The organism is Pseudomonas fildesensis (assembly GCF_001050345.1).
GTDB lineage: Bacteria > Pseudomonadota > Gammaproteobacteria > Pseudomonadales > Pseudomonadaceae > Aquipseudomonas > Aquipseudomonas fildesensis.
The window spans coordinates 114,435-345,120 of the sequence record NZ_LFMW01000002.1 but is presented as its reverse complement, the minus strand read 5'-3'; the positions used below and the strand labels follow the sequence as shown (position 1 = coordinate 345,120).

Genomic DNA, 230,686 nt, shown 5'->3' with positions numbered 1-230,686 from the left:
TTTACCGCTTCGTCGTGGCCGTGGTAGGCCGAGAGCATCAGCAGGGTGTCGCCATTGTGGTTACGCAGGTTGGGCGGCAAACCCTTCGCCAGCAGCGCGGCGAGCATGGCAGCGTCGCCTTTGCGGGCGACGTCGAAGACCTGCTCGGCAAATTCGGCGGCTTCGTCTTCGGTCATTTGTTTGGCTTGGTCTGACATGTGGGGGCTCCTTGTGTGGTGCGGCTTCTAGACTGAAGAGTAGGTGCCCAGTGTCACGACGGAGTTCCCCACTGTCATGGCTTTTTTGTCAAAAGCATTCATAGCCAGAATCAATAACGGAACTGCCCCCCCTGTATCTGCGCCAGCAATTGCCCAGTGACCGGTACATAACTGTCTGAGCCCGGCAGCCAGGCGAACACCGGATCGCTGCCCGCCTTGTCCGGGTCGAACGCCTCCTCCTTGAGCCGCACTTTCTGGTACTTGAAGGTGCCGGTGGTTTCCATTTTCACCTTGATCCGCAGGAACAGCGGCACTGCATAGTGCGGCAACTGGCCGTGGGCGAACTGCAGCAGCTCGCGCATATCCAGCGCGGCCAGGGATTCACTCGGGGTGATGGCGACCATGCCGGCGCGGCCGTTGGTGTTTTCGATCTCGACACCATAGGCCACCACTTCGGCGATCTGTGGGTGTTGCAGCAGGATGTTCTCGACTTCGGTGGTGGAAACGTTTTCGCCTTTCCAGCGATAGGTATCCCCCAGGCGATCGACAAATTGCGCATGGCCAAAGCCGATGCTGCGCAGCAAGTCGCCGGTATTGAAGTAGCGGTCGCCCTTTTCGAAGACATCGGTGAGCACCACCTTGCGGTTCTTTTCCGGGTCGGTGTAGCCGTCGAAGGGCGCCTTGTCATCGATTCTGGCCAGCAACAGGCCCTGCCCGCCCGTTTGCACTTTGCGCATGAACCCATCACTGCCACGGAACGGCTCACCGCTGTCGTGTACGTAGTCCACCAGTGCCCAGTGCTGCAGGCAAAAGCCGATGGTGTTGTCGAAATTCAGCACGTTGGTGAAGCCGATATTGCCATCGCTGGCGGCGTACAGTTCGCAGACATGCTCGACGCCATAGCGTTGCTTGAACTGCGCCCAGACGCCTGGACGCAGGCCATTGCCGACCATCTTGGTCACCTGGTTATCGCAGTCCTGTGCGCTGGGTGGCTGGTCGAGCAGGTAGCGGCACAGCTCACCGACATAACCGAGGGTGGTTGCCTTGAACTTGCGCGCGTCGTCCCAGAACTGGCTGGCGCTGAATTTGCGGCGAATGGCGAACCCCGACGCGCCGACAATCGCCGAGCCCCAGCACACACACAGGCCGGTGGCGTGGTACAGCGGCAGGGTGCAATACAAGACGTCGGCCGGGCCCATGTCCAGCGCGATGCTGCCGAAGCTGACGGCAGTTTTAGTCCAGCGGCCGTGCTTCATGATGCCGGCCTTGGGCAGCCCCGTGGTGCCGGAGGTGTAGATATAGAAGCAGGGGTCGTTGAAGAAGATCTGCGCGGTGCTGGCGGGGTTGTCGACCGAGCACTCGGCGCTGGCTGCCATCAGGTCGATATAGCCGTCAGGCACAGCGCTGCCCTGCTGATCGGCGACGAACCAGGTTCGGTCAGCCTGGATGTGCACCTGATCGCGCACCGCCGTGTAGGCGGCCACCAATTCCGCACCCACCACGATCGCCACCGGGTTGACCAGGTTCAGGCTGTGCACCAGCGCCGCCTGGGTTTGCGAGGTGTTGAGCATGGCGCAGATGCCGCCCAGCTTGGCCACGGCCAGCACGTTCAAGAGCAATTCGGGGCGGTTTTCGATAAACAGCGCCACCACGTCGCCCTTGCCGATGCCCTGGGCGTGCAAGTGGTGGGCGATACGGTTGGCGCGCTGGTTGGCGTCTTGGTAGCTGAGCACGCTGTCGCCGTACAACAACGCGGCGCCGTGAGGGTTGCGCAGGACGGCTTGCTCGAAGTGCCAGCCCAGGCCGCAAGGCTGCGCGGGATCGGTGACATTCGCGGCACGCATGCCGCGCACGACGCGTGGCAGGGCTCGCACGATGGTGGGCACCTTCCGAAGCAGCATGCCCCAGGTGATCATGTCGTTTTGCTGTTGGCTCATGGAGGAACGTCCTTTTTCTTATTCTTCGTCTGATCCAGAAACACCGGCGTTCCTGTAGGCAGTAGGCCAAATGTCTTGCAGGAAAATACGCCAGCCCTTCTTTAGCTGTACATGTGGGATTTGAAAAGTTTTGTATCCCGGACCGGCGACCGTTGGAAAAGGGAATTTAGCGACGCGTGAGCAGTCTTTATCAGTAACGGCACGCCACTCCACACAGCTTGAGTAGCGCAAAATGCAGGATGCATGATGGCCATTCATGCAATTTGCACGAAAGCGAAAAACTTGAATTTTTACAAGATACTGATTTATAACGATATTTTTATAAATCACTAGATGGCACAATCACTGCACCTATCACTCCATGCTTGCCAACTTGAGCCAACGGAGCTGATAGACATGAGCCTGATCCAAGATAAATTCGCCTCAGTATTCTCCCAATACGACGTCACCACCCAGCCACGTCCCGACGGCGGCATCCTGTTGACCCTGCGCAACAGCGAAGGCAAACAGGTCAAGCGCTCGATCTCCTACCAGCAGTTGCACACTGCCGATCAACTGACCTGGGTGATCAGTGCCATTCGCCGCGATCTGGCCGAACAAGCCAGCGACCTGCCACAAATTTCGATGCTGCAAAGCCAGAACCGCTTTGCCCTGCCGACTTACCATTCGGCTTAATTGCAGACATAGAAAGGGCCGCGACGCTGAATGGCGTCGCGGCCCTTTTTTATGCTCAATACAGGCGCTGCCGAACGGCTTCGTTCATTGCTTGTACGCGGTTGGTGACTTGCAACTTGCCATAGATATTACGCAAATGAAATTTCACGGTAGCTTCGGAACTGGCGCGAATCTGGCTGATTTCCCACACTGTCTTGCCTTCCGAGGCCCAGCGCAGAATTTCCAGTTCCGCTGGGGTCAGGGGCTTGCCGGACAACGTCAGGCGCCTCCTGATGGCAGTGGGCAAGCTGGATGACGGCTGACACGACTCCTCTGAGCCACTCATTGCTTCTCTCCTTTTTATTGGCTGATGCTCCATCGCCATTCGGATTCCTCCTATTGACAGGCGATATAAACATTGAAGTTGGAGAGAGATTTACATAACGAACGGAATTAAAGAGAAAGTCGGGAAAAAACAGCCAGATCTCACATTCAAATAGGGTTTTTCCCACAGCATTATTCAACATGCAGGGGTTGAACTACTCCTGCGTTGCGACTAGTCGTCCAGGCCAGGAAAACGAACCGCAATGTCATCACCGGTCAATTCGGGCACCGCGTTCGCAGTTTTGTTAAATAAGCGCAAGGTCACGCAGTGCGGGTTCTCACCCATATCGAACCAATGCGGCACGCCGGCCGGGATCACCAGCAAGTCATTCTTCTCACAGCGTACGCTGTAGACGTAATCGCCAATGTGCAGCGTGAACAGGCCCTGACCGGCGATGAAGAAGCGTACTTCGTCTTCACTGTAACGGCGTTCATCGCGAAACTGTGCGCGCAATTCGACGTGCTGCGGGTGGTGGCCGGTGACACTCAGTACCTGCGTAAAACCGTAGCCGAGGGCGTCGATCTGCGGCTGATAAGCGGCGATCATTTCAGCCTCGCTGGCGCCCTTCTCGATTGGGCTTGGCTGCCAGCGTTCGAACCGGACAGCGTGCTCAGCCAGTGTCGACGCGATGTCGTCGAAGTGGGTCAGGACCTTGTTCGGGGTATCCGGTGTGGCGATGTGGTAGACGGCGACATAACTCATTGGACGGTTCCTTGGTTCTGCTCTTGCAATCGAAGGCCGATGATAACGGCCGCAGCCAATGCGGCGACGCTGGCGATGCTGAAGGTCAGGGTCGGCCCCAGCAGGTTCCAGCTGTAGCCGGAGTAAAGGGCGCCGAGTGCGCCGCCGGTGCCGGCCAGAGCAGCGTACAAAGCTTGGCCCTGACCTTGTTGACGGTCGCCGAAGCTGCGTTGCACAAAGGCAATCGCCGCCGCGTGAAAGCTGCCAAAAGTCGCGGCGTGCATCACCTGCGCCAATAGCAGCACCCAGAGAAACTCGGCAAACGAGCCCAGCAGCAACCAGCGCAAGGCTGCCAGCACAAAACTGGCCATCAGCACACGGCGTACCGAAAAGCGCGTGAGGATGCGGCTCATGCCCAGGAACATCAGCACTTCCGCCACCACCCCCACGGCCCAGAGCATACCGATCACGCCACGGCTGTAGCCCAGGTGTTCGAGGTGCAGGGTGAGGAAGGTGTAATACGGGCCATGGCTCATTTGCATGAGCGCCACACAGGCATAAAACGCCAGTACGCCGGGGCTGCGCAGTTGTTTCAGGAAACCTTCCCCGGCCAGGCGATTGCCCGTGACTGCGGGCTGCGCGTTCGGTACCCACAGGCTGGCGCCGATGATGCCGGCCATGATCACTACAACCACCACCGGGTAGATGTCCAGGCTCAGCCAGTCGAACAGGCGCCCCATGATCACCACGGTGAGAATAAAACCGATGGAGCCCCAGAGGCGGATCTGGCTGTAGCGCGACGTCTGTTTTTGCAGATGAGCCAGGGTGATCACTTCAAACTGCGGCAACACCGCGTGCCAGAAGAACGCATGCAAGGCCATGACCAGGGCCAGCCAGGCGTAGCTCTTGCTGACAAAAATCAGCGAGAAACTGACCAGCGTGCACACCGCGCCAAACCGCACGATGGCCAGGCGCCGGCCGGTGTAGTCCCCGAGCCAGCCCCACAGGTTGGGCGCCACGCAGCGCATCAGCATGGGGATAGCGACCAGTTCGCCGATTCGCGCGCTGGAGAACCCCAGGTGATCGAAGTACAGCGCCAGGAACGGCGCCGTCGCCCCCAGCAGGGCGAAGTAGAACAGGTAGAAGCTGGAGAGACGCCAGTACGGGAGGGCTGTCACGGTCAGACCGTCACAGCTGGCCCAGCACCGGCGTACTCACACGCACATCGGCGTTTTGCCCACGGTTGCGCAGCAGATGGTCCATCAACACGATGGCCATCATCGCCTCGGCAATCGGCGTGGCACGGATGCCGACGCACGGGTCATGGCGGCCCTTGGTGATCACGTCCACCGGGGTGCCGTGTACATCGATCGAACGGCCCGGCGTAGTGATGCTCGACGTGGCCTTGAGCGCCAGGTGCGCCACGATAGGCTGGCCCGAGGAAATCCCGCCGAGAATGCCGCCGGCGTTGTTGCTGAGGAAACCTTCCGGCGTCATCTCGTCGCGGTGTTCGGTGCCGCGCTGTGACACGCAGGCAAACCCGGCACCGATTTCAACCCCCTTCACCGCGTTGATGCTCATCAGCGCGTGGGCCAGTTCGGCGTCCAGACGGTCGAAAATCGGCTCGCCGAGGCCCGGTTTTACACCTTCTGCAACCACCGTGATCCTGGCGCCGACGGAATCCTGGTCGCGGCGCAACTGGTCCATGTAGGCTTCCAGTTCCGGCACTTTGTCCGGGTCGGGGCTGAAGAAAGCGTTGTCGTCCACGCTGTCCCAGGTCTTGAACGGGATTTCGATGGGGCCCAGCTGGCTCATATAGCCGCGAATCACAATGCCCTGGGTCGCCAGGTATTTCTTGGCGATGGCACCGGCAGCCACGCGCATGGCCGTTTCGCGGGCCGAACTGCGGCCACCACCACGGTAGTCGCGCTCGCCGTATTTGTGATGGTAGGTGTAGTCGGCGTGGGCCGGGCGGAACAAGTCCTTGATGGCCGAGTAGTCCTTGGACTTCTGGTCGGTGTTACGAATCAGCAGGCCAATGGAGCAGCCGGTGGTGCGCCCCTCGAACACGCCGGAGAGGATCTCGACTTCGTCGGGCTCCTGACGCTGGGTGGTGTGGCGACTGGTGCCGGGCTTGCGGCGGTCGAGGTCACGCTGCAGGTCTTCCAGGGACAGCTCGAGGCCGGGCGGGCAGCCGTCGACAATGGCGACCAACGCCGGGCCATGGCTTTCGCCCGCGGTGGTGACAGTGAACAGCTTGCCGAAGGTATTGCCGGACATGCAGGGCGCTCCGTGAAATCAGTTGTAATCACTCAGAGGTGATAACCAAGCGCGCCAGTATACGCGGGCCAACCGACTAGTTCATCCTCGAAACCTTACCGGTAGACGTTGGTCCAACCGGCACCTCCCTGATGATGGCGCGATGATGCTGCGAGTTTTGCTGTTCACCCTCACCCTGTTGACCACCCTGGCGCACGCCGCCGCCCCTGTTGTCCTGCAACGGCCCATCAGCCTGGACACCGGCAGCGGCGAGCTGTTTGGCTCGCTATTGTTGCCGCAGTCGGACAAACCGGTGCCGGTGGTGCTGATCATCGCCGGCTCCGGGCCCACCGACCGCAATGGCAACAGCGCCGACGGCGCGCGCAACGACAGCCTCAAGCGCCTGGCCTGGGTGCTGGCCCGGCATAACATCGCCAGCGTGCGCTACGACAAACGCGGCGTCGCGGCCAGCCTGGCCGCCACCCCCGACGAACGCAACCTGACCCTCGACGCCTACGTCGCCGACGCTGTGGCCTGGGGCAAGCTGCTCAAGGCCGATAGACGCATGGGCCCGCTGATCGTGCTGGGTCACAGCGAAGGCGCATTGGTTGCCGCCCTCGCCGCGCCGCAACTTGACCCGGCCGCGGTCATTTCCCTGTCCGGCAGTGCGCGCCCAGTCGATCAGGTGATCCGCCAGCAACTCGCCGACCACCTGCCCCCTGCCCTGTTGCTGCGTAGCAATGAAATCCTCGATCACCTCAAGGCCGGCCAGGTGGACGCCGATGTGCCGGGCCCGCTGGAAGGCATTTTCCGACCCAGCGTGCAGCCTTATCTGATCAGCCTGTTTCGCGCCGATCCTTCGGCCGCCTTTGCCAAACTACGGATGCCGGCGCTGATCATCCAGGGCACCAACGATATCCAGGTCGGTGTTGGTGACGCCCATCAACTGAAAAAGGCCAAGCCCGATGCCGAGTTGACGGTGATCGAAGGCATGAACCACGTGATGCGCATCGTTCCCAACAACGTGAAGCAGCAATTGGCCTCCTACAACGATCCGCAATTGCCCCTCGCCGCCGAGCTGGGCAGCCGCCTGGTGCGCTTTATCGACGGACTTCAACCCCGTTAAGCGACTATTGGCCTCCAGTCTTGGAAAACCCGGCCGATAAGCCCAGGGTCGACAGTAAAAAGACTGTCGACTGGCTGGGCTTGGACAGGATCGCGCCGCATGACTATCACCGAAGCAATACCGGAACCCACCGCCGAGACCCCGGCTGAAAACATCGAGGCCGTGCAAGCGGCGGCTCTGCCGTGGGCGGACGTTCAGGCTGAACATTTCAAGATGCTGCGCCTGGCACCGCTGGCAATCGATCGCGCCACCGGCGGGCGGCCGTTGCGGTTCGTGCAGTTCGGGTATGCCGAGCGCCATGACCCACATCACAGCCTGTTGCGCATGGTCATCCAGTTGCCGGGCCAACGGGTGCGCCGCGAGCAGAATCATCTGGATATCTGGGTCGATCACGATAAACACCGCGTGCACTTCGGCCCGGGCAACAGCCTGGAAATCGAGCCTGCAAACCGCGGTATCGGCCGTTTCCTCGTGGCCCAGGCGGCTGCGTGGGCGAAAAAGAAGTGGTCACACTACCGCGTCGACGGCGTCGAACTGGCCAACAAGGACGCACTCAACGAAGCCACACGCCTGCGCCGTGACCATTTCCTGCGTATCCAGGGTTTTGATGTGGCGTATGCCGACGTGCAGCATTTGAAAGGCAACGTGCAGCCGGGCAAGGTCAGCGATGTGCTGGACAGCTGGAATACCGAGAAAGTGCAGTTCGTGGAAATTCTCGAAGCCGCGCAGATGCTGCAACAGGCCGAGCACAACCTCGCGGAGCATGAAGTGAAGCTGCGCAAGGAAGAGGAAAAGGTCACCAAGTTCAAGCGCGAGGACAGCGGGTTGCGCTTTACCATCACCTGCCTGGTGGCGTTTACGGTGTTTCAGGCGGGGTTGTTGATCTGGATTGCCACCCACCGGTAACAGATCGTTCCCACGCTCTGCGTGGGAATGCGGCCTTGGACGCTCTGCGTCCGCTTGTGACGCAGAGCGTCACGGTATGCATTCCCACGCGGGGCGTGGGAACGATCGTAGCCGGGCTCGTACGGGTTTTGCGTCAGACGTGGGCGGCAAACACCGCCTGATGCGCCCGGCACTGCTCCGCCGTCAGCATGAACACGCCATGCCCGCCGCGCTGGAACTCCAGCCAGGCAAAGTCCACTTCCGGGTACAGCGCCTCGAGATGCACCTGGCTGTTGCCCACTTCGACAATCAGCAAGCCCTTCTCGGTCAGGTGGTCCGCCGCCTCGGCCAGCATGCGCCGAACCAGGTTCAAGCCGTCATCACCGCACGCCAGGCCCAGCTCCGGCTCGTGCTGGTATTCGTCAGGCATGTCGGCGAAATCTTCGGCATCCACATACGGCGGGTTCGACACGATCAAATCGAAACGCTGGCCCGGCAGGCCGTCGAAGCCGTCGCCCTGAACGGTGTACACACGCTCGTCGACGCCATGCCGCTCGATGTTCTGGTTGGCCACTTCCAACGCTTCGAAGGACAAGTCGCCCAGCACCACTTCGGCGTCCTGGAACTCGTAGGCGCAGGCGATGCCGATGCAACCGGAGCCGGTGCACAGGTCGAGAATGCGCGCCGGCGGCTGGGCCAGCCACGGTTCAAAGCGGTTTTCGATCAGTTCGCCAATCGGTGAGCGCGGGATCAGCACCCGCTCGTCGACGATGAACGACATGCCGCAGAACCAAGCCTCCTTCAACAGGTAAGCAGTGGGTACGCGCTCGTGTATACGGCGATGCAGCAAACGCTGCACGTGAGAGATTTCCTCTTCTTCCAGATTGCAATCCAGGTAGCTGTCGGCAATTTCCCAAGGCAGGTGCAAGGCGCCGAGCACCAATTGCCGGGCTTCGTCCCAGGCATTGTCGGTGCCATGGCCAAAAAACAGGTCTTCCCCATGGAAACGGCTGACAGCCCAACGGATGTGGTCGCGCAAGGTGCGCAGGCGGGAAGTGATCACGGGGGCAAGCTCCTGGAAAAAACGACTGGCGATTCTAACAGCCTTCGCCTGTACGAACGATGTACGAAAAACCCCTGCCGTACATCGGATTTCATCCAATTTGCCATCATTGGGTTAAACAAGCCCACCTCTTGACATGGCTGCACGTCAACAACGGCGTACCTTACGATAGTAGCGATTCACAGAACCGCTCAGCCAGTGGACAATGTCACAAAAGCCCCCCTCACAGGAGCCCCAGAATGTCCGTTCCAAAGACGATGTTTCAACTCAGCGGTCGTGGTTACGCGGCAGCCAACCTTGGCCATGCGACCCTCGTGATCATCGACGCCCAGAAGGAATACCTCAGCGGCCCCCTCGCCCTCAAGGGTATGGACGCGGCTGTCGACAATATCAAGCAACTCACTGCCGCGGCACGCAACGCCGGACGCCCGATTGTGCATGTGCGCCACCTGGGCACCGTAGGCGGCCTGTTTGACCCCCAGGGCGAGCGCGGCGAATTCATCCCAGGCCTGGAACCTGCCGGTGACGAAACCATCATCGGCAAGCTGCTGCCCAGCGCGTTCCACGGCACCGGCCTGGAAAAACACCTGCAGGACCTCGGCTCGCTTGACCTGATTGTCTGCGGCTTCATGAGCCACTCCAGCGTCAGCACCACGGTGCGCGCCGCCAAGAACCTGGGCTTTCGCTGCACCCTGGTGGAAGACGCCTGCGCCACCCGTGACCTGCCTTACAAGGGCGGCATCCTGAGCGCCGAGAACGTGCAACAGACCGAAATGGCCATCATGGCCGACAACTTCGCGACCCTCGCGCTGACCAAAGATCTGATCTGATCTGATCTGATCTGATCGCCTCTGATGAGCGGCACGGCGTGTTTATTGCCCCGCTCATCCGCAAATGCCTGTCATTTGCCGCAATTGCCTCTGGCACAGGAACAACCTGTGTATCTTCCGGTCGAAGGGCCGATACCCTGGAGGAAAGGTCGGAATGAAGATATCCGATGGTTTTGACGCTCGTCGCTTGCGCCCCAAGGGCCCAAGCAATTGGCGTCTGCGCCTGGTGGCCGGCTTTGCCGCGCTGCTGGCGATAGTAGGCGTGCTGCTGGCGGTCGCCGGTGGCGCCGGCTTGTCGGGGCACTCCCCGGCATTGGGCGAACTGAATGCCAGCCCCGGCGGCTCGGCGATTTTGCTGGTGATCGGCCTGTTTGTGGTGTGGTTCGGCGTGTGGTTGTGGCGTCGCAGCCGTCGGCGGATGCGTCAGCCGTTGTCGCTGAACATCGCTTCACACCTGATGAAAAAGCACGACTGATGGCGCTTGGATAGCGTTTCCTGCGCCCTGGCCGCCGCGATTTAGGTAAACTGCCCGCCCTTCGCGGAGGCTGACATGCAAGACGACGATTTTTCCCTGTTCAAGAACGAGCTGCGCGGCGTCAAGCCGATCAAGCACGACCGTGCCGAAACCGGCAAACCCAAGGCTGACCGGGCGCAGATCGCCAAGCTGCGCCAGGCCGCGACCGTGCGTACCGATGCGACGACGGTGGATGGCCTGTCGGACCAGTTCGTGATCGACGTCGGCCCGGAGGACGAGCTGATGTGGGCACGCGACGGGGTACAGGAAAGCCAGATGCGCAAGCTCAAGGTCGGCCAGATTCCGTTCGAAGGCAGCCTCGACCTGCACGGCATGAACGTGGAAAAAGCCCGCGAAACCCTCTGGGCCTTCCTCGCCGAAGCCACCAAATTCGAAATCCGCTGCGTGCGCGTCACCCACGGCAAGGCCGTGCGCCTGGACGGCAAGCGGCCGATGATCAAGAGCCACGTCAACACCTGGCTGCGCCAGCATGCCCAGGTGCTTGGCTTTACGTCGTGCCAGGCCCGCCACGGCGGTGCCGGCGCGGTGTATGTGATGCTCAAGCGCACCATGATGGAAGGACGCGACGAGTAACAAGTGCCATCGTCAGGCTTGCAGCGATGTGTCCGCCACCGTAACCTTGCGCTTTGCGAAAATCCCACAGGTAGTTTCATGTCCCTGGAACAGAATTACACCGAGATCCTCGGCCAACTCGGCGAGGACGTCTCCCGCGAGGGCCTGCTCGACACGCCAAAACGTGCCGCCAAGGCGATGCAGTACCTTTGCCGCGGTTATGAACAGACGCTGGAAGAGGTCACCAACGGTGCCTTGTTCAGCTCCGACAACAGCGAAATGGTGCTGGTCAAGGACATCGAGCTGTACTCGTTGTGCGAACACCACCTGCTGCCGTTTATCGGCAAGGCCCATGTCGCGTATATCCCGAGCGGCAAAGTGCTGGGCCTGTCGAAGGTCGCACGGATTGTCGATATGTACGCGCGCCGCCTGCAGATCCAGGAAAACCTCAGCCGCCAGATCGCTGATGCGGTCCAGCAGGTCACCGGTGCACTGGGTGTTGCGGTGGTGATCGAAGCCAAGCACATGTGCATGATGATGCGCGGTGTGGAGAAACAGAATTCGTCGATGATCACCTCGGTGATGTTGGGTGAGTTCCGCGAAAACGCGGCCACCCGCAGCGAATTTCTCAGCCTGATCAAGTAACAGGCTGCGTAGGAAAAGGCCGGCGTTCATCGCCGGTTTTTTTTCGCCTTCAAAAATCAGGTAAGCTGCGGCCCCTTCTGTCATGGGCAAGAGGTTTCAGCCATGTTCGTCAAAGCACTTCGAGTGGGCCTCGGCCACGTCATCATCGCGGGCGACCTCCTTACCCGCCCGCGCAAAAAGCAGCGCCCGGCCGAACAACAGGCACAGGTGAACGCAGCGGCCAAGGATTTGACCCTGTATCAATTCCACGCCTGCCCGTTCTGCGTGAAGACCCGTCGTACCTTGCATCGCCTGAATGTGCCGGTGGCGCTTAAGGATGCGAAGAACAACGAACAGGACCGCCAGACCCTGCTGGAGCAAGGCGGCAAGATCAAGGTGCCGTGCCTGCGTATTGAAGAGAATGGCCAGACCACCTGGATGTACGATTCCAAGGTGATCATCGATTACCTGGACAAGCGCTTCACCGCGGTCTGACAGACAACGCAAACCTTATGTGTAGGGGCTTTCTGTGGCGAGCGAGCTTGCTCGCGCTAGAGTGCGAAGCGCTCCCAAGGTTTGGGGCCGTTGCGCGGCCCATCGGGAGCAAGTCGAATCGTCGCAACGCCCCTCCCACATTCAGGATATTGCGATGTCCAGGTCCAGCAGCGCGGAGCCCAGGCATTTGCCATGGGCGTCCAGCGCCAGCGAACGGGTGACACCGCCGCGCAAGATCCCAGGCAATACAAAGTTCAGCGCCTGCACATTGGGCAATTCATAACGCCGCACTGGCGCAGCGCCCGGCTCCAAAAGGCCAGCGAAGAACTCCGCTACGCGCTCAGCCGTGAGCTGCTCGCACAGCAGCGGATAATCCTCGGCGCGATAGGCAATGATCGAGATGTTCGAGGTGTCGCCCTTATCCCCGGTGCGGGAATGGGCCAGCGTGTGCAGTTTCATGCTTCTATCCTCGGATTGACCGCGCTGCGCGCCAGCAGCAACGACGCCACAGCCACCACCTGACGCACGCTTTTGCTGGCACCGCCGCCGCCGGACGGGCCGTTGGTGTAGAGGGTTTCCACTTCATTGCCGACCCGCACCGCCTCGCTGCGGGCTTCACAGCGAGCGGCCACGCGCAGGCGCACTTCCCAGGGTTCGACACTGCTACGGGGGCCATGCAATGAGTCCATGCCGATCAATTCGGCGCGCACGTCCTGCATCTTCACGCCCATCAGTTCCAGACGCTTGAGCACCACATCGCGGGCCAATTGTGCCCGTGCGACAGCACCCGGGCCGCCGTAGGACATCTGCCCCTCGCCGATCCAACCGTCCAGGTAACCGACGCTGACCTTCAACTGCTCCGGCCGCGCACGTCCCGCTGCGCCTTGAGCACGCACGCGATCAACACCCTCCTCGACAAACCCCACCCGGGAAAAGTCGGCGGTCACGTCCGGCGTCAAATAGGCCGCCGGGTCGTGAACTTCGTAGATCAGTTGCTCGCTACACGTGGCGCGGCTGACGCGTCCACCTGAGCCTGCAACTTTGGTGATCACCGCTTCGCCATCGGCATCGATCTCGGCCAACGGAAAACCCAGGCGTGCCAGGTTATCCACATCCTTGAAACCCGGATCGGCGAAATAGCCACCGCTGACCTGCCCCGCGCATTCGAGCAAATGCCCGACCAGCGTGCCACGCCCCAGGCGCGGCCAATCGTCGGGCGCCCAGCCGAACTCGAACATCTGCGGCGCCAGAAACAGCGAAGGGTCCGCCACACGCCCGGTGATCACCACATCGGCATCGGCGCGCAAGGCGTCCAGAATGCCGTCGACGCCCAGGTAGGCATTCGCGGAAATCAGCCGCGCGCCCAGCGAGCCGACAGTCTGACCGTTATCCAACACCTGCTCGGGGCGCAAGACGTCCAGCACATCGTCGCCCACCACGGCCACGACCTTGAGGTTCAGGCCCAGCTCACTGGCGATGCGGCGCACTTCAATGGCCGCCGACACCCGGTTGGCCGCGCCCATGTTCGTGATCACCCGCAGGCGACGGCGACCGTCATGCTGGCCGACAAAGGGCAAAACCCGGCGCATACGCTCACTCAGCAGCGGGTCATAACCGCCCTGCGGATCGCTGATTCGCGCCTGTTGCGCCAGGGCGATGGTGCGTTCGGCCAGGCATTCGAAGACCAGATAATCCAGGTCACCCTGTTCGGCCAGTTCCACAGCGGGTTCGATACGGTCGCCGGAGTAGCCGGCACCGGAACCGATGCGCAAGGTTTTCATCTTAAAACACTCCCAGGAGCAACGCGGTCAGGGTCATCAACACCGACGCGGCAAACAGAAAAGGGATGGTGAAGCGCTGGTGATCGGCCAGCTCGATCTTGCACAGGCCCACCAGCAGGAAGGTCGCGGGGGTCAGCGGGCTGACCGGGAAACCGGTGGTGTGCACGCCAAGCAGCGAGGCCTGGGCCACTTGCAGCGGGTCGACGCCCAGCGCTTTGCCGACCTCGGCGATCACCGGCATCACGCCGAAATAGTAGGAATCGGGATCAAACAGCATGCTCAACGGCATGGAAATGAAGCCCACCACCGCCGGGATCAGCTTGCCGTGGCCGGCCGGAATCTGCGCCACCGCCACTTCGGCAATCGCCTTGAGCATCCCGGTGCCTTGCATGATGCCGGTGAACACCCCAGCGGCGAGCAGGATGCTGGCCATGGTCAGGGCGGTTTTGGCATGGGCGTCGATGCGAGCGCGCTGGGCGTCGACATTCGGGTAGTTGATGCACAGCGCCACCACGGTGCCGAGCATGAACATCACCACCGGGTCGACCCAGCCTGCAATCATCACCACCATCACCAGCACGGTGAGCATCAGGTTGACCCAGAACAAACGCGGGCGACGCAGCTTGATGTCTTCGTCGCTGAGTACCCGTTGCGGCATGGCATCCACCGTCGAACCGGCGCCCAGGCCCAGGCGTTTCTCTTCACGGTGGCCCAGCCACCAGGCGCAGGCAAATACAAAGACAAGGCCGACAATCTGCACCGGGATCAGCGGCTGGAACAGGTCCGCCACCGGCACATGCAACGCCGCCGACGAGCGCAGCACCGGGCCGGTCCACGGCAGGAAGTTAACTCCGGCCGCCATCGCGCAGACACAGGCGAGGATGCGTTTATCGATGCCCAACCGCGTATACAGCGGCAGCATCGCCGGTACCGTGACCAGAAAAGTCACCGCGCCGGAGCCGTCCAGGTGCACCAGCAGCGCAAGGGTCGCGGTACCGACGACAATCCGCGTAGGACGCGTCCCTACCGTACGCAGGATGCGATCAATGATGGGGTCGAGCATGCCAGCATCGGTCATGATCCCGAAAAACAGGATCGCAAACACAAACATGCCCACCACGGGGGCGACGTTCTTGATACCGGTAATGATGAAGGCACTGGTTTGCAGGCCGAACCCGCCGAGCAACGCGGCGATGATCGGCAAGGCGATCAGGGCCACCAGGGGCGAGAGGCGTTTGCTCATGACGGCAGCGAGCAGGCACAGGATGGTAATGACACCCAGGGTAGCGAGCATGGGTTACTCCAGAGCGGCCTTGTTGGCCGGTTATTGTTTTCCCTGGAGTATTGGAACCGCGTTAGTCTTTGTAAATTGGAATATTCAGCCGCTGACGTTCGGAAAAACAAAATGAAGCCGCCCCGATGAAAAACAGCATTCAGCACATTCAAGCGTTCCTCGCAGTAGCCCGCACCGGCAGTTTCACCAAGGCCGCCAACGAACTGCATCTGTCGCCGTCGGCACTCACCGTACAAGTTCAGCAACTGGAAGAATGGCTGGGCGTCATCCTGTTCGACCGTAGCCCGCGCCATGTGAGCATCACCGCTGCCGGCCAGGATGCCCGCGGCCCCATGGAAAAACTGCTGCTGGACCTGGACAACATCGTCACCGGCTCGCGCGACCTTGCTGCCCTGCGCCGGGGCGTGGTCACCATCGCCGCCCTGCCCTCGGTGTGCGCCGGCACCCTGCCCCCGGCGTTGCGCGTATTTCGCGAGCGCTTTGCCGGGGTGGAAGTGCGCCTGCATGATCTGGTAGCCCATCGCATTCATGCCGAGGTGCGTGCCGGCGAGGTAGATTTCGGCATTGGCGTACGCGCGCGACTAAGCCACGGCCTGGAGTTTGTGCCGGTATTGAATGATCGATTGTGTGCATTTGTGCCGCAGGACCATCCCCTCGCCCTCCACCCTCGGCTGACGCTGGAACAACTGGCGGACCAACCGATCATCCTCACCGGGCGCGACAGCAGTGTGCGTGAGCAGGTGGATGCGTTGTTTGATGAGACGCGGCTGACGATGAACGCGGGGATGGAGGCCAACTACATGTCGACGGTGTTGGCGTTGGTGCGCCAGGGTTTGGGCATCAGTGTGTTGCCGGAGTCGGCGGCAGACAGCCTGGAGGGGTTGAAGCGCATCCACATTGACCATCCTGGAGTAAACCGGGAGATCGGGTTGATCAGTCGTAGCGGCATGGGCCTGAGCCCGGCGGCGCAGCGGTGTTTCGACCTGCTGAATGATGAATTATCTGACACAACATCGAGCTAAATGTGGGAGGGGGCTTGCTCCCGATGGCAGCGGTTCAGTCATGGAGTCGGTGACTGACAACTGCGCTATCGGGGGCAAGCCCCCTCCCACATTTTTGACCGCGTCAATCAGTCAATCATCGGCACGTGCTTGGGTTGGCTGGCCACGCGCTTCAACCACGCCTGCACGGCCGGGTAAGGCGTCAGGTCAAACCCACCTTCATGGGCCACATGGGTGTAGGCATACAACGCAATATCGGCAATCGAATACTGCTCGCCCACCAGGTACGGCGTGGCCTGCAACTGACGTTCCATCACCCGCAAGGCCTTGTAACCGCCCTTGTGGCTGGTCTTGTATTCCTCCAGGCGATCTTCCGGCATGTTCAGGTAAAACTGGATAAACCGCGCCACCGCAATGTACGGCTCGTGGCTGTACTGCTCGAAAAACTGCCACTGCAACACTTGCGTACGCAGGCGTGGCTCGGTCGGCAAAAACTCGCTGCCATCGGCGAGGAAGTTGAGGATCGCATTGGACTCCCACAGGCAGGTGCCGTCTTCAAGCTCCAGGACCGGGATCTTGCCGTTGGGGTTCTTGGCCAGGAATTCAGGGGTTTCTGTGTCGCCCTTAAGGATGTCCACATCTATCCACTGATACGGAATGCCCAGCAGGTTGAGCATCAATTTGACCTTGTAGCAGTTGCCCGACTTGTAATCGCCATAAACCTTGTACATGGGGCTCCCCTTATGCCGCTTGCGCGTGCTGTGCTTGACGGACCACCGCAGCCAGGCGTTTGAGACCTTCGTCCAAACGGGCCGGGTCGATATGGCTGAAATTGAGCCGCAGCGATCCCAGGTGCTGGTCCGGCTCGGAAAAGAACGGTTCACCGGGCATGAACGCGACGTTCTGGTCGAGCGCTGGTGCCAACAAGGTGCGGGTATCGAGCGGTAGTTTCAAGGTCAGCCAGAAGAATAATCCGCCCTGGGGCACTTGCCAGTCGGCCAGGTCGCTGAAGTGGCGCGCCAATGAGGCCTGGAAAGCATCGCGGCGCTCGCGGTAAAAACTGCGCAGTTCCACCAGGTGCTGCTGGTATTTTTGCGTACCGATCCACTGCATCGCCTGCCATTGGCCGACCCGGTTGGTGTGCAGGTCTGCCGACTGTTTGAGCTTGAGGAGGTGTGGGAACAGGTCCGGGCTGGCGATCAGGTAGCCCACGCGCAGGCCGGGCAGCAGGGTCTTGGACACGGTGCCGGTGTAGATCCAGCTGGCCTTTTTCAGGCGGCCGACGATGGGCTGTGCACTGCCGCCGTCGAAGGTCAGTTCACGGTAGGGTTCGTCTTCGATCAGGGTCACGCCAAACTCATCCAGCAACACGGCCACGGCTGTGCGCTTGGCTTCGCTGTAGCGCACGGCCGAAGGATTCTGGAACGTCGGGATCAGGTAGATGAACGCCGGGCGATGGCGTTCCAGGTTGGCGCGCAGGCTGGTCAGGTCAGGTCCATCAGCCTCCAGTTGCACGGTGAGGCAATCGGCGCCGAATAGCTGGAAGATCTGCAGCGCAGCCAGGTAGGTCGGGCCTTCCAGCAAAACCTGAGTGCCCTTGTCGATGTACAGTTTGGCCGCCAGGTCCAGGGTTTGCTGGGAACCGCTGACCACCAGCACTTGGCTGGCCTGGCACGGCACGCCCAGCGCGCGGGCCTCGGCGGCGAGCAGTTCACGCAACTGCGGCTCACCTTCGCTCATGCCGTATTGGCCGATGTTCAATGGCATATCATCCCAGTTCAACGCGGGCAACATGGCTTCGGCCGGCAGGCCACCGGCGAACGACATCACTTCCGGACGCTGGGCTGCCGCGAGGATTTCGCGGATCAAGGAGCTTTTGAGGCGCGTAACACGTTCAGAGAAGGCCATGGAGGTCACCGCTAGCGAAGGCTGTGGGAAATACGTCAAACTGGTTGACTGAAATTACGACAGCTTGAGTGAATACGTCAATATGCTTGACCTTAAAAACCAAAGCAGCCAGCAAGCCGCCATGGAAGCGTTCTTCTTCGGCTACCAGGCCTTCACCGCCAAGGCTGACGATATGCTCGAACGTCGTGGACTGAGCCGGGTGCACCAGCGCATCGTGTTTTTTATCGCGCGCTACCCCGCCTTGAGCGTGAAGGAGCTGCTGGAATTGCTGGGGGTGAGCAAGCAGGCGCTGAACATGCCGCTGCGCCAATTGCAGGAAATGCACTGGGTGGACAGCGTCGCGTCGGAGGCTGACAAGCGTAAGCGTCTGCTCGAATTGACCGAAGAAGGCCGGCGTTTCGAACAGTCACTGCGCCGCGAACAGGTGAAGCTGTTGCAGCGCGCGTTCAGCGAGGCAGGTGAAGAAGCGGTCGCGGGTTGGCTGGCGGTCAACCAGGCGCTCGCCGGTCAGCCTTGATCCCTGTGGTGAGCGGGCCTGTTGTGGTTGACGGGTTTGTTGTGGCGAGCGGGCTTACTGTGGCGAGAGGGCTTGCCCCGCGTTGGGCTGCGCAGCAGCCCCAAAACCTGCAACCTATGTATCTCAGGTGTACCGAGGCGTCTGGATTGGGAGCGCTTCGCACTCCAACGCGGGGCAAGCCCGCTCGCCACAGTAAGCCCGCTAGCCACAAGAAGGCCACCCACCACAGAAAAGCCTGTCATTTGCCTTTCATCCCTTTCGCACACAAAATAGAAAACATTATTTGCTTTATTTGTATACAAAAGCATAATTCGCTTCGTGCGAGTTCCTGACCTATTGGTCAACAAAACTCGCCAGTACCTCAAAGCGCTGTTGCCCACTTATGTGACCGGCGCTGGAAATAACAATAAAACTCTTGAGGAGTACTCGCTGTGGATAGCCGCAAATCCGAAGCCCCGACGCTGGACCTTGCCCCATCACACAATGGCTGGCTGGAACGCCTGTTCAAACTGCGCTTGCATGGCACCACAGTGAAGACCGAGCTGATCGCCGGCCTCACCACCTTCATCACCATGGCCTACATTATCTTCGTCAACCCGAACATCATGGCCGACGCCGGCATTGATCACGGTGCGGCGTTTGTCGCCACCTGCATCGCCGCTGCGCTCGGTTGCCTGTTGATGGGCCTTTACGCCAACTGGCCTGTAGGCCTGGCGCCGGGCATGGGCTTGAATGCGTTTTTCACCTACACAGTGGTCGGCACCATGGGCTACACCTGGGAAACCGCGCTCGGTGCGGTGTTTATCTCGGGCGTGCTGTTCATGATTCTGACGTTGTCGCGCATCCGTGAATGGCTGCTCAACAGTATTCCGGTCAGCCTGCGCCATGCGATGGGCGCCGGTGTCGGCCTGTTCCTCGGGGTGATCGGCCTGAAAACCGCCGGCATTATCGTCGACAGCCCGGCCACGCTGATCAAGCTCGGTTCCCTGCACGAGCCGGCGCCCCTGTTGGCGGCCATCTGCTTCCTGCTGATCGCGATCCTCAGTTATCACCGAGTGTTCGGCGCAATCCTCATCAGTATCATCGCGGTGACCCTGGCCGGTTGGGGCCTCGGACTGGTGCACTACAACGGCATTCTCTCGACCCCGCCGAGCCTGGCGCCGACCTGGATGGCAATGGACGTGATGGGTGTGTTCAATATCAGTATGATCAGCGTGGTGTTTGCCTTCCTGTTTGTGCACATGTTCGACACCGCCGGCACGCTGATGGGCGTCGCGCAACGGGCCGGATTGGTGAATGCCGACGGCAAGATCGACAACCTGTCCCGCGCCTTGAAGGCCGACAGTGCGTCCAGTGTGTTTGGCGCTATGGTCGGCGTGCCGCCCGTCACCAGTTACGTGGAAAGTGCCGCCGGCGTGGCGGCCGGTGGTCGCACCGGGCTGACGGCCGTCACCGTGGGTGTGCTGTTTGTCGCTGCGATGTTTTTCGCGCCGCTGGCTGGCATGATTCCCGCTTATGCCACTGCCGGTGCGCTGATCTATGTGGCGATGCTGATGATGAGCGGCATGGCCCACATCAACTGGGACGACGCCACCGACAGCATTCCGGCGATTGTCACGGCGATCATGATGCCGCTGACGTTTTCCGTCGCCGACGGGATCGCGCTGGGCTTTATCACGTACGTCGCGCTCAAGGCCGGCACTGGTAAACACAAGGAAATTTCCGTCAGCCTGTGGGTGCTTTGCGCGATTTTCATCGCCAAATTCGCCTTCCTGTAGGCCAACACGCAGCACCCCGCCTCACCACGTCGGGTGGGGCTTTTGTACGAATGGAGGAATGCAATGAGTCTGGAAACCTGGCTGCTGTTCAGCGGCGCTGCGCTGGTGGTGATCCTGATCCCCGGCCCCCTGTCGTTGCTGATGATCAGCAACAGCCTCAACTACGGCCTGCGCCGCTCTTATCCGGCATTTCTCGGCGGCGTGCTTGCCTCGATCTGCCTGTTGAGTGCCTCGGCATTAGGACTGGGCGCATTGCTGCTGGCCTCGGAGCAGGTGTTCAGCGCCCTGAAGGTCGTCGGTGCGCTGTACCTGTTCTACCTCGCCTGGCAGAGCTGGCAGCAATCGCGCCAACCGGCACAGGGCGCGGTGGTGCCTGAGGCCATCGCCAAACCGCGTTTTCGCGCTTTATTTGGCCGCGCGTTTCTGCTGGGCGCCAGCAACCCCAAGGACATCCTGTTCTTTGCCGCCTTCCTGCCGCAGTTTCTCAGCAGCGAGCAGCCGTTCCTGCCCCAACTGCTGATCATGATCGCCACCTGGGCCGTACTCGACTTGCTGTGCAAGCTGACCTACGGCCTGGGTGCCCATGGCGCGGCGCGGTACCTGCGTAGCGGCAAGGGCCAGAGCTGGTTCAACCGCGTCAGTGCCGGGCTATTCGGCGGCGCCGGTGTCCTGTCGTTGATCAACGTCAGGACGGGTTCAATTTGACAAAGTAAACGCTGGGCTGGACCGTCCCCTTGGTGGGCCATTGGATGCCTGCCATGATCCGAACCAGACGCTGCTGCTCCATTGCACGCTTGACTCCCGCAAGTGGTAACGAATCCGGATACTTGTTGATAGCGGTTTTAAACCACTTATCCGTCAGCTTGGTTCTCAACTGGGTACTCCCGCTGCCAAGCCACTGGAGGGATAGGTAGTACAGCCGATTTGAATTGGAAAGCGGATGGGTTGCGACCAACTCAAGCATGGGGTAGTGGCCGCGCATAACTTGCAGTTCCTGGACGTTGAACCCCTGCTGTTCCAGCACGCGTTTGATTGCCAAGTGCTGCGCAACGTTTTGCTGAGTCGCGACTTGGCGGCCGCGGGATCGCAGCGCGGGATCCAATCCAGCCACCTGGAAGTCGACCCGAGTGAAGCCAGGTGCCTTGCCGTCGAAGCCGATGTTTATGTATCCGCCCACCCTTTCGGTGGGCCGTAACATTCTCAGCAAGTCATCCGTCTGCCCGACCCCGCTGGGGGTTTGGACCAACCAATTATCCAGCGTGGCACGGCTATTGAGCAGGTGAGTAGCCGTTACCGAGCGGGAAGAGTCTGCCATTTCAATCAGCCTTGCGGCTGCCATTTTTTGGCTGTGGGTGGTCATGGTGGGAAACGCCCTACCGACAGACTGCTCCAGGGGCCTGTCGAACAAAGGCCTATGGAGAACCCACTCGCCCGCAGGGTGGCGCGATACCGGAATGGGCTGCTCCCCAAGCGCAGTGCTTGTCCAACGTTCGACATCAACGCGTGCGAGTGAAACCAGCGGCTCATCTTTGGTGATAAACGCGATGCCGCTCCATGGCGCATTGTCACCTTGGGGAAGCAACCTGTAGTACCCGACCCCCGATGCTGTCGGAGTGTCATATCTCGCCCCGACATAGAGGGTGTCGTAGGGAAACCCCGGAGGTTCCATGTGCACATGAAACGTCCCGATAGCCGAGGAGCCGGAGGCCTGCCCGTTGGGGACCCGAGCCCTCCAATCGAACCAGTAGGTGCCCTGTGCAGGTGACTGATAAATACTGTTTTCGGTAGCGGCACGCACCGTGGGTGGCCGCCAGTCCGGCGGTGGCGGCACTGGCGCACGCCACGGGTTGAGCACTCCCGAACTCGTCCCAGCCACCGGTTGAGGCGCATCCGCGCCCAGTAACCACTCCCTGGGCTGGTGAATGTTCAAAATCAGTTCGTCTTGCCCCGGCGTTTGCTTGTTTTTCAGGCGAAACGACTGCTCGTTGCTGCGCCTGTAAACCGGGTAATGATGCGTGTCATCCGCCACAAATAGCTCGCCATTTTTCACATAGACACCTTTCTCACCCGGCCCTTTCAACGCCACAGCCCCCTCAGGCACCGTCTTGATTTTGAAACGTTCCAAGGCTTTGAGTTGAGTCGCGGGAGACGGCGCCACGCTGGAAAGCCCGCCGTGCGCGGTCATACGCAAGTGGTGTATCCGTCTCAACGCCGCCCTCGGAGACGGCCGTGTAACGCCGCCCGCTGCACGGCCCGCCTTCTTGGGGCCGGGTATAAAGTTAGATAACAGATCGATAACCAAAAAGGCGGCCATAAAGCCCACATCGAGCGCATCGTGGGGATCGCCAAAGCGGTGATAACTCCGTGCCATCCGCAGCAGCTCATAGAAGTCATTAAACATCCCGAATACCGGATAAAAAAACCCCACCAACGCCCGTGTGCGGGTATCGCTCTGCTCACTCAGGCGACGGATTCGATAGTTCTGCAGCGCCTCGCCGGAATGACTGGAAGCTTGAGTCCGGCGTTGCAGATCAAGCACGCTGGCGCGGTACAGCAATGCCTGGGGGTTACTGTGGGAGGTGGGGACAACAGCCAGCCAGTGCTTCGGATCACTGGCGATCTGCTCAAGGGTTTGTTCTTCAATCTCATCCAGCGACGCCGTCGGCTCCAAATGCTTGATGCGGAATGAGCGAACAAACCCGATGCCCCACCAGATCCCTTTCGCTATAAAAAAATGACGCGATAGTTCACGCACATTGAATACTTGGCCACGTCTATCGACGCTGTCCGGATGATGGGTGATTGCCTCAAATGCCCAACCGGGTGCGACCTGCAGCGCCAGCGCCTTGACGTTTTCGGGCGATGCGCCGATACGATTCAGTTCATCCTGAGCCCTTTGCAGGCTGTTGTATTCGGTGAGGGTCAAGGCGTGCGGAGCATCGGGCCAATAAACCACACACAGCCCGGTGGGCTTGTCATGCACAACCACGATCCCTGCGATGTAACGATCGTGCTGCATCGTGTGCCCCACCAGATGAACCACATGCAGTTGCAATTCATGCTGGTTTTTCAACAGATCTTGTGGCGTTCGTGCCGCCATTGCGGTGTTGAACAGGCTTAGTGCATTCGCCGACAGCCCCCGTTGAATCGCCGAGAACAGATGATGCGCAAAGCCTGCTTGCAGCTTGCGATTCAATAACTCGGGAATACGTCCCTCGCTGAGCATGTGGTGGGTGTCAATACGCGGATAAAAGACCTTGTTGATCAATGCGTCGTACTGGCCACCGATATCCAGCGATGACGCCATTCGGATCAGGTAATCGGCATTCAGCTGCTGTTTCAAGTCGGGTTGCAGATAGTGGGCGCGATCGAGTCGCCACTGAGTCCAGGGCGCCAGTGGGTCCAGGTTATGCAGCGCCAGTTCCAGCAGACTGAAGGTCGTACGCACCGAGGTCGGCGTATACACTATGTTGCGATCACCCACAGCACAGCCGCTTGTCCACCCACAGAAAGAGCCGCGTACATCATCGGGCATATCAATCAAGGGTTGGTCGATATCAAACTGTGGGGAGATGCCGTCCTCGCTCAAACGGGCAATCAAGGCGCGGCGGGCGAACGTGTTCAGGTCCGGCAGGCGTTGTTCAAGCCGGCTTTTAAATGCATAGGCGTTGCTCAGGTGCAGACGCTGCAAGCGCTTGAAGTTTTTACGCTGGGCACGCGTTGCACCCGTCAACCATGCCGGCAGTTTTTTCGCTTGCGACGCGACCTTGCGCAGCAACTCAATATTGGCCTGAGCCTGGCTCAGTGCACTATTGGCCGGAACCTTCAGTTGCTCTTCCAGCTCAACCATCAGCAGCGCTCGGCTCAACTCGACATCCGTGACCTCACTGAAAATACGCGTGATGTCCTCGGTGCTTTTGTGCAAGCGATCGCAGCAGCCAAGCAATTTCTTCAGCGAAGCCAGTGCAGGCTTGCCATCGAGGGGTACGTAGCGCACTGCCAACGTTTCACCCACCGCATGTGCGCGTAAGTCATTACGTTTATCGCGCTCGACATACCCCCACAACACGGAGTCGTCGCGACTGCTCAGGCTCGCCTTGAGGCTTCGGGTTAATGCGTCCAGCCCGGAAAAAGCCATCACTCCGCCATCCAACCCGAAAGCGTACAACACCACCGGGAGCTGGCGCGCCGGAACCCGCACCGCCGCTGCCGTGGTCACCATCCACACGTTATGGAGCGGGTAGAAGGCGTCCGGCTCGCTGCCCACCGCGATCGACAGCACCTGGGTTTGACTGCCCGGGCGTTTGGTTGCCAAAGGCTGGTCGACCACTTCGATAATCAGGTCCCGATGAGCCGTGCTTAGCAGCTTGAGCCGGTGTTGCAACTGAACCTCACAGCGCAGGGCCTCGGTTTGGGCATTCATGAACAGGGAGCCTCGCCTGAGAGTCCCCACTCCACCGGGGCGCTCAGCCCAAAAATCCAGATTGAGCAACCGTGGCTGCGCACCCTGCATCAACGTATTCAACGCCTGGGTCTGGACCTTGAGTTGGCTCACCAGCGACACGACCTCCTGATACGCTGGCGTCTGCGCACTGGCATCATCCGGGTTCAACAGCGCGACTAGGCCCTTTTCGTAGCGCTGGATCTGCCACTCTGCGGTGCGCAGCGCCAGACCGGACGCCGTACTGGCAAAGATTATTTCTTCGCTGCGTCGCTGCTGGTCCCACTTGAGCAATTGATCGCCTATGACGCCGAGACGAGCGCTACCGACCAATTGCTGCCTGGCGCCCTCCACATGCGCGAGAAAAGAGGCCGCATCCAGCGGTTGAGGCCGAGGTCGCGTTTCAGAAAACACGTGCTCGAAATAAACCTTCACGGCACAGCCCAGCTCGTTGCTCCATTGCCCGGTCAACAGCGCCTGGGCGCCTTGCTCCAGCGCATCGTCCATCACCTCTAGGCCACAAACAAAGCCGGTCGCCGGGGACAGGTCCGCGGGCCGGTATAATTCCTTGCGACGACTTAACGGCAAGCACTGCCAGAGGTCGTGGAACAGGGATCTGTTCAACTCCAGCAGGGTGCATTGAAGGGCGGAGAAGGACGGTGCCTCGTAAAAGTTGCGGACCACACCCGGCAGGTAAATCACATGAGGCGCATCGCTGGGGTCGCCCTCACGATAAAGATGCAATGCACCGGGGATCGCTACCGCAGACGTACCCGGCCACATCAACTGACCCACTTGCACGCTGGCCCAATCTCCGCCTGCGCGCTGGCGGGCCTGCGCGGTCGGGGCATCGATCAGGGCTTGAACCATGGCCATTCCCGCACTCGTCAACTCCCCCAGTTGCCGAGCCAAAAAGGCTCGGTCAGCGAATAACCCCTTGTGCAACTCTACCCAGCGCTCCCGGTGCGTAAGCCAGGAACCCTGCGCCAGGGTGTCCCAATAGTCGGTTACCGCGCGCGCCAGGCGTTCAAAGAGTGTCATCGCGATAACGCGCCGCAATACGTCCAACGGCGTATAGGGCAACCGACGACTCGGGTCTCCCTTGACGCTCAGGGCAGTGAATTGATTAACGTTGATCTCAACCGAAGGTCGCACCAGCAACAACAACGCCCGGTCGGTCAAACTGTCGACTTTGCGGGGAACGCCTGGCGACTCGGGCTCAGTGAACAAAAGGCTGTCCGGATCAATCTCAAACGCTGTGCGCAGTTCGGCGCGAATAACCTTCAAGACCTTGGGCGAGCGCCCTATCAGGCGTGCAAGCTCCTGAGTCGACTCGGTACACCGCCAGTCGGCAAGGCCGATCTGATTGATCAGGCGGCTGGGATGGGTATAGGCGTTAATCCGCTGTATCAACGGGTCACACATGGCCCGTGACTCTACTTCAGTGGCGACGTCCGGTTCGAAGGGGTCGAACGCGGCATTGCCAGGGCGTGGCGCGTGCGGATGATCTGGGGGCGAGGTCATGGTGTTTTCTTCTACATGAGGAAAATACCCAGCCTAAACACCTCAGATATTCAAAAGGCGCTAGATAGTTGAACGCACACCCACCCCAAAAAAAAGCCCGCTGTGTGGGCGGGCAAAAAACCAACGAAGAGCTTTGGGGGTATGAAGCGAGGTGACGACTCAACTGCCGCGATAGGTGGAATAGCTGTAAGGCGAAATCAGTAGTGGGACATGGTAGTGATCCTGTTCGGCGCAGATACCAAAGCGCAGTACCACCACGTCGAGGAAAGCCGGCTCTGGCAGCTGCACGCCACGGGCGCGGTAGTAGTCGCCGGCGCTGAATTGCAGTTGGTACACGCCGCTGCGGTAGTCGTCGCCTTGCAGCATCGGCGCATCGCAACGGCCATCGCTATTAGTCACGGCGGTAGCCACCAGGTCCAGTTGCGCGCCTTCGACGCGGTACAACTCGACCTTTATGTTACTGCCGGGGCAGCCGTGTGCGGCGTCCAAAACGTGTGTGGTCAAACGTCCCATGGCGTCTACGCGCCTCCTGAAGTCAGTAGAAGAGAAACCTGCACTTTTTCAGGGCATCGAAAAAGCCGGTGATGATTGATTAAGACACTTTTTAAAAAAATTGTACACAATAAATTCAACAGGACAATTGGATGCCAGCTACAGCGTTTCTGTAGGAGCGAGCTTGCTCGCGAAAATCGTCAACGCTGACGCAGCGCGTCCGGCTTACCGTGGCGCTCTCGGGTTTTTCGCGAGCAAGCTCGCTCCTACAACAGACGAGTGTTTATTTTGATTTAGCTGACCAGTCAGGCAGGTTTCTTGCAATGGCTTACAAGCAGACCGTTTAGAAAAAATGCAGAAATCCAGGCTTACAAACTCAATGATAAGTTGTATACAATCACTCATCGCTACTCCGACGAACAAGAAGGAAGACTGCAGTGAGCGCTGACTACCCACGCGACCTGATCGGTTACGGCAGTAACCCTCCTCACCCCCACTGGCCGGGCAAGGCACGCATCGCGCTGTCTTTCGTACTCAACTACGAAGAAGGCAGCGAGCGCAATATCTTGCACGGCGACAAAGAGTCCGAAGCCTTCCTTTCGGAAATGGTCTCGGCCCAACCGCTGCAGGGCGAGCGCAACATGAGCATGGAGTCGCTGTACGAATACGGCAGCCGTGCCGGCGTGTGGCGCATCCTCAAGCTGTTCAAAGAATTCGACATACCGCTGACCATCTTCGCCGTAGCCATGGCCGCCCAGCGCCACCCGGATGTGATCCGCGCGATGGTCGCCGCCGGCCATGAAATCTGCAGCCACGGTTACCGCTGGATCGACTACCAATACATGGACGAGGCTCAGGAGCGCGAGCACATGCTCGAAGCCATCCGCATCCTCACCGAACTGACCGGCGAACGCCCGTTGGGCTGGTACACCGGGCGCACCGGGCCCAATACCCGGCGGCTGGTGATGGAGGAAGGCGGCTTCCTCTACGACTGCGACACTTACGACGACGACCTGCCCTACTGGGAACCCAACAACCCCACCGGCAAGCCGCACCTGGTGATCCCCTACACCCTCGACACCAACGACATGCGCTTCACCCAGGTGCAGGGTTTCAACAAGGGCGACGACTTTTTCGAATACCTCAAGGATGCCTTTGACGTGCTGTATGCCGAAGGCGCCGACGCACCGAAAATGCTCTCCATCGGCCTGCATTGCCGCCTGATCGGCCGCCCTGCACGCCTGGCGGCCTTGAAGCGTTTTATCGAGTACGCCAAAGGGCACGAGCAGGTGTGGTTTACGCGTCGCGTCGACATTGCACGTCACTGGCACGAAACCCACCCGTACACGGGAGCGGCGAAATGACCTCCTTCCAGACCCTGAAGCCGTCGACGTTGAGCCGCGATGAATTCATCCAGGCCTTCGCCGATATCTACGAACACTCGCCATGGGTGGCCGAAAAGGCCTTCGACCTGGGCCAGGACAGCTCGATCGATGAGATCGAAACCTTGCACCAGCGCATGAGCGATATCCTGTTGAGCGCCGATCATGCCAGTCAGCTTCTGCTGGTCGTCGCTCACCCGGACCTAGCAGGCCGTGCGGCCGTCCAGGGCCAGCTTACCGCAGCCAGCACTGGAGAACAGGCTGGCGCGGGGATTCACCAATGCTCGAGCGACGAGTTTTCGCGCTTCACCGAGCTGAACGAGGCTTACAAAGCCAAGTTCAAGTTTCCCTTCATCATGGCGGTAAAAGGCAGCAACCGGCACCAGATCCTGGCCGCGTTCGAAACGCGCATTCACCACTCGGTGGAGACCGAGTTCAAATGCGCACTGGCCGAGATCAACAAGATCGCGTTGTTCCGACTACTGACCCTCTGAATGACCATCCCCAGCCACTCTATCTAAGGCAGACAAGAAGAATGAAAGCGCAACCCGTACCTTTCGAGAAGTTCGTCAACCTGGCCGACGCCCGTCTGGGCACCAAGATTCTCTCGGTGACCGATGACTGGTTCGCTGACGCCAACCGCCTGTTCCAGCCGACCCCGGCCGTGTGGAAGGAGGGCGTTTTCGATGACAACGGCAAGTGGATGGACGGCTGGGAGTCACGCCGCAAGCGCTTCGAAGGCTACGACAGCGCGGTAATCCGCCTGGGCGTACCGGGCCGAATCAAAGGCGTGGACATCGACACTTCATTCTTCACCGGCAACTACCCGCCGTCGGCCTCGCTGGAAGCCTGCTTCCTGGCTTCAGGCGATCCAGATGAAAATACCCAGTGGGTGGAAGTACTGTCGGCCGTCGAGCTGCAAGGCAACAGCCACCACTACCACGAGATCAGCAACGACCAGGCGTTCAGCCACTTGCGTTTCAACATCTACCCGGATGGCGGCGTGGCCCGTCTGCGCGTGTACGGCGTGCCGTTCCGCGACTGGTCTTCGGTGGGCGACAACGAACAGGTCGACCTGGCTGCGGCCCTTAACGGCGGCCGTGCGCTGGCCTGCTCCGACGAGCACTTCGGCCGCATGAGCAACATCCTCAACCCGGGCCGTGGCATCAACATGGGCGATGGCTGGGAAACCGCACGTCGTCGTACGCCGGGCAATGACTGGGTCATCGTCGCGCTGGGTCATCCTGGCGAGATCGAGAAGATCATCGTCGACACCCTGCACTTCAAGGGCAACTACCCGGACACCTGCTCGATCCAGGGCGCCTTCGTGAAAGGCGGCACCGACAACCAGATCGAGACCCAATCGCTGTTCTGGCGCGAACTGCTGCCGGCGCAGAAACTGGAAATGCACGCCGAACACACCTTCGCCGAGCAGATCAAGGCACTGGGCCCGATCACCCACATCCGCCTGAACGTGTTCCCGGACGGTGGTGTGAGCCGCCTGCGGGTGTTGGGCAAGGTCGCGAAGTAAGCGCTGAACCCTGTGGCGAGGGAGCTTGCTCCCGTTGGAGTGCGAAGCGCTCCCAAGATTTTAGGGCCGCTACGCAGCCCAACGGGAGCAAGCTCCCTCGCCACAAAAAGCAGAACCAACAACACAGAACTCGGATAAGAGACAGCCATGCGCACACTGATGATCGAACCCCTGACCAAAGAAGCCTTCGCCCCTTTCGGAGACGTTATCGAAACCGATGGCAGCGATCACTTCATGATCAACAACGGGTCGACCATGCGCTTTCACAAGCTGGCAACGGTAGAAACCGCACAGCCTGAAGACAACGCGATCATCAGCATCTTCCGCGCCGACGCGCAGGACATGCCGCTGACCGTGTGCATGCTGGAGAGACACCCGCTGGGCAGCCAGGCCTTCATACCGCTGCTCGGCAACCCCTTTCTGATCGTGGTCGCGCCACTTGGCGATGAACCTGTATCAGGCTTGGTCCGCGCCTTCGTCACCAACGGCAGGCAGGGCATTAATTACCATCGCGGCGTCTGGCACCACCCGGTGCTGACGATCGAAAAGCGGGATGACTTCCTGGTGGTTGATCGCAGTGGCACAGGCAATAACTGCGATGAGCATTTTTTCAAAGAGGATGAGCGGTTGATCCTCGCCCCCCACCAATAAGAGAAGGCCGGATCACCCGACAACAAGGGTGACAGGCGAGAGGTAAAGACTGTGGAAGCACATCTGTTGGAATGGCTGAACCTTAGCGTGCGCTGGGTTCACATGATCACTGGCGTCGCCTGGATCGGCGCTTCGTTTTACTTCGTCTGGCTGGAAAACAACCTTAATCGCGTCAACCCCAAGAACGGCCTGGCCGGTGACTTGTGGGCGATCCACGGTGGCGGTATCTACCACCTGGAAAAATACAAACTGGCCCCGCCGACCATGCCGGACAACCTGCACTGGTTCAAATGGGAAGCCTATTTCACCTGGATGTCGGGCGTCGCGCTGCTGTGCGTGGTGTTCTACCTCAACCCGACGCTGTACCTGCTCGCCCCCGGCAGCAGCCTCAGCGGCACCGAAGGCGTATTGCTGGGCATCGGCTCACTGTTCGCCGGCTGGTTCATCTACTCCTTCCTCTGCGACTCGGCCCTGGGCAAGCGCCCTGCCCTGCTCGGGTTGATCCTGTTTGTGCTGTTGATCGCGGCGGCTTACGGCTTCAGCAAAGTGTTCAGCGGCCGTGGTGCTTACCTGCATGTGGGTGCAGTGATCGGCACCATCATGGTCGGTAACGTGTTCCGCATCATCATGCCGGCCCAGCGTGCGCTGGTGGCAGCAATCGCGGAAAACCGCACGCCCGATCCGGCCCTGCCGGCCAAGGGTTTGCTGCGTTCGCGGCACAACAACTACTTCACCTTGCCGGTGCTGTTCATCATGATCAGCAACCACTTCCCGAGCACCTACGGCAGCCAATACAACTGGCTGATCCTGGCCGGGATCGCGGTGGCAGCGGTGCTCGTGCGGCATTACTTCAACACCCGGCATAACAGCCAGAAGTATGCGTGGACCTTGCCGGTAGGCGCGTTGGCGATGATCTCTCTGGCGTATGTCACCGGGCCCAAGCCTGTTGCGGAAGTGGCCAAGGCTCCCGCTGCCATCGAGTACCAGCCGTTGCCGGAAACAGCGCTGGGCGGTGGTTTGAAACCGGCTGCTCCCGCCGCGGCACCTGCGGCTGCCCAGGCCACCACCGACTTCGGGCAGGTGCACAGCGTGATCGAACAACGCTGCACCGTGTGTCATTCGGCCAAGCCGACCAGCCCGCTGTTCAGCACCGCACCGGCTGGTGTGATGTTCGATACGCCGACGCAGATCCAGCAGCAGGCGGCGCGCATTCAGGCGCAGGCCGTGGCGAGCCAGATCATGCCGCTGGGCAACATCACCCAAATGACCCAGCAGGAGCGGGATTTGATTGGGACCTGGATCAATCAGGGGGCGCGTACCAATTAACTGATTCACAGCGTTCCAATGTGGGAGGGAGCAAGCCCCCTCCCACATTGGGCCTGTAGTGTTTTGAAGATTGAGTTCCAGCCGGCAACTGAATGCCAAACAACACAAAAATAAAAAAGATCCGAGGTGGTGCATGTCCGAGTTAGTCGAACCGCAGATTCCTGCCGCACCCGCCATGGTGCGGCTGCCCCTCTTGCAACTGATTCTGGTAGGCCTGCAACACGTCTTGCTGATGTACGGCGGCGCCGTCGCCGTGCCCCTGATCATTGGCCAGGCCGCCGGCCTGAGCCGCGAAGAAATCGCCTTTCTGATCAACGCCGATCTGCTCGTAGCCGGCATCGCTACCCTGGTGCAGTCGTTCGGCATCGGCCCGGTGGGCATTCGCATGCCGGTCATGATGGGCGCCAGTTTCGCCGCCGTCGGCAGTATGGTCGCCATGGCCGGCATGCCCGGTATCGGTTTGCAGGGCATCTTCGGCGCGACCATCGCCGCCGGGTTCTTCGGCATGCTGATCGCGCCGTTCATGTCCAAGGTTGTGCGCTTTTTTCCGCCCTTGGTGACCGGCACCGTGATCACCGCCATCGGCCTGTCGCTGTTTCCGGTCGCAGTGAATTGGGCCGGTGGTGGCAGCGCCGCTGCAAGCTTCGGCTCGCCGATTTACCTGGCCATTGCCGCGCTGGTGCTGGCGACCATCTTGCTGATCAACCGCTTCATGCAAGGCTTCTGGGTGAATATCTCGGTGCTGATCGGCATGGCGCTGGGTTACAGCCTGTGCGGCATGATCGGCATGGTCGACCTCAGCGGCCTGGCCCAGGCGCCATGGGTGCAGGTAGTCACGCCGCTGCATTTCGGCATGCCCACGTTCGAGTTGGCGCCGATTTTGTCGATGTGCCTGGTAGTGGTGATCATCTTTGTCGAATCGACCGGCATGTTTCTCGCGCTGGGCAAGATCACCGGCCAGGAGGTCACACCAAAGATGCTGCGCCGAGGCTTGCTGTGTGATGCCGGCGCGTCGTTCTTCGCCGGTTTTTTCAACACCTTTACCCACTCCTCGTTCGCGCAGAATATCGGCTTGGTGCAAATGACCGGCGTGCGTTGCCGCTCGGTGACGATCATGGCCGGCGCCTTCCTGATTGTGCTCAGCCTGTTACCCAAGGCGGCGTTCCTGGTGGCGTCGATTCCACCGGCGGTACTGGGGGGCGCGGCGATTGCGATGTTCGGCATGGTCGCGGCCACGGGTATCAAGATCCTCCAGGAAGCCGACATCGCCGACCGCCGCAACCAGTTGCTGGTGGCGGTGAGCATCGGCATGGGCCTGATCCCGGTGGTGCGCCCGGAGTTCTTCGCGCAACTGCCACTGTGGATGAGCCCGATTACCCACAGCGGAATTGCCATGGCCACCCTCAGCGCGCTGTCGCTGAACGTACTGTTCAACATTCTCGGTGGTTCCGAACGACCCGCAGTCGCCCATACACATTGATTCCTTTGTTAGTAAAACAATAACAACAAACAAGGAACGTCCACATGCTCACCCTTCACCAGGGGCCGGCCACACGCCGTGCCCCATTCTCGCCCTACGCGCTCTGTTACAGCGCACTTGAGCCCAGGCCTGGGAGCCAGTATTCTCCGCGCCCGCTCGAATCGACTCAAAAAAAAACAGCGAATGTAAAAGCTGACTGCAAGGCCAACTTACCCAGGCCTCATGTCTGCTGCCGAAGTGCGCAAACGTCCTCTGAATTCGACTGCATCCACTGCAGCCGACGGGGATTTTTTGGCTTTTTAAACACATTGGCGCAGCTCTTGCTAAAAGCATTAAAGCTGACCGAACAGACGATTTTTGCAGCGAACCAAAAGGCGCCACACCAGAGCGCCTGCGTAGAAGAAAAACCATAAAACTTTAACTCGGGAGCAACCGAATGAAACCTATGTTCAAAGGCCTGATGCTGGCGGGATCCCTGCTGGCCGGTGGCCAAGCCGTGGCCGGTGATTTGTTGCAGTGGCAGAACAACAGCCTGACTTACTTGTGGGGCAAGAGCTTTACCGTCAACCCGCAGATCCAGCAAACCGTGACGTTTGAACATGCCGACGCGTGGAAGTACGGCGACAACTTCTTCTTCCTCGACCGCATCTTTTATAACGGCAAGGAAGACGGCAACGCCGGCCCGAGTACTTACTACGGCGAGTTCAGCCCGCGGCTGTCGTTCGGCAAGATTCTGGACAAGGACCTGTCATTCGGCCCGATCAAGGATGTGCTGCTGGCCTTCACTTATGAGTTCGGCGAAGGCGATAACGAGTCGTACCTGGTGGGCCCGGCCTTCGACTTGAACATCCCCGGTTTCGACTACTTCCAGCTGAACTTCTACCAGCGCCAGACCGAAGGCAATCGCCCGGGTGACGGTGTGTGGCAGATCACCCCGGTATGGTCGTACACCATTCCCGTGGGCAACTCCGATGTGTTGATCGACGGTTTTATGGATTGGGTGGTCGATAACGACAAGAACGCCCGTGGCACTTACCACGCCAACCTGCACTTCAACCCGCAGGTTAAATATGACCTGGGCAAGGCGCTGCACTGGGGCGACAAGCAGCTGTATGTCGGCTTTGAATACGACTACTGGAAGAACAAGTACGGGATCGAAGATTCCGGCGCGTTCAAGACCACGCAGGACACGGCGAGCTTCCTGGTCAAATATCACTTCTAAGCGTTCGCACTCCCCACTGCTGGAGCGAGGCGGACGGCTAGTCCTTGCTCGCGAAGAACCTGAGCGCGCCGCGTTTATTCAGGATTAATGCGGCGCCCTTGCGTTCTTCGCGACGTCCGCCTCGCTCCTACAGTTGGTTTATGCCAAGCCTAAGAACCGCTTGAGCTCTTCGCGCTTGGCCAGCGCATCCTTCCTGCCCAACTCAATCAACTCGCTGCAATACCCCGCCTCGAACAGCAAGTAACTCAACACCCCCGCCCCGCTCGTCTTGGTCGCCCCTGGCCCACGCAAAAACAAGCGCAACGCCGCTGGCAATTCCTGCCGATGCCGGGCCGCGATTTCATCGATCGGCTGGCTCGGTGCGATCACCAACACTTCCACCGGCGCCAACCCCCGCGCCGCGCTGTCGGCGGGTTGGTAATGGCTGAACTGGTTCAGACGCTCCAGCAGCTCGATATCACTTTCCAGGCTGTCGATGAAGGTGCTGTTGAGCATATGCCCGCCGATCTGCGCCAAGGTCGGCTCCTGGCCCGTATAGGTGCGCTGTATCGCCGGTTCGTTGCCCCGTGGGTTGCCGCTGACGCCGACCACCAGCACGCGCGTGGCCCCCAGGTGCAACGCCGGGCTGATGGGCGCGGATTGGCGTACGGCGCCGTCGCCGAAATACTCCTGGTCGAGTTTGACCGGGGCAAACAACAAGGGGATCGCCGAACTGGCCAGCAAGTGCTCGACGCTCAGTTGCGTGGGTACACCGATACGACGATGGCGCAACCAGGGATCGATGGTGCCGCCGCCTTGATAGAAGGTCACCGCTTGCCCGGACTCGTAACCGAAGGCCGTCACCGCCACGGCATGTAGATGCTTGTGCCGGATGGCCTCGTCGATACCGGCCAGGTTCAAGCGGTCCTGCAGCAAGTCGCGCAACGGCACGCTATTGAGCAAGGCCACAGGCACTTGGGCGCCGATGCCGAGCAGGCTGTGAATAAAGAAGCGGCTCGCCTGGCGGATAACTCCAGGCCAGTCACTGCGCAGCACCAGATGGCTGCGAAAGCCCTGCCAGAAGGCGGTAAGACGTTGGATAGCTGCGGTGAAGTCCATGGCGCCACTGGCCAGGCTTACCGCATTGATCGCGCCGGCCGACGTGCCGACAATCACCGGAAAAGGATTGGGTGCCCCCGGTGGTAACAGCTCGGCAATCGCCGCCAACACACCCACCTGATACGCCGCTCGCGCCCCGCCGCCGGAAAGAATCAAGCCTGTAACCGGTTCAGCTGGGTGCATTGCGTCACTCCATATGGGGGGCAGAGGTCGGTGTTATCGACGGCGCTTTTCGTAAATTTTGGGTTCGCCCGCCGGCCGGCTTTTGAAGCGGCGGTGAGTCCACAGGTATTGCTCGGGGCATTCACGCACCGAGGCTTCGACCCACTGATTGATGCGCAGGCAGTCGATCTCGTCGGATTCGCCGGGGAAGTCAGTCAGCGGCGGATGGATCACCAAGCGGTAGCCGCTACCATCGGCCAGGCGCTCCTGAGTGAACGGCACCACCAGCGCTTTGCCCAGGCGAGCGAACTTGCTGGTTGCGGTCACGGTGGCAGCCTGAATACCGAACAACGGCACGAAGATACTTTGCTTGGCGCCGTAGTCCTGGTCCGGCGCGTACCAGATCGCCCGGCCGGCACGCAGCAACTTGAGCATGCCGCGCACGTCTTCACGTTCAACTGCGAGGGAGTCGAGGTTGTGGCGCTCGCGGCCACGGCGCTGGATGTAGTCGAACAGCGGGTTGCCATGCTCGCGGTACATGCCATCAATGGTGTGTTTCTGCCCGAGCAGCGCCGCACCGATTTCCAGGGTGGTGAAATGCAGGGCCATGAGGATCACGCCCTTGCCGTCCAGCTGCGCCTGCTTGAGGTGCTCAAGCCCTTCGACATGGGCCAGGCGGGCCAGGCGCTGACGCGACCACCACCAGCTCATGGCCATCTCAAAGAAGGCGATTCCGGTGGAGGCGAAATTTTCCTTGAGCAAATGTTTGCGCTCTTTGGCGGACTTTTCCGGGAAGCACAGTTCCAGGTTAACCGCGGCAATGCGGCGACGTTCGCCGGCGACACGGTACATGCCCGCACCCAGCAGGCGACCAATCACCAGCAGCGCGCGGTACGGCAGTTGCGTAACCAGCCACAGCAGGCCGAGTCCCAGCCATAACAGCCAAAAACGCGGGTGAAAAAATACAGCACGAAAACGCGGGCGATCCATTACAGATTCCGGTAAAGACAGGGTCGCGCATTCTACAACGGTTCGACTCGGCTTGCGGCCAGTGGATGTTCTCGCTATAAGTCTCGACACTTTTCGTGACAAGCCGTTTTTGCCGACCATGAGCCAAACCGAACCGCTAGACCAAGATCCCGTGTTCCAGCTGAAAGGCAGCATGCTCGCCATCACCGTGCTGGAACTGGCCCGCAACGACCTCGACGCCCTGGATCGCCAGCTCGCCGCCAAGGTCGCCCTGGCGCCGAATTTCTTCAACAATGCCCCGCTGGTACTGGCCTTGGACAAACTGCCCGCCGGCCAAGGCGCCGTTGACCTACCCGGCCTGATGCGCGTCTGCCGCTCCCATGGCCTGCGCACGTTGGCGATTCGCGCCAGCCGTATCGAAGACATTGCTGCGGCCATCGCCATTGAACTGCCAGTACTGCCGCCGTCCGGCGCGCGTGAGCGTCCGCTGGAACCTTTGGTCGGCGAAGTGAAGAAAAAACCGGAAAAACCGCCGGAGCCGAAGATCAAGCCTACAAAGATCATCACCTCACCCGTACGCGGCGGGCAGCAAATTTACGCCGAAGGTGGCGACTTGGTGGTGATCTCTTCGGTCAGCCCGGGGGCGGAACTTCTCGCCGATGGCAACATCCATGTATACGGCCCGATGCGCGGCCGTGCCCTCGCCGGCATCAAGGGTGATACCAAGGCCCGTATTTTTTGCCAGCAGTTGAGCGCTGAGCTTGTGTCCATCGCAGGCCAGTACAAGGTTTCGGAAGATTTGCGCCGTGATCCGCTGTGGGGGGCCGGGGTGCAGGTCAGCCTGTCGGGCGATGTGTTGAACATCACACGTCTTTAACGGATACTGCCGCATTTTCCAAGCATCTCTAGGCTCTGATAGCACAGCGAAACCGGCAAGACTTGCGTAGGAATAATTGAAAGTTGGCGTTTCCCCTACGGAAACCACATCTTTTTCCTACAACAGCTGCCCCCCTGTGGCGAGTTCCAAGAGATGTTTTTCAGGGACTGAAAGGTCCTTTTTCCTTAGGGGTGAAACACCTTGGCCAAGATTCTCGTGGTTACATCCGGCAAGGGTGGTGTGGGTAAGACCACCACCAGCGCCGCTATCGGTACCGGCCTCGCTCTGCGCGGCCACAAGACAGTTATCGTCGACTTCGACGTCGGTTTGCGTAACCTCGACCTGATCATGGGCTGCGAACGCCGCGTGGTGTACGACTTCGTCAACGTGGTGAACGGCGAAGCCAACCTGCAACAGGCCCTGATCAAGGACAAGCGCCTTGAGAACCTGTATGTACTGGCCGCCAGCCAGACCCGCGACAAAGAAGCGTTGACCAAGGAAGGCGTAGGTAAAGTCCTCGCTGAACTGAAAGAAACCTTCGAGTACGTGGTGTGCGACTCCCCGGCCGGCATCGAGACCGGTGCTCACTTGGCGATGTACTTCGCCGACGAAGCCATCGTGGTGACCAACCCGGAAGTGTCTTCGGTACGTGACTCGGACCGCATGCTCGGCCTGCTGGCCAGCAAGTCCAAGCGCGCCGAAGACGGCCAGGAGCCGATCAAGGAACACCTGCTGTTGACCCGCTACAACCCGGAGCGCGTCAGCAAAGGCGAAATGCTCGGTGTTGAAGACGTCAAGGACATCCTGGCCGTGACCCTGCTGGGCGTGATTCCAGAATCGCAAGCCGTACTGAAAGCCTCAAACCAAGGCGTTCCGGTGATTCTCGACGACCAGAGCGATGCCGGCCAGGCATACAGCGATGCCGTCGATCGTTTGCTGGGCAAGACCGTGGAACATCGCTTCCTCGATGTACAGAAGAAGGGATTCTTCGAGCGTATCTTTGGAGGCAACTAAACAATGAAATTTCTCGACTTCTTTCGCGCCAACAAAAAGCCAAGTACCGCGTCGGTAGCGAAAGAGCGTCTACAGATCATCGTGGCGCACGAACGCGGCCAACGCAGCACGCCGGACTACCTGCCAGCCTTGCAGAAGGAATTGGTCGAGGTGATCCGCAAGTACGTCAATATCGGCAACGATGACGTGCATGTCGCTCTGGAAAATGACGGCAGTTGCTCGATTCTGGAACTCAATATCACCCTGCCTGATCGTTGATCGAAAAGGCGGCTGCCACGGCGGCACGTTTACCCGCGACAATCGATTTATCGGTTGCCACGGGTAAACGTGTCGCCGTTGGCGTTTGTTACGAGGCTGTTTAATGCCGTTGTCCAACATCCACATCCTCTATCAGGACGACGCTGTCCTGGTGGTGAACAAGCCGACCCTGCTGCTCTCGGTGCCTGGCCGCGCCGACGATAACAAGGACTGCCTGATCACACGCCTGCAGGAAAACGGCTACCCCGAAGCGCGCATCGTCCATCGCCTGGACTGGGAAACCTCAGGGATCATCCTGCTCGCGCGGGACGCCGACACACACCGCGAACTGTCCCGCCAGTTTCACGATCGTGAAACCGAAAAGGCCTACACCGCCTTGGCGTGGGGCCAACCGGAACTGGACAGCGGCAGCATCGACCTGCCCCTGCGCTACGACCCGCCGACCAAGCCGCGCCATGTGGTCGACCACGAATTCGGCAAGCACGCGCTGACCTTCTGGAAGGTGCTGGAACGCTGCGCCGACTGGTGCCGCGTGGAACTGACACCGATCACCGGGCGTTCGCACCAGCTGCGCGTGCACATGCTGTCGATCGGCCATCCGTTGCTGGGCGATGGTTTGTACGCCCATGAACAGGCCCTGGCCGCGTGGCCGCGCCTGTGCCTGCATGCGAGCATGTTGAGCTTCACCCATCCGCAAAGCGGCAAGCGTTTGCGCTTCGAGTGCCCTGCACCGTTCTGACCGACAAAACCGGGTACCTGCAGGAGCGAGCTTGCTCGCAAAAATCGCCAACGATTACGCGGGCATCCTGAATGCACACGGCGTTCTCAGGTTTTTCGCGAGCAAGCTCGCTCCTAGAATGAATCGGTCGGGCCAATACGGTAAACTCCGCGCATTGCTGTCTGGAGCTATTTATGCGCGAAGCGTTGAATCAAGGCCTGATCGACTTCCTCAAGGCCTCCCCTACTCCTTTCCATGCCACTGCCGCCCTCGCGCAGCGCTTGGAAGCGGCCGGTTACCAGCGTCTCGACGAGCGCGAAACCTGGACCACCGAAGCCAACGGGCGCTACTACGTCACCCGTAACGATTCCTCGATCATCGCCTTCAAGCTCGGCCGTCACTCGCCGCTGCAGGGCGGGATTCGCCTGGTCGGCGCCCACACCGACAGCCCTTGCCTGCGGGTCAAGCCCCAGCCCGAGCTGCAACGCCAGGGCTTCTGGCAGTTGGGCGTGGAAGTCTACGGCGGCGCGTTGCTGGCGCCGTGGTTCGACCGCGACTTGTCCCTCGCCGGCCGCGTCACCTTCCGCCGCGACGGCAAGGTCGAAAGCCAGCTGATCGACTTCAAGCTGCCCATCGCCATCATTCCCAACCTGGCCATTCACCTGAACCGTGAAGCCAACCAGGGTTGGGCGATCAATGCCCAGACCGAGTTGCCGCCGATCCTCGCGCAATTTGCCGGTGACGAACGCGTGGACTTCCGCGCCGTGCTCACCGAACAACTGGCACGCGAGCACGGGCTGAACGCCGACGTGGTGCTTGACTACGAGCTGAGCTTCTACGACACCCAGAGCGCAGCGGTGATTGGCCTGAACGGCGACTTCATCGCCGGCGCTCGCCTGGACAACCTGCTGTCGTGCTACGCCGGCCTGCAAGCCTTGCTCACCAGCGAGACCGAAGAAACCTGCGTGCTGGTGTGCAACGACCACGAAGAAGTCGGTTCCTGCTCGGCCTGTGGTGCTGACGGTCCGATGCTGGAACAGACCCTGCGCCGCCTGCTGCCGGAAGGTGATGAGTTCGTACGCACTATTCAGAAATCGCTGCTGGTGTCTGCGGACAACGCCCACGGCGTGCATCCGAATTACGCGGAAAAACACGACGCCAACCACGGCCCGAAACTCAACGCAGGCCCGGTCATCAAGGTCAACAGCAACCAGCGCTACGCCACCAACAGTGAAACCGCCGGGTTCTTCCGCCACCTGTGCATGGCCCAGGAAGTGCCGGTGCAGAGCTTCGTGGTGCGCAGCGACATGGGTTGCGGCTCGACCATCGGCCCGATTACCGCCAGCCACCTGGGCGTGCGCACCGTGGACATCGGCCTGCCGACGTTCGCCATGCACTCCATCCGTGAACTGTGCGGCAGCCATGACCTGGCCCATTTGGTCAAAGTGTTGGGCGCGTTCTACGCGAGTCGCGATTTGCCTTAGGAAGGTGTTCTGTAGGAGCTGACAAGCCAGCTCCTACAGAAAATTCCGCAGCTGACACATATCAACTCCACCTCCCGCAATCCGGCCTAGACTTGTCAGTCTTCCCACTTCGACAAGGCCGTCGCACCATGATCTCCATGTCCTCGTTCCACGCCATGCTTATCCCCATCATCATCGGCATGATCCTGCTGGCTGTGGGCTTCAACTTTCGCGACAAACCCGTCGGTGTGTTCGGCATGTGGGTCGGCATGCTGCTGATCCTGGGCACCGTGGTTTACAAGATCCTCGCCAAACTGGCGGAATGACAAATGCACTCGCATTGGGCATAGCGGCCTCGTACACTCGGTCAACTCGTCGTTTTCAAGGTTGACCGCCTCGTGCTTTCCCGTCTGTTTGCCCTGCCCTGCTACCTGCTGATTACCCTGCTCACGCTGCTACCGCTCACGCCTGCCCAAGCCGTTGGTTTGCCCGGGCTGTTGGGCAGTTCCAGCAAGACCCAACCCCAGGCCGAACTCCCTTTGGGGCAGTCGCTGGACGAGGTGATCAAGACCCTGGAAAACGACCAGCAGCGCACCCAACTGCTGAGCGACCTGAAAAAACTGCGCCAGGCCACGCAAAAGGCCCAACCGGTCGCCGAACAGGGCGTGCTCGGGTTGATCGGCAGTACGCTGTCAGGCCTTGAGCAGCAGTTCTCCGGCGCCGACAGCCCGCTCGGGCGCTGGTCCAACGAGTTCGACCAGGCCAAGGACGAACTCAGCGCGTTGATGCTGCCGGCCAGCGAATGGCTGCCAATCATTTTCGGTTTTGCCTTGATCCTCGCGGTGTGGAGCCTGTTGGCCGCTGCGCTGATCTGGCTCAGCCACCGCGTGCGTGAGCGCTTTGGCCTGCCTGAGGAACTGCCGCAACACCCGCGCACCTGGGACATGTTGCGCTTCGCCCTGCGCAAACTCGGGCCATGGCTGATCGCGCTGGTGATCACGGTTTACCTGAGCTATGCGCTGCCCTCGTCCCTGGGCAAATCCCTGGCGATGGTGCTGGCCTACGCACTGGTGGTCGGCACCTGTTTCTCGGCGATCTGCGTGATTGCTTTTTCCGTGCTCGACGGGCCCCATCGCCACCGCGCGCTGTATATTCTGCGCCGCCAGGCCTTCCGCCCGCTGTGGTGGATTGGCAGTTTCGCCGCCTTTGGTGAAGCCTTGAGCGATCCACGGCTGGTGGAAGCCCTGGGTCAGCACCTGGCCCACACGGCAGCGACCATCGCCAATGTGATGGCCGCACTGTCCACCGGCGTGTTTATCCTGCGTTTCCGGCGCCCGATCGCGCACCTCATCCGCAACCAGCCACTGTCGCGCCGCCTGACCCGCCGCGCCCTCAGCGACACAATCGAAATCATCGGCACCTTCTGGTACATCCCGGCCCTGCTGTTGGTCGGCATCTCGCTGTTCGCCACCTTCGTGTCCGCCGGCGACACCAGCACGGCGTTGCGCCAGTCACTGCTGTGCACGGTGTTGCTGGTGCTCTGCATGGTGATCAATGGGCTGGTACGCCGCCACGCGCTCAAGCCGCAACGCGGGCACAAGCGTCATGCGCTGTATTCCGAGCGGCTGAAAAGCTTCGTCTACACCCTGGCCCACCTGGTGGTGTGGCTGGTGTTTATCGAACTGGGGCTGCGTGTCTGGGGCCTGTCGTTGATTCGCTTTACCGAAGGCGACGGCCATGAAATCAGCGTCAAGCTGTTCGGCCTCGGCGGTACGCTGCTGTTCGCCTGGCTGATCTGGATTCTCAGCGACACCGCGATTCACCACGCCCTCACCCGCTCACGCAAAGGCCTGGCCAACGCGCGCGCGCAGACCATGATGCCGTTGATCCGCAACGTACTGTTTGTGACCATCTTTATCATCGCCGCCATCGTCGCCCTGGCGAACATGGGCATGAACGTCACGCCGCTGCTCGCCGGTGCCGGTGTGATCGGCCTGGCCATCGGTTTTGGTGCGCAGTCACTGGTGGCAGATTTGATCACCGGCCTGTTCATCATCATCGAAGACTCCCTGGCTATCGATGACTACGTGGACGTCGGCGGCCACCTCGGCACCGTCGAAGGCCTGACCATCCGCACTGTGCGCCTGCGGGACATCGACGGTATCGTGCACACCATCCCGTTCAGCGAGATCAAGAGCATCAAGAACTACTCGCGGGAGTTCGGCTACGCGATCTTCCGGGTGGCGATTCCCTACAACATGGAAATCGACGACGCCATCAAGTTGATGCGCGACGTCGGCCAGAAAGTGCGCAACGACCCGCTGCAGCGCCGCAATATCTGGTCACCGCTGGAGATCCAGGGCGTGGAAAGTTTTGAGTCGGGCAGCGCGATCCTGCGCGCGCGCTTCAAGACTGCGCCGATCAAGCAATGGGAAGTGTCGCGGGCGTTCAACCTGTCGCTCAAGCGTCAACTGGATGAAGCCGGGCTGGACCTGGCCACGCCGCGTTTGAGTGTGCAGGTGGTGACGGGGGCTTCGGGCGGGTTGGCGAAAGAGAAGAACGCCTAAGGTCTGTCTGTGGCTGCAGAAGGGCTTATTGTAGCGAGCGGGCTTGCCCCGCGTTGGGCTGCGAAGCAGCCCCAGTGAAGATGAATGCGGTGTGTCAGCAATTGCTCAGTGGCAGGTTTTGGGGCTGCTTCGCAGCCCAACGCGGGGCAAGCCCGCTCGCCACAACAGGCACGCTCGCCACAGGGGGTTGTGTCAGGCCAGGGCGGCACTGTCCATCTTCTGGCGCAGGCTCAATGGGCGCATATCGGTCCAGACTTCTTCGATGTAGGCCAGGCACTCTTTCTTCATGCCGCTCTTGCCCACGGTGCGCCAGCCTTCCGGCACAGCCTTGTAGTCGGGCCAGATGGAGTACTGTTCTTCATGGTTGACCACTACCTGAAACAGGATGTCGTCGCGGTCAAATACTGAGGTCATTGCTGTTCTCCGTCGCTCAAAGGCTGGCTGCGCACCACGCGCAGCGCTGATATCTGTAGAAACGTACCAAGGCACTGAAAAATTAGAGGCTGGCGACCGCTGCAGCCAGGGCGCGCCCGAAAATCTCGGCCACGCGATCCACTTCAGCACCGGTGATCACCAGCGGGGGCAGGAAGCGCACCACACTGCCATGCCGGCCGCCCAGTTCCAGGATCAAACCGCGCTTGAGGCATTCGCGCTGCACCAGCGGTGCCAGTTGGCGGTGCACCGGCGGGTGGCCCTGGATATCAAGAGCACCGTCCGGGTCCACCAGTTCCACGCCGAGCATCAGCCCACGACCGCGAATATCCCCCAAGTGCGGATAGTCACGCTGCAGGATGCGCAGGTGTTCGCCGAGGCGCTCGCCCATGGCTGTCGCATGGCCGGCCAGGTCGTGCTCCGTGAGGTAGCGCATCACCGCCGAACCTGTCGCCATCGCCATTTGATTGCCCCGGAAAGTCCCGGCATGGGCGCCCGGCAGCCAGGTGTCGAGCCAGTCGCGATACACCACCACCGCCAGGGGCAGGCTACCGCCGATGGCTTTGGACATGACCACCACATCCGGGATGATCCCCGCGTGCTCAAAAGCAAACATCTTGCCGGTGCGACCGAAACCACTCTGGATTTCATCGACGATCAACGCCACACCCGCCCGCTCGGTAATCCGCCGCAGGCCGCGCAACCAGTCGAGGTCCGCCGGGATTACGCCGCCCTCGCCCTGTACCACTTCGACAATCACCGCCGCTGGCAGCGACACCCCGGCTTCAGGGTCGTTGAGCAGGTTTTCCAGGTAATGCAAATTGACGCGCACACCCTCCGCACCGCCGAGGCCGAATGGGCAGCGATAGTCGTAGGGATACGGCAGAAATTGCACGCCATTGCTCAGCAGCGCGCCCAAAGGCTTCTTCGGCCCCAGGCTGCCCATCAGGCTCAACGCGCCCTGGCTCATGCCGTGATAACCGCCCTGGAACGACAACACCGTACTGCGCCCGGTGGCGGTGCGCACCAGCTTCAACGCGGCTTCCACGGCATCGGTACCGGTGGGGCCGCAAAACTGGATCTTCGCTTCGCGCGCGAGTTCTTTGGGCAACAGGCCGAACAGGTCTTGCACGAACTGGTCCTTGACCGGCGTGGTCAGGTCCAGGGTATGCAGGGGCAGTTCGTCGGCCAGGACCTGCTGGATGGCCGCAATCACCACCGGGTGGTTATGCCCCAGCGCCAGCGTGCCGGCACCGGCCAGGCAGTCGATGAAGCTGCGGCCTTCCACGTCTTCCACGTAAATACCCTTGGCGCGCTTGAGTGCCAGGGGGATACGCCGTGGGTAGCTGCGGGCGTTGGACTCCTGCTGACGCTGGCGGGCAAGCAGTGGGGTTTCGTCGAACTGGTAGAGCGTTTCCGCAGGTGCCGGGCTGATGTGCACGTGGGTGTCTTCGATACGGCTGGTAGCGACTGACATCTCTCGATCCCTCAATACGCTGATGATGGTGACCAAACTGCCGATCCGTTGGCGTCTGGTCCCAAGGGTAGGCGCACGGATATCCTGTTCTGGAAACGCATCAGCTGAGGGGGGATTTAGGCTTGGGTCTTAAAATCTGATGGATGTACCTATGATCGTTCCCACGCATGGGAACGATCAGCATCAGCCGTTACCGCCCCAACGGATATGTACTCAATCCAAAAACCCTCAAATCCCCCGATACTTTTCATTCAACGCATACAAAACCGCACACGTCTCAGCATCCAGAACCCCACAATAATCCCGCGCCCGAAAGTGCATCTGAAACGCCCGGGTCCGCTGCACAAACGCCTGGCGATTCTGCGCCGGCTTATACCCGTAACGCTGAAACGCCCGCTCCACCTCTACCTCCGGCGGCAACCCGACACAAAACCGCCGCTGATACATCGCCCGCGTCGACTCATCAAACCAAGCGCCCACTCCCGCCTCGAACAAAACCCGCCACGGCAACCGGGGCCCCGGATCACTCTTGCGCCAATAGGCCACGTCCGAATGCCCAAGAATATCGGCAGGCCCGATCTGCGGGTACCGCTCAAGAATGTCCCGAACCAGCGCAATCAACACATCAACCTGTTCCTGAACGTACGCAGGAAAGGTAAACACGCCCCCTTCGTCCCGCGCCAGGTTGACGATCTCGACGCCTATTGACCGGCTATTGAGGTTATCCCGCCCGCCCCAGTGACTCGCGCCGGCATGCCACGCGCGCTGGTCCTCGGCCACCAGGCGAAACACGCGCAATTCTTCATACCCTGTGGCGCGATAACCGGGGTCATCCGGATCAGGCAGCAGGTAATGAGCGCTGACGCCGTTTTGGGTCAGGGTCCGCAGGGATGAAGCGAAGGGCGCCGCGGTGTAATGCAGGATCACCTGCCGCACCGCTTCACCGTTACGTTCGTTGAAGTCCCTGGCAGGGAAACTGGTATCGATGACCAACATATGAACCGTCCTTTTCAATACAGGCCGAGTCTTTCGGCCCGTTCAAGCGCAAAAAAATTACTGCCATCCTGAAGGCTTGAACCTCAGGAAGGCGGTAACTATTTGGCACTTGAAAGAAAAGTGATCAGCGCCGCAGCGGCATGCCCAGGTCGACCCGCAGGCCATCCGGCTGGCTGTCGAATTTCAATGAGCAGGAACAGCGCTGCACAATCGCCTGCACGATCGCCAGGCCCAGGCCACAGCCCTCGCTGCTGCCATTACGCCAGAAGCGTTGAGTCAGGTATTGCAGGTCTTCGCTGGAGATTTGCGTGCCATGGTCACGCACGCGGAACACCACCGTGTCGGCAGTGGTGAGCACGTTGAGCTCCACCCGGGTATCGGCCGGGGTGTGGCGCAAAGCGTTGTCCAGCAGGTTGCGCAAGGCCGCGACCGCAAGGCCCACCGGCATTTCTACCGGGGCGCTTGAGAGGTTCTCCGGCAGGATCAGATCGATGCGCTGATTGTCGCCGGCGTGGGCATCCTGGATCGCCAGCCGTGCGACCTGCTCGGCGCTGGACTGCAAGCCGTCATCGAACGACAGGCTGCCCTCGACCCGCGCCAGCAACAGCAATTGCTCCAGGGTGCGATGCAGGCGGTCGGCGCCCTCCTCGGCATGGGCCAGCGACTGGTCGCGGGCCGCGCCGTCGGTCATGCGCGCCACTTGCAGGTGGGTCTTGATCGCCGTCAGTGGGCTGCGCAATTCGTGGGCGGCGTCGCCGGTGAGGCGGCGTTCGCGCTCGATGGTCTTGGCGATGCGCTGCAGCAGTTGGTTCTGGGTGTCGAGCAGCGGTTTGAGTTCGCTGGGCAGCGGGTGGATCTGCAACGGTTCGAGGGAGTCGGCGCTGCGCCGCATCAGCGCGTCGCGCATGCGGTTGAGCGGCAGCAGGCTCTGCCCGATGCCCAGCCACAGCAGGCACAGGCAGCCCAACAGGGCCACGCCCACCGGCACCGAAGCGGCCAGCAGGATCGACAGGTTCAGCGCTTCACGTTCCACCTGGCGGTCGGCGGTGGTGATAAACAGGTCGCCACGGGCCAGGGTAAAGCTGCGCCAGGCGGCGCCGTCGATGGTCTGGTCGCGAAAACCGCTGCGGTGCGACTCCAGGCCCTGTTCCGGGGTGGTGTGGCTGCGCGCCAACACTTCCCCGCGCAAGGAACTGACCTGGCAGGCCATGCCGCCCGGCACATTGAGTTGCTCGGCACTGAAATGCTTGCCTTCGGCGGTGCTTACCAGGCCCGGCATCTGTTCCATCAACCCCGCCACCATGCGTGCCGATGCCACCAGGCGCTGGTCGAGGGAGAACATCATTTGGTTGCGCAAGTCGTTGAGCATCCAGGCCGCCGCCAGGGCCCAGATCAGCACAAAAGCGGCGCCAAGTTTGAACGTCAGGCGCAAGCGCAGGCTTTTCAAGTAGCGTCCTCTCCACCATCCGCAGGGCCCAGCCGATAACCGAGGCCGCGCACGGTCTCGACGATACCATTGCCCAATTTGCGCCGCAGGTGGTGGATATGCACGTTGAGGGCGTTGCTTTCCAGCTCGTCGTTGAAACCGTAGACGCTGTCCTTGAGCTGTTCGCTCGAGAGCACCCGGCCCTTGTTGTGCAGCAGGGCTTGCAACAGCGCCTGTTCACGGCGCGACAGGTCTACCGACTGGCCGCCCAGCAGGGTTTCGCGGCTGCTGGGGTTGTAGGTCAGCCGGCCATGTTCGATCAGGTTGACGCTGCGCCCAGCCACCCGGCGCAGCAGGGTTTGCAGGCGGGCAGCCAATTCGCGCAGGTCGAAGGGTTTGAGCAGGTAGTCGTCGGCACCGGCTTGCAGGCCGTCGACGCGGTTGGTCACCGAGTCCCGCGCAGTGAGGATCAGCACCGGAATTTCCAGGCCCTGGCTGCGCAGTTGTTGCAGCAGCTTGAGGCCGTCTTCGTCGGGCAGGCCGAGGTCGAGCACCATGATCTCGAACTCGGCCGCCTTGAGCATCGCCCGTGCGGCCGCAGCCGTGGCCACGCGCTCGACCGTAAAGCCCTGGGCGCCGAGGCCGGCCACGATGCCGCTGGCGATCAGTTCGTCGTCTTCACAGACCAGTACGTGCATGCTGAACCCTTCATAAAAGATGGGGGTGATTAGAAAAGCGGCGGATTAAGCGCGCATTATGCAGCCAAAGTTCGCAACACCCGATAATCCCTACACTCTAGAATAGCGCCCGGTTAATCATCGGTTAATCAACGCCACACATTGTGTGCCTCACTTGCATCGAACTAAGGCTTGACCATGCGGCATCTGTTTACCTTTCTGCTGGTGTTGTTCGCTGGATTCACCCAGGCCGCGCCGGGTAATCCTTTCGAGACCAAACCCGACTTCCTTCCGGTGAGCAAAGCCTTCACCTTTACCTCCGAACGTCTTGAAAGTGGCGAGACCCAGCTGTATTGGCAAATTGCCGACGGTTATTACCTGTATCAGCAGCGCATGAAGTTCGATGGCCTCGCTGAAAAGCCGGTGCTGCCGCAAGGTGAAGCCCACAGCGACGAGTTCTTCGGCGAGCAGCAAGTGTATCGCCAGGGCCTGGAAGTGAAGATCCCCGCCGGAGCCACCGGCCAAATCAAGCTGGGCTGGCAGGGCTGTGCCGATGCAGGCCTGTGCTATCCGCCGCAATCGATTACCGTGGACCTGGGCGGCAACCCCGCCGTCGCCGCCACCGCGCAAGCCCAGGACCAAAGCCTGGCCAGCGGCCTGCAACAACGCAGCCTGGGTTGGAGCCTGCTGGTGTTCTTTGGCCTCGGCCTGTTGCTGGCCTTTGCCCCGTGTTCGTTGCCGATGTTGCCGATTCTCGCCGGCCTGGTGGGCGGCAGTGGCGCCAGCCCGCGTCGCGGTTTTGCCTTGGCCGCCAGCTATGTCGTGTGCATGGCGCTGGTGTATGCCGCACTCGGCGTGCTCGCCGCCTTGCTCGGCGCCAATCTCGCCGCGCTGCTGCAAACCCCGTGGATCCTGGGCAGTTTCGCCGCGCTGTTTGTGATCCTCGCCCTGCCGATGTTCGGCTTCTTTGAACTGCAACTCCCTGCTTTCCTGCGCGACCGCCTGGACAACGCCAGCCGCCAGCAAAGCGGTGGCAGCCTGGTGGGCGCCGGGGTTCTCGGTGCGCTGTCGGGGCTGTTGGTAGGGCCGTGCATGACGGCGCCCCTGGCCGGCGCCCTGCTGTATATCGCCCAGAGCGGCAACGCGCTGCACGGCGGGCTGATCCTGTTTGCGATGGGCATCGGTATCGGCATCCCGCTGTTGCTGCTGGTTACCGTGGGCAACCGTTTCCTGCCCAAGCCGGGCACCTGGATGAACGTGCTCAAGGGCGTCTTCGGCTTCCTGTTCCTCGGTACTGCCGTGCTGATGATTCGCCCGGTAGTGGGTGAAAGCCTGTGGATCGGCCTGTGGGGCGCCCTGGCGCTGGTGATGGCTTACTGCGGCTGGGCACTCGCCCGTGAGTACGGCCTGACCGCCAAGGTAGTGGGCGCTGGTTCCCTGGTACTGGGCCTGTGGGGCGCGGTGCTGGTGGTGGGCGCGGCGGGTGGCAGCGATGACCTGTGGCAACCGCTGAAGGTCTACAGCGGCTCGCGGGTCGCCGGTGCGCCGACGGCCCACGATGCCTTCATGACCATCAACGACCCCGCCGTGCTGCAAAGCCAGCTCGACAGCGCCAAGGCCCAGGGCCAGTGGGTGCTGGTGGATTACTACGCCGACTGGTGTGTGTCGTGCAAAATCATGGAAAAACAGGTATTCGGCAAACCCGAGGTACTCGACGCCCTGAAAGACGTGCGCCTGCTGCGCCTGGATGTCACCGCCGACAACGCCGCCAGCCGCGAACTGCTCGGCCGCTACAAGGTGCCGGGGCCACCGAGCTTCGTGTGGATCGGCCCTGACGGTGAAGAACGCCGCGCCCAGCGCATCACCGGCGAAGTGGATGCCACCGCCTTCCTGCAACGCTGGACCCAAGCCCGGGACGCCCTCTGATGCTGACCCTGACCATCGGCACCTTCGCCATCGCCCTGAATCACATCCTGCTGATCAGCGCGCTGATTCTCGCCACCCTGGTGGGCTGGCGCGTGGCCAAGCGTGGCGGTGAGAACCCGGAATCGGTGCTGTTCAGCCTGTTCCTGCTGGGCATGCTGGCCGCGCGCGTCAGCTTTGTGCTGATGTACTGGAGTGACTACAGCAACGACCCGCTGCAGATGGTCGACCTGCGCGACGGCGGCTTTCTCGCCTGGCCCGGCGTGATTGCGCTGGTCCTCGGCGCACTGGCCTACGGCTGGCGTCGCCCGGCCCTGCGCAAACCGCTGAGCGCCGGGGTGATCACCGGCCTGGTGTTCTGGGGCCTGACCACCTTGTCCCTGAACCTCTACGACAAGGGTTCGCAACTGCCGGACATCACCTTGCGCAACGCCAATGGCGAAGTGGTCCAACTGGCTGATTACAAGGGCGGCCCGCTGGTGATCAACCTGTGGGCCACCTGGTGCCCGCCGTGCCGCCGGGAAATGCCGGTGCTGGAACGCGCGCAACACCAGCGCCCGGACGTGACCTTCCTGTTCGTCAACCAGGCCGAAAGCATGCAAAGCGTCAGCACTTACCTGGCCACCCAAGGCCTGACCCTGGACAACGTACTGTTCGACGCCAGCGGCCGCCTCGGCCAGGCCGTGGGCTCCATGGCCCTGCCGACCACATTGTTCTATCAAGCCGATGGACGCCTGATCAACAGCCACCTCGGTGAACTGTCCCAGGCCAGCCTGGCCCGTGCCATGGAACCCTTCGACACCGCCCCCGCCACGACGGCCCCTGCAAGGAAACCGACATGCCTCGCCTCCGCCACCTGCTGACCCTGACCCTGTTGTCACTCAGCGCGACAGCCACCCTGGCCCAGGCCGAAGACTGGCCGGCCCCGATCAAACAGATCGAAGCCAAGGGCGCCAAGATCCTCGGCAAATTCGACGCGCCCAGCGGCCTCACCGGTTACGCAGCGCAATACCAGAACCGCGGCATGGCCCTGTACCTGACCGCTGACGGCAAAAGCGTGATCGCCGGTAACCTGTACGACGCCCAGGGCAATGACCTGAGCACCGCGCCGCTGGAAAAACTGGTGTACGCGCCGATGGCCAAGGAAGTCTGGGCCAAGATGGAAAAGAGCAACTGGATCCAGGACGGCGACACCAACGCGCCGCGTACCGTGTACCTGTTCAGCGACCCCAACTGCCCGTACTGCAACATGTTCTGGGAACAGGCACGCCCATGGGTGAAAGCCGGCAAGGTGCAGTTGCGCCACATCATGGTCGGCATCATCCGCGAAGACAGCCCCGGCAAGTCCGCCGCGCTGCTCGCCAGCAAAGACCCGCAAAAAGCCCTGGAAGACCACGAAGCCGCCGGCAAAGGCAGCAAGTTGCGGGCACTGGACAAAATCCCGGCCGAGATCGAGGCCAAGCTCGATGCCAATATGAAGTTGATGGATGAGTTGGAGTTGTCGGCCACGCCAGCGATTTTTTATCTGGATGACAAGGGTGGGTTGCAGCAACAGCAAGGCGCGCCGTCGCCGGACAAGTTGGTTAAGATTCTTGGGGCAAAATAAGTCTTTGGACCGAGTAACCTTAAGTGACCTCTATATATAAGAGTTCACTTAAGATTTCCCAAGCGGGCCGTCCGCAGACACAACTTTACGTTAACAGGTGCCGATCAAGTCAAGACGAGGCACCACGCACCCATACTCTGTCCTGCTCCGGTTGTGCCGCCGAAACTTAATGCTGCACCGCGAAAAATAAAAATCCCAAATCGCCCTGTATTGAAGCATGCCCAATAAAAGACAGAACGTGCCGGTACATCGTAAACCTGTTGAGCAAGACGCGTGAAGGAATACGTATAACTAGGAATCCCCCCAATAGACTCCATCCACGCAATCGACTCGTTACTGGTCATAGGCGTTTCATTAATCACCACCTTATAAACATTAGAAACTTCCACGAGATATTCAACTGAAGTCCCCTCGGCATCAGTGACGGTTATCCGGGATAAGCCATTGGCATTTCCCGTCACCTTGCCGTTTTCTTCGGCCAAGGCAATCGTCTCGGCACTGGATTTATACGTATAAGGAGGAACCCCACCAATGGCGCTGCGTACTCCGGTATTACCGGGTGCATCCACACCCGTTGTCGGCCAGTTTATTTTGAAGGCCAGTCCATTCAGCTCCATAAGCCGGGGATCGATCGACAACGGTAAAATCCCGATATAAAGCGTCAATATCCTGGAAAATCGCAGCGGCTGCGCTCCACTTTTCAAGGTGTAATAGACGGTCACCGACTTGCCCAGGTTCGGCGCAATGTAAGCGGCCGGCACCGGAATCTGAATCGTCTGGCCGTCAGCAGTCACAGGGAAAGGGAATTGCTCGCTCACCCCCTCGTCCGAAGCCGCCCAGTACAAAACGATTTCGTCACCTGCCTTTGCTTCCACAAAAGGAAGCGTCACCAGCGTCCCCATCGGCACATCGTCAGGGTTCAACCAGCCGCCCTCGGCCTTGTCGACAATGGCTTGCGGCATATCCCCCACGAACTCACCGACCAGCAAGGGCAAGTGTTCGGATGCGCGCGGCGGCGTCACATCCGGCACGCCCAGCTCGTAGTACGCAACGACGGCATGCCCCTTGAAGCGCCTGACCTCAGCGCCCGGGATGACAAAAATCATCTCACGGTCAGGTGGAATAACCCCTACCTTTCGGGTCGCTCGATAGTGCACAGGGTTATCGGTATGGGTAGTTGCCATCACCACACTGAGGTCGTAATCGGGCTGCCAGCCCGGCGCGGCTGTAAAACGCACGGTCGCTTGGTTTACATCAGGGTCCAGGTACCCCGCCGGCGCTTCATCCACCTGTGGTGCGGGCCATGCCGGGCGATCACCAATGACCTTCACCTGACGCCGCAGGGACTGGCGTTTGCCCCCTCCCAATCGGGACTCATGCTCATAAAAAATCGTGGCTGTGCCCGAGGCAACGGCCTTCACAATTGCATTGGGCACAAAAAATTCCCGGGACCTGCCCAGTTGGTCCACCAGCCACAGCTCGGTATGAGGCACGCCCATGCCGTCGGCGTCCCACCCGTCAAAGACCATCAACACTGAATCGCCAAGCTCAAAGGCCTTGGTCGAGGGATACATCCATACCGACTGGTCATCATCTTGCAGGATTGCCAGATGTATCTCGTCTTCGGGGTCGCCGTCCTGTCCAAGCCAAGGCCTGTCATGTAGCTTAAAACCCAGCGACACATTCACAAACTCAACCGCTGACCACAGCGCAAAATAGTCAGGGAAGTTACCCACCGCATCTTTCACCTGGAACGCCACCCTGAGCATTTCATCGTCACCGGCTTTGACAATCGTCTGGTAGTCGACGGTGATGATGACGCTATTGCCGACTTCGATTGGCTTGTCCAATCGGTACTCAATGAGTTGGCTACCCCAGGCGAGCAGAATAGTGTCGTACAGGCTCATGTGCTCGTAAGGGTGAATCACGATATCCACGCCTTTGCCCGGACCAACGTTACCGGGATGCACACCGTTGATTTTCACATCATTGGGCAAATCGAAGTTGAGCCCTTGATGGCCGTCAAGGTCAATATTTGGGTCACGGCCGCCCGGCTGGGTATGTTTGACCCGCAGCCGCACAGGCCGGGTACGCTCAACATTGCCGCTGGGACGTGTCACCCGGCAATACACCGAATCTGCCCAACTAGGCAGGATCCATCGGGGGCTCACAGTCAGCGTGATGTAATCAAGGTGCTGGTTGTGCTCCCCGATGAACGCATGGGCCACCGGCACCGAGTCACTGTCCCAGAACAACTGCAGGAAGGTCATCGGAGCCGTACCCGCCGGCAGCTTAACCAACACGTCCAGGTCGTGATTTTTCCACCAGAGGCCCACTCCCCCGTCTACACCGGTATCCCCCGGAATTGACCTGGCGATACTGGGGATCCATACCGGGTCCAAATCGTTTTTAGTGGTCGCTGTGAGCGTTGAATGAGACTTTGGCATGACTTGGTGTCCTTTATAAATGACGTCACGAACAGGCCCAGTTTCAGGATGACAAGGGCGGGTTACAGCAACAGCAAGGCGCGCCGTCGCCGGAGAAGTTGATGAAGTTACTGGGGACGAAGTAAGTCGACCTAAATATCCATAGGCAGGCAGCCTACGGATACGCTCGCCGCTGACCAGACTCAGGTTGGAACCATGCACCATGCACCCAATAAATTATGGGGCCCTATCCCGTACCACCATTCGATATCTGGTCGGTAAACGTGAATGAATACGTAATACTCCCCGTATTTATCTGCGCACCCCCAATTCGCCTCTGTTCTGAGTGGCAGTTTATATACCTTGTTGAGTACAGCGCCCCCGTGCAAAAAGAGAGTTGCCCCATTTATCGACTGCATCCATGTAATGGCATCGTCCCCCCTCATCTTCGTTTCGTTGATAACCAGCCTATAAACGTTCTTCACCGCCACGTTGTAAAATACCGACGCCCCTTTAGCGTCTGTTACACGGATAGTAGCAATACCATTTGTATGCCCCGTAACCTTCCCATCGACGACATCTATGGCGGCGGGGTTGCTGGAAGAGTAGGTGTAAGGCGGTGTCCCCCCGGTGGGTTCGCGAAACCCGGTATTACCGGGGGCGTCCACACCAGTAGTCGGCCAATCGGGCATTTTTACAGCCAAACCGTCGAGAACCATTTCCAGAGGGTCGATCACCAGCGGCAAAACTCCGATAAAAAGCGTCAGCACCTTCGAGAAGCGCAGAGGCTCTCCGTCCCGTTTCAGGGTGTAGTAGACCGTCACCGATTTGCCAAAGTTAGGCGCAATATAGGCGTTCGCCACATGGATGCCGACCGTCTCACCGGCGGCGCCAATCGTGACGGGAAACAGGTGACTGACCCCATCATCAGAAGCCGCCCAATACAGAATGAGTTGATCGCCTTCCTCAGTTTCGGCAAAGGGAAGGGTCGTCAGGGTTCCCGTCGGCACGTCCTCGGGATTCAACCATCCCCCTTCCGCCTTATCGATAATCGCCGCCGGCATATCCCCCACATATGCACCCACCAACAAAGGCAAGCGTTTGGACTCGCGCGGCGCAGGAATCACTCCCGGCTCTGCCAATTCGTAATACACCTCGATCGAGTGCCCTTTGAAGCGCTTGACCTCTCTCCCCGGTACGGTAAAGAGCATCTCGCGGTCAGGTGGAATATTCCCTACCTTGCGGGTCGATCGATAGTGCACAGGGTTATCGGTATGGGTGGTCACCCAAACCACACTCAAATCCTGGTGCGGTTGCCAGCCGGGCGCTGCACTGAAGATTACTGTCGCGTTAAGGACATCGGGGTCCAGATACCCTGCAGGGGCCTCAACCACCTCAGGCACCGGCCATGGAACGGGGTCACCAATTATCCTGACTTGAAGCCGTTTGGACTGACGCACGCCACCGTCCCTGGGCTGATGTTCATAGAAAATTGTGGCCCTGCCCATCGCAACGGCCTCGACCGTGGCATAGGGAACAAAGAACGTGTGGGACCGGCCGAGTCTGTCCACCGACCACAAATCGGTATACGTCACAGCCATGCCATCTGCGTCGACACCGTTAAAGACCAGCAACACCCCATCATGCAGGACAAAGTCGTTGCTGGAGACAAACATCGAGACTCGCTGGTCTCGTCCTTCCAGCATTGCCAAATAGATTTCGTCGTCCGGATCGCTCTCTTCACCCAGCCAAGGCACAGAGTGCGGCGCGAGATCAAGAGACACCCTCACCAACTCGACCTCTGATAGCGGTGCATAAAAATCCGGAAAGTTGCCCACCGCATCCCGCACCTGAAACGCCACCTTCAGCATGTCATCGTCACCGGCTTTGAGAATCGTCAGGTAATCGACCGTGACAACGACGCTCTCACCCACCTCACTTTGCTTTTCCACACGGTATTCAATCAATTCGCTTCCCCAAAAGAGGCGAATGGTGTCGAACAGGCTCATATGCAAGTAAGGGTGAATCAATACATCAACGCCTTTACCGGGCCCTACGTTTCCCGAATGCACCCCGTCCAGCACCACGTCCTCCGGGAGCGAAAAATTCAGCCCTTGATGGCCATCGATGTCCATATTCGGGTCGCGGCCCCCCGGTTGAGTCTGCTTGACCCTCAGCCGAAGGGGGCGGGTCCTGGCGACGTTTTGGCTGGGGCGTGTCACCAGGCAATACACTGGGTCGGCCCATTGCGGACGAATATTGTGGGGCTTCACCGTCAAGGTGATGTATTCAAGGCCCAGGTCGTCCCCCCCATAAACGCATGGGCTACAGGTACTGAGGTGCTCCCCCAGAACAACTGAAAGAGAGTCATGGCTGGTGTATTACCCGGCACTTTTACAAACACATCCAGGCTGTTGTTTACATAATGGATGCCCACTCCTCCGTCGACACCGGTATCCCCCGGAATTGGCTTGGCGATATTGGGGATCCATACCGGGTCCAAATCATTTTTAGTGGGCGCCGTGGGCGTTGAACGAGACTTTGGCATGACTGGGTGTCCTCTATGGCGTCACGAACAGACCTTGCCCCCAACACCAGAGAAGGCCCATACGGTGGCGCACTGAGTATTTCGTGTGCCCTTTGCCCTATCAAACACCTCAGTCACTTGGCTGGCTACTGTCAGAATTAACAGGTAGCGACGGGCGGTACTGCCTGCCAAGCCTTACAACCCCTCCAACTCAGCCATCAAGTCACTCAGCCGATCCACCTTCTGCGCACTGATCTCATTGGCCGCCAACCCCTCGATGTACCCGCCCAACTCAGCCACCGTGCTGCACTCGAACATCGCCCGCAGCGGCACATCCCGCTGCAAGGTCTTCTGTACCCGCGAGGCAATCTGCGTGGCCAGCAACGAGTGGCCGCCCAGCTCGAAGAAGTTGTCCTGTACCCCTACCCGCTCGACTTTAAGCACTTCGGCCCAGATCGCCGCCAAGGTGGTTTCCAGCTCGTTGCGTGGCGCCAGGTAGTCCTGGCTGTGCAACTGGCCAATCTCCAAAGCCGGCAAGGCCTTGCGGTCGAGTTTGCCGTTGGCGTTGAGCGGCAGGCGCTCGAGCCACAGCCAATGCAACGGCACCATGTATTCCGGCAGTTCGGCGCGCAGGCGCAGCTTAATGCGGTCCAGGCGTTCGCCCGGATCAAGCGCGGCATCGGCGGCGACGAGGTAACCCACCAGGTGCTTGCCATTGACGCCTTCCTGCACGCCGACGGCCGCGTCACGCACTTCCGGTTGTTCATGCAGGCGCGCTTCGATTTCACCCAGTTCGATGCGGTAGCCGCGAATCTTTACCTGATGGTCGATACGCCCGACGTATTCCAGCACGCCGTCGCTGCGGCGACGGGCCAGGTCGCCGGTGCGGTACAGCCGCTCGCCTGACGCTCCGAACGGGTTCGGCACAAACACTTGAGCCGTGCGCAACGGATCGCTGACGTAACCGCGACCGACGCCGGTACCGGCCACACACAACTCGCCCACCGCACCTTGCGGCACCAACTCCAGCGCGCCATCCAGCAGGTACAAACGGTTGTTGTCGGTCGGCGTGCCAATGGGCAGGTAAGTGCCGCGGGTCGAGGCCAGATCGACACGGAAGAACGCCACATCGTCCGAGCATTCCGCCGGGCCATAGGCGTTCACCAGGCCAATCTCTGGGTAGCGCAGCAACCATTGGTGCGCCAGTTCCGGCGGCATGGCCTCGCCTGTCGGCAACATCCAGCGCAAGCCGTCGAGGCCGATACGGTCCTGGGCCAGCATGCCCTGAATCAGCGACGGCACGCTTTCCAGCACGGTAATGCCTTGGGCCTGGACATGCTCCAGCAAGCCCTGTGGATCATGGGCGAGGGTGTTCGGCACGATATCTACCCGTGCGCCGAACAGCGGCGCGGCGAGGAATTGCCACACGGAAATATCGAAGCTTTGCGAAGCGGTTTGCGCGATCACATCCGCCGCGCTGAGGTCCAGGTACGGCACCTTGCTCAACTGGTTATTGAGCATGCCACGCTGTTCGACCATCACGCCTTTGGGCAAGCCGGTGGAGCCGGAGGTGTAGATCACGTAGGCGAGGTTGTCCGGGCCACTGTAGATGCCAGGGTTCTCGTCCGACGGCAACAGCGCATCCCACACCAGCAGCTTCGGCCGGGCGCCGCAGGCAAACTCCTCCAGCAACACCAACGCCTGTTCACGGCACGCCTCGCTGCACACCAGCAACGGCGTGCGGCTCAGGTCGATGATGCGGCTCAGGCGCTGGCTCGGCAGGCCGGGGTCCAGCGGCAGGTAACCGGCACCGGCCTTGAAGCTGCCGATGATCATGCCCAGCAAATCAAGATTACGTTCAGCCAGCAACGCCACCGGTTGGTCCGGGCCGACACCCGCTGCAATCAGCGCATGACCCAAACCGTTACTGCGGCGGTTCAGCTCGGCATAGCTCCACTGCTGATCGAGACAACTGGCAGCGATGCGTTGCGGATGCTGCGTCACCTGCGCTTCGAACAGCTCGATGTAGCTGTTCTCCAGCGGGTAGTCGTGCTCGCTCTGATTGCAGCCCTCTACGAGGAAATCACGCTCCTGCTCGCCAATCAGCGGCAGGTCGGCCATGTCGCCATGGAAGCCTTGCACCAGTGCCAGCAACAGGCGCTTGAACTCGCCGAGCATGCCTTGCACGGTGGTTTCGTCGAAGTAGCGCTGGTCGTAGGACAGGTGCAGGCCGAGGTCATCGCCCGGATAACACACGGCGGTCAGCGGGAAGTTGGTGTGGGTGCGGCCGGAGTCCGAAGTGGCATTCAGGCTTTGCGCGCGGTCCAGTACGGAGACCTCCACCGGGGCGTTTTCGAACACGAACAGGCTGTCGAACAGCGGCTGGCCCTTGGGCAGTTCGCTGTGTTCCTGGATCGTCACCAGCGGCAGGTACTCGTACTCACGCAGCTGCATATTGCTGTCGAGCAAACCGCTCAACCACTGGCGCACGCTGCACCGTTGATCGTCCTCGGGCAGTTTCACCCGCAGCGCGATGCTGTTGATAAACAGGCCGACGGTGCGTTGCATCTCGGGCATGTCCACCGGGCGCCCGGCCACGGTGACGCCAAACAGCACGTCACGCTCCCCGCTCAAGCGCCGCAGCACCAAGGCCCATGCGGCCTGGGCGAAGGTGTTGACGGTGAGTTGATGGGCCTGGGCCAGTTCACGCAATTGCGCGCCATCGCGGGCATCGAGGCGGGTGTAGCAATCGCCCACCACCATGCCACCGCTGTGCCCCGCATGTTCGCGCAGGAACGGCCGGTCACTCGGGATCGGTGTCGTGCGCTCGAAACCCTGCAAGTTCTGCTGCCACCACTGGCGCGCCTCATTCAGGTTCTGGCGTTGCAGCCAGGCGATGTAATCGCGGTAGCGCGGCGGCGCGGCCAACTGCGCTTCGCGGCCTTCGCCGAGGGCCATGTAGATGTCGAAAAAGTCATTCATCAACAGCGAGCGGCACCAGGCATCGATAAGGATGTGGTGGTTGCTCATCATGAACCAGTAGCGCGCTTCACCGACGCGGATCAGGCGCAGGTGGAACGGCGCCTGGTTGAGCAAATCGAAACCGGCTTCGCGCTCGCTTTTGAGCAAAGCTTGCAGGCGCGTTTCCTGCTCGCTTTCCGGGTCGCTGCTCCAGTCCAGGTAATCAATCGGCGTGCTGCCCGGTTTGTGGATCACTTGCAGCATGTCTTCGCCAACGTTCCAGCAGAACGACGCGCGCAAGGCCTCATGCCGCGCTATCACCGCTTGCCAGGCCTGGGCGAAACGCTCGGGGTCCAACGCGCTGTTGATGCGGTAGCGGTCCTGCATGTAATAGAGGCCAGTGCCAGGTTCGAGCAGGGTGTGCAGCAACAGGCCTTCCTGCATCGGCGTCAGCGGATAGACGTCTTCGATGGCCTGGGCCGGTACTGGCAAGCTGTCGAGTTGCGCCTGGCTCAGGTGCGCCAGTGGGAAGTCGGACGGCGTGAGGCCGCCGACATCGTCCTTGAGGCAGTGCGCAATCAGGCTTTGCAGTTCGGCGAGGTAAGCCTCGGCCAACTCGCGGATGGTCTGTTGATCGTGGCGTTCGCGGCTGAAGGTCCAGCGCAGCACCAGTTCGCCGCCGTATACCTGGCTGTCGACGCTGAGTTCGTTGGGCAGCGGCGCATCCGGGTCATGGGCAAGACCGGCGGGTTCGTCCAGCGGGTGGAACAGCGCCTCGGCGCCAAAGCTTTGGTCGAATTGGCCGAGGTAGTTGAAGGTGATGTCGGCACTCGGCAGTGCCGCCAGGGTCTGCTGGCACAGCTCGTCTGCGAGGTAGCGCAGCACGCCATAACCGAGGCCCTTATGCGGCACGCCGCGCAATTGTTCCTTGATCGCCTTGATCGAATCGCCCTGCCCTTCCAGCGGGGTCAGTCGCAACGGATAAGCGCTGGTGAACCAACCGACGCTGCGGGTCAGGTCGATCTCATCGAACAGGGGTTCGCGGCCATGGCCTTCCAGTTGGATCAGCGCCGAGGCATGCCCGCTCCAGCGGCACAGCACGCGTGCCAGGGCGGTCAGCAGCAAGTCGTTGACCTGGGTGCGGTAGGCACTTGGCGCCTGCTGCAACAGCTGGCGGGTGTGGTCGCTGCCCAGGCGCACGCTGACCGTCTCGGCATCGCGATTGCGCAGCGCACCTTGGGGGCGCGTCACCGGCAATGTCACGGCCGGGCCGGCCAACTGGTGCTGCCAAACGGTCAACTCTTCGCGCAGGGATTCACTGTGGGCATACGCCTGTAAACGCGCGGCCCAGTCACGCAGGGCGCTGGTCTTGGCCGGCAGGCTGACGGACTGGCCGTCGCTCAGTTGGCGATAGACGTTCTGCAAATCCTCAAGCAACACGCGCCACGACACGCCATCCACCACCAGGTGATGAATCGCGATCAGCAGGCGCTGCTGGCCTTGCGGGCCGTCCACCAACAAGGCGCGCAGCAGCGGGCCGTGTTCCAGGTCGAGGCTGCGCTGGGTCTCGGTGAACAGCGCCGAGCACTGCGCCATATCTCGCACGCGCGCCTGCATCAGCACGCCGCCTTCCGGCACGGCCAAGTGTTCGGCGTGCCAGTGGGCATCGCGCCGGGTGAAGCTCAGGCGCAGGGCGTCGTGGTGCTCGAGCACCGCCAGCAGCGCTTGCTCCAGGCGATGAGGCTCGAGCAGTTGCAGCGGTTTAAGCAGCAACGCCTGGTTCCAGTGCTGACGCTGTGGAATGTCGGTATCGAAGAACCAGTGCTGGATCGGCGTGAGGCCCGAGTTGCCGATGAGCAGGCCTTGCTCCGCCGTGACCTGCTCGGTACGCGTGGCAACGGCGGCCAGGGTTTGCACGGTCTGGTGCTGGAACAGGTCACGCGGGCTGAAATGAATCCCCGCCTGCCGCGCACGACTGACCACCTGGATCGACAGGATGGAGTCGCCGCCCAGCTCAAAAAAGTTATCGTCGAGGCCGACCTGTTGCACGTTCAACACCGCGCACCAGATCGCTGCGAGCGTTTGCTCAAGCTCATTGCGTGGCGCCACGTACTGTTGGCGATTCGCCTCGGGATCGGGTTGCGGCAACGCGCGGCGGTCGAGCTTGCCGTTGGCAGTCAGCGGCATGCTGTCCAGTACGATCAAGTGCGCGGGCACCATGTAGTCGGGCAGTTGCGCCTTGAGGTGAGCCTTCAGCGCTTCGCGCAACTCAGCGTGGTCAGCGTCGCTGGCCAGGTAGGCCACCAACTGCTTTCCACTCGGCGAATCCAGCGCGAGCACCACCGCTTCACGCACGGCCTCGTGCTCCAGCAGGCGGCTTTCGATCTCGCCCAACTCGATGCGGAAACCGCGAATCTTCACTTGATGATCGATGCGCCCCAGGTACTCCACCAGGCCATCGGCGCGTTGGCGCACGAGATCGCCAGTGCGGTACAGACGACCTCCGTTGACAGCGAACGGATCTGCGACAAAACGCTCTGCCGTCATCCCCGGACGCTGGTGATAACCCTGCGCCAGACCGGCCCCGCCGACATACAACTCACCCGTCGCGCCTTGCGGCACCAGGGCCAGGTCGGCGTCGAAAATATAGGCCACACGGTCGCCGATAATGCTGCCGATCGGCACGCTGGCGGCGCCCTCCTCCAGCTGTTCCGGCGCCAGGCTGGCCAGCGGCATTACCACGGTTTCGGTCGGGCCATAGGCGTTGAAAAACACCTGTGGCTGGAACGCCGCGCGGATGCGCTGCAGGTGTTCGCCGGTCAGGGCTTCACCGCCGGTGATGCACATGCGCACCGGCAGGGTCTGGTGCTGGGTCGCCAGCCATTGCGCCAACTGGCTGCCGTAGCTCGGGGTAAAGCCGAGGATATTGATGCGATGGGTGCGAATCAGCGCGCAGATTTCTTGCGCATCCCACTGCCCTTGGGCGCGCAACACCACCTGCGCACCGCTGAGCAACGGCACCAGCAACCGCTCGGTGGCGGCGTCGAAGTTGATCGAATAAAAATGCAGCTCGCAGTCATCCGGGCGCATGCCGAACCGCTGAATCACCGCCTGGCAATGCATGGCGATTTCACCGTGGCACACCACCACGCCTTTCGGTTTGCCGGTGGAGCCTGATGTGTAGATCAGGTAGGCCTGATGCTGCGGCAGGCTGATAAACGGCAGCTCGCCCGCCGGGTAGTTGGCGAGCACCGGCAGGTCATCTTCCAGGCACCAGCACGCCACCGTCGCCGGCAATTCGCCAAGGGCTTCGAACATCGCCGCATCACTGAGCAACAGGCCGATGCCGCTGTCTTCGATCATGTAATGCAGGCGGTCCAGCGGGTATTCCGGGTCCAGCGGCACATAGGCGCCACCGGCCTTGAGGACTGCCAGCAGGCCGATGACCATTTCCAGCGAACGTGGCAATGCCAGGCCGACGCGCACCTGCGGGCCGACGCCACGCTCGCGCAGCATCCAGGCCAGGCGGTTGGCGCGAGCGTCGAGTTCTCGGTAGGAGAGTGTTTCACCGGCAAACGTCAGGGCCGGCGCGTCAGGGCGCGCGCTGGCCTGCTGGCTAAACAGCGGATGAATGCACTGGTCGAGGCGATGCTCGCCGGCTTCCACGCCCAGGCTGTCCTGCAACGCGCGCTGCTCGATGGCCGTGAGCAACGGCAGTTCGCTGAGGCGTTGTTGCGGGTTGGCGATCAACGCTTCAAGCAGGTTGCGCCAATGCTCGGCCATGCGCGCAATGCGCGGTTCATCGAACAGGTCGGTGCTGTAAGTCAGGCAGCAGCCCAGGCGATGGTCGAGGTCGGTGACTTCCAGGTTGAGGTCGAACTTGGTCGCGCGCGCGTCGTTGGCCAGGTACTCGACGGTCATGCCGGCCAGTTGGCGGCTCTGCTGGAACTCCCAGCGCTGCACGTTGCACATCACCTGGAACAGCGGGTTGTACGCCGCGCTGCGCGGGGGTTGCAGCGCTTCCACCAGATGGTCGAAGGGCAGGTCCTGGTGGGACTGGCCTTCAATCACGGTGTGGCGCACCTGCTCGAACAGTTCAGCGACATTCATCTGCCCGCTGAGCTGGCAACGCAGCACCTGGGTGTTAAGGAACGCGCCAATCAGCCCTTCGCTTTCCGGACGAATACGGTTGGCCACGGGGGCGCCGATGCGCAAGTCAGTCTGGCCGCTGTAGCGGTAGAGCAACACGGCCAGGGTGGCGGTCATGGTCATGAACAGGGTGAGGCCGCGTTCGGCATTGAAGGCACGCACGCGGGCGGCCAGGTCGTCGCTCAAGTCGAAGCGATACAGCTCGCCCTGGTGGCTTTGCACCGGTGGCCGTGGACGGTCGCCGGGCAGCTCCAGCAGCGGGTGCTCGTTGCCCAGTTGCGCGGTCCAGTAATCCAGCTGGCGCTGGCGCTCGCCGGATTCCAGCCACTGGCGTTGCCACAGGCTGTAGTCGAGGTACTGCACCGGCAACGGCGCCAGCGGCGATTCACGCTCGTCGATAAAGGCTTCGTACAGCGCGCTGAGTTCACGGGCAAAGATGTCCATGGCCCAGCCTTCGGTGACGATATGGTGCAGAGTCAGCACCAGGTAGTGTTCCTGCTCGCCGGCCTTGACCAGGCACGCACGCAACAGCGGCCCGGTTTCCAGGTTGAACGGCGTGTGGGCCTCGACATCGGCCAGTTGCTGCACCCGTTGCTGGCGCTCGGCGTCGTTTAACGCCGAGAAATCCTGCCAGTCCATGCGCAGGCCCGTCTGCGACGAGACCTTCTGACAGGCCACGCCGTCGACGCTCGGGAAGGTGGTGCGCAGGGTTTCGTGACGCATGATCAAGGCCTGCAACGCCGCCTCGAAACGCCCCACATCCAGTACGCCACGCAAACGCGCCATGCCGCCGACGTTGTATGCCGGGCTGTCCGGCTCCATCTGCCAAAGGAACCACATGCGCTGCTGGGAATAGGACAACGGCACCGGCTGGCGACGGTCGACCTTGGCAATAGCGGTCTGTTGGTTGCGTTGGCCCGCGGCCTGAATCAGGGCGACCTGCTCGGCAAAAGCGCCCAGCTCGCAGGCTTCGAACAAAGTGCGCAACGGCAGCTCGACGTCACACGCCTGGCGGGTGCGGGAGACGATTTGTGTGGCCAGCAACGAATGGCCGCCAAGGGCGAAAAAATCATCGCGCAGGCCGATACGCGGCAGGCCCAGCACTTCACGCCAGATCGCTGCGATTTGCTGTTGCAAAGGTGATTCGGGGTCGACGTGTTCACGGGTTTGCCAGACCGGCTCCGGCAGCGCACGACGGTCGAGTTTGCCGCTGGGGCTCAGGGGCATGGCGTCGAGGCGCATCAATTGCGCGGGCACCATGTACTCCGGCAACTCGGCGGCCAGGGCGGCTTTCACCGCCTCTGCCTCCAGTGCGGTGTGGGCGGTGTAGTAACCAATCAGCTGCGCGTCACGCACCAGCACCACCGCCTGGGCGATACCGTCCAGGGCCAGCAGGCGCGCTTCGATTTCTTCCGGCTCCACACGGAAGCCGCGCAGTTTGACCTGCTGATCAAGGCGGCCGAGGTATTCGAGTACGCCATCAGCGCCCCAGCGCGCGCGGTCACCGGTGCGATACAGGCGTGAGCCCGCCTCGCCCAACGGGTCGGCGACAAAGCGTTCAGCCGTCAGCCCGGCACGGCCAAGGTAACCGCGCGCCAGGCCGATGCCACTGATGCACAGTTCACCCGGCACACCGGCCGGCAGCGGGTTGAGCTGATCGTCCAGTACGCGGCAGATCACATTGCCCAGCGGCCGGCCAATCGGCGAACGCTCGCCATCCTCGGCCGTGCAGTGCCAGTGGGTGACGTTGATCGCGGTTTCGGTCGGGCCATAACGGTTGTGCAGTTGCACCGCCGGCAACTGCGCCAGCACACGGTTACGCAACTCGGCCGGCAAGGCTTCGCCGCCGGAGAACAGGCGACGCAGGCTGGTGCATTCGGCCACCAACGGTTCGTCGATAAACAACTGCAGCAGCGGCGGCACAAAGTGCAGCGTGGTCACGCCGTGCGCCTGTACCAACTGCGCGATGCGGTGCGGGTCGCGATGCTCGCCGGGGCCGGCCAGTACCAGGCGGCAGCCGGTGATCAGCGGCCAGAAGCATTCCCACACCGACACGTCGAAACTGATCGGCGCTTTTTGCATCAGCACGTCGCTGTCGTTCAACTGATACGTGGCCTGCATCCACTGCAACCGCTCGGCCAGCGCCGCATGCGTGTTGCCCACGCCTTTGGGCTGGCCGGTGGAACCGGAGGTGTAGATCACGTAGGCAAGGTTGTCGCCATTCAGGTGCAGGCCCGGTGGCTGGGTCGGCCAGCTGTCGAGGTGCAGGCTGTCCATGGCGATGACGCACACGCCTTCAGCCGCCGGAAATTGCTCGAGCAAGGCGGTCTGGGTCAGCAGCAGGTGTACGCCGCTGTCCTTGAGCATGTAGGCCAGGCGGTCGGCGGGGTAATCCGGGTCGAGCGGCACATAGGCGCCACCGGCCTTGATGATCGCCAGCAGGCCGATCAACAGTTGCGGTGAACGCTCGGCGGCGATGGCCACGCACACGTCGGGGCCGACGCCTTTGTCGCGCAGGTAATGAGCCAGGCGGTTGGCCTGGGTGTGCAGTTGGGCGAAGGTCAGGCTGCCGTCCTGCCAGACCAAAGCGGTGTCGTCCGAGGTCTGTTGGCTGAGCAGTTCGGGCAACCATTGCTGGGCAGGCGCGCACGGTGCTTCGCTCCACGGCTGCTGTTCGTCGACCTGCATCAACGTCAGGTCGCCGAGGGCTTGCCGGGGTTGTTCGCAGACAGCTTGCAGCAGGTTGATGAAGTGCTCGGCCAGACGCTGGATAGTCGCGCTTTCGAACAACTCATCGGCGTAGTCGAAGGCCAGGCTCAGGCGCCCGTTGCGGTCTTCTTCGGTGTGCAGTTGCAGGTCAAACTTGGCCTCGCGGCTGTGCCACGGCAGCTCGTCGGCGAGCATGCCCGGCAGGCGGCGCAAAGCGCTGAGATCACGTTGCTGGTGGTTGAACATCACCTGGAACAGGCCCTGCTCGCGGGCTTGCGGGAAGGCTTCCAGCAGTTGCTCGAACGGCAGGTCCTGATGAGCCTGGGCGCCCAATGCAGTCTGGCGTGTTGCGGCCAACAGTTCGTTGAACGGCAAGCGTCCGTCCAGTTCGGCACGCAGCACCAGGGTGTTGATAAAGAAGCCGATCAGGCCTTGGGTTTCCTGGCGCGGGCGGTTGGCGTTGGGCACGCCGATGCGGATATCGCGCTGGCCGCTGTAGCGGTAAAGCAAGGTCTGGAACGCTGCCAGCAACAGCATGAATGGCGTGGACTCATGGGCCTGGGCGGTCTGGCGAATCGCTTCGCTGAGGCTCACACCCAGACGCACGCTGTGGCGCGAGGCGCTGTTGCGGTGTTGCGCCGCACGCGGGTGATCGGTGGCCAGGCTCAGGGTCGGATGCTCGTCCCCCAACTGCGCCTTCCAGTACGCCAGTTGCCGTTGGCCTTCACCTTCGGCCAGCCATTGGCGCTGCCAGCTGCCGTAATCGGCGTATTGCAGGGCCAGTGGCGGCAGCGCCAGGGTTTGGCCCCGGGAAGCGGCGGCGTACAGGCGCGAGAATTCGTCGATGAGAATAGTCAGCGACCAGCCGTCGGCGATGATGTGGTGCAGCGTCACCAGCAGTTGGTGCTCTTCATCGTCCAGGCGCACGAGGGTCACCCACAGCAGCGGGCCTTTTTCGAGGTCGAACTGGGTGCGTGCTTCATCTTCGCGGATCTGTTGCGCGCGGGCTTCGCGCTCGGCGTGAGGCAGGTCGCTGAGGTCGATGACTTGCAGGTGGAAATCGGTGCCTGCATCCACGCGCTGGAACGCCTGGCCGTCGCGTTCGTAGAAGCGCGTACGCAAGGCTTCGTGACGCTGGATCAATTGCTGGAAGCTTAAGCGCACCGCGTCTTCATCCAGCTCACCGCGCAGGCGCAGGGAGCCGGGAATCGTGTAGGCGCTGCTCTGCGGGTCCAACTGCCAGGTGATCCACAGGCGGTTCTGTGCCAGGGATTGCGGCAGCTCGTCCTGACGCGACAGGGCATGAATCGCGCCTTGGGCGATGCCGCCGTCCTGCTGCAATTGTGCCACGTTGGCGGCGAACGTCGACAGCGTCGGCGCCTCGAACAGCATGCGCAGGTTCAGCTCCAGGCCCAGGGTTTCGCGCAGGCGCGCAACCACTTGGGTGGCGGTGATGGAGTTGCCGCCGAGCAGGAAGAAATGGTCATCCGCAGCGACCGTTGCGACTTCGAGCTGCTCGCACCAGATCGCGGCGATCTGGTTTTGCAGGTCGGTTTCCAACACCGCATCGCTCGCCTGCGCTTGCAGGTCGGGGAACTGCGCATAGCAGTCGAGGCTGCCATCGGCGTGCCGAAGGGCGCACGCCGCTCGCTGCACCTTACCGCTGGAGGTCTTCGGCAACGCGCCGGGGCTGAGCAACACGACCACGCTCGGCGCTTCTTGATAGGCCTCGGCAACGGCCTGGCGGATGGCTTTGATCAACGCTTCGGGCGGTAAGATCTTTTGCACGCTGCGGCTGATTTCCGCTGCGATGCCGATGCCTTCCAGGCCTTGGTCATTCACGGCAAACGCCGCGACGCGACCCTTGCGCACCACTTCCACTTCGCGCTCGATCGTCTGCTCGATGTCCTGGGGATACAGGTTGTGGCCGCGCACGATCAGCAGGTCTTTCAGGCGGCCGGTGATGTACACCTCGCCCTCGCGGATAAAGCCCAGGTCGCCGGTGCGCAGCCAGGTACGGCCGGCGTGTTGCACGAAGGTCTTGGCGGAAGCTTGGGGGTTGCGCCAGTAGCCGTGGGCGATGCTCGGGCCGGTGGCCCAGAGTTCGCCGACGCTGTTGTCGGCCAGTTGGATCAAGGTATGGGGATCGGCAATCAGCACATCGTGGTCCGGCTGGCGGGTGCCGCAACTCATGATCGCGCCGCCCTGCCCCGGTTCGGCACGGTTGGCGGCCAGGGCTTTTTCGTCGACACGCAGCGCCGGGATGCCCTGCCCACGAGTGCCGCCAGCAACAAACAAGGTGGCTTCGGCCAGGCCGTAGGAGGCGAAGAAATTATTCGGGGTGAAACCGCAGGTGGCGAATTTTTCGGCGAAGCGTTCCAGGGTGTCGAGGCGGATCGGTTCGGAGCCGGAATAGGCCACGCGCCATTGGCTCAAGTCGAGGCGCTCCAGGGCAGATTCACTGACCCGTTCGCTGCACAGGCGGTACGCGAAATCCGGGCCGCCGCTGATGGTGCCGCCGTATTCGCTGATCGCTTCCAGCCAGCGCAACGGCCGGCCGAGGAAGTACGCCGGCGACATCAACACGCACGGCACGCCGCTGAAGATCGGTTGTAGCAGGCCACCGATCAGGCCCATGTCGTGGTACAGCGGCAGCCAGCTGACGATCACATCGTCGGGGTTCAGGTCGATGCCGAAGCCGCGCCGGATCAGCACTTCGTTGGCCACCAGGTTGCCGTGGCTGACTTGCACGCCTTTGGGCAGCGCGGTGGAGCCGGAGGTGTATTGCAGGAAGGCGATGTCGTCGGCTTGCAGGTCGGGGGCGATCCAGGTCGAGGCGATCTCGGCAGTGAGGGTATCGACGCTCAATACCGGCGGTGCGTTTTCGATCTGCGCCAGGCCGTCGCCGAGGCTGGCGATGGTCAGCAGCAGGCGCGGCTCGGCATCGGCGATGATCGACAGCAGGCGCTCCTGGTGATGACGACGCGTCGACTCCGGCGGGTAGGCCGGTACCGCGATGACCCCGGCGTACAGGCACCCGAAGAACGCCGCGACATAGTCCGGGCCGCTGGGGAACAACAGCACCGCACGGTCGCCCAGGTCGGCGTTGGCCTGCAAGGCGGCAGCGATGGTGCGGGCGCGCAGGTCCAGGTCACGGTAGCTGAGCACCACGCCGTGCTCGGCAGATTCGGCAAGGAAGCGCAGGGCCACCTGGTCCGGGGTCTGCGTGGCGCGGCGCTGAAGGGACTGGACCAGGGTGCGGGGAAGTTCGAAGGCGTCCATATGGGGTTCCTGCCTGAAATCGGCTTACGGGGAAATCGGGGAATAGAGGGCTTTTTAGCCGGCGACGAGTTGCCGCGCCGTGCCATTGCGCCAGCGCGCGAAGTGTTCGTCGGCGTAGCGCCGCAGGCAGCGCAGCACGGCGCTTTCGTGCTGCACGAGGAAGAAGTGGTGGCCGTCAAACAGGTCGAGGGAGAAGCCGCTGGCGGCATCGATCTGCCAGTCGAGCAACTGGTCGGCACGCACGCTGTCTTGTTTGCCGCCGAACACATGGATCGGCATGCCCAGCGGCTCGCGTGCGCCGTAGGTGAAACTGCCGCACAGCAGGAAATCGGCGCGCAGGATCGGCAGCATCAACTGCATCAACTCGGGGTTGGTCAGCGCGTCTTCGGTGGTGCCCTGCAGATCGCGCAGGCGGGCGATCAGCTGTTCGTCGGTTTTTTCGATGGCGTATTCACTGACGTCGCGGCGCGCTGGCCCGGCGGTGCCGGAAGCGAATAACGCCAGCGGCGCAGGTACATTGCGCGCTTTCAAAGCGTGCGCCAATTCGAACGCCAGCAGCCCGCCGAGGCTGTGACCGAACAAGGCATAAGGGCCGTTCAGGTCGCGACTGATTTCTTCGGCCAACTGCGCCGCCAGGCCCTTGATATCGCGCTGCAAAGGCTCATCCATGCGCCTGCCACGCCCCGGCAATTCCAGCGGACACACCTGCAACCACTCCGGCAGGGCCCGGCGCCAACGTGCGTAGACCATGGCACTGGCCCCCGAATGGGGCAGGCAAAACAGGCGCAGCCGAGTCGTCATGCTCATCGCTCGAGGACGCCAAACTGAAACACGCTGTATGCACGATAGAAACCCATTTCGCCCTCCTGCGGGTGCTGATCCATGGCCGTTTTTAACGTACCTGTCACCCATGAGAACGGACGGAGCGGGCAAATAATTAGTCGCCCGGGACAAGCGAGACGTGGTTCACACCTTACAAGAAGGCATAAGATTACTTCGTCTTCTCATTTGACAATCATTATCATTAAGCATAATTTGTTGCCCGATGTGTAGGAGGCCTCAGCAAGGACGCCCTCCCCAAACCTCTTTAGCGACAAGGTGATTTCCATGACGGAACAAGTATCCACAGGCAGGTGCGACTCACCGCTTCTCCAGGCATTCGTCGACAATCGGCTGATTCTGGTGAAGATCGCGGCGCGCATTACCGGGTGCCGCTCCCGTGCCGAAGACGTAGTGCAGGACGCCTACTTTCGGCTGCAATCGGCGCCGACGATTACGTCATCGTTCAAGGCCCAACTGAGTTATCTGTTCCAGATCGTGCGCAACCTGGCGATCGATCACTACCGTAAGCAGGCCCTGGAGCTCAAATACTCCGGGACGGAAGAGGAAGGCTTGAATGTGGTTATTCACGGCGCTTCACCGGAAACCTCCCACATCAATTTCAACACCCTGGAAAACATCGCCGACGCCCTGACAGAGCTGCCGCAGCGCACCCGTTATGCGTTCGAGATGTATCGCCTGCACGGCGTGCCGCAAAAGGACATCGCCAAGGAATTGGGCGTCTCGCCGACGCTGGTGAACTTCATGATTCGCGACGCGCTGGTGCATTGTCGCAAGGTCTCGGGTAACCACAGCGACACGTTTGCGCGCCGGGTCTGAAAACAGCGCAAGTCCAATGTGGGGGGCTTGCCCCCTCCCACATTGAGATCTCTGTTTTGACGTTAGAGCGCCGGCATTACATCAATGCGATACGGCTCGAAAATCTTCAGCATCTCGCCGTTATCCCGCAAACGCTTGAGCAACTCGGCAAATGCCGACCCGGTGATCGGTGCCTTGGGCCGCAGCAAGGCGTAATGGTGATACACCTGGTCAATGCGTTCCGAGACCATCAACTCCCCCGCCATCTCGGCATTGCGCACCATGAAGTCACTCAAGTACGAGCGGGTTACCAGCGCGATATCCGCACGCCCGCGCGCGACCATCAGCAAGTTGCTGTCATGGGAGTAAGTCAACGTGGCGTTGAAGCGCTCAGCCAAGTACTTGGGGTCGGGATTGAAGTCGGCGAAGGCGTAGTGGTAACCGCTGAACACCGCCAGGCGTTTGCCGGTAAGGTCGGCGAAATAGCTTTGGTCGCGACCGTGCTTACGCTGGGCGACGAAAATTTCCGCGTCTTCCAGGCCCATGTCGACGGTGGTGTGGGCAATTTCCTGCCAACCCCAGTCGGGGTTTTCGAAGATGGCCATGTCGATCCGGCCCTGCTCGAAATCGCGAAAGCGCCGAGGAATGGAGGTGGGGACCAGCACAAACTGATAGTCGGTTTGCGAGGCGTTCAGGGCTTCGACCAATTGCGGCAGCAAACCGGTGTCGGCGCCCTGCTCGGGCCGCACGGTGTAGGGCGGAAAATGCGCGGCGCCGATGCGCACCAATTGCGCAGCCGAAGCCGGCATCCACCCTGCGGTGCCCAGTGCCCATAAAGTAAGTCCTGCAGCCAGCCGCCATGGCGAAAACATTGAGGCACGCACCGTTGAATACTCTGATGGCGATAAGCTAGGCGTTTTTGTCTGGCGAGACAACTTTCCACCGGAAAATTAATAGCTTGCGCCTCAATCGGCCTTCAAAACCATCAATAGAGCTTCTTCGGCCAGTTGTTCGAGGGTCAGGCTGCCCTGCGCGCGAAACCACGTAGTGGTCCACGACAGGGCCCCGGTCAGAAAGCGCCGGGTGATAAACACATCGCCCCTGATATACCCCGCGGCCTTGGCCTCGCCCAGCACCTGCAGCCAGATTTCTTCATACACATCACGCAGGGCCAGCACCTGGGCCTGGCCGTCGGCCGACAGCGAGCGCCATTCGTACACCAGCACCGCCATGGCCTCGCCGCTGCCGCCCATGATCGACTGCAATTCACAGCGAATCAGCGCCAGCACGCGCTCGCGCACGTTGCTCGCCTCCTCCAGCGAAGCGCGCATCATCGCGGTGTTGTAGTGGATGGTTTCTTCCATCACCGCGCGCAGGATCTCGTCCTTGCTCTTGAAGTGATGAAAGATGCTGCCGGACTGGATGCCCACGGCACTCGCCAAGTCACGCACCGTGGTGCGCTCAAAACCCTTGTTGCGAAACAGGTGAGCCGCAGTTTGCAGCAACTTGCCCCGGGCACTGTCGGGGTCGGTCAATTGGCCGGCGTCGACCATGGTGCGCATCACCCGCAGGGCATTGTGCTCATCCATGCTGCTCTCCTTCACTTCTACGGACGTCTTGGCCGGCAATTTAGGCTGTGGCCGCCACCCAAGCAAGCGCTTGGCTAAAACTTGTATCCGCAGTTTACAAACCAAGCGCTTGCTTGGTAGTCTCGTTGCCAGCCATTCGAGGAAGGATTTCTCATGAGCAAGACGGTTCGTATCGGCTGCGCCAGTGCCTTCTGGGGCGACACCTGCACCGCCGCCGCCCAGTTGGTGCACGGCGGCGCGCTGGATTTCCTGGTGTTCGACTACCTGGCGGAAGTCACTATGTCGATCCTCGCCGGTGCGCGAATGAAAGACCCCCACGCCGGCTACGCCACGGATTTCGTCGAGGTGCTCATACCGCTGCTCGCCGATATCCAGCGCCAGGGCATTCGCGTGATCAGCAACGCCGGCGGCATCAACCCCCAGGCCTGCGCCACCGCCCTGCAAGCTGCCTGCGACAAGGCGAAAATCCCCCTGAAAATCGCCGTGCTGCTGGGCGATGACCTGCAATCCCAACTCAAAAAAATGCACGGCATTACCGACATGTTCAACGGTGCGCAACTGCCGCCGATGTGCGTGTCCGCCAACGCTTACCTCGGCGCGCCGGGCATTGCGGCAGCGCTGGAACTGGGCGCCGATATCGTCATCACAGGTCGGGTGGTCGACAGCGCAGTGGTCAGCGCGGCACTGGTGCATGAATTCAACTGGTCGTGGCAGGACTACGATCACCTCGCCCAAGCCGCACTGGCCGGGCACATTATCGAATGCGGCGCACAGTGCACCGGCGGCAACTTCACCGATTGGCGCGACGTGCCGGACTACGAGCACATCGGCTTCCCCATCGTCGAAGTCAGCGCCGACGGCCAGTTCACCGTGAACAAAGTCGACGGCAGCGGCGGGCTGATCAGCGAACTCAGCGTGGCCGAACAACTGCTGTATGAGATCGGCGACCCGCGCGCCTATTTGCTGCCCGACGTGATCTGCGATTTCAGCCAGGTGAAGTTGCAGCAGCAGGGCAAACACAGCGTGCGCCTGCACGGCGCCAAAGGCTTGCCGCCCACCGATCAGTACAAGGTCAGCGCCACTTACCCGGACGGCTTCCGTTGCACGGCCAGTTGCCTGATCGCCGGGATCGACGCCGTGGCCAAGGCCGAGCGGGTCAGCCAGGCGATCATCAACAAGACCTCCGAACTATTCAGCCAACACGGCTGGGCACCCTACACCGAGGTGAATATCGAGCTGCTCGGCAGCGAAGCCACCTACGGCGCTCACGCCCAGCGCAGGGACTGCCGCGAAGTGGTGGTGAAGTTGGCGGTGCGCCACCCGAACAAACAGGCGCTGGTGCTGTTCGCCCGCGAGATTGCCCAGGCGGCCACCGGCATGGCACCGGGGCTGACTGGAATCGTCGGCGGGCGGCCGACGGTGTATCCGCTGATTCGGCTGTTTTCGTTCCTGATCGACAAATCTTGCTGTGCACCGGTCATCGATTTCCAGGGCGAGCAACACGCCATTGAGCTACCCGCCTCGGCCCCGATGCTCACTCCGGCCGCCCCCATCGAGCCACCCAAACCCCAAGGCCGCGCCGATGCCAGCGTGCCTTTGGTGAAACTGGCCGTGGCGCGCTCCGGTGACAAGGGCAACCACAGCAATATCGGGGTGATCGCCCGCCACCCCGAGTACCTGCCGTGGATCGCCGAAGCGCTGACCCCGGAAGTGATCGTCGACTGGATGGGCCACTTACTCGACCCTATCCACGGCCGTGTCGAACGCTGGTATTTACCCGGCAGCCACAGCCTGAATTTCCTGCTGGAAAACGCTCTGGGTGGCGGCGGTATCGCCAGCCTGCGCATCGACCCCCAGGGCAAGGCCTTCGCCCAGCAACTGCTGGAAATCCCCATTGCCGTACCGCAACACATCGCAGATCAACTCATCTGAAGGAGCGTTGCCGTGGCTTTCGACTCGATTTTCAAAGCCGACCTGTTCCAGGGCCACACCGTGATTATCACCGGCGGCGGCAGCGGTATTGGCCGCTGCACCGCCCATGAATTGGCGGCCCTCGGCGCCCACGTCATCCTGGTGGGGCGCAAGCCGGAAAAGCTGCAGGCGGTCGCGGCGGAAATCGCGGAAGACGGCGGCAACGCCGATTGGCAGGCCTGCGATATCCGCGATGAAGAGGCGGTGAAAGCGCTGGTCACCCAGATTATTAACGAGCACGGCCCGATCCACGGCCTGGTCAACAATGCAGGCGGCCAGTACCCGTCACCGCTGGCCTCGATCAATCAAAAGGGCTTTGAAACCGTGCTGCGCACCAACCTGGTCGGCGGTTTCCTGATGGCGCGGGAAGTGTTCAATCAGTCGATGAGCAAGCCTTCTTTGGGAACATCAGGCGGCGCCATCGTCAACATGCTTGCCGACATGTGGGGCGGCATGCCCGGCATGGGCCACTCGGGCGCCGCGCGGTCGGGCATGGACAACTTCACCAAGACTGCCGCAGTCGAGTGGGGCTACGCCGGGGTGCGGGTCAACGCCGTGGCGCCTGGCTGGATTGCCTCCAGCGGCATGGACACCTACGAAGGCGCATTCAAGGCGGTGATCCCCACACTGCGCGAACACGTGCCGCTCAAGCGAATCGGCACCGAATCGGAAGTCAGCGCGGCCATCGTGTTCCTGCTCAGTCCCGCCGCTGCCTTCATCAGCGGCAGCACCCTGCGCATCGACGGTGCCGCCAGCCTGGGCAGCCGCGCCTGGCCGCTGCACAAGGCGCAACCTGCGAGCAAACCGTTCAACGGCTTCCACCGCGCATACCTGCCCGATGTGCTCAAGGCGGAGCAATAACCCATGCCGCTGATTGAAAGCCTGATCGACTCCCACAGCCCGGCCTTCGCGCAAAACCGCGAAGCAATGCTGGCGGCGATTCAACACCTGCGCCAGCTGGAGCAGAACCTGCTGACCAAGGCCCAGGACGCCAAACCAAAATTCGACAAACGCGGGCAACTGCTGCCGCGCGAGCGCCTCAACTTGTTGCTCGACCCTGGCGCGCCGTTCCTCGAACTGGCCAGCCTGGCCGGCTACAAACTGCACGATGACAAGGACGGCAGCGCCGCCGGCGGCGGGTTGATCGCCGGCATCGGCTACGTCAGCGGCGTACGCATGCTGGTCGTGGCGAACAACAGCGCGATCAAGGGCGGGACGATTTCTCCCTCTGGCCTGAAAAAATCCCTGCGCCTGCAACAGATCGCCCTGGAGAACAAACTGCCGGTGGTGACCCTCGCCGAGAGCGGCGGCGCCAACCTCAATTACGCCGCCGAGATTTTCGTCGAAGGCGCGCGCAGTTTTGCCAACCAGGCGCGCATGTCGGCCATGGGCTTGCCGCAGATCACCGTGGTGCACGGCTCGGCCACGGCGGGCGGCGCGTATCAGCCGGGGCTGTCGGACTACGTGGTGGTGGTGCGCGGCAAGGCCAAGCTGTTCCTCGCCGGCCCGCCGCTGCTCAAGGCCGCCACCGGTGAAGTCGCCACCGATGAAGAACTGGGCGGCGCCGAGATGCACGCGCAGGTCGCCGGCACCGCCGAGTACCTGGCGGAAAACGACGCCGATGGCGTGCGCATCGTGCGCGAGATTGTCAGCTTGCTGCCGTGGGACGATCGCCTACCGCTCGCAGTAAAACGTACCTATGCCGAGCCGCTGTACCCCATCGACGAGCTGCTGGGGCTGATCCCTTCTGACCCGAAAAAGCCCTACGACGTACGCGAAATCCTCGCGCGGCTGGCAGACGCTTCCAACTTCCTCGAATTCAAGGGCGAGTTCGACCCGCACACCGTTTGCGGCCACCTGCACATCCAGGGCCGGGCGGTCGGCGTGATCGGCAATAACGGCCCGATCACGCCAAAGGGTGCGAGCAAGGCCGCGCAGTTTATCCAGCTGTGCGACCAGAGCCGCACGCCGCTGCTGTTCCTGCACAACACCACGGGTTTTATGGTCGGCACCGAGTCAGAGCAGCAAGGGGTGATCAAGCACGGCGCGAAGTTGATTCAGGCGGTGGCCAATGCGCGGGTGCCTAAACTGACCGTGGTGGTCGGCGGCTCATACGGCGCCGGCAACTATGCGATGTGCGGGCGTGGCCTCGACCCGCGCTTTATCTTCGCCTGGCCCAACAGCCGCACGGCAGTGATGGGCGGTGCGCAGGCGGGCAAGGTGCTGCGGATCGTCACCGAGGCCAAACAGTTGAAAGACGGCCTGGTGCCCGACCCCAAAATGCTGGACATGCTGGAACAGGTCACCGCGCAGAAGCTCGACAGCCAGTCCACTGCGCTGTATGGCAGCGCCAGTTTGTGGGACGACGGGCTGATAGATCCTCGGGACACCCGAACGCTGTTGGGGTTCTTGCTGGATATCTGTCATGAGGCTGAAGTGCGGCAATTACAGCCCAACACCTTCGGCGTGGCGCGTTTCTAACTGATCGCTCCCACGCTCTGCGTGGGAATGCCGCCCGGGACGCTCGGCGTCCCCAATGGGAGCACAATAAAAAATGATCTTTACCCAGGAACATCAGGAACTGCGCCGCACCGTCCGCGCCTTCGTCGACCGCGAGATCAACCCGTACGTAGACGAGTGGGAAAAGGCCGGCCGCTTCCCCATCCACGACATTTTCCGCAAGGCCGGCGACCTTGGCCTGCTGGGCATTTCCAAACCGGAAAAATTTGGCGGCATGGGCCTGGACTACAGCTACTCGATCGTCGCCGCCGAAGAATTCGGCACCATCCGCTGCGGTGGCATCCCCATGTCCATCGGCGTGCAGACTGACATGTGCACCCCCGCCCTCGCCCGCTTCGGCTCTGATGAACTGCGCGATGAATTCCTGCGCCCGGCCATCAGCGGCGAGCAAGTCGGCTGCATCGGCGTCTCGGAAACCGGTGCCGGTTCCGACGTAGCCGGGCTGAAAACCCAAGCGCGCAAGGACGGCGACGACTACGTGATCAACGGCAGCAAAATGTGGATCACCAACTCGCCCAGCGCCGACTTTATCTGCCTGCTGGCCAACACGTCGGATGACAAGCCGCACATCAACAAGTCGCTGATCATGGTGCCGATGAACACCCCCGGCATCAGCGTCAGCCCGCCCCTGGAAAAACTCGGCATGCACAGCTCGGAGACCGCCCAGGTGTTTTTCGACGGCGTGCGCGTGCCGCAGCGCAACCGCATCGGCCACGAAGGCGCGGGCTTCATGATGCAGATGCTGCAGTTCCAGGAGGAGCGCCTGTTTGGCGCGGCCAATATGATCAAGGGCCTGGAGTACTGCATCGACAGCACCATCGAATACTGCAAGGAGCGCCAAACCTTCGGCAAGGCGCTGATCGACAACCAGGTGATCCACTTTCGCCTGGCCGAACTGGCGACCGAAATCGAATGCCTGCGCGCGTTGGTCTACCAGGCCACGGAGCAATACATCAAAGGCCAGGACGTGACGCGCCTGGCCTCCATGGCCAAGCTCAAGGCCGGGCGCCTGGGCCGCGAAGTCAGCGACAGTTGCCTGCAATATTGGGGTGGCATGGGCTTCATGTGGGACAACCCGGTGGCCCGCGCCTATCGCGATGTACGCCTGGTCTCGATTGGCGGCGGTGCCGACGAAATCATGCTGGGCATCATCTGCAAACTGATGGGCACCCTGCCCGGGAAAAAGTCATGAACACCCTGCTGCTCGAACCGCATAACGGTGTGCTGCACATCACCCTCAATCGCCCCGACAGCCGCAACGCCATGAGCCTGGAGATGGTCAGCGAATTACGCACAGTGCTCGCGCAGTTGGACACGCAGGTGCGCGCCGTGGTGATCAGCGGCGCAGGTGGGCATTTTTGTGCCGGGGCGGATGTGAAGGACATGGTCAAGGCCGGCGGCAAGGACGGGTTGCAGGCGTTGAACCGGGCGTTCGGCACGTTGCTGCAAGCCGTAGAAGCGCTGCCGCAGGTGGTAATCGTGGTGCTGCAAGGCGCGGTGCTGGGCGGTGGGTTCGGGCTGGCGTGTGTGAGTGATGTTGCCATTGCCGATCACCAAGCGCAGTTCGGTTTGCCAGAGACCAGCCTGGGATTGTTGCCGGCGCAGATTGCGCCATTTGTGGTGAAGCGTATTGGCCTGACCCAGGCACGTCGGCTGGCGCTGACGGCAGCGCGGTTTGATGGAGTTGAGGCTGGGCGGCTGGGGGTGGTGCATTTTGTGGAGACCGATTCGCAGGCACTGGCGGAGCGGTTGGATGAGGTGTTGGGCCAGGTGTTGCGCTGTGCGCCGGGGGCGAATGGGCGGACCAAGGCTCTGTTGTTGGCCAGCGTGGATGAGCCGCTGGAGGTTGTACTGGATCGTGGGGCTGCGTGGTTTGCCGAGGCGGTAACTGGGGTCGAGGGGATTGAGGGGACTCAGGCTTTTGTGCAGAAGCGTAAGCCTCGGTGGGCTCGATGAACCGGACTGGTCGTTCCCAGCCCCCGACGCCGATTTCGCCGCCTGTCTTAAGCTCTGCGCAAGGTGACGCAGAGCGTCACGGGATGCATTCCCACGCAGAGCGTGGGAACGATCACAAGGGAACGATCACAACGATCAGAACAAACACCCGATCAGCCAAGGGATAACTCAATGCCGCCGTTCACCAAAATCCTGATCGCCAACCGCGGCGAAATCGCCTGCCGCATCCAGCGCACCGCCCAGGCATTGGGCTACCGAACCGTGGCGGTCTACAGCGACGCCGACGCCAACGCCCTGCACGTCCAAATGTCCGACGAAGCAGTACATATCGGCCCGGCGCCCGTCCAACAGTCCTACCTGAACATCCCGGCCATCCTCGACGCGGCGCAAAAAACCGGCGCAGATGCGATCCACCCCGGCTACGGCTTCCTCTCCGAAAACCCCGACTTCGCTCGCGCCTGCCAACACGCCGGTCTCACCTTCATCGGCCCCAGCCCCGACGCGATCGAACTGATGGGCAGCAAACGCCTCTCCAAACTCGCCATGCTCGACGCCGGCGTCCCCTGCATCGCCGGGTACCAGGGAGCCCAACAAGACGACACCACCCTACAAGCCGAAGCCCAACGCATCGGCTACCCCCTGATGATCAAGGCCAGCGCCGGCGGTGGCGGCCGTGGCATGCGCCTGGTCCACACGCCGGAACACCTGTTGGATAACCTCCAGACCGCACGCTCAGAAGCGAAGAACGCCTTCGGCAGCGACGAACTGATCCTGGAACAAGCCCTGATCGACCCGCGCCACGTCGAAATCCAGCTGTTCGGCGACAGCCACGGCCACCTCATCTACCTCGGCGAGCGCGACTGCTCGATCCAGCGCCGCCATCAAAAAATCATTGAAGAAGCGCCCTGCCCGGTCATGACCCCAGCGCTGCGCCAAGCCATGGGGGACGCCGCGCTCAAGGCCGGACGTGCGGTGAATTACGTCGGCGCCGGCACCGTGGAGTTCCTGCTCGACCGCGACGGCCAGTTCTACTTCCTGGAAATGAACACGCGCCTGCAAGTCGAACACCCGGTCACCGAACTGATTACCGGCCTCGACCTGGTTCACTTGCAACTGCAGGTCGCCGCCGGCCAGCCCCTGCCATTGACGCAAGCCGACGTGACCCTCAGCGGCCACGCCATGGAAGTGCGCCTGTACGCCGAAGACCCGGCCCAGGGCTTTCTGCCGCAAACCGGCGATGTACTGCGCTGGGAGCCGGCGGCCGGCGTACGAATCGACCACGGCGTGTGCGAAGGTCAGAAAATCAGCCCGTTCTATGACCCGATGCTCGGCAAGATCATCGCCCACGGCGCCACCCGCGAAGAAGCACGACGCAAACTGCTGCGCGCGGTGCAAGACACAATACTGCTCGGCGTTGCGACCAATCAGCGCCTGCTCGCCGACCTGCTCACGCATCCCGACTTTATCGAAGGCGATTTCAGCACCGGCTTCATCGCCGAACACTTCAATAAGATTCCACGCGCGACGGCCACTGCCGAACACCTCGCCCTGGCTGCCGCACTGTTTTTTCAACACAGCGCCCATGCACATCGGCAGGACTTGTCCGGATGGCGCAACAACGCCAGCGTTCCCTGGACCTACCGCCTGGGCGTTGACGATGAGCACCACGATGTCGCGGTCAGCGCTCTGCCAGACAACAGCCTGCAGGCCAACGGGCTCGACATCAGCCACCTCACCACCGACGGCCGCTGGGCCACCCTGGTGATCAACGGCATCCGCCGTCGCATCGCCTACCACCTGGAGGGCGACCGCGCCTGGCTTGACGGCCTGACGGTGGTCAACCGCACCCAGCAAGTCGCCAGCCGCCAGGCCGACGCCAGCAGCGGTACGGTCAAGGCGCCGATGGATGGCGCCATTGTCGACGTGCGGGTCAGCGCCGGCGAACGCGTGAGCAAAGGCCAACTGCTGCTGGTGCTGGAAGCGATGAAAATGGAGCATCCGCTGAAGGCCGGCATCGACGGCGTGATCAAGGGTGTGCAGGTGGTGGCGGGCGATCAGGTGCGCAATCGCCAGGTGTTACTGGAGATTGAATAGCCCCTGTTCGGAACTACGCGGCCCGGCTACGCTCTATCCCCATCAGGACGGGAAGACTACGGGAACCTGCGCGATGCCTCATTGGCTGATTATTGACCTTGAAGCCACAACGGATGAAGGCGGCTGGCCCGTGTCGGAGATGGAAGTCATCGAGATCGGCGCGAGCCTGGTCAACCGCCAGGGCCGCGAGCTGGATCATTTCCAGCGCTTTGTGCGGCCGTTGCGGCGGCCGCTGCTGACGCCGTTCTGCCGCAAGCTGACGCACATCACCCAGGCGAATATTGACGGCGCGGCGCCTTTTACCGAGGTGTGGCCGCTGTTTGAGCGTTGGCTCGGCCAGCATCAGGCGCGCCTCGAAGGCTGGGCCAGTTGGGGTGACTACGATCGCCACCAGCTAGAGCTGGAGTGGCAGCGCCATGGGCTGGCGAGCGCGTTGGCGCAGACGACCCATGTGAACCTCAAGCAACGCTTCGCCAAGGCCCGGCGCCTGGACAAGCCCCTGGGGCTCAATGGCGCCCTGCAATTGGCGGGCATGCAGTTCCATGGCCAGCAACATCGGGCGCTGGAAGATGCACGCAACACCGCCCGCCTGCTGCCGCTGATTCTGCCGGTCTAGGCAGCTTCCAAAGGCTTGGGCATACTGACCGACCTTTTTGAGTAATCTGCTCCCCTGTAGGAGCGGGCTTGTTGTGGCGAGGGAGCTTGCTCGCCACAACAAGCCGGCGCCTGCAGGAAACAGAAAGCCTTAACCCACTTTCCGAGGATTCGCCCATGTTTAAAGTCAACGAGTACTTCGACGGCACCGTCAAGTCGATCGCTTTCGGCACCGCAGAAGGTCCGGCGACGATCGGTGTGATGGCCCCGGGTGAATACGAATTCGGCACCGCCCAGCGTGAAATCATGCACGTGGTGTCCGGCGCCCTGAGCGTCAAACTGCCCGACAGCACCGATTGGGAAACCTTCGCCGCCGGCAGCCAGTTCAACGTACCGGCCAACAGCAAGTTCCAGCTGAAAGTCGCCGTTGATACGGCTTACCTGTGCGAATACCGCGGCTAAGCGTTTCTGCGGTCAAAAAAATGCCCGTCTCCTGCGAGACGGGCATTTTTTATGGGCGCATGAATTATTCGAGAACAGTCACCGGCATACCCACTTCCAGTCGGCCCACGCCATCGTTGACCAGGTTCTGGCCGAACATCGCGCCGTTCTCCGTCTTGCGATAAGTATCCAGCGTCGCGAACGGTTCGCGGTCGGCACTGCGCTCACCGGTTTGAGGGTCGATGGTGGTGAGGATACAGCGTGAACAGGCCTTGACCACGCGGAACTCAACGTCGCCGATACGCAGACGCTTCCAGCCGTCCTCGGCAAAGGCGTCACCGCCTTCGATCACCAGGTTGGGGCGAAAACGCAGCATCTCCATCGGGCGGCCGATGCGCGCAGACAGGTCGTCCAGGGAAGCCTGGCCAATCAATAACAGCGGGTAGCCGTCAGCAAAACCGACCTTGTCGTCATCTTTACCGAAGCCCGCTTCGGTAGAACGTGCACGTTCCAGGGGGATCTGCACCAGGCGGGTCGGTTTGCCGATAAACGCACTGACCCAGGCCGCTGCGGCACCGCCGGCGTCCGGCACGCGCAGGGTGTCGCGCCAGATGGTCACGCCGCGCAACTCGGCCTCGCTGCCTGGCAGCGCCACGTCCAGCGGTGCATGGCCGGGCGCGCTCAAGGTCAGGCCACCGGCGCTGTTCCACAGTGCCGACAGTTGGCTCATCTTCGCCACGGCTCGCTGCGTAAGAAAACGCCCGCTGGCTTCGTCCACCAGCATCCAGCGTCGATCCCCGTCCAGCCCGAGTTTATCCAGGCCGATCTGCTGTAAGGGTTCGGCCTTGCCGGACTTCAAGGGGTAACGGTACAACGCGCTGAGACGAAGCATGGGCCTGCATTCCTGAGGGGCAAAGCCGTCACCCTAAGGTCAAGCGGGCACTTCGTCCAGCATCAGTCGCTGGCGCACCACATCCACCAGTTTGTCCGGCTGGAATTTGGAGAGGAAGTTGTCGCAGCCGACCTTCTTCACCATCGAATCGTTGAAGCTGCCCGACAGCGAGGTGTGCAACACCACATAGAGGCTACGTAGGCGCGGGTCGTTGCGGATTTCGGTGGTGAGACGGTAGCCGTCCATCTCGGGCATTTCGGCGTCGGTGAAGATCATCAGCAGCTTGTCGGTCATCACCTCGCCGCTGTCGGCCCAGCCCTTGAGCATGTTCAGCGCCTTGAGGCCATCGCTGGCGATGTGCATCTTCACGCCCAGTTGACCAAGAGTGTCACGCAACTGCGACAGCGCGACATTGGAATCGTCCACCAGCAACACTTCGCGGCCACGGGCGCGTTCCAGCACCGGGTCTTCGAGTTTCTCGCGGGAAACCTTGGCGTTGTACGGCACGATCTCGGCGAGGACTTTTTCCACGTCGATGATTTCCACCAACTGGTCGTCGACCTTGCTGATAGCGGTGAGGTAATGCTGGCGCCCGGCGCTGGCCGGCGGCGGCAGGATCGCCTCCCAGTTCATGTTGACGATACGGTCGACACCGCCCACCAGGAACGCCTGCACCGAACGGTTGTACTCGGTGACGATGATGGTGCTGTTGGGGCCCGGCACCAACGGACGCATGCCGATGGCCTGGGACAGGTCGATCACCGGCAGGGTCTGGCCGCGCAGGTTGACCACGCCGCACACGAAGGGGTGACGCTGGGGCATCAGGGTCAGCTTGGGCAGTTGCAGTACTTCCTGCACCTTGAACACGTTGATCGCGAACAATTGCCGCCCGGCCAAGCGAAACATGAGGATTTCCAGGCGATTCTCACCCACCAGTTGCGTGCGTTGATCTACTGAGTCGAGAATGCCGGCCATTAAAAGCTCCTGGTGCGTAAAAAACTGGTGCGTAGAAAAAGTGTGCGCGAGCTGGGCTTGCGCCTGGGATTGTGCTGCTCCCTTAAGGCTTGTTATCGGCGGCAATCGCCAGACCTTGACCCCCGTAAAATGCCACGTAAATGCATTGATGTCACACTGGCATCATGCTTTACTTCATTGGCCTCTTCATGTGGCATTGCTGCGACCTTGCGCGACATCCAAATCGACGCGAGGTTCCCGCGCGTAAGGGATTCCCCTATGCACAATCAGGTCCAACCTGATATTCGCGATATCTAATAGCCATTAATGTGACGCCATTCTCATTGCATGAATGGAGTCAGGCTTTTGTTTGCCATCGCAAGCCCACGGCCCACGGGCCTTATAGACATGCACGTCACGGCAACCGAAGTAGTGCAAATGATCCCAACTGCAAGGGGCGCGCTCGGCTGTCGCCCGCATTCAAATAAAGGTCCTACTGAAAAATCAGAAGCGACCTACAGACCTCAGTCATATTTCAGCGCTAGTTTTAAGCCATTCACCCTGTGCGCCATCTCATCACCCGACCTTATGTTGCGGAGACTTGCATGATGAACGACGGAAACGAGTGGCACCTTGCACTTCCCGAATTCCTGCTTGAAGCCGAGAAGCTTCTGGCCAAGTCGGAAGAGTGCCTGAGCCACCTGCATATGATCCGCAACGACAGCGACGCCATCGATTGCATGAAAATCAGCCTGACCCGGCTCGCCGAGCAAGCCGATTGCCTGGCCCTGCAGGCGATCAGCGAGTTCTCGCGACATATCCATTACCTGATCGCCAACGCCGAAAACCCACTGCAATTGCATGACCAAGCCCTTGATGCCTTGCACGACTGCCTGACTTTGCTGGCGTGGCAGCTGGAATTGATCGATGCCAAAACGGGGAAACTGGCATTGGACGAAAGTGAACAAACGACATTAATTGCAACGGTCACACTGCAGATCCCGCAAAAGGACTTCAGTTTTAAACCGCAACAACGTTTGCATCACACGTACTGAGACTTTGTCAGGTCGTTTTCAATACGCTAATTGTCTGAAAACGACAGGCACAAATAGCCGATCCAAATCGACTATGAGCAAAAAAAGATATCAGTTAGCCACTAACGAAAATAACGATACAAATTAGCTTAAGCAATATAATTTCCTGTTCTTTGAACGCAGAGATACCGCCCAAGGCCCTTGTGTGGATATTGTTTCATCGAGGTTAGCCGCCAGGCGACCAACGGTAAGAGTGGTGGTACTATGCGCCGCTCGAAGTGACTCAACTTCATAGGTATAACAACGATTCGGCCACGCATTCCAAACTGAGCCCCGTCAGCCGCCGTGACCGGTCTTCCCGCAGCGAACCTTCATTGGCTCCATCCGTTATGTACGCCAGCCTCAAGTCACTCATCGCAAGGTCCGTGTCCCGCAGCAATGCACGCCGTATGGTCCTCGCCCTGTGCCTCGGCTCGTTGCTGGTCAGCCTGTGGGCCTACGCGCGCTCCGAATCACTGCCGCTGGCGGTACTGCTGCTTAACCTGGCCACGCTGGTGGTGGTAGGCCTGCAGCAGTGGAGCTCGCGCAAATCCATCAAATTCCAGCCCCAGGAATTAGCCGACCGTTTGCTGCAAGTCCAGGAAAACGAACGCCACCGCCTCAGCCGCGAACTGCACGACGATATCGGCCAGTTACTCACTGCCGCCAAGCTGCAAAGCGAATGGCTCAAGCGTCGCCTGCCGGATGACCTGCAAGGCCAGTGCACCGTGCTGTGCAACACCCTGAATGAAACCCTGGCGAAAGTGCGCGACGTGTCCGCGATCCTCAACCCGCGCCAGCTCGCCAGCCTGGGCCTCGAAGCCAGCCTGCGTGCGCACCTGCTCAAAACCCTGGAAAACACCCCGGTCCACTGGAGCCTGGAATGCCAGCAACGGCTGACCGGCATCCCTGAAGAAATGGCCGTGGCAGCCTTTCGCATCACCCAGGAGGCGGTCACCAACATGCTTCGCCATGCCCAGGCACGTAATCTGCTGGTGCGCCTGCAACGCTTGCCCCAGGGCCTGTCGCTGTATATCTGCGACGACGGCCTGGGCTTTTCGCCTGCCATCAACCCTGGCCTGGAAGGTCAACGGGGTATGGCGGGCATGTCGGAGCGGATTGATCAGCTGGGGGGCTCTTTGTCCGTCAGCAGCCAGCCAGGCAAAGGGACACGGATCGACGCGCTTTTCCCCTGGGCGCCCCGCGCCCTCGAACGGGCCAGTTCCCCTAAGGTTCTTGAGTGATCTGCAATTTACTTCTGGTGGATGACCACGCACTGATCCGCGCCGGCGTACGCGCGCTGATCCTGGATATTCCCGGCTACGCGGTGATCGGCGAAGCCAGCGATGGCGCGCAGTTGCTGGAGACATTCAGCGCCCTGCAGCCGGACATCGTGCTGCTCGACCTGTCGATGAAACACACCGGCGGCCTGGACGCTTTGCAGCAGCTCAAGGGCGCCTACCCCAAGAGCAAGGTGCTGATCCTGTCGATGCACACCGACCCAGAACTGATCATGCGCGCGCTGGAGTCCGGCGCCCACGGCTACCTGCTCAAGGACACCACGGCCAACGAGCTGGAACACGCCCTGTTGGCCTTGCGCAACAATGAGCGCTACCTGAGCCCGGCGATTGCCCACACCGTGATCACTCAGGCGCTGGTGCGCAGCCAGGGCGCGACCTCCCCCGCCGCCCACAGCCACAACCTCACGGCCCGGCAACTGGAAATCCTGCGCTTGATCGTGCGTGGCAAGTCCACCCGCGAAATCGCCCACGGCCTAGGCTTAAGCATCAAGACCGTGGAAGCGCACCGCTCGCAGATCATGAAGCGCCTGCAGATTTTCGACGTGGCGGGCCTGGTGTTATTCGCTGTGCGCGAGCAGATCATCAGCCTGGACGACTAACGGCGAACCCAGCGGCAGGTGCACCCGCAGCGCCTTGGGCAGCGCCTCGAAGTGCAGGTCATCACCTTCCAGCGGCTCACCGTCCAGGTTGATGTACAAGCCTTGCGCGACCTTGATGTTGACCCACGGCAGGCGCGCACGGACAAACATGGTGTCCAGGCCCCAGCCGTTGTTCATCAGTTCTCGCAAGGTGCCGACCACTTCCTGGGGCGCCGGCAGGATGCTGATGTCCAGCAAGCCGTCGTCGGCCAGTGCGTCAGGGCACAGCACATGCCCGCCGCCGGCCTGGCGACCGTTGCCGATACCGAGTGCAAGCAGCTCGCCTTTCCAGTGGAAATCCGGGCCTTCCAGTTCGCCGTAGGCGGCCTTCAGCTCACTGAAGCGCGACAAGCCGGTGAACAGGTAGGCCGCGCCGCCGAGGACTTTTTTCAGGTCTTCGGAGGTGTTGGCGGTGACCTGGCTGCCAAAACCGCCGGTGGCCATATTGAGGAACATTTGCCCGCCGACCTGGCCAAGGTCAATCGCCCTGGCCGGCACGTCCAGCAGCGCCAGCGCCAGCGCCGGCTCCAACGGCACGCCGGCCGCCTTGGCGAAGTCATTGGCGGTGCCCAGGGGCATCAGCACCAGGCTGGCGTCGGTGTTGGCCAGGGCCATGGCTTCGGCCACATCGCGCAAGGTGCCGTCGCCGCCGCCCGCAATGATATGCGTATATCCGCCGTCCAGCGCCTCGTTGACCAGGCGCTGGGCGTCGCCCCCCTCCCAAGTCACCCGCACCGCCAACTCCCAGCCCAACTCACGCCGGGCCTGCACGGCCGCGCGCACGTCCTCGTTGAGGGCTTGCTTGCCGTGGAGGATCAACAGTGCCTTGTGGGTGGTCATGGGGCGAATCTCCTGGGTTCAAAGGTGCTTGAAGGATGTTGACCCTGGGGGAGGAGAAAAAAGCCGTCGGCTTTGAAAATATTTGGCGGGATAGCTGATGATCGTTCCAACGCTCTGCGTGGGAATGCATCCTGTGACGCTACGCGTCACCTCGCGCAGGACTTGAGACATGTGCCCACGGCGGGACGCGGAGCGTCCGGGGCGGCATTCCCACGCAGAGCGTGGGAACGATCTGAATCTGAAAACTTGCGGCTTGCCGCTTGAAACTCTCAGCTGCTCTTATGCAACTTACTCATCAACTGCGCCTCAGCCTGGGTCAACCCGCAAGACTGCGTCAGCTCATCCACCGTAGCCCCCATCCCCACCAGCTTCGCCGCCTGGGCAAAGGACAGGCTCGAGGGATCACGCTGCTCAAGCTGCACCAACTTGTCCGGTAACGGCGCGAGGATGGCGCGCAGTTCATGCACCTCATCCCCCACCTTCACCGCACTCTGCTGGAAGTGATCGACCCGCTTGACCAATTCCAGAATGCGCCGGTCACGCACGGCATCGCGCTCGGCCTGTTGCAAAGCCGATTCCCGCTGCTGGCGCACGTAGCGCAGCAAAAATGCCAACGTCCCGGCCCACAACAGGGCCAGGACAATCACCACCGCTTCAAGGAACAATCAGATGTTCTCCAGATCCGACCATTCTTCTTCGCTCATCATCTTGTCCAGCTCAACCAGAATCAGCAGTTCGCCGTTCTTGTTGCACACGCCCTGGATGAACTTGGCCGATTCCTCGTTACCCACGTTCGGCGCGGTTTCCACTTCCGATTGGCGCAGGTAAACCACTTCGGCCACGCTGTCGACCATGATCCCAACCACTTGCTTGTCGGCTTCGATGATGACGATACGCGTGTTGTCGTTGACTTCGGTAGGCACCAGGCCAAAGCGCTGGCGGGTGTCGATGACCGTCACCACGTTGCCGCGCAGGTTGATGATGCCCAGCACATAGCTTGGCGCACCCGGTACCGGGGCGATCTCGGTGTAGCGCAGCACTTCCTGCACGCGCATGACGTTGATGCCGTAAGACTCGTTATCCAGTTTGAAGGTAACCCATTGCAGGATCGGATCATCTACCAAACCTTGTGCGGAAGCTGACTTGTTCATACCCATGACCCCTTCAAATGCCGTTTGGACACGGCGTGTGTGCTTCTTTGGCCGCACAACCGCGCGGCCCTTATTGTTCAATCAACTGCGTATATTCAACGGCATCGACTTAACTGCGCCGCTGGCGATCAACTCGGCCAGTTCGGCGACATCGAGCAATGCGCACATGTGTTCGATCACGGTGCCCGCCAACCAGGGGCGCTGGCCCCGCTGGCTGCGCCATTTGATTTCGTTCGGGTCCAGGCGCAACGAGCGGCTGACTTGATGCACCGCCAGCCCCCACTCGTAGCCCTGCACCGAGATTACGTATTGCAAGCCCTGGCGAAAGTCATCGCGGTAGCGGTCGGGCATCACCCAGCGTGCGGTATCCAATACCTTCAAGTTGCCCTGCTGACTCGGCAGGATCCCGAGGAACCATTCCGGTTGCCCGAACAGCGGTGTCAGCTCCTGGCCCTCCAGAGAGTAGATCGAGCCCAGGCACACCAGCGGCACTGCCAGGGTCAACCCGGCGACGTCGAACAGCAGGCATTCGAACGGCTCGGCGGCCCACGCCGGGCGGCCGTCGCCGGTGACCGGCGGCGGGGTGATGCTCGGTGGCAGGTGAACTTCAACCACCGGCTCAACCACCACGGGAGCCACGACAACAGGCGTGATCGGCACCACGACCGGTACGACCTGCGCATCGCGGGCCTGTTCTTCCAGCACGGCGAGCTGAAACTCATCCAGCGTACTTTCGGGTTCGACGGCGGGCTCCAGCACCAGGATCGGTTCCGGCAGCTCCTGCGCGGTCGCATCCTGCAGCAAGGCATCCAGATACGACTCCAGCGCCAGTTGCGGCCGGGTCTTGGTCTTGAGTTCGACGGGACGGTTCATCACGCCACCTGCGCCACGAGTTGCTGCGACAGCAGATGCTTGAGCAGCGCGCGGTACGCCAGCACGCCACGGCTTTTGCCGTCGAACTGCGACGGCGTGAGCCCTGCGCGGCTGGCGTCACGCAGGCGCGTGTCCACCGGGATATAGCCTTGCCAGATGGTGTCCGGGTAGGCATCGCGCAGTACGCGCAAGGTGCCGAGTGAAGCCTGGGTGCGGCGGTCGAACAAGGTCGGCACGATGCTGAACGGCAGCGCCTGTTTGCGCGAGCGGTTGATCATCGCCAGGGTGCTGACCATGCGTTCCAGGCCTTTGACCGCCAGGTGTTCAGTCTGCACCGGGATCACCAACTGCTGGCTGGCCGCCAAGGCGTTGACCATCAGCACGCCGAGCAACGGCGGGCTGTCGATGATCGCGTAGTCGAAGTCCTGCCACAGTTGCGCCAGGGTCTTGGCGATCACCAGGCCCAGGCCGCTCTGCCCCGGCGACTGGCGCTCAAGGGTGGCCAGGGCGGTGCTCGACGGCAGCAGGGAAATGCTTTCATTGCTGGTGGGCAGCAGCAATTGCCCAGGCAAGTCGCTCGGCACGCTGCCCTTGTGCAGGAACAGATCGTAGCAACTGTGCTCCAGCGCATCCGGGTCGTAGCCGAAATAGCTGGTCATGGAACCATGGGGATCCAGGTCCACCACGACCACACGCTTGCCCGCCTCGGCCAGCAAGCCGGCTAAGGCGATGGAGGTGGTGGTCTTGCCGACCCCACCTTTTTGATTGGCAACTGCCCAGACTCTCATTCGGTTGGTTCCTCCCGGTGGGCACTGGCGCGACCGAGACATTGCATAAGGTTATTGAGCCGGTGACGGAGAATTGACGGAGCTTTGACGCACCGGCGGCTTTGCAGGGGCCGGTGCAGTTTGTGTGCCAGCCCGCTTCAACGCCGCGTCCGGTGTAGCGTTGGCGGTGCCAGTACCGGTCAGGCTGCGCCGCACATCCAGGTTGCGCGACACCACCAGCACCACACGGCGATTACGCGCCCGGCCTTCCACCGTGGCGTTATTGGCCACCGGCTGAAACTCGCCATACCCCACCGACGCCAGGCGCCCGGGGTTCACGCCCTGCATCGCGAGCATGCGCACAATGCTAGCCGCCCGGGCCGACGACAGCTCCCAGTTGGTCGGGTACTGCGCGGTGCTGATCGGGAAATTGTCGGTAAAGCCTTCAACATGCACCGGGTTTTCAAACGGTTTGAGGATCGCCGCCACCTTGTCGATGATGGTAAACGCCTGGTCGCTGGGCATCGCATCGGCGCTGGCGAACAGCAGGCTCGAATTGAGCTCGATCTCGACCCACAACTCATTGCCGCGCACAGTCATCTGGTTGGAGCTGATCAGGTCGCCAAACGCGGCGCTGATGTCATCGGCGATGCTTTTCAGCGGGTCACTGGTGCCCCCCACGCCGGCGGCAGTCTCATCACTGTCGTTGACCAGCGGCTTGGCCGGGGTGACGGTCTTGGGCCGCTCTTCGCCGATGGGGATCGGCTTGAGCGAGCGGTCGGCGTCGTTGAACACACCGATCAGCGCCTGGGAAATGACCTTGTACTTGCCTTCGTTGATCGACGAGATGGAATACATCACCACGAAAAACGCGAACAGCAGGGTGATGAAGTCCGCGTAGGACACCAGCCAGCGTTCATGATTAACGTGTTCTTCAGGCTCGCGACGGCGACGGCTCACAAACAATACCTCCCATCATCAATCCATGAAGCCCTGGAGCTTCAATTCGATGGAGCGCGGGTTCTCGCCCTCGGCAATCGATAGGATGCCTTCGAGCAGCATCTCGCGGTAACGCGACTGGCGCATGGCGATCGACTTGAGCTTGCTCGCCACCGGCAACAGGATCAGGTTGGCACTGGCCACACCGTAGATGGTCGCAACGAAGGCCACGGCAATGCCGCTGCCCAGTTGCGACGGATCGGCCAGGTTGCCCATCACGTGGATCAGGCCCATCACCGCACCGATAATGCCGATGGTCGGCGCGTAACCGCCCATGCTTTCAAAAACTTTGGCAGCGTTGATGTCGCGGCTTTCCTGGGTGTAGAAATCCACTTCCAGGATGCTGCGAATCGCTTCTGGTTCGGCGCCGTCCACCAGCAACTGCAGGCCTTTGCGCGAATAGCTGTCGGGCTCGGCGTCGGCCACACCTTCAAGGCCCAGCAGGCCTTCCTTGCGTGCGGTGAGGCTCCAGTTGACCACGCGGTCGATGCCGCCGGCCAGGTCGACACGTGGCGGGAAAATGATCCATATCAGGATCTGCATGGCGCGCTTGAACGAGCTCAACGGCGCCTGCAACAGCGCCGCCCCGACAGTGCCACCGATTACGATCAGCGCCGCCGGGCCGTTGGCCAGGGCACCGAGGTGCCCGCCTTCGAGGTAGTTGCCGCCGATGATCGCGACAAATGCCATGGTGATGCCGATCAGGCTCAGTACATCCATCAGAGGCAAGCCTCCACCAGATGTTTGCCGATGTCGTCGAGGCTGTAGACCGCGTCCGCCAGGTCAGCCTTGACGATGGCCATGGGCATGCCATAGATCACGCAGCTGGCTTCGTCCTGGGCCCAGATGGCGCTGCCGCCCTGCTTGAGCAGGCGCGCGCCTTCACGGCCGTCGGCGCCCATGCCGGTGAGTACCACCGCCAGAACTTTGTCACCGTAGGATTTCGCCGCCGAGCCGAAGGTGATGTCCACACACGGCTTGTAGTTGAGGCGCTCATCGCCCGGCAGGATTTTGATCGCGCCACGGCCGTCGACCATCATCTGCTTGCCGCCAGGCGCCAGCAGTGCCAGCCCAGGGCGCAGGATGTCGCCATCCTCGGCTTCCTTGACGCTGATACGGCAGAGCTTGTCCAAACGTTCGGCGAAGGCCTTGGTGAACGCGGCGGGCATGTGCTGGATCAACACGATCGGCGCCGGGAAATTAGCCGGCAGTTGGGTCAACACCCGCTGCAAGGCGACGGGGCCGCCGGTGGACGTACCAATGGCCACCAGCTTGTAGGCCTTGCGCTTGGGCGCAGGCGAATAGGCGCTCGAAGCTCGGGCAGGCGCAGGCGCAGGCGCCACGGCAGGCCGCGCAACCGGTGCCGGCGCTGGGCGACCAAACGCGGTGGTGGCAGGTACAGCCGGTGCAGCAACCGGAGCAGGTGTCGGCGCAGGCGCGCTGAACAGGCTGCGGCGGTTACTGCGCGAAATGCTGTGCACCTTCTCGCACAGCATCTGCTTGACCTTCTCGGGGTTGCGCGAGATGTCTTCGAAATTCTTCGGCAGGAAGTCCACCGCGCCAGCGTCCAGCGCGTCGAGGGTTACTCGGGCGCCTTCGTGGGTCAGCGAGGAGAACATCAACACCGGGGTCGGGCAGCGTTGCATGATATGGCGCACGGCCGTGATGCCATCCATCATCGGCATCTCGTAGTCCATGGTGATCACGTCCGGCTTCAACGCAATGGCTTGATCAATCGCCTCTTTGCCATTGGTGGCCGTACCGACCACCTGGATCGTTGGATCGGCGGAAAGAATTTCCGAGACGCGGCGGCGGAAGAAACCCGAATCGTCCACCACCAGGACCTTGACTACCATAAACACTCCGTTAGGCGGGGCGGGCATTACCGCCCTGCCCCGCCAGAATCAAATACGCCGAGCGGCGTAACGCTTGAGCATGCTCGGAACATCGAGAATCAGCGCGATCCGACCGTCGCCGGTGATGGTCGCACCCGACATGCCCGGGGTTCCCTGCAGCATTTTGCCCAAAGGCTTGATGACCACTTCTTCCTGGCCCACCAGTTGATCGACGACAAAGCCGATGCGCTGGGTGCCCACGGAGAGAATCACCACATGGCCTTCGCGCTGCTCTTCATGGGCAGCCGATGCCACCAACCAGCGCTTGAGGTAGAACAGGGGCAACGCCTTGTCGCGCACGATCACCACTTCCTGGCCGTCCACCACGTTGGTGCGCGACAGGTCGAGGTGGAAAATTTCGTTGACGTTGACCAGCGGGAAGGCGAAGGCCTGGTTGCCCAGCATCACCATCAGGGTCGGCATGATCGCCAGGGTCAACGGCACCTTGATGACAATCTTGGAGCCCTGGCCCTTGGTCGAGTAGATGTTAATCGAGCCGTTGAGCTGGCTGATCTTGGTCTTCACCACGTCCATGCCCACGCCACGGCCCGACACGTCGGAAATCTCGGTCTTGGTCGAGAAGCCAGGGGCGAAGATCAGGTTGTAGCACTCGGTGTCAGTCAGCCGGTCGGCGGCGTCCTTGTCCATCACGCCACGCTTGACGGCGATATTGCGCAGAATGGCCGGGTCCATGCCTTTGCCGTCATCGGTGATCGACAGCAGGATATGGTCGCCCTCTTGCTCCGCCGCCAGAATCACTTTGCCGCCACGGGACTTGCCCGAGGCTTCGCGCTCTTCCGGGGTTTCCACGCCGTGGTCGACGGCGTTGCGCACCAAGTGGACCAGCGGGTCGGCCAAGGCCTCGACAAGGTTCTTGTCGAGGTCGGTTTCTTCACCCACCAGTTCCAGGTTGATCTCTTTCTTGAGCTGACGTGCCAGGTCGCGAACGAGGCGCGGGAAGCGGCCGAAGACTTTTTTGATCGGCTGCATCCGCGTCTTCATCACGGCGGTTTGCAGGTCTGCGGTGACCACGTCGAGGTTCGACACGGCCTTTTGCATGGCTTCGTCGCCGCTGCTCAGGCCCAGGCGTACCAGGCGGTTACGCACCAGTACCAGCTCGCCGACCATGTTCATGATGTCGTCCAGGCGCGCGGTATCAACCCGCACGGTGGTTTCGGCTTCACTGGCAGGCTTGTCGGCCACGGCAGCAGCCGGGGCACGCGCAGGCGCCGGGGCGGCTGCAGGGGCCGGGGCAGGCTTGGCGGCAGCAGGCGCTGCGGCTTTGGCCGGGGCCGGTGTCGCCGCCACCGGGGCAGCAGTCGCCGTTGCGGCCGGGGCCACGTCGGTGAACTTGCCCTTGCCGTGCAGTTCGTCCAGCAGCGATTCGAATTCGTGATCGGAAATCAGGCCGGCGGCGGCAGGTGCCGCACTGGCTGCAGCAGCAGGCGCCGCCGCTGTCGCGACTGCCGGCAAGGCGTCGGCAGCAAACGTGCCTTTGCCATGCAGCTGGTCGAGCAGCGCTTCGAATTCGTCGTCGGTGATGTCGTTGCTGGCAGCAGCAGCGGGTGCTTGCGGCGCAGCGGCCGGTGGCACGGCGTCGGCCGCGAACTGGCCTTTGCCGTGCAACTGGTCGAGCAGGGATTCGAATTCTGCGTCGGTAATATCTTCACTGGTCGGCGTGGCCGGCGGGGCTACCGCTTGCGGCGCTTCGGCTTGCGCCTTGACTTCATTCAGGGAGTTCAGCAGTTGCTCGAACTCACTGTCAGTGACATCGACCGCAGCTTCAACCACCGGCTCAGGCGCCGCTTCAACCACCGGTGCAGCCGAGGGTTCCGCCAGGCGCGCCAGGGCGGCCAGCAGTTCCGGGGTGGCTGCAGTGATTGGTGCCCGTTCGCGCACTTCGCTGAACATGCCGTTGACCGCATCCAGTGCTTCAAGAATCACGTCCATCAGTTCCGAGTCGACGTGTCGCTCACCCTTGCGCAGGATGTCGAACACGTTCTCGGCGATGTGACAGCACTCCACCAGCTCATGGAGCTGGAGGAAGCCGGCGCCCCCTTTTACAGTGTGAAAACCGCGAAAAATTGCATTGAGCAGGTTCGCATCATCCGGTCGGCTTTCCAGCTCGACCAGCTGTTCGGACAGCTGCTCTAAAATTTCGCCGGCCTCTACAAGGAAATCCTGAAGGATTTCTTCATCGGCGCCGAAGCTCATGGGTGTGCTCCTTAGAAGCCTAAACTGGATAACAGGTCATCTACGTCATCCTGACCTGACATAACGTCTTCACGTTTATCGGCATGAATCTGCGGACCTTCACCCTTGGCGAGATGTTTTTGTGGATCTTTTTCCGAGAGGATCGCTTCGCGGTCATGTTCGATGCCGGCAAAACGATCAACCTGGCCTGCCATAAGCACCAATTTGAGCAAGTTGCTTTCCACTTCGGTGACCAATTGGGTCACACGCTTGATCACCTGACCGGTGAGGTCCTGGTAATCCTGGGCGAGCAGAATGTCGTTGAGGTTGCTGGAAACCATGCGGTTTTCCTGTTCGCTGCGCGACAGGAAACCTTCCACCCGACGGGCCAATTCACGAAACTCCTCAGCCCCCACTTCCCGGCGCATGAAGCGGCCCCAGTCAACGCTGAGGGCCTGGGCTTCATTGGCCATGCCGTTGACCAGGGGCGTGGCGCTTTCGACCAGGTCCATGGTGCGGTTGGCCGCAGCCTCAGTCAGCCTGACCACGTAGGACAGGCGTTCAGTGGCGTCGGTGATTTGTGAAATTTCTTCGGCCTGGGGCATGTGCGGGTCAATCTGGAAATTGACGATCGCACTGTGCAGCTCGCGTGTGAGCTTGCCCACTTCCTGGTACAGGCCGCGGTCACGGGTCTGGTTAAGCTCATGGATCAACTGCACCGCATCGCCGAACTGGCCTTTCTCAAGGCATTCGACCAACTGGTGAGCATGTTTTTTCAGGGTCGACTCAAAGTCTCCCTGCGACGTTTCGTTATGCTCCATAGCTCCCCCGTGGCAGCATCAATGACCGATGCGTTCGAAGATTTTTTCGATCTTCTCTTTCAAGGCCAGTGCAGTGAATGGCTTGACCACGTAACCGTTGACCCCGGCTTGGGCGGCTTCGATGATCTGTTCACGCTTGGCTTCGGCGGTCACCATCAGCACGGGAAGGCTGCGCAGTTTCTCGTCGGCGCGCACGTGGCGCAGTAAGTCGATACCGGTCATGCCCGGCATGTTCCAGTCGGTTACCAGAAAGTCGATGCTCCCGCTGTTGAGGATCGGAATCGCCGTAATGCCGTCATCCGCCTCGACCGTGTTTGTGAACCCAAGGTCACGCAACAGGTTTTTTATGATCCGCCGCATCGTTGAGAAGTCATCAACGATGAGGATTTTCATGTTCTTGTCCAATTCGACCTCCAAGCAGTCTTAAACGCGCCCAGCACCTGGACGCGCCATTTCAATCAACAGGCGTTACACAAAAAGGACTGCCAGGGGCACTACCGAACGAACCAGCGAAAGGCTTTCACCTCTCGCCCAATTGCGCTGCAGTGTCCCCACACTGCCTGTCAGCGCGCGCGCCACTCTCCCAATCGCCCCCGCAAACGAGCCGCGCACTGGCTGTGTAGCTGGCTGACACGTGATTCGCTGACCCCCAGGACCTCACCGATTTCCTTGAGGTTCAGCTCTTCGTCGTAGTACAGCGCCAACACCAGTCGCTCACGCTCCGGCAAATTGGCAATCGCGTCCGCCAACGCGCCCTGGAAACGTTCGTCTTCCAGGTCACGCGACGGCTCGAGATGAGCACTCGCGCCGTCCTCGTGCAGCCCTTCGTGTTCGCCGTCCTGTAAAAGGTCGTCGAAACTGAACAGGCGGCTGCCCAAGGTATCGTTCAAAATCCCGTAATAATCGTCGAGACTCAATTGGAGTTCGGCCGCAACTTCGTGATCTTTAGCGTCGCGACCGGTTTTTGCTTCAATTGCGCGAATTGCGTCACTGACCATTCGCGTATTGCGGTGTACCGAACGCGGCGCCCAATCCCCTTTACGCACTTCATCGAGCATCGCACCACGGATACGGATCCCCGCATACGTCTCGAAACTCGCACCCTTGCTCGCGTCGTATTTGGTCGACACTTCGAGCAGGCCGATCATGCCGGCCTGGATCAAGTCTTCGACCTGAACACTGGCCGGCAGGCGTGCCAGCAGGTGATAGGCGATGCGCTTGACCAGAGGCGCGTAGCGCTCGATCAAATCACCTTGCTTGTCACGTGCCGAATTCTTGTAAAGGTTGTAGCCGCTGGCTGTCATAGCACCGGTCCTGCGCTCGTCTGATGCACTAATCGCTCGACGAAAAACTCCAGATGCCCCCGAGGGTTGGCGGGCAATGGCCAGGTATCGACCTTCTGAGCAATAGCCTTGAACGCCAATGCGCACTTGGAACGAGGGAACGCTTCGTAGACTGCACGCTGCTTTTGCACAGCCTTGCGTACGCACTCGTCATAGGGAACTGCGCCGACGTATTGTAAGGCGACATCGAGGAAGCGATCCGTGACCTTGGTCAACTTGGCGAACAGGTTGCGGCCTTCCTGCGGGCTCTGGGCCATGTTGGCCAGCACGCGGAAGCGGTTCATGCCGTAGTCACGGTTAAGCAGTTTGATCAGGGCGTAGGCGTCGGTGATCGAGGTGGGTTCATCGCAGACCACCAGCAGGACTTCCTGCGCGGCGCGCACGAAGCTGACCACGGACTCGCCGATCCCCGCGGCGGTGTCGATCACCAGCACGTCGAGGTTGTCGCCGATATCGCTGAACGCCTGGATCAGGCCGGCATGCTGCGCCGGGCTCAGGTGCACCATGCTCTGGGTACCCGAGGCGGCCGGCACGATACGAATGCCACCTGGGCCCTGCAGCAGCACATCGCGCAGCTCGCAACGGCCCTCGATCACGTCGGCGAGGGTATGTTTGGGTGTCAGCCCGAGCAGAACGTCGACGTTCGCCAGCCCCAGGTCAGCATCCAGCAGCATGACGCGACGGCCAAGCTCTGCCAGGGCCAGGGATAGATTCACTGACACGTTAGTTTTCCCGACGCCACCTTTGCCGCCGGTCACCGCGATCACCTGTACGGGATGCATGCTGCCCATTTTATTTCTTTACCTTGTCTTGCTTAGACGCAGGCTACATGGCTTGGCCGCGTGAATCGCTTGCAGACCATCGATGTAGGTACATTTCACGGTGTTCAGACTGACTCAACCCACCCGTTTTTTTGCCGGGTTGTGGTAGAGGTCAGCGAACATGTCAGCCATCGCTTCCTCGCTAGGCTCTTCTTGCATTTGCACGCTGACTGCACGGCTGACCAACTGATGACGGCGCGGCAGATGCAAATCATCCGGGATACGCGGCCCGTCGGTCAGGTAGGCGACCGGTAACTCATGACTGATGGCCAGGCTCAACACCTCGCCCAGGCTCGCCGTTTCGTCGAGCTTGGTGAGGATGCAACCGGCCAGGCCGCAGCGCTTGTAACTGTGGTACGCAGCGGTAAGAACCTGTTTCTGGCTGGTGGTTGCAAGCACCAGGTAGTTTTTCGACTTGATGCCACGCCCGGCCAGGCTTTCCAGTTGCATGCGCAATGCCGGGTCGCTGGCTTGCAGGCCGGCGGTATCGATCAGCACCACGCGCTTGCGCAGCAGCGGGTCGAGGGCGTTGGCCAGGGACTGGCCCGGGTCAACGTGGGTGACCGACACATTGAGAATGCGGCCCAGGGTCTTGAGCTGTTCCTGAGCGCCAATGCGGTAGCTGTCCATGCTCACCAGCGCGATATTCTGCGCGCCGTACTTGAGCACATAGCGCGCGGCCAGCTTGGCCAGGGTGGTGGTCTTGCCCATGCCGGCAGGGCCGACCATGGCGATCACACCGCCCTCTTCCAGGGGTTCGATTTCCGGGGTGGCGATCATCCGCGCCAGGTGCGCCAGCAACATGCGCCAGGCCTGGCGAGGCTCTTCGATTTCGGTGGTCAGCGCCAGCAGGTCGCGGGACAACGGGCCGGACAGGCCGATGCGTTGCAGGCGACGCCACAGGTTGGCCTGTTGCGGTTTACTGCCTTGCAGCTGCGTCCACGCAAGCGACCCAAGCTGCACTTCGAGCAATTCGCGCAGGCCATTAAGCTCAAAGCGCATCGAATCGAACACGCGCTGGTCGACTGCGGCCGCCGGGGCTGGCGCTGCAGGACGCGGCGGTTCGATGAAAGTCGGTTCTACCAGGGGCTCGGCAGCGGTCAGCGGCAAGCCGGCGAACAACTGCCGATTAGTGGTGGCATCGCTGTCGCCACGCATGCTCAGCTCAGCCTGGGCCGAGACGATGCGCGAGGCGGTCTTGCGCAGCTCGTCTTCGAGTTCCATGTTCGGCACGCGCGGGGCCAGCGCCGAGGGGGTGTAATCCAGGGCAGCCGTCAGCTCGACACCGCCGGCAATACGGCGGTTACCGATAATTGCAGCGTCGGCACCCAGCTCATCACGAACCAGTTTCATGGCCTGACGCATATCGGCGGCGAAAAAACGCTTTACTTGCATAACCCACTACCTCAGCCGTTGGGCCCTACTGTCGCGACGATAGTCACTTGCTTATTGTCAGGAATTTCCTGGTAAGCCAAAACGTGCAAATTCGGTACTGCCAGACGCCCAAACCGCGACAACATCGCCCGGACGGGGCCTGCCACCAGCAGAATCACCGGTTGGCCCTGCATCTCCTGGCGCTGTGCGGCGTCGATCAACGAACGCTGCAGTTTTTCAGCCATGCTTGGCTCCAGCAGAACGCCCTCTTCCTGGCCTTGTCCTGCCTTCTGAATACTATTGAGCAATATTTGTTCCAACCTTGGTTCCAAGGTGATCACAGGCAGCTCGGAGTCAAGCCCTACAATGCTTTGCACGATTGCGCGCGACAATCCGACACGCACCGCCGCCACCAGCGCGGCAGTATCTTGACTCTTGGCGGCATTGTTGGCGATGGCCTCGGCAATACTGCGAATATCGCGCACCGGCACCTGTTCGGCCAGCAGCGCCTGCAGCACTTTGAGCAGTTGCGACAACGACAGCACGCCCGGCACCAGCTCTTCGGCGAGTTTTGGCGAGGCCTTGGCCAACAACCCCATCAATTGCTGGACTTCTTCGTGGCCGAGCAGCTCGTGGGAGTGCTTGTACAGAATCTGATTGAGGTGGGTAGCGACCACGGTGCTGGCGTCTACCACGGTGTATCCCAGTGACTGTGCCTGGCTGCGCTGGCTGACTTCGATCCAGACCGCATCCAACCCAAAAGCCGGATCTTTGGCGGTTATGCCATTGAGGGTGCCGAACACTTGGCCAGGGTTGATCGCCAACTCGCGGTCCGGGTAGATCTCGGCTTCGGCGAGGATTACGCCCATCAGGGTAAGGCGGTAGGCGCTGGGGGCCAGGTCGAGGTTGTCACGAATGTGCACAGTGGGCATCAGGAAGCCCAGGTCCTGGGACAGCTTCTTGCGCACACCCTTGATCCGCGCGAGCAATTGACCGCCCTGGTTGCGGTCGACCAGCGGAATCAGGCGATAGCCGACTTCCAGGCCGATCATGTCGATGGGCGTCACGTCGTCCCAGCCAAGCTCCTTGGTTTCCTGGCTGCGGGCCGGGGATGGCAGCAATTCCTGCTGACGGGCGACTTCCTGCTGGGCAATCACCTTGACCTGGTTTTGCTTCTTCCAAAACAGGTAGGCACCACCGCCCGCCATGGCCGCCATGCTCAAGAACGACACATGGGGCATGCCTGGCACGATGCCCATCACCGCCATGATGCCCGCCGCCACGGCCAGGGCCTTGGGCGAGGCAAACATCTGCCGGTTGATCTGCTTGCCCATGTCTTCGGAGCCCGACGCACGGGTCACCATGATCGCGGCAGCTGTGGATAACAACAGTGATGGCAATTGCGCCACTAAACCGTCACCGATGGTCAGCAAGGCGTAAACCCGGCCAGCATCGCCAAAGGTCATGCCGTGCTGGAAGATACCGACCGCCATACCGCCGATCAGGTTGATAAACAGAATCAGCAGGCCGGCAATAGCGTCACCACGCACGAATTTGCTGGCACCGTCCATCGAGCCGTAGAACTCAGCTTCCTGGGCCACTTCCAGGCGGCGGGATTTGGCCTGGTTCTGGTCGATCAGGCCAGCGTTGAGGTCGGCGTCGATGGCCATTTGTTTGCCGGGCATGGCGTCGAGGGTAAAGCGCGCGCTCACCTCGGAAATCCGCCCGGCGCCTTTGGTCACCACCACGAAGTTAATGATCATCAGGATCGAAAACACCACGATACCGACCACGTAGTTACCGCCGATCACCACCTCACCGAAGGCCTGGATCACCTTACCGGCGGCGGCATGGCCGTCCTGGCCGTGGAGCATCACCACCCGGGTCGACGCCACGTTGAGCGCCAGCCGCAGCAGCGTCGCCACCAGCAGAATCGTCGGGAACACCGCGAAATCAAGCGGCCGCAGGGCGTAGACGCACACCAGCAGCACGACGATGGACAAGGCAATGTTGAAGGTGAAGAACACGTCCAGCAAGAACGGCGGCATGGGCAACATCATCATTGCCAGCATTACCAGCAACAACAATGGCACACCCAGATTACCCCGCGAGAGGTCAGTCAGGGTGCCACGGGCCGTGCTGAGCATATGAGAGCGATCCACCACCGGTATTCCTCGTTTCCTTGAAGCAAACTTTTGACGCCGGGAGGCGTCCTGGAGGCGGTATTGCAAGAAGCCTTCCAACTTTGCTTTCTCACCTTGATCGTTCCCACCTGTGGCAAAGGAGTTTGCTCCCGCTGCGCTGCGCGGCAGCCCCAAACCCAGGCGACGCGATTTACCTGAAAAACCGCATACACAGGAACTGGGGGGCGCTGCGCGCCCAACGGGAGCAAGCTCCCTCGCCACAAGTGTTCACTGGTAGAGACAAAGAAATTTCCGACACGTATTTGCGGGTGCCGCCAGGAAACCCGATCTCTAGTCTCCGTACACCGCTGCACACTCAGCGGTCGGGCGTCGCGGCGAATGCGCTGAGCTGCGACCTGGCCTTTAATCTGGAAGGTTCACCACGAGAGGCATTGCTGGGCGTTGCGCAGTTGATCGAACTGACACGGTTGCTGGCTGATCGGGTATTCACTGTCTCAGGGCAGGCAAGCCCGTGAGATAACGCCTCGTTCCCACGCTCTGCGTGGGAATGCCTCTTGGGACGCTCTGCGTCCCGCCATACGCGCATGGCTTGAACGTTGCGCGAGAGTGACGCGGAGCGTCACAGGCTGCATTCCCACGCAGAGCGTGGGAACGATCAATCAACGTAGCCGTACCTTTGCGGCCTGCTGCCCCTTGGGTGCCTCCACGACTTCAAACTCCACGGATTGACCTTCCACCAGGGTCTTGTAGCCATCACTTTCAATTGCTGAAAAGTGCACAAACAGATCTGGCTTACCGTCGTCCTGAGTGATGAATCCAAAGCCCTTTTCCGCATTGAACCATTTGACCTTGCCCGTCGCCATTGCCCGACTCCAACTGCTGATTAAGAAAGCGCAGCGTTATCAAACCTTGAAGTCGGGGCAGCCGCTACTGTCAAAGTTGACAGGTAGACGGGGATTACCGACGAGTGGTAGGGATGGATGACGGAGCAATTGTGGCGAGCAGGCTTGTTGTGGCGAGCGGGCTTGTCCCGCGTTGGGGCGCGAAGCGGCCCCATTGGGTTGATGGGTTTTCCAGTTAGAGCCGGGGGGCAGGTTTGGGGGCTGCTGCGCAGCCCAACGCGGGGCAAGCCCGCTCGCCACAACACGCCAGGTCACCACAAAAAGCCCGGTTATCACAGGAAATGCGGCAACCTGTGATCAGGAATCGCGGCGCAAATCCGGCGGAATCGGCAGGTCTTTGAGCGGATCAGGCCGCTTGCCCTTGCCTGCACGGTATTGGCGGATTTGATAGACATACGCCAACACCTGCGCCACGGCCAGGTACAGCCCCGCAGGGATTTCCTGATCGAGGTCGGTGGAGTAGAAGATCGACCGCGCCAGTTCCGGCGACTCCAGCAGCAGGATGTCGTTGGCCACGGCGATTTCGCGGATTTTCAGGGCGGTAAAGTCGCTGCCCTTGGCCAGCAGCATCGGCGCGCCGCCTTTCTCCGGGTCGTACTTGAGCGCCACGGCGTAGTGGGTCGGGTTGGTGATGACCACGTCGGCGTCGGGCACCGAGCTCATCATCTTGCGCTGGGACATCTCGCGCTGCAGTTGGCGAATGCGCTGTTTGACCTCGGGACGACCTTCCTGGTCCTTGTGCTCGTCGCGCACTTCCTGCTTGGTCATCAGCAGTTTCTTGTGGCTTTCCCACAGCTGGATCGGCGCATCCACGGCGGCGATCAGGATCAGCCCGAGCGCCATCCACAGCGAGCTCCAGCCCACCACTTGCACGCTGTGGATGATCGCCGACTCCAGCGGTTCGTGGGCGATGCGCTGCAGGTCGTCAATGTCGGACGACAGCACCACCAGCGCCACAAACAGAATGAGGATGAACTTGGCCAGGGCCTTGAGCAGTTCCACCAGGGCCTTGGCGGAAAACATGCGCTTGAGCCCGGCGCCAGGGTTCATGCGGCTGAACTTAGGTGCCATGCTGCCGGCGGCAAACAACCAGCCACCCAGGGCAACCGGGCCAATCAGCGCGGCCAGCAACAAGGTAATCAGGATCGGCTGCACCGCCAGAATCGCGATCTTCCCGGAATGCAGCAGGTACTGGCCCATGGCACCGGGGCTGAGCAGAACCTCACGGGGCAAGCTGAAGTTGTGCTTCATCATCTCCATCAGGTCCAGCGCCAAGCCACCGCCGTAGATCAGCAAGGCGCCGGCGCCAGCCATCATCGTCGCAAAGGTGTTGAGTTCTTTGGAGCGGGCAATCTCGCCCTTTTCCCGGGAGTCTTTTTTGCGTTTCTCCGTGGGGTCTTCTGTTTTGTCCTGACCACTCTCGCTCTCGGCCATGGCTCAGCGCGCCCGTGCCAAGTCACGCAAGAACTGCAAGGCGTCGGTCGCCAGCGGTTGATACTGATTGAGAATGTCGGCCAGGCCGATCCAGAAAATCCCCATGCCCAATACCAGGGTCAGCGGGAAGCCAATCGAGAAGATGTTCAGTTGCGGCGCCGCTCGGGTCATCACGCCAAACGCGATGTTGACCACCAGCAGCGCGGTGATCGCCGGCAATACCAGTAACAGGGAGGCGCCCAACACCCAACTGAGGCGCCCCACCACTTCCCAGAAATGGTTGACCACCAGCCCCGAGCCCACCGGCAACGTGGTGAAGCTCTCGGTCAGCACCTCAAACACCACCAGATGACCGTTCATGGCCAGGAACAGCAAGGTCACCAGCATCGTCAGGAACTGCCCGATCACCGCCGCCGACACGCCGTTGGTGGGGTCAACCATGGAAGCGAAGCCCATGCCCATCTGGATCGAGATGATCTGGCCGGCGATCACGAAGGCCTGGAAGAACAGTTGCAGGGAGAAGCCCAGCAGCGCGCCGATCAGGATCTGCTCGGCGATCAGCATCAAGGCACTGAGGTCGAGCGCGTTGACCGGCGGCATCGGCGGCAAGCCCGGTACGAGGACCACGGTAATTGCCACCGCAAAATACAGACGCACACGGCGTGGCACCAGGGTAGTCCCGAACACCGGCATGCTCATCAACACCGCCGTCACCCGGAACAGCGGCAAGATGAACGAGGCCACCCAGGTACTGATCTGGGTGTCGGTCAACGCCAGCAGGGATTGCATGCGGTCAGCCGATCAACTGCGGAATACTGCCGTACAGCTGCAGGATGTATTCCATGAAGGTTTGCACCAGCCACGGGCCGGCGACGATCAGCGTGACCAGCATTACCAGCAGGCGCGGCAGGAAGCTCAAGGTCTGTTCGTTGATCTGGGTCGCGGCCTGGAACATTGCCACCAGCAGGCCCACCAACAGGCTCGGCACCACCAGCACAGCAACCATCATGGTGGTCAGCCACAGCGCTTCACGGAACAGGTCAACTGCTACTTCTGGAGTCATATCGCTACACCTAACACATCATACTCCGCCGAAACTGCTGGCCAACGTGCCGATAATCAGCGCCCAGCCGTCCACCAGCACAAACAGCATGATCTTGAACGGCAACGAGATGATCAGCGGCGACAGCATCATCATACCCATGGCCATCAACACGCTCGCCACCACCAGGTCGATGATCAGGAACGGGATAAAGATCATGAAGCCAATCTGGAACGCGGTCTTCAATTCCGAGGTGACAAACGCCGGCACCAGGATGGTCAGCGGCGCCTGATCCGGCGAGGCTATGTCGGTACGCTTGGAAAGCCGCATGAACAGCTCAAGGTCGCTGGAGCGGGTTTGCGACAGCATGAAGTCCTTGATCGGGCCCTGGGCCCTGTCGATCGCGACCTGCGCCGTGATGGTCTCGGCCAGATAGGGTTGCAGGGCCTGCTGGTTCACCTTGTCGAACACCGGCGCCATGATGAACAGCGTCAAAAACAGCGCCATGCCGGTGAGGATCTGGTTCGACGGCGTCTGCTGCAGGCCCAGGGCCTGACGCAAGATCGAGAACACGATGATGATGCGCGTGAAGCTGGTCATCAGCATGACAAACGCCGGGATGAAGCTCAGCGCGGTCATGATCAGCAGGATCTGCAGGCTGACCGAATACTCCTGGGCGCCGGCCGCGTTGGTGCCCAAAGTAATCGCCGGGATCGACAACGGGTCGGCACCTAACGCCAGCGGCGCGGCCAGCAACAGCATGAGCGTCAATAAAACGCGCATTACTTCTTATCCTTCTGATCCTTGCCCAGCAACTCCATCAGGCGCTGAGCGAATTCTGGCGTGGCGGCCTGGGTCTGGGCCGCGTCCACGGGGTGCTTGAGCACGTGCAGCGGAGTGATGCGGCCGGGGGTGATGCCCAGCAGGATCTGTTCCTCACCCACTTGCACCAGCACCAGCCGATCACGCGGGCCGAGGGCGCGCGAGCCGATCATCTCGATCACCTGGGCGTTGCCCGGCCCGATGCGCTGTACGCGGCGCATCAGCCAGGCCAGCACGAAGATCAACCCCACAACCAGCAACAGGCCCAATACCAGTTGGGTCAGTTGCCCGCCGATGCCGCTGCTGACGACGGGCGCCGCAGCCGCCGCTTGCGCGACCGGCTCAGCCGCCAGGGCGCTCAATGGCAGCGCCAGTAACAGTCCCGCCATCGAATACTTCATATCAGCGCAACTTCTTGATGCGTTCGCTCGGGCTGATCACGTCGGTCAGGCGGATGCCGAACTTCTCGTTGACCACCACTACCTCGCCATGGGCGATCAGCGTGCCGTTGACCAGTACGTCCAACGGCTCACCGGCCAGGCGATCCAGTTCGATCACCGAGCCCTGGTTGAGCTGCAGCAGGTTGCGGATGTTGATGTCGGTGCTGCCGACTTCCATGGAAATCGACACCGGGATGTCGAGAATCACGTCCAGGTTCGGCCCGTCGAGGGTCACCGGGTCGTTGTTCTTCGGCACGCTGCCGAATTCTTCCAGGGGCATGCGGTTACTGGCCGGTGCGGTGGCGGCGTCGGCGGCCAGCAGCGCGTCGATATCGTCCTGGCCAACATCGCCGGTTTCTTCCAGGGCCGCGGCCCATTCGTCAGCCAGTGCCTGGTCTTCGGCGGAAGTGTTCTCGTGTTCGGTAGCCATTACATGTCCTCGGCGGAGCAAAAATTCATAAATAAATAGGGGTGCATCGATACGGGTGACTCAGCGCCGGTTGATCGACTCCACCACTTGCAGCGCCAGTTTGCCCTTGTGCGAACCAAGCTTGACCTTGAACGACGGTACGCCGCTGGCGCGCATGATCAGTTCTTCCGGCAACTCGACAGGAATCACGTCCCCGGGCTGCATGTGCAAAATATCGCGCAGGCGCAGCTGTCGACGGGCCACAGTGGCGCTCAGCGGTACGTCCACGTCGAGCAAGTCTTCGCGCAGGGCCTTGACCCAGCGCTCGTCCTGGTCGTCGAGGTCGGACTGGAAACCGGCGTCGAGCATTTCGCGCACAGGCTCAATCATCGAGTACGGCATGGTCACGTGCAGGTCGCCGCCACCGCCATCGAGTTCGATGTGGAACGTGGACACCACAATGGCCTCGCTGGGACCGACGATGTTAGCCATGGCCGGGTTCACTTCCGAGTTGATGTACTCGAAATTGACTTCCATGATCGCCTGCCAGGCTTCCTTCAAGTCGATGAAGGCCTGCTCCAGCACCATGCGCACCACCCGCAACTCGGTGGGGGTGAATTCACGGCCTTCGATCTTGGCGTGACGGCCGTCGCCGCCAAAGAAGTTGTCCACCAGCTTGAACACCAGTTTGGCGTCGAGGATGAACAGCGCGGTGCCGCGCAACGGCTTGATCTTGACCAGGTTGAGGCTGGTGGGCACGTACAGCGAGTGCACGTATTCGCCAAACTTCATCACCTGCACGCCGCCCACCGCCACGTCCGCCGAGCGGCGCAGCATGTTGAACATGCTGATCCGGGTGTAACGGGCGAAACGTTCGTTGATCATTTCCAGCGTCGGCATGCGCCCACGGACGATGCGGTCCTGGCTGGTCAGGTCATAACTTTTGACGCTGCCGGGCTCGGCAGCCAGTTCAGTCTGTACCAGCCCATCGTCCACGCCATGCAACAGCGCATCGATTTCATCCTGGGACAGCAGGTCTTGCACGGCCATGTCGTGATCCTACTGCAATACGAAATTAGTAAAGAGCACTTGCTCGATTACCACTTTGCCGAGCTCCTTCTGGGACACTTCCTGCACGCTGGCAGTGACCTTCTGGCGCAGCATTTCCTGGCCGACCGGGCTGGCCAGGGTGTCGAAGCTTTGTGCGGAGAACAGCATCACCAGGTTATTGCGGATCACCGGCATATGCACCTTGAGGGCATCCAGGTCCGCCTGGTTGCGCGCCAACAACGTCATGCTCACCTGTAGGTAGCGTTGACGGCCGTTCTGGTTGAAGTTGGCGACAAAGGCCGGAAGCATCGGTTCGAAGATTGCCGGTTGCTTGACGTTAGTGGCGGTTTCGGCAGCGGGTGCCGGTTTACTTGCACTGCTGTGCATGATGTACCAGGTGCCGCCCACAGAGGCGCCAATGGCCAGGAGCAAGCCCACGACTATCAACAGGATAAGCTTGAGCTTGCCCTTGCCTGCGGGTGCGGGTGCTTTTGCTGCGTCGTCGCTCTTCGCCATGCCAATAATCCGTCACTATTCGGGGATTCATAGTTCTACGGAAAGGCAAGAGCAAGTGTTATGCCAGAGTTGTCTGGTAACCGAGGAACAGGGAGGCACCGCAAATCAAATGTGGGAGGGGGCTTGATCCCGATGAGGGTGGGTCAGTTGATACATGTGGCGGCTGACCCTTCATCGGGAGCAAGCCCCCTCCCACATTTGGACCGGCGCTGGCGTTGGGTCAGGCGTAATAATCGACGGCGCTGGAGCCGATCACACTTGTAGTCACTGGCGCGACTGCAGCAGCCACCTCGGCATGATCGCCTGCGTCGTCGCTGTCACCACGCCCACCGCGGCCACTCACGCCACGGGCCTGGTTCTGCTGTTGTTCCTGACCTTGCCCCTGCCAGCCACGGGACTGGTCGGACACATTGACGTCCACTTGCCCCATGCCTTGCTGGGCGAACATTTCGCGCAATCGACCGGACTGGCTTTCCAGCGCTTCACGCACCACGGCGTGGCCGCTCATGAACGTGACCTGAGCCTGCTGGTCGGCCGTCATGTTGACCTTGATATCCAGGCGCCCCAGCTCAGCCGGCTGCAACTGGATCTCCGCCGACTTGAGGTTGGCGCTGGACAGGTACATCACGCGGTTGACCACCTCTTCGGTCCAGCCGCTCTGGTGCATGGCCAACGGCGCATTGGCTACCGGCGGCAAGGCGTTCGCGGTTTTCGGTGTGGCGGCCTGGGTCAGCGCAGCCAGCCGGTTGGCGAAGTCATCGACACGGGTGTCGCTGCTGGCGTTCTTCAAGTCCTTGAGGCCATCTTCGATCAACCCGCTGAAGGCTTTGTCACCGCCCTGGTCGGTGCTGTCCTTGGTCGCTTGCTGGTCGACCATGTTAGCCAGGCCAGCGGCGAAGTTCTGTGCGGCGGTCGGCTGATCCTGAGTCGTCGGGGCAGCTTTCTGTGGGGTCTGGCTGCTGGCAGAGACGTGACCACCCTGCTCCATCGCCAGGCGCACGGCGGGCATCGCGTCAAGCGGATCAGCTTGCGGGTCGAAGGCCGGCTGTTTGACTTCATCCGTCACGGCGACAGGCGCGAGTTGGGGCGTGTCGTCCTGGGCGGCGGCAACGGAAACCGGCGTTTCCACCGGCACGGCAACCGGCGTGACCGTGGCAACCAACGCCGGGTCGACAACCGGGTCTACCGGGGGCTGCTGCGCCAGGGACGGGTCGGTGGGTTTGTCGTCGTCACTGCTGGCGCTGTCGTCGGACTTGGCCGACGGGGCGGCAGGCAAGGGATTGCCGCTATCGGCAACCGCCGGCTTGCTGGCGGCAGGCTTGTCGTCACTGGCAACCGGCTTGGCGCTGTTGTCGGAAGACTTGTCTCGCGCGGTCTTGGGCAAATTATCGTCAGCCTTGACCGTCGGTTTAGCCTGGTTGGCGAACACTTGAGCGAAGCCAGCGCCCTTATCCCGCGGGGCCGCAGCCACTGCCGGTGGATTGGCGGCGGGCGCTTGAGGCTTGGCCGCGGGGGCAGCCTGAAGAAGCGAATTGGTGGCGACTGGCATAGGTAAAGGTCTCCACTGCATTGGGATCGGGGATGCAGTATCTGGAGGTAGAGCAAGAGTCGGGCCAGGTTGGCAAATCCAACGCTGATGTTTCTTACGCTCTGCGTGGGAATGCATCCGGTGACGCTCCGCGTCACCTTGCGCAGGGCTTGAAAACTGCGCCGACATCAGGACGCGAAGAGTCCGGGGCGGCGTTCCCACGGAACGTGGGAACGATCAATAACGCTGCCATGTAGCCAGTCAGAGCTGAAAACGCTGGCGTTCATGCTCATACAAAGGCCTGACGCGAGCGAACTCCTGGTCGATTTTGTCCACAAGCTCCCCCAGGTCCACCGGCACAGGTTTGGCCGACCGGTCTTCCAGCTGCCGGCAAAGCTCTGCCAACCGCACCGCCCCAAGGTTCCCGCTACTGCCCTTAAAGCTGTGCGCAATCAGCCCCAACGCCTTCGCATCGTCGCGCGCTGTGCGCAACGCCTCGACGCGCTTCTGGGAATCATCAAGAAAGGTATCGAGCAACTTGGGGTACTCACCTTCCATGACTTCCTGCAAACCCGACAGCACCTTTGGGTCCAGATGAATCTCAGCCACTTGTTCGCTCCTTGATCAAGAATCGGCGGATTATGCCAGAGCCTCCCAGGAAAACTCTACGCAGACACTGCGACCGCCATCAGACCAGCGTACATCGCTGCTCAACTGGCGCACCAGGCTCAAGCCCCGGCCAGACAAACGGTCGATATCCAGCGGCCGTGCCAGCACCTGCTCCACATCAAACCCGGCGCCGCTGTCTTCGATGCGCAAGGTCATCTTGCCGCCCACCTCGGTCGGCACCACCTGCACATGTACCCGCACGTAACCGCTGTTTAACCGCGCCAGGCGGTCATTGCGCAGGCGGTAGTACTCGGCAAACCCTTGGGCATCACGCTTAAGCCGTGAGTCCAGGCCCAGCACGCCATGCTCCAGCGCATTGGAGTACAACTCGGCCATCACGCTGTAAAGCGCCCCGCTCTGCTCGCGCAGGCCGTGGATCTCCAGCAGCAGTTGCAGCAGGTACGGCAACGGGTTGTAGCGCTTGAGGGTTTCGGCGCGAAATTCAAAACTCACCGACCAATCCAGTGGGCTCGACTGGCCGCTATCGGCATACAACTGCCCGGTCGCACGCAACGACTGACCAGGCTGCAGGGTGATCTCCACCATGCTGACGTCATCCCGTACCTCGCCGCGAAACGCCGCCAGGGCCAGTTCGATCTCTTCAAACAAGTGATCAGGCTCACGATTGGCGGCGAACACCTGCCGCAAGCGCCCGGCGCCGAACAATTGTTCATTGGCATCGGCGGTGTCCAGCACGCCATCGGACAGCAAAAACACCCGGTCGCCCACCGCCATGGGCCAGACTTCGGTGCGATCATCAAACGCCTCTGCCAACAGCACCCCCAAAGGCAAATGCCGCGACATCAAGGGCGTGCGCTTGCCAGTGGTAATTTCATGCACATAACCTTCAGGCATCCCACCGTTCCACACCTCCACCACGCGCCGCTGGGCACTCAGGCACAACAGCGTGGCGCAGCAGAACATGTCCACTGGCAGGATGCGTTTGAGCTTGGCGTTCATCTCCCGCAGGATCTGCGTCAGGCCGTAGCCCTTGGCGGTCATGCCGTAGAACACTTCCGCCAGCGGCATGGCGCCCACCGCCGCCGGCAAGCCATGGCCGGTGAAGTCGCCGAGCAGCACATGCATGTCACCCGAGGGCGTGTACGCCGCCAGCAGCAAGTCGCCGTTGAACAGCGCATAGGGCGATTGCAGGTAGCGAATGTTCGGCGCCGCGTTGATACAACCGGAATGCGCGACCTTGTCGAACACCGCCTTGGCCACGCGCTGCTCATGCAACAGGTAGTCATGGTGCCTGGCGATCAAGTCTCGCTGCTGCAAGACCGTGGCTTGCAGGCGGCGCAGGCGGTCCATCGCATTAATCTTGGCCGCGAGGATCAATGGGTTGTAGGGCTTGGGCAAAAAATCATCGCCGCCGGCATCCAGGCACTGGGCCAGGGCTTCGCTTTCACGCAGCGAGGTAAGGAAGATGATCGGCACCAGTGCCTCCCCCGCAAGCTGCTTGATGCGGCGCACCGCTTCAAAGCCGTCCATCACCGGCATCAACGCGTCCATCAACACCAGTTGCGGGCGCTCGCGGGTAAACACCTCGACCGCTTCCTCGCCGTTGCTGGCGGTGAGCACCTGGTGGCCCTGGCGCCGGATGATCGTCGACAGCAACAACAGGTCGGCGGCGCTGTCTTCGGCAATCAGGATGGTCAGCGGTTCGAGTACCGGGGCCAGGACGCTCAATTGATGTCGAACAGTTTGTCGAAGTTGGAAATGGCGAGGATCTTGCGCACGTCGGAGCTGCTGTTGATCACCCTGACTTCCGCCTCATCACCCCCTGCGTGATCGCGCAGCAGCAAGAGCATGCCGAGGGCGGAGCTGTCCATATACGTGGTTTCTTTCAAGTTGACGATGTAGGTATCCGGCACCTTATAGAAACGCTCGTAGGAATTACGAAAATCCTGGTGGCTGCCGAAATCGAACCGGCCCTTGATGGCGATCGTCAACGTCGTCCCGTCCAGGGATACTTCTGACTCAATTGACATGAGACTGCTTCCTTGTCATTGGCAATACAGACAAGGTGTAGCAGGTGAATGGGATCCGGGCAACATCGCGTGACAACTGTAGGAGCGAGGGGGATCAATAAACATCCTGGCGCGGGAGGCGCTGGGAGAGTTCGTCGAGGAGCTTTTGCTCGCGCTTGTCCTCAATCGCGCGCGCTTCATCGATATAGCGCTGCACCAGTTTGCGCAGCCCTTCAACCCGGGCATAGGCTGCCTGCCAGCTCTCACGGGCTTTATCGAGGTTGTTCTGGTGCCAGGCCAGGCTCTGGCGCTGTTGGCCGACGGCCGTCTCAAGCTGGTTGAGAAAGCCCTGATAGCCCATCAGCCACTGGCCCGACACGCCCTTGGTGCCGCGCTCGATCCACTGCTGCTGGTACTCGCCGCGAAAGCGCTCCAGGTCGCCCAGCTTGCTCTCCGCCAGGCGCACCTGACCCTGGAAGTAACCCAGGCGCTGAACGGCGGTTTTTTCGGCCTTTTCGGCCATGTCCACCACCGGCGCCAGGCGCGAGGAACGCGTGCTGGCCATGGCTTAGCCGCCCGGTGCCGGGGCGAAGATGGACTGCAAGTGCGCTTCGCTTTCGCCCATGCTGATGTTGTCGTTGAGGCCCTGGCGCAGGTAGGTCACCAGCTGCGGTTGCAGGGCGATGGCCAGGTCGGTCTCGCGATCACCGCCGGCCACGTAGGCGCCGACACTGATCAGGTCGCGGCTCTGTTGATAACGCGACCACAGCTGTTTGAACTGTTGCGCGCGGGCCATGTGCTCCGGCGTGACCACCGACGGCATCACCCGGCTGATGGACGCTTCGATGTCGATGGCCGGGTAGTGCCCCTCTTCCGCCAGACGACGCGACAGCACGATATGGCCGTCGAGCACGCCCCGCGCCGAGTCGGCAATCGGGTCTTGCTGGTCATCGCCTTCGGACAGTACGGTGTAGAACGCCGTGATCGAGCCACCGCCGGCTTCGGCGTTACCGGCGCGCTCCACCAGTTTCGGCAGCTTGGCGAACACCGACGGCGGGTAGCCCTTGGTGGCCGGCGGCTCGCCGATGGCCAGGGCAATCTCCCGCTGGGCCTGGGCGAAACGCGTGAGCGAGTCCATCAGCAACAGGACGTTCTTGCCCTTGTCGCGAAAATATTCGGCGATGCGCGTGCAGTACATGGCCGCGCGCAAACGCATCAGCGGCGCATCATCCGCGGGTGACGCGACGACCACCGAGCGCTTGAGGCCTTCTTCACCGAGGCTGTGCTCGATGAACTCCTTTACTTCACGGCCCCGTTCGCCGATCAGCCCCACCACGATGATGTCAGCCTCGGTAAAGCGGGTCATCATGCCGAGCAACACCGACTTACCCACGCCGGTACCGGCGAACAGACCCAGACGCTGGCCGCGTCCGACCGTCAATAATCCGTTGATGCTGCGAATGCCCACGTCCAGCGGCTGGCTGATCGGGTTGCGCTTGAGCGGGTTGATGGTGGGGCCGTCCATCGGCACCCAGTCTTCGGCTTTCATGCCGCCCTTGCCGTCCAGCGCGCGACCGGCGCCGTCGAGCACGCGGCCGAGCATGCTCATGCCCATCGGCAGGCGGCCGGTGTCGGGCAGGGGCACCACGCGGGCGCCGGGGGCGATGCCGGCGAGGCTGCCGACTGGCATCAGGAATATCTTGTTGCCGGAAAACCCCATGACTTCCGCTTCAACCTGCACCGGGTGATAGCTGTCGTCGTTGATCACCATGCAGCGGCTGCCCATGGCGGCGCGCAGGCCCTCGGCTTCGAGGGTCAGGCCGACCATGCGCAGCAGGCGCCCTTCGAGGATCGGTTGGCCCGGCAACTCGGTCGCCTCGGCGTAACCGCCGAGGCGCTTGGCGAAACTGGTGCGATCAAGGCGCATCGGGGGCGTCCAGGTCAACGCTCAGGTCAGGCTCCGACGGGTTGAGTGCTTGTTCGTGATGTTGGTCCAGGAGCTTGGCCATGATCTGGCTGATGCGGGTTTCCACCGTGGCATCGATGCGGCTGTGTTCGGTCTCGACGCGGCAACCGCCGGGCTGCAACGCGGCATCTTCGACGATGCGCCAGGTTTCTTCATGGCGCTCGCGCAGGGCTTTGACCTGTTCGAAATCCTGCGGGTTGATGTACAGCCGCACATTGCCGACGCCCAGGGGCAGCAGCTTGAGAGCTTCGCGCATCACGCTTTCGATCTGGCTGGAGTCGAGCACCAGTTCACGCTGGATCACCTGGCGAGCAATATGTTCGACCAGATTGACCATGGCTTTTTCAAGCTGCGAATCCTGCTCGGCGATCGGGTCGAACAGGCTGCCCATCAAGCGTTCCAGGCTGCCCAGCTTGACGTTCAACGCCGACTCGGCTTCCTGGCGCACCTTGAGCGTGGAGCTGCGAAAGCCGTCTTTTTCACCGGCTGCAAAACCTTCGTTGTAGGCTTCCTGGCGGATGCTTTCCAGCTCTTCCAGGGTCAGTGGCTGGACTTCGTCCAGCGGCACTTCTTCCATTTCCACCGGCGTCTCAACGACCGGCTCAGGCTCGGGTTCCGGCTGGTGCGGGTCGAAGCTGGGCAACGACCAGATGTCGAACCCGCCGACATCCCGTGCGCGAATCAGATCGCTGGGTGTCTCATCTTTGTTCGACATGCGGGGCGCCTTAAATCATTTCTTCGCCGCCCTTCCCGCCGAGAACGATTTCTCCGGCTTCGGCCATACGGCGGGCAATGGTGAGGATTTCCTTCTGGGCGGTTTCCACGTCGCTGACGCGCACCGGCCCTTTGGCTTCCAGGTCGTCGCGCAACAGTTCGGAAGCCCGCTTGGACATGTTCTTGAAGATCTTCTCTTTGACGCCTTCGTCCGAACCCTTGAGGGCCAGCACCAGCACGTCGGAGGAGACCTCGCGCAGCAGCGCCTGGATGCCACGGTCGTCGACATCGGAGAGGTTGTTGAACACGAACATGAGGTCTTCGATCTGGCCGGACAGGGTGTCGTCGATCTCGCGGATCGAGTCCATCAACTGGCCTTCGACCGAGCTGTCGAGGAAGTTCATGATGTCGGCCGCGCGCTTGATGCCACCCAGAGTGGTGCGCGAGGCATTCGAGTTGCCCGAGAACTGCTTCTCGAGAATCGTGTTGAGTTCTTTCAGGGCCGCCGGCTGCACGGTGTTCAGCGACGACACGCGCAGGATGATGTCCAGGCGCACTTTATGGTCGAAATGGCCGAGTACTTCACCGGCCTGGTCCGGGTCGAGGTACGCGACCACGATCGCCTGGATCTGCGGGTGCTCGTAGCGGATCACGTCCGCCACGGCGCGCGGCTCCATCCACTTCAGGCTGTCGAGGCCGCTGGTATTGCCGCCCAGCAGGATGCGGTCGATCAGGCCGTTGGCCTTGTCTTCGCCCAGTGCCGAGGTCAGCATCTTGCGGATATAGCTGTCGGAGCCGACGCCCAGGCTGGTCTGGTCGCCGACGATCTCGACGAACTCGCTCATCACCTGTTCGACTTGCTCGCGGTGCACATTGCGCATTTGCGCCATGGCCACGCCCACCCGTTGAACCTCTTTGGGGCCCATGTGGCGCAGCACTTGGGCGGCGTCGGTTTCACCCAGGGACAGCAGCAGGACTGCGGCTTTGTCGACCTTGGTGAGTTTGGCAACAGCGGCTCGACTATCACTCATCTGCGTTAATCCACTCTTTCACGACCTGAGCCACACGGCCCGGGTCTTCTGCCACCAGACTTTTGATTGCGTTCAACTGAGCGTCATAGCCTTCGCTAGGGCTCGGCAACAGGATACTTTGCGGGCCACCGAGGCTGACGCGGTCGTTGGCCAGTTCGCCATCCAGGCCGCCCATGCCACCCAACTCGACATCGCTGCCACCAAAGGCCGCCAGTTGTTTTTTGCCATTGCCGGTGATGTTGTTGAGCACCGGGCGCAGCACGCCGAACACCAGCACCAGGATGAACAATACACCCAATACTTGCTTGACGATGTCCCAGAACCACGGCTGCGTGTAGAACGCCGCTTCGGCGATGACTTCCGCACGCTCGGCGGAGAACGGCATGTTGATCACGCTGACGCTGTCGCCACGGCTGGCGTCGAAACCGACCGCGTCCTGCACCAGGCGCGTGAAGCGCGCCAATTCGTCGGCGCTCCAGGGTGCGCGGGTGACGGCGCCGTCAGCGGCATTGATCTTGACCTGATCATCGACCACCACCGACACCGACAGGCGATTGACACGGCCCTGCTGCTGCTTGGTATGGCTGATGGAACGGTCGAGTTCGAAGTTCTTGGTGGACTGGTTACGCTTGTCCGCCGGGTATGGCGCGAGCATCGGCTGGCCGGTGGCCGGGTCCATGATCTGTTGGCCGTTGGCGTCAAGCAGCGGCTGGCCAGCCGCAATCGCGCCGGCCGTGGCGGCTGCGCCACCGGTGGTTTGCGGCGCCGAGGCCGGGGCCGGTGGCTGGTTGCTCAGGGCACCCGGCACACCTTGCGGGCCATTGCTGGCGGTGCGTTGTTCGCTGGTGGACTGCTCGCTGCGCAGGGCCGGCTGGTCCGGGTTGAACTGCTCGGAGGTCGACTCGACAGCGCTGAAGTCCACGTCGGCGGACACTTCAGCCTTGTAGCGGTCGTTGCCCAGTACCGGTTGCAGGATGTTGTGCACACGCTGGGTGAGCATGCTTTCCATGCGGCGACTGTAGTCAAACTGCTTGCCGGCCTGGGTCAGCGCGGAGTTTTCCGCCATGTCGGAGAGCAGGTTGCCCTTCTGGTCGACCACAGTGATTTGCGACTTGCTCAATTCCGGAACGCTGGTGGCCACCAGGTTGATGATCGCCAGTACCTGGCCAGGCTCCAGGGAGCGGCCGGAAAACAGTTCAACCAATACCGAAGCACTTGGCTTGCGTTCGTCGCGCACAAACACCGAGCTTTTCGGAATGGCCAGGTGCACGCGGGCGCCCTTGACGTTGTTCAGGCTGGAGATGGTACGCGCCAGTTCACCTTCAAGGCCACGGCGGTAGCGGGTAGCTTCCATGAACTGGCTGGTTCCCAGGCCCTGGTCCTTGTCGAGGATTTCAAAACCGATGTTGCTGTCGGACGGGGTCACGCCGGCGGCGGCCAACTTCATGCGCGCACGGGCCACATCGTCAGCCTTGACCAGCAAGGCCCCGGAGTTCGGCTCCACGGTGTAGGCGATATCGGCGGCGGCGAGGGTTTCCATGATCTGCTTGGAATCCATGCCCGCCAGGCTGCCGTAAAGCGGCCGGTAATCAGGTTGCTGCGACCACAGCACCACGGCAAAACCAATCGCCACGCTGGCAGCCAGGCCGACCATCAGGCCCACCTGACGCAGCATGGTCATTTCGGAGAGGTTTTCCAGGAACGACAGGCCAAACAGCGGCGGCTTGCCGTCTGCCTTGGCGGGTACGTTGTCCACGACTGCTTCTGCCATGACTTAAATCTCGCCCTTAAACCGGCATCTGCATGATGTCTTGATAAGCCTGAACCAGCTTGTTACGCACCTGGGTCAAGGCCTGAAAGGAAACGCTGGCCTTTTGCGAGGCGACCATCACATCGGTGAGGTCCACGCCGCTTTTGCCGATTTCGAACGCGTTGGCCAATTGGCTGGAAGCCTGCTGGGTGTCACTGACTTTGTTGATTGCCTGACCGAGCATGTCGGCGAAACTGCTTTGGCCCAATTCCGGCGCGGGTGCGACGGATTTCGATTGAGCCATGGCGTCCATTTGCATGGAGCGCATATCCAACATCAATCGATTGAACTCAATACCCTGGCTCATGACCTTCTCTCTCCGACAACCCGCAAATTTTTGACACTACGCAGCGATTACTAGGGGAGGTAGCAACAAGGGTGCCAGCTCTGTAGCAACTCGTAAGAAAAGGCGACAAACCTTGTCCGCTTTGTTACTGATCAGGTGGAGAAAAGGTAGGCTTCGACATCCATGCCGGCGTCGCGCATCTGCGCCAGCTTGTAGCGCAGGGTGCGCGGGCTGATGCCCAGGCGTTCGGCGGCCTCCTTGCGGCGGCCACGCTCGGAACGCAGGGTGTCGATGATCATCTGGAATTCACGGCGACGCAGGTCATCGCCCAGGGCACCGGCAGACTCGGTTTCAGCCACCACCGCCGCTGGCGCCAGGCTTGGCAACGGCGCGGTGCCTGTGCCCATGGCCAGGCAGAAATCCTGGGGCTGGATCAGGCCGCCCTGCTGCAAAATCAGCGCGCGCTGGATCGCGTTGTCCAGTTCCCGCACGTTGCCGGGCCATGGGTAGCTGATCAGGCAGGCCTGGGCGTCGGCCGAGAGCCGTGCCTGGGCGTGCTTCATTTTTTTGACGTGGTTGTTCAGCAGGCGCTCGGCCAGCGGAATGATGTCCGCCGGGCGCTCGCGCAGCGGGCGCCAGGCCAGGGGGAATACCGAGAGCCGGTAGAACAAATCTTCACGGAAGCGCCCCGCCGCCACTTCACCCGACAGGTCGCGGTTAGTGGTGGCAACCACGCGGATGTCCAGCTGGATCGGCTTGCGCGCGCCCACCCGCTCCACTTCACGCTCCTGCAGCACCCGCAGCAACTTGGCTTGCAGGCCCAGGGGCATTTCCGAGATTTCGTCGAGCAGGATGGTGCCGCCGTCGGCCTGTTCGAACTTGCCCGCCTGCGCCGCGATGGCACCGGTGAACGAGCCCTTTTCATGGCCGAACAAAGTGGCTTCAAGCATGTTGTCGGGGATCGCCGCACAGTTGATGGCGATGAAAGGCTGCTTGGCACGGCTGGATTGCTGGTGGATATAGCGCGCCAGCACTTCCTTGCCGGTGCCGGACTCGCCGGAAATCAACACAGTGGAATCGCTGCGCGCCACGCGGGCGGCCAGCTCGAGCAATTGTGCGCTGGCCGGCTCGAACGCAATCGGGCCTTCGCCCTCGGTGGTCGAGATGACGCCCAAGGCATGCCGGGCCACCAGTTCGATCAACGCTTTGGGCTCGAACGGCTTGACCAGGTAATCCGCCGCGCCTTGACGCATGGCGTCTACCGCCCGCTCCACGGCGCCATGGGCGGTCATCAGCAACACCGGCAGTTGCGGCTGACGCGCGCGTAACAGGCCAAGCAACTGGTGACCGTCCATGCCCGGCATGTTCACGTCGCTGACTACCAGGCTGAAGGACTCCTGTTCGACAGCCTCCAAGGCTTCTTCGGCAGAACCGACCGCCCGGTAGCCATGGCCCGCCAGCAGCAGCGTGTCAGCCAATGCCTCACGCAGGGCGCGATCGTCTTCCACCAACAAAACCTTGATAGCCATAACCTTTTACTCCGCGCTTGCCGCGCTTGAAAACAGCGGCAAGGTCATCAATGCACACGTGCCACGCCCCAAGCGGGAATGCAGTTGCAATTCTCCCTGATGAGCACGCGCCACGGCCTTGACCACGGTCAGGCCCAGGCCTGTGCCGTTGGTCTTGGTGGTAAAAAAAGGTTCGCCCAGGCGCTGCAGCACCGCCGGGGGGATGCCGCTGCCGCTGTCGCTGATGCACAGGCGCAGGGTTTGCTCGCGGGTGTACAGGTGCACCTTGAGCCGCGCGCCGGGGCCGCTGGCCTGGGTCGCGTTTTCGATCAGGTTGAGCAACGCCCCCACCAGGGTGTCGCGGTTGCACAGCAATTCGCCGAGGCGGCTGTCACACTGCCAGCGCACATTGACGTCCTGGATATGCGTGGCGGCCGCCGCTTGCAAAGACTGCATCAATCCGGACGGCGTGACGCGGTCGGTCAGCGGCAATTCGCCGCGGGCAAACACCAGCATGTCGCGCACCTGGTGCTCCAGCTCATGGAGGCGCTCCTTGAGTCGACCGGCAAATCGCTGATGGGTGGCGGCGGGCAATTGCTCATCAGTCAAATGACTGGCGTAAATCAACGCGGCCGACAACGGCGTGCGGATTTGATGTGCCAAAGAAGCGACCATCCTTCCTAGCGACGACAAACGCTCATGCCGCGCCAATTGGTCTTGCAGGTGGCGGGTTTCAGTCAGGTCGTTGAGCAGCACCAACTGGCCGGGCTCGGCGTCGAGGGAACGGGTGGCAATGGACAGGCGGCGCCCGTCCTTGAGGGAAATTTCATGACCGTCATCTTCACGCGGCGCAAAACAGCGGGTGATGACTTCACGCCACAACTCGCCTTCGAGCGGCAGGCCGAGCATGTCGCAGGCGGCCGGGTTGGCCTCGCGCACGCGGCCTTGGTCGTCGATGACGATCACGCCACCGGGCAACAGCGACAGCAGGTTTTGCAGGCGGTTGGCCAGGCGCTCTTTCTCGGCCAGCTCTTCCATGCGCTGTGCGCTGACCACGGCCAGCTCGCCTTTCAGCTCGGACACCCGGGCTTCCAGCAGGCTGTAGGAATCAGTCAGTTGGCTCGACATCTGGTTGAACAGCGAAAACGCCTGCTCAAGGCCCTGGCGGCTTTGCTGCTCTACAGACGGAAGGAGCCCGGGGATGGCTGGGGCAGAAGATAGTTGGGCGGCGTGGGGCATCATGCTCTCTCGCTTGGCTGACCGTCAGTTAAACGGAACGTTGCGAGGGCTGTAGCAATACCCGTGCCTAAAAAAAACCGCTGATTAATCAGCGGTTTGAAAAACAGGCGTCAATCCTCCGCCTGTTCATCACCGTCTCGACGGCTCATGCCGTATTTGCGCATCTTCTCCACCAGGGTGGTTCGACGGATGCGCAGACGCTCGGCAGCACGCGCGACGATGCCGTTGGCGTCGTCCAGGGCTTGCTGGATCAGCCCTTGCTCGAGGTTGCCGAGGTAGTCTTTGAGGTCAAGGCCTTCCGGCGGCAGCATGGCGGTGGAACCGAAGTCCGGGGTATGGCCGTTGATGGCCACCCGCTCTTCCATGTCACTGCGCAGGCTGTCCAGTTGCTCGTCTTCATCGTCGACGTAGCGGAATTTCTTCGGCAACTCGACCACGCCGATCACGCCGTAGGGGTGCATGATCGCCATGCGCTCCACCAGGTTGGCCAGCTCGCGGACGTTGCCCGGCCAGCCGTGGCGGCACAGGGACATGATCGCGGCCGAATTGAAGCGAATCGAGCCGCGTTTTTCGTGCTCCATGCGCGAGATCAGTTCGTTCATCAGCAACGGGATGTCTTCCACGCGCTCACGCAGCGGGGCCATCTCGATTGGGAATACGTTGAGGCGGTAGTACAGGTCTTCGCGGAAGCTCCCGACCTCGATCATGCTTTCGAGGTTCTTGTGGGTGGCCGCGATGATGCGCACGTCGACGCTCTGGGTCTTGTTGCTGCCCACGCGCTCGAAGGTGCGCTCCTGCAACACACGCAGCAGCTTGACCTGCATCGGCAACGGCATGTCACCGATTTCGTCGAGGAACAGGGTGCCGCCGTTGGCCAGTTCGAAACGCCCGGCACGGCTGGTAATCGCCCCGGTAAAGGCGCCCTTCTCGTGGCCGAACAGTTCGCTTTCGAGCAGCTCTGCAGGGATCGCCCCGCAGTTGACCGGCACGAATGGCCCGTCGCGGCGCTTGGAGTGGTAATGCAGGTTGCGCGCGACCACTTCCTTGCCGGTGCCCGACTCGCCGAGGATCAGCACGCTGGCGTCGGTGTCGGCCACTTGCTGCATCATCTGGCGCACATGCTGGATAGCACGGCTGGTGCCGACAAGGCTGCGGAACAGGTTGGGTTCACGGTGGCGACCGCGCTCGCGGGCCTGGTCGTACATCTCGCGATAGACCTGGGCACGGTGCAGGGAATCAAGCAATTTGCTGTAGCTGGGCGGCATTTCCAGCGAGGAAAGCACGCGGCGGCGCTGGTCTTCCGGCAGGTCGAGCGAAGAAATATCACCCATCAGCAACACCGGAAGGAACTCATCCCAGGTCGACAGTGTCTTTAACAAGCCCAGAACTGCGCCAGGAGCGTTTACCGTCCCGATCAGCACACAAATGACTTCACGGCTCGATGACAATGAGCTGACCACCTGCTGCCAATCATGGCTGCCGCAGGGCAGATTTTCTTCGCCAAGAAAATTCAAAATCACCGCTAAGTCGCGGCGGCGGACGCTATCGTCATCGATCAGCAGAATTTTGGTTTCACGCCACATGCAATAGCAACTTCCCTAGTAAAACTCTCTGCCCAGAGTGCGGGCAATCAAGACGCGCGTAGGATTTATAACCCTATAGACGTCTGAAATCTGAAAACAACACTAGTTAAGTCAAAAATGCGGGCACAGTCAAATATATGACGCACCATTCGGACTAACTGAGCCAGTTCAGCCGAACAGATGGTAAACCTTTGACGCATTTTTAGCTTGGTTGATCTGCGACATCTCTTCGAAAATCGCCTGGCGTTCGCCGGTCGTCACCTCAAGCAACTGCTGATACACCACCAGCAAACTCTCCAGCTTCTCGCGCAGCGCACCCTCGTCCACTGGCGCTTCGCTGAGCACTTCATCAATCACCGCGCGACAGCCCAGGTCCAGCTCACCGACAGCCTCCCAGTTGCGCGCAGCCAACGCGTCGATCAGGGCTTCGCGGGTTTCATCGATGCGTTGCAGTGCGTGGCTCATGGTGTGTACCTCAAGGCTATCCGCCTTATTGTGGAGCGATGGCATCCCAGCCGGTCTTGACCGTAATCAGCAGACGAGCGACTTCGTCGATCATCTCAACATCATTCACTTGATTCGCCTCGACCAAGCGATTGCTCATGTAGTCATACAGGGCATCCAGACGCTGCACCGAAGCAGGATCTTCAGCCTTTTCCGGCTCCAGGCCATCGCGCAGTCCGGAAATGATTTCAATCGCCTTACCCAGCATCAGGCCTTTCTGAGCAATATCACCACGGCTCAATGCGCCTTTAGCCTGCGCCATGCGATCCAGGCCACCTTCCATCAGCATCTGCACCAGACGGTGCGGGCTGGCTTCGGAGACTTGAGCGTGGGAATTGACCTTCTGGTACTGGCGAAGGGCTCTCATCGGGTTCATGTTGCTACCTCGTTACTGGCGACAATCGAATAGGGTTGCTTAACCAGTTTTTCGACCGCGCCGCAAAAATCTTTAATCCAGGCTAGTAGTGCCAGACCGTCGGTAAAACCCTTGGCGGGGCGCTGAAACGCCCCGGCTATCAGCTCGACTTCGGATTGTTCAGCGAGTTGAGGGTAGTCATGATGCTGGAGCTGCTGGAGTTGATCTGCGCGATCATCGTGTCCATCGCGGTGTACTTGGCCGTCAGGGATTTCTGCAAAGCGTCCATGCGCCGCGTCAGGTCGTCCGTCTCTTTGGTCAAGTCAGTCAACTTGTTGTTGAGATCGGTGGCACGGGTCGCCAGGGTGCCGGTGCTGCCCACGTAGCTGTTGGTCGCCTTGTTCATCCGCGTGATCAAGCCGGTGTCGCCGGTGAACAGCTTGGCAATGTCGCCAGCGCCCTTGACCACCGCCTTGTCCCACGTCTTGTCGTCCAGGCTCAGCAGCCCGGTTTTCTGGTCGGTGGTGATGCCCATCTGCGCCAGGCTGCTCATGCTGCCTGCACCCGACCCGTTCACCAACTCGGAGCGCAAACCGTTCACCAGCTGACGCATAGAGGCGTCGCCCGTCAACGCACCTGCAACCGTGGTAGACGCATCACCGGTGGCGGTGACTTTGGTCTGAGTGTTGACGGCGGTCATCAGCGCGTTGTACGCGGTGACGAAGGACTGTACCGAGGTTTTCAACGTGTCGGTGTTGCTGGCCACGGTGATGGTCGTCGGTTTGGTAAGGTCAATGGTGTCCAACAGGTCCAGGGTCACACCACTGATCGCAGACGTGATCTTGTTGCTGGCGGATGACATTGCGATGTCATCAATGGAGTAAACGGCGTTTTTTGGCGCCGTGCCCTTGTCATAACCGGTGGCCAACTCTGAATCACCACTGAGGGTGATGTCGGTGCCTTCGCCCATAGTCGTCGAGGTCAGCACCAGCCGCGCGCCGTTGGAGTCACTCAGCACGTTGGCGCTGATGCCCTGGGACGAGAGCTGGGTATTGATGGACTCGCGCACCTGTTGCAGGGTTGCGCCACCAGCAATCACCACGTCGTAGCTTTTACCCGACTGGTTGATCGTCAGCGTCTGGTCTTCGTCGGTGCTATTGGCCTTGCCTGTCGCGCCGTCCACATTCACCACGGTGCTGACTTTCGAGGCGGTCGCCAGGTTCGTGACTTTCAACACGTACTTGCCGCTGGATGCGCCGTCACCCAGGGTGACCTTGGCGTTTTTCTCTTCCGAAGACGTCGCCGCCAACCCGTTAAACGCGGAGGCGTTGTTCAACTTGGTGATCGCCGCCTGGTAGGCTTCCAACGCCGTCTTGATCGTACCCACCGCCGACAACTGGACGGTGGCTTTTTTTTGCTCGCTGGTGATCTGAGCTTGCTTTGGCGCTTGCTCTGAACCCACCAACGCCTTGACGATAGCCTGCGTGTCGTAGCCCGAACCCGGGCCGGAAATCGTTGAACTAGCCATTTGCCATTCTCCTTGTTCTGCAGCGGCCGATTTTTTGGCGCTTGTGCGCGCTGACCGCAATCAGAAACATGTTTCGTGCCAACTCAAGCCTTCGTATCAAACAGCAGGCTGCTGGCATCGCTCAGGTTCTGCGCCAATTTCAGCGCGGTCTCCGATGGAATCTGTCGAATCACTTCACCACTGTCGGTGGCGATCACCTTGACCACCACTTTGCCAGTGGAGTCATCGATGGAAAAATCCAGGTTTCGCTGGGTAGCCTGCACAAACTCACGCATATCGGTTACCGCTTTTTCCAGCGCAATGCGCTGCGGTTCTTCACCCTTGTCCGGTTCACTGATGGCCGCAGGCTTGGCCTGGGTCACGGGAGGGCTGCTGGCCTGGGCCACGCTCGTCGGGTAAGGCGTGCTCAGCTTGATGCTCATGTCCATGTCACTACCTCCAAACTGAAAAAACGGAAGGGCACGTTGTTAAACGCACCCTCCCGTTATTTAACCGCTACCGCTATTACTGAAGCAGCTTCAGAACAGAAGATGGCAGTTGGTTGGCCTGGGACAGGATCGCAGTGGAAGCCTGTTGCAGGGTTTGTTGCTTGGTCAGTTCAGCAGCTTCAGAAGCGAAGTCAGCGTCTTCTACGCGGCCTTTGGCGGCCGTGGAGTTCTGCGAAATGCTCTGCAGGTTAGCCACGGTGCTGGCAAAGCGGTTTTGTACAGCACCCAGCTGGGAACGCTGGCTGTCGATCTGCTGCATGGCGTCGTCCAGAGCCTGGATGGCCTGCTGCGAAGAAGCGGCAGACAGGATGTTCAGGTCGGAAACGGTAGTTTCCATGGTCACAGCGGTCTTGGTGCCAGCAGCGGCAACAGTGGTCAGACCCAGAGCAGCCAGGCCAGTACCGGCGCTGCCGTCCTTGACGGTGATGTCTTTGTCAGCGAACAGGTTCAGGGTGCCGTCAGTGTTTTTGCTGGCTTGAACACCGGTGCTGGCGCTGTTGATCGAAGAAACGATCGCGTCAGCGGTATCGCCTTTCTTGAACTTGACTTCAACACCGTTGAGGCTAATCGAAGTGTCTGCGGTCAGCTTGGCCTGAGTAGTACCGGCTGCCAGGCCCAACTGCGACAGCGAACCGCTGGTGTTGTTGGCCAGCTTGATGTCAGCACCCTGACCGGAGGTAACCTGGAAACGACCGTTGGTGAACGATGCAGTACCACCCGTACCGGCAGCGGTTGTCAGGCTAGTCACGACGCTCGCGATGGTGGCGCTTGCAGCCCAAGTCACGTTATTGCCGTTTACAGAAACGGAACCGGCAGCACCCAGGGTAGTCGGGGTAGCGGTGGCGGTAGTGCCAGCGGTCATGCCCAAAGCGGTTGGACCGGTAGCAGGAGTGGCACCAATGGTAATCGCACTGCTGGAGGACAGAGAGACCACAAAAGTAGCGCTAGCGCTCGCAGTAACGCCAGTAGTCGCTGTTTGTGCGTTGATAGCTGCTACGGCTGCGGCAGAGGCAGCAGCGCCGGCACCCGCACCAGCAGCAGAGAGGGTGATCGCAGTACCGTTAATGGTGATGGCATCACCAGCACCAAGAACACCAGCGGCAGCAGAACCTGTGACAGTCGCCTTATCACCGATTACCGAACCGGTCGCAGTAGCAGCCAGGCCAGTCATCGCTGCGCCGTTGACAGCAGCTTCTTTGTAGTTACCCTTCAGCGCAGTCGAACTGATATCAGTCATACCGAACGAGATAGTCTCGTTGGCGTTTGCGCCGATCTGGAACGCTACGTTGTTGAACGAGCCGTCCAGCAGGTTACGACCACCGAAGGTGGTGGTGCTGGCGATACGGTTCAGCTCGCCCACTTTAGCGGTGAATTCTTGCTGCAGGGAAACACGGTCAGCGTCGCTTTTATCACCGTTCGCCGCTTGCAGGGCGAGTTCACGCAGACGCTGCAGGGTGTTGGTGGATTCTTGCATCGCGCCTTCAGCAGTCTGGGCGATCGAAACACCGTTGTTGGCGTTGGCGATGGCAACGTTCAGGCCTTTGACCTGGTTGTTCAGACGGTTGGCGATCTGCATGCCGGCAGCGTCGTCTTTGGCGCTGTTGATTTTCAGGCCGGAGGACAGACGGTTCATCGACTGGCTCAGAGCGTCGGAAGCTTTGTTCAGGTTCTTCTGGACACCCAGGGAAGTGATGTTGGTGTTTACTGATAATGCCATGACGAAATCCTCGTTAGTTGGATACTGCGGCTTCCGGCCCTGGCAACCGCCGGGTGTGGCCTAGAGAACCTTCGTAATAGTTATCGTCGTGTGGCGAGTTTGCTTGAGGGGTTTTTTGAAATTTTTTACTAGCACCGTGCCACCCCTTGCAATTCAAGGGTTTACGGCGGCTCAAAGCCGCGATTTCATTGGCTTTTCTGGCGCCAATAAAAAAACGCCGATGATCTTTCGATCATCGGCGTTTTTTTGTGGGGCGCTTTTGTAGAGCCTGTGCAGCCTATTAAAGGCTCAAGGACGATAGAGAATCGCCGAACCCCACGACAAACCCACACCAAAACCACTGATTGCCACGCGCTTCCAGGGGGCGCCCATCACGTGCTTTTCCAGCAGCAACGGAATGCTCGACGACACGGTGTTGCCGGTCTCGACCATGTCCTTGATGAACTTGTCCACCGGCGCATCTTCAAAACGCCGCGCCACGGCGTCGACAATCGCCGCACTGCCCTGGTGGATGCAGAAGGCATCAATGTCGTCAGCCTTAAGGTCCGACTCGTTGAGCAGCTCGTGCAAGTGCGCAGGCACCTTGAGCAGCGCGAAGTTGAACACCTGGCGGCCGTTCATGAAGAACACGCCGTCGCTGACCTTAAGGTGCGGTGCGCCGGAACCGTCGGTGCCGAACTTGGATTTGCCGAGCAACCACGGCGCGTCTTCACCCATCCAGGTGGCGGTGGCGGCATCGCCGAACAGCATGGTGGTGTTGCGGTCTTCCGGGTCGACGATCTTCGAGTACGGATCGGCGGTGACCAGCAGGCCGTTTTTCAGGCCAGTGGCTTCCATGAAGCCCTTCATCACGTAGATGCCGTAGACGTAGCCGGAGCAGCCCAGGGAGACATCAAACGCCGCCACATGCGTCGGCAGGCCCAGCTTGTCCTGGACGATGGCGGAGGTGTGGGGCAAACCCTCTTCGTCGCCGTTCTGGGTGACGACGATCAGCGCGTCGATGGACTCGCGCTTCAAATCCGGGTTATTGGCAAACAAAGCGTTGACCGCCTCGACACACAGATCGGAGGTTTCCTGTGCAGCATCCTTGCGCGGCAGGAACGCCGAACCGATCTTGCCAATGATGAACTCTTCATCCTTGGCGAATTTGGCACCCTGGGCGTAGTTATCGATCCCGTCTGCCGGCACGTAACTGGCGATGCTTTTTATGCCAATCATTGTGGCTTCCCAATACTAAATAGCTGGAGAACACCCCACGAACTGCCTCGGGGGTGCTGACAATAAAGGGGATAACCCCGCAAAAACTCGCTGAAAGCCGCCTCGCTAGGACCCGCAGGCGACTTATCCTTTTCACACGATACAGTGAAGATGCGCTTTATGACTCACAGGTCACTCAATTTTCTGCGCTTTGTGCAAAACCATTCAACAATTTAGTCCCGCAAACGACAACGGCCCACCCTGTTGCCAGGATGGGCCGCTGTGCATCAGCCAACTGATTACATCTTGTTGAACAGGCTCAACTGCGAGATTTTCACGAACGCCAGCTGCGAAGCCTCCAGCATGGTTTGCTGCAAACTCAGGTTGATGGCGGCGTCAGCGAAGTCGACGTTGCCCAATGCGTTCATGGTGGTTGCGTTCGCCAGGCCCAGGCTGGTGTTCTCCTGGCTCTGGATATCCAGGCCGTTCAAGCGTGCACCAATGCCACCGCGCACCTGGTCGATCTGGCTCTTGGCGTTGGTCAAGTTACCGATGGACCGGGCCACCACATCCTTGAGCTCCTTCTGCGCAGCCGGGTTGCCGTCTGATGGCGTTTCCAGGGTCTTGCGCAACTGGCTGAGGGTGTTGAGCACATTTTCGTTCTTGTTACTGGTGGCACCGATGGTGAACTGGTCGCCGGCGGCCGGTGCAGGTGCGGTGGTGACGTCAAGGGTCACACCCGCCACGGTGATCGAGGTCGCACCGGCGGCCAGGGTGTCATCGGCGATGGATTTGCTGTTCGCCGTATAAGGCTGGGCGTAGACACTGTAGGCGCCCGCTGCCCCAAACTTGACGACGACGCCTGAGTTGGGAAAGGTGCTGGCGTAAGCCGCAGGGTCGCTGACCTTGCCACCGCTCAACTGCGCCGTGGTCGGATTGCTCGGGGTGCGCGACACACTGAAGGTGTCCGGCTTGACGGAGAGGCTGAACTCGCGGTCTTTGACGATGGCGTCCGATGGCGCGCCCGGCAGCACGTCTTTGCCCAGCGCGTCTTTGCCCAGGTTCAGGCCAATGTCGAACTTGACGCCACGCAGGCTGACAGTCGAAGCGCCTTCCTTGGTGGCATCAAAGGTGCCGTTGCCCGGAATCTCGGAGGTGATGTCGTTGCCAGTGTTGTCGCTCACCGTGTATTGGGTGCTGCTGACAAACTTCAGCGTATAAGGCTGTCCGTCGGAGAAGCTGCTGCTGTAGCTGGTACCGGAAGCAATCAAGCCGGCCGACACCGTCACTTTGCCGTCATCGACCGCAGGCGGCACAAGGATAGGCGCGGTTTGGGTGCGCCCTGTGTTCGCCGTACTTTCGAGCATGGATTTTGCGGTGTCGCCCATCGTTATCGACAGGTTCTCCGAGACCTTCAGGCTCAACGGCGTGTCATCGCCCTGGTAACTGTAGGTGCCATCGTTGTTGCGCGAGTAAGGCGGCGTGTCGGTCTTGCTCCCCGAAAACAGGTAGTTGCCGCTGGCGTCCTTGGTATTGAGCAGGCCGAGGACCTGGTCTTCAATGGAGCCGACTTCGGCGGCAATCGATTTGCGGTCAGCGTCACTGATCCCGACGTTACCCGCTTGCAACGCCAATTCACTGGCTTTCTGCAGCGCCGTGTTGATGCTCTCCAGCACGTTATCTTCGGTCAGCAGCGAGTTTTTCAACGTATCAATATTGCCATTGAACTGGCCCAGCATGTCTTTCTGCTGCTGCAGCATCAACAACCGCGCCGCCGCCACAGGGTCATCTGCGGCCGTTTGCACGCGCACGCCGGAGCTTGCCTGGTCCTGCGCCTTTACCACACTGGAATAGTTGCTCTGGTATTTGGCGGAGCTGGTTTCGAAATACTGCTGTGTAGAAATACGCATCGTCCCAGCCTCCTTTAAAGAGCATTGATCAATGTGGTGAAGGTTTCTTGCGCAGCCTTGATGATCTGCGACGACGCGGTGTAGTACTGCTGAAACTTGATCATGTCACCCGCCTCGTCATCCAGGTTAACCCCGGACACCGAGTTGCGCGCTTCCTTGTTGGCACTCAGTAGAGCGCCGGTCGCAGCGGTGTCGACGCCGGCCTGGCTGGCCTTGGAACCCACCTGAGATACCAGGCGGCTGTTGGCCCCCACCAGGCTCACACCGGTATTACCGTCATTCATGCCGACGCTGGCCTTGGTCTGCAAATTGAGCAGTTCCTGGGCGTTGCGGCCGTCGGACTTGCCGCCACTGTTGAAGGCAAAGGTGGTGCTGTCACCGTCAGCGGGAGATCCGTTGACGGTGGTGTCGAATTTGAAGCTCTTGCCAGGGATCAGAGCACCGGCCGCGTCACGCATCGGCACATCCACGGTGATCTTGTTGCCCTGCCCCGGAATAATGGTGCCGGTGCCAATCGGGCTGCCCTTGGAATCGTTGATCGTATAGGACTGCGTGCCGTCGGCGGCCGGTTTGCCGAAGACCATTTTCACCGGCATCGAGTTTTCGATACCTGTACGCAACTGCGCCGTGTCGGTGCCGCCATGGATATCCAGCGGCACCGTCAAGGACGGTTGGGTGAACGTGCCCGTGCCGCTGTTGGTCGTGCTGCTGGTGCCCGCCAACGGGCCGGCAAAGGCCAGCTTGTTCGCATCGGTGAGCGCCACGCCAATGCCGCTCGCCCCGGTAGCGGTAGGGCTGACCTTGAAGCTGTCACCGAACGCCATCGTGCCCTTGCCATCCAGCGCCAGGGTGAAGCCATCCATGACCGGCGGCGGTGTGGTCGTAATATTGAAGGTGCCCATCGCCTTGCCATCCGAGCGCAGCACCGTGACCTGGTCGGGGTTGGCCGCATCGCTGAAGGTCACGCTGTAGTCGAAGGTGCTCAGCTGGCTGCTGTCCTTGATCGTCACATTCAGGTTGCCCGACGCGGCACTGTTACCCGCCGCGCCCTGACTGCGCGAGGCAATGGCGGTCGCGCTGTTGATGTCCTTGAACAACGAAACACCGAAATCACCATTCAGGTCCAGGCCCTGGCCCAGTTGATTATTGAGAGTGTCGGCGGTAGCGATAGCAAGACGCCCCAGCTCGTTGATGGCCGGCATCAGTGCATCACTGCGGTAGCGCAACAGGCCGCCGATGCTGCCGCCGGTGACCACCGAGCCCAGGTCCATGCCCGTACCGTTCATGTTCAGTTGAATGGTGTACTGGCTGTTGTCGGCCTTACTCGGCACCGCTGAAATAGTGTTGGAAATGCCACCTTCCACCAACGACTGGCCGGTGCCGGTGGTGATACTGAACTGGCCGTTCTTCTCGGTGGCGGTCACCCCGATCAATTCATTGAGCGAGCGTACGGCCTCGTTGCGTGAGTCCAGCAGGTTGGCGGGGGCATTGCCCGACGCGCCCTGTACCTGGAAGATCTGCTTGTTGAGCGAGGCAATCGAGGACGTCAGTTGGTTGACCTGGTCACTCATGGTGCTCAACTGACTGTTGATGGTCTCTTTCTGCTGGGTCAACTGCGTGGAGATCGAATTGAAGCGATTGGTCAGGGTCTGGGCATTGCTGACCAGCAATTGCCGGGCCGACAAATCGCTGGGGTTCGACGACGCGGTTTGCAGGGTCGCAAAAAAGGAACTGAGCACCGAGGACAGGCCTGTGGTTTTGTCCGACAACACCTTGTCTACCGAGCTGATCTGGCCCAAGTACGCATTGGCATCGCTGCTCAACGCCGTGCTGTTCTGGTAAGCGGTGTCCAGGTACTCGTTGTACACCCGGCGCACATCCGCCAAGGTGGTACCGGTGCCGATAAACACGCCGCCGAACTGGTTCGAGGCGTTGGTGGTCTGGCTGCTTTGCTGACGCGAGTACCCCGGGGTATTGACGTTGGCGATGTTGTTACTCAAGACCGACAACGATCCTTGAGCGGCATTGAGCCCCGACATCCCGATATTGAGCAAACTCATGGTTCAGACCTTATAAATGAGTGGTCGCGCCCGCGGCAGCGTAGTTCTGGTAACTGTTCATCGTTTTTGCGATCTGCGAAATCTTGCTGGCGTAGTCCGGGTCGGTTGCATAACCGGCTTTTTGCAACTCGCGCGCAAACTGTTCCGGGTTGTCGGCTGATTTCAAAACTTCTTTATAGCGATCATTGCTTTGCAGCAATGTGACCAGGTCATGGAAGCTGTCCTGGTAGGAATTGTAGGAGCGGAACTGCGCCGTTTCCTTGACCATCGAACCATCACGAAACTCGCTGGTGATCGCGCGGGCCTGGCCGCCCTGCCAACTCTGGCCGGCCTTGATGCCGAACAGGTTGTGGCTGCTGCTGCCATCCTCGGCGCGCATCACCGACTTGCCCCAGCCGGTTTCCAGCGCCGCTTGCGCCACCAGATACTTCGGATCGACACCGATACGTTCAGCGGCCGCCTTGGCCATCGGCAACATGGTGGCGACAAACTCATCCTGGGAGCTGAACGCTTTCTTCGCTGGCGCCAACGGTGGCTGGGCCACAGCGCGGCCGTAGACCTGCATGCGCTCGCTCGGTACGGCAAACGTGCGCGCGGTGCTGTTGACCACGTTGTCGGCGGCAGCGCTGTTACGCAGGGGGGCGCTTTTGGCATCGATAGCGACCGGCGCAGTCGGCACGATGCCGGCGAGCAGCCGATCGGTCAGCTTGCTCGGCAAGGCGATACGGCGCTGGTTCATCAGCTCCACATCGTTGGCGTGCGCACTGACGCCCTCGGGGACGGCCACGCGGTACGCCCACAGGGGGCGTTGGCCATTGGAGCGGCCCAGCGGGCCATCGGCCTGGGTGCCGGCAGCAATTTCCGTCGGCACGTTGGCCTTCTTCACAGGCTCGGCAGCTGCCGGGCCCTGCAAGGTGGCCGCCTGGGCGTCCACTGGCTTGTTCTTCTGCATCTGACGCATCAGCACGTCGGCCAGGCCGATACCGCCGCCCTCGCGGGACATCGAGACCGCCAACTGCTGGTCGTACATTTCCTGATACTGCTTGGCAGCCGGGGTGTTCAGCGGGTTGTCCTTGCCCAGGGCCTCGGTGGCCGAGCGCATGGATTTGAGCATCTCGCTCAAAAACAGCGACTCGAACTCCTGCGCCACTTTGCGCAGGTTGCCATCGCTGTTCTTGTCGGCACCGACCTTGAGCTGGTTAAGCCGGTTCAGGTCGGAATAAGACCCCGAGTCCGCCGAGCTGCTGATCCCGCTCTTGCGCATATCCATGGCCATGGCCTCAGATCACGATCAGGTCGGCTTGCAAGGCGCCGGCCTGTTTCAAAGCTTCAAGGATCGCCATCAAGTCGCCGGGCGCTGCGCCCACCTGGTTCACCGCGCGGACAATCTCGTCCAGGGTGGTGCCGGGGCCGAACTTGAACATCGGCTTGGCTTCTTGCTGAGCGTTAACCCGCGAGCGCGGCACCACGGCGGTCTGGCCGTTGGACAGCGGCCCCGGCTGGCTGACGATCGGGTCTTCAGTGATGGTCACGGTCAGGCTGCCGTGGGTCACCGCCGCCGGCGACACCTTGACGTTCTGACCGATCACGATGGTACCGGTGCGCGAGTTGATGATGACTTTGGCTACCGCCTGGCCGGGGTCGACCTCAAGGTTTTCCAGCAGCGACAGGTAGTCCACGCGCTGGCTTGGGTCCAGTGGCGCGGTGACACGAACCGAGCCGCCGTCAATCGCCTGGGCCACACCTGGGCCGAGCAACTCATTGATTTTGTCGACCACACGCTTGGCGGTGGTGAAGTCGGAGCGGTTGAGGTTCAGGGTCAGGCTGTTGCCCTGATTGAAGCCGCTGGGCACGGTGCGCTCTACCGAGGCACCGCCGGGGATGCGCCCGGCCGATGGCACGTTGACGGTGATCTTCGAACCGTCACGGCCTTCGGCGTCAAAGCCGCCCACCACCAGGTTGCCCTGGGCGATGGCGTAGACGTTGCCGTCGATACCTTTGAGCGGCGTCATCAACAACGTGCCGCCGCGCAGGCTTTTCGAGTTGCCCATGGACGACACGGTAATGTCCACCACTTGGCCCGGCTTGGCGAACGCCGGCAAGTCGGCACTGATCGACACGGCCGCGACGTTTTTGAGCTGCACGCTGCCTGAACCCGCCGGCACCTTGATGCCGAACTGCGAGAGCATGTTGTTGAAGGTCTGCAGGGTGAACGGAGTCTGGGTGGTCTGGTCACCGGTGCCGTTGAGCCCCACCACCAGGCCGTAGCCGATCAACTGGTTGGAACGCACGCCGGAGATGCTGGCGATGTCTTTCAGGCGTTCGGCCTGGGCCACTGCGCTCAGGCTCAGCAAGAGTGCCGCTGCCATCAGCTGTTTGAGTTTCAAAGTGGCCACCTAGAAAGGGAACAGCGGGCTAAGGAAGAAACGGTCGAACCAGCCCGGCTGACTCGCATCAGCAAACGAACCTGTACCCGAGTAGGTAATGCGCGCATCGGCAATCCGCGTAGACGGCACGGTGTTGTCGGTGGAAATATCATCGGCACGGACCATGCCGGCAATGCGTACCAGCTCGTCGCCGGTGTTGAGGGTCATCCACTTCTCACCGCGTACGGCGATGATGCCGTTGGGCAGTACATCGGCCACGGTCACAGTGATCGAACCGGTCAGGCTGTTGCCCTGCCCCGCCGAACTCTTGCCGTTGGTGGCGCGGTCGCCACTGTAGCCGGCATCCAGGCTCAGGTCGCCGCTGCCCAGCGGGTTGTTGGTATTGGGCACGCCGCCAAACAGCGAGGTCAGGCCGAGGCTGGCCTTGCTGGTCTTGCCCACCTGCGAGTTGGCATTCTTGCTGGCCGTGGTCTTCTCGTTGAGGGTAATGGTGATGATGTCACCGACCCGGAACGCCTTACGGTCGCTGTACAGGTTCTGTTCAAAACCGGCCTGGTAGATCGAGCCATTGTTGGCAGCGGCCGGCAACGGCGTGCGCGGCAACACCGGCGCGTAGTACGGGTCATTGGGTTTTGGCGTCGGGGCGACACAGCCCGCGAGCACGGCAATCCCACTCAATGCCAAAACGGAAACATAGCGATTCATGACCCTTACCTCACGGTGTTGCAGGCGCCCTCAAGAGCGCCCCATAGACTTGATTACAGATTCTGCGTTACGAACGAAAGCATCTGGTCGGCGGTGGAAATCACCTTGGAGTTCATTTCGTAGGCGCGTTGAGTGGTGATCATGTTGACCATCTCTTCAACGGTGCTGACGTTGGACGTTTCCAGGGTGCTTTGCAGCGTGGTGCCGAAACCGTTCAGCCCAGGGGTGCCGATTTGCGGCGCGCCGCTGGAGGCGGTTTCCAGGAACAGGTTATTACCCGTCGCCTGCAGGCCGGCCGGGTTGATGAAGTCGGCGGTTTGCAGGTTGCCGATCACTTGCGACGCCGGGTTACCGGCCACGGTGATCGACACGGTGCCGTCGTTGCCGACGGTGAAGGTCTGGGCGTTGTTCGGCACGACGATAGCCGGTTCCAGGGCGAAACCGTTGGCCGTCACGATCTGACCGTTGGCGTCCAAGTGGAAAGTACCGTCACGGGTATAGGTCGTGGTGCCGTCCGGCTGTAGAATCTGGAAAAACCCTTTGCCGTTGATCGCCATGTCCAGCGGCTGCCCGGTTTGCTGCAGGTTACCGGCGCTGAAGTTCTTCTGGGTGCCGACGATCTGCACACCGGTACCCAGTTGCAGGCCCGACGGCAGTTCGCTGTCCTGGGTCGACTGGGCGCCAGGCTGCTTCTTGATCTGATAGAGCAAGTCCTGGAACTCGGCGCGATCACGTTTGAAGCCCGTGGTCGACACGTTCGCCAGGTTGTTGGAAATGGTGGTCAGGTTGGTGTCCTGGGCGGACAGACCTGTTTTGGCAACCCATAGAGCCGGAAGCATGGTGTTCTCCTTCGTGCGCCTGTTTGTTGGCGCTGCGCTGCAAAATTAGTGGTGAGTCTCGAATCAGCTCATCGACAGAACGCGGGTCATAGCCTGGTCGTCTTCTTTAGCGCTGTTCATCATCTTGATGTGCAGCTCGAACTGCTTGGAAAGCGCCAGCACTGCGGTCATTTCTTCCACCGCATTGACGTTGCTTGCCTGCAGGAAGCCCGAGGTCAGGGTCACGCGCGCATCGGCCTGGGCCGGCTGGCCGTCCTTGGTGTGGATGGTGCCGTCCAGGCCTTTGGTCATGTTCTTCAGGTCGGGCTGGACCAGCTTGATGCGGTCCACTTCAGCCATCACACGCGGGCCTTCGCCCATGGCGCGGATGCTGACGGTGCCATCGGCACCCACTTCGATTTTTTGCTGGGGCGGCACGGCAATCGGGCCACCGTTGCCCATGATCGGCATACCGTTGCCGGCCCGCAGCACACCCAGCGCATCGACGTTCATGCTGGCGCTGCGCACGTAGGCTTCACCGCCATCCGGGGTTTGCACGGCCATCCAGCCGTCGCCGCTGACGGCTACATCAAGGTCGCGACCGGTTTCGATCATCGCACCCGGGGAGAAATCGGTACCTGGCCGCTCGGTCAAGGCAAACGCCCGCGCCGGAAAGCTGTCACCGAACACCGGCATCGAACGCGCCTGCTCCAGGTCACGCTGGAAGCCGTTGGTGGAAATGTTCGCCAGATTGTTGGCATGGGCCTTCTGCGCCAGTGCATTCTGGCTGGCGCCGGTCATTGCCACATAAAGGTATTTGTCCACGCTCTATCCTCTTTCTGACGGACGCTTGCCGCCCACCGCTGTACTGATGAGGCTTAAGCAATTTGCGAACCAACTTTTTAAAAGACAGAGAAGTCCAGGCGGGGCAAGGGTTTGCGGGTGCGCGGCAGAAAAGCAGGGCGAGGTGATAGTCGAAAAAACGGCGGACTTATGCCGCTTCCGGCAAGCACCCGTCTTACGGGTGACAGAGAACCAATGTGTCGGTTGGTTATTTGTCAGCCTTGAGAATTTCGTAATCGCGCAATTTATTCGCGATGGTGGTGTGCGACACGCCCAAGCGCTTGCCCAGTTGGCGACTGCTGGGGTGCTCGGCGTACAGGCTTTCGAGCACGGCCTTTTCAAACCGGCCGACGATGGCTTCCAGCCCGCCCTCCAGGGAAAAATCGCCAAGCGGCTGACGCACGCCGTAGTCCGGCAGGCGAATATGCTCGGCCTTGACCGTACCGCCCTCACACAGCGACACCGCCTGGAACAACACGTTTTCCAACTGCCGCACGTTGCCCGGCCAGTGGTAATGGCTGAGCCGGTCCATAGCCGCCGGCGCCAGCTTGGGCAGCGGGCAACCGATCTGCCGGCTGGCCTGGTCAAGAAAGTGCTCAACCAATGGCGCCAGGCCGTCGAGGCATTCGCGCAGGGGTGGGATATGCAGGGATAACACGTTGAGGCGATGGTAGAGATCCTGGCGAAATTCGCCACGGGCGCAGAGTTCGGACAGGTCTACCTGGGTGGCGCAGATCACACGCACATCCAGGTACACCTCTTCATCACTGCCCACCCGGCGAAAGCAGCCGTCCTGCAAAAAGCGCAGCAATTTCACCTGCAACCGCGCGCTCATTTCTCCTACGCCATCGAGAAACAACGTACCGCCCGCCGTCAGCTCCAGCAGCCCGAGCTTGCCTTCCGCGCGCGCCCCTTCAAAGGCCCCGGGGCCGTAGCCGAACAGCTCGGTCTCGGCCATTGACTCGGGCAAGCCGGCGCAATTAAGCGCCATCAACGGTGATTGCCCGCGCGGACTGGCCAGGTGACAGGCGCGCGCCAGCAGCTCTTTGCCGGTGCCGGTTTCGCCTTCTATTAATAGAGGCGCATCCAGCGGTGCCATGCGCCGGGCTTCGCGGACCACCGCAGCCATGACCCTGGAGCTTTGGAAGATACTGTCGAAGCCGCGCAACTCCTGCTTGCGAACGTTGTAGATACGCTCACCGACGCGGTCGGCACGGTGCAGCGTCAGCACGGCGCCGGCCATGGCTTCACTGTCATCATGATCGGAGGATTGCAGCGGCGCGATATCCGCCAGGAACACGTCACCCTTGACCTTGACCCGCAAGCCATTGATCCGCGACTTGCTCGCGCGCACCAGCTTCGGCAGATCGAAATCCTCGGCGTAGCGCGACAGTGGGATGCCCGGCACCTCATCCACCCGCACCCCGAGCAACTGCGCCGCCGCGCGGTTGGCGGCGACGATGGAGCCTCCCATGTCGATCGACAGCACCGGAAACTCCAATGCGCCGAGCAACGCATTCAGTTCCATGTGCCGACGCTCGCTGGGCATCAGCCCTACCCTTTTCACGCCAAACACCCCGGCAATCGCCTCGAACTGCGGGCGCAAGGCCTGAAACTGCATGTTCACCAGGTTAGGGCAGAACAGGTAGATCGCGTTGCCATGTTCGCCGCCGACCTCGCCCTTGGCGACGTTGACGCCGTACTCCACCAGCAGGTTGAGGATGTCCCGCAGGATGCCGATGCGGTTCTGGCAGTGCACTTTGATACGCATGAAAGGGCCCGAAGAGTGGGTAGGCGCCGCGTCTTTTTGTCGCTGGGCGCAGATAGTCGTCAAGATTATGTGACAGTTTCCGGGCCTTTCACAGCCAGCCGTAGCCATTAACCCCCCATCCGTAACGATAACTTTACGAAAATCAGTAATTTTTCCTACGACGGGCAATCCGAGGTCGATGGAATCTTGCTCCCGCCGGGTTATCAATACGTTCATCGCAGGACATAACAAGAACGAATGCCTAGCAGGAGAGCCGTATGAAGCAGACGCACTACGTGGCCCGTGAGCCCGATGCGCAAGGTTTTATCCACTACCCGCCGGAAGAACACGCGGTGTGGAACACCCTGATCACTCGCCAGTTGAAAGTGATCGAGGGTCGCGCCTGCCAGGAGTACCTGGACGGCATCGACAAGCTCGGCCTGCCGCTGGATCGTATCCCGCAATTGGGCGAGATCAACAAGGTGCTGGCCGACACCACCGGCTGGCAAGTCGCCCGCGTGCCGGCGCTGATCCCCTTCCAGACCTTCTTCGAATTACTCGCCAACAAGCAGTTTCCGGTGGCGACGTTTATTCGTACCCGCGAAGAACTGGACTACCTGCAAGAGCCGGATATTTTCCACGAGATCTTTGGCCACTGCCCGCTCCTGACCAACCCCTGGTTTGCCGAATTCACCCACACCTACGGCAAGCTCGGCCTGGCGGCCACCAAGGAGCAACGCGTCTACCTGGCTCGGCTTTACTGGATGACTATTGAGTTCGGCCTGGTGGATACGCCCGAAGGCCGGCGGATCTACGGTGGCGGCATTCTGTCGTCACCCAAGGAGACGGTGTACAGCCTGTCGTCCGAGCCCGAGCACCAAGCCTTCGACCCGCTTGAAGCGATGCGCACGCCGTATCGCATCGACATCCTGCAACCGGTGTATTTCGTATTGCCCGAACTCAAGCGCCTGTTCGACGTGGCGCAGGAAGACATCATGGGCATGGTCGAACGCGGTATGCAGCTGGGCCTGCACGCACCGCTCTTCACCCCAAAGGCCGTCCCGCCCAAACCCAAAGCCGCGTGAACCTTACGTTTTGAGGCCAGGTGAGTCTGTTCCCTGGCCCGGCGTTGCTTTAGGGTGACGCTACTGATGACTGATCTTCACACACTCGAATTCAGGACACCCCACATGACCACCTTGAACCAAGCCCACTGCGAAGCCTGCCGCGCCGATGCCCAGCAAGTCAGCGACGAAGAACTGCCGATGCTGCTCAAGCAGATCCCCGACTGGAACATCGAAGTGCGCGACGGCGTGATGCAGCTGGAAAAGGTTTTCCTGTTCAAGAACTTCAAATTCGCCCTGGCTTTCACCAACGCCATGGGTGAAATCTCCGAAGCCGAAGGCCATCACCCTGGCCTGCTCACCGAATGGGGCAAGGTCACCGTGACTTGGTGGAGCCACTCGATCAAAGGCCTGCACCGCAACGACTTCATCATGGCCGCGCGCACCGACGAAGTAGCCAAGGACGCCGAGGGCCGCAAGTAATGCATTTCGATGCCATTGGCCGCGTGCCCGGTGACCCGATCCTCGGGCTGATGGACCTGTATGCCCAGGACACCAACCCGAACAAGTTCGACCTCGGCGTGGGCGTATATAAGGACGATCAGGGCCTGACTCCGATCCCGCACTCGGTGAAACTCGCCGAGCAGCGCCTGGTAGAGCAGCAAACCACCAAGACCTACATCGGCGGCCACGGCGATGCAGCGTTCGGCACATTGATCAGCGCGCTGGTACTCGGCGCCGATTCCGCGCTGATCCGCGAGCGCCGTGCCGGTGCGACCCAGACCCCAGGCGGCACCGGCGCACTGCGTTTGAGCGCCGATTTTATCGCCCACAGCCTGCCCGGCCGTGGCGTCTGGCTGAGCAATCCGACCTGGCCGATCCACGAAACCATTTTCGCCAAGGCCGGCCTCAAGGTCAGTCACTACCCGTACGTGGGCGCTGACAATCGGCTGGATGTGGCGGCGATGCTGGCGACACTCGCCACCGTGCCCAAGGGCGACGTGGTGCTGCTGCACGCCTGCTGCCATAACCCGACCGGTTTCGACCTGTCCCAGGATGACTGGCGCGAGGTGCTGCAGATCGTCCGCGAGCGCCAACTGCTGCCACTGATCGACTTTGCCTACCAGGGCTTTGGCGACGGCCTGGAGCAGGACGCCTGGGCCGTGCGATTGTTTGCGGCAGCGTTACCGGAAGTACTGGTCACCAGTTCGTGCTCGAAGAACTTCGGCCTGTATCGCGACCGTGTCGGTGCGCTGATCGTGTGCGCGGCGAATGCGGAAAAGCTCACGGATGTGCGCAGCCAGCTGGCGAATACCGCCCGCAACCTGTGGTCGACTCCGCCGGATCATGGCGCAGCGGTGGTCGCGACCATCCTGGGTGATGCCGAGCTGAAAAAGTTGTGGAGCGAAGAAGTCGAAGCCATGCGCTCACGGATCGCGCAGTTGCGTTCCGGGCTGGTTGAGGCGCTGGCGCCCCACGGGCTGGCCGAGCGTTTTGCGCACATTGGCGCGCAGCGCGGGATGTTTTCCTATACCGGGCTGAGTGCGGCGCAGGTGCAACAGCTGCGCGAGAAGCACAGCGTGTATATGGTCAGTTCGGGACGGGCCAATGTGGCGGGGATGGATGCGACACGGTTGGCGCTGTTGGCGCAAGCCATCGCCGACGTCTCCAACTGACGAAGCCGGGATTAACTGTGGGAGGGGCGGTGCGACGATTCGACTTGCCCCCTCTCACATTAGCCTGCAACCATCTCGGCCTTGAGCTGCGCCTCCCTGGCCTGTGCATCCGCCAACCGATACAACTCGATATTGCCGTCCCAGTGCTCGATTAACGCCGTGCACGACTCCACCCAATCCCCGCAATTGAGGTAATCCACCTCGCCCACCTTGCGAATCTCCGCATGATGGATATGCCCGCATACCACCCCATGCAACTCACGCTTGGTCACTTCGTGGGCGATGGCTTCTTCGAAGTCGCTGATAAAACTCACCGCCGTTTTCACCTTGTGCTTGAGATAAGCCGACAGCGACCAGTAGCCATAGCCATACCGCGCACGCCAGTGATTCAGCCAGCGGTTCAGCGTGAGGGTGAACTCGTAGGCCGAGTCACCCAGGAACGCCAGCCAGCGGTGATAACGCGTGATCACATCAAACTGGTCACCATGGATCACCAGCAGATGACGGCCATCGGCGGTGACGTGCACCGCTTCGTCCACCAGTTGGATATTGCCCAGAATCAGCTTGGAATAGCGGCGCAGGAATTCGTCATGATTGCCGGTGACGTAGATCACCTCGGTGCCGCGCTTGGCCATGGTCAGCAGGCGGCGAATCACGTTGGTGTGGGCCTGGGGCCAATACATGCCGCCGCGCAGTTTCCAGCCATCGATGATATCGCCCACCAGGTAGATCTTGTCGGCATGGTAGCCCTTGAGAAACTGCGACAGGTGTTCGGCCTGGCAATCGCGCGTGCCCAAATGCACGTCGGAAATCCACAGGGTACGCACCCGTTGCTTACGGCTGGGCGGGGTGAACTCGGCACTGGTCATGGGCATCACTCGACGCTGTTTTCGCGAGCTTGCGCTCTGGCGGTTAATAGCCCATGACAACTGTGCGTCAGTCTGATGACAGCGCCCTCCGCACGCGAAGCGTTGTAGACTGCTGCCCTGCTGCCCTGGAGACCGCGATGAGCCCGACCCTCACGCTACGCCACTACCTCGAAGCGCCCATCGCCCACAGCCATGACCATGCGCAGTTGGTGTTCGGACTGTCCGGGCATCTGGACCTGGAAGTCGATGGCCGTGGCAGCCAGGTGCGCGAAAGCAGCGTGATGGTGCTGCCCTTTTCCGCCCACCACGCCTGCGGCAGTCGCGATGGCAGCCGGTGCCTGGTGCTGGACGTGCCCACCGAGCACTGGGTGCTGCAATCTTTGGGTGAACATGCCGATGCCAGCCGCCGCCTGCTCGACCATCCCGCGCGCCTGGCACTGGACTCCCGACAAAACCAGCTGGTGCAATGGCTGGCACACAGCCCGGTGGATGACCCGCTGATCGTCCAGCAAGGTGCGGTGCTATTGCTTGCCAGCCTCAATCATCCGCTGGCCCAACCGGCGCCTGGCAGGCGCCTGCCGTATGCCGCGTTCAATGCGCATATCGAGCGGCACGTCGCCCACCCCCTGCAAGTCGCCGACCTTGCGCGCATTGCCGACCTGTCCGTCGCGCGCCTGCATGCGCGTTTTATCGTCGAGTGCGGGCAAACGCCCATGGACTACATCCGCAGTCGTCGTCTGAAAATGGCCCTGGGCCTGCTGCGCGAAACCCCGCTGCCCATCGGTGAAATCGCCGAGCGCGTCGGCTATGGCTCGCAAAGTGCGTTTGCCGCGGCGATGTTGCGCGAGTTTGGCGCCTCCCCCGGCGCCTTGCGCCGCTCGCGCTAATCAAGAGTCCTACGGTAAAACTCGCGAGTCGCACGACAGACGTCCACCCCCTTGACCCTCTAGACTGCGCTTCTGTCACCCCGTTGGTTCAAGGATCGCAATGACTCCCCGTTCAGCCCTCGGCGCCCTGCATATTGGCGCATTGATGTTTGGCCTCACCGGCGTATTCGGCAAGCTGGCGGCCGCCTCGCCCGCCATCATCGTGTTCGGTCGCGCCGCGTTTGCGGTGATTGCCCTGGCGGTGTTTGCGCGGTTCGCCAGCAACACGCCGTGGAAGAAATTGCAGCTGCGCGACTGGCGCCGGCTGGTGATCAGCGGCGTCTTGCTGGCAGCGCATTGGGTGACGTTCTTTATTGCGGTCAAGGTCGCAGGCGTGGCCGTCGCCACCCTGGGGTTCACCGCGTTCCCGGCGTTTACCGTGATCCTTGAGGGCTTGATCTTCCGCGAGCGCATTCGCGCCAATGAAGTGCTGCTGGTGGCGCTGGTCACGGTCGGCCTGGTGCTGGTCACGCCCGACTTCAACCTCGCCAGCGAAGCCACGGGCGGTCTGCTCTGGGGGATTCTTTCGGGGCTGTTGTTTTCGTTGTTGTCGCTGAACAACCGCGCCAGTTCCGGGCGGATTCCGGCGGTGCAGGCAGCGCTGTGCCAGAACGTGGTCGTCGCGGTGTGCCTGTTGCCCGTAGCGGCGCCGGGGCTGGCAGACGTCCGCGCGCTGGACTGGTTATGGATCGCGCTCCTCGGCGTGTTCTGCACCGGCCTGGCCCACAGCCTGTTTGTCGCCAGCCTCGCGGTGATCAAGGCACGCACCGCATCGGTGGTGTTTGCGATGGAGCCGGTCTACGGCATCACGGTGGCCTGGCTGCTGTTTGCCGAAACTCCGACCTTGCGCATGCTGCTGGGCGGCGCGCTGATCATCGTCGCCATCATCGTCTCCGGCCTGATGGGCAGCGCCAGCCAGGCCAAACAACCGGCGGCGACCGCGTGATCTATACTCCGCGAATCCGCAACAGTCTGTCGTCGTTCAACGGATAAAGACTCCTCGACGACAGCCTGGATGTTTGAAGTTGCTGCAAGCGAGTGGTCACTCCATTAACGCTATGCAGGAGTTTCATCATGGAAATGCTCATCAACTTGCTGGTTCAAATTATCTGCGGTGCCGTCGGCGGCAATTTGGCCGGCATGACCAAACAAAGCCTGGGGACCGGGATCAATACCTTTCTTGGCGGCGTCGGAGGCCTGGTGCTGGGCCAGATCGTCTCGGCAATGACAGGCACATCCGGCGGCGAAACGCTGGATGTGGCGGCGGTCGGCAGCAATATCGTCAGCGGTGGTGTGGGCGGCCTGGTGCTGGCCTGGATCGCGGGCTTTATCAAAAGCAAAATGGCCGCCAAATAGCGGTGCCCCCAGTGGTCACCGCCCCTAAGCGGCGGTGACTTTCACTGCGTACGGTCGTTGTGCCCGAGGTCACGCTGCGGGTCGATCTGATCGCGCACGCGTTGTTTGAGTACCTTGGCCTCCGGGAAGCCGCCATCGATTTTGCGCTCCCAGATTTGCACGCCATCACAGGTAATGCGAAACGCCCCTCCGGTTGCCGGCTCCAGTGACACTTTGCCCAAGTCGTCGGCAAAGGTGCTCAACAGTTCCTGGGCCAGCCACGCGGCGCGAAGGAGCCATTGGCACTGGGTGCAATAGGTGATGACGATCTCGGGTTTATTAACGGACATAATTTGAGTGGTTCCCGGCATAACGGCCTCGGTGGATCGAGTGGCTATAATAGCGGCCTTTATCGCCCAGCCTCGAGATTCAAAATGCGTCGCCTGCTGTCCTGCCTGTTTCTGTGCCTGATCCCCCTCCTCGCCCAAGCCGTTGAAACCCCTCGCCCGAAAATCGGCCTGGTACTGTCCGGCGGTGCCGCGCGTGGCCTGGCTCATATCGGCGTGCTCAAGGCCCTTGAAGAACAGGGAATCCATATCGATGCGATTGCCGGCACCAGCATGGGTGCGGTGATCGGCGGGTTGTATGCGTCGGGCTACAAGATCGACGAACTGGAAAAACTCGCACTGGGTATCGACTGGCAGCAGGCACTCTCCGATGCGCCGCCACGGGAAGACGTGCCATTTCGGCGCAAGCAGGATGACCGGGATTTTCTAATCAAACAGAAACTCAGTTTCCGCGATGACGGCAGCCTCGGCCTGCCGCTGGGCGTAATCCAGGGCCAGAACCTGGCGTTGCTGCTGGAAAGCATGTTCGCCCACAGCAGCAACACGCGAAACTTCGACAAGCTGCCCATCCCCTTTCGCGCCGTGGCCACCGATATCACTACCGGCGAAAAGGTAGTGTTCCGCAAGGGCCACCTGCCTCAGGTGATCCGCGCCAGCATGTCGATCCCTGCCGTGTTCGCCCCGGTAGAGCTGGACGGCCGGCTGCTGGTGGACGGCGGCATGACCGATAACATCCCGCTGGATGTGGCGCGGGAAATGGGCGTCGATATTGCCATCGTCGTCGATATCGGCACCCCGCTGCGCTCGCGCAAGCAACTGAACACGGTGGTGGATGTGCTTAACCAGTCCATCACCCTGATGACACGGCGCAACTCCGAAGAACAACTCAAGGCCCTCAACCCAAAGGATGTGCTGATCCAGCCGCCCCTGGCCGCCTATGGCGTGACCGACTTCGGCCGCGCCAAGGACATGATTGAAGCCGGCTACCGCGCCACCCGGGCCCTCGACGTGCGCCTGGCGCATTTGCGCCCCGCCGAACCCATCGACGCGCAACTGGTGGCCGCGCGCACGCCGGGCGAGCGGACCCCGGTGATTACCGCGATCAACGTGGAAAACGACTCGAAGGTCAGCGACGACGTGATCCGTTACTACATCCGCCAAACCCTGGGCGAGCCGCTTAACCTGGGCCGCCTGCAAACGGACATGGGCACCTTGTATGGCCTGGATTACTTCGAGCAGGTGCAATACCGCGTGGTGAAAAAGGGCAAGGACAACACCCTGGTGATCAGCGCGCGTGGCAAACGCAGCGGCACCGACTATCTGCGCCTGGGCCTTAACCTGTCGGATGACATGCGGGGCGACAGCGCCTTCAACCTTGGCGCGAGCTATCGCATGAACGGCATCAACCGCCTCGGCGCCGAGTGGCTGACGCGGGTGCAGATCGGGGATCGGCAAGAGCTGTACAGCGAGTTCTACCAACCGATGGACACCGGTTCACGTTACTTCATCGCGCCCTATCTCAGTGCCCAGGCGCAGAACGTCGAGCTGATTCTGGACAACGACCCCATCTCCGAATACCGGCTGGAGCGCTACGGCTTCGGCCTGAATGTGGGGCGACAGATCGGCAACAGCGGCGAGATCCGCTTTGGCGTCGGCGAAGCGTGGGGCAAGGCAGATGTACGCATCGGCGACCGTGATTTGCCGAGCGTGAGTTTCAACGAAGGTTTTTATGAACTGAAGTACTCCTTCGACTCCCTGGACAACGTGTACTTCCCGCACACGGGCGAAGAAATCGGCTTGGCCTACCGTGAATTCGAACCGGGGCTGGGCTCCGACCAGCGCTACCGGCAATGGGAGTTCAAGCTGGACAAAGCCATGAGCCACGGCCCGGACACCCTGGTGCTGGGCGGGCGCTACGGGCGTACCCTGGACGATTCGGATGTGGTGACTTCCAGCTTCCTTCTCGGCGGCGCGCGGCAGTTGTCGGGCTTCCGCCAGGACGCGATTTCGGGGCAGAACATCAGTTTGATGCGTGCGGTTTACTACCGCCGCCTGACGCCGCGTTCGTATCTGCCACTGGATTTCCCGCTGTACCTGGGCGGTTCCCTGGAACGGGGCCGGGCGTGGAACAACGACAATGATTTCGACAGCGGGTATATCAACGCTGCAAGTATCTTCCTGGGGTTTGATACACCACTGGGGCCACTGAATTTCAGCTATGGGTTCAATGATGATAATCAACAGGCGGTGTATCTGAACCTGGGCCAGACCTTCTGATCTTGATCGTTCCCACGCTCTGCGTGGGAATGCGGCCCGTGACGCTCTGCGTCACACATGCACAAGACTCAAGACCTACGTCGACCTCAGGGACGCAGAGCGTCCCAATAGGCATTCCCACGCTGGAGCGTGGGAACGATCAACACGCTCGAGCGTGGGAACGATCAGAGAACCGGCGCGGCCTCAGGACCTCTCCAGATTTTCCAGAATGTGTCCATGTACGCGCATGCACACACGCAAATCCTCTTCATCAACGCCCACAAAAAGCTCATGGCGCAAGGCGGTGGCGATGGTTTCAATCTGGTCGATCAATGGCCGGGCGGTATCGCACAGCAGGATGCGCTTGGCACGACGATCTTCCACCACAGCCTGGCGTTGCACCAAACCCTGGCCTTCGAGGCTATCGAGCAAACGCGCGAGGGTGGGCCCTTCTACGCCGACGCTTTGCGCCAACTCCCGTTGAGTCGGCGCCTCTTCGAATCGGGCCAGGTGCAGCAGCACCAGCCAACGTGCCTGGGACAAGCCCAGCCCCGCCAAACGGCGGTCCAGTTCAGCGCGCCAACCTCGGGACATTTGCGCCAACTGCATGCCAAAACGGTGTTGATCGGTTAACGGCATAAAAAACTCATGGGTTAGACTAAAAATGAAGTATGGCTAATTATTAGTCAGCTAAGCATGAGCCATGTCAGTAGGCAAGGCCTGGTATGTACTGATTCGTTACATTGTCGTAATTGGCACACTAAATTTCGAACTCAGACTGCAAAGCGGCACGTACACAGTACAAGACACCCTCAGGAACACGCCCGGTAAACAGCGGCGCTATCTCTGAAACAGGTGGCAATTCGCCTTCGCCGTCGAGGAATGCATCCTGGATTTCACCGAGCAAATCCTCAGGTAAATCAAGGGCCTGCTCCAACGACAGCTGCTGCTTGCCGATGGACTCAGCGAGCAAGGTGTAGACATTCTTTTCCGAGCATTGCAGCTGGCCGGCGATCTGGATCGGGGTCATACCGGCACGCGCCAGGCTGATCAGTTCGTGGCGAATATCAGCCACTTCCTTTGGCGGTTCGGCCTGGCCGCCGAGCACTTCGAGGAAGGCCTGACCGTAGCGTTCCAGCTTACGCGCACCTACGCCGCTGACCCTGCCCATTTCGGCCAAGGTGGTCGGCTGCTCGCGCAGCATCTCCAGCAAGGTGGAGTCGGGGAAGATGACATAAGGCGGCACACTGTGCTCCTGCGCCAACTTGCGCCGCAGCGTGCGCAAGGCTTCCCACTGTTCGCGCTCTTCGCCACGCACGAGTTGGCTGGCCTGGCTGGTGCTGCTCTTTGCTGTGGTTTGCGGCTTGAGGTCACGACGCAGCTCCAGGCTCACTTCGCCCTTGAGCAACGGACGGCAGCTGTCGTTCAAGCGCAGGCCGCCGAATCCTTCGATATCAATGTCCACAAGCCCACGCGCGACCATCTGCCGGAACAACGAACGCCACTCGCCTTCGGCGCGAGCCTTGCCGACGCCGTAGACCGAGAGTTTTTCGTGGCCGAAGCTGCGCACTTTTTCGTTGTCCTTGCCCAGCAACACATCCACCAGATGCCCCACGCCGTAACGTTGGCCGGTGCGGTAGATCGCCGACAACGCCTGGCGCGCCGGTTCGGTGGCGTCCCACGTCTGTACGCCGTCCACACAGTTGTCGCAGTGGCCGCACGGCTGCGGCATGTCTTCGTCAAAATACGCCAGCAGGGTCTGGCGGCGGCAGCGGGTCTCTTCACACAGCGACAGCATGGCGTCGAGTTTGTGCTGCTCCAGGCGTTTGTGGCGTTCGTCGCCTTCAGAGTTCTGCAGCATCTGCTTGAGCATCACCACATCCTGCAGGCCGTAGACCATCCAGGCATCCGCCGGCAGGCCATCACGTCCGGCACGGCCGGTTTCCTGATAGTAAGCCTCAAGGGACTTTGGCAGGTCCATGTGGGCCACGAAACGCACGTTGGATTTGTCGATACCCATGCCGAACGCGATGGTCGCCACCATGATCAGGCCTTCCTCGTTGAGGAAGCGCTTCTGGTGAGCGGAGCGCGTTTCATTGGGCAAACCGGCGTGATACGGCAGCGCCGGGTAGCCCTGCTCACACAGGAATGCGGCGACTTCATCAACCTTTTTGCGCGACAGGCAATAGACGATCCCCGCATCGCTGCGCCGCTCGGAGAGGAACGCCAGCAACTGTTTGCGCGGCTGCTCTTTGGGCACGATGCGGTAGAAAATATTTGGCCGGTCGAAGCTCGACAGAAAACGCTCGGCGTTCTGCAAATGCAGGCGCTCGACGATTTCTTCGCGGGTGCGCTTGTCGGCAGTGGCGGTCAGGGCAATGCGCGGAACATCGGGGAACAGCTCCGCCAGTTGGCCCAACTGCAAGTATTCGCGACGGAAATCGTGGCCCCATTGCGATACGCAGTGGGCTTCGTCGATAGCAAACAGGGCAATTTCCAGGCTCTGCAGGAACGCCAGCATGCGCGGCTGCACCAGTCGCTCTGGGGCCAGGTAGAGCATTTTGACTTCGCCGCGCTTGATGCGCGCGGCCAGGTCGCGCTGCTGCTCGGCGCTGAGGGTGGAGTTCAAGGCCGCCGCGGCAACGCCGAGTTCCTCCAGGGTCGCTACCTGATCGTCCATCAATGCAATCAACGGCGAAACTACTACGGCCAGGCCGTTACGCAGCAACGCCGGCACCTGGAAGCACAATGACTTGCCGCCACCGGTAGGCATCAGGACCAGGGCATCACCGCCACTGGCTACGCGCTCAATGATCGCACCCTGGCGGCCACGAAAACTGTCGTAGCCGAAGATGTCCTTGAGGACGCGTTGAGCCTGCTCGAGCATGTAAAACTCCAAATATCGCCGAAATCCCTCTGTACAGGCTGGCCGAAAAAGCGCTACTTCACGGAAAATAATCCGTAAGCGAACTTTTCCTGCGCTAGCGCTTGGCCTGCAGGGGCATCACAAAACGCGGCAGTATACCCGAGCGTCGGTCGGCAAAGGGCGCGACTGACGAATAGCGGAAGTGGTTAATCGCCCAGAAACGTTGAGGAATATGTTCCGTCAGCAACACTAAATCGCCCTCATCGCGAGCAAGCCCGCTCCCACACTGGCCTGGGCGCTCAAGAAAGCCTAGAATTCAGCATCGATTATTTCCAAGGTAACCCTTCAATGTCCTTCGCTGAGCAACTAACCCGCCTGCAAGCCTTCCTCGACGCCGATGAGCTGCATGACGAGGCGCTGGACTACGTGGCCGCCCACGGCTATCTGACCGCCCTGTCGATCTCTTCCGACATCGTGCCGGACCGTGAATGGATCGACGCCTTGTTCTCCGAAGAACCTCATTACGCTGACGACGCCCAGCGCGAAGAAATCGAATCCACCCTGCTGGCCCTCAAGGCCCACATCGGTCGCCAATTGGCCTCGGATGAGGAATTCGAGCTGCCGTGCGATCTGGACCTGGGCGAAGATCCGGACGATTCCGACCTGCGCGGCTGGTGCATCGGCTTTATGGAAGGCGTGTTCCTGCGCGAAGCTGCCTGGTTCGAAACCGCCGAGGAAGAAGTCAGCGAAATGCTGCTGCCGATCATGGTCGGTTCGGGCCTGTTCGACGACCAGCCGGAATTCTCCGACATCGCCACCGACGCCAACCTGATGGACGACATGATCGTTCAGATCCCGGAAGCACTCACCGCCCTGTACCTGCTGTGCAACGCACCTGACGAAAAACCGGCGATCCTCAAGCCACGTCACCACTGAGTCGTTTGCCCGTGACACCCATGGGCAACCGCTCGCTGCTCCTGCGTTACGCGCTGCTGGCCATCGGCTGGTTGAGCGTAGCGCTGGGAGTGATCGGCATTTTCCTGCCGGTCTTGCCGACAACCCCCTTCCTCTTGCTCGCCGCCGCCTGCTTCGCTCGAAGCTCCCCGCGCTTCTACCACTGGCTGGTGGAACACCCGCGCCTGGGCCCGTGGATTCGTGACTATCTCGACGGCAACGGCATCCCGCTCAAGGGCAAGGTCTACGCCATCGGCTTGATGTGGCTGAGCATCGGTTTCTCCAGCTACCTGGTGCCGTTGCCGTGGGCACGCGGCTTCATGCTGACCAGCGCCGTGCTGGTGACGATCTATATCCTGCGTCAGAAAACCCTGCCACCCCGCTAAACCGCGACATCAAGTCGCGCTCAGACCTTGGTCGACACTGACTAACCCCAAGCATCATGCGAGACTGTCCCACCGGGCCTGGAATGCCCGGGTGTTCTTATGTCCGGAGTTACCATGACGCTGTCCAGCGGGCTAATCGCCGCCGTTGCCCTGGCCTATATGGCCATTATGTTTGCCATCGCCTTTTACGGTGACCGTCGCCATGCGCCGCTGCCACCCCGCGTGCGCGCCTGGGTATATAGCCTGTCGCTGGCGGTGTATTGCACCAGCTGGACCTTCTTCGGCGCCGTAGGCCAGGCAGCCGAACAGTTGTGGGCGTTTTTACCGATCTACCTCGGACCGGTGCTGTTGCTGGTACTGGCACCCTGGGTGCTGCAGAAGATGATCCTGATCAGCAAACAGGAGAACATCACCTCCATCGCCGACTTTATCGCCGCCCGCTACGGCAAATCCCAATCCCTCGCCGTGGTGGTCGCATTGATCTGCCTGGTGGGTGTGCTGCCCTACATCGCCCTGCAACTCAAAGGCATCGTGCTGGGCGTGAACCTGCTGATCGGCGCCGGTGCCGACACCACGGGCACACGCGCCCAGGACACCGCCTTGATCGTATCGCTGGTGCTGGCGTTGTTCACCATCGTCTTCGGTACGCGCAACCTCGACGCCACCGAACACCACCGTGGCATGGTGCTGGCGATTGCCTTTGAATCCCTGGTCAAGCTGTTCGCGTTCCTCGCCGTCGGCGCGTTTGTGACCTACGGCCTGTACGACGGTTTCGGCGACCTGTTCAGCCAGGCCATGCTGGCGCCACGGCTGGAGGAGTATTGGAAAGAAACCGTTAACTGGCCTTCGATGGTGGTACAAACCGGCGTGGCCATGATGGCGATCATCTGCCTGCCTCGGCAATTCCACGTGACGGTGGTTGAGAACATCGACCCGCAGGATCTGCGCCTGGCCAAGTGGGTGTTTCCCGCGTACCTGATTCTTGCCGCACTGTTTGTAGTACCGATCGCCCTGGGCGGCAAGATGCTGTTACCCGGCTCGGTAATGCCGGATTCCTATGTGATCAGCCTGCCCATGGCCGAAGCCCATCCGGCGCTGGCGGTGCTGGCGTTTATCGGCGGTGCGTCGGCAGCCACCGGCATGGTGATCGTGGCGAGCATCGCCTTGTCGACCATGGTCTCCAACGACATGCTCCTGCCCTGGCTGTTGCGCCGCTCCAGCGCAGAGCGGCCGTTCGAAGTGTTCCGCCACTGGATGCTGTCGGTACGCCGGGTCAGCATTGTGATCATCCTGCTGCTGGCCTACGTCAGTTACCGTTTGCTCGGCTCCACCGCGAGCCTGGCGACCATCGGCCAAATCGCCTTCGCTGCCGTGACCCAACTGGCTCCCGCGATGCTCGGCGCGCTGTATTGGAAGCAGGCCAACCGGCGCGGCGTGTTTGCCGGCTTGGCAGCGGGCACGTTCCTGTGGTTTTACACCTTGGTCCTACCGGTGACCGCGAAAAGTCTCGGCTGGTCGTTCAGCCTGTTCCCCGGCATGACATGGTTGCATTCGCACCCCTTTGGCCTCTCGGTCACCTCGCTGACCCTGGGTACGGTGTTCGCCCTGGCCGGCAACTTCACGCTCTTTGTCTGGGTCTCGATGCTGTCGCGCACGCGCGTTTCCGAGCACTGGCAGGCCGGGCGTTTTATCGGCCAGGAAACCAGCCAACGCGCGAGCGCGCGCTCCATGTTGTCGGTACAGATCAGCGACTTGCTCAGCCTGGCCGCGCGCTTTGTCGGTGAGGAACGTGCCCAGCAGAGTTTTATCCGCTTTGCCTATCGCCAGGGCAAAGGCTTCAACCCCAACCAGAATGCCGACAACGATTGGATCGCCCACACCGAACGTCTGCTGGCAGGGGTACTCGGTGCTTCTTCAACACGGGCTGTAGTGAAAGCGGCCATTGAAGGTCGGGAAATGCAGCTGGAAGACGTAGTACGGATCGCCGACGAAGCGTCCGAGGTGCTGCAATTCAATCGGGCGCTGCTGCAAGGTGCCATCGAAAACATCACTCAGGGCATCAGCGTGGTGGACCAGTCCCTCAAGCTGGTGGCCTGGAACCGCCGCTATCTTGAGCTGTTCAACTACCCGGAAGGGTTGATCAGCGTGGGCCGGCCGATTGCCGACATTATTCGCTATAACGCCGAGCGCGGCCTGTGCGGGCCGGGCGAAGCTGAGGTGCACGTGGCGCGCCGCCTGCACTGGATGCGCCAGGGCCGCGCGCATACGTCCGAGCGGCTGTTTCCGAATGGTCGGGTGATCGAGCTGATCGGCAACCCGATGCCCGGCGGCGGTTTTGTCATGAGTTTCACCGACATCACCGCCTACCGCGAAGCCGAGCAAGCGCTGACCGAGGCCAACGAAGGCCTGGAGCAACGGGTGACCGAGCGCACCCATGAACTGTCGCAGCTCAATGTGGCACTCACCGATGCCAAGGGCGTGGCCGAGTCCGCCAGCCAGTCGAAGACCCGCTTCCTCGCTGCCGTCAGCCATGACTTGATGCAACCGCTGAACGCCGCACGCCTGTTCTCCGCCGCCCTCTCCCACCAGAACGACGGCCTGTCCGGCGAAGCCCGGCAACTGGTGCAGCATCTGGACAGTTCGCTGCGCTCCGCCGAAGACCTGATCAGCGACCTCCTGGACATCTCGCGGCTGGAAAACGGCAAGATCAACCCTCATCGCCAGCCCTTCATCCTCAACGAGCTGTTCGACACCCTCGGCGCCGAATTCAAGGCTCTGGCCCAGGAACAAGGCTTGCGCTTCCGCCTGCGCGGCAGTCGATTGCGGGTAGACAGTGACATCAAGCTGCTGCGGCGAATTTTGCAGAACTTTCTGACCAATGCCTTCCGTTATGCCGACGGTCCTGTGCTGCTGGGCGTACGTCGGCGCAAGGGCGAATTGTGCCTGGAAGTCTGGGACCGTGGCCCTGGCATCCCACAGGATAAACAGAAGGTGATCTTCGAGGAATTCAAACGCCTGGACAGCCATCAGACTCGCGCGGAAAAAGGCCTGGGCCTGGGCCTGGCGATCGCCGACGGCCTGTGCCGCGTGTTGGACCATCGCCTTAGCGTGCGCTCATGGCCGGGCAAGGGCAGCGTGTTCAGCGTGCGCGTGCCGCTGGCGCGTAACCAGGCAAGCCCACCGGTCAAGGCGCCCCAGGAAAACGGCCTGCCATTAAGTGGCGCGCAAGTGCTGTGCGTGGATAACGAAGAAAGCATCCTGATCGGTATGCGCAGCCTGCTGACGCGCTGGGGTTGTGAGGTCTGGACCGCCGCCGACCAGGCGCAATGCGCCGCGTTGCTGGCCGAGGGTGTGCGCCCGCAACTGGCGCTGGTGGATTACCACCTGGACCACGGCGAAACCGGGACCGAGTTGATGGGTTGGCTGCGGGCGCAGTTGGCCGAGCCGATTCCCGGCGTCGTGATCAGCGCCGACGGCCGTCCGGAGATGGTGGCCGAGGTGCATGCGGCGGGGCTGGATTATTTGGCCAAGCCAGTGAAACCGGCGGCGTTGCGGGCGCTGATCAGTCGACACCTGCCACTGTAAATCGGGTGTACGCAAGCCCGCCCGTCCCACATTTGGGCCTGTGTTTATTCCGGGACATGCGCCACACCGTCGGCATCGGTCATCGCCCGCTCCAGCAGATCCGCCGGCAAGCTTTTACTGGCGCGAGCGCCGAGCAGCCTGAGTTGCTCGGTGCGGCTGACCAGATTGCCGCGTCCCTCTGTCAGCTTGTTCCGCGCTGCGCTGTAAGCCTTATCCAACTGCTGCAGACGATTGCCCACTTCATCCAGGTCCTGGATAAACAGCACAAATTTGTCGTACAGCCAGCCGGCACGCTCGGCGATTTCGCGGGCATTCTGGCTCTGGCGCTCCTGCTTCCACAGGCTGTCGATCACCCGCAGGGTAGCGAGCAAGGTGGTGGGGCTGACGATAACGATATGGCGGTCGAACGCTTCCTGGAACAGGTTCGGTTCGGCCTGCAAGGCAGCGGAAAATGCCGCTTCAATCGGCACAAACAGCAAAACGAAATCCAGGCTGTGCAAGCCTTCCAGGCGTTTGTAATCCTTGCCGGCCAAGCCTTTGACGTGATTGCGCAAGGACAGCACATGCTGCTTCAACGCCGCTTGGCCGATCACTTCGTCATCCGCCGCGACGTATTGTTGATAGGCGGTCAGGCTGACCTTGGAGTCCACCACCACCTGCTTGTCGCCGGGCAACATGATCAGCACGTCCGGCTGGAAGCGCTCACCGTCCGGCCCCTTGAGGCTGACTTGGGTCTGGTACTCGCGGCCCTTCTCCAGGCCGGCATGCTCGAGCACGCGCTCAAGAATCAGCTCACCCCAGTTACCCTGGGTTTTCTGGCCCTTGAGCGCGCGAGTCAGGTTGGTGGCTTCGTCCGACAGGCGCAGGTTCAACTGCTGTAGGCGCTCAAGCTCCTTGGCCAGGGAAAAACGTTCGCGGGCTTCGTTCTGGTAGCTTTCTTCGACGCGTTTTTCAAAGGACTGGATGCGCTCCTTGAGCGGGTCGAGCAATTGGCCCAGACGCTCCTGGCTGGTTTCGGCAAAACGCTGTTCGCGCTCGTCGAAGATTTTCCCGGCCAGCTCGGCAAACTGCGCACGCAGTTCGTCACGCGAGCCTTGCAGGTCGGCGAGGCGTTGTTGATGGCTTTCCTGCTGCTCACGCAGTTCGGCGCGCAGGGCGGCGGACAAGGCGTCGAGGCGGCGCAGTTCGGTTTCCTTGGCGCTGCGGTCGAGGTTCCACGCATGCGAGGCGTCGCGGGCATTATCGCGGTCTATCTGCAGCAGCTCGACTTCACGGCGCACAGCGGCGAGGTCGGCCTGCTTGGCCGCATTGGCCTGGCTCAGGTCGCTGATCTCGTCGCGACTGGCGTCCAGTTGAGCGGCCAGCCCTTCCTGGGCCAATTGCGCGGTGGCCAGGCGCTCTTCGAGCAACTCCCAGCCGGTGGTGCGCGCGGTCAGCCGCCGCTGGAGCTGCCAGCACACAGCCAATAACGGCACTGCAGCAGCCGCAAGACCCAAGGCAATACTGGTCCAGTCAAAAACCATCGCCATTTCTGCCATTACCGAAAAAGAACAAGGTTAACCAAGCACAGGGCCGGAAGACAGCTCAGTCTTCGACCTGGCCCAATTCGCGCTGGGCGCGGCGGTCGCCGGCACGGGCGGCCAGGCGCAGCAGGTCGTGGCCGATGCGACGGTCGCGAGCGTTGCCGCATTCACGGCACATCAACTGGCCCAAGCGGCTCTGCGCCGCCACAACGCCTTCACGGGCCGGCTGTTTGAGCAAGCGGCCGGCGAAATGTTTGACATTGGTGCTGTGCCCCAGGCGCGGGCTGTCGAGCAGCCACAAAGCAACTTTCAAGGAGAAACGCTTGGGTGCGGTAACAGTCTGGGGAGTGTCGGTAACAGAAGGTGGTACTGAACGAAACTTCATAAAGCACTGTGGGACAGAACGGAAGGCGCGCCACTCTACTCTTTTTTTCGTACAGGTAAAGCTGAAAAAACCCTGCACGCCCGTTCTAGAGCAAGCGCTCGGGACAATCCACAGAAGCTGTGGATAACTCGGTGGACAACCCACCTTTAACTCGCCCAAACCCCCATGGAATGGGGCCCGCAGTCAAACTGACGATTTTTTCACCAATAAAAAAAAGCCAGATTTTTCATTGACTTAAATTTCCATTGCAGGCAAATGGCGCGCTTCAAAGGCGGTCGACAATCAGGTTACACATGCAGCAACCAATGTGCACAAGTACCCATTCAATGGTTATATCGCCGGCAGTTTTTGTCGCCACACGCCCTGAAACGTTACCGCTCAGGCAAAGCCAGGGACTTTTCAAAATCATCCGGGGTCGCCACACTGCCCCACCTACAGGGCAAGGGTGTACGGGTCGATGAAAGGAATGCTGGTATTTGCCATGTTGCTATTGGCCATTTGTGCGACGTCCCTGGGAGTCAATGCGGCGCTGCCCTCCCCGGACGGCGCTTTGTTTGCCATCGCGATCCTGCTTTCTGCAGCCTTTACTGCGCTAAGCCTGTGCATCGAGCTGGGCGAAGGCCGGATCAACGACATGCGCGATGTAATGAAAGTGGTCGAGACCGGCCAGTCCCTTCGCCTGACACTGGCTGCCTATGGGCTGGGTTGCTCGTTGGCAGCGGCCCTCACGGTGCTGGTGTATCGCGGGCTGCTGGGCGGCTGATTGAAGTTTTTTGGCTAGCGCACTTCCCTTCGGTGTTTCAATCCGTTACTATCCGCGGCGTTAGTACCAAGCTGAAAGTCAATTCTGGTCGAACAACTCCCCTGTACAACACGGGATCGACCACCTCGATGGTTTCCAGGTATTCCTAGCGACGACACTGCCTTTGAACAAGCAAAGGGTGTCGCGAAGTTTCAATACTCTGACCGAACCAACCTGCAAATTGATCAGGATCTTCACCCTGGGCCCAGAACCTTTGCCCCTGTTGTGTTGCCTGCCCTCCTAAGTACCTACCTGCCAGCCCAAGCGCGCCAAACTATAAGCGCTTCAAACTGGCTGCTTTGTTCCAGTCGGGTTCTTCGTTCGATCAATGGTGATCAACGTCACTGGAACGTTTTAACGTTGCACGGTTCTTATCCGTGTCATTTGTAGGAACACCAATAATATGTCCACTCAAATCCATACTCAGGATGCCATTCGCACCCTCACCAACGCTTTTGCACCAATGAACTGCCTGATCATGGCCGCTCGCAAAGGCTGCTTCAGCTTCACCCTGGTCAACGAACACGGCATCGCTCGTCACAGCGAACGCCTGTACCCCGATCAATACTCCAGCGCTGAACCGCTGCAGGCTGTGATCGAGCGTACCCGTCAGGCACTGGTTGCCTGATCGACCCGAGTTGCTGAAACACAAAAACCCTGTCTAAAAAACAGGGTTTTTTATTGCCTGAAATTCAGACTTTGAGTTTTTACCCTAAGTTCAAATAGATATAACCGTTATAACTGGATGAAGAAGATGTTTTAAAAACAGTCCTTTACATCACAAATATGACACTACACTTCAACTCAAGCGGCATGATCCGCTTCCGGCGAGCCTGAGATCCGATCCACTGCTGCCAAGCCCACCTTCTCAGGCGTCGTCGACCACTTTCACGGATTGAGGCGTGTATGGGTATCGCAGCCAGCGAATTGTGTCGTTATGTGATCCGGCCGACGTTGATGTACCTGGGCCGCCATAACCCGACGGCTGAGTCCCTACTACTGGGAATTGCCGCCACGCAATCGGAACTGGGCTCCGCCCTGCATGATCGACGCGGCCACGGCCTGTACAGCATCACCGAACACCGCCACCGCGCCCTTTGGGACGACTACCTGGCACTGGACCCAGAACGCGCAAGCCTGGTACGCGGGCTGGCCAGCCAACACGCGTTCCTCAGTGCGCCCCAGCTGGAGCTGACGGTCAACCTGCGTTACGCCACGGCAATCGCCTGGCTCCTCGTTGAAAAACATCACTCTGTACTGCCCGCACCGGGCGACGTACTCGCCATGGCGCGTATCTGGAAAGAAATATTTCACCCTCAAGGACGGCTGCGGGATTTCACCCAAGCCTGGCAAACCTGTGTTTCACCCATGAATCAGGTCAGTTGCTGATCAGGCTTTTTGCAAGATTCGGCTAAAAACGCCGATTTTGGTCTGATTGTCCTACAAAAACGCTCTATCTCCGGCATTACAGCCTATAGCGCGATCTTAAATTTATTGATACTTTCCGCAACGGTGATCACCACGGAGTTCTAATAATGAAAAAAGTAATGCTCAAGACCACACTTAGCCTCGCCGTTGCCATGGCATCTTCCCAACTGTTCGCAAGCGGTTTTGCACTGAACGAACAAAGTGTCAGTGGGATGGGTACCGGTTTCGCGGGTCGCTCTTCTTCTGCCGATGATGCAAGCACTGTCTACGGTAACCCTGCCGGTATGTCTCGCCTGAATGGCCAGCAAATCACGGGCGGTGTTGCTGCCATTGATGCATCGACCGATATCAAGGACGCCAGTGGCCGCCCAAGCGGTTCCAACAAAGGCGACATGGTTCCGTTCACCGCGGTGCCATTCGGTTTCTACACCAACAAACTCGACGATCAGTGGGCCATCGGCTTCGGTGTGTACGCACCGTTCGGTCTGGTGACTGATTACGAAAGCGGCTTCCAGGGCCGTGGCTTTGGCAGCAAGAGCGAAGTGAAGGTCATGACCTTCCAGCCGACTGTCAGCTATGCCTTCAACGACAAGGTTTCCATCGGTTTTGGCCCGACTATCAACCGCATTTCCGGGGTATTGGAGTCGGACAAGACGCTGGTAATCGGCGCGCCTTTCGCTGACACCAACGTCAAGATCAAGGGTGACGACACCGCACTGGGCTTCAACGTCGGTGTGCTGGTCCAGGCTACCGACACCACCCGTGTCGGCCTGACCTACCACTCGAAGGTCAAGTACAAGCTTGAAGGCCACACCACCGTCACAGGCCCGGCTCAGACTCAAGCAGCGCTGCGCAACAACCGTTACGACGCCTCCCTGAAAATCGAGACCCCTGAGTCCTACGATCTGTCGGTCACTCAAGACCTGACTGACGCGTGGAAACTCTACGGCGGTGCAACCTGGACGCGCTGGAGCCGCTTGAAAGAGATCACCGTCAACAACGAAGGTGTGACTGGGGCAAACGGTGGCGCCTTGGCCCCGAGCCGCATCGCCAACATCACCGAAGAGCAAAACTGGCACGACACTTGGGCCTATGCCGTCGGTACCTCGTACCAGCTGACCAAACAGGTCGTGCTGCGTACCGGCCTGACCTTCGACCAGTCGCCAACCAACAACACCGATCGTTCGCCGCGCATCCCGACTGGCGACCGTACGATCTTCAGTGTGGGTCTGGGCTACAAGGTCATGGATAACATGACGGTCGACCTGGCTTACTCGTACCTGAAGGAAGAGGACGTCAAGGTCAACAACACCTCGCTGCCGTCCAACTACCAAGCCAAGTACCAAAACAGTGCCAACGGTTTCGGCCTGGGCATGACTTACACCTTCTGATTCAGACCGGTGTAAAAAAGCCCCGCTCTCCTGCAAGGGAGGCGGGGCTTTTTAATGGGCGACGATCAGGGTTTTGAAGCCAGCGCCTGCTCGACTGCCTCGATCAAATCCGGGCTGTCTGGCTTGGTCAGGCTGGAGAAATTGGCAATCACCTTGCCTTGACGGTCCACCACGTACTTGTAGAAATTCCACTTCGGCGCGTTGGTTTGCTGCGCGAGTATCTTGAACAGGTGCACCGCATCCGGTCCCTTGACCTTCTGCGGCTCGGTCATGGTGAACGTCACGCCGTAGTTTACGTAACAAACCTTGGCGGTTTCTTCGCCGGTCTTGGCTTCCTGCTTGAAGTCATCGGACGGCACGCCAATCACTTCCAGCCCTTGGCCCTTGTAGCGCTGGTACAGGGCTTCGAGGCCTTTGAATTGCGGGGCGAAGCCACAGAAGCTCGCGGTATTGACGATCACCAGCGGCTTGCCGGCGAAGCGCTGGCACAGGTCGATGGATTCCTTGGCGCGCAACTTGGGCAACTGTCCTTCGAGCAAGGGCGGACAATCGGCGGCCATCGCCACACCGCCAAAAGCGGCCATCAGGACGGGTACTGCAAGCCAGCGCATCTGCATGTCGAGGGTCCTTGAAAAAAGTCAGACCCAGAACTTAACAGATCGACATACCCAGTTGCATCAACGCCAACCCACCGCGCTGCCAACCCCACCATGCCAGGGCCAGCAACAGCGCTATCACTGCGGCTGCGCCGAACCGATACCCGATCGAACTCATACTGCCTCCATCTGCGCCTGCAATCGCGCCACTGGCCGCTCACGCACCGGCCAGTTCAGGGCCGCGGCGAGCAGACTCAAGAGAATCGCCACCTGCCAGATCAAATCGTAGTTGCCGGTTCGATCATAGACCACCCCACCCAACCAGCCGCCGAGGAACGAACCGAGCTGATGGAACAGGAACACGATCCCACCGAGCATCGAGAGGTTTCTCACACCGAACAACGTCGCGACGGTACCGTTGGTCAGCGGCACGGTGGACAGCCACAAAAAGCCCATCGCCATGCCGAACAGATAGGCCGTGACTTGCGTCACCGGTGCCCACAGGAACAGCGCGATCACCACCGCACGCAACAGGTACAACCCAGTCAGCAAGCGCGGCTTGGACATGCGCCCGCCGAGCCAGCCTGCGGTGTAGGTACCGAAGATATTGAACAGGCCAATCAACGCCAACACTGTGGTGCCCACGCTGGCCGGCAAGTGTTGGTCCACCAGGTAAGCCGGCAGGTGCACGCCGATAAACACCACTTGGAAACCGCAGACAAAAAAGCCGAACGCCAGCAGCCAGAAACCGGAATGGGAGCAGGCTTCCTTCAGTGCTTCACGCAGGGTCTGCTGGCCGGCCAGCACGGGCAACGGCCGGTCCTTGAGCATGGCCACCAGCGGCAGGATGAGCGCCACCATCAGGCCCAGCGCCAACAAGGCGGCCGACCAGCCCAACCAGCTGATCAAGCCCAAGGTGCCCGGCACCATGGCGAACTGGCCAAAAGAACCGGCGGCGCTCGCGATACCCATCGCCATGCTGCGCTTTTCCGGCGGCACTGCTCGGCCGACAACGCCGAGGATTACCGAGAACGAGGTGCCGGACAGGCCGATCCCGATCAGCAAGCCGGCGCTGAGCGACAACGACCACGCCGAATCGGACATACCCATCAACACCAGCCCTACGGCATACAGCACACCCCCGACCAGCACGGCCTTGGTCGCGCCAAAACGGTCGGCCAGGGCGCCGGTAAACGGTTGCGCCAGGCCCCAGATCAGGTTCTGCAACGCAATGGCAAAGGCGAACGTCTCACGCCCCCAGCCGAATTCGGCGCTCATCGGTGCCAGGAACAGGCCGAAGCCATGCCGCACGCCCAGGGACAACGCCAGGATCAGCGCACTCCCCACAAGAATCCAGCCACTGGTGCGCCACATCGAGGTCATTTCTTATTCTCCGCTCGCGGGTATATACCCGCTTATAGTCGATCAAACTCGCGCTCAGGCGAGTTCATCCAGCAAGGCCAACAGGGTTTCGCGCTTTTCGGCGCCCAACTGATCAATCAATTTCTGCTGCGCCGCTTCCCAGGCAGGCAAGGCGGCGGCCAGGCGTTCTTCGCCTGCTGCGGTCAGCTGCACCAGGCGGTTGCGCAAGTCATCGCCCTCGACCAACTGCACCAGGCCCTCGCCTTCCAGCACCCGCAGGTTACGCCCCAAGGTGCTGCGATCCAGGCCCATGGCTTCCGCCAGGCTGGAAATACTCGGTTGGTCGAGGCGCTGCAGGTTACACAGCAAAGAATACTGGGCGACGTTGATCCCGAAGCCGTCGAGAGCGCCGTCGTAATACCTGCTGACGCCACGAGCGGCGCGACGCAGGTTGGTGCATAAACACTGGGAGGCAAGCATGGAACGTGTATATACCCGCGATTAAGGAAATGCAAGAAAGTGTTACAGCGCCAGCCCGACCAGAACCGCCACTTCCAGCAGCTCCAACAACGCGCCAGCGGTGTCGCCGGTGGTGCCGCCGAGGCGGTTGATCATCAGTTGGCGCAACCCCATAAAACATAGCGCAGCGAGCAGGACGGCAATCCCGCCGCTGAACCCCCCGATCAGGATGCACGCCAGGCCGCTGAGGATCAGTACCTGTTGGCCGACAATCCTCGGTAAATGATCTGACAACGCCTGGCCCAATCCTCCTGCACGCACATAGCGCGTGGTGAGGAACAGCGCCAGCATCGAGGCCCGCCCAATCAGCGGGGCGAGGATCAGCGCCGCGCCATTCTGCTGCTCGATCAGCGCGACCAAGGCGGTAAATTTGAGCAGTATCACCAAGCCCAGAGTGACCACGGCAATCGGCCCGCTGCGCGGATCTTTCATGATGCTGAGGGTGCGCTCGCGGTCGCCGAAGCCACCCAGCCAGGCATCCGCGCTGTCCGCCAGGCCGTCCAGGTGCAGGCCGCCGCTGAGCAGCACCCAGGCCGTCAGCAACAACGCGGCGTGCAGCAACAATGGCGCGCCCATCAGTGCCGTATTCAGGCCCCATAACAGCAACCCGAATAACAGCCCGACCACCGGATAAAACAGCAGCGAGCGCCCCAGCTCCTGCGGCTGCGGCATGCCCGGCAGACGAATCGGCAGGCTGCTGAGAAATTGCAGGGCGATCCAGAACGGCAGCATGCTCACCCCACTTCCTTCAACACGCCATCGGCCTCGACCCGCAGGCTGAACAGCCCGCCGTGACCGACTTCGACATTCAATAGTTGCTCACGGGGCAAACCGCGCGCCTGAGCCAATAGCAAACGCATCACGCCGCCATGGCTGATCAACAGCACACGCTGGCCCGCATACGCCCGATGCAAGCGTGAGACAGCGTCGAGAACCCGGTCGGAAAAGTCGCTCACCGGCTCACCCTCAGGCGGGGTGAAGCTATAGGGGTCGGCCCAGAACAAACCCAGCCCTTCGGCATCGATTTCCATCAACGCCGCCGCGCTCTGCCCTTCCCAGGCACCGAAGTGCAGTTCCTGCAGATCTTTCTCCAGGCTCACCGGCAGGTTGAGCTGCGTGCCCAGTTCCTCAGCAAAGCGCGCACAACGTTGCAGCGGCGAGCTGACCAAGCGGTCCCACGGCCCCCGCTCCAGCACAGCGGCACGCATCTGCGCCCAACCCTTTTCGGTCAACGCGTCATCCAGGCTGCCGCGCAGGCCGCCACCCAGTTCGGTTTCGCCGTGGCGCAACAGGTCCAGGTGCAAGGTCATGCGGGGCGGTCTGCCACGGCGGCTTCGGCGAACGTCGCCATCTGCCCGTGCAGCGCACACGCCAGGCGCAGCAACGGCACCGCCAGCGCTGCGCCGCTGCCCTCGCCCAGGCGCAGGCCCAGTTCCAGCAGTGGCTGCGCATTGAGGCTTTGCAGCACATGGCGATGGCCGGGCTCTGCACCCCGATGGCCGAACAGCAACCACTCACGGCAGGCCGGATTCAGACGCGTGGCGACGAGCGCGGCAACGCTGCAGATGAAACCGTCGACCAGCACCACGATGCCCTCTTGGGCACAGGCCAGATAGGCACCGACCAACGCCGCGATTTCAAAACCGCCGAGGTTGAACAGGATTTGCAACGCATCGCCGCGTTGCCCTGCATGCAGTGCCAGCGCACGTTCGATAACAGCGACCTTGTGGCTGACGCCCTCGGCATTCAAGCCCGTGCCCGGACCGGTCAAGTCACTCACCTGGCAATCGAGCAAAGCACACGCCAGCGCGCTCGCGGCGGTGGTGTTGCCAATGCCCATCTCGCCGCCGATAAACAATTGCGCACCGCTTTCCAACGCGCGGCGCACGCTGTCCCTACCGGCTTGCAGTGCCAGTTGCCCCTGGGTTTGGGTCATCGCCGGGCCGTTGACGAAATTCGCCGTGCCCGCGCCTATGTTCAGGTGACGCACACCGGGCAGGTCCAGCAACGGGTTCACCGTGCCGAGGTCGACCACTTCCAGCTGCGCTGCCAGTTGCCGCGCCAACACACTGATGGCTGCGCCCCCGGTGACAAAGTTGTGCAACATCTGCCCGGTCACTTCCTGGGGATACGCCGACACGCCTTCCGCCACCACACCATGGTCACCGGCAAAAATCGCGATCCACAGTTGCTCCACCGAAGGCTTGACCCGGCCTTGCAAGCCCGCCAATTGCACCGCCAACGCTTCCAACTGGCCCAGGGAGCCGGCCGGCTTGGTCAATTGCTGCTGGCGCGCCAGGGCCTGTTCGTACGCCGAGGCGTCAATGGCCTTACAAGGGTTGAGCCACCAGGTGTCAGTCATAACGCAATACCTTTCAAAGTCAGGGGCAGGCCGGCGACCGTCAGGACAACACGCTGACACCGCTCGGCCAAGGCTTGATGCAGCCAACCGGCTTCATCCACATAGCGGCGAGTCAATTCGCCCAGCGGCACGACACCCAGACCGGTCTCGTTGCTGACAAAAATGATTTCACCCGGCAACGAGGCCAGGATTTCCAGCAGTTGCTCGCGCTCAAACGCCAGGCGTTCCGGGTCTTCAAGCATCAGTAAGTTGGTAAGCCAGAGAGTCAGGCAATCCACCAGAAGGCAGCGGTCAGGCGCAGCGTTTTCGCGCAACACCCGGGCCAGCTCGACGGGCTCTTCGATCAGCCCCCAAGTGTCGGGGCGACGCTCGCGATGCAGGGCGACGCGCGCATTCATCTCACCGTCCAGCGCCTGACTGGTGGCGATATAAATGACGGGCAAACCACTGTCGCTGGCAAGTTTTTCGGCAAGGCGGCTCTTGCCCGAACGAGCACCCCCCAAGATCAACTGATGCATGCAATAAGCCCTTTGAACCCAACCAGATACAAAGCTTTTGATCTTGATCTGGCTGTTGATTTTGATCTTGATCTTGAGCGCCCCGTTAAACCACGCTGGCCGAACGCAGGCATTAATCCGTGGGCAACCCGGCAGGACGCCGGGTTAGCCGCGCTGGGCCAAGGATGGCCCATCGCGGCGGCCCACGGATTAATGCCGGAGTGAGGGCACACCGAGCCTAAGCGAGGTGCCGAGTGGTGGGGCGAAGACCTTTTGGTTACTTTTGGGTCTTTCCAAAAGTGACTCGCTGTAAGAGCGAAACCATAAGTGGCCGTTACCGCAGTAACGGATATGTACACCGACAGCCAGCCATCGCCCCTACAGCGGGTTCGCGTGCACACCGTCAAACCCCACACAGCGTGCGCAACAAATCAGTATCCAGATGATTCTCCACCAGATCCGCCAACCGCTCGATATCACGCTCGCGCAGGCCGTGATAATCCACCTCCTGCACATCCTGCAACCCCGCCCAGCGCAACAACGCACTACACGCCGCCGGCGTCTCAAACAGCCCATGCAGATACGTGCCAAGAACCTGCCCGTCGGCGCTCTGGGCACCATCACTGCGGCCGTCATCCAACAGCACGGCGGCTTTCGACAAGGCATCGCCGGACGTCACCCCCGCATGAATCTCATACCCGCTGACCTCGGCATCCTCCAGCAACAACCGCCCCCGCACATTGCGCAGTTGCTTCTCCTCCTCCAGCGTCGTACTGAACGCGAGCAGCCCCAGGCCATCGCTGGACCCGGCCGGCCCTTCCAGGCCCAGCGGGTCGTGCACCTGCTCGCCGAGCATCTGCAAACCACCGCAAATCCCCAGCACCTTGCCGCCGTAGCGCAAGTGCCGCGCCACGCTGGTGTCCCAGCCATTGGCACGCAGATACGCCAGGTCACTGCGCACGCTTTTCGAGCCTGGCAGGATAATCAGGTCGGCGGCAGGAATCGGCTGGCCCGGCCCGACAAACTGCAAATCCACCTGGGGATGCAGGCGCAGCGGGTCAAAGTCCGTGTGGTTGCTGATGCGCGGCAATACCGGCACCACCACCTTGAGCACCTGCGCCGCCTTGTCGATCTGGCGCTGGTCGATGCCGTCTTCGGCTTCCAGGTGCAGGTCCATCACGTAGGGCAGTACGCCCACCACCGGTTTGCCGGTGCGCGCTTCCAGCCAATCCAGCCCCGGCTGCAGCAGCGCGATATCGCCACGAAACCGGTTGATGATGAACCCCTTGACCCGCGCCTGTTCACTCGGCGAGAGCAATTCCAGGGTGCCGACCAGGTGGGCAAACACGCCGCCGCGATTGATGTCGGCGATCAGCAGCACCGGGCAATCCACCGCTTCGGCGAAGCCCATGTTGGCGATGTCATTGGCGCGCAGGTTGATCTCCGCCGGGGAGCCGGCGCCTTCCACCATAACCACCGGGTAGGCTTCGCTCAGCCGCGTGTGGGAAGCCAGCACCGCCTGCATCGCGATGGCTTTGTAGTCGTGGTAGGCCACCGCGTTCATGCTGGTCACGGCGCGGCCGTGGATGATCACTTGGGAGCCGGTGTCGCTATTGGGTTTGAGCAGCACCGGGTTCATGTCGGTGTGGGGTGCCAGGTTGGCCGCCTGGGCCTGCACCGCCTGGGCGCGGCCGATCTCGCCGCCTTCAGCGGTTACGGCGCTGTTAAGAGCCATGTTCTGCGGCTTGAATGGCACGACCGCCACGCCCTGGCGTACCAGCCAGCGGCACAGTGCAGTCACCAGGGTGCTTTTGCCGGCATCGGAAGTGGTGCCCTGCACCATCAACGTACTCATGACGCTTCCTTATAGGCGACCAGGGCCTCGTCGAGGCGCGACCAATCCGCCTCGGTGTCGGGCAGGCCAAAGCGCAGGCTGCTGTCGTGAACAAACAAGCGCAGCAGAATGCCGCGCTGGGCCATGAATTCGTGGAGGCGTCCGGCGTGCGGGGTGATCAGCCATTGAAACAATGCACAGCCGCCCTGCGGTTGAAAACCATGGCGTTCAAGCAGGGCGAACAGGCGCTGGCCAGCTTCTATGCAGCGCTCTCTCTGCCGCACATGCCCGGCGCTGTCACGCAGGCACACTTGGCCCAGTACTCGCGTCGGCCCACTGACCGCCCACGGGCCGACCTGTTCGGCCAGCAGCTTGAGCAGCTTGCGTTCCGCCAGCACAAAGCCGAGCCGAACACCGGCCAAGCCGAAAAACTTACCGAACGAACGCAGCACGATCAGGCCTACCTGATGGGCGTGGCCCGCCAGGCTCAATTGCGGGGTGACGTCCATAAACGCTTCGTCCACCACCAGCCAGCCGCCGCGCTGGGCGAGCCGCGCGTGCCAGTCGAGCAGGCGTTGCGGGGGCAGGCTCAGGCCAGTGGGATTATTCGGGTTGACCACGACCAGCACATCGAGGCTGTCGAGAAAGAAGTCGACCTCCTGCTCCTGCACTTCGCGCACCACGTAGCCGGCACGGCGCCAAGCTTCGGCGTGCTCGGCATAGCAGGGCGACAGCACGCCGACCTTACCGGTCCGGCGCAGGCGCGGCAGCAATTGGATCGCAGCCTGGGAACCCGGCACCGGCAATAGGTGCGCAGCGCCGTAATACTCGCTCGCAGCCTGTTCCAGGCCATCGTCGGCTTCCGGCAAGCGCGCCCAGGCCCGCAGAGGGATCTCGGGGACCGGCCAGGGCCAGGGCGCCAGACCACTGGAGAGGTCGAGCCAATCGGCCTCGGCAATCCCGTACTCAATCGCCGCCTTGCGCAGCCGGCCACCGTGTTCAAGCATAAAATTGCGCCCCCGCACATAGGATCAGCAGCCACAGCCAGACGCCGCGCTGCACCAGTTGCCAGCCCCGGTCGATAGAGTCGGCATCCGCCGCCGGACCTTCGCCCAGTTGCGGGCGCTGGTGCACCTCACCGTGATAAATCGCTGCACCGCCGAGTTCAACGCCCAAGGCACCCGCGCCGGCAGCCATCACCGGCCCGGCATTGGGGCTGTCCCAGGTCGGGCCCTGGGTACGCCAGCATTTGAGGGCCAGCCGGGTTTTGCCGAGCACGGCGTAGGTCAACGCCACCAGGCGTGCCGGAATATAGTTCAGTACATCGTCGATTTTCGCCGCGGCCCAGCCGAAGCGTTCAAAGCGCTCGTTGCGATAACCCCACATGGCGTCGAGGGTGTTGCTCAGGCGGTAGAGCACGACTCCCGGCACACCGGCAACTACAAACCAGAACAGAGCGGCAAACACCGCGTCACTGCCGTTTTCCAGCACCGATTCGGTAGCGGCACGGGCAACTTCGGTGTGGTCGAGTTCGCTGGTCTGACGGCTGACCAGGTAGCTCACGCGTTTACGCGCCTCATCCAAATCATCGCTGCGCAGCGCCTGGGCCACCGGGATCACGTGTTCGCCGAGGCTGCGCATGCCGAGGGCGCAGTACAGCGCCAGGATCTCCAGCACCCAACCGATATACGGCGCCCACGACAAGGCGGTGGCCAGCAGGGTCAGCGGCACCACCGCGATAACCCACGCAGTCACGCCATGGCTGCGCCAGCCACGGCCACCGCTGTTGAAACGTTGCTCGATGCGCCCGGCGAAATTGCCGAATGCTACCAGCGGATGCCAGCGCCTGGGTTCACCCAGCAGCGCATCCAGCGCCACCGCAGCGACACACAGCAAGGCCACACTCATTGACTCACTCCCCACACATTCTCATACAACATGTCACTCAGCGGCCGCGGTTCGGTCCAGCCTTCGAGCTGCAACATCGGTGCCGGATAGAACTCGGTGACTGGCCCCAGGCACAACACCGCCAGGGGTTTTGCGCCGGGCGGTAAACACAGCAGGTCGGCGAGGGCTTGGGGTTCGAACAGCGAAACCCAGCCCATGCCCAGGCCTTCAACCCGCGCGGCCAGCCAAAGATTCTGGATCGCGCACGACAGCGAGGCCATGTCCATTTCCGGCAAGGTGCGACGCCCGAAGATGTGGCGCTCGCGATCATCCATCAGCGCCGCCACCAGCACTTCGGCACAGTCGTGGATGCCTTCGACCTTGAGTTTCATGAAGTCGTCGGAGCGCTCGCCCAACGCCTCGGCGGTGCGCATGCGCTCTTCTTCCACCAATTGCTGAATCTGCCCACGCAGGTGACGGTCGCTGATGCGGATAAAGCGCCACGGCTGCATCAAGCCGACGCTGGGTGCCTGGTGCGCGGCCTGGAGCAAGCGGTGCAGCAGTTCAGGGGCGACGCTGCCGCCGCTGAAGTGGCGCATGTCGCGGCGTTCGGCGATGGCGCGGTAGACGGCCTGACGGTCGGCTTCGGGAAAGGCGTTGTCGGTCATGGCCTCATCGCTGGCAAGCCAGCTCCTACATTGGATTGGGTTTCAACTCGGTCAACTGTAGGAACTGGCTTGCCAGCGATAGCGGTCTCCCGGTCGGGCGCAAACAGCGCAGCCACGGCCGCTGGGTTCGACGGGAAGTAAAAGTGCACGTACGACGCGGTCATCCGCCCCTGCCGGTACACCGCCTCGGCACCGCGCCCGCCATTGGGGCTCAGGCCTCGGGCAATCGGCTGCCATTCGGTGCTGGTCAGGGAATGGTGATAGGTGTGCCCGCGCAAAACGCCTTCAGGCAGTTCGACGCTTTGCAGCGCCAGGGCCGCCAGCTTCTTTTGCATGACGGCATCGCCCTGCAGCAGACCAACCAATTCGGCACGGGTGCCGTCGACGTCGGTGAGCGAGTCCAGCAAATACAGCATGCCGCCACACTCGGCGAGCAGGGGTTTGCCGGCAGCGTGATGGGCGCGAATGGCGTCGAGCATCGGGGTGTTTTCCGACAGCGCCTGGTGATGCAGTTCCGGATAACCGCCGGGCAAATAGAGACTGTCGGCGTCGGGCAATTCGCGATCGTGAATCGGCGAGAAGAAAGACAACTCAGCGCCCATCGCCCTTAGCAGATCAAGGCTGGCGCCATAGGTGAAGGCGAACGCTTCGTCACGGGCAATGGCAATGCGCACACCGGCGAGCAACGGCTCGGCCTCGATCACTTCCGGCGCGGCGAACGTCACTGGCGGTGGTAACGCGACTTCGCAGCTGCTGCCCAGGGCTTGGGCGGCGGCGTCCAGGCGCACGTCGAGGTCATTCAGTTCGATGGCTTGCACCAGGCCGAGGTGGCGGCTTGGCAACTCGATGCCGGTCTCACGGGACAGCGCCCCGTACCAGCGCAGGCCTTCGGTGAGGCTGCCTTCAAGCAACTGCGCGTGTCGCAGGGTGCCGACACGGTTGGCCAGCACGCCGGCAAACGGCAGGTCCGGCTGATAGCGCGCCAGGCCCAAGGCCAGGGCGCCAAAGGTTTGGGCCATGGCGGTGCCGTCAATCACGCCCAGCACGGGCACGCCGAAGTGCCGCGCCAGATCGGCGCTGGAAGGCGTGCCGTCGAACAGGCCCATCACACCTTCGATCAGGATCAGGTCCGCCTCACCCGCCGCTTCCCACAGCAAGCGACGACTTTCCTGTTCGCCCACCATCCACATGTCCAATTGATACACCGGTGCACCGCTGGCGCGCTCGTGGATCATCGGGTCCAGAAAGTCCGGGCCACATTTGAACACACGCACTTTGCGACCCAGGTTGCGGTGCAAACGGGCCAGCGCGGCGGTGACGGTGGTTTTGCCCTGGCCGGACGCCGGTGCGGCGATCAAGACGGCCGGGCAGTGACGGGGCGGGTTCAAAGTTCGACGCCCTTCTGTGCCTTGATACCGGCCTGGAACGCGTGCTTGAGCATGCCCATTTCGGTGACGGTGTCGCCCATTTCAATCAATTCAGGCTTGGCGCCACGACCGGTGACCACCACGTGCTGCATCGGCGGACGGGCTTGCAGGTCGCTGAGCACCTGATCCAGGTCGAGGTAACCGTGCTTGAGGGCAATGTTCAGCTCATCCAGCACTACCATGCCGATGGAAGGATCTTGCAGCAGTTCGCGAGACACCGCCCAGGCGGCTTCAGCGGCGGCGATGTCGCGCTGGCGGTCCTGGGTTTCCCAGGTGAAGCCTTCGCCCATGACGTGGAAACGCACTTGCTCGGGGAAACGGCGGAAAAACAGCTCTTCGCCAGTGCTGTGGCGCCCCTTGATGAACTGCACCACGCCGCACTGCATACCGTGGCCCATGGCCCGGGCCAGCATGCCAAACGCAGAGCTGCTCTTGCCTTTGCCGTTGCCGGTCAGCACCAGCAGCAAGCCGCACTCGTTCGGGGAATTGGCGATACGCTCGTCGATCACGGCTTTTTTGCGCAGCATGCGCGCCAGATGGCGTTCGTCGCGGTCAGGGGAATCAGTCATGGCAGCTCTCCGTTGGGGCTGGACAAAAACGGCGGGCAGGAAAATGGACAAACAGACAGCCAAGCATCGCCCACCGTGATGCTGTTGGATGATCCAGGCCGGTCTCCGGGCTCATGAGTGGCGCTTGCTCTCACAGTAGAGAGAGCGAACTGGCCGACGGTGCGCCTTCCCATATCGCTGGCGATACAGTGGCAAAAGGCACCGTGTTGACTCATTTACCGTTGCGGGGGCAGCGCCGGAATCGCGGCAGCACTGTGTACAAGTGCGCTCACTCACCGGCTTCCCTGTTTCACTCCGTCGACCATCGGTCACAGAGCACCTGGAACAAGCCGCGAAGGTTAGTGGGTTGGGGGTGGAGCGTCAATGAAAGCTGGACTTGTACTTGAACCATCGCACTACCGCCCGCCTCTACCCTTACAGGTATTAAGGAGAACACCATGCATAAAACAAGACTCGCCTTACTGATCATGCTCGCAGGCACCCTCGCCGCCTGCGGAGAAAGCTCTACTTTAAAGGTCTCCGACGGTACGGGGCCTTCGCCCAAGCTGCCGGAGCCAAACAAGACCCTGATCCCCACCGTGAACATCGCCCCGGCCATCGGCTGGCCCGACGGCGTCAAGCCGACAGCGGCGGCCGGCACTCAGGTGGTGGCATTCGCCGAAGGCCTGGATCACCCGCGCTGGCTGTATGTATTGCCCAATGGCGACGTGCTGGTGGCAGAAACCAATGCGCCACCCAAGCCGGATGACTCCAGGGGCATTCGCGGCTGGGTCATGGAAAAAGTCATGGGTCGCGCCGGCGCCGCTGTCCCCAGCCCGAACCGCATCACCTTGCTGCGCGATGCCGATCACGACGGCGTCGCCGAGACGCGCACGGTATTCCTGGAAAACCTCAACTCGCCCTTTGGCATGACCCTGGTCGGCAATGACTTGTACGTGGCCGACTCGGACAAACTGTTGCGCTTCCCCTATCAACCGGGCGAGACCGCAATCAAGGAGGCCGGCACCAAAGTCGTCGACCTGCCGGGCGGCAGCATCAACCACCACTGGACGAAAAACGTGGTGGCCAGCAAGGACGGCAGCAAGCTGTATGTGAGCGTAGGCTCCAACAGCAATGTCGGCGAAAACGGCCTGGAAGCGGAAGAAGGGCGGGCGGCGATCTGGGAAGTCGACCGCGCCAGCGGCCAGCACCGCATTTTCGCCTCCGGCCTGCGCAACCCCAACGGCATGGCCTGGGAACCGCAGAGCGGCAAGCTGTGGACGGCGGTTAACGAGCGGGATGAAATCGGCAGCGACCTTGTGCCGGACTACATCACATCGGTCACGGACGGCGCTTTCTATGGCTGGCCATTCAGTTACTACGGCCAACATGTAGACGTGCGCGTCAATCCGCAAAACCTGGACCTGGTCGCCAAGGCGATCGCCCCGGATTATGCGGTGGGGCCTCACACCGCCTCTTTAGGCCTGACGTTCGCCGAGGGCAGCAAACTCCCGGCGCCGTTCAGCAACGGCGCGTTCATCGGCCAGCATGGTTCATGGAACCGTAAGCCACACAGTGGCTATAAGGTGATTTTTGTACCGTTCGAGGGTGGGCAGCCCAAAGGACAACCGGTGGATGTGCTGACCGGGTTCCTCGATAAAGATGAGAAAGCCATGGGCCGGCCGGTGGGCGTGGTGATTGATCAGCAGGGGGATTTGCTGGTGGCGGATGATGTGGGGAATAAGGTGTGGCGAGTTTCGGCGGCTAAATAGGTAGCAACCAGTGATCATTCCCACGCTCTGCGTGGGAATGCCGCCAGGGACGCTCTGCGTCCGCTTTAAAGGTCGTGACGCAGAGCGTCACAGGATGTATTCCCACGCGGAGTACGCGAACGATGCAACCTAGGGGTTGCGCGCCAGGCTCCCTGGCAACACACGCTTGGCACTCAGGTAGGCATTCTGCCAATACGCCTTGGACAAGGTATCCAGCTTCACCGTACCGCCGGTTTGCGGTGCATGTACGAAGCGGCCCTCGCCCACGTAGATCCCGGCGTGGCTGACCTGCGAGCCACCACCGGTAGCAAAGAACAGCAGGTCACCGGTTTGCAGGTTCGCTTCGCTGACGTCTTGGGCGCGCATTACGATCAGTTCGCGGGTGGTGCGCGGCAGCGAGATGCCGGCGGCGTCGCGGTAGACAAACCCGATCAGGCCGCTGCAATCAAAACCTGAGTCCGGCGTGTTGCCGCCCCAGCGATAAGGCGTGCCGACCAGGCCCAGCGCGCGGAAGAGCACGTCTTCGGCTGCAGGCGAGAAATTCTGAGTGGAATAGTTGAACACCGGCTTGGGCTTGACCGCAACGGGAGCGGGCGGCGGCCGGCTTGCGCAGGCGCTGATAAGCGCGGCGCAGAGGATAAGGATCAGGCGGGCTGAGGTCGACATGTGCAGAACAATCCTGGTCTGGATGCGGCTTTCGCTGCCGAACGTTGAAAACCAGAACGCGCAAGCAAAGCTCGCGCGAACGGATTACAACAATGTCCAGGGATTCTAGCGCTTACACGTCAAACTTCAAGTATCACTTTAAGTTTACTTGCTAGCGGTAACCGTAGTCGGGGCCATGGCGAGTGCGCGCTTGGCTTCGATGAAGGTTTTGCTCCAGTAGCTGTCGCCCAGGCTGTCGACTCGAACACCGCCACTGCGACGGCTGCTGGAGTGGATAAACTGGTTATCGCCCAAGTAGATACCGGCGTGACTGACACGACCACGACCTGCAGTACTGAAGAAAAGCAGATCACCGGGCTTGAGGTTGTTGCGCGCGACCAACGGTGCTTTTACGTTGATCATTTCGCGAGTGGAGCGTGGCAGGTTCATGCCAGCTTCTTCACGAAACAGATAGCCGATGAAACCGCTGCAGTCGAAACCGGCTTCGGAGGTACCGCCGAAACGGTAACGAGTACCGATCAGGGACATGCCGCGTTCGAGGATACTGTCGGCCAGAACGGGAAGCTGGTAAGGCTTGCTGCCGGCAAATGCGGCCAGTTCTTTTTCGGTTGCTTGCTCTTCTTTATAAAGAGCTTCCTCATAAACAGTGGAAGACTGTGCAGCAACGAATTTCGCCTGACTTTGAACCTGAGGTTTTTGCTGCTCAGCCACCTGTTGAGGGTGGGAGGCGCAACCAAACAACAGGGTAACGAGTGCGAGAGGCACGAGGGGTGCGAAGCGATTTAGCATGGGCACGACCGTGGCTGATATGTAAAGAAGTCGAGACTATGCCCACTATCACATCGATTTGCAAATTCAATCGTGAACTGTGTGACTTCTTGTTTGGACTATGACATCTAAGCCCTTAACACCCTATATGTCCCTTTTGCGTGGCCAAACCGGCCTTAACGCGGGTTTTCTGGCGCCTGAAATTTGCCAAAGGCCCCGTAAACAAAGGGCTGGCTACCAGCCGAGGGTTTCCTTGAGGAAGGGAATGGTCAGCTTGCGCTGGGCCTGCAAGGAGGCTTGATCAAGCTGCTCGAGCAAATCGAACAACGCGCTCATGCTGCGGGTGCCACGGGTGAGGATAAAATGCCCCACCTCGTCGGTGAGGTGCAGGCCGCGGCGGGACGCGCGCAATTGCAGGGCGCGCAATTTGTCTTCGTCGGAGAGTGGGCGCATCTGGAAGATCAGCGCCAGGGTCAGGCGCGACTTGAGGTCCGCCAGCTTGACCGGCAACTCTCGCGGCGAGGTCGACGCGGCGATCAGCAGGCGCCGGCCGCTGTCACGCAGGCGGTTGAACAGGTGAAACAGCGCCTCTTCCCAATCTGCCTTGCCGGCGACTGCCTGCAAGTCGTCGAGGCACACCAGCTCGTATTGCTCAAGGTTGTCAAAGATCCCGATACCGCGATCCATCAACTCGGCCAATGGCAGGTAAACCGCCGGCTCGCCCATTTGCTCGAAGCGCAGGCACGCGGCCTGCAACAGGTGGGTACGCCCCACGCCATGCTTGCCCCACAGATAGATCAGGCTTTCAGTCCACCCGGCGTCGGCTTCGCAGAGCCGCTCGACATAGCCGAGTGCAGCGGCATTGGCGCCTGGGTAGTAATTGATAAAGGTGGCGTCGTCACGCAGACGCACACCTAAGGGCAGCTGAATCGGTTTCATGCTGACTGAACGGCTCCCATCGAACCGTTAGTGGCCTCTGTGAAAAGTTTGCAAAGTTTATACCCGTGACGCTGGGCGCACAATGCAGCAGACCCCAAGCAAAATCAAAGGTTTGCGTTAACTTGCGGATTTTGCGCAAATTGTTTGACGCAGCAGCCCCAGAAACAACAAACCCGGCCTGGGCCGGGTTTGTGACAACACGATTACAGATCGGGGTCTTCGACACCCGTATACACATCCGAATCCTTGTACAGATCGTGCACATGGCGCACCAGCACCATGATCACCGCCGCGACAGGCAGTGCCAGCAGGATGCCGGTAAAGCCGAACAGCTCACCACCCGCCAAAATCGCAAAGATCACCGCCACCGGGTGCAGGCCAATCCGGTCGCCCACCAGCAACGGCGTCAGCACCATGCCTTCCAGGGCCTGGCCCACCATGAATACCGCGAGAATCCCCAACATCGGGTACAGGTCGCCGCCAAACTGGAACAGCCCGGCCACCAACGCCGCACCGATACCGATCACAAAGCCCATGTACGGCACAATCGCGGCCAGGCCGGCGATCAAGCCAATCAACAGGCCCAGCTCCAGGCCGATCGCCATTAACCCGCCGGCGTAGATGATCCCCAAGGCCAGCATGACCAACAACTGACCCCGTACGAACGCACCCAGCACCTCATGGCACTCTCCGGCCAGCGAGACGATGCGCTCCTCACGGTTACGCGGCAGCAGGCTGCGGATCTTGGCCATCATGACGTCCCAATCGCGCAGCAGGTAGAACGCCACCACCGGGATCAGCACCAGGTTGGTCAGCCAGCCGATCAGCGCCAGGCTGGAAGCGGTGGCCTGACTGAGGATCACGCCGACGATATCGGTGGTCTGCCCCATGTGTTCGCTGATTGCCGCCTTGACCTTGTCGAATTTCCAGAAGCCGTCCGACAACCCGAGTTTTGCCTGGGCCCACGGCATTGCCGTGTGCTGCAGCCAGTCGAGCATTTGCGGCGCCAGCTCATAGAGGCGAAACAGTTGCTTGGCCAGCATCGGCACCAGCACCAGCACCAGCGCCGTGATGATCAACGTGAACAATGCGAACACCGCCACCACACCCAAGGTCCGCGACAGGCCGGCTTTTTCCAGGCGATCCACCACGGGATCGAACAGATAGGCGAGCAGCAACGCGACCAGGAACGGCGTCAGGATCGAATGCAGCAAGAACACAAACACGCACAGCAGGACAATCCCGCCAAGCCACACCCAACGACGCGCATCCGCCATAAACCACTCCATCTGTTATTTGCTTCCCGCCTCTATATAAGGAGGAAGAACATTTACCAACGAAAACGCAGTTGCGCCTGAGGTTCAGGGGCCGCAGCCGGCTGAGAGCCATCTGCCACGGGTTGCTGAACCGGCGCTTCGCCTGCCGGGACCTCCTGCAACTTGGCCAGGCTCAACTGGGTACGCAGCTGTTCGGCACTGCCGTTGACGCGATACACAATGCGATCGCCATCCACACGCTGTGGCTGGCCACCGAATGGTTCCAGCAGGTGCCCCAGCGCGGCATAACGCTCCAGGTTCATGCCTTGTACTTCGAGCAATTGCTCGGTACTCACACCAGGCTTGACCGCAAAGCGTGGCGCCAGTTTTTGGCTGACAGCCAGCAACACGGCATCCGCCACGGCGGCCGTGTCGGCACCTTGCGCAGTGCCCTGCTCGCTCTTGTCGCCCAGCCACAGGCGCCATTTGGCTTGCCACTGGTTACCTTCCTGGCGCGCGTGCACCGCGAGCAAGGCGTCGGCACCATAACGTTCGGAGGCGGCGCGCAGCGGTGTAGCGTCTGCGCTTTCCAGATTAGGCGCGGTGGCGACGACCTGTTCGTCCAGGTCACCCAGCGGCAAGCGCAACGGCAGGCCGCGGTGTTGCGCCGCCCGGCGCAGCGATTGGGCAACAGCCTGGCCGTCGCCCACCAGGCTGCTGCCGTCGGTGGAGTCGTTCAGCCACCAGCCGAGAATCGACGGCCGATTGCTGCCCCAGATCGATAGGCCCGCGTCACGCAGGGCGCGATCGGTGCTGACCGGATCGAAATCCACTTGCAGGCTTTCCGGCGGGCCGGCGTCGTAACCGTACTGGCTGATGATTTGTTGCGGGTCCTTGCGAATGGCCGCCAGGCCCGGGCCGTCGGCGGCCTTGGCGTCGCCGGTCAGGCGAATCACCAGGGTTTGCACGGCACGCTGGGTGGCTTGGTCGCGCTCTTGCGGGGACTGACTGCTGACCGGTTCAAGTACTTGATAAAGGCCATTGAGGGTTTCGGCATGACTCGCCAGGCTGACCAACGACAAACAGCCTACAAAAAAGAATTTACACAGACGCATGGAAGATTCCCGAACGACAAATTTAGCGGCTGGAACAGACCGCGTGAACCCGGTTTGGCAAGGCTGTGACCACAGCGACCGGTAAAACATTCACAGGGCCTTGGTAAGTTTTCCTACTGTCATAACGCTAGCGGCTTAAAGGCTATACCTTAATACGTGCCAGAGCAGACCCGATTAGCATTTTTTTAACGCGCTTTTTAACCTATATGGCCCTGCCCGTCGGCCCGAGGATGGCCGCTGCCCCTCAAGCCTGATAAAATCGCGCGCCTTCGCAGACCGTCAACGGCTGGGCTTTTTCACAAACGCCCTCGCCCACTCGGTCGTTACCCCTGAATCCCCCCTAAAGGCCTGGATCATGAGCAAGCAACCCTCCCTGAGCTACAAGGACGCCGGTGTAGACATCGACGCCGGTGAAGCATTGGTCGAACGCATCAAGAGCGTCGCCAAGCGCACTGCGCGCCCCGAAGTCATGGGCGGCCTGGGCGGTTTTGGCGCCCTCTGCGAAATCCCGGCCGGCTACAAACAGCCGGTGCTGGTCTCCGGCACCGACGGCGTCGGCACCAAGCTGCGCCTTGCGCTGAACCTGAACAAGCACGACACCATCGGCATCGACCTGGTCGCCATGTGCGTCAACGACCTGGTGGTGTGCGGCGCCGAGCCGCTGTTCTTCCTCGACTACTACGCCACCGGCAAGCTGAACGTGGACACCGCTGCCCAAGTAGTGACCGGTATCGGCGCTGGCTGCGAACTGTCGGGTTGCTCCCTGGTTGGCGGCGAAACCGCTGAAATGCCAGGTATGTACGAAGGCGAAGACTACGACCTGGCCGGCTTCTGCGTCGGTGTTGTAGAAAAGGCCGAGATCATCGACGGTTCCAAAGTGGCTGCCGGCGACGCCCTGCTCGCCCTGCCATCGTCCGGCCCGCATTCCAACGGCTACTCGCTGATCCGCAAGATCATCGAACTGTCCGGCGCCGACATCGAGAACACCCAGTTGGACGGCAAGCCGCTGAGCGACCTGCTGATGGCCCCGACGCGCATCTACGTCAAGCCACTGCTCAAACTGATCAAGGACACTGGCGCGGTCAAAGCCATGGCCCACATCACCGGCGGCGGCCTGCTGGATAACATCCCGCGTGTACTGCCAAAAGGCGCCCAGGCGATTGTCGACGTGGCCAGCTGGCAGCGTCCTGCGGTATTCGACTGGCTGCAAGAGAAAGGCAACGTCGACGAAACCGAGATGCACCGCGTGCTGAACTGCGGCGTCGGCATGGTTATCTGCGTGGCTCAAGAGCACGTTGAAACCGCGCTGAACGTCCTGCGTGAAGCCGGTGAGCAGCCTTGGGTCATCGGCCAGATCGCTACCGCTGCCGAAGGCGCGGCTCAAGTTGAGCTGAAGAACCTCAAGGCTCATTAATGTCTCAGACCTGTGATGTCGTGGTGCTACTTTCCGGCACCGGCAGTAACTTGCAGGCTTTGATCGACAGCACGCGCACCGGCGACAGCCCGGTGCGCATCGCTGCGGTGATCTCCAACCGCAGCGACGCCTACGGCCTGCAACGCGCCAGGGACGCGGGTATCGACACCCGCTCTCTGGATCACAAGGCTTTCGAAGGTCGCGAGGCCTTCGACAGCGCCTTGATCGAACTGATCGACGCCTTCCATCCCAAACTCGTGGTCCTTGCCGGCTTCATGCGCATTCTCAGCGCTGATTTTGTACGGCACTACGAAGGACGCCTGCTCAATATCCACCCTTCCCTGTTGCCCAAGTACAAAGGCATGCACACCCACCAGCGCGCGCTCGAGGCCAGCGACAGCGAGCATGGCTGCAGCGTGCACTTCGTCACCGAGGAACTCGATGGCGGGCCTCTGGTCGTACAGGCAGTGGTTCCGGTAGAGTCTGACGACTCGGCGCAGACGCTTGCGCAACGGGTTCACACCCAGGAACACAAGATTTACCCGCTGGCTGTCCGCTGGTTTGCCGAGGGGCGGTTGATTCTCGGTGAACAGGGTGCATTATTGGACGGTCAGTTACTTGCGGCCAGCGGCCACTTGATTCGAACCTAGGAGATTTTATGCGTCGCGCCCTGCTCTTCGCTTTTGCGCTATTCGCTTTGCCTGCCGTGCAAGCAGCAGAACTTCACCCTTTCTCCGCCAGCTACACCGCTGACTGGAAACAGTTGCCGATGAGTGGTTCGGCTGAACGCAGCCTGACCAAGAGTGACAACGGCACCTGGACCTTGAACTTCAAGGCTTCCATGATGATTGCCAGCCTCACTGAAACCAGTGTGATCCGCTTCGACAAAGATGCCCTGCAGCCCGTGAGCTACAGCTTCGAACGCGGCGGCCTCGGCAAGGCGAAGAAGATCAACCTGGACTTCGACCAGACGGCCAAGAAAGTCACCGGCTTTGAGAACAAAGACCCGGTCAACGTAGCCCTGCAAAGCGGCATGCTCGACAAGTCGACCTACCAGTTGGCGCTGCAGCGTGATGTCGCTGCCGGCAAAAAGAGCATGAGCTACAACGTGGTGGAAGGCACTGACGTCGACACCTACGACTTCCGCGTGATCGGCCCGGAAAAAGTCCAGACCAAGGTGGGCGCCATTGACGCGATCAAGGTTGAGCGCGTACGTGACCCGACTCAAAGCAAGCGCATCACCCAGATGTGGTTCGCCAAGGACCTGGGTGGCATCCTGGTAGCCCTGCGTCAGGTGGAAACCGACGGCAAGGAATACAACATCATGCTGCTGGACGGTACCGTTGACGGCAAAGCCATCAAGGGCAGCTGATTGCGTTGATGTGCTGAAAAGAGCCTCGCTGAATGCGGGGCTTTTTTTCGCCCGCTCGTTCCTACGCCCTGCGTGGGAATGCCGCCTGGGACGCTCCCGCAGTCAACGCAGGGGAAAATCTTGCGCACGGATGACGCGGAGCGTCACGGGATGCATTCCCACGCGGAGCGTGGGAACGATCAACGATCAATCAGCGTGGGAACGATCAAAGCCCTGCGCAAACATGAAACTTTTGTCATAAAACTCAGGCGCCTGCGACGCAATGTCGCGGTTTACGTGGCCTGCGAGACTGTTGCGTTTCCTGCAACTAATTGTTGCACGCAAAAGCAGTTTACGTAGCAAGCTAACAAAACATATAACAAAAGCCTGCGACGACTTGCCGCAGACCCACCAGAGATTGGAGCAAGCAGATGACTGTAAAAGTAACTGAGCGCGACGACGAGCATATGTCCCACGAAGCACTGGGCCATGGGATTCACATCTGGGATGTACATCAACAAGACCTGCTGGTCGGCATGTTTCACAACGAGAGTGACGCTCATAATTATAAAAACGAGCTCGAAACCCTTGAGATGAAACGCCAGGCACAAAGCTCCTGAATATTTGCAGGATTCAGGTACAAGGCCCACGCAGCCCGATGCCTGAAAACACAAACCCCGCCTCTTGAGCGGGGTTTGTAATTTTTTGGGTTTGCTTCGCAGCCCAACACAGGGCAAGCCTGCTCGCCACAACAAGCCCCCTCGCCACAATTTGTTTCTACAGCCTTACCACATCAGGTCATCCGGGATTTGGTAGGCCGCATACGGATCGTCCTCATCCGGCACCTGGCTTTCGGTGAGGATATTGAGCTGCACGATACGCTCCGGTGCGCGCTCCTGGATCTTCAGCGCCGCCTCGCGCGGGATCACCTCGTAGCTACCGCCGTGATGCACGATCGCCAGGGAGCCGTTGCTCAGCTTGTTGCGCATCAGCGTGTTGACCGACAGGCGCTTGACCTTCTTGTCATCCACGAAGTTGTAGTAGTCCTCGGTGGTCAGCTTGGGCAGGCGCGAGGTCTCGATCAATTGCTTGACCTGGGCCGTGCGGGCCTTGGCCTCGGCTTTTTCCTGCTGCTGGCGGTTCAGCTCCTGGTCGCGCTTGACCTTCTCGGCGTGCGCTGCAATGGCCAGTCGGGCCTGGGAGTCATCAGCCTCTGCCTGGCCTTTATGCACCAGACGCTGCTGCTTTTGCTTGTCCTTGCCGACCTGCTTGGCCTGCTTTTGGTTGACCAGGCCTGCTTTTAGCAACTGGTCACGAAGGGAAATGCTCATGGTGCTTACTCACTTAGGCAGCCGCTCAACCGCAGCTGGACATGTTCTTTTCCTGACGTTTGGCTTCGCCCCACAGGGCGTCCAACTCTTCGAGGGTGCAATCTTCTATGGGACGGTGGGTATCGCGCAATGCCTGTTCGATAAATCGGAAACGTCGTTCGAATTTGGCATTGGCGCCGCGCAAGGCAGTTTCCGGGTCAACCTTGAGATGACGGGCCAGGTTGACCGCCGCAAACAGCAGGTCACCGACCTCATCGGCAATGGCCACTGAGTCGTTATCGGCCATGGCTTCGAGCACTTCATCCAACTCTTCGCGCACGTTATCCACCACCGGCAAGGCAGCCGGCCAATCAAAACCGACCTGGCTGGCGCGCTTTTGCAATTTGGCGGCACGGGACAAGGACGGCAAGGCGGTGGGCACATCGTCCAGCAGGGAAAGCTGCTCCGGCGCGGAGGCCTTTTCTGCACGCTCCTCGGCCTTGATCTGCTCCCAGCGTTCCTTGACCTGCTCCTCGCTCAGTTGCGGGATGTCCAGCGGCGCATACAGATCGCCCGTCGGGAACACATGAGGATGGCGACGAATCAGCTTGCGGGTGATGCTGTCGACCACCCCGGCAAATTCGAACCGCCCTTCTTCCCGTGCCAACTGGCTGTAATACACGACTTGAAACAACAGGTCGCCCAACTCACCCTGCAGGTGATCAAAGTCGCCGCGCTCAATGGCGTCGGCGACTTCGTAGGCCTCTTCCAGGGTGTGCGGGACGATGCTCGCGTAGGTTTGCTTGATGTCCCACGGGCACCCGTATTGCGGGTCCCGCAGGCGGTTCATCAGGTGCAGCAGGTCTTCAAGTGAATACATCGTTGTGGGTCCGACTAAATTGGCGTGCCGCAGATCAAATGTGGGAGGGGGCTTGCTCCCGATAGCCGTCTGTCAGTTGACACATCTGCTGACTGAAGCACTGCTATCGGGAGCAAGCCCCCTCCCACATTTTTGACCGCATCATGGCGTGCGATTACGCCGGGTCTCGATGATGTTCGGCAACTGGGAAATCCGTCCCAGCAACCGCCCCAGCGCATCCAGCCCCGGAATCTCGATGGTCAGAGACATCAACGCAGTGTTGTCCTCCTTGTTCGAGCGGGTGTTGACCGCCAGCACGTTGATCCGCTCATTGAGCAGCACTTGCGAGACGTCACGCAGCAAGCCGGAACGGTCGTAGGCACGAATAATGATGTCCACCGGATAGGTGAGCACCGGCACCGGGCCCCAGCTGACCTGGATGATCCGCTCCGGCTCACGCCCGCCCAGTTGCAGCACCGACGCGCAGTCCTGGCGGTGAATGCTCACCCCACGGCCCTGGGTGATGTAACCGACGATGGCGTCGCCCGGCAACGGCTGGCAGCAACCGGCCATTTGCGTCATCAGGTTGCCCACGCCCTGGATCTGGATATCGCCGCGCTTGCCGGGCTTGTAGCCGATGGCTTTGCGTGGAATCAGCTCCAGCTGTTCGCTGCCGCGCTCCGGCTCAACCAGTTGCTGGGCCAGGTTGACCAGTTGCGCCAGGCGCAGGTCGCCGGCCCCGAGGGCGGCAAACATGTCTTCGGCAATCTTCATGTTGGCCTTTTCGGCCAGCTTGTCGAAGTCCACCTGAGGCAGGCCCAGGCGCCCCAGTTCGCGCTCGAGCAAGGTCTTGCCGGCGGCGACGTTCTGGTCGCGCGCCTGCAGCTTGAACCAGTGGACGATTTTAGCCCGTGCCCGCGAGGTGGTGATGTAGCCCAGGTTCGGGTTCAGCCAGTCGCGGCTCGGCGTACCGTGCTTGCTGGTGATGATCTCGACCTGTTCACCGGTCTGCAGGCTGTAGTTGAGCGGCACAATGCGCCCGTTGATCTTGGCGCCCCGGCAGTTGTGGCCGATTTCGGTGTGCACGCGGTAGGCAAAATCCAGCGGCGTAGAGCCCTTCGGCAAGTCGATAGCGTGGCCGTCGGGGGTAAATATGTAGACGCGATCCGGCTCGATATCCACCCGCAACTGGTCCGCCAGGCCGCCGATGTCGCCGAGTTCTTCGTGCCACTCCAGCACTTGGCGCAGCCAGGAGATTTTCTCTTCGTACTGGTTGGACCCGGCCTTGACGTCGGTGCCCTTGTAGCGCCAGTGCGCGCAAACCCCCAGCTCCGCCTCTTCGTGCATGGCGTGGGTGCGGATCTGCACTTCCAGCACCTTGCCCTCGGGGCCGATCACTGCGGTGTGCAGCGAGCGATAGCCGTTTTCCTTGGGGTTGGCGATGTAGTCGTCGAATTCCTTGGGGATGTGCCGCCACAGGGTGTGGACGATGCCAAGCGCGGTGTAGCAGTCGCGCATTTCCGGCACCAGCACCCGTACGGCGCGCACGTCGTAGATCTGGCTGAAGGCCAGGCCCTTGCGCTGCATTTTGCGCCAGATGGAGTAGATGTGTTTGGCACGGCCGCTGATGTCGGCGTCGACACCGGTGGCCTGCAACTCGGAACGCAGTTGGCCCATCACGTCGCTGATGAAGCGCTCACGGTCGAGCCGCCGCTCGTGCAGCAGCGTGGCAATCTGTTTGTATTGATCGGGTTCGAGGTAGCGGAAGGACAGGTCCTCCAGCTCCCACTTGATATGGCCGATACCCAGGCGGTGCGCCAGCGGCGCGTAGATGTCGAAGACTTCGCGGGCGACGCGGTTGCGTTTCTCGTCGTCAGCGGTCTTAACCGCACGGATCGCGCAGGTGCGTTCGGCCAGCTTGATCAGCGCGACGCGCACGTCGTCGACCATCGCCACCAGCATCTTGCGCAGGTTTTCCAACTGGCCTTGGGTGCCCAGCACCATCGACTGGCGCGGGCTGAGGCTGGCACTGATGGCCGCCATGCGCAGCACGCCGTCGATCAGCTTGGCCACCACGGCGCCGAAGCGCTGGCCAACGGTGTCCAACGGGATGTGCCCTTCACGCACGCCGCGATAGAGCACGGCGGCGATCAGCGAATCCTGGTCCAGCTTGAGATCAGCAAGGATCTCGGCGATTTCCAACCCGGTACGAAAGCTTGAAGTGCCCTCCGCCCACAGGTTCTTGGCCGCATTGTCTTGCTGTTCAGACTCACGAGCGAACTCGCAGGCTGCTTTCAAGGCTTCACGGTCCAGTGCCGGGTCGACACTGACGGCATGATCCAGCCATGCCTCGAGATTGATACTACCGTCGGTGTTGATCGGCTGGTGTGCTCTCACCTGTACCATCTTGCTTACCTTCCCTACGACGCACCTTTGATGCGCCAAAAAATCATCGCTGACCTGCTTTATCACTAAAGCTTGAACACACTCCCTGGCAGGTCACGGCCCTGGAGAATGCAGGCCAGTCGGATTAAACGGGCATCCTAGCCCGCTTCAAATAACGCCATGGCCTCGACATGTGCTGTTTGCGGAAACATGTCGAGGATCCCGGCACGCTTTAGCCGGTAGCCTTGCTTGACCAACTCAACCGTGTCCCGCGCCAGCGTGGCTGGGTTGCAGGACACATACACCAGGCGCTTGGCCCCCAGGGTGGCGAGCTTGCGCACGACCTCCAGGGCACCATCACGGGGTGGGTCCAAGAGTACCGCAGAAAAGCCCTGTTGGGCCCATTGCGCGTCAGTCAAAGGCTGAGACAAATCGGCCTGAAAAAACTGCACATTATGCAAATTGTTGCTTGAAGCGTTGAGCGCCGCGCGGTCTACCATGGTCTGCACACCTTCCACCGCCACCACTTCGCGCACTTGGCGAGCGAGTGGCAAGGCAAAGTTGCCCAGGCCGCAAAACAGGTCCAGCACCCGTTCATCGGGTTGCGGCGCCAGCCATTGCATGGCCTGGGCGACCATCGCCTCGTTGACGCCTGCGTTGACCTGGACAAAATCTCCTGGCCGATAGGCCAGCTCCAGACCCCACTGTTCCAATCGATAGCCAAGGGCTTGATCGGGCTCAACCGGTTCCGGCTGGCCCTCGCCATGCAGCCACAATTGGGCTTCATGGAAGGCACAAAATTCTTTCAGGACCAGCAGGTCCGCCTCGGACAACGGCGCCATATGCCGCAGCAGCACGGCGATGGACGAACCACTGAACAACTCCACATGCCCCAACGCCTGAGGTTTGCTCAAGCGGCGCAGCATGTTCGGCAAGCGCTGCATGATCGGTTGCAAGGCCTGTACCAGCACCGGGCAATCATCGATGGCGACGATGTCCTGGCTGGCCACGGCGCGAAAACCCACTTCCAGTTTTTTCGCCTTGCCATCCCAACGCACAGCCACGCGGGCACGGCGTCGGTAAGCGAATTCCGGTCCACTCAACGGCGCTGCCCACTCTTGCGGTTCGACACCGGCCACACGGGAAAATTGCTCTGCAAGCATGCGCTGTTTCAGGGCGAGTTGTTCGTCATGGGGCAAGTGCTGCACGCTGCAACCACCGCAACGACCGAAGTGCGCGCAGGGCGCCGGGCGGCGCAGTTCGCTGGCTTTGAAAACGCGCTCGGTGCGGGCCTCGACCACTTTACCGTGGGCGCCCAGCACGCGTGCTTCGACTTCTTCGCCGGCCAGCGCACCGTTGACGAACCACGTGCGACCTTCAAAGAACACGATGCCACGGCCATCATTGGCCAGGCGCTCGATGGTCAGGCGTTGTTTCTTGCCCACTGGAATCTGTGGGGCCCGGCTGCCGCCCGTCGGTTGGAAGCGCAGGCCTCTCTCGTGCTTGGCCATCAGTTAGGTTCGTCGAAAATGCCGGTCGACAAGTAACGGTCGCCTCGGTCACAGATGATCGCGACGATCACCGCGTTTTCCACTTCCTGGGACAAGCGCAACATGCCGGCCACGGCACCGCCGGACGACACGCCACAGAAGATGCCCTCTTCACGCGCCAGTCGGCGGGTGGTGTCTTCGGCTTCACGCTGGGCCATGTCGATGATGCGGTCCACACGCGTCGCGTTGTAGATCTTCGGCAAGTACTCTTCGGGCCAGCGACGAATGCCTGGGATAGCCGAGCCTTCCATCGGTTGCAGGCCAACGATCTGGATCGCCGGGTTCTGCTCCTTGAGGTAGCGCGAGTTGCCCATGATGGTGCCGGTGGTGCCCATGGAGCTGACGAAATGGGTGATGGTGCCCTGGGTCTGGCGCCAGATTTCCGGACCGGTGGTGGTGTAGTGCGCTTCAGGGTTGTCCCCATTGGCGAACTGGTCCAGCACCTGGCCACGGCCTTCGGCGGCCATGCGCTCAGCGAGGTCGCGAGCGCCTTCCATGCCCTCTTCCTGGGTGACCAGCACCAGCTCGGCGCCATAGGCGGTCATCGCCGCCTTGCGCTCGGCGCTGCCGTTGTCGGGCATGATCAGCACCATCTTGTAACCCTTGATCGCGGCAGCCATGGCCAGGGCGATCCCGGTGTTACCCGAGGTGGCTTCGATCAGGGTGTCGCCGGGCTTGATCTGCCCGCGCAACTCGGCACGGGTGATCATCGACAGCGCCGGGCGGTCCTTGACCGAACCCGCGGGGTTGTTCCCTTCGAGCTTGAGCAACAGGGTATTGCTGGTTTCACCCGCCATGCGTTGCAAGCGGACCAGGGGCGTATTGCCGACGCAATCGGCGATTGTAGGGTACTGCAAGGTCATGGCGTATTCGCAATCCAGACTGCGGGGGCGAACATCATACCGGGAAAGGCTGGCGGGCCATATCACGCAAAGTGCGGTGCTTATGGCTTACAGGAATAAGCAAGAAATGTGGCGACCTTGAGGGCCTCATCGGGAGCAAGCCCCCTCCCACATTTGATCTGCATTGACGACAGAGCGATATGCACACTCCGATCCAATGTGGGAGGGGGCTTGCTCCCGATGGCCGCGACTCGGTGAGCCTGCTAGCCAAGCCGTCCGTCGCCATGATTTCTCTGAAAAACATCTTCGCCCATCGCCGCAATCTGCCCTTCGATCAACGCTTCAAAGGGCCTGAGCAACGGATCAAAAGATGTCGGCGCTTCCAACACCTGTAACGCCTGCACAATCGCCTCCACCGTCGACAGCGCACCAGGCCCCGGCGCCTTGCGCAATCGGTAGCGGGAAACCGCGCCCTCGGCCAGCGACACGCGAGGCAGGGCCGCCAGCAACGGATTGAGGTGCAATAACTTGCGCGCCTTGCGCCAAGTGCCATCCGGCACCACCAATAACAGCGGTTGATCGTCCGGCGCATAGGCCTGCAGAAGCTGGGCATCGTCAGCGGGAAACAGCAGGCGTGCCTGATAACCGGGCGGGTTTAATAACGTGGCCAGGTCTTCGAACACCTCCCCCACTACCAACTGCGCATTGTTCAACCCCAACGCCGCCAACCGCGCGGTATTCAGCGCGTGGTTGACCTCGCTCGGATGCTGCAACAGCAACACGCGGGTGCGGCTGTCGAGGTTGGGGATCAGCGCGCACAGGCAGTGGGTGAAGGGCCTGAGGCAGCGGGTGCATTGGGGTCTGGACATGGTTTTCAGGCCTGGTTGAGCTGGGCTTTGAGTAGATCGCGGAAGGTCTGGATAAGCGGCTCGCGGCTGCGACCCCGGCGCATGATCATCGAGAACGGCGCCTGGTAGCCGAAAGTCGCCGGCAGCAATACACGCAGGTCGCCCTTGTCGGCCCACGCCTGGGCGTAATGCTCGGGCAGGTAGCCGATGTAGGCGCCGGACAGCACCAGGATCAGCTGCGCCTCCATACTTTCCACCGTCGCCGCGCTGTGTTTAAAGCCGTGGCGCGCCAGTTCGGCTTGGCTCCAGTAGCCGCGACCGACCATGCGTTGCTGGGTGATCACCTGCTCGGGGATACGCCGCTCGCTGAACAGCGGATGCCGCGTGCTGCAATACAGCCAGTGCTGCTCGCGGTACAGCGGCATATAGATCAGCCCGCTCATGCGGTTGGAGAAAGCGCCGATGGCCAGATCCAGGCGGTTGTCCTGCACGCCGAGTTGCAGCTCGTAAGGGCTCATCACCGACAAATGCAGGTGCACCGCCGGATGTTCCAGGCTGTACGCGCCGATCACTTCGGCGAACGGCAAGGCTTTGTCACTGACAGTGGAGTCGAGCACGCCCAGCTTGAGGGTGCCGCGCAATTCGCCTTTCAACGCGGCGGCGTATTGCTCGAAGCCTTCCAGCTCGCCCAGCAGGCGCAGGGTCTCCTGATGGAACAGCTCGCCCTTGCTGGTCAGGCTGAACCCGCCCCGGCCGCGATGGCACAGCACCAGGCCCAACGCCGATTCCAGTTGGCTCATGTACGTGCTGATGGCCGAGGTCGACAGGTTGAGTTCGTGCTGGGCGTTGGCGAACCCCTGGTGCCGCACGACGCTGACGAAAATGCGCAGGAGTTTCAGGTCGGGCAAGGCGCTGGCCATAGGCTCTCCAAGTGTCTTGTGGCGAGCGGGCTTGCCACAACACGCCAGCCCGCCAGCACAGTCTACCTGCCGGCATTAGTTTAGAAAAATCTGAACTAAGTATTTGCCTCTGCCGATTCTTCCCGCCCCGGGCTTTTCGCAGAATCGGCCCCTAATAAACAAAACAACGATGAGGCAATCCCGTGGACAAGATTTTCCACCAACCACTGGGCGGCAACGAAATGCCGCGCTTCGCCGGCATCGCCACCATGATGCGTCTTCCCCATTTGCAGTCGGCCAAGGGCCTGGATGCAGCCTTTGTCGGCGTGCCCCTGGACATCGGCACCTCGCTGCGCGCCGGCACCCGCTTCGGGCCCCGAGAGATTCGCGCCGAATCAGTGATGATCCGCCCGTACAACATGGCCACCGGCGCGGCGCCGTTTGACTCGCTGTCGGTGGCCGACATCGGCGACGTCGCCATCAACACCTTCAACCTGCTCGACGCCGTGCGCATCATCGAAGAAGCCTACGATGAGATCCTCGAGCACAACGTAGTGCCGATGACCCTGGGCGGCGACCACACCATCACCCTGCCGATCCTGAGGGCGATCCACAAGAAACACGGCAAGGTCGGGCTGGTACACATCGATGCCCACGCCGACGTCAACGACCATATGTTCGGCGAAAAAATAGCCCACGGCACCACCTTCCGCCGCGCGGTGGAAGAAGGTTTGCTCGACTGCGATCGCGTGGTCCAGATCGGCCTGCGCGCCCAGGGCTACACCGCTGAAGACTTCAACTGGAGCCGCAAACAGGGCTTTCGTGTGGTCCAGGCCGAAGAATGCTGGCACCACTCCCTCGCGCCGTTGATGACCGAAGTGCGTGAAAAAGTCGGCGGCGGTCCGGTCTACCTGAGCTTCGACATCGACGGCATCGACCCGGCCTGGGCGCCTGGCACCGGCACCCCGGAAATCGGCGGCCTGACCACTATCCAGGCAATCGAAATCATCCGTGGCTGCCAGGGCCTCGACCTGATTGGTTGCGATCTGGTAGAAGTTTCGCCGCCCTACGACACCACCGGCAATACCTCGCTGCTGGGCGCCAACCTGCTGTACGAGATGCTCTGCGTACTGCCCGGCGTGACGCACCGCTGATGAGTGCCCACGACGTATTGAAAGCGGCGGCCGACCTGGTGTCGGCCTTCGCCCGCAATGACCGCGCCGCTTACTTCGGCGCGTTCACGGCCGATGCCAGTTTTGTGTTCTACACCCTCCCCCAGCCGCTGCTCAGTCGCGATGCCTACCAGGCGTTGTGGGACAGCTGGCGCCGGGACGAGGGGTTCGAGGTGCTGTCGTGCACGTCGAGCAACGCTTTTGTCAGCCTGCAGGGTGACGTGGCGATTTTCATGCATGACGTGGCCACCGAGTTGCGCATGAACGGGGAGCAATTTTTCAGCCAGGAACGCGAGACCATTGTCTTCAAACGACAAGGATCTCAAACACAACAACAAGGCCTGTGGCTGGCCTGTCACGAACATTTGTCCGCTATGCCGGAAGGGCTGCCGCCCCCTTAGCCAATGTGATCGGAGCTGATCATGAATAATAAAAACAACGAAAAAAGTATTCGCAGCATAGAAACCAACGGGGTCGAACAGATCCCGGACCACGAACGTACCGCCGGTCCCAACGACCTGTTTCGCCTGATCTTCGGCGGTGCCAATACCTTTGCCACTGCGGTACTGGGCTCGTTTCCGGTGCTGTTTGGCTTGTCGTTTCAGGCCGGTGTCTGGGCGATTGTGCTGGGCGTGCTGGTGGGTGCGGTGATCCTCGCGCCCATGGGTTTGTTCGGGCCGATCAACGGCACCAACAACGCGGTGTCTTCCGGTGCGCACTTTGGGGTGCACGGCCGGATCGTCGGATCGTTTCTGTCGCTGCTGACGGCGATTGCCTTCTTCTCACTGTCGGTGTGGAGTTCAGGCGATGCGCTGGTCGGTGGTGCGAAACGCCTGATCGGCCTGCCGGAAACCGACCTGACCCTGGGCCTGGCCTACGGCGTGTTCGCCCTTCTCGTACTGACCGTGTGCATCTACGGCTTTCGCTTCATGCTGTGGGTCAACCGCATTGCGGTGTGGGCGGCAAGCCTGCTGTTTCTGCTGGGGGTCTTCGCCTTTGCGCCAGCCTTCGACAGCCAATTCGCCGGCACTGTAGCGCTGGGCCAGACTGGCTTCTGGGCGGCGTTTATCGGCGCCGCGCTGGTGGCCATGAGCAACCCGATTTCCTTCGGTGCGTTCCTCGGTGACTGGTCACGCTACATCCCGCGTGAGACGCCGAAAATGCGCATCATGCTGGCCGTGGTCGCCGCGCAGATCGCCACGTTGATCCCGTTCCTGTTCGGCCTGGCTACCGCGACCATCGTGGCGATCAAGGCACCGGACTACATCGCGGCCAACAATTACGTCGGCGGTTTGCTGGCAGTCGCGCCCACCTGGTTTTTCCTGCCGGTGTGCCTGATCGCGGTGATCGGCGGCATGTCCACCGGCACCACCTCGCTGTATGGCACGGGGCTGGACATGTCCAGTGTGTTCCCGCGCGTATTGTCACGGGTCAAGGCCACGCTGCTGATTGGGGTGATGTCGATTGCCTTCATCTTTATCGGACGTTTCGCCGCCAACCTGGTGCAGAGCGTGTCGACCTTCGCCGTGCTGATCATCACCTGCACCACGCCGTGGATGGTGATCATGATCATCGGCCTGATCGTGCGCCGTGGCTTCTACTGCCCGGACGACCTGCAGGTGTTCACGCGTGGTGAAACCGGCGGGCGCTACTGGTTCAGCCATGGCTGGAACTGGCGCGGGCTGGGGGCCTGGATTCCGAGTGCGCTGGTGGGCCTGTGCTTCGTCAACCTGCCGGGGCAGTTTGTCGGGCCGCTGGGCAACCTGGCCGGTGGCATCGATATCAGCTTGCCGGTCACGCTGGGGCTGGCCTCGGTGGTGTACCTGAGCTTGCTTCGCTCGTTCCCGGAACCGGCCGCCGTCTACGGGCCCGCTGTTGTGGCGAGGGAGCTTGTCGAATCGTCGCACAGTCCCGCTGGGCTGCGAAGCAGCCCCAAAAAAGCCGGCTCCAGCTTCGCTGTCGAACGGGAGCAAGCGCCCTCGCCACAGCAAGCTCCCTCGCCGCGACAAGCACCTTCACCACAATAAAAAATAATCGGAGAACCGCCGTCATGGCTTTGGATTTATTCGTCGTACTCACCTACGCCGCCGGTATGCTCGTGCTCGGCTATTACGGCATGCGCCGCGCCAAGACCCACGAGGACTACCTCGTCGCGGGTCGCAACCTGGGCCCAACGCTGTATATGGGCACCATGGCGGCCACGGTACTGGGCGGCGCGTCCACCGTCGGCACTGTGCGCCTGGGGTATGTGCACGGTATCTCCGGCTTCTGGCTCTGCGCCGCACTGGGCATGGGGATCATTGCGCTGAACCTGTTCCTGGCAAAGCCGCTGCTGAAGCTGAAAATTTTCACCGTCACCCAGGTCCTGGAAAAGCGCTACAACCCCATGGCCCGCCAGGCCAGTGCGGTGATCATGCTGGCCTACGCGCTGATGATCGGCGTGACTTCGATCCTGGCCATCGGCACCGTGTTGCAGGTGCTGTTCGGCCTGCCGTTCTGGATTTCGGTGTTGTTGGGCGGTGGTGTGGTGGTGGTCTACTCGACCATCGGTGGCATGTGGTCGCTGACCCTCACCGACATCGTGCAATTCGTGATCAAGACCGTCGGCCTGATGTTTATCCTGCTGCCAATCTGCCTGTACCGCGTCGGCGGCTGGGACGAACTGGTGACCAAGTTACCCGCATCGAGCTTCAGCTTCACCGCGATCGGCTGGGACACGATCATCACCTATTTCATGATCTACTTTTTCGGCATCCTGATCGGCCAGGACATCTGGCAACGGGTGTTCACCGCGCGTGACGAAAAGGTCGCCCAGTACGCAGGCACTTTCGCCGGTTTCTACTGCATCCTCTACGGCCTGGCCTGTGCACTGATCGGCATGGCAGCGCATGTGCTGATCCCGGACCTGGACAACGTCAACAACGCGTTTGCGGCCATCGTCAAAGTGTCGCTGCCGGACGGGATTCGTGGCCTGGTGATTGCGGCTGCACTGGCGGCGATGATGTCCACCGCCAGCGCCGGTTTGCTCGCTGCCTCCACCGTCTTGACCGAAGACCTGCTGCCGCGCCTGCGTGGCGGTAAACAGTCGAGCCTGAACATCAACCGCCTGTTCACGATGCTCACCGGTATCGCCGTGCTGGGTATCGCCCTGGTGGTAAACGATGTGATCAGCGCACTGACCCTGGCCTATAACTCGTTGGTGGGCGGCATGCTGATCCCGCTGATTGGCGCGATCTTCTGGAAACGCGCGACAACATCGGGGGCGATCACGTCCATGACGCTGGGCTTCGTGACCGCGCTGGTGTTCATGATCAAAGATGGGTTGGATGCGAACACACCGATCTACTACAGCCTGGCGGTGGCGTTGGTGAGTTTTGTGGTGGTGAGTTTGTTGTCGCGCCGGCCGGAGGCATCGGTAGCTCGGGCGGCTTGAGAAATACCAGCAATTAGAGCGGTTTCTTCAGCGGGTGCAACGTCGGATGTTGCACCCGTTTTTTTGCCTGGCATAAAACCAAATGTGGGAGCTGGCTTGCTCGCGAATGCGGTGTATCAGTCAACCTTTCATCGACTGACACACCGCCTTCTCGAGCAAGCCAGCTCCCACATGTTTAATCCTGCTGCGAACCGAGCTTATCTGCGACGTGGCCGACGCTGCTCGTCATCCGTACGAATCGGCACTGGCTGCAGCGGAGGCTCGATCAAGCCCAGCGCAACGCCAAGGTCATGGAGCCAGGTTTGAATTTTCTCTTTCATGATTGCCCCCTTTGAGGGTAGTGCGGATCGGCGAAAATTCTGTCGCCGCTTCCTACAGATAGTAGCTCTATGTCTTACGTATTGCTTGAACGAAACCACAACGAACTATTACTGAATTGATCCAAATCCTGACGGTTCGTTCAAGCAGTTGCGCGTGTATCGTGCAGGAACTCCGACTTGCCAGCTTGCTGCAGGTCAATCCATGCATTGAGGTTAGCGCCGAGCATACCCTTTCGCCACATCAACCAGGTGGTCGCAGTGGCAAAAGGCCCCATCAGCGGATGAACGGACACGCTGTCCTTGCCGGGCAGGCTGTCGAGCATGGATTCGGACATCAAGGCCACCCCGGAACCGGCGATGACACAGGCGAGCATGCCTTGATAAGACTCGATCTCAATGGCCCGGCCCATGGCCACGCGCTCGTGGGAAAACCAGGTTTCCAGCCGCGCGCGGTACGAGCAACTGCGGCGAAAGGTAAATACCGAACGCCCGGCGACATCCTGGGGACCGAGAACGGGTGGGTGGTCAGCCTCGCAAATCAGCACCAGACGCTCTTCGCATAACGGCACACCATCCAATGTGGCGATAGTCAGCGGGCCATCCACCATGGCCGCATCCAGGCGCCCGGTGATCAAGCCTTCCAGCAACTCTCCGCTGGGCGCTGATTGCACCTGCAAGTTCACCATTGGATACGCCTTGTGGTAACGCGCCAGCAGCTTCGGTAAATGAATCGCCGCCGTGCTGTACATGCTGCCCAGCACAAAGTCGCCGGCCGGCTGCCCGCCCTGCACGGCGCCGTGGGCTTCGTCATGCAGCGCCAGCAGACGGGTGCTGTAGTCCAGCAACACTTTGCCTGCAGGAGAAAGCTGCAGACGCTGGCGTTCGCGGACGAACAGCTCTACGCCGAGCTGTTCCTCCATCTGTTTGAGCCGGGTCGACAGGTTCGATGGCACGCGGTGTAAACGCTCGGCAGCGCGGGTTATGGAGCCCTCTTCTGCCACGGCCTGGAAAATCCGCAATTGACTGAACTCCACACCTTTCTCCAAAACTGAACAAGTTACTCACTATTATTCATTTTTACAGAAAGTAAAACCTCTTTAGCCTGCACGTATTCGCTTCCATGCAGGAAACCTGAACATGTCCCCCCTGATTCGTTTACTCGCCAGCTTTATCGCCCTGATGATGACCATGGGCATTGGCCGCTTCGCACTCACCCCGCAGATGCCGCATCTGCTCAGTGAAGGGCAGATCGACCTGACGGGCGCCGGCCTGATCGCCGCCGCCAATTACCTGGGCTATTTCGTCGGCGCGGTGGACTCGACTTTCGCGCGCAGCCATCACCATGTGCGCGGGCGTTTGTACGGCGGGCTTTGGCTGTGCGTGTTGCTGACGCTGGCGTCGTACTGGGCACACGGGTTCTGGCCGCATCTGCTGTTGCGCTTCGGAACCGGCGTGGCGAGTGCCTGGGCGCTGGTGATGATTACCAGTTTGAGCCAGCCGCTGGCGATTGCCGCCGGCCGCCCTCGCCTGGGAGCCCTGGTGTTTGCCGGGCCTGGACTGGGGATTCTGTTGACCGGGCTACTGGCGTTAGGCTCGAACCTGTTGGGGAAAAGCTCCGCAACCTTGTGGTTGGTGTATGGCGGGGTAGCATTGGTGATGCTGCTGGCGATTCTGCCCTTCCTACCGAAACCGGCCGCCGGCAGTGCACCTGTCGCCAGCCATGCCGAGGTGAGCAGCAACGGCAGCATCGCGCATTTGTGCTGGATCTATATGTTGTACGGCCTGGGCTACATCATTCCGGCGACGTTTCTGTCGCAGATGGCCAATGCACAATTCAACGGTGCCTGGCAGGCCGATCTGTTCTGGCCATGCTTTGGCCTGGCGGCCGCGATTGGCGTGGTGGTGACCAGCCTGCGCCGCAAGAGCCCGACTACCACCCGCAACTGGCTGATGACGACGCTGTGGTTGCAAGCGGCCGGGGTATTCGTTTGCTTGCTGGGCAATGGCTGGGGCTTGGCGCTGGGGGTGTTGCTGTGCGGTGGGTCGTTCCTGGCGTGCATGCAGTTGGTGATGGCGCGCTTGCGTGAGGTCGCGCCCCACGGCTACCAGCGCAACACTGGGCTGCTGACCGCCAGCTTTGCCCTCGGCCAATTGAGCGGCCCGCTGCTGGCGTCGGTGAGCAGCCACCTGAGCGGCGGGCTGCAACCGGCGTTGGTGATCGCCGGCTGCGGCCTGTTGTTGGCGGGCTCGGTGTTACTGCGCCCCGCTTCTGAGGTCAGCCCGCAACCAAAGGCGCCGGTGCGCGAACCTGTTCACGCCGAGCGAGCCCCCAGAAAAATAGCCCACCCAGGAAGCACCCGGTAAACCAGGCGAAGTTGGCCATGCCCTGCAACGCGGGTGTGAAGGTAATCGCGACGCCCACCAGCGTCGCGGGTGCCAGCGCCTTGACCGCCGTCCAGTTCACGCCGCCGTCGAAGTAATAGCGCCCGCTCGGGCTGTCATCGAACAGCGCATCCACATCGATCTTCTGTTTTTTGATCAAGTAGAAATCCACCAGCAGGATGCCGAAAAGCGGCCCGATGAATGCGGCGAGGATGTCCAGGGTGTAGTGGATCATCAGCGGGTTGTTGAACAGGTTCCACGGGGTGATGAAGATCGACGCAACCGCCGCGATCATCCCGCCGGCGCGCCAGCTGATTTTGCTCGGAGCGACGTTGGCGAAGTCGAACGCAGGTGAAACAAAATTGGCGACAATATTGATGCCGATAGTGGCGGTGACAAAAGCAAAGGCGCCCAGCAGCACGGCCATGCTGTTGTCGATCCGCGACACGGTGGCAATCGGGTCATGTAGCATTTCGCCGAACACCGGCAAGGTGCCCGAAACAATCACCACGGTTACCAGGGAAAACGCCAGGAAATTCACCGGCAGCCCCCAGAAATTGCCACGCCGCACATCTTGCATGCTGCGGCAGTAGCGGCTGAAATCGCCAAAATTCAGGGTCGGCCCGGAAAAGTAGGACATCACAAGCGCCGTCGCCACAATCACTTGGCCGAACGCCTGCCAGCCCGACAGCGACTTTTCCGACAGGGTAAAGCTGATGTTGGCCCAGCCCGCCTTCCACACAATCCAGCCGGCCAGGGCGAACATCACTGCGTAGACCACCGGTCCCGCCCAATCGATAAAGCGGCGGATGGATTCCATGCCGGCCCAGAACACTGCTGCCTGCAATACCCATAAGCTGAGGAAACCAAACCACCCCAGGTAGGACAGGCCTGCAAAGTGCGGCTCTGCATACACCGCCATCTGTGGAAAAAAGCGCAGCACCACAATGATCAAGGCACTGGACGCCAGATACGTCTGAATCCCGTACCACGCTACAGCGATCAGGCCGCGAATCACTGCGGGAATATTCGCACCGAACACACCAAAGGCCAGCCGACAGATCACTGGATAAGGCACCGCAGCTTGCTGACTCGGCTTGGCCACCAGGTTGGCGATCAATTGCACGATGCAGATACCGGCGAGCAAGGCGATCAACACCTGCCAACTGGCCAGGCCAAGAGCGAACAGACTGGCGGCAAATACATAACCGCCGACGCTGTGCACGTCGCTCATCCAGAAGGCGAAGATGTTGTACCAGGTCCACTTCTGCGGCAGGGGGCCCAGGTCCTGGTTGTACAGGCGCGGGCTGTAGCCTTTGGGCAATTGTTCGGTCATCGCTGGGCTCCTCGAAATACCGGCCTGCGCTTCCGTAACGGGATGCATACGGGAGGTGGCCTGGTTTGTATACGAGGTATTCAGCAGAATGCGTGCCAATGGCACACAATCCCTTTGGAACTGCACTCCAAAGGGTTTTATGACAGGCTAGACGCAGGGGCTACGCTCAGCAACAGTGCACACAAATCCTGTACACAATCAGTTGCGCACCCGATGTGCACACAAGTGCCCAACCGTGCAGCATGCCGCCGTCAGGAACGTACCCCAGGCCATGTCCATGACCGCGAGCCCGGCAGACCAGCCTTGCAGCGTGGCCCAGTTGCTCAGGTCATAGGTGCCGTAGGCCACCAGCCCGAGCAAGGCACCGAGGCGCGCCGCGCGTTGCCAGCTGCCGCTTGGCAAGACCACGAACACCACACAACCAATGGCATAGAGGAGATAAAACAGGGCTGCGGGCAACAGACGAGGCTGATCCAGCATCAATGGGCCGAGCAGGGATTTGTAGGTCGGCCCCATGAAGACGCCGAGCCAGAGTCCGTCGAGCACCAAAAAGGCGAACAAGGTGCCGAGGTAACCGAATATGACTTTTTTGGACATTGACGCAACCTTCTGTAGGAGCGAGGCGCCCGCCTCGCGCCTACAAGAAGAGCAAACCGAACTCAGCTAAGTTCAATGCGATCCGCGTGAATCACAATCTGACCCTGCTTGTAGAGCGCACCAATGGCTTTCTTGAAGTTGCCTTTGCTCACGCCGAACAAGTTGCTGATCACCGCCGGGTCGCTCTTGTCGCTGACCGGCAAGCTGCCGTTGTTTTCACGCAACTTGGCGAGGATCTTCGAGTTGAGGCTCGAAGCCGCCTCCTGGCCGACTGGTTGCAGGCTCAGGCTGATGTTGCCATCGGCACGAATTTCCTTGATGAAGCCTTTCTCTTCCTTGCCCGGGCGCAGGAACTTGAACACTTCGTTCTTGTGGATCAGGCCCCAGTGCTTGTTGTTGATGATTGCCTTGAAGCCCATATCGGTCGCTTCGGCCACCAGCAGGTCGACTTCCTGGCCCACCTCATAGTTGGCGGGCGTCTTGTCGAGGTAGCGGTCAAGGCGCGCGGTGGCGGTGATGCGCCTGGTGTGCTTGTCGAGGTAGACGTGCACCACGCAGTACTCACCGGCCGTCATCTGACGTTTTTCTTCCGAATACGGCAGCAACAGATCCTTTGGCAAACCCCAGTCAAGGAACACACCAATGCTGTTGACTTCGACGACTTTCAAACTGGCAAATTCGCCGACTTGAACTTTGGGGGTTTCCGTCGTGGCGATAAGTTTGTCATCGCTGTCCAGATAAATGAAAACGTTGAGCCAGTCTTCATCTTCGCTGGGAATGTCTTTCGGGATATACCGATTAGGCAAGAGGATTTCACCGTCTTGCGCACCATCCAGGTACAAACCAAAGTTAGTGTGTTTAACCACTTGCAAGCTGTTGTAGCGCCCGACTAAAGCCATTTCCAATTACCCTCATTGCGTGGGCGGCATTCTACCCGAGTTGCGCCCGGCACGCGCGCGCGCCTGAAAAATCAAGGGCTGGCGTGGTGCTCTACTGGCACGTTCCCGCTCGTCTGATCAGCTGACTGAATTTTGCCACGGCTATCGGCCCTCAAAGGTCGAGTGTTTCGATTTAAAACAGCAAGTTAGAGGCTTATTTCGAAGATTGAATTAGGCTATTTTCACCGCGCCCACTTATTCCCGGAGGATATTTGCCAAGCAATTGTCAAGTATTTCCTGTACGATGCATGGCCAAGTTAATTTTTCTACAGGTTAGTGGCCGCCATGCGCGTAAAAGCATCCAACAGCAAAGCAAAGCCAGCTCCCGCCGTTGAAACCAGCGAATCGATCAACAACCAGATTGCTGCATTCCTCAAGTCCGGCGGCGAAATCCAGCAGATTGCCAAGGGCGTGAGCGGCCAGACTTTCGGCCCGTCCAAGCAGATCAGCCTGGGCAAGAAGTAATACCCGCGCAGCACACCTGGTCCCTAAGCGTCTTGCCTTCAAGGCGCTAGGACTAGAGCCCGAAACACCCTCTTGCTTCACACTCGAATGCGCTAATCGACGAACGGGCCTCACCTCCCGGCATTCGCCGGTATGCTTGCACACGTCTAGCACGGGCATCTGCCCGATTTTTCCGTCACTGCTCCTCGCTTTTCATGGAGTGAAGCATGCTTAAACCCTGCTTGTTTCTGATCGGCGCCCTTGCGGCGAGCCCCCTTGCGCAAGCGCAGATCTTCCAGCGCGAATTGGGTGACTTTGACCTGAAATTGGGCACCACGCCCAGCCGCAGCATGGCGCAGGGCCTCGTCAAGCCAACTTCTCCGGGCAGCGACTCGTTCCATGGAGGCCTCGATCTGAGCCACGACAGCGGCGTGTATTTCGGCCAATTCTCGCCAAACATGGGCCTTTCCTCGGCCAGCAACCTCGAAGTTGATTCCTACATGGGCTTCAAGCATCCCTTCGACCAGACCCTGGGTTACGAAGTCGGATTGATCCACTACAGCTACCCCACGCTCAGCCCCCTCGACAGCCAGGAGTTCTATGGCGGCCTGAACCTGTTGGGCAATCGCTTCGGTGCCTCTTTCAGCAATGACCCCGACCGAAAGGACAGCACGCTGTTTGCTGACCTCAGCGGCACGCAGCCTTTCGGCATCGGCGTCAGCATGAAGTACACCACGCACCAGCTGGGCACCCCGACCTCAGTCGAAGGCGGCTCAATAAGCTCGTTCAGTGACTGGTCGGTGCAGTTCTCCCGCGAGTGGATGGGTGTTGACCTGAACCTGATCTACAGCGACTCCAGCCTCAGCGGCGGTGACTGCTCGGCCTACTCCGGACACAATTCGCAATGCGACGGCCTGTTGACCTTGAAGGCCGCTCGGTCGTTTTATTGACGGGCTGAACTGTCGCGCCTAACGCAGGTTCAGATGCGTTAATCCTCTCTGCGCAAGGACCTGCCAATGCTGCGTCGGCTTAAACTTCTGGTGGTGTTGCTCACCGTGAGCCTGGTGCTCGCCGGCTGCAATCGTGTGGGCCTGGCCTACCGCAACCTCGATGTGATCATTCCCTGGACCCTCAACGACTACCTGGACATGAATGGCGGGCAAAAGAGTTGGTTCAACGACACCCTCAAGGACCACCTGGCCTGGCATTGCACCACGCAATTGCCGGGTTACCTGGATTGGCTCGATCGCCTGCAACAAATGGTCGACAGCGACCAGGTCACCGACGCTGCACTGCAAACCCGCACCCTCGAGGCCAAACAGGCGATTGCCGAGGTTGCCCGGGAAATTACCCCGTCGGCCATCCAATTGCTGCAAGGGCTGGACGACCAGCAGGTCAAGGACATGAATGACGCCCTGGCTAAAGACCTGCGCAAGCGCCAGGACGAATACCTCAAACCGCCGCTTGCGCAGCAGATCAAGGAACGCGCCGAGCGTATGAGCAAGCGCCTGGATACCTGGATGGGCCCGCTGAGTGCCAGCCAGCAGAATCGTGTGACAGCTTGGTCAATCGCCCTGGGCGACCAGAACCAACAGTGGATCGGCAACCGCGCCCATTGGCAGGAGCAATTCATCGACGCCGTGCAACAACGCCACAGCGCTGACTTCCCGCAGAAAATCAAGCAATTGCTGGTAGAGCGCGAAAGCCTGTGGACACCGGAATATCGGACCGCCTATGCACAGACCGAGTCCGCCGCACGTAGCCTTATCGTCGATGTGATGGCTGAAAGCACCGTGCGGCAGCGCTTGAAACTGACGCAGAAAATCGACAGCGTGCGAAGCGACTTCAAGGAACTCAAGTGCCTCAAGGCCGCCACGAACTAAATTGTGAGACGGGCGGTGCGAATCGTCGCACCGCCCCTCCTGCATTTAGTCCGCATATTGCCTGTCAGGCGATCTGTGCTTTGGACGCCACTTCAGCAAACGTCGCCGGGTCCAGCGCATCCGCCTGCTCATCCAGCACCTGACGCGGGTGATCATTGCCCGGAATCGAGCTATCGATCAGCGCCAATAGCTGCGCACCGAGCGCTGTCAAAATGAAATTCTCGCCACTGCCACCCTCTTTCTCGGGGCGCGATTCAATAAATCCGCGCTTGAACAACAGCGCCTCGTAATCGGCAGCGGTCTTTTTCAGCTCATCCAGATTACCGGTGGACTCGCCCGCCGTGGCCTTCTCAGCCGCTTCCTGCTCGGCGTACTTGCGCGGGGCAAAGCTGCCCTCGCCGTTCTGCACTTCATGCAGCAGACGCTCGATCAGATCCCAGTTGTAAGTCGTCATCCTGATTCCTCCTGCAGGCCCAAGGAAAAGTAGCCCGTCTAGAGGTGTGACACGCCGCATCAGCGGCCGTTCAGCCGAATGGACGGGCGTCATTTCTCTGAACTTTCCAGACGTTCGTGCCCTCAACTACACATAACCGCCAAGGAGGTCCTACCATGAAAAGCCTGATGAACCTGGCCATCGCCGCCACCCTGCTCACCGCCCTGCCCACCTGGGCCTGCACGCCGGAAGAAGCCACGGTCAAGCGCGAGCAACTGGCCCAGGAAGTCGCCAAACTCACCGAGCAGAGCCCGACCAAAGCCGAGGAGATAAACGACGAGCTGCAGAAGATGGACCTGGATACCGAAAGCGCGGAGTTCCCCGACAAGTGCCAGTTGATCGACGCGCGCCTTAAGGAATTGAAAGAAGCTGCCGCCAAGGCCAAAGGCTGAGCAAAGCCGGACGCAGAGCGTCCCTGAAGGCATTGCCACGCGGGGCGGGGGAACGATCAAGCTGAAGGCATAAAAAAACCGGACATCGTCCGGTTTTTTTATATCGCCCTGCTTTATTCGGCAGCCGGTGCTTCTGGCTTGCGGCGCTTGAGCGGCGCCATGCCGTCCTTGCTGACGAGCGACAGGTTGTCGGTCTTCGGCCGGTTGGCGATCTTGCGCTTGGTCGGCGACTTGCCGCTGGCCTTTTTCTTGTCGCCCTTGGCGTCGACTTTCTTCTTCTTCACGCCAACGGCCTTGCCCGACGCCTTGACCTTCTTAGGCCCGGTGTAGGTGCCTTTGACTTCCTTGATGGTGCGGCGCTCGAACGACTGCTTGAGGTAGCGCTCGATGCTCGACATCAGGTTCCAGTCACCGTGGCAGATCAGCGAGATCGCCAGACCATCGTTGCCGGCACGCCCGGTACGCCCGATACGGTGTACGTATTCGTCGCCGCTGCGGGGCATATCGAAGTTGATGACCATGTCCAGGCCGTCCACGTCCAGGCCGCGTGCGGCGACGTCGGTGGCCACCAGAATCTTCACGCCGCCTTGCTTTAGGCGGTCGATGGCCAGCTTGCGGTCCTTCTGGTCTTTCTCACCGTGCAGGACGAACGCCTTGTAGTCCTGCGCCACCAAGCGACCATAGATGCGGTCAGCCGCAGCCCGGGTGTTGGTGAACACGATGGCCTTCTGATAGGTCTCGTTGGCCAGCAGCCAGTTGAGGATCTGTTCTTTGTGCACGTTGTGGTCAGCGGCAACGATTTGCTGACGCGTGGTCGCGTTCAGGTCGCTGACGTTGTTGACCTGCAGGTGCTCAGGGTTGTTCAGGACCTTGGCGACCATGTCGCGCAGGGTCGAACCGCCGGTGGTGGCGGAGAACAGCATGGTCTGCTGGCGATTGACGCATTCAGCCACCAGGCGCTGCACGTCGTCGGCAAAGCCCATGTCGAGCATGCGGTCGGCTTCGTCGAGCACCAGTACTTCAACTTCCTTGAGGTCGAGGTTGCCGGCGTTGAGTTGCTCGATCATGCGGCCCGGCGTACCGATCAGGATGTCCGGCACCTTGCGCAGCATGGCAGCCTGGACCTTGAAGTCTTCACCGCCGGTGATGAGGCCGGACTTGATGAACGTGAACTGCGAGAAGCGCTCCACTTCCTTCAGGGTCTGCTGGGCCAGCTCGCGGGTCGGCAGCAGGATGAGGGTCTTGATGCTGACGCGAACTTTGGCCGGGCCGATCAGGCGGTTCAGAATCGGCAGGACGAAAGCGGCGGTCTTGCCACTACCGGTTTGAGCCGTCACCCGCAGGTCACGCCCTTCGAGCGCGAGCGGGATGGCCGCTGCTTGCACAGGCGTAGGCTCGACAAATTTTAGCTCGGCCACGGCTTTGAGCAGGCGTTCGTGCAGGGCGAATTGGGAAAACACGGGTGCTACCTCGAAGAAATACAAAATATCAGCTGCATAGGGTAACGGTTTCGGGCGTCCAAACCGAGTTTCTTTACGCGAACGGTGCTAATCAGCTGCTTTTTTGTCAGGGCGTTTGTCTACAACGTCAACTTTATTGCACTTAAATGCTCTAATCGACCCGTCTTGTCTTACAGAAGAATCGGTTTCATCCATGGATATCAAACAGTTCTGGCTCAACGTCCAAGACCTCTGGGGCGCCCTCGATCAACACCCGCTGCTGCATTCAAGCCTGGGGTTGCTGGTGTTGCTGGTAGTGGCTCTGCTGCTCGGGCGGGTGGCGCGCTACCTCATCCTTCACGCCGTCAAATTGCTGGGTCGGCAACCCGCGCTGCATTGGCTCAACGACCTGCGGCATAACAAGGTCTTCCACCGGTTGGCGCAGATGACGCCCTCACTGGTCATCCAGTTCGGCCTGTACCTGGTGCCAGACCTGAGCAAGACCGCGATCCTGTTTATCGGCAACGTGGCCCTGGCGCTGACCATTCTGTTCCTGGTGCTGGCCATGAGCGCCCTGCTCAATGCCCTGCTCGACATTTACGCACGCACCGAACACGCCCGCACCCGCTCGATCAAGGGCTATGTGCAGCTGGCGAAGATGGTGTTGTTCGTGTTTGGCGCGATCATCATCGTCGCGACTCTGATCGACCGGTCGCCGCTGTTGCTGCTGTCGGGTCTGGGCGCCATGTCGGCGGTGATTTTGTTGGTGTACAAGGACACGCTGTTGTCGTTTGTCGCCAGCGTGCAACTGACCAGTAACGACATGTTGCGCGTAGGCGACTGGATCGAAATGCCCCAGGTCGGCGCCGATGGTGATGTAGTCGATATCACCCTGCATACGGTCAAGGTGCAGAACTTCGACAAGACCATCGTCTCCATTCCTACCTGGCGCCTGATGTCCGAGTCGTTCAAGAACTGGCGCGGCATGCAGGCCTCCGGCGGCCGACGGATCAAGCGCAGCCTGTATATCGACGCCAGCGGCGTGCGCTTCCTGCGTGATGACGAAGAAGTGCGCATGACCCAGGTGCATCTGCTGACCGACTACATCGGCCGCAAGCAATCCGAACTCAAGGCCTGGAACGAGGCCCAGGGTAATAGCGCGCAACTCTCGGCCAACCGCCGGCGCATGACCAACCTCGGCACCTTCCGCGCGTATGCCTTGGCCTACCTGAAAAGCCACCCGGACATCCAGCCGAACATGACCTGCATGGTCCGCCAGATGCAGACCACCGCCCAGGGCGTGCCGCTGGAAATCTACTGTTTTACCCGCACCACGGCGTGGGTAGATTACGAGCGGATCCAGGGGGATATTTTTGATTATTTACTCGCGGTGTTGCCGGAGTTTGGCTTGAGCCTGTATCAGCAGCCGAGTGGCAATGATTTAAGGGCGGGGATGTTGCCGGCGGTGTTGGGGGCAAGCCATCTGCCAGCCCCTGAACATAACGCTGTTTAAGCGACTGAACGGTTGGGCGACTTCACGCCCAACCGGCTGATCCACACGGCCCCCAAAATCACCAACCCACCCAACGCCAACCGGCCCAGCGGCTCGTGCTGGTTCCAGATCAGCAAGTTCAGCAGCAGCCCCACCGGCACATGCAGGTTATTCATCACCGCCAGGGTGCCGCCATCGACTAGGCAGGCGCCCTTGTTCCACCAGTACAGGCCCAGCGCGGTGCTGACCAACCCGAGGAACACCAGCACGCCCCATTGCAGCGGCGCTTCGGGCAGGAAGTTGGATTTGCCGAACAACAGGAACGCGGGCAATACCACCAGCAACGCCCCCAAATAGAAGTACCCGAAGCGGCGGTAGTGCGGCAGATCGCTCGGGTAGCGCGCCACCAGGTGTTTGTACAGCACCTGCCCGGCGGCATAGGTGAAGTTGGCCAGTTGCAGCAGCAAAAATCCCATGAGGAAGTGCGGGGTGATCTGGTCGAAACGGATCACTGCCGCGCCCGCCACTGCTACCAACGCGGCAATCAGCGCCCAGGGGTTGAAGCGGCGGTTGAGCGCATCTTCGATCAGGGTCACGTGCAGTGGCGTGAGGATGGTGAACAGCAACACCTCAGGCACCGTCAGCACACGAAAGCTCAGGTACAGGCACACATAGGTGATGCCGAACTGCAGCGCACCGATCACCAGCATGCCGCGCATAAAGGCCGGCTCCACAGAGCGCCAGCGGGTCAGCGGGATAAACACCAGCCCGGCCAGCAGCACGCGTACCAGCACTGCGAAGTAGCTGTCGACGTGACCGGCGAGGTATTCGCCGATCAAACTGAAGGAAAATGCCTGAATCAGGGTGACAACCAGTAGATAGCCCATGCGCGCCTCGTCTCGAATGGGCGGGACATTAAAGGTTTTCGGCGTTTGAAGAAACTCGGGGCAAAAAAAACCCGACCTCGCTATAGCGGCAGTCGGGCAGGAGCACTCAGGAGCAAAAGTGCAAAGGGAGGTTCGTTACGCGTACTTGAAGGGTTTGCGTGGGGGAATATAAACACCGCGTGATTATGTGACGATTAAAGGATCACGCGACCTGAGCGAGCAGCGCCTTGGCATGGTTGATCCCTTTTTCCTGGAAGTCGCCGCTCAGGTTCACGCCCTCTGCGTGAATGAACGTCACGTCGTGAATCCCGATAAATGCCATGACCTGGCGCAGGTAGGGTTCCTGGTGATCCGAGGTGGCACCGGTGTGAATCCCGCCGCGTGCGGTCAGTACGATAGCGCGCTTGCCGGTCAGCAAACCCTGGGGGCCGGTGGCGGTGTACTTGAAGGTCACACCGGCCCGCAACACGTGATCCAGCCAGGCTTTGAGGGTACTGGGGATAGCGAAGTTGTACATCGGCGCAGCCATCACCAGCACGTCAGCGGCGAGCAATTCGTCGGTCAATTCGTTGGAGCGGTCGAGGGAAGCCTGTTCGCTGTCGTTGCGCTGATCCGCAGGTTTCATCCAGCCGCCGAGCAGGTTGGCGTCCAGGTGCGGAACCGGGTTGAAGGCCACGTCACGTACGGTGATCTGATCCGCCGGATGAGCGGCCTGCCATTGGCTGATGAACTGTTGGGTCAGTAGGCGGGAGATCGAATCCTGCTGGCGGGCACTGCTTTCGATGATCAGAACGTTGGACATGGCTTCGTAGGCTCCATCTGTAAATGCTGTAAGTCGATGGAGAGAAGATTAACCAGGGCTCATTCGATTAAAAAGCGCAAAAAACTGCTATAACCCATCTATAAATTTGTTTATAAGCGGAGTATTCCTGTCGGCATGCTCCGCAGCAGCTTTATTTTGGGGCGCAAGCCAAGGCGATACGCATCTTGATGATAGAGCGGGTGAACTTGACCGTGGTGTTGGTGCTTTTGCCCGCCGGCACTGTGACCGTGCGCCGACGTGGCGACTCCGGGCCGTTGGTGAAGGTCACCGAACACACCGCGTCATTCGTGCCGTAGTTGCTTAGCTGGATCGAACTGATGTCGTTGTCTACGTCGGAGGCGATGTAATCAATGCTCACCCCGTTAATTTTTTTAGTCACATCGGTGGGGTAGGCAAACGCACTCATCGGTAGCAGCGCCAGCAGCACACAACAAAATTTTCTCATTCGGCAGTCTCCAATAAGGACTGTCAGCTTAGGACAAGAGGAGCTCATCTTGAAAGCGCCCCGCGTTACCCTCGATCAATGGCGCACGCTGCAAGCCGTGGTCGACCATGGCGGCTTCGCCCAGGCGGCTGAAGCGCTGCACCGTTCGCAGTCCTCGGTGAGCTACACCGTGGCCCGCATGCAAGACCAGCTCGGCGTGCCGCTGCTGCGCATCGACGGGCGCAAGGCGGTGCTCACCGACGCCGGCGAAGTGCTGTTGCGCCGCTCCCGGCAGCTGGTAAAAAACGCCAGCCAGCTGGAAGACCTTGCCCACCACATGGAACAGGGCTGGGAAGCCGAAGTGCGCCTGGTGGTGGACGCCGCCTACCCCAACGCACGCTTGGTACGAGCGCTCACCGCCTTTATGCCGCAGAGCCGTGGCTGTCGCGTGCGTCTGCGCGAAGAGGTGCTGTCCGGCGTCGAAGAATTATTGATGGAAGGCGTGGCCGACCTGGCGATCAGCAGCTTCAGCATCCCCGGCTACCTGGGCACGGAAATGAGCGACGTGGAATTTGTCGCCGTGGCGCACCCCGACCATACCTTGCACCGAATGAACCGCGAACTGAGCTTCCAGGACCTGGAAAGCCAGATGCAGGTGGTGATCCGCGACTCCGGCCGCCAGCAACCACGTGATGTGGGCTGGCTCGGTGCCGAACAGCGCTGGACCGTCGGCAGCCTCGCCACCGCCGCCGCCTTTGTCGGCAGCGGCCTGGGCTTTGCCTGGCTGCCTCGGCACATGATCGAACGCGAGCTCGCCGAAGGCGTGCTCAAGCAGCTACCCTTGGAGCAGGGCGGCAGCCGCCACCCCACGTTCTTCCTGTATTCAAACAAGGACAAACCCCTGGGCCCGGCCACACAGATTCTGGTGGAGCTGCTACGCACGTTTGATACCGCCCCACTGGACGCGCCTTTCGCCGCCCCCCAGCAAGCCTGAAACGGAGTTCACCGATGGCCTGGTTCGACCATGAAGGCTGCAGCCTGCATTACGAGGAGTATGGCCACGGCACCCCGCTGATCCTGATCCATGGCCTGGGCTCCAGCAGCCAGGATTGGGAACTGCAGATTCCGGTGCTGGCCAGGCACTACCGCCTGATCGTGGTGGATGTGCGCGGCCACGGGCGCTCCGACAAACCTCGGGAGCGCTACAGCATCCAAGGCTTCACCTTCGACCTGCTCGCCCTGATCGAACACTTGAACCTGCCCCCCGCCCATGTGGTGGGCTTGTCCATGGGCGGCATGATCGCGTTCCAGCTGGCGGTGGATGACCCTGCGCGGCTCAAGAGCCTGTGCATCGTCAACAGCGCGCCGCAGGTCAAGGTGCGTAGCGCCGACGATTACTGGCAGTGGGCCAAGCGCTGGACTCTCGCGCGCGTGCTCAGCCTGGCGACGATCGGCAAGGCGTTGGGCGACCGCTTGTTCCCCAAACCGCACCAGGCCGACCTACGCCGCAAGATGGCCGAGCGCTGGGCAAAAAACGACAAACGTGCTTATCTCGCCAGCTTCGATGCGATTGTGGGCTGGGGCGTACAGGAACGACTTTCGAGGATTACCTGTCCAACTCTGGTCATCAGCGCCGACCACGACTACACCCCCGTGGCGCAGAAAGAAATCTATGTAAAACTGCTGCCCGATGCGCGGCTGGTGGTGATCGAAGATTCCCGCCATGCCACGCCCTTGGATCAACCCGAAGTCTTTAATGCCACCCTGCTCGATTTTCTAAAGACAGTCGAAACCACTACCCAGGATCACTGACCCATGCTGAAAAAAATCGCCTTCTTTGCCGGTTCTGTTTTGTTCGCTGCCAACCTGATGGCGGCCGAACCTACCAAGGCGCAACACGTATTGATCACCACCACCAATGGCGACATTGAAATCGAACTGGACCCGGTCAAGGCGCCGATTAGTACCAAAAATTTTCTGGCCTATGTCGATAGCGGCTTCTACACCAACACAATTTTCCACCGCGTGATCCCGGGCTTCATGGTCCAGGGCGGCGGGTTCACCACGCAGATGCAGCAGAAAGACACCAAGGCACCGATCAAAAACGAAGCCAGCAACGGCCTGCATAACGTACGCGGCACGCTGTCGATGGCCCGCACGTCGAACCCGAATTCTGCCACCAGCCAGTTCTTTATCAACGTGGCCGACAATGCCTTCCTCGACCCAGGTCGCGACGCCGGTTATGCCGTGTTCGCCAAGGTCGTCAAGGGCATGGACGTAGTCGACATCATCGTCAACTCGCAGACCACCACCAAAAGCGGCATGCAGAACGTGCCAATCGATCCTGTCCTGATCAAGTCGGCCAAGCTCATCGACTAACGTCTGCAGGGCGTTCTTCAGGTAGCCCCGCGCGGTGCCCACAAGGCACCGCGCGCATTTGAACAGGAGAGCCCGCCAGGCGGGCGTCAACCCTAATGCTCTATCGTCGTTTTGAACAACTGATCGATATTTTCCGCGACGCACCCAGCGAAGCCCCTCCCGAAACCGTCCTGCCCTTCTACCTCTACTACCTACGGCAAGTGTGGCCATGCTTCGCCGCATTACTGGTGGTAGGCCTGGTAGGCGCCCTGATCGAAGTGGCGCTGTTCAGCTACCTGAGCCGCATCATCGACCTGACCCAGGGCACGCCGCCGGCGAACTTCTTCCAGGTCCACAGCGCCGAGCTGATCTGGATGGCAGTGGTTGCCCTACTGCTGCGCCCGATCTTCAACGGCCTGCATGACTTGCTGGTGCACCAGACCATCAACCCCGGCATGACCAGCCTGATCCGCTGGCAAAACCACAGCTACGTGCTCAAGCAGAGCCTGAACTTCTTCCAGAATGACTTCGCCGGGCGCATCGCCCAGCGAATCATGCAAACCGGTAACTCCTTGCGTGATTCGGCGGTGGCGACGGCGGAAGCCATCTGGCATGTGTCGATCTACGCCATCACTTCCCTGGTGTTGTTTGCCGAAGCGGACTGGCGGCTGATGATCCCGCTGATCACCTGGATCATTGGCTACAGCCTGGCATTGCGCTACTTCGTGCCACGCGTCAAAGACCGTTCGGTGATCTCCTCCGAGGCACGCTCCAAACTCATGGGGCGCATTGTTGACGGGTACACCAACATCGCCACGTTGAAGCTGTTCGCCCATACGCAAAATGAGCAGGAGTACGCCAAGGAAGCGATCATCGAGCAGACCGAAAAAACGCAGCAGGCCGCCCGTGTGCTCACCAGCATGGACACGGTGATTTGCACCTTGAACGGCCTGCTGATCGTCACAACCACCGGCCTGGCCCTTTGGCTATGGACCCAGTCGCTGATCTCCGTGGGCGCCATCGCCCTGGCCACCGGCCTGGTGATTCGTATCGTCAACATGTCCGGCTGGATCATGTGGGTGGTTAACGGCATTTTCGAAAACATCGGCATGGTGCAGGACGGTCTCAAAACCATCGCCCAGCCACTGGCCGTGATTGACCGCGAAAACGCACCACGTCTGGCAGTCCCTCATGGCGAAGTGCGCTTCGAGCAGGTGGATTTCCACTACGGCAAGAAGAGCGGGATCATTGGCGGCCTGAATCTTGAGATCAAGGCCGGGGAAAAAATCGGCCTGATCGGCCCGTCCGGTGCGGGCAAGTCGACCCTGGTCAACCTGCTGCTGCGCCTGTACGACCTGCAAGGTGGGCGCATCCTGATCGACGGCCAGAACATCGCCGAGGTCGCCCAGGAAACCCTGCGCGAACAGATCGGCATGATCACCCAGGACACTTCACTGCTGCACCGCTCGATCCGCGACAACCTGCTGTATGGCAAGCCCGACGCGACCGACGAAGAACTCTGGGCCGCTGTGCGCAAGGCACGCGCCGATGAATTCATCCCGCTGCTGTCGGACTCTGAAGGTCGTACCGGGCTGGATGCCCATGTGGGTGAACGCGGGGTGAAACTCTCGGGCGGTCAGCGCCAGCGCATCGCTATCGCGCGCGTGCTGCTCAAGGACGCGCCGATCCTGATCATGGACGAAGCCACTTCGGCGCTGGACTCGGAAGTGGAAGCGGCGATCCAGGAGAGCCTGGAAACGCTGATGAAGGGCAAGACGGTGATTGCGATTGCGCACCGGTTGTCGACCATTGCGCGAATGGACCGCCTGGTGGTGCTGGAGAAAGGGCTGATTGCCGAAACCGGCAACCATGCCGAGTTGCTCGCCCATGGCGGGTTGTATGCGCGGTTGTGGCAGCACCAGACCGGGGGCTTCGTCGGTATCGATTGATCAATTTCGGGCAAACACAAATAAAAAAGTGGGAGGGGGCTTGCTCCCGATAGCGGTGGATCAGTCAATATTTCCTTCACTGACCTGCCGTAATCGGGAGCAAGCCCCCTCCCGCACTTATGCCCTGGATTTGTACCGCAACCGTGCTGTAATCAGTGCAGTGCCCAGACGGGCGCTGAAGTAAATCTGCAGGGAGCATCACGGATTTACAGATTCGGTAGAGCGATCTATCAAGGACGTGCTGCATGTCTTTGTTCAAGCGTTCAGTCACAGAGGGGTTAGGGACGTTTTGGCTGGTGTTGGGCGGTTGCGGGAGTGCGGTGTTGGCCGCGGCGTTCCCTGCGGTCGGGATTGGTCTGTTAGGTGTAGCCCTGGCATTCGGGCTGACGGTGCTGACCATGGCGGTTGCCATCGGCCCTATCAGCGGTTGCCACCTCAACCCGGCGGTATCGGTGGGGCTGGTCGTGGGCGGCAGGTTTCCGGCCAGGGAGCTGCCGGCCTATGTCGTCGCCCAAGTCATTGGCGGCACTGTCGCCGCTGCGCTGTTGTATTTCATTGCCAGCGGTAAACCGGGGTTTGAACTGACGTCGGGCCTGGCCTCCAACGGCTACGGGGAGCATTCGCCAGGCGGCTACTCGATGGCAGCAGGGTTTGTCTGTGAGCTGGTCATGACAGCGATATTTGTGCTGATCATCCTCGGCGCCACCGACCACCGTGCCCCGAAGGGCCTCGCGCCCATCGCCATCGGCCTGGCCCTGACCTTGATCCACCTGATCTCCATTCCCGTGACCAACACCTCGGTCAACCCGGCCCGCAGCACGGGCCCGGCACTGATCGTCGGCGGGTGGGCGATCCAGCAGTTGTGGATGTTCTGGCTCGCGCCAATCCTGGGTGCGGTAATCGGCGCCGGGGCCTATCGATGGCTGGGCAAGGAGGAGCCTGCCTGAAGCAAACGGGTTCAGCCCTGCCGATAAGGCAGGGCTGCCCTCGCCTCTTCGGCATACGCCAGAATCCCCACCCGCTCGCGCTCCAGAAAATCCTCCACGGCGTTCTTCAGCCCCGGATGGCGCAGGTAGTGCCACGACCGGGTGATCACCGGCTCAAACCCGCGAATCAATTTGTGTTCACCCTGGGCGCCGGCGTCGAAGCGTTGCAGGCCGTGGGCGATGGCGTAGTCCATACCCTGGTAGAAGCAGGTTTCGAAATGCAGGCGGTCGAATTCCGCCAGGCAGCCCCAGTAACGGCCGTAGAAGCTGTCGCCGCCGATCAGGCTGAAGGCCATGGCTACCGGGCGCTTGCCTTGTTTGGCCAGCACCACGCGGATCGACTCGGGCATGCGTTCGGCCAGCAGGCTGAAAAACGCGCGGGTCAGGTAGGGCGATTGGCGGCGTACCGCGTAGGTATTGGCGTAGCAGGCGTAGACAAAATCCCACTGGGCTTCGCTCAGTTCATGGCCTTGCAACCACTCAAACTCGATGCCCTGCCCCGCCACCTGTTCGCGTTCCTTGCGCATCTGTTTGCGCTTGCGTGAACTCAAGGCGTCGAGGAAATCCTGGAAGTCGCGATAACCACGGTTCTGCCAATGAAACTGACAGCCCAGGCGCTGCATCCAGCCCGGCTGTTGGGCCAGCGCTTCGTCGGCGAGAGGGTCGGTGAAGTTGATATGGGCGCTGGAGAGCCCTTCGATTTCCAGATAACCCGGCAGGCTTTTCAGCAGTTCGAAACCGTCTTCAGCACTGCGCGCCAGCAAGCGCGGCCCGCTGACCGGGCTGAACGGCACCGCCATCAGCAGCTTGGGATAATAGTCGATGCCGGCGCGCTCACAGGCATCGGCCCAGCCGTGGTCGAACACATATTCGCCGTAGGAATGCCATTTGCGGTAACCGGGCAATGCCGCCACCAGCCGATCACCCTCCCAATGCAGCAAATGCTCAGGCTGCCAACCCGATTGCCGGCCGAGGCTGTCGCTGTCTTCCAGCGCACTCAAAAACGCGTGCCGCACGAAAGGCTGGGCCTCGGGCACCAGGGCATCCCAGGCATCCGGAGAGATTTCGGACAGGCTGTCCAGGCGTTGCAGCGGCATCGGCATCCTCACTACTTCGGGGCGTGAAAGCCTCGCGAGTATCGCCGATCACCCGGCCAAACACATCCTCCAATCGCCAGACAAAGCTCTAAATCAATAGTTCCGTTCCTAAACAATTTGTCATCTAGATGACATCACTTAGCCACTGCTGCGTCATAAACGATCGTGATACTGACGCCTGTTTTTAGAGCGTCTGGTTCTACCAGGCGGCTATTTTTCCGTCCGTCATGGTCGGTTGTGTCCTGGATGGTTTGCCATCCCTCCCCACTTTCGGAGATTGATATGCGTCTTGCTTCCACTAAAACTGCGGCGGTCCTGTGTGGCGGCCTATTGCTGGCCCTGAGCGTTCCGGCCAGCGCTGCAGTCGACGCTAAATTGCTCGACATGCTCAAGGCCAACGGCCAGATTTCTGCTGCACAGTACAGCGAACTGCAAGCTGAACTGGCTCGGGATCAGAAAGACCAGCAGATCGCACGGCAAGCTCAACAAGAGACCAACGAACAGATCGCCGCCACCGCGAAGAAAACCAACGAGCTGAGCGTGTTCGACCAGAAACTGGCCTGGGCCGCGAAGACCCAGTTCAAAGGCGATGTGCGTTTCCGCCAGGAAACCATCAAGATCGACGGCGAGCCGAACAACGGCGGGCGTGACAAGGATCGTCAACGTATCCGTGCCCGTCTGGGCGCCTACACCGAAATCAACTCGCAAGTGGACACCGGCATTCGTATCGCCACCGGCGGCGGCGACGATGCCCGCTCCACCAACCAGGACCAGGACGGTTACTTCGACAAGAAGTCGATCTGGCTGGACCTTGGCTACATCGACTACCACCCTACCCAGATCAAAAACCTGCACGTGATCGGCGGCAAGATGCTCCAGCCGTGGGTCAGCATGGGCGACGTAATCTGGGATAGCGATATCAACCCTGAAGGCCTGGCACTTACCTACAAATACCCGCTGGGTAGCAGCGCCGAACTGTTCGGCAGCATCGGTAACTACAACCTCAAGGACAACGTCGACGGCGAAGGCGTGCAATCTCGTCACGACCTGCGCCTGACGGCCGGCCAGTTGGGGACGCGCTTCTCGATCACCGACAACCTGAAACTGACCCTGGGCGGCAGCGTCTACGCCTACCAGAACGATGAAGACAGCCGCTGCACCGGCACCACCACGCCTTGCGCACTGGCGGTCAACGGCAACTCGGCCAACGAAGAATTCCGCCTCTACGAAGGCTTCAGCCAATTGGACATCGGCGGCCTGGCCGTTCCGCTGTCGCTGTATGGCCAGTACGTGAAAAACAACGACGCCTCGACCGACCAAGACACCGCGTGGTTGCTGGGTGCCAAGTCCAAGGTGTTCGGCTTCAACCTCGACTACAACTACCGCGATACTCAACGTAACGCAGTGGTTGGCGCCTTCACCGATTCGGACTTCGCCAACGGCACTACCGGTTCGCGTGGTCACAAGATGAAGGTCAGCTACGACATCGACAAGAACTTCGCCGTCGGCGCCACGTACTTCCTGACCAAGGCTGACTACGCCAGCCGCACTCAGACTGATGCCAACGTCAACACCCTGCAGTTGGACGCTGAAGCCAAGTTCTAAATGTGAGTGTTAAAAGCCTTGGGCCAGGACGGCCCGAGGTGGCTGTAACAGCCTTGCGTGGGTGGATCGGTCCCCATCATCCGTCCGATTCCCCCACGTGAGCCTGCTTATTCCCCGCCTTGCTGATCCTTGAGCCGCTCGGCAGCCAGCCGCTGCGCCAAGGCATCCACATCCTTCACCGGCTCCTCTGGCATTATCTTCAGCGTCGCCTGCATCAGGCGCATCTGGCGGATAAACCGTCGGCAGTTAGGGCAAAACATCAAGTGATGACGCACCAGCAGACGCTCGCGAAAGGTCAATTGCCCATCGAGATAGTCACTGGAACGTGCCACTTGCTCTTTACAGGTCAACATTCGCCCGTTTCCTCAAAATGCTCCACCGTGGCGAAGACTTTAAGCCGTGCTCGATGCAACAGCACACGGACATTGGAGAGTGAGAGCGTCAGAAGATTACAAATCTCCTCCAACTCCAGGCCCTGGCGCTCACGCAGTACCAGCACGCTGCTTTGCAATTGCGACAAACTCAGCAACGTATGCTCCAGGCATTGACGCAGTTCATCCTCGGTCAGCAGAGCTTCCGGGGTGTCCTGGTGCCAGGCGTATGGAGCGACGGCCCAATGGCCATCGTCGGGGCTAAACCGATCATCACCAATGGTGCCGTGAGGCGCGGGCAAATCGTCGAGCAGCACTTCCCGGCGATTCTGTTTATAGCGACCCTTGGCGGCGTTGGCGGTGATGGTGAGCAGCCAGGTCTTGAGGCTGGAACGCCCCTCGAACTTTGCCAGGTTGCGCACTACCGACAGCCAGGCATCCTGGACCACTTCGTCAGCGTGGCGCTGGCCGACAATGGCATAGGCCACCGCGCGCATGGCGCTCTGGTAAGTGGTGACCAGTTCCTTGTAGGCCCGCTGCTCACCCTTGAGCAGACGTTCAAGCAGGTGCGCGTCGTCCGCTGCTGCCATTCAAGACCTCGATTAACCGTTCGATGGAGCGCCTTGCCCCTTGTGGGAGACGGCTTGCCGGCGATGCAGGCACCTCGGTGTATCAGTTACACCGCAGTGATGCCATCGCCGGCAAGCCGGCTCCTACTAATCAGCGTTTGCGCAGGATCACGCTGCCGATCGAATAGCCGGCGCCGAACGAGCTGAGCACCGCCACGGAGCCCTTGGGCAGGTCGTCCTGGTAGGTGTGGAACGCAATCACCGAACCCGCCGAGCTGGTGTTGGCGTAAGTATCGAGGATCACCGGCGCTTCCTCCACCGTGGCTTCGCGGCCCAGCAGTTTCTTCACGATCAGGTGGTTCATGCTCAGGTTGGCCTGGTGCAGCCAGAAGCGCTTCACGTCGCCCACGTTCAACTGGTTTTCTTCCAGGTGCACGCCGATCAGCTCGGCAACCATCGGGCAGACATCGCGGAAGACTTTGCGGCCTTCCTGCACGAACAGCTTGTCAGGCGCGCCGATGCCCTCTTCCGCCGTGCGGTTGAGGAAGCCGAAGTTGTTGCGGATGTTATTCGAGAACTTGGTCAGCAGCTTGGTGCTGACCACGTCAAACTGGTGCTCCGAGGTAGCCAGGTCGGCACGTTCAAGAATCACGGCAGTGGCCGCGTCGCCAAAGATGAAGTGGCTGTCACGGTCGCGGAAGTTCAGGTGGCCGGTACACACTTCCGGGTTGACCATCAGGATCGCCCGAGCCTGGCCCAGCTGGATGCTGTTGGCAGCGTTCTGGATGCCGAAGGTGGCGGAAGAACACGCCACGTTCATGTCGAAACCGAAACCTGCAATACCCAGGGCTTCCTGGACTTCGATGGCGATGGCCGGGTAGGCACGTTGCAGGTTGGAACAAGCGACGATCACGCCATCGATGTCGGCGGCGGTCCTGCCGGCTCGCTGCAGGGCTTGTTCGGCGGCGCCGATGGCCATCTGGCAGAGCACCGACCACTCGTCGTTGCTGCGTTCGGGCAGGCGCGGGGCCATGCGCTGCGGGTCGAGGATGCCGTCCTTGTCCATGACAAAGCGGCTCTTGATGCCCGAAGCTTTCTCGATAAAGGCGGCGCTGGATTCGGTCAACGCCTGGGTTTCACCGCGCTCGATGGCGGCAGCGTTATCAGTGTTGAACTGCTGTACATAGGCATTGAAAGACTGCACCAGCTCTTCGTTGGAAATGCTGTTGGCCGGGGTGTACAGGCCAGTGCCGCTGATGACGACGTTATGCACGGTCGTTCCTCTAAATCTGTCAGGCAGAAGATATTGGTACCGTCGTACCAAACTTTAAGTAGTCCGATTCCGCACGGCGGGCATCAAACTGGCATCGCTTTATTCCATCGCGTCGCGGCTGCACACCAGCCCATCACGACGATCCCGGCATTTATAGCCGCGAAGTTTGCCACAACCCTGGGGATTTGGCGCCATATCCCGGATAAACACCCTTTACTGACGTGTGGCTAACGCGCCTCTGTGGCGAGCGGGCTTGCCCCGCGTTGGGCTGCGTAGCAGCCCCAAAACCAGCCGACCGGTTTTATCTGATACTCCGCAGAGCCTGTATTGGGGCTGCTGCGCAGCCCAACGCGGGGCAAGCCCGCTCGCCACAAGGGATCTCCAGCGATTTTCAGGCCTCGACCAGACTCCACTGTTTGCTCAAGCGCTTGTCGGAAATCGGCACTTTGGTGCCCAACTGCTGGGCAAACAATGACACGCGATATTCCTCCAGCCACCAGCGGTAGAGCGCCAGTTGGGGATCGTGCTTGCCTTCCTGGGCGTGTTTATTTAGACGATTCTGGTACTGCGCCCACAAACCGCCCAGCTCACTGCTCCATACCCGATCTTTTTGCACCTGGCTTGGCAGTTTTTCCAGGCGCAGTTCGATGGCCTTGAGGAAACGCGGCAACTCCTTGAACCATTGCGCCGGAGTTTCCCGCACAAAACCTGGGTACACCAGGTTGCTCAGTTGCTGCTTGATGTCGTTCAAAGCCACGGCTTGGGCCAGGTCGATCTTGCCTTTGAAGCGCTTCTGCAGGCCATGCCAGAGCTTCAGCACCTCCAGGGTCAGGCGCGCCAGACGCTCGGCGTGCTCGGTCCAACTGCCACGCTTGCGTTCAGCCAGTGCCGCCAAACCGGCACCGTCACGCGGCAAACTGGCTTCACCCTCCAGCACGCAGCTGTCGAGGCTGGCCAGCAAGATGTCTTCCACCAGCGCGTCGATGCGCCCCAGTTCGCGGTACATCAGCCCCAACTCGGTCAGGCCGGGTAACTTGCCACGCAAAAATTTCGCAGGTTCCGCCAATTGCTGCATCAGCAGGCGCTGCAACGCACGGCGATGCTGGAACTCAGCCTCGGCGGCAGTGGAGAAACGCCCTTCCTTGACCGTGCCGTTTTCTTCCACCAGCGCCGGATACACCGTCATCGAAAGTCCGGCGATCTTCTGTTGGGTCTTTTCAGCCACCGCCGCAAACACCTTGGCTTCCACCGGCTGCTGGCTTTTAGCGGTTTGCGGCACCGCCAAGGCCGCCTGGCTGGCTTCGGCAAAGCGTGCCGTCAGCTCGGCCAGGTCGCGACCTTCGCCGAGAAACTTGCCCTGGCCATCGACCACTTCCAGGTTCATCTTCAGGTGGTTTTCCACCTGCTGCGCCGCTTCGGCCCAGGCTTCATCGCTGACCCGCGCGCCAGTCATGCGCAGCAATTCGCGCCCCAGCGCCTGGGGCAGCGAGCCCTGGGCGAATTCGATGCGTTGCAGCGCCGCCTTGACGAAATCCGGCACGGGCACGAAGTTCTTGCGCAACGCCTTGGGCAGGTTGCGCACCAGGGCGATGCACTTGGCTTCGATCACGCCCGGCACCAGCCATTCCAGGCGCTCCGGCGGCAATGCCGGCAGCAGCGGCGCCGGCACCCGCAGGGTTACGCCGTCGCGCGGGTGGTTGGGTTCGAAGTGGTAACTCAACGCCAGTTCCAGATCGCCCAGGTGCAGGGTGTCCGGGTAATGCGCAGCGGTGACTTCGCTGGCTTCGCGGGCCAGCACGTCTTCCTCGCGCATGATCAGCAGTTGCGGGTCTTTCTGGCTGTTGACCTTGTACCAACTGTCGAACGTGGCGGTTTGATGGATCTCCGCCGGCAAGCGCGCATCGTAGAAGGCGTACAGGGTTTCTTCGTCCGCCAGGATGTCGCGACGTCGGGCCTTGGCTTCGAGTTCGTCGAGCTGCTCCAGCAATTGCTGGTTGGCCGTCAGGCACCGGGCGCGGGACTGAATCTCGCCGCGCACCAACCCTTCACGGATAAACAGTTCGCGGGACGTGACCGGGTCGATCGGCCCGTAATGCACCGGCCGGCGACCGACGATGATCAGCCCGAACAGTGTGATCTGTTCAAATGCCACCACCTGGCCGCGCTTCTTCTCCCAATGCGGTTCGAAGTGGTTTTTCTTGATGAGGTGCCCGGCCAGCGGTTCGATCCAGTCGGCATCGATCTTCGCCACCATGCGTGCATACAGCTTGGTGGTTTCCACCAGTTCGGCGGCCATCAACCATTGCGGGCGCTTCTTGCCGATGCCCGAGGACGGATGAATCCAGAAGCGGCGCTGGCGGGCACCGAGGTAATCACCGTCTTCGGTTTTCTGGCCGATCTGGCTGAGCAGGCCGGAGAGCACCGCCTTGTGCAGTTTCGGGAAGTCCGCCGGCTCTTTGTTGATGGTCAGCTGCATGTCACGGCAGATCAGGCTCAACTGGCGATGGGAATCGCGCCACTCGCGCAGGCGCAGGTAGTTGAGGAAGTTCTTGCGACACCAGTTACGCAACGGGCTGGCGGTCAGCGCCTGGCGCTGCTCTTCAAAACCACGCCACAGATTGACCAGCCCGGCGAAGTCCGAGTCCGGGTCTTTCCACTGCGCGTGGGCCTGGTCGGCGGCCTGCTGACGCTCCGGCGGGCGCTCGCGCGGGTCCTGGATCGACATCGCACTGGCCACGATCAGCACTTCCTGCAAACTGCCCAGCTTGGCGGCTTCGAGCAGCATGCGGCCCATACGCGGGTCGACCGGCAGGCGTGCGAGCTGGCGGCCCAGCGGAGTCAGCTGGCTGTTGCGGTCTACTGCCGAGAGTTCTTGCAGCAGGTTGAAACCGTCGCTGATGGCCTTGCCATCCGGCGGTTCGATAAACGGGAAATCGGTGATTTCGCCCAGGCGCAGGTGCAGCATCTGCAGGATCACGGCGGCGAGGTTGGTGCGCAGGATTTCCGGGTCGGTAAATTCCGGACGCCCAATAAAGTCCTCTTCGCTGAACAGCCGAATGCAAATCCCCGGCTCGACCCGCCCGCAACGGCCTTTACGCTGGTTGGCGCTGGCCTGGGAAATCGCTTCAATGGGCAGGCGTTGCACCTTGGCGCGGTAGCTGTAGCGGCTGATGCGCGCGGTGCCGCTGTCGATCACGTAACGGATGCCCGGCACGGTCAGCGAGGTTTCGGCGACGTTGGTCGCCAGTACCACACGCCGGCCTGGGTGGGACTGGAAAATGCGCTGCTGTTCGGCCGGTGACAGGCGCGCATACAGCGGCAAAATCTCGGTGTGCTTGAGCTGCGCCTTGCGCAGCATCTCGGCGGCGTCGCGAATCTCGCGCTCGCCCGGCAGGAACACCAGCACATCGCCTGGGCTGCGCCGTTCACTGCGTTCATAAGCGGCGATTTCATCGAGGGTGGCGAGGATCGCCTGATCAACCGTCAAGTCGTCCTCGACGCGGTTGCCCTCCTCGTCCTGCTCCAGGGTCAGCGGGCGATACCAGGTGTCCACCGGGAAGGTGCGGCCCGAGACCTCGACAATCGGTGCATCGTCGAAATGCTTGGAGAAACGCTCCAGATCGATGGTCGCCGAGGTGATGATGACTTTCAGGTCCGGGCGACGCGGCAGCAGGGTTTTCAGGTAGCCCAGCAGGAAATCGATGTTGAGGCTGCGTTCGTGGGCTTCGTCGACGATGATCGTGTCGTAGCGTTCGAGGTAGCGGTCGTTCTGGGTTTCCGCGAGCAGGATGCCGTCGGTCATGAGCTTGATCAGGGTGTTGGAGTCACTCTGGTCTTCGAAGCGCACCTGATAACCGACCAACGCGCCCAACGGCGTGGCCAGTTCTTCGGCGACGCGGCTGGCGACGCTGCGCGCGGCGATCCGGCGCGGCTGGGTGTGGCCGATCAAACCGTATTGGCCGCGACCAATCTCCAGGCAGATTTTCGGCAACTGGGTGGTTTTGCCCGAACCGGTTTCACCGGCAATGATCAGCACCTGGTGCTTGAGCAGCGCGTCCTTGATCTCGTCGCGCTTGGCTGCTATCGGCAGGCTGTCGTCGTAGCGAATCACCGGCAGGCTGGCACGCCGCGCCGTGACCTGGGCGCAGGACGCTTGCATGCGCGTCACCCACTGCGCCAGCTTTTCCTCATCGGGCGTCTTGCGCAGCTCAAGCAGCTGCCGCCGCAAGCGGTGGCGGTCGGCGAGCATGGCGTGATCGAGGTTTTTCAGCAGTTGGTCGATAGTGGGCGCTTGGTCGGTCATCAGGTACGTATAGGTCGTCTATTTATGCAGGGGGCGGATTGTCGCAGAAAACCTTCGATCCGCGCGCCCCTCATTCGTTATCGCGGTCCTTGCGGCGGTAAGGAAATACATCGATGACTTTGCCGGCACGAATCGCGTCCTGCAGGCTTTTCCAGTAGTCGGCGTTGTACAGCTCGCCGTGCAACTCATCGAACAGTTTGCGCTGGCCGGCGTCGGCAAACAGGAATGGCGGGAACTCTTCCGGAAACACATCCAGCGGACCGATGGAGTACCAGGGCTCGGAGGCCATTTCATCCTCCGGCGTGCGGGGCTCGGGGATGTGGCGAAAATTGGCTTCGGTGAGGAAACAGATTTCGTCGTAGTCGTAGAACACCACGCGGCCGTGACGCGTGACGCCGAAGTTCTTCAGCAGCATGTCGCCGGGGAAGATATTCGACGCCGCCAGTTGCTTGATGGCCAGGCCGTAGTCTTCCAGGGCTTCGCGCACCTGGGCGTCGTTGGCGTTGTCGAGGTAGAGGTTGAGTGGCGTCATGCGCCGCTCGGTCCAGCAGTGGCGGATCAGCACGGTGTCGCCTTCCACCTCGACGGTGCCGGCGGCAACTTCCAGCAATTCCGCCAGGCACTCGGGCTCGAATTTGCTCAGGGGGAAGCGGAAGTCGGCAAACTCCTGGGTATCGGCCATACGCCCTACCCGGTCGACACTTTTCACCAGGCGGTACTTCTCGATCACCGTGGCGCGGTTGACGTTTTTCGACGGAGAAAAGCGGTCCTTGATGATCTTGAACACCGTGTTGAAGCCCGGCAGCGTGAACACGCTCATGACCATGCCGCGCACGCCGGGGGCCATGATGAACTGATCGTCGGTGGTGGCGAGGTGGTTGATCAGCGCACGGTAGAACTCCGACTTGCCGTGCTTGTAGAAGCCGATCGAGGTGTACAGCTCGGCGATGTGCTTGCCCGGCAGGATGCGCTTGAGAAAGCCGATGAATTCCGCCGGCACCGGCACGTCGACCATGAAGTAGGAGCGGGTGAACGAGAAGATGATCGACACATCGGCTTCGTCGGTGATCAGCGCATCGATCTGGATGCCATGCCCTTCGCGGTGCAACAGTGGAATCACCAGCGGCCATTGTTCGTCGCGGGTGAAGATGCGTCCTACAAGGTAGGCGCCCTTGTTACGGTAGAGCACCGAGGAAAACAGCTCGACGCTCAGGTCAGGGTCTTTGCACACCCAGTCCGGCAGGTTCTCGCGCATCTGCGCTTCGAGGCGGCGCAGGTCAGCCGGCAAATCGGCGTACGGCTCGCTGAAGCCGTAATCGGCAAAAACCTGCGCCAGCATTGCCGCCAGGTCACCTGCGGGTCGGTAGATACGGGTTTGCGCCGACCGCGCTCTACGCAGGCTGGGCCGGGTGGTGTGGATGAACATGCAGCCGTCGCTGATCAGGTCATGGCTGAACAGGCCGCAGAAAATCGAGTTGTACCAGGTCTCGGACAGCTCATCGTCAAAGCGCAGGTCGATCAGCCCGATATAGGCGCTTTTCACCAGGGGCCAGGCGTCGATCTCCAACAGCGCGGCGTCATCGAAGGCGGCCCGCAAGCGCGCCGTCACTTCACTGACCTTCTCTTCATATAGGTTGATACGCGCCGCCGAGGCCGCCTGCCCCTGCTGCCACTGGGCCGTTTCGAAGCGCTCACGGGCGCCGTCGGTGATCTGGCGGAAGTGCTCGCGGTAATCGTCGAAGCCATCGAGGATCATCCGGGCGATAGCGAGGGCGGGCGTGGACTGCGGCATGCGGGAAACCTCGAACGGGCATCTGGAAGCCCTGAGCTTAGCCAGTGTAGGGAGGCAGGAGAAGGGGCATTTTTTGCGCTGCTTTGTACAGTTTCGTTCAACCCGTACATTTATTTTCGCGGCTTTTAATTCGACCATTCGGTCAATAAACACACATAACGCGCATTAAACGTTTCAGCCGGAAGCCTTGAACGGCGTGGCCTATGGCGATTACCCGAAAAAACCCTGGCTGCTGCGGGCGTGGAGTCGGTGTAAGGATTTTGATACGGCGTAAGGGAAACCCTCATTACAACGATGGTGGCACTTTGCTATATAGCGCGCCCTCTCCCACCCTAACAAGGTCAGAAGACCGATCCGGGAACAGGTTCTAATCGCCCAAGGAGCATTGAGATGTCGTTGAGGAATATGAAGATCGGGCTGCGTGCCAGTCTGAGTTTTGGGGTCTTGGCCAGCCTGCTGGTGATCGTCGGCCTGTTTGGCCTGGGCCAGATGACCAAGCTGCGGGAAAGCGCGCTGGTGATCGAACAATCGTGGATGCCCAACATCGAGAATATCCACGACAGTGCGGCCTATGTGGCCAGCATCCGCCTGGAGGCTTTGCGCGTAGCGACCACCGACGAATCGCGGATTCGCGACAACAGCAAAGGCCTGATCAGCCGCCAAAGTAGCGAACTGAAAACCTTGCTGGATCGCCAGGAAACCCTGCTCAGCGGTGACGAAGAGCGCGAGTTGCTCAAGCAGGTCAAGGCTAACGTGGCGACCTACCTGACCATCGTCGGGCAGATGGTCGCCCTGGTGGACAAGGATCAGCAGCAGGACGCCATCGACCTGCTCACCAGCCGCCTCGCGCCTCAGGGCACGGTCCTCAACAAGAGCCTGGAGAACATGATCACCTTCAACCAAAAAGGCGTCGAAGCCGCCGCCGATTCAGCGGCGCAGATGTATTCGAGCGCGCAGTGGGTGGTCGGCCTGATCATCATCGCCGCCCTGATCGCCACCTTGTTGCTGGCCTGGCTGCTGACCCGCAGCATCACCGCGCCACTCGGCCAGGCATTGAGCGTGGCACGCACCATCGCCGCCGGTGATTTGAGCCAGCCGATCGTGGTGAACGGCACCGACGAGGCGGCGCAACTGCTGACGGCCCTGGCCACCATGCAGGCGCAACTGCAGACCACCATTCGCGGTATCAGCGAATCGGCGCAGCAACTGGCGTCGGCGGCCGAAGAGATGAGTTCGGTGATGGAACAAAGCACCCGTGGCCTGCAAGCGCAGAACGACGAAATCGAACAGGCCGCGACGGCCGTGACCGAGATGAGCGCCGCGGTGGATGAAGTGGCGGGCAACGCGGTGTCGAGCGCCGAAGCGTCCCAGGCCTCCGATGAAGACAGCAAGCACGGCCACTACCAGATCAGCGAAACCATCAGTTCGATCCAGAACCTGGTCGACGAAGTGCTCGGCGCCTCGAACAAGGCCGAAGGCCTGGCGGTGCAAGCCCAGGACATCAGCAAAGTGCTGGAAGTGATCCGTGGCATTGCCGGGCAAACCAACCTGCTGGCGCTCAACGCCGCCATCGAAGCCGCTCGCGCGGGCGAGGCAGGACGCGGCTTTGCGGTCGTCGCCGATGAGGTGCGCTCCCTGGCGCAGCGTACCCAGGACTCCACCGAAGAAATCGAGCAGATGATCACCGGCATCCAGCAAGGCACCCAGGACACCGTCGGCGCACTGAAAAGCAGCGCCGAGCACGCCGGCCAGACCCTGCAACGGGCCAACAGCGCCGGCAGCGCCCTGGAGAAGATCACCGCCGCCATCTCGCAGATCAGCCAGCGCAACCTGGTGATCGCCAGCGCCGCCGAGCAACAGGCGCTGGTCGCCCGTGAAGTGGACCGCAGCCTGGTGAACATTCGCGACCTGTCGACCCAGACTGCCGCCGGCGCCACTCAGACCTCGGCCGCCAGCCAGGAACTGTCGCGCCTCGCGGTAGACCTCAATGGCCTGGTGACGCGGTTTGTCCTGTAATTAGCAATTGTGTCGAACAGGCCACTGGGCAACACTCGCCGCCTTAATTGATGTAGGAGCGTTCCGTGAGACCTGTCGACACCCTGTACTTGTTGGGGCTGGCCGCCATTTGGGGCGCGAGCTTCCTGTTCATGCGCATCATCGCGCCAGAAATCGGCACGGTACCGACCGCGTTTTTCCGCGTGTCGATTGCCGCCGCCGGCTTGCTGGTGATCCTGGCGATGATGCGCGTGAGCTGGGACTTCCAGGGCAAGTTCAAGACCGTCCTGCTACTGGGCGTGATCAACTCCGGAATTCCCGCGACCATGTACTCGGTAGCGGCCCAGGTGTTGCCGGCGGGTTACTCGGCCATCTTCAATGCCACCACGCCGTTGATGGGCGTGTTGATTGGCGGGTTGTTCTTCAGTGAGCGCCTGACGCCGTCGAAAATCGCCGGGGTCTGCCTGGGCCTGTTCGGCGTCGGCGTGCTGACCCGCGCAGGGCCAGTGGCGTTTGACCTGGAATTGCTGATGGGCGCGCTGGCCTGTTTGCTGGCGACCACGTGTTATGGCTTTGCCGGGTTCCTGGCGCGGCGTTGGCTGGATCAGCGTGGTGGGCTGGACAGCCGCCTTTCGGCTCTGGGCAGCATGCTTGGCGCGACGCTGTTTTTGCTGCCGTTCTTTGCCTACAACGCCATCAGCCATCCGCCTGCCAGTTGGGGTGGGTGGCAAGTGTGGTTGTCGCTGCTGGGCTTGGGGCTGGTGTGTACGGCGTTTGCCTACGTCTTGTACTTCCGACTGCTCTCCGCCATCGGACCGGTGAGATCAATGACCACCACCTTCCTCATCCCGCCGTTCGGCGTGCTGTGGGGGGCGTTGCTGCTGGATGAACCGTTGTCGATGGCGCATGTGTATGGCGGGGTGTTGATCGCAGGGGCGTTGTGGTTGGTGTTACGGCCCCAAAAATTGTAGGGGCCGGCAAGGACTAGGCGTCCCCCCGGCTCCTACAAGGGGTTGTGTCAGCCTTTACGAAAGACGAACACCAACCCAACGATGATCAATCCCATTCCCAGCAGACTCAACAGCGCGAGCCTATTGCCGAAAATCAGATAGTCCATCACCGCCGTCACCGCCGGCACCAGGTAGAACAGACTGGTAACGTTCACCAGATTGCCACGGGCGATCAGGCGGTAGAGCAACAGCGTCGCCAGCAACGACACCACCAGGCCCATCCACAGCACCGGCAGGTAAAAGCCGGCGTTCTGTTCAAAATGGAAGGGCTGGAACGGCACAAACACCGCGCACAACAACAGCCCCGCCAGGTACTGCACCGGCAGCGTGCCCAAGGGATTGTCGGTGATGCGCTTCTGCATGATCGAGCCAAAGGTCATGCTCGCCAGGGCCAGCAGCCCGAACAGCATCCCGGCCAGGGACATGCCCGACAGCCCAATGCCCTGGTAGACCACCATGATCAACCCCGCCAACCCCAGCCCCAGGCCGAACAGCCGACGCCAGGAACGCTGCCGCTCCAGCAGCACCACGGTGAGGATCGGCTGCACGCCCATGATGGTTGCCATCACGCCTGGAGTGACTTTGAGGTCCAGCGCCAGCAGATAGAAAATCTGATAGGCCCCCAGCAACACCAAACCGGTCGCTGCCGCGTACAGCATGGGTTTACCGCGGCGCGGCAGGCGCAACTTGAGGATCGGTACCAGGATCACCAGCCCCGCCAGGGCAATGGCGAAGCGGATGAGCAAAAACGCAAAGGGCGAAGCGTGGGCCAGGCCCCATTTGGAGAAGATCGCCCCGCTGCTCCACAGCAAGACGAACAGGCTCGTCGACGCCGCCGCGGCGACGGATTGTTTTGAAAGAACAGACATGGTTACCACCTGTAATCAGGCAAAAAAAGCCGATTCAGCAGTTGCTGAAATTCAGTAGATTTTTTTCAGGCGGGCAGACGGGAACAGCAATCAGCTGATCAGCCCGAAATGCCAACACCCGGCGGTGATACGACTGCGTACACCGGCGTGCTACTGACAGGTGGGGGGTAGTGACTGATCTGCGCAGGCTGCATGTTCGCGCACGGCACGACCACAGCGTTGACCGCTGAATCGACTACCGCTATGCGCAGGGAAG

At 61.0% G+C, this 230,686-nt stretch carries 210 protein-coding genes, 1 pseudogene and 1 riboswitch (1 of these 212 running past the window's edge); of the genes and pseudogenes, 81 read left to right on the top strand and 130 right to left on the bottom strand.

Annotated features, from left to right (window positions below; all coding sequences use genetic code 11):
- Positions 1-197, bottom strand: partial view of an ankyrin repeat domain-containing protein gene (locus ACR52_RS04815; RefSeq protein ID WP_048721061.1) — the beginning only. 319 nt of this gene lie to the left of the window's left edge; only the first 197 of its 516 coding nucleotides appear in the window; it begins with the start codon at positions 195-197; its stop codon lies beyond the left edge, outside the window.
- A 110-nt stretch (positions 198-307) separates the two neighbouring features.
- Entirely contained in the window at positions 308-2,134 is a 1,827-nt protein-coding gene (locus ACR52_RS04810; RefSeq protein WP_048721060.1) for a long-chain-acyl-CoA synthetase, read from the bottom strand.
- Between the two features lie 396 nt (positions 2,135-2,530).
- Here ACR52_RS04810 and ACR52_RS04805 point away from each other — a divergent pair, with 396 nt between their 5' ends.
- A complete protein-coding gene (locus ACR52_RS04805; RefSeq protein WP_048721059.1) occupies positions 2,531-2,809 on the top strand; it encodes a DUF3509 domain-containing protein in 279 nt (92 codons plus the stop codon).
- Between the two features lie 55 nt (positions 2,810-2,864).
- Here the strand turns inward: ACR52_RS04805 and ACR52_RS04800 are convergent, their stop codons facing one another.
- From ACR52_RS04800 to aroC, 4 genes are all read right to left on the bottom strand, one after another.
- Complete coding sequence (locus ACR52_RS04800; protein ID WP_048721058.1) at positions 2,865-3,134, bottom strand: response regulator transcription factor; 270 nt, start codon at positions 3,132-3,134, stop codon at positions 2,865-2,867.
- Between the two features lie 210 nt (positions 3,135-3,344).
- The gene (locus ACR52_RS04795; RefSeq protein WP_048721057.1) at positions 3,345-3,875 is read right to left on the bottom strand and encodes a 1,2-dihydroxy-3-keto-5-methylthiopentene dioxygenase; all 531 of its coding nucleotides are present in this window, start codon (positions 3,873-3,875) and stop codon (positions 3,345-3,347) included.
- Positions 3,872-5,032 (bottom strand): MFS transporter, encoded by a 1,161-nt coding sequence (locus ACR52_RS04790; protein ID WP_048721056.1) that lies wholly within the window; start codon positions 5,030-5,032, stop codon positions 3,872-3,874. The genes ACR52_RS04795 and ACR52_RS04790 overlap by 4 nt, the downstream gene beginning before the upstream one ends.
- A 10-nt stretch (positions 5,033-5,042) precedes the next feature.
- Positions 5,043-6,134 carry a chorismate synthase gene (aroC, locus tag ACR52_RS04785; RefSeq protein ID WP_048721055.1) on the bottom strand — a complete coding sequence of 364 codons (1,092 nt, stop codon included), beginning with the start codon at positions 6,132-6,134 and terminating at the stop codon, positions 5,043-5,045.
- Positions 6,135-6,276: 142 nt separating this feature from the next.
- On the opposite strand from aroC, the gene ACR52_RS04780 reads away from it, so the two are divergent.
- Both ACR52_RS04780 and ACR52_RS04775 read left to right on the top strand, forming a co-directional pair.
- A complete protein-coding gene (locus ACR52_RS04780) occupies positions 6,277-7,239 on the top strand; it encodes an alpha/beta hydrolase (RefSeq protein ID WP_048721054.1) in 963 nt (320 codons plus the stop codon).
- Between the two features lie 99 nt (positions 7,240-7,338).
- Positions 7,339-8,145: a hypothetical protein gene (locus ACR52_RS04775; protein WP_048721052.1), complete on the top strand. Its 807-nt coding sequence runs from the start codon at positions 7,339-7,341 to the stop codon at positions 8,143-8,145.
- Positions 8,146-8,278: 133 nt separating this feature from the next.
- Here ACR52_RS04775 and prmB read toward each other — a convergent pair whose 3' ends face one another.
- On the bottom strand, positions 8,279-9,187 hold the full coding sequence (gene prmB / locus ACR52_RS04770; RefSeq protein ID WP_048721050.1) for a 50S ribosomal protein L3 N(5)-glutamine methyltransferase: 909 nt from the start codon (positions 9,185-9,187) through the stop codon (positions 8,279-8,281).
- A gap of 239 nt (positions 9,188-9,426) precedes the next feature.
- Here prmB and ACR52_RS04765 point away from each other — a divergent pair, with 239 nt between their 5' ends.
- From ACR52_RS04765 to ACR52_RS04745, 5 genes are all read left to right on the top strand, one after another.
- Complete coding sequence (locus ACR52_RS04765) at positions 9,427-10,017, top strand: cysteine hydrolase family protein (RefSeq protein ID WP_048721048.1); 591 nt, start codon at positions 9,427-9,429, stop codon at positions 10,015-10,017.
- A 154-nt stretch (positions 10,018-10,171) separates the two neighbouring features.
- The gene (locus tag ACR52_RS04760; protein WP_048721046.1) at positions 10,172-10,492 is read left to right on the top strand and encodes a hypothetical protein; all 321 of its coding nucleotides are present in this window, start codon (positions 10,172-10,174) and stop codon (positions 10,490-10,492) included.
- A gap of 75 nt (positions 10,493-10,567) precedes the next feature.
- A complete protein-coding gene (locus ACR52_RS04755; protein WP_048721044.1) occupies positions 10,568-11,125 on the top strand; it encodes a Smr/MutS family protein in 558 nt (185 codons plus the stop codon).
- A gap of 78 nt (positions 11,126-11,203) precedes the next feature.
- Entirely contained in the window at positions 11,204-11,749 is a 546-nt protein-coding gene (folE, locus tag ACR52_RS04750; RefSeq protein WP_024076633.1) for a GTP cyclohydrolase I FolE, read from the top strand.
- Positions 11,750-11,851: 102 nt separating this feature from the next.
- Positions 11,852-12,223, top strand: a complete 372-nt coding sequence (locus ACR52_RS04745; RefSeq protein ID WP_048721040.1) for a glutathione S-transferase N-terminal domain-containing protein — start codon at positions 11,852-11,854, stop codon at positions 12,221-12,223.
- A 141-nt stretch (positions 12,224-12,364) separates the two neighbouring features.
- Here the strand turns inward: ACR52_RS04745 and ACR52_RS04740 are convergent, their stop codons facing one another.
- From ACR52_RS04740 to ACR52_RS04730, 3 genes are read right to left on the bottom strand one after another with little or no spacing between them, the layout of a single operon-like run.
- Positions 12,365-12,682, bottom strand: coding sequence for an AtuA-related protein (locus ACR52_RS04740; protein WP_048721039.1), 318 nt, complete (start codon positions 12,680-12,682; stop codon positions 12,365-12,367).
- Positions 12,679-14,004: an acyclic terpene utilization AtuA family protein gene (locus ACR52_RS04735; RefSeq protein ID WP_048721036.1), complete on the bottom strand. Its 1,326-nt coding sequence runs from the start codon at positions 14,002-14,004 to the stop codon at positions 12,679-12,681. The genes ACR52_RS04740 and ACR52_RS04735 overlap by 4 nt, the downstream gene beginning before the upstream one ends.
- A gap of 1 nt (position 14,005) precedes the next feature.
- The gene (locus ACR52_RS04730; RefSeq protein WP_048721035.1) at positions 14,006-15,298 is read right to left on the bottom strand and encodes a CitMHS family transporter; all 1,293 of its coding nucleotides are present in this window, start codon (positions 15,296-15,298) and stop codon (positions 14,006-14,008) included.
- A 125-nt stretch (positions 15,299-15,423) separates the two neighbouring features.
- On the opposite strand from ACR52_RS04730, the gene ACR52_RS04725 reads away from it, so the two are divergent.
- Entirely contained in the window at positions 15,424-16,320 is an 897-nt protein-coding gene (locus tag ACR52_RS04725; RefSeq protein WP_048721034.1) for a LysR family transcriptional regulator, read from the top strand.
- 107 nt (positions 16,321-16,427) lie between these two features.
- Here the strand turns inward: ACR52_RS04725 and ACR52_RS04720 are convergent, their stop codons facing one another.
- Both ACR52_RS04720 and ACR52_RS04715 read right to left on the bottom strand, forming a co-directional pair.
- On the bottom strand, positions 16,428-17,030 hold the full coding sequence (locus ACR52_RS04720) for a glutathione S-transferase family protein (protein ID WP_048721032.1): 603 nt from the start codon (positions 17,028-17,030) through the stop codon (positions 16,428-16,430).
- A gap of 10 nt (positions 17,031-17,040) precedes the next feature.
- Positions 17,041-18,207, bottom strand: coding sequence for an aminotransferase-like domain-containing protein (locus ACR52_RS04715; RefSeq protein WP_048721030.1), 1,167 nt, complete (start codon positions 18,205-18,207; stop codon positions 17,041-17,043).
- Between the two features lie 82 nt (positions 18,208-18,289).
- Here ACR52_RS04715 and ACR52_RS04710 point away from each other — a divergent pair, with 82 nt between their 5' ends.
- The 3 genes from ACR52_RS04710 (at position 18,290) to ACR52_RS04700 (ending at position 21,207) form a co-directional block, all read left to right on the top strand.
- Positions 18,290-18,724 (top strand): MarR family winged helix-turn-helix transcriptional regulator, encoded by a 435-nt coding sequence (locus ACR52_RS04710; protein WP_048721029.1) that lies wholly within the window; start codon positions 18,290-18,292, stop codon positions 18,722-18,724.
- Between the two features lie 431 nt (positions 18,725-19,155).
- Positions 19,156-20,502, top strand: a complete 1,347-nt coding sequence (locus tag ACR52_RS04705) for an NCS2 family permease (protein WP_048721028.1) — start codon at positions 19,156-19,158, stop codon at positions 20,500-20,502.
- Positions 20,503-20,565: 63 nt separating this feature from the next.
- Complete coding sequence (locus ACR52_RS04700; protein WP_048721026.1) at positions 20,566-21,207, top strand: LysE family translocator; 642 nt, start codon at positions 20,566-20,568, stop codon at positions 21,205-21,207.
- On the opposite strand, the gene ACR52_RS04695 is transcribed toward ACR52_RS04700, so the two are convergent.
- Together ACR52_RS04695 and uraH are read right to left on the bottom strand one after the other, a co-directional pair.
- Entirely contained in the window at positions 21,188-26,467 is a 5,280-nt protein-coding gene (locus ACR52_RS04695) for a dermonecrotic toxin domain-containing protein (protein WP_048721024.1), read from the bottom strand. The genes ACR52_RS04700 and ACR52_RS04695 overlap by 20 nt on opposite strands.
- 159 nt (positions 26,468-26,626) lie before the next feature.
- Positions 26,627-26,980: a hydroxyisourate hydrolase gene (gene uraH, locus ACR52_RS04690; protein WP_048721022.1), complete on the bottom strand. Its 354-nt coding sequence runs from the start codon at positions 26,978-26,980 to the stop codon at positions 26,627-26,629.
- A 416-nt stretch (positions 26,981-27,396) separates the two neighbouring features.
- Between uraH and puuE the strand changes: the two genes are divergently transcribed.
- From puuE to ACR52_RS04655, 8 genes are all read left to right on the top strand, one after another.
- On the top strand, positions 27,397-28,323 hold the full coding sequence (gene puuE, locus ACR52_RS04685) for an allantoinase PuuE (RefSeq protein WP_048721020.1): 927 nt from the start codon (positions 27,397-27,399) through the stop codon (positions 28,321-28,323).
- On the top strand, positions 28,320-28,835 hold the full coding sequence (gene uraD / locus ACR52_RS04680; protein WP_048721018.1) for a 2-oxo-4-hydroxy-4-carboxy-5-ureidoimidazoline decarboxylase: 516 nt from the start codon (positions 28,320-28,322) through the stop codon (positions 28,833-28,835). The genes puuE and uraD overlap by 4 nt, the downstream gene beginning before the upstream one ends.
- Positions 28,836-28,876: 41 nt before the next feature.
- Positions 28,877-29,872, top strand: coding sequence for an allantoicase (gene alc / locus ACR52_RS04675; RefSeq protein WP_048721016.1), 996 nt, complete (start codon positions 28,877-28,879; stop codon positions 29,870-29,872).
- Positions 29,873-30,019: 147 nt separating this feature from the next.
- The gene (locus tag ACR52_RS04670; RefSeq protein WP_048721015.1) at positions 30,020-30,523 is read left to right on the top strand and encodes an ureidoglycolate lyase; all 504 of its coding nucleotides are present in this window, start codon (positions 30,020-30,022) and stop codon (positions 30,521-30,523) included.
- Between the two features lie 51 nt (positions 30,524-30,574).
- A complete protein-coding gene (locus tag ACR52_RS04665) occupies positions 30,575-31,849 on the top strand; it encodes a urate hydroxylase PuuD (RefSeq protein ID WP_048721013.1) in 1,275 nt (424 codons plus the stop codon).
- 133 nt (positions 31,850-31,982) lie between these two features.
- A complete protein-coding gene (locus ACR52_RS04660) occupies positions 31,983-33,329 on the top strand; it encodes a nucleobase:cation symporter-2 family protein (RefSeq protein ID WP_048721011.1) in 1,347 nt (448 codons plus the stop codon).
- Between the two features lie 44 nt (positions 33,330-33,373).
- Positions 33,374-33,742 carry a hypothetical protein gene (locus ACR52_RS30150; RefSeq protein ID WP_152687585.1) on the top strand — a complete coding sequence of 123 codons (369 nt, stop codon included), beginning with the start codon at positions 33,374-33,376 and terminating at the stop codon, positions 33,740-33,742.
- Positions 33,743-33,765: 23 nt separating this feature from the next.
- Positions 33,766-34,551 carry an outer membrane protein OmpK gene (locus ACR52_RS04655; protein WP_048721009.1) on the top strand — a complete coding sequence of 262 codons (786 nt, stop codon included), beginning with the start codon at positions 33,766-33,768 and terminating at the stop codon, positions 34,549-34,551.
- A gap of 138 nt (positions 34,552-34,689) precedes the next feature.
- On the opposite strand, the gene ACR52_RS04650 is transcribed toward ACR52_RS04655, so the two are convergent.
- Positions 34,690-35,832, bottom strand: coding sequence for a patatin-like phospholipase family protein (locus tag ACR52_RS04650; protein WP_048721007.1), 1,143 nt, complete (start codon positions 35,830-35,832; stop codon positions 34,690-34,692).
- A gap of 33 nt (positions 35,833-35,865) precedes the next feature.
- Entirely contained in the window at positions 35,866-36,801 is a 936-nt protein-coding gene (locus ACR52_RS04645; protein WP_048721005.1) for a lipid A biosynthesis lauroyl acyltransferase, read from the bottom strand.
- A gap of 118 nt (positions 36,802-36,919) precedes the next feature.
- On the opposite strand from ACR52_RS04645, the gene minC reads away from it, so the two are divergent.
- The 7 genes from minC (at position 36,920) to ACR52_RS04615 (ending at position 43,677) form a co-directional block, all read left to right on the top strand.
- Positions 36,920-37,657, top strand: a complete 738-nt coding sequence (gene minC, locus ACR52_RS04640; RefSeq protein WP_048721004.1) for a septum site-determining protein MinC — start codon at positions 36,920-36,922, stop codon at positions 37,655-37,657.
- A gap of 201 nt (positions 37,658-37,858) precedes the next feature.
- Entirely contained in the window at positions 37,859-38,671 is an 813-nt protein-coding gene (gene minD / locus ACR52_RS04635) for a septum site-determining protein MinD (RefSeq protein ID WP_048721002.1), read from the top strand.
- A gap of 3 nt (positions 38,672-38,674) precedes the next feature.
- The gene (minE, locus tag ACR52_RS04630) at positions 38,675-38,929 is read left to right on the top strand and encodes a cell division topological specificity factor MinE (RefSeq protein WP_003175252.1); all 255 of its coding nucleotides are present in this window, start codon (positions 38,675-38,677) and stop codon (positions 38,927-38,929) included.
- A 103-nt stretch (positions 38,930-39,032) separates the two neighbouring features.
- Positions 39,033-39,668, top strand: a complete 636-nt coding sequence (locus tag ACR52_RS04625; protein WP_048720997.1) for a pseudouridine synthase — start codon at positions 39,033-39,035, stop codon at positions 39,666-39,668.
- Between the two features lie 173 nt (positions 39,669-39,841).
- On the top strand, positions 39,842-41,131 hold the full coding sequence (locus ACR52_RS04620) for a M18 family aminopeptidase (protein ID WP_048720995.1): 1,290 nt from the start codon (positions 39,842-39,844) through the stop codon (positions 41,129-41,131).
- Between the two features lie 128 nt (positions 41,132-41,259).
- The gene (locus tag ACR52_RS30890) at positions 41,260-41,436 is read left to right on the top strand and encodes a hypothetical protein (RefSeq protein ID WP_173439185.1); all 177 of its coding nucleotides are present in this window, start codon (positions 41,260-41,262) and stop codon (positions 41,434-41,436) included.
- Between the two features lie 72 nt (positions 41,437-41,508).
- Positions 41,509-43,677, top strand: coding sequence for a mechanosensitive ion channel family protein (locus ACR52_RS04615; RefSeq protein WP_048720993.1), 2,169 nt, complete (start codon positions 41,509-41,511; stop codon positions 43,675-43,677).
- Between the two features lie 192 nt (positions 43,678-43,869).
- Here the strand turns inward: ACR52_RS04615 and ACR52_RS04610 are convergent, their stop codons facing one another.
- From ACR52_RS04610 to ACR52_RS04590, 5 genes are all read right to left on the bottom strand, one after another.
- Positions 43,870-44,091 carry an MbtH family protein gene (locus ACR52_RS04610; RefSeq protein ID WP_048720991.1) on the bottom strand — a complete coding sequence of 74 codons (222 nt, stop codon included), beginning with the start codon at positions 44,089-44,091 and terminating at the stop codon, positions 43,870-43,872.
- A gap of 82 nt (positions 44,092-44,173) precedes the next feature.
- The gene (locus ACR52_RS04605) at positions 44,174-45,586 is read right to left on the bottom strand and encodes an aspartate aminotransferase family protein (protein WP_048720989.1); all 1,413 of its coding nucleotides are present in this window, start codon (positions 45,584-45,586) and stop codon (positions 44,174-44,176) included.
- A 228-nt stretch (positions 45,587-45,814) separates the two neighbouring features.
- Positions 45,815-46,582: an N-acetylmuramoyl-L-alanine amidase gene (locus ACR52_RS04600; protein WP_048720988.1), complete on the bottom strand. Its 768-nt coding sequence runs from the start codon at positions 46,580-46,582 to the stop codon at positions 45,815-45,817.
- A 124-nt stretch (positions 46,583-46,706) separates the two neighbouring features.
- Positions 46,707-48,029, bottom strand: a complete 1,323-nt coding sequence (locus ACR52_RS04595) for an ATP-binding protein (protein WP_048720985.1) — start codon at positions 48,027-48,029, stop codon at positions 46,707-46,709.
- Positions 48,026-48,706, bottom strand: coding sequence for a response regulator (locus ACR52_RS04590; RefSeq protein WP_048720983.1), 681 nt, complete (start codon positions 48,704-48,706; stop codon positions 48,026-48,028). The genes ACR52_RS04595 and ACR52_RS04590 overlap by 4 nt, the downstream gene beginning before the upstream one ends.
- 177 nt (positions 48,707-48,883) lie before the next feature.
- Here ACR52_RS04590 and dsbD point away from each other — a divergent pair, with 177 nt between their 5' ends.
- The 3 genes from dsbD to dsbG are packed head-to-tail and all read left to right on the top strand — an operon-like array spanning position 48,884 to position 52,214.
- Positions 48,884-50,611, top strand: coding sequence for a protein-disulfide reductase DsbD (gene dsbD / locus ACR52_RS04585; RefSeq protein ID WP_048720981.1), 1,728 nt, complete (start codon positions 48,884-48,886; stop codon positions 50,609-50,611).
- Entirely contained in the window at positions 50,611-51,471 is an 861-nt protein-coding gene (locus ACR52_RS04580) for a TlpA disulfide reductase family protein (protein ID WP_048720980.1), read from the top strand. Before dsbD ends, ACR52_RS04580 begins: the two co-directional genes overlap by 1 nt.
- On the top strand, positions 51,447-52,214 hold the full coding sequence (gene dsbG, locus ACR52_RS04575; protein ID WP_048720978.1) for a thiol:disulfide interchange protein DsbG: 768 nt from the start codon (positions 51,447-51,449) through the stop codon (positions 52,212-52,214). Before ACR52_RS04580 ends, dsbG begins: the two co-directional genes overlap by 25 nt.
- A gap of 104 nt (positions 52,215-52,318) precedes the next feature.
- Here dsbG and ACR52_RS04570 read toward each other — a convergent pair whose 3' ends face one another.
- Entirely contained in the window at positions 52,319-54,661 is a 2,343-nt protein-coding gene (locus ACR52_RS04570) for a hypothetical protein (protein ID WP_048720976.1), read from the bottom strand.
- Positions 54,662-54,702: 41 nt separating this feature from the next.
- On the opposite strand from ACR52_RS04570, the pseudogene ACR52_RS30135 reads away from it, so the two are divergent.
- Positions 54,703-54,786 (top strand): annotated as a pseudogene (locus tag ACR52_RS30135) (thiol:disulfide interchange protein DsbG); the annotation flags it as partial.
- A gap of 57 nt (positions 54,787-54,843) precedes the next feature.
- Here ACR52_RS30135 and ACR52_RS04565 read toward each other — a convergent pair.
- The 4 genes from ACR52_RS04565 to ACR52_RS04550 form a co-directional block, all read right to left on the bottom strand.
- Complete coding sequence (locus tag ACR52_RS04565) at positions 54,844-56,775, bottom strand: hypothetical protein (RefSeq protein ID WP_152687583.1); 1,932 nt, start codon at positions 56,773-56,775, stop codon at positions 54,844-54,846.
- A gap of 140 nt (positions 56,776-56,915) precedes the next feature.
- Positions 56,916-57,188, bottom strand: coding sequence for a hypothetical protein (locus ACR52_RS30130; protein ID WP_152687582.1), 273 nt, complete (start codon positions 57,186-57,188; stop codon positions 56,916-56,918).
- A 174-nt stretch (positions 57,189-57,362) separates the two neighbouring features.
- Complete coding sequence (locus tag ACR52_RS04555) at positions 57,363-70,268, bottom strand: non-ribosomal peptide synthetase (protein ID WP_048720970.1); 12,906 nt, start codon at positions 70,266-70,268, stop codon at positions 57,363-57,365.
- Positions 70,269-70,322: 54 nt separating this feature from the next.
- Entirely contained in the window at positions 70,323-71,075 is a 753-nt protein-coding gene (locus ACR52_RS04550; protein WP_048720967.1) for a thioesterase II family protein, read from the bottom strand.
- 300 nt (positions 71,076-71,375) lie between these two features.
- Here ACR52_RS04550 and ACR52_RS04545 point away from each other — a divergent pair, with 300 nt between their 5' ends.
- The gene (locus tag ACR52_RS04545) at positions 71,376-71,927 is read left to right on the top strand and encodes an RNA polymerase factor sigma-70 (protein ID WP_027603895.1); all 552 of its coding nucleotides are present in this window, start codon (positions 71,376-71,378) and stop codon (positions 71,925-71,927) included.
- A gap of 62 nt (positions 71,928-71,989) precedes the next feature.
- Here ACR52_RS04545 and ACR52_RS04540 read toward each other — a convergent pair whose 3' ends face one another.
- Positions 71,990-72,778 carry a substrate-binding periplasmic protein gene (locus ACR52_RS04540; protein WP_048720964.1) on the bottom strand — a complete coding sequence of 263 codons (789 nt, stop codon included), beginning with the start codon at positions 72,776-72,778 and terminating at the stop codon, positions 71,990-71,992.
- Positions 72,779-72,871: 93 nt separating this feature from the next.
- Positions 72,872-73,495 carry a TetR/AcrR family transcriptional regulator gene (locus tag ACR52_RS04535; RefSeq protein ID WP_048720962.1) on the bottom strand — a complete coding sequence of 208 codons (624 nt, stop codon included), beginning with the start codon at positions 73,493-73,495 and terminating at the stop codon, positions 72,872-72,874.
- Between the two features lie 153 nt (positions 73,496-73,648).
- Between ACR52_RS04535 and ACR52_RS04530 the strand changes: the two genes are divergently transcribed.
- The 8 genes from ACR52_RS04530 to ppnP all read left to right on the top strand — a co-directional run bounded on the left by ACR52_RS04530 (position 73,649) and on the right by ppnP (position 83,092).
- Positions 73,649-75,427, top strand: coding sequence for an acyclic terpene utilization AtuA family protein (locus ACR52_RS04530; protein WP_048720960.1), 1,779 nt, complete (start codon positions 73,649-73,651; stop codon positions 75,425-75,427).
- A 12-nt stretch (positions 75,428-75,439) separates the two neighbouring features.
- Complete coding sequence (locus ACR52_RS04525) at positions 75,440-76,327, top strand: SDR family oxidoreductase (protein ID WP_048720954.1); 888 nt, start codon at positions 75,440-75,442, stop codon at positions 76,325-76,327.
- 3 nt (positions 76,328-76,330) lie between these two features.
- Complete coding sequence (atuC, locus tag ACR52_RS04520; RefSeq protein ID WP_048720952.1) at positions 76,331-77,947, top strand: geranyl-CoA carboxylase subunit beta; 1,617 nt, start codon at positions 76,331-76,333, stop codon at positions 77,945-77,947.
- Positions 77,948-78,020: 73 nt separating this feature from the next.
- The gene (gene atuD / locus ACR52_RS04515) at positions 78,021-79,178 is read left to right on the top strand and encodes a citronellyl-CoA dehydrogenase (RefSeq protein ID WP_048720950.1); all 1,158 of its coding nucleotides are present in this window, start codon (positions 78,021-78,023) and stop codon (positions 79,176-79,178) included.
- Complete coding sequence (locus ACR52_RS04510) at positions 79,175-79,942, top strand: enoyl-CoA hydratase/isomerase family protein (RefSeq protein WP_048720948.1); 768 nt, start codon at positions 79,175-79,177, stop codon at positions 79,940-79,942. Before atuD ends, ACR52_RS04510 begins: the two co-directional genes overlap by 4 nt.
- A 171-nt stretch (positions 79,943-80,113) precedes the next feature.
- Complete coding sequence (locus ACR52_RS04505; RefSeq protein WP_048720946.1) at positions 80,114-82,036, top strand: acetyl/propionyl/methylcrotonyl-CoA carboxylase subunit alpha; 1,923 nt, start codon at positions 80,114-80,116, stop codon at positions 82,034-82,036.
- A gap of 73 nt (positions 82,037-82,109) precedes the next feature.
- On the top strand, positions 82,110-82,652 hold the full coding sequence (locus tag ACR52_RS04500) for an exonuclease domain-containing protein (protein ID WP_048720944.1): 543 nt from the start codon (positions 82,110-82,112) through the stop codon (positions 82,650-82,652).
- Positions 82,653-82,807: 155 nt separating this feature from the next.
- On the top strand, positions 82,808-83,092 hold the full coding sequence (ppnP, locus tag ACR52_RS04495; RefSeq protein WP_048720942.1) for a pyrimidine/purine nucleoside phosphorylase: 285 nt from the start codon (positions 82,808-82,810) through the stop codon (positions 83,090-83,092).
- Between the two features lie 64 nt (positions 83,093-83,156).
- Here the strand turns inward: ppnP and ACR52_RS04490 are convergent, their stop codons facing one another.
- The gene (locus ACR52_RS04490; protein ID WP_048720940.1) at positions 83,157-83,963 is read right to left on the bottom strand and encodes an MOSC domain-containing protein; all 807 of its coding nucleotides are present in this window, start codon (positions 83,961-83,963) and stop codon (positions 83,157-83,159) included.
- A gap of 39 nt (positions 83,964-84,002) precedes the next feature.
- Positions 84,003-84,938 carry a chemotaxis protein CheV gene (locus ACR52_RS04485; RefSeq protein ID WP_048720938.1) on the bottom strand — a complete coding sequence of 312 codons (936 nt, stop codon included), beginning with the start codon at positions 84,936-84,938 and terminating at the stop codon, positions 84,003-84,005.
- Positions 84,939-85,522: 584 nt separating this feature from the next.
- On the opposite strand from ACR52_RS04485, the gene ACR52_RS04480 reads away from it, so the two are divergent.
- The 3 genes from ACR52_RS04480 (at position 85,523) to ACR52_RS04470 (ending at position 87,890) form a co-directional block, all read left to right on the top strand.
- Positions 85,523-85,972, top strand: coding sequence for a hypothetical protein (locus ACR52_RS04480; RefSeq protein ID WP_173439183.1), 450 nt, complete (start codon positions 85,523-85,525; stop codon positions 85,970-85,972).
- 368 nt (positions 85,973-86,340) lie between these two features.
- Positions 86,341-87,234: a sensor histidine kinase gene (locus tag ACR52_RS04475; RefSeq protein WP_082143097.1), complete on the top strand. Its 894-nt coding sequence runs from the start codon at positions 86,341-86,343 to the stop codon at positions 87,232-87,234.
- Positions 87,231-87,890: a response regulator transcription factor gene (locus ACR52_RS04470; RefSeq protein ID WP_048720934.1), complete on the top strand. Its 660-nt coding sequence runs from the start codon at positions 87,231-87,233 to the stop codon at positions 87,888-87,890. The genes ACR52_RS04475 and ACR52_RS04470 overlap by 4 nt, the downstream gene beginning before the upstream one ends.
- Here ACR52_RS04470 and yegS read toward each other — a convergent pair.
- The 15 genes from yegS to flhA all read right to left on the bottom strand — a co-directional run bounded on the left by yegS (position 87,849) and on the right by flhA (position 103,153).
- Positions 87,849-88,769: a lipid kinase YegS gene (gene yegS / locus ACR52_RS04465; RefSeq protein ID WP_048720932.1), complete on the bottom strand. Its 921-nt coding sequence runs from the start codon at positions 88,767-88,769 to the stop codon at positions 87,849-87,851. The genes ACR52_RS04470 and yegS overlap by 42 nt on opposite strands.
- A gap of 269 nt (positions 88,770-89,038) precedes the next feature.
- The gene (locus tag ACR52_RS04460) at positions 89,039-89,434 is read right to left on the bottom strand and encodes a DUF2802 domain-containing protein (RefSeq protein ID WP_048720930.1); all 396 of its coding nucleotides are present in this window, start codon (positions 89,432-89,434) and stop codon (positions 89,039-89,041) included.
- Positions 89,435-89,920 carry a chemotaxis protein CheW gene (locus ACR52_RS04455; protein WP_048721350.1) on the bottom strand — a complete coding sequence of 162 codons (486 nt, stop codon included), beginning with the start codon at positions 89,918-89,920 and terminating at the stop codon, positions 89,435-89,437.
- Between the two features lie 81 nt (positions 89,921-90,001).
- Complete coding sequence (locus ACR52_RS04450; RefSeq protein ID WP_048720928.1) at positions 90,002-90,793, bottom strand: CheW domain-containing protein; 792 nt, start codon at positions 90,791-90,793, stop codon at positions 90,002-90,004.
- Complete coding sequence (locus ACR52_RS04445) at positions 90,793-91,581, bottom strand: ParA family protein (RefSeq protein WP_017849390.1); 789 nt, start codon at positions 91,579-91,581, stop codon at positions 90,793-90,795. Before ACR52_RS04445 ends, ACR52_RS04450 begins: the two co-directional genes overlap by 1 nt.
- Before the next feature lie 51 nt (positions 91,582-91,632).
- Entirely contained in the window at positions 91,633-92,520 is an 888-nt protein-coding gene (motD, locus tag ACR52_RS04440; RefSeq protein WP_048721343.1) for a flagellar motor protein MotD, read from the bottom strand.
- Between the two features lie 18 nt (positions 92,521-92,538).
- Positions 92,539-93,279, bottom strand: a complete 741-nt coding sequence (locus ACR52_RS04435) for a flagellar motor protein (RefSeq protein WP_048720923.1) — start codon at positions 93,277-93,279, stop codon at positions 92,539-92,541.
- Positions 93,279-94,415, bottom strand: coding sequence for a protein-glutamate methylesterase/protein-glutamine glutaminase (locus ACR52_RS04430; RefSeq protein WP_048720921.1), 1,137 nt, complete (start codon positions 94,413-94,415; stop codon positions 93,279-93,281). The genes ACR52_RS04435 and ACR52_RS04430 overlap by 1 nt, the downstream gene beginning before the upstream one ends.
- A 48-nt stretch (positions 94,416-94,463) precedes the next feature.
- A complete protein-coding gene (locus tag ACR52_RS04425; protein WP_048720919.1) occupies positions 94,464-96,668 on the bottom strand; it encodes a chemotaxis protein CheA in 2,205 nt (734 codons plus the stop codon).
- An 11-nt stretch (positions 96,669-96,679) separates the two neighbouring features.
- Complete coding sequence (locus tag ACR52_RS04420; protein WP_048720917.1) at positions 96,680-97,468, bottom strand: protein phosphatase CheZ; 789 nt, start codon at positions 97,466-97,468, stop codon at positions 96,680-96,682.
- Positions 97,469-97,486: 18 nt separating this feature from the next.
- Positions 97,487-97,861, bottom strand: a complete 375-nt coding sequence (locus ACR52_RS04415) for a chemotaxis response regulator CheY (RefSeq protein WP_005790040.1) — start codon at positions 97,859-97,861, stop codon at positions 97,487-97,489.
- A gap of 170 nt (positions 97,862-98,031) precedes the next feature.
- The gene (gene fliA / locus ACR52_RS04410) at positions 98,032-98,772 is read right to left on the bottom strand and encodes an RNA polymerase sigma factor FliA (protein ID WP_048720912.1); all 741 of its coding nucleotides are present in this window, start codon (positions 98,770-98,772) and stop codon (positions 98,032-98,034) included.
- Positions 98,769-99,602: a flagellar synthesis regulator FleN gene (gene fleN / locus ACR52_RS04405; RefSeq protein WP_003192912.1), complete on the bottom strand. Its 834-nt coding sequence runs from the start codon at positions 99,600-99,602 to the stop codon at positions 98,769-98,771. Before fleN ends, fliA begins: the two co-directional genes overlap by 4 nt.
- Positions 99,603-99,707: 105 nt before the next feature.
- On the bottom strand, positions 99,708-101,027 hold the full coding sequence (gene flhF / locus ACR52_RS04400; RefSeq protein WP_048720906.1) for a flagellar biosynthesis protein FlhF: 1,320 nt from the start codon (positions 101,025-101,027) through the stop codon (positions 99,708-99,710).
- An 11-nt stretch (positions 101,028-101,038) separates the two neighbouring features.
- The gene (gene flhA, locus ACR52_RS04395) at positions 101,039-103,153 is read right to left on the bottom strand and encodes a flagellar biosynthesis protein FlhA (protein ID WP_408003331.1); all 2,115 of its coding nucleotides are present in this window, start codon (positions 103,151-103,153) and stop codon (positions 101,039-101,041) included.
- Between the two features lie 323 nt (positions 103,154-103,476).
- On the opposite strand from flhA, the gene ACR52_RS31660 reads away from it, so the two are divergent.
- Positions 103,477-103,665 (top strand): DUF6124 family protein, encoded by a 189-nt coding sequence (locus ACR52_RS31660; protein WP_082143104.1) that lies wholly within the window; start codon positions 103,477-103,479, stop codon positions 103,663-103,665.
- 144 nt (positions 103,666-103,809) lie between these two features.
- On the opposite strand, the gene ACR52_RS04390 is transcribed toward ACR52_RS31660, so the two are convergent.
- The 36 genes from ACR52_RS04390 to ACR52_RS04215 all read right to left on the bottom strand — a co-directional run bounded on the left by ACR52_RS04390 (position 103,810) and on the right by ACR52_RS04215 (position 140,352).
- The gene (locus ACR52_RS04390; RefSeq protein WP_048720904.1) at positions 103,810-104,013 is read right to left on the bottom strand and encodes a cold-shock protein; all 204 of its coding nucleotides are present in this window, start codon (positions 104,011-104,013) and stop codon (positions 103,810-103,812) included.
- Between the two features lie 336 nt (positions 104,014-104,349).
- Positions 104,350-105,486 carry a flagellar biosynthesis protein FlhB gene (gene flhB, locus ACR52_RS04385; protein ID WP_048720902.1) on the bottom strand — a complete coding sequence of 379 codons (1,137 nt, stop codon included), beginning with the start codon at positions 105,484-105,486 and terminating at the stop codon, positions 104,350-104,352.
- 3 nt (positions 105,487-105,489) lie between these two features.
- Positions 105,490-106,275 carry a flagellar biosynthetic protein FliR gene (gene fliR, locus ACR52_RS04380; protein ID WP_048720900.1) on the bottom strand — a complete coding sequence of 262 codons (786 nt, stop codon included), beginning with the start codon at positions 106,273-106,275 and terminating at the stop codon, positions 105,490-105,492.
- Positions 106,276-106,279: 4 nt separating this feature from the next.
- Positions 106,280-106,549: a flagellar biosynthesis protein FliQ gene (gene fliQ, locus ACR52_RS04375; RefSeq protein WP_003175300.1), complete on the bottom strand. Its 270-nt coding sequence runs from the start codon at positions 106,547-106,549 to the stop codon at positions 106,280-106,282.
- Between the two features lie 18 nt (positions 106,550-106,567).
- Positions 106,568-107,311 carry a flagellar type III secretion system pore protein FliP gene (gene fliP, locus ACR52_RS04370; protein WP_048720897.1) on the bottom strand — a complete coding sequence of 248 codons (744 nt, stop codon included), beginning with the start codon at positions 107,309-107,311 and terminating at the stop codon, positions 106,568-106,570.
- Entirely contained in the window at positions 107,311-107,751 is a 441-nt protein-coding gene (gene fliO, locus ACR52_RS04365) for a flagellar biosynthetic protein FliO (protein ID WP_048720895.1), read from the bottom strand. The genes fliP and fliO overlap by 1 nt, the downstream gene beginning before the upstream one ends.
- A 1-nt stretch (position 107,752) precedes the next feature.
- Positions 107,753-108,220, bottom strand: coding sequence for a flagellar motor switch protein FliN (fliN, locus tag ACR52_RS04360; protein WP_048720892.1), 468 nt, complete (start codon positions 108,218-108,220; stop codon positions 107,753-107,755).
- 60 nt (positions 108,221-108,280) lie between these two features.
- Positions 108,281-109,249, bottom strand: coding sequence for a flagellar motor switch protein FliM (gene fliM / locus ACR52_RS04355; protein ID WP_048720891.1), 969 nt, complete (start codon positions 109,247-109,249; stop codon positions 108,281-108,283).
- A 9-nt stretch (positions 109,250-109,258) separates the two neighbouring features.
- The gene (gene fliL, locus ACR52_RS04350; protein ID WP_048720888.1) at positions 109,259-109,765 is read right to left on the bottom strand and encodes a flagellar basal body-associated protein FliL; all 507 of its coding nucleotides are present in this window, start codon (positions 109,763-109,765) and stop codon (positions 109,259-109,261) included.
- Positions 109,766-109,985: 220 nt separating this feature from the next.
- Positions 109,986-111,314, bottom strand: a complete 1,329-nt coding sequence (locus tag ACR52_RS04345) for a flagellar hook-length control protein FliK (RefSeq protein ID WP_048720886.1) — start codon at positions 111,312-111,314, stop codon at positions 109,986-109,988.
- 240 nt (positions 111,315-111,554) lie between these two features.
- Entirely contained in the window at positions 111,555-111,902 is a 348-nt protein-coding gene (locus tag ACR52_RS04340; RefSeq protein ID WP_048720884.1) for an Hpt domain-containing protein, read from the bottom strand.
- A gap of 30 nt (positions 111,903-111,932) precedes the next feature.
- A complete protein-coding gene (locus ACR52_RS04335) occupies positions 111,933-113,651 on the bottom strand; it encodes a fused response regulator/phosphatase (RefSeq protein WP_048720882.1) in 1,719 nt (572 codons plus the stop codon).
- On the bottom strand, positions 113,648-113,953 hold the full coding sequence (locus ACR52_RS04330) for an STAS domain-containing protein (RefSeq protein WP_048720880.1): 306 nt from the start codon (positions 113,951-113,953) through the stop codon (positions 113,648-113,650). Before ACR52_RS04330 ends, ACR52_RS04335 begins: the two co-directional genes overlap by 4 nt.
- Positions 113,954-114,047: 94 nt before the next feature.
- On the bottom strand, positions 114,048-114,497 hold the full coding sequence (gene fliJ, locus ACR52_RS04325) for a flagellar export protein FliJ (protein ID WP_048720878.1): 450 nt from the start codon (positions 114,495-114,497) through the stop codon (positions 114,048-114,050).
- Positions 114,498-114,500: 3 nt separating this feature from the next.
- Positions 114,501-115,859: a flagellar protein export ATPase FliI gene (gene fliI, locus ACR52_RS04320; RefSeq protein ID WP_048720876.1), complete on the bottom strand. Its 1,359-nt coding sequence runs from the start codon at positions 115,857-115,859 to the stop codon at positions 114,501-114,503.
- The gene (fliH, locus tag ACR52_RS04315) at positions 115,849-116,613 is read right to left on the bottom strand and encodes a flagellar assembly protein FliH (RefSeq protein WP_048720874.1); all 765 of its coding nucleotides are present in this window, start codon (positions 116,611-116,613) and stop codon (positions 115,849-115,851) included. The genes fliI and fliH overlap by 11 nt, the downstream gene beginning before the upstream one ends.
- 10 nt (positions 116,614-116,623) lie before the next feature.
- Positions 116,624-117,643 (bottom strand): flagellar motor switch protein FliG, encoded by a 1,020-nt coding sequence (fliG, locus tag ACR52_RS04310; RefSeq protein WP_048720872.1) that lies wholly within the window; start codon positions 117,641-117,643, stop codon positions 116,624-116,626.
- The gene (fliF, locus tag ACR52_RS04305; RefSeq protein WP_048720870.1) at positions 117,636-119,414 is read right to left on the bottom strand and encodes a flagellar basal-body MS-ring/collar protein FliF; all 1,779 of its coding nucleotides are present in this window, start codon (positions 119,412-119,414) and stop codon (positions 117,636-117,638) included. The genes fliG and fliF overlap by 8 nt, the downstream gene beginning before the upstream one ends.
- Before the next feature lie 16 nt (positions 119,415-119,430).
- Positions 119,431-119,760: a flagellar hook-basal body complex protein FliE gene (gene fliE / locus ACR52_RS04300; RefSeq protein ID WP_048720868.1), complete on the bottom strand. Its 330-nt coding sequence runs from the start codon at positions 119,758-119,760 to the stop codon at positions 119,431-119,433.
- A gap of 131 nt (positions 119,761-119,891) precedes the next feature.
- The gene (locus ACR52_RS04295; protein WP_048720866.1) at positions 119,892-121,268 is read right to left on the bottom strand and encodes a sigma-54-dependent transcriptional regulator; all 1,377 of its coding nucleotides are present in this window, start codon (positions 121,266-121,268) and stop codon (positions 119,892-119,894) included.
- A 6-nt stretch (positions 121,269-121,274) separates the two neighbouring features.
- Entirely contained in the window at positions 121,275-122,486 is a 1,212-nt protein-coding gene (locus tag ACR52_RS04290; RefSeq protein WP_048721337.1) for a sensor histidine kinase, read from the bottom strand.
- Between the two features lie 110 nt (positions 122,487-122,596).
- On the bottom strand, positions 122,597-124,069 hold the full coding sequence (locus ACR52_RS04285; protein ID WP_048720864.1) for a sigma-54 dependent transcriptional regulator: 1,473 nt from the start codon (positions 124,067-124,069) through the stop codon (positions 122,597-122,599).
- Between the two features lie 168 nt (positions 124,070-124,237).
- Positions 124,238-124,534 carry a flagellar protein FliT gene (locus tag ACR52_RS04280; protein WP_048720862.1) on the bottom strand — a complete coding sequence of 99 codons (297 nt, stop codon included), beginning with the start codon at positions 124,532-124,534 and terminating at the stop codon, positions 124,238-124,240.
- A gap of 25 nt (positions 124,535-124,559) precedes the next feature.
- A complete protein-coding gene (fliS, locus tag ACR52_RS04275) occupies positions 124,560-124,949 on the bottom strand; it encodes a flagellar export chaperone FliS (protein ID WP_048720861.1) in 390 nt (129 codons plus the stop codon).
- A 139-nt stretch (positions 124,950-125,088) separates the two neighbouring features.
- A complete protein-coding gene (gene fliD / locus ACR52_RS04270; RefSeq protein ID WP_048720860.1) occupies positions 125,089-126,456 on the bottom strand; it encodes a flagellar filament capping protein FliD in 1,368 nt (455 codons plus the stop codon).
- Positions 126,457-126,539: 83 nt separating this feature from the next.
- Positions 126,540-126,884 (bottom strand): flagellar protein FlaG, encoded by a 345-nt coding sequence (locus ACR52_RS04265; protein WP_048720858.1) that lies wholly within the window; start codon positions 126,882-126,884, stop codon positions 126,540-126,542.
- A 76-nt stretch (positions 126,885-126,960) separates the two neighbouring features.
- Positions 126,961-128,661 (bottom strand): flagellin N-terminal helical domain-containing protein, encoded by a 1,701-nt coding sequence (locus ACR52_RS04260; RefSeq protein ID WP_048720856.1) that lies wholly within the window; start codon positions 128,659-128,661, stop codon positions 126,961-126,963.
- Positions 128,662-128,949: 288 nt separating this feature from the next.
- The gene (locus ACR52_RS04255; RefSeq protein WP_048720855.1) at positions 128,950-129,879 is read right to left on the bottom strand and encodes a ketoacyl-ACP synthase III; all 930 of its coding nucleotides are present in this window, start codon (positions 129,877-129,879) and stop codon (positions 128,950-128,952) included.
- Between the two features lie 278 nt (positions 129,880-130,157).
- Positions 130,158-131,768 carry a flagellar hook-associated protein 3 gene (locus tag ACR52_RS04250; protein ID WP_048720852.1) on the bottom strand — a complete coding sequence of 537 codons (1,611 nt, stop codon included), beginning with the start codon at positions 131,766-131,768 and terminating at the stop codon, positions 130,158-130,160.
- Positions 131,769-131,782: 14 nt separating this feature from the next.
- A complete protein-coding gene (flgK, locus tag ACR52_RS04245) occupies positions 131,783-133,828 on the bottom strand; it encodes a flagellar hook-associated protein FlgK (protein WP_048720850.1) in 2,046 nt (681 codons plus the stop codon).
- Between the two features lie 10 nt (positions 133,829-133,838).
- A complete protein-coding gene (flgJ, locus tag ACR52_RS04240; protein WP_048720848.1) occupies positions 133,839-135,104 on the bottom strand; it encodes a flagellar assembly peptidoglycan hydrolase FlgJ in 1,266 nt (421 codons plus the stop codon).
- A gap of 4 nt (positions 135,105-135,108) precedes the next feature.
- The gene (locus tag ACR52_RS04235; RefSeq protein WP_048721334.1) at positions 135,109-136,197 is read right to left on the bottom strand and encodes a flagellar basal body P-ring protein FlgI; all 1,089 of its coding nucleotides are present in this window, start codon (positions 136,195-136,197) and stop codon (positions 135,109-135,111) included.
- Positions 136,198-136,224: 27 nt separating this feature from the next.
- Complete coding sequence (gene flgH / locus ACR52_RS04230; RefSeq protein ID WP_048720846.1) at positions 136,225-136,920, bottom strand: flagellar basal body L-ring protein FlgH; 696 nt, start codon at positions 136,918-136,920, stop codon at positions 136,225-136,227.
- 53 nt (positions 136,921-136,973) lie between these two features.
- Entirely contained in the window at positions 136,974-137,759 is a 786-nt protein-coding gene (flgG, locus tag ACR52_RS04225; protein WP_048720844.1) for a flagellar basal-body rod protein FlgG, read from the bottom strand.
- A 63-nt stretch (positions 137,760-137,822) separates the two neighbouring features.
- On the bottom strand, positions 137,823-138,563 hold the full coding sequence (locus ACR52_RS04220) for a flagellar basal body rod protein FlgF (RefSeq protein ID WP_048720842.1): 741 nt from the start codon (positions 138,561-138,563) through the stop codon (positions 137,823-137,825).
- Between the two features lie 226 nt (positions 138,564-138,789).
- Complete coding sequence (locus tag ACR52_RS04215) at positions 138,790-140,352, bottom strand: sigma-54-dependent transcriptional regulator (protein WP_048720840.1); 1,563 nt, start codon at positions 140,350-140,352, stop codon at positions 138,790-138,792.
- Between the two features lie 257 nt (positions 140,353-140,609).
- Here ACR52_RS04215 and phhA point away from each other — a divergent pair, with 257 nt between their 5' ends.
- The 3 genes from phhA (at position 140,610) to ACR52_RS04200 (ending at position 143,071) form a co-directional block, all read left to right on the top strand.
- Positions 140,610-141,416, top strand: coding sequence for a phenylalanine 4-monooxygenase (gene phhA, locus ACR52_RS04210; RefSeq protein WP_048720838.1), 807 nt, complete (start codon positions 140,610-140,612; stop codon positions 141,414-141,416).
- Positions 141,417-141,521: 105 nt separating this feature from the next.
- Positions 141,522-141,878 (top strand): 4a-hydroxytetrahydrobiopterin dehydratase, encoded by a 357-nt coding sequence (locus tag ACR52_RS04205; protein ID WP_048720836.1) that lies wholly within the window; start codon positions 141,522-141,524, stop codon positions 141,876-141,878.
- Positions 141,878-143,071, top strand: a complete 1,194-nt coding sequence (locus ACR52_RS04200; RefSeq protein ID WP_048720834.1) for an amino acid aminotransferase — start codon at positions 141,878-141,880, stop codon at positions 143,069-143,071. The genes ACR52_RS04205 and ACR52_RS04200 overlap by 1 nt, the downstream gene beginning before the upstream one ends.
- A 59-nt stretch (positions 143,072-143,130) precedes the next feature.
- On the opposite strand, the gene ACR52_RS04195 is transcribed toward ACR52_RS04200, so the two are convergent.
- On the bottom strand, positions 143,131-143,940 hold the full coding sequence (locus tag ACR52_RS04195) for a UDP-2,3-diacylglucosamine diphosphatase (protein ID WP_048720832.1): 810 nt from the start codon (positions 143,938-143,940) through the stop codon (positions 143,131-143,133).
- Between the two features lie 137 nt (positions 143,941-144,077).
- Between ACR52_RS04195 and ACR52_RS04190 the strand changes: the two genes are divergently transcribed.
- From ACR52_RS04190 to ACR52_RS04180, 3 genes are all read left to right on the top strand, one after another.
- Complete coding sequence (locus tag ACR52_RS04190; RefSeq protein WP_048720830.1) at positions 144,078-144,827, top strand: AraC family transcriptional regulator; 750 nt, start codon at positions 144,078-144,080, stop codon at positions 144,825-144,827.
- A gap of 100 nt (positions 144,828-144,927) precedes the next feature.
- Entirely contained in the window at positions 144,928-145,812 is an 885-nt protein-coding gene (locus ACR52_RS04185; RefSeq protein WP_048720828.1) for a DMT family transporter, read from the top strand.
- A 128-nt stretch (positions 145,813-145,940) separates the two neighbouring features.
- Positions 145,941-146,222 carry a hypothetical protein gene (locus tag ACR52_RS04180; RefSeq protein WP_048720826.1) on the top strand — a complete coding sequence of 94 codons (282 nt, stop codon included), beginning with the start codon at positions 145,941-145,943 and terminating at the stop codon, positions 146,220-146,222.
- 41 nt (positions 146,223-146,263) lie between these two features.
- Here ACR52_RS04180 and ACR52_RS04175 read toward each other — a convergent pair whose 3' ends face one another.
- On the bottom strand, positions 146,264-146,551 hold the full coding sequence (locus ACR52_RS04175; RefSeq protein ID WP_048720823.1) for a SelT/SelW/SelH family protein: 288 nt from the start codon (positions 146,549-146,551) through the stop codon (positions 146,264-146,266).
- Between the two features lie 84 nt (positions 146,552-146,635).
- Between ACR52_RS04175 and ACR52_RS04170 the strand changes: the two genes are divergently transcribed.
- Positions 146,636-148,825, top strand: coding sequence for a patatin-like phospholipase family protein (locus tag ACR52_RS04170; RefSeq protein WP_048720821.1), 2,190 nt, complete (start codon positions 146,636-146,638; stop codon positions 148,823-148,825).
- Between the two features lie 183 nt (positions 148,826-149,008).
- Here the strand turns inward: ACR52_RS04170 and ACR52_RS04165 are convergent, their stop codons facing one another.
- Together ACR52_RS04165 and recQ are read right to left on the bottom strand one after the other, a co-directional pair.
- Complete coding sequence (locus ACR52_RS04165) at positions 149,009-149,443, bottom strand: MarR family transcriptional regulator (RefSeq protein WP_048720819.1); 435 nt, start codon at positions 149,441-149,443, stop codon at positions 149,009-149,011.
- Positions 149,444-149,564: 121 nt separating this feature from the next.
- On the bottom strand, positions 149,565-151,691 hold the full coding sequence (gene recQ, locus ACR52_RS04160) for a DNA helicase RecQ (protein ID WP_048720817.1): 2,127 nt from the start codon (positions 151,689-151,691) through the stop codon (positions 149,565-149,567).
- 327 nt (positions 151,692-152,018) lie between these two features.
- On the opposite strand from recQ, the gene ACR52_RS04155 reads away from it, so the two are divergent.
- The 3 genes from ACR52_RS04155 to ACR52_RS04145 all read left to right on the top strand — a co-directional run bounded on the left by ACR52_RS04155 (position 152,019) and on the right by ACR52_RS04145 (position 156,595).
- On the top strand, positions 152,019-152,606 hold the full coding sequence (locus ACR52_RS04155; protein WP_048720815.1) for a UPF0149 family protein: 588 nt from the start codon (positions 152,019-152,021) through the stop codon (positions 152,604-152,606).
- A 20-nt stretch (positions 152,607-152,626) separates the two neighbouring features.
- Positions 152,627-153,010, top strand: coding sequence for a YbaN family protein (locus ACR52_RS04150; protein WP_048720813.1), 384 nt, complete (start codon positions 152,627-152,629; stop codon positions 153,008-153,010).
- A gap of 114 nt (positions 153,011-153,124) precedes the next feature.
- Entirely contained in the window at positions 153,125-156,595 is a 3,471-nt protein-coding gene (locus ACR52_RS04145) for a hybrid sensor histidine kinase/response regulator (RefSeq protein ID WP_048720812.1), read from the top strand.
- A 44-nt stretch (positions 156,596-156,639) separates the two neighbouring features.
- Here ACR52_RS04145 and rmuC read toward each other — a convergent pair whose 3' ends face one another.
- The gene (gene rmuC, locus ACR52_RS04140) at positions 156,640-158,004 is read right to left on the bottom strand and encodes a DNA recombination protein RmuC (RefSeq protein ID WP_173439190.1); all 1,365 of its coding nucleotides are present in this window, start codon (positions 158,002-158,004) and stop codon (positions 156,640-156,642) included.
- A gap of 175 nt (positions 158,005-158,179) precedes the next feature.
- The gene (locus tag ACR52_RS04135; protein ID WP_048720808.1) at positions 158,180-158,503 is read right to left on the bottom strand and encodes an SEL1-like repeat protein; all 324 of its coding nucleotides are present in this window, start codon (positions 158,501-158,503) and stop codon (positions 158,180-158,182) included.
- Between the two features lie 457 nt (positions 158,504-158,960).
- Here ACR52_RS04135 and ACR52_RS04130 point away from each other — a divergent pair, with 457 nt between their 5' ends.
- The 4 genes from ACR52_RS04130 to ACR52_RS04115 all read left to right on the top strand — a co-directional run bounded on the left by ACR52_RS04130 (position 158,961) and on the right by ACR52_RS04115 (position 162,124).
- Positions 158,961-159,266 (top strand): hypothetical protein, encoded by a 306-nt coding sequence (locus ACR52_RS04130; protein ID WP_048720806.1) that lies wholly within the window; start codon positions 158,961-158,963, stop codon positions 159,264-159,266.
- 442 nt (positions 159,267-159,708) lie between these two features.
- On the top strand, positions 159,709-159,933 hold the full coding sequence (locus ACR52_RS04125; RefSeq protein ID WP_007898912.1) for a hypothetical protein: 225 nt from the start codon (positions 159,709-159,711) through the stop codon (positions 159,931-159,933).
- Between the two features lie 278 nt (positions 159,934-160,211).
- The gene (locus tag ACR52_RS04120; RefSeq protein WP_048720799.1) at positions 160,212-160,694 is read left to right on the top strand and encodes a hypothetical protein; all 483 of its coding nucleotides are present in this window, start codon (positions 160,212-160,214) and stop codon (positions 160,692-160,694) included.
- 146 nt (positions 160,695-160,840) lie between these two features.
- Positions 160,841-162,124 (top strand): OmpP1/FadL family transporter, encoded by a 1,284-nt coding sequence (locus ACR52_RS04115; RefSeq protein ID WP_048720798.1) that lies wholly within the window; start codon positions 160,841-160,843, stop codon positions 162,122-162,124.
- A 65-nt stretch (positions 162,125-162,189) separates the two neighbouring features.
- Here the strand turns inward: ACR52_RS04115 and ACR52_RS04110 are convergent, their stop codons facing one another.
- The 14 genes from ACR52_RS04110 to cobO all read right to left on the bottom strand — a co-directional run bounded on the left by ACR52_RS04110 (position 162,190) and on the right by cobO (position 173,845).
- On the bottom strand, positions 162,190-162,741 hold the full coding sequence (locus ACR52_RS04110) for a glutathione peroxidase (RefSeq protein WP_048720797.1): 552 nt from the start codon (positions 162,739-162,741) through the stop codon (positions 162,190-162,192).
- 34 nt (positions 162,742-162,775) lie between these two features.
- On the bottom strand, positions 162,776-162,898 hold the full coding sequence (locus ACR52_RS31500) for a hypothetical protein (protein WP_269084140.1): 123 nt from the start codon (positions 162,896-162,898) through the stop codon (positions 162,776-162,778).
- The gene (locus ACR52_RS04105; protein ID WP_161799285.1) at positions 162,895-164,094 is read right to left on the bottom strand and encodes an MFS transporter; all 1,200 of its coding nucleotides are present in this window, start codon (positions 164,092-164,094) and stop codon (positions 162,895-162,897) included. The genes ACR52_RS31500 and ACR52_RS04105 overlap by 4 nt, the downstream gene beginning before the upstream one ends.
- Positions 164,095-164,157: 63 nt before the next feature.
- Positions 164,158-164,562, bottom strand: coding sequence for a MarR family winged helix-turn-helix transcriptional regulator (locus ACR52_RS04100; protein WP_048720793.1), 405 nt, complete (start codon positions 164,560-164,562; stop codon positions 164,158-164,160).
- A gap of 42 nt (positions 164,563-164,604) precedes the next feature.
- Positions 164,605-165,333, bottom strand: a complete 729-nt coding sequence (locus ACR52_RS04095; protein WP_048720791.1) for an adenosylcobinamide-GDP ribazoletransferase — start codon at positions 165,331-165,333, stop codon at positions 164,605-164,607.
- Between the two features lie 2 nt (positions 165,334-165,335).
- Positions 165,336-165,911, bottom strand: a complete 576-nt coding sequence (gene cobC, locus ACR52_RS04090) for an alpha-ribazole phosphatase family protein (protein ID WP_048720789.1) — start codon at positions 165,909-165,911, stop codon at positions 165,336-165,338.
- On the bottom strand, positions 165,908-166,963 hold the full coding sequence (gene cobT, locus ACR52_RS04085) for a nicotinate-nucleotide--dimethylbenzimidazole phosphoribosyltransferase (protein WP_048720787.1): 1,056 nt from the start codon (positions 166,961-166,963) through the stop codon (positions 165,908-165,910). The genes cobC and cobT overlap by 4 nt, the downstream gene beginning before the upstream one ends.
- Entirely contained in the window at positions 166,960-167,481 is a 522-nt protein-coding gene (gene cobU / locus ACR52_RS04080) for a bifunctional adenosylcobinamide kinase/adenosylcobinamide-phosphate guanylyltransferase (protein ID WP_048720785.1), read from the bottom strand. Before cobU ends, cobT begins: the two co-directional genes overlap by 4 nt.
- A 382-nt stretch (positions 167,482-167,863) precedes the next feature.
- Positions 167,864-169,315: a cobyric acid synthase gene (locus ACR52_RS04075; protein ID WP_048720783.1), complete on the bottom strand. Its 1,452-nt coding sequence runs from the start codon at positions 169,313-169,315 to the stop codon at positions 167,864-167,866.
- Positions 169,312-170,301: a threonine-phosphate decarboxylase CobD gene (cobD, locus tag ACR52_RS04070; RefSeq protein ID WP_048720781.1), complete on the bottom strand. Its 990-nt coding sequence runs from the start codon at positions 170,299-170,301 to the stop codon at positions 169,312-169,314. Before cobD ends, ACR52_RS04075 begins: the two co-directional genes overlap by 4 nt.
- On the bottom strand, positions 170,294-171,202 hold the full coding sequence (cbiB, locus tag ACR52_RS04065) for an adenosylcobinamide-phosphate synthase CbiB (protein ID WP_048720780.1): 909 nt from the start codon (positions 171,200-171,202) through the stop codon (positions 170,294-170,296). The genes cobD and cbiB overlap by 8 nt, the downstream gene beginning before the upstream one ends.
- Entirely contained in the window at positions 171,199-171,849 is a 651-nt protein-coding gene (bluB, locus tag ACR52_RS04060) for a 5,6-dimethylbenzimidazole synthase (protein ID WP_048720778.1), read from the bottom strand. The genes cbiB and bluB overlap by 4 nt, the downstream gene beginning before the upstream one ends.
- Positions 171,846-173,237 (bottom strand): cobyrinate a,c-diamide synthase, encoded by a 1,392-nt coding sequence (locus tag ACR52_RS04055; protein ID WP_048720776.1) that lies wholly within the window; start codon positions 173,235-173,237, stop codon positions 171,846-171,848. The genes bluB and ACR52_RS04055 overlap by 4 nt, the downstream gene beginning before the upstream one ends.
- Positions 173,234-173,845 carry a cob(I)yrinic acid a,c-diamide adenosyltransferase gene (cobO, locus tag ACR52_RS04050; RefSeq protein WP_048720774.1) on the bottom strand — a complete coding sequence of 204 codons (612 nt, stop codon included), beginning with the start codon at positions 173,843-173,845 and terminating at the stop codon, positions 173,234-173,236. The genes ACR52_RS04055 and cobO overlap by 4 nt, the downstream gene beginning before the upstream one ends.
- A 79-nt stretch (positions 173,846-173,924) precedes the next feature.
- Positions 173,925-174,183: riboswitch (cobalamin riboswitch) on the bottom strand.
- Between the two features lie 99 nt (positions 174,184-174,282).
- Between cobO and ACR52_RS04045 the strand changes: the two genes are divergently transcribed.
- Positions 174,283-175,596 (top strand): PQQ-dependent sugar dehydrogenase, encoded by a 1,314-nt coding sequence (locus tag ACR52_RS04045; protein ID WP_048720772.1) that lies wholly within the window; start codon positions 174,283-174,285, stop codon positions 175,594-175,596.
- Between the two features lie 129 nt (positions 175,597-175,725).
- On the opposite strand, the gene ACR52_RS04040 is transcribed toward ACR52_RS04045, so the two are convergent.
- The 5 genes from ACR52_RS04040 to ACR52_RS04020 all read right to left on the bottom strand — a co-directional run bounded on the left by ACR52_RS04040 (position 175,726) and on the right by ACR52_RS04020 (position 180,340).
- On the bottom strand, positions 175,726-176,262 hold the full coding sequence (locus ACR52_RS04040; RefSeq protein ID WP_048720770.1) for a C40 family peptidase: 537 nt from the start codon (positions 176,260-176,262) through the stop codon (positions 175,726-175,728).
- Positions 176,263-176,406: 144 nt separating this feature from the next.
- Positions 176,407-177,051, bottom strand: coding sequence for a C40 family peptidase (locus ACR52_RS04035; RefSeq protein ID WP_048720768.1), 645 nt, complete (start codon positions 177,049-177,051; stop codon positions 176,407-176,409).
- Positions 177,052-177,264: 213 nt separating this feature from the next.
- Entirely contained in the window at positions 177,265-177,969 is a 705-nt protein-coding gene (gene hda / locus ACR52_RS04030) for a DnaA regulatory inactivator Hda (RefSeq protein WP_027603798.1), read from the bottom strand.
- 203 nt (positions 177,970-178,172) lie between these two features.
- Entirely contained in the window at positions 178,173-179,246 is a 1,074-nt protein-coding gene (locus ACR52_RS04025; RefSeq protein WP_048720765.1) for an AI-2E family transporter, read from the bottom strand.
- Positions 179,247-179,299: 53 nt separating this feature from the next.
- On the bottom strand, positions 179,300-180,340 hold the full coding sequence (locus tag ACR52_RS04020) for a DUF2066 domain-containing protein (RefSeq protein ID WP_048720763.1): 1,041 nt from the start codon (positions 180,338-180,340) through the stop codon (positions 179,300-179,302).
- Positions 180,341-180,695: 355 nt separating this feature from the next.
- Between ACR52_RS04020 and purM the strand changes: the two genes are divergently transcribed.
- From purM to ACR52_RS04000, 4 genes are all read left to right on the top strand, one after another.
- Positions 180,696-181,754: a phosphoribosylformylglycinamidine cyclo-ligase gene (purM, locus tag ACR52_RS04015; RefSeq protein ID WP_048720761.1), complete on the top strand. Its 1,059-nt coding sequence runs from the start codon at positions 180,696-180,698 to the stop codon at positions 181,752-181,754.
- The gene (gene purN, locus ACR52_RS04010) at positions 181,754-182,404 is read left to right on the top strand and encodes a phosphoribosylglycinamide formyltransferase (protein ID WP_048720757.1); all 651 of its coding nucleotides are present in this window, start codon (positions 181,754-181,756) and stop codon (positions 182,402-182,404) included. Before purM ends, purN begins: the two co-directional genes overlap by 1 nt.
- Positions 182,405-182,412: 8 nt before the next feature.
- Positions 182,413-183,126 carry a DUF3108 domain-containing protein gene (locus ACR52_RS04005; protein WP_048720755.1) on the top strand — a complete coding sequence of 238 codons (714 nt, stop codon included), beginning with the start codon at positions 182,413-182,415 and terminating at the stop codon, positions 183,124-183,126.
- A gap of 410 nt (positions 183,127-183,536) precedes the next feature.
- On the top strand, positions 183,537-183,725 hold the full coding sequence (locus ACR52_RS04000; RefSeq protein WP_017845315.1) for a hypothetical protein: 189 nt from the start codon (positions 183,537-183,539) through the stop codon (positions 183,723-183,725).
- Between the two features lie 165 nt (positions 183,726-183,890).
- On the opposite strand, the gene ACR52_RS03995 is transcribed toward ACR52_RS04000, so the two are convergent.
- From ACR52_RS03995 to ACR52_RS03965, 7 genes are all read right to left on the bottom strand, one after another.
- Complete coding sequence (locus tag ACR52_RS03995) at positions 183,891-184,436, bottom strand: DUF2058 domain-containing protein (RefSeq protein ID WP_048720753.1); 546 nt, start codon at positions 184,434-184,436, stop codon at positions 183,891-183,893.
- Between the two features lie 25 nt (positions 184,437-184,461).
- Positions 184,462-185,295 carry a nucleoside triphosphate pyrophosphohydrolase gene (gene mazG / locus ACR52_RS03990; RefSeq protein ID WP_048720751.1) on the bottom strand — a complete coding sequence of 278 codons (834 nt, stop codon included), beginning with the start codon at positions 185,293-185,295 and terminating at the stop codon, positions 184,462-184,464.
- Between the two features lie 141 nt (positions 185,296-185,436).
- Entirely contained in the window at positions 185,437-187,680 is a 2,244-nt protein-coding gene (gene relA, locus ACR52_RS03985; RefSeq protein WP_048720749.1) for a GTP diphosphokinase, read from the bottom strand.
- A 137-nt stretch (positions 187,681-187,817) separates the two neighbouring features.
- Positions 187,818-189,170: a 23S rRNA (uracil(1939)-C(5))-methyltransferase RlmD gene (gene rlmD / locus ACR52_RS03980; RefSeq protein ID WP_048720745.1), complete on the bottom strand. Its 1,353-nt coding sequence runs from the start codon at positions 189,168-189,170 to the stop codon at positions 187,818-187,820.
- Entirely contained in the window at positions 189,170-190,072 is a 903-nt protein-coding gene (cysM, locus tag ACR52_RS03975) for a cysteine synthase CysM (RefSeq protein ID WP_048720744.1), read from the bottom strand. The genes rlmD and cysM overlap by 1 nt, the downstream gene beginning before the upstream one ends.
- Positions 190,073-190,314: 242 nt before the next feature.
- Positions 190,315-190,920 carry a tRNA-uridine aminocarboxypropyltransferase gene (locus tag ACR52_RS03970; RefSeq protein ID WP_048720742.1) on the bottom strand — a complete coding sequence of 202 codons (606 nt, stop codon included), beginning with the start codon at positions 190,918-190,920 and terminating at the stop codon, positions 190,315-190,317.
- 5 nt (positions 190,921-190,925) lie between these two features.
- Positions 190,926-191,819, bottom strand: coding sequence for a LysR family transcriptional regulator (locus tag ACR52_RS03965; protein ID WP_048720740.1), 894 nt, complete (start codon positions 191,817-191,819; stop codon positions 190,926-190,928).
- A 182-nt stretch (positions 191,820-192,001) separates the two neighbouring features.
- Between ACR52_RS03965 and speB the strand changes: the two genes are divergently transcribed.
- The 4 genes from speB to ACR52_RS03945 are packed head-to-tail and all read left to right on the top strand — an operon-like array spanning position 192,002 to position 196,403.
- A complete protein-coding gene (gene speB, locus ACR52_RS03960; protein WP_048720739.1) occupies positions 192,002-192,952 on the top strand; it encodes an agmatinase in 951 nt (316 codons plus the stop codon).
- On the top strand, positions 192,952-193,371 hold the full coding sequence (locus ACR52_RS03955) for a YybH family protein (protein ID WP_048720737.1): 420 nt from the start codon (positions 192,952-192,954) through the stop codon (positions 193,369-193,371). The genes speB and ACR52_RS03955 overlap by 1 nt, the downstream gene beginning before the upstream one ends.
- 21 nt (positions 193,372-193,392) lie before the next feature.
- Positions 193,393-194,997, top strand: coding sequence for a purine-cytosine permease family protein (locus tag ACR52_RS03950; protein ID WP_048720735.1), 1,605 nt, complete (start codon positions 193,393-193,395; stop codon positions 194,995-194,997).
- 23 nt (positions 194,998-195,020) lie between these two features.
- Complete coding sequence (locus tag ACR52_RS03945; RefSeq protein ID WP_048720733.1) at positions 195,021-196,403, top strand: sodium:solute symporter; 1,383 nt, start codon at positions 195,021-195,023, stop codon at positions 196,401-196,403.
- A 197-nt stretch (positions 196,404-196,600) separates the two neighbouring features.
- On the opposite strand, the gene ACR52_RS31495 is transcribed toward ACR52_RS03945, so the two are convergent.
- Together ACR52_RS31495 and ptrR are read right to left on the bottom strand one after the other, a co-directional pair.
- Positions 196,601-196,723 (bottom strand): PA1414 family protein, encoded by a 123-nt coding sequence (locus ACR52_RS31495; RefSeq protein ID WP_017737772.1) that lies wholly within the window; start codon positions 196,721-196,723, stop codon positions 196,601-196,603.
- A gap of 140 nt (positions 196,724-196,863) precedes the next feature.
- Complete coding sequence (gene ptrR, locus ACR52_RS03940; protein WP_048720731.1) at positions 196,864-197,757, bottom strand: putrescine utilization regulator PtrR; 894 nt, start codon at positions 197,755-197,757, stop codon at positions 196,864-196,866.
- Between the two features lie 103 nt (positions 197,758-197,860).
- Between ptrR and ACR52_RS03935 the strand changes: the two genes are divergently transcribed.
- A complete protein-coding gene (locus ACR52_RS03935; RefSeq protein WP_048720730.1) occupies positions 197,861-199,087 on the top strand; it encodes an MFS transporter in 1,227 nt (408 codons plus the stop codon).
- Here the strand turns inward: ACR52_RS03935 and ACR52_RS03930 are convergent.
- The 3 genes from ACR52_RS03930 to ACR52_RS03920 all read right to left on the bottom strand — a co-directional run bounded on the left by ACR52_RS03930 (position 198,999) and on the right by ACR52_RS03920 (position 201,937).
- Positions 198,999-200,441 (bottom strand): NCS1 family nucleobase:cation symporter-1, encoded by a 1,443-nt coding sequence (locus ACR52_RS03930; RefSeq protein WP_048720728.1) that lies wholly within the window; start codon positions 200,439-200,441, stop codon positions 198,999-199,001. The genes ACR52_RS03935 and ACR52_RS03930 overlap by 89 nt on opposite strands.
- A 198-nt stretch (positions 200,442-200,639) precedes the next feature.
- Positions 200,640-201,038 (bottom strand): DUF2177 family protein, encoded by a 399-nt coding sequence (locus ACR52_RS03925; protein ID WP_048720726.1) that lies wholly within the window; start codon positions 201,036-201,038, stop codon positions 200,640-200,642.
- A gap of 62 nt (positions 201,039-201,100) precedes the next feature.
- Positions 201,101-201,937 carry a CvfB family protein gene (locus tag ACR52_RS03920; RefSeq protein ID WP_048720724.1) on the bottom strand — a complete coding sequence of 279 codons (837 nt, stop codon included), beginning with the start codon at positions 201,935-201,937 and terminating at the stop codon, positions 201,101-201,103.
- 324 nt (positions 201,938-202,261) lie between these two features.
- On the opposite strand from ACR52_RS03920, the gene ACR52_RS03915 reads away from it, so the two are divergent.
- From ACR52_RS03915 to ACR52_RS03905, 3 genes are all read left to right on the top strand, one after another.
- Positions 202,262-202,441, top strand: a complete 180-nt coding sequence (locus ACR52_RS03915) for a hypothetical protein (protein ID WP_017527541.1) — start codon at positions 202,262-202,264, stop codon at positions 202,439-202,441.
- Between the two features lie 206 nt (positions 202,442-202,647).
- Positions 202,648-203,370: a TorF family putative porin gene (locus ACR52_RS03910; protein WP_048720721.1), complete on the top strand. Its 723-nt coding sequence runs from the start codon at positions 202,648-202,650 to the stop codon at positions 203,368-203,370.
- Positions 203,371-203,436: 66 nt separating this feature from the next.
- Positions 203,437-204,303: a DUF6279 family lipoprotein gene (locus ACR52_RS03905; protein ID WP_048720719.1), complete on the top strand. Its 867-nt coding sequence runs from the start codon at positions 203,437-203,439 to the stop codon at positions 204,301-204,303.
- Positions 204,304-204,367: 64 nt separating this feature from the next.
- Here ACR52_RS03905 and ACR52_RS03900 read toward each other — a convergent pair whose 3' ends face one another.
- Positions 204,368-204,757 carry a hypothetical protein gene (locus ACR52_RS03900; RefSeq protein WP_048720717.1) on the bottom strand — a complete coding sequence of 130 codons (390 nt, stop codon included), beginning with the start codon at positions 204,755-204,757 and terminating at the stop codon, positions 204,368-204,370.
- A 155-nt stretch (positions 204,758-204,912) separates the two neighbouring features.
- On the opposite strand from ACR52_RS03900, the gene ACR52_RS03895 reads away from it, so the two are divergent.
- Entirely contained in the window at positions 204,913-205,188 is a 276-nt protein-coding gene (locus ACR52_RS03895; protein WP_048720715.1) for a hypothetical protein, read from the top strand.
- Positions 205,189-205,301: 113 nt separating this feature from the next.
- Here the strand turns inward: ACR52_RS03895 and ACR52_RS03890 are convergent, their stop codons facing one another.
- Positions 205,302-206,648: a DEAD/DEAH box helicase gene (locus ACR52_RS03890; RefSeq protein ID WP_048720713.1), complete on the bottom strand. Its 1,347-nt coding sequence runs from the start codon at positions 206,646-206,648 to the stop codon at positions 205,302-205,304.
- Positions 206,649-206,841: 193 nt separating this feature from the next.
- On the opposite strand from ACR52_RS03890, the gene ACR52_RS03885 reads away from it, so the two are divergent.
- Positions 206,842-208,140: a mechanosensitive ion channel family protein gene (locus ACR52_RS03885; RefSeq protein WP_048720712.1), complete on the top strand. Its 1,299-nt coding sequence runs from the start codon at positions 206,842-206,844 to the stop codon at positions 208,138-208,140.
- On the opposite strand, the gene ACR52_RS03880 is transcribed toward ACR52_RS03885, so the two are convergent.
- From ACR52_RS03880 to ACR52_RS03870, 3 genes are all read right to left on the bottom strand, one after another.
- Positions 208,137-209,006, bottom strand: a complete 870-nt coding sequence (locus ACR52_RS03880) for a carboxylate/amino acid/amine transporter (protein WP_048720710.1) — start codon at positions 209,004-209,006, stop codon at positions 208,137-208,139. The genes ACR52_RS03885 and ACR52_RS03880 overlap by 4 nt on opposite strands.
- A gap of 202 nt (positions 209,007-209,208) precedes the next feature.
- Complete coding sequence (locus ACR52_RS03875) at positions 209,209-209,808, bottom strand: FMN-dependent NADH-azoreductase (RefSeq protein WP_048720708.1); 600 nt, start codon at positions 209,806-209,808, stop codon at positions 209,209-209,211.
- Positions 209,809-209,959: 151 nt separating this feature from the next.
- Positions 209,960-210,274 (bottom strand): hypothetical protein, encoded by a 315-nt coding sequence (locus ACR52_RS03870; RefSeq protein ID WP_048720706.1) that lies wholly within the window; start codon positions 210,272-210,274, stop codon positions 209,960-209,962.
- Between the two features lie 49 nt (positions 210,275-210,323).
- Between ACR52_RS03870 and ACR52_RS03865 the strand changes: the two genes are divergently transcribed.
- The 5 genes from ACR52_RS03865 (at position 210,324) to aqpZ (ending at position 215,507) form a co-directional block, all read left to right on the top strand.
- The gene (locus tag ACR52_RS03865) at positions 210,324-211,247 is read left to right on the top strand and encodes a LysR family transcriptional regulator (RefSeq protein WP_048720704.1); all 924 of its coding nucleotides are present in this window, start codon (positions 210,324-210,326) and stop codon (positions 211,245-211,247) included.
- 14 nt (positions 211,248-211,261) lie between these two features.
- Positions 211,262-212,065 carry an alpha/beta fold hydrolase gene (locus ACR52_RS03860; RefSeq protein WP_048720702.1) on the top strand — a complete coding sequence of 268 codons (804 nt, stop codon included), beginning with the start codon at positions 211,262-211,264 and terminating at the stop codon, positions 212,063-212,065.
- 3 nt (positions 212,066-212,068) lie between these two features.
- Positions 212,069-212,632, top strand: coding sequence for a peptidylprolyl isomerase (locus tag ACR52_RS03855; protein ID WP_048720700.1), 564 nt, complete (start codon positions 212,069-212,071; stop codon positions 212,630-212,632).
- A gap of 95 nt (positions 212,633-212,727) precedes the next feature.
- A complete protein-coding gene (locus ACR52_RS03850; RefSeq protein WP_048720698.1) occupies positions 212,728-214,560 on the top strand; it encodes an ABC transporter ATP-binding protein in 1,833 nt (610 codons plus the stop codon).
- A gap of 245 nt (positions 214,561-214,805) precedes the next feature.
- Positions 214,806-215,507 (top strand): aquaporin Z, encoded by a 702-nt coding sequence (gene aqpZ / locus ACR52_RS03845; protein WP_048720696.1) that lies wholly within the window; start codon positions 214,806-214,808, stop codon positions 215,505-215,507.
- An 11-nt stretch (positions 215,508-215,518) separates the two neighbouring features.
- Here the strand turns inward: aqpZ and ACR52_RS03840 are convergent, their stop codons facing one another.
- Positions 215,519-216,643, bottom strand: a complete 1,125-nt coding sequence (locus tag ACR52_RS03840) for a GNAT family N-acetyltransferase (RefSeq protein ID WP_048720694.1) — start codon at positions 216,641-216,643, stop codon at positions 215,519-215,521.
- Positions 216,644-216,925: 282 nt separating this feature from the next.
- Between ACR52_RS03840 and ACR52_RS03835 the strand changes: the two genes are divergently transcribed.
- The gene (locus tag ACR52_RS03835; protein ID WP_048720693.1) at positions 216,926-218,248 is read left to right on the top strand and encodes a putative porin; all 1,323 of its coding nucleotides are present in this window, start codon (positions 216,926-216,928) and stop codon (positions 218,246-218,248) included.
- Between the two features lie 107 nt (positions 218,249-218,355).
- Here the strand turns inward: ACR52_RS03835 and ACR52_RS03830 are convergent, their stop codons facing one another.
- The 5 genes from ACR52_RS03830 to aceK all read right to left on the bottom strand — a co-directional run bounded on the left by ACR52_RS03830 (position 218,356) and on the right by aceK (position 226,556).
- Positions 218,356-218,601: an anti-sigma factor family protein gene (locus ACR52_RS03830; protein ID WP_048720691.1), complete on the bottom strand. Its 246-nt coding sequence runs from the start codon at positions 218,599-218,601 to the stop codon at positions 218,356-218,358.
- Positions 218,595-219,209, bottom strand: a complete 615-nt coding sequence (locus ACR52_RS03825; RefSeq protein ID WP_048720689.1) for an RNA polymerase sigma factor — start codon at positions 219,207-219,209, stop codon at positions 218,595-218,597. The genes ACR52_RS03830 and ACR52_RS03825 overlap by 7 nt, the downstream gene beginning before the upstream one ends.
- 130 nt (positions 219,210-219,339) lie before the next feature.
- Entirely contained in the window at positions 219,340-220,461 is a 1,122-nt protein-coding gene (locus ACR52_RS03820) for a beta-ketoacyl-ACP synthase III (RefSeq protein ID WP_048720687.1), read from the bottom strand.
- Positions 220,462-220,852: 391 nt separating this feature from the next.
- Entirely contained in the window at positions 220,853-224,764 is a 3,912-nt protein-coding gene (gene hrpA / locus ACR52_RS03815) for an ATP-dependent RNA helicase HrpA (RefSeq protein ID WP_048720685.1), read from the bottom strand.
- A gap of 70 nt (positions 224,765-224,834) precedes the next feature.
- On the bottom strand, positions 224,835-226,556 hold the full coding sequence (gene aceK, locus ACR52_RS03810; RefSeq protein ID WP_048720682.1) for a bifunctional isocitrate dehydrogenase kinase/phosphatase: 1,722 nt from the start codon (positions 226,554-226,556) through the stop codon (positions 224,835-224,837).
- A 390-nt stretch (positions 226,557-226,946) separates the two neighbouring features.
- On the opposite strand from aceK, the gene ACR52_RS03805 reads away from it, so the two are divergent.
- Both ACR52_RS03805 and ACR52_RS03800 read left to right on the top strand, forming a co-directional pair.
- Positions 226,947-228,572 carry a methyl-accepting chemotaxis protein gene (locus tag ACR52_RS03805; RefSeq protein ID WP_048720681.1) on the top strand — a complete coding sequence of 542 codons (1,626 nt, stop codon included), beginning with the start codon at positions 226,947-226,949 and terminating at the stop codon, positions 228,570-228,572.
- A 65-nt stretch (positions 228,573-228,637) separates the two neighbouring features.
- Positions 228,638-229,522 carry a DMT family transporter gene (locus tag ACR52_RS03800; RefSeq protein WP_048720679.1) on the top strand — a complete coding sequence of 295 codons (885 nt, stop codon included), beginning with the start codon at positions 228,638-228,640 and terminating at the stop codon, positions 229,520-229,522.
- A gap of 47 nt (positions 229,523-229,569) precedes the next feature.
- Here the strand turns inward: ACR52_RS03800 and ACR52_RS03795 are convergent, their stop codons facing one another.
- Complete coding sequence (locus ACR52_RS03795; protein WP_048720677.1) at positions 229,570-230,430, bottom strand: DMT family transporter; 861 nt, start codon at positions 230,428-230,430, stop codon at positions 229,570-229,572.
- Positions 230,431-230,686 lie beyond the last annotated feature (256 nt).

Bases quoted from the DNA above. Each gene is read 5' to 3' on its own strand.
- rlmD (WP_048720745.1), bottom strand. From the start codon at position 189,170: ATGGCCAAGCACGAGAGAGGCCTGCGCTTCCAACCGACGGGCGGCAGC.
- hda (WP_027603798.1), bottom strand. From the start codon at position 177,969: ATGAAACCGATTCAGCTGCCCTTAGGTGTGCGTCTGCGTGACGACGCC.
- ACR52_RS04155 (WP_048720815.1), top strand. From the start codon at position 152,019: ATGTCCTTCGCTGAGCAACTAACCCGCCTGCAAGCCTTCCTCGACGCC.
- ACR52_RS04110 (WP_048720797.1), bottom strand. From the start codon at position 162,741: ATGCAGATGCGCTGGCTTGCAGTACCCGTCCTGATGGCCGCTTTTGGC.
- fliP (WP_048720897.1), bottom strand. From the start codon at position 107,311: ATGCGCGTTTTATTGACGCTCATGCTGTTGCTGGCCGCGCCGCTGGCG.
- ACR52_RS04735 (WP_048721036.1), bottom strand. From the start codon at position 14,004: ATGAAAACCTTGCGCATCGGTTCCGGTGCCGGCTACTCCGGCGACCGT.
- cobU (WP_048720785.1), bottom strand. From the start codon at position 167,481: ATGCATCAGTTGATCTTGGGGGGTGCTCGTTCGGGCAAGAGCCGCCTT.
- ACR52_RS04235 (WP_048721334.1), bottom strand. From the start codon at position 136,197: ATGGCAGCGGCACTCTTGCTGAGCCTGAGCGCAGTGGCCCAGGCCGAA.
- ACR52_RS04215 (WP_048720840.1), bottom strand. From the start codon at position 140,352: ATGCGTATCAAAGTGCACTGCCAGAACCGCATCGGCATCCTGCGGGAC.
- ACR52_RS04605 (WP_048720989.1), bottom strand. From the start codon at position 45,586: ATGTCAGTCGCTACCAGCCGTATCGAAGACACCCACGTGCACATCAGC.
- ACR52_RS30130 (WP_152687582.1), bottom strand. From the start codon at position 57,188: ATGCCAAAGTCTCGTTCAACGCCCACGGCGCCCACTAAAAATGATTTG.
- fliL (WP_048720888.1), bottom strand. From the start codon at position 109,765: ATGGCGAAGAGCGACGACGCAGCAAAAGCACCCGCACCCGCAGGCAAG.
- ACR52_RS04625 (WP_048720997.1), top strand. From the start codon at position 39,033: ATGCCGTTGTCCAACATCCACATCCTCTATCAGGACGACGCTGTCCTG.
- ACR52_RS04170 (WP_048720821.1), top strand. From the start codon at position 146,636: ATGCGTCGCCTGCTGTCCTGCCTGTTTCTGTGCCTGATCCCCCTCCTC.
- ACR52_RS04265 (WP_048720858.1), bottom strand. From the start codon at position 126,884: ATGGACATGAGCATCAAGCTGAGCACGCCTTACCCGACGAGCGTGGCC.
- ACR52_RS04205 (WP_048720836.1), top strand. From the start codon at position 141,522: ATGACCACCTTGAACCAAGCCCACTGCGAAGCCTGCCGCGCCGATGCC.
- ACR52_RS03915 (WP_017527541.1), top strand. From the start codon at position 202,262: ATGCGCGTAAAAGCATCCAACAGCAAAGCAAAGCCAGCTCCCGCCGTT.
- ACR52_RS04620 (WP_048720995.1), top strand. From the start codon at position 39,842: ATGCGCGAAGCGTTGAATCAAGGCCTGATCGACTTCCTCAAGGCCTCC.
- ACR52_RS04035 (WP_048720768.1), bottom strand. From the start codon at position 177,051: ATGCTAAATCGCTTCGCACCCCTCGTGCCTCTCGCACTCGTTACCCTG.
- purN (WP_048720757.1), top strand. From the start codon at position 181,754: ATGTCTCAGACCTGTGATGTCGTGGTGCTACTTTCCGGCACCGGCAGT.
- ACR52_RS04250 (WP_048720852.1), bottom strand. From the start codon at position 131,768: ATGCGTATTTCTACACAGCAGTATTTCGAAACCAGCTCCGCCAAATAC.
- ACR52_RS04610 (WP_048720991.1), bottom strand. From the start codon at position 44,091: ATGACCTCAGTATTTGACCGCGACGACATCCTGTTTCAGGTAGTGGTC.
- fleN (WP_003192912.1), bottom strand. From the start codon at position 99,602: ATGGGCAGCATGCATCCCGTACAGGTGATCGCGGTGACCGGCGGCAAA.
- ACR52_RS03905 (WP_048720719.1), top strand. From the start codon at position 203,437: ATGCTGCGTCGGCTTAAACTTCTGGTGGTGTTGCTCACCGTGAGCCTG.
- ACR52_RS03870 (WP_048720706.1), bottom strand. From the start codon at position 210,274: ATGAGAAAATTTTGTTGTGTGCTGCTGGCGCTGCTACCGATGAGTGCG.
- ACR52_RS04475 (WP_082143097.1), top strand. From the start codon at position 86,341: ATGTACGCCAGCCTCAAGTCACTCATCGCAAGGTCCGTGTCCCGCAGC.
- ACR52_RS04755 (WP_048721044.1), top strand. From the start codon at position 10,568: ATGCAAGACGACGATTTTTCCCTGTTCAAGAACGAGCTGCGCGGCGTC.
- cobO (WP_048720774.1), bottom strand. From the start codon at position 173,845: ATGACTGATTCCCCTGACCGCGACGAACGCCATCTGGCGCGCATGCTG.
- ppnP (WP_048720942.1), top strand. From the start codon at position 82,808: ATGTTTAAAGTCAACGAGTACTTCGACGGCACCGTCAAGTCGATCGCT.
- ACR52_RS04570 (WP_048720976.1), bottom strand. From the start codon at position 54,661: ATGCCAAAGTCTCATTCAACGCTCACAGCGACCACTAAAAACGATTTG.
- ACR52_RS04105 (WP_161799285.1), bottom strand. From the start codon at position 164,094: ATGTGGCGCACCAGTGGCTGGATTCTTGTGGGGAGTGCGCTGATCCTG.
- ACR52_RS03875 (WP_048720708.1), bottom strand. From the start codon at position 209,808: ATGTCCAACGTTCTGATCATCGAAAGCAGTGCCCGCCAGCAGGATTCG.
- ACR52_RS04510 (WP_048720948.1), top strand. From the start codon at position 79,175: ATGAACACCCTGCTGCTCGAACCGCATAACGGTGTGCTGCACATCACC.
- flhF (WP_048720906.1), bottom strand. From the start codon at position 101,027: ATGCAAGTAAAGCGTTTTTTCGCCGCCGATATGCGTCAGGCCATGAAA.
- fliG (WP_048720872.1), bottom strand. From the start codon at position 117,643: ATGAGTGATAGTCGAGCCGCTGTTGCCAAACTCACCAAGGTCGACAAA.
- ACR52_RS03970 (WP_048720742.1), bottom strand. From the start codon at position 190,920: ATGTCCAGACCCCAATGCACCCGCTGCCTCAGGCCCTTCACCCACTGC.
- ACR52_RS30890 (WP_173439185.1), top strand. From the start codon at position 41,260: ATGATCTCCATGTCCTCGTTCCACGCCATGCTTATCCCCATCATCATC.
- ACR52_RS30150 (WP_152687585.1), top strand. From the start codon at position 33,374: ATGCTCACCCTTCACCAGGGGCCGGCCACACGCCGTGCCCCATTCTCG.
- ACR52_RS04710 (WP_048721029.1), top strand. From the start codon at position 18,290: ATGCTTGACCTTAAAAACCAAAGCAGCCAGCAAGCCGCCATGGAAGCG.
- aqpZ (WP_048720696.1), top strand. From the start codon at position 214,806: ATGTCTTTGTTCAAGCGTTCAGTCACAGAGGGGTTAGGGACGTTTTGG.
- yegS (WP_048720932.1), bottom strand. From the start codon at position 88,769: ATGACCACCCACAAGGCACTGTTGATCCTCCACGGCAAGCAAGCCCTC.
- ACR52_RS04490 (WP_048720940.1), bottom strand. From the start codon at position 83,963: ATGCTTCGTCTCAGCGCGTTGTACCGTTACCCCTTGAAGTCCGGCAAG.
- flhB (WP_048720902.1), bottom strand. From the start codon at position 105,486: ATGGCCGAGAGCGAGAGTGGTCAGGACAAAACAGAAGACCCCACGGAG.
- ACR52_RS04805 (WP_048721059.1), top strand. From the start codon at position 2,531: ATGAGCCTGATCCAAGATAAATTCGCCTCAGTATTCTCCCAATACGAC.
- ACR52_RS03925 (WP_048720726.1), bottom strand. From the start codon at position 201,038: ATGTCCAAAAAAGTCATATTCGGTTACCTCGGCACCTTGTTCGCCTTT.
- ACR52_RS04600 (WP_048720988.1), bottom strand. From the start codon at position 46,582: ATGTTGGTCATCGATACCAGTTTCCCTGCCAGGGACTTCAACGAACGT.
- ACR52_RS04330 (WP_048720880.1), bottom strand. From the start codon at position 113,953: ATGTCAATTGAGTCAGAAGTATCCCTGGACGGGACGACGTTGACGATC.
- ACR52_RS31500 (WP_269084140.1), bottom strand. From the start codon at position 162,898: ATGAGTTCGATCGGGTATCGGTTCGGCGCAGCCGCAGTGATAGCGCTG.
- ACR52_RS04185 (WP_048720828.1), top strand. From the start codon at position 144,928: ATGACTCCCCGTTCAGCCCTCGGCGCCCTGCATATTGGCGCATTGATG.
- ACR52_RS03955 (WP_048720737.1), top strand. From the start codon at position 192,952: ATGAGTGCCCACGACGTATTGAAAGCGGCGGCCGACCTGGTGTCGGCC.
- ACR52_RS04565 (WP_152687583.1), bottom strand. From the start codon at position 56,775: ATGGACATCGATGGCCATCAAGGGCTGAATTTTTCGCTCCCGGAGGAC.
- ACR52_RS04650 (WP_048721007.1), bottom strand. From the start codon at position 35,832: ATGCACCCAGCTGAACCGGTTACAGGCTTGATTCTTTCCGGCGGCGGG.
- ACR52_RS04810 (WP_048721060.1), bottom strand. From the start codon at position 2,134: ATGAGCCAACAGCAAAACGACATGATCACCTGGGGCATGCTGCTTCGG.
- ACR52_RS31495 (WP_017737772.1), bottom strand. From the start codon at position 196,723: ATGAAAGAGAAAATTCAAACCTGGCTCCATGACCTTGGCGTTGCGCTG.
- ACR52_RS03860 (WP_048720702.1), top strand. From the start codon at position 211,262: ATGGCCTGGTTCGACCATGAAGGCTGCAGCCTGCATTACGAGGAGTAT.
- ACR52_RS04775 (WP_048721052.1), top strand. From the start codon at position 7,339: ATGACTATCACCGAAGCAATACCGGAACCCACCGCCGAGACCCCGGCT.
- fliR (WP_048720900.1), bottom strand. From the start codon at position 106,275: ATGCAATCCCTGCTGGCGTTGACCGACACCCAGATCAGTACCTGGGTG.
- dsbD (WP_048720981.1), top strand. From the start codon at position 48,884: ATGCGGCATCTGTTTACCTTTCTGCTGGTGTTGTTCGCTGGATTCACC.
- ACR52_RS04550 (WP_048720967.1), bottom strand. From the start codon at position 71,075: ATGAGCATGACGACTCGGCTGCGCCTGTTTTGCCTGCCCCATTCGGGG.
- ACR52_RS04145 (WP_048720812.1), top strand. From the start codon at position 153,125: ATGACGCTGTCCAGCGGGCTAATCGCCGCCGTTGCCCTGGCCTATATG.
- ACR52_RS04500 (WP_048720944.1), top strand. From the start codon at position 82,110: ATGCCTCATTGGCTGATTATTGACCTTGAAGCCACAACGGATGAAGGC.
- ACR52_RS04645 (WP_048721005.1), bottom strand. From the start codon at position 36,801: ATGGATCGCCCGCGTTTTCGTGCTGTATTTTTTCACCCGCGTTTTTGG.
- ACR52_RS04420 (WP_048720917.1), bottom strand. From the start codon at position 97,468: ATGGAGCATAACGAAACGTCGCAGGGAGACTTTGAGTCGACCCTGAAA.
- purM (WP_048720761.1), top strand. From the start codon at position 180,696: ATGAGCAAGCAACCCTCCCTGAGCTACAAGGACGCCGGTGTAGACATC.
- minE (WP_003175252.1), top strand. From the start codon at position 38,675: ATGAAATTTCTCGACTTCTTTCGCGCCAACAAAAAGCCAAGTACCGCG.
- alc (WP_048721016.1), top strand. From the start codon at position 28,877: ATGAAAGCGCAACCCGTACCTTTCGAGAAGTTCGTCAACCTGGCCGAC.
- ACR52_RS04745 (WP_048721040.1), top strand. From the start codon at position 11,852: ATGTTCGTCAAAGCACTTCGAGTGGGCCTCGGCCACGTCATCATCGCG.
- ACR52_RS03995 (WP_048720753.1), bottom strand. From the start codon at position 184,436: ATGAGCATTTCCCTTCGTGACCAGTTGCTAAAAGCAGGCCTGGTCAAC.
- flgJ (WP_048720848.1), bottom strand. From the start codon at position 135,104: ATGGCCATGGATATGCGCAAGAGCGGGATCAGCAGCTCGGCGGACTCG.
- ACR52_RS04180 (WP_048720826.1), top strand. From the start codon at position 145,941: ATGGAAATGCTCATCAACTTGCTGGTTCAAATTATCTGCGGTGCCGTC.
- ACR52_RS03895 (WP_048720715.1), top strand. From the start codon at position 204,913: ATGAAAAGCCTGATGAACCTGGCCATCGCCGCCACCCTGCTCACCGCC.
- ACR52_RS04095 (WP_048720791.1), bottom strand. From the start codon at position 165,333: ATGCTGCCGTTCTGGATCGCCCTGCAATTTCTCAGCAGCCTGCCGATT.
- fliI (WP_048720876.1), bottom strand. From the start codon at position 115,859: ATGCGCCTTGATCGCACCAGTTTCGCCAAGCGCCTCGGCGGTTACGCC.
- ACR52_RS04425 (WP_048720919.1), bottom strand. From the start codon at position 96,668: ATGAGCTTCGGCGCCGATGAAGAAATCCTTCAGGATTTCCTTGTAGAG.
- ACR52_RS04780 (WP_048721054.1), top strand. From the start codon at position 6,277: ATGATGCTGCGAGTTTTGCTGTTCACCCTCACCCTGTTGACCACCCTG.
- ACR52_RS03885 (WP_048720712.1), top strand. From the start codon at position 206,842: ATGGATATCAAACAGTTCTGGCTCAACGTCCAAGACCTCTGGGGCGCC.
- ACR52_RS04760 (WP_048721046.1), top strand. From the start codon at position 10,172: ATGAAGATATCCGATGGTTTTGACGCTCGTCGCTTGCGCCCCAAGGGC.
- flgG (WP_048720844.1), bottom strand. From the start codon at position 137,759: ATGCTTCCGGCTCTATGGGTTGCCAAAACAGGTCTGTCCGCCCAGGAC.
- ACR52_RS04280 (WP_048720862.1), bottom strand. From the start codon at position 124,534: ATGAGCCACGCACTGCAACGCATCGATGAAACCCGCGAAGCCCTGATC.
- ACR52_RS04730 (WP_048721035.1), bottom strand. From the start codon at position 15,298: ATGCTCGCTACCCTGGGTGTCATTACCATCCTGTGCCTGCTCGCTGCC.
- ACR52_RS03965 (WP_048720740.1), bottom strand. From the start codon at position 191,819: ATGGCCAGCGCCTTGCCCGACCTGAAACTCCTGCGCATTTTCGTCAGC.
- ACR52_RS04175 (WP_048720823.1), bottom strand. From the start codon at position 146,551: ATGTCCGTTAATAAACCCGAGATCGTCATCACCTATTGCACCCAGTGC.
- ACR52_RS04195 (WP_048720832.1), bottom strand. From the start codon at position 143,940: ATGACCAGTGCCGAGTTCACCCCGCCCAGCCGTAAGCAACGGGTGCGT.
- mazG (WP_048720751.1), bottom strand. From the start codon at position 185,295: ATGTATTCACTTGAAGACCTGCTGCACCTGATGAACCGCCTGCGGGAC.
- ACR52_RS03805 (WP_048720681.1), top strand. From the start codon at position 226,947: ATGTCGTTGAGGAATATGAAGATCGGGCTGCGTGCCAGTCTGAGTTTT.
- ACR52_RS03950 (WP_048720735.1), top strand. From the start codon at position 193,393: ATGAATAATAAAAACAACGAAAAAAGTATTCGCAGCATAGAAACCAAC.
- ACR52_RS04590 (WP_048720983.1), bottom strand. From the start codon at position 48,706: ATGCACGTACTGGTCTGTGAAGACGACGAACTGATCGCCAGCGGCATC.
- ACR52_RS04345 (WP_048720886.1), bottom strand. From the start codon at position 111,314: ATGCCAGTCGCCACCAATTCGCTTCTTCAGGCTGCCCCCGCGGCCAAG.
- ACR52_RS04450 (WP_048720928.1), bottom strand. From the start codon at position 90,793: ATGAACCGTCCCGTCGAACTCAAGACCAAGACCCGGCCGCAACTGGCG.
- ACR52_RS04165 (WP_048720819.1), bottom strand. From the start codon at position 149,443: ATGCCGTTAACCGATCAACACCGTTTTGGCATGCAGTTGGCGCAAATG.
- ACR52_RS03855 (WP_048720700.1), top strand. From the start codon at position 212,069: ATGCTGAAAAAAATCGCCTTCTTTGCCGGTTCTGTTTTGTTCGCTGCC.
- ACR52_RS04040 (WP_048720770.1), bottom strand. From the start codon at position 176,262: ATGTCGACCTCAGCCCGCCTGATCCTTATCCTCTGCGCCGCGCTTATC.
- cobC (WP_048720789.1), bottom strand. From the start codon at position 165,911: ATGACCTTGCACCTGGACCTGTTGCGCCACGGCGAAACCGAACTGGGT.
- atuD (WP_048720950.1), top strand. From the start codon at position 78,021: ATGATCTTTACCCAGGAACATCAGGAACTGCGCCGCACCGTCCGCGCC.
- flgH (WP_048720846.1), bottom strand. From the start codon at position 136,920: ATGAATCGCTATGTTTCCGTTTTGGCATTGAGTGGGATTGCCGTGCTC.
- ACR52_RS04390 (WP_048720904.1), bottom strand. From the start codon at position 104,013: ATGGCGACGGGCAAGGTCAAATGGTTCAATGCGGAAAAGGGCTTTGGA.
- ACR52_RS03920 (WP_048720724.1), bottom strand. From the start codon at position 201,937: ATGGCTTTAGTCGGGCGCTACAACAGCTTGCAAGTGGTTAAACACACT.
- ACR52_RS04555 (WP_048720970.1), bottom strand. From the start codon at position 70,268: ATGGACGCCTTCGAACTTCCCCGCACCCTGGTCCAGTCCCTTCAGCGC.
- ACR52_RS04655 (WP_048721009.1), top strand. From the start codon at position 33,766: ATGAAACCTATGTTCAAAGGCCTGATGCTGGCGGGATCCCTGCTGGCC.
- ACR52_RS04795 (WP_048721057.1), bottom strand. From the start codon at position 3,875: ATGAGTTATGTCGCCGTCTACCACATCGCCACACCGGATACCCCGAAC.
- folE (WP_024076633.1), top strand. From the start codon at position 11,204: ATGTCCCTGGAACAGAATTACACCGAGATCCTCGGCCAACTCGGCGAG.
- ACR52_RS04295 (WP_048720866.1), bottom strand. From the start codon at position 121,268: ATGGCTATCAAGGTTTTGTTGGTGGAAGACGATCGCGCCCTGCGTGAG.
- ACR52_RS04100 (WP_048720793.1), bottom strand. From the start codon at position 164,562: ATGCTTGCCTCCCAGTGTTTATGCACCAACCTGCGTCGCGCCGCTCGT.
- ACR52_RS04580 (WP_048720980.1), top strand. From the start codon at position 50,611: ATGCTGACCCTGACCATCGGCACCTTCGCCATCGCCCTGAATCACATC.
- fliS (WP_048720861.1), bottom strand. From the start codon at position 124,949: ATGAACCCGATGAGAGCCCTTCGCCAGTACCAGAAGGTCAATTCCCAC.
- ACR52_RS04290 (WP_048721337.1), bottom strand. From the start codon at position 122,486: ATGCCCCACGCCGCCCAACTATCTTCTGCCCCAGCCATCCCCGGGCTC.
- ACR52_RS03825 (WP_048720689.1), bottom strand. From the start codon at position 219,209: ATGGCAGCAGCGGACGACGCGCACCTGCTTGAACGTCTGCTCAAGGGT.
- cbiB (WP_048720780.1), bottom strand. From the start codon at position 171,202: ATGAGTGTGGCCTTGCTGTGTGTCGCTGCGGTGGCGCTGGATGCGCTG.
- ACR52_RS04125 (WP_007898912.1), top strand. From the start codon at position 159,709: ATGTCCACTCAAATCCATACTCAGGATGCCATTCGCACCCTCACCAAC.
- ACR52_RS04115 (WP_048720798.1), top strand. From the start codon at position 160,841: ATGAAAAAAGTAATGCTCAAGACCACACTTAGCCTCGCCGTTGCCATG.
- cobD (WP_048720781.1), bottom strand. From the start codon at position 170,301: ATGCTTGAACACGGTGGCCGGCTGCGCAAGGCGGCGATTGAGTACGGG.
- dsbG (WP_048720978.1), top strand. From the start codon at position 51,447: ATGCCTCGCCTCCGCCACCTGCTGACCCTGACCCTGTTGTCACTCAGC.
- fliQ (WP_003175300.1), bottom strand. From the start codon at position 106,549: ATGACTCCAGAAGTAGCAGTTGACCTGTTCCGTGAAGCGCTGTGGCTG.
- uraH (WP_048721022.1), bottom strand. From the start codon at position 26,980: ATGGGACGTTTGACCACACACGTTTTGGACGCCGCACACGGCTGCCCC.
- ACR52_RS04505 (WP_048720946.1), top strand. From the start codon at position 80,114: ATGCCGCCGTTCACCAAAATCCTGATCGCCAACCGCGGCGAAATCGCC.
- ACR52_RS04430 (WP_048720921.1), bottom strand. From the start codon at position 94,415: ATGGTAGTCAAGGTCCTGGTGGTGGACGATTCGGGTTTCTTCCGCCGC.
- ACR52_RS04695 (WP_048721024.1), bottom strand. From the start codon at position 26,467: ATGACCTCGCCCCCAGATCATCCGCACGCGCCACGCCCTGGCAATGCC.
- ACR52_RS04285 (WP_048720864.1), bottom strand. From the start codon at position 124,069: ATGTGGCGTGAAACCAAAATTCTGCTGATCGATGACGATAGCGTCCGC.
- fliH (WP_048720874.1), bottom strand. From the start codon at position 116,613: ATGTCGAACAAAGATGAGACACCCAGCGATCTGATTCGCGCACGGGAT.
- ACR52_RS03835 (WP_048720693.1), top strand. From the start codon at position 216,926: ATGCGTCTTGCTTCCACTAAAACTGCGGCGGTCCTGTGTGGCGGCCTA.
- ACR52_RS03880 (WP_048720710.1), bottom strand. From the start codon at position 209,006: ATGGGCTATCTACTGGTTGTCACCCTGATTCAGGCATTTTCCTTCAGT.
- ACR52_RS04005 (WP_048720755.1), top strand. From the start codon at position 182,413: ATGCGTCGCGCCCTGCTCTTCGCTTTTGCGCTATTCGCTTTGCCTGCC.
- ACR52_RS04740 (WP_048721039.1), bottom strand. From the start codon at position 12,682: ATGAAACTGCACACGCTGGCCCATTCCCGCACCGGGGATAAGGGCGAC.
- ACR52_RS04700 (WP_048721026.1), top strand. From the start codon at position 20,566: ATGAGTCTGGAAACCTGGCTGCTGTTCAGCGGCGCTGCGCTGGTGGTG.
- ACR52_RS03900 (WP_048720717.1), bottom strand. From the start codon at position 204,757: ATGACGACTTACAACTGGGATCTGATCGAGCGTCTGCTGCATGAAGTG.
- ACR52_RS04150 (WP_048720813.1), top strand. From the start codon at position 152,627: ATGGGCAACCGCTCGCTGCTCCTGCGTTACGCGCTGCTGGCCATCGGC.
- ACR52_RS04480 (WP_173439183.1), top strand. From the start codon at position 85,523: ATGATGAACGACGGAAACGAGTGGCACCTTGCACTTCCCGAATTCCTG.
- ACR52_RS04415 (WP_005790040.1), bottom strand. From the start codon at position 97,861: ATGAAAATCCTCATCGTTGATGACTTCTCAACGATGCGGCGGATCATA.
- ACR52_RS04660 (WP_048721011.1), top strand. From the start codon at position 31,983: ATGTCCGAGTTAGTCGAACCGCAGATTCCTGCCGCACCCGCCATGGTG.
- ACR52_RS03830 (WP_048720691.1), bottom strand. From the start codon at position 218,601: ATGTTGACCTGTAAAGAGCAAGTGGCACGTTCCAGTGACTATCTCGAT.
- ACR52_RS03795 (WP_048720677.1), bottom strand. From the start codon at position 230,430: ATGTCTGTTCTTTCAAAACAATCCGTCGCCGCGGCGGCGTCGACGAGC.
- ACR52_RS04540 (WP_048720964.1), bottom strand. From the start codon at position 72,778: ATGTTTTCGCCATGGCGGCTGGCTGCAGGACTTACTTTATGGGCACTG.
- ACR52_RS04535 (WP_048720962.1), bottom strand. From the start codon at position 73,495: ATGGATGAGCACAATGCCCTGCGGGTGATGCGCACCATGGTCGACGCC.
- uraD (WP_048721018.1), top strand. From the start codon at position 28,320: ATGACCTCCTTCCAGACCCTGAAGCCGTCGACGTTGAGCCGCGATGAA.
- flhA (WP_408003331.1), bottom strand. From the start codon at position 103,153: ATGCTCAGCACGGCCCGTGGCACCCTGACTGACCTCTCGCGGGGTAAT.
- flgK (WP_048720850.1), bottom strand. From the start codon at position 133,828: ATGAGTTTGCTCAATATCGGGATGTCGGGGCTCAATGCCGCTCAAGGA.
- ACR52_RS04445 (WP_017849390.1), bottom strand. From the start codon at position 91,581: ATGAGAGTCTGGGCAGTTGCCAATCAAAAAGGTGGGGTCGGCAAGACC.
- ACR52_RS04135 (WP_048720808.1), bottom strand. From the start codon at position 158,503: ATGAAGTTTCGTTCAGTACCACCTTCTGTTACCGACACTCCCCAGACT.
- aceK (WP_048720682.1), bottom strand. From the start codon at position 226,556: ATGCCGCAGTCCACGCCCGCCCTCGCTATCGCCCGGATGATCCTCGAT.
- fliF (WP_048720870.1), bottom strand. From the start codon at position 119,414: ATGGCAGAAGCAGTCGTGGACAACGTACCCGCCAAGGCAGACGGCAAG.
- ACR52_RS04020 (WP_048720763.1), bottom strand. From the start codon at position 180,340: ATGCGTCTGTGTAAATTCTTTTTTGTAGGCTGTTTGTCGTTGGTCAGC.
- bluB (WP_048720778.1), bottom strand. From the start codon at position 171,849: ATGACCGACAACGCCTTTCCCGAAGCCGACCGTCAGGCCGTCTACCGC.
- ACR52_RS04130 (WP_048720806.1), top strand. From the start codon at position 158,961: ATGAAAGGAATGCTGGTATTTGCCATGTTGCTATTGGCCATTTGTGCG.
- cobT (WP_048720787.1), bottom strand. From the start codon at position 166,963: ATGACTGACACCTGGTGGCTCAACCCTTGTAAGGCCATTGACGCCTCG.
- atuC (WP_048720952.1), top strand. From the start codon at position 76,331: ATGCCGCTGATTGAAAGCCTGATCGACTCCCACAGCCCGGCCTTCGCG.
- ACR52_RS04190 (WP_048720830.1), top strand. From the start codon at position 144,078: ATGAGCCCGACCCTCACGCTACGCCACTACCTCGAAGCGCCCATCGCC.
- ACR52_RS03850 (WP_048720698.1), top strand. From the start codon at position 212,728: ATGCTCTATCGTCGTTTTGAACAACTGATCGATATTTTCCGCGACGCA.
- ACR52_RS04765 (WP_048721048.1), top strand. From the start codon at position 9,427: ATGTCCGTTCCAAAGACGATGTTTCAACTCAGCGGTCGTGGTTACGCG.
- fliM (WP_048720891.1), bottom strand. From the start codon at position 109,249: ATGGCCGTGCAAGACCTGCTGTCCCAGGATGAAATCGATGCGCTGTTG.
- ACR52_RS03935 (WP_048720730.1), top strand. From the start codon at position 197,861: ATGTCCCCCCTGATTCGTTTACTCGCCAGCTTTATCGCCCTGATGATG.
- fliE (WP_048720868.1), bottom strand. From the start codon at position 119,760: ATGAGCCAGGGTATTGAGTTCAATCGATTGATGTTGGATATGCGCTCC.
- ACR52_RS04260 (WP_048720856.1), bottom strand. From the start codon at position 128,661: ATGGCATTATCAGTAAACACCAACATCACTTCCCTGGGTGTCCAGAAG.
- ACR52_RS03945 (WP_048720733.1), top strand. From the start codon at position 195,021: ATGGCTTTGGATTTATTCGTCGTACTCACCTACGCCGCCGGTATGCTC.
- ACR52_RS04485 (WP_048720938.1), bottom strand. From the start codon at position 84,938: ATGGCCGGCATTCTCGACTCAGTAGATCAACGCACGCAACTGGTGGGT.
- ACR52_RS04120 (WP_048720799.1), top strand. From the start codon at position 160,212: ATGGGTATCGCAGCCAGCGAATTGTGTCGTTATGTGATCCGGCCGACG.
- fliO (WP_048720895.1), bottom strand. From the start codon at position 107,751: ATGAAGTATTCGATGGCGGGACTGTTACTGGCGCTGCCATTGAGCGCC.
- ACR52_RS04715 (WP_048721030.1), bottom strand. From the start codon at position 18,207: ATGGCCTTCTCTGAACGTGTTACGCGCCTCAAAAGCTCCTTGATCCGC.
- fliJ (WP_048720878.1), bottom strand. From the start codon at position 114,497: ATGGCCAGCACGCGTTCCTCGCGCCTGGCGCCGGTGGTGGACATGGCC.
- fliA (WP_048720912.1), bottom strand. From the start codon at position 98,772: ATGACAGCCAGCGGCTACAACCTTTACAAGAATTCGGCACGTGACAAG.
- ACR52_RS04025 (WP_048720765.1), bottom strand. From the start codon at position 179,246: ATGGCGGATGCGCGTCGTTGGGTGTGGCTTGGCGGGATTGTCCTGCTG.
- minC (WP_048721004.1), top strand. From the start codon at position 36,920: ATGAGCCAAACCGAACCGCTAGACCAAGATCCCGTGTTCCAGCTGAAA.
- ACR52_RS03910 (WP_048720721.1), top strand. From the start codon at position 202,648: ATGCTTAAACCCTGCTTGTTTCTGATCGGCGCCCTTGCGGCGAGCCCC.
- ACR52_RS04530 (WP_048720960.1), top strand. From the start codon at position 73,649: ATGAGCAAGACGGTTCGTATCGGCTGCGCCAGTGCCTTCTGGGGCGAC.
- ACR52_RS04725 (WP_048721034.1), top strand. From the start codon at position 15,424: ATGAAAAACAGCATTCAGCACATTCAAGCGTTCCTCGCAGTAGCCCGC.
- ACR52_RS04545 (WP_027603895.1), top strand. From the start codon at position 71,376: ATGACGGAACAAGTATCCACAGGCAGGTGCGACTCACCGCTTCTCCAG.
- recQ (WP_048720817.1), bottom strand. From the start codon at position 151,691: ATGCTCGAGCAGGCTCAACGCGTCCTCAAGGACATCTTCGGCTACGAC.
- ACR52_RS04670 (WP_048721015.1), top strand. From the start codon at position 30,020: ATGCGCACACTGATGATCGAACCCCTGACCAAAGAAGCCTTCGCCCCT.
- ACR52_RS03930 (WP_048720728.1), bottom strand. From the start codon at position 200,441: ATGACCGAACAATTGCCCAAAGGCTACAGCCCGCGCCTGTACAACCAG.
- phhA (WP_048720838.1), top strand. From the start codon at position 140,610: ATGAAGCAGACGCACTACGTGGCCCGTGAGCCCGATGCGCAAGGTTTT.
- ACR52_RS04045 (WP_048720772.1), top strand. From the start codon at position 174,283: ATGCATAAAACAAGACTCGCCTTACTGATCATGCTCGCAGGCACCCTC.
- ACR52_RS04800 (WP_048721058.1), bottom strand. From the start codon at position 3,134: ATGAGTGGCTCAGAGGAGTCGTGTCAGCCGTCATCCAGCTTGCCCACT.
- ACR52_RS03840 (WP_048720694.1), bottom strand. From the start codon at position 216,643: ATGCCGCTGCAACGCCTGGACAGCCTGTCCGAAATCTCTCCGGATGCC.
- cysM (WP_048720744.1), bottom strand. From the start codon at position 190,072: ATGACCTTGCAGTACCCTACAATCGCCGATTGCGTCGGCAATACGCCC.
- aroC (WP_048721055.1), bottom strand. From the start codon at position 6,134: ATGTCCGGCAATACCTTCGGCAAGCTGTTCACTGTCACCACCGCGGGC.
- hrpA (WP_048720685.1), bottom strand. From the start codon at position 224,764: ATGACCGACCAAGCGCCCACTATCGACCAACTGCTGAAAAACCTCGAT.
- ACR52_RS04075 (WP_048720783.1), bottom strand. From the start codon at position 169,315: ATGAGTACGTTGATGGTGCAGGGCACCACTTCCGATGCCGGCAAAAGC.
- fliD (WP_048720860.1), bottom strand. From the start codon at position 126,456: ATGGCTAGTTCAACGATTTCCGGCCCGGGTTCGGGCTACGACACGCAG.
- ACR52_RS04720 (WP_048721032.1), bottom strand. From the start codon at position 17,030: ATGTACAAGGTTTATGGCGATTACAAGTCGGGCAACTGCTACAAGGTC.
- ACR52_RS04255 (WP_048720855.1), bottom strand. From the start codon at position 129,879: ATGATTGGCATAAAAAGCATCGCCAGTTACGTGCCGGCAGACGGGATC.
- ACR52_RS04455 (WP_048721350.1), bottom strand. From the start codon at position 89,920: ATGAACAAGTCAGCTTCCGCACAAGGTTTGGTAGATGATCCGATCCTG.
- fliN (WP_048720892.1), bottom strand. From the start codon at position 108,220: ATGGCTACCGAACACGAGAACACTTCCGCCGAAGACCAGGCACTGGCT.
- ACR52_RS04435 (WP_048720923.1), bottom strand. From the start codon at position 93,279: ATGGATGTACTGAGCCTGATCGGCATCACCATGGCATTTGTCGCGATC.
- relA (WP_048720749.1), bottom strand. From the start codon at position 187,680: ATGGTACAGGTGAGAGCACACCAGCCGATCAACACCGACGGTAGTATC.
- ACR52_RS04200 (WP_048720834.1), top strand. From the start codon at position 141,878: ATGCATTTCGATGCCATTGGCCGCGTGCCCGGTGACCCGATCCTCGGG.
- ACR52_RS04000 (WP_017845315.1), top strand. From the start codon at position 183,537: ATGACTGTAAAAGTAACTGAGCGCGACGACGAGCATATGTCCCACGAA.